The sequence below is a fragment of the Flavobacterium sp. UM26 genome (assembly GCF_057922445.1).
On sequence record NZ_JBVHCY010000008.1, the window covers coordinates 1 to 195,589 of the forward strand.

A 195,589-nucleotide genomic window follows, 5' to 3' on the forward strand; every position below is an offset into this window, starting at 1 on the left:
ACAACTTATCAAAATTGAAATTATAATAGTCAAAAATAGAATGTATGATTTCTTCATTTTTATTTCTGTTTTTCTTGGTTTCCTTTCGGTTTTCTGTCGCTCGAAACTGACGCACAACGTCCCCGCGCTACACGCAGGCTGGGATTAAAGATGCGTAATCTTTCGGTTAAAAACAAATGTGTCAAATACAAACTATCTTCAAATTAAGCCAATTGCCCAGCTTGCTTGTAGCGTGTGTTGGCAGATGGTTTTTTCGTTCTTGTTCCGTTTGTGTTATCCCCAAGTGCTATCATAAATTTGATAGCGTAAATATTCTAATTTTCGGTTTTTATAATTCAGAATTTTAATTATGTTTGAATCAGTAAAATATTCGATATATATTGAATCGTCTATACTTATTCTTCTATAATCTGATGCATTTAAGAAAATGTATTTGTTTTTGTTTTCAATTTCAGAAAACATTTTAATCACATAATGGCTCCAATCATCTGAATCATTTTTATTCGTGATTTCTTTTTCTATAACTGTAAAGTAACCAATTATTTTCTGTTGGTTTAAAAGATTTCGTTTTAGATTTATATCTCGTTCAATTCCTTTTGTTAACATATAAGTTAGCATTCCTAGTGCAATTAATTCAAGTACAATTGCAAATCTATCTATTATATCCGATGACTTATTTGTGAAATTTAAAGTGTAAAAACCATAAAACAAAAGCAACAAAACTATTATCCAAAAAATCTTATATACATTACTAGTTTTTAACTCTTTAGTCAGATATGAAATATCATCTTCTGTTAATTCTATTTTTTCCAAAATGTTTGGTCTAAATTTAGTTACTTATTCAGTTTTCTGTCGCTCAAAACTAGCTGCCAACGTTCCCGCGCTACACGCGGTTTGGGTCTAAAGTAGCGTTATTTTTCTGATTAGCCAAAACTTTCATATACAAAACCAACTTCAAATTAAACCAATTACCCAAATCGCGTGTAACGTGTGTTAGGGTGTGTAGCGACAAGTTTGCTATGCACCAAAGTTCATCCGCTCCAATTTTCCAGCCCAATGTCGGCAACTTTTCCACGTTTCAATTTCTGTAGCTTTGGTGTTTTCTGTTTGTCGTCAGAATTATGTTTTTCCATTAAAACTCAAAAAAAATCGAAAAAATATTTCGTTTTCTGTTTTCCGAAAAGTGAGTCACATTTGTTTGTCTTTCGCTTTTCACTGTCAGATTATGAGCTTGCTTTGCGTCGGCTCACTCGCTAGTCCATTATAATTTTTTCAGTTGCAAAACGTCTGGTTGATGTTGGTTGTGTCTTTTCAACGGAGCTATACACCCTAACTATCATATAGGCGAAACAAACTTTCGTATATGCACCTTAATTCGGGTGGATAGGCGAAGTTTTGTTTCGCTATATTGATATTCAAATATATTCATTTTTTCTTACAAATCATCAAAAGGACTTTTTATTTGTTGAATGCTTTTCGTACTTACGTGAGTGTAAATTTCAGTAGTTTTACTACTATTATGCCCTAATAATTCTTGGATGTATCGCAAATCGGTGCCACTTTCTAATAAGTGAGTAGCAAAACTATGACGTAACCAATGTAAAGTAGCAGGTTTAACGATTCCTGTTTTCTGTAGCGCTTGTTTGAGGATGAGTTGTAAACTTCTAGCATCATAGGGCTCTCCCTTGATTTGTCCTTCAAATAAGTACGTAGAGGGTTGGTACACTTTGTAATATTCACGTAACATATTTAAAATTTTGGGCGATAATGGAGCAATACGATCTTTCTTTCCTTTTGCATTTTTGATCAATACGATGTTTCTTTTAGAATCAATATGAACAGGTTGTAAGGCTAATAGTTCTCCACATCGGAGCCCACAACTATAAATCAACGATAGCATGGTTTTGTGTTTGATGTTACTGTGAGCATTCAAAATCGATTTAACTTCCTCTTTACTCAATACGTTTGGGAGTACTTTTTCGCGCTTCGGCCGGTGAATTTTGTCGATGTCAATTTTGGTGTCACGAATAGTTTTAAAAAACAATTTTATGGCATTGACCATCTGATTTTGGTAGGATGCAGAAAGGTTTTTCTCTAAAATGTATACATTGTTATAGACAATTAAATCTTCATTCGTGATTTCGGAAATGGGTTTCTCGCGATGAAAAAACAAAAATGATTTTAAAGCCTCACTATAGGTTGTAATCGTACTTTCGCTGTAGCGTTTCGAACGCATCCATTGTTTGAATTTTTCGATTTGTACGATGCCTTCACTCGAAGGTATGGTGTGTGTATGAGTAAAGAGTTTAAATCGTATTCGATTTTCTTCCGTATCGGGCAAATGCCAAACCCCCAGGGTCTGACTCCATCGGGAGCCTTCGAGTTGTTTGATTCTGTTGATTAATTCAGCGTCTTTTTCAAAATAAACGGCAATTCTTTTTTCTTTTCGGTGTGTAATTAATTGGGCTTTCCAGTACATAAGGCGTATAATTAGAGTGTTAAATATACTAAAAATAGTGTTAACTAGCTAGTTATTAGTGATTAGTATGAAGGAAATTGTGTTGCTTGGGCTGGGCTTTACAGTTTTTTTCTTCAGAACTTTTTCATCTTTTTTTAGCTTGGAGTAGGGTGTACTTTCTATGTTTATAAAATCTAACGTCTTAATTATACCTTCCCTAGCCCTGATGGGAACGGCATCCTGTGGCTCCGGGGTTCGGAGCCACAGATATAGTGGACAGCAGGATTAAGCTCCTAAAAAAAAAGCGACTCCATGGTTGAAGTCGCTGCGCTATAGGGGAGAGGGATTAGCCTTTTTGTAAAAACGCTTTTAGTTCCTCATACGTTTTGATTTTGGTGCTTATTTTTTCTTTGTTCAAGACGCTTTCGATTTGGTGTGGGATGGGTAAAGTCACACCTAATGCAGGTTCTACGATGTCTAAGAACTTGATAGGGTGGGCGGTTTCGAGAAAAACACCAAGGGCATTTGGATGGTTTTGTAACTCTTTTTTCAAGCCTAAATAACCTACTGCGCCGTGTGGTTCTGCAATGTAGCCTTTTTGTTGTTGTATGGTTTTCATGGCTTCGAGCGTGGCAGCATCAGTAAAGGTGTAGGACGAAAAATCTTTTTCGAATTGCTTCAAATCATGTTGGTACAGCTCTTGTATGCGAACAAAATTACTTGGGTTTCCTACATCCATCGCATTCGAAATTGTAGCAATTGATGGTTTAGGGTCATATACGCCATTTTCTAGGAATCGCGGTACGGTATCGTTGGCATTGGTTGCAGCCACAAAATGTTCGATTGGCAATCCTAATTTTTTGGCAATGATACCAGCACAAATGTTACCAAAATTTCCACTAGGACAAGAGAAGACCAATGGTTTTTGATGTTGTTTCAAGGCTTTGTAAGCAAAGAAAAAGTAGAACATTTGAGGTAACCAGCGGGCAATGTTTATGGAATTAGCAGAAGTTAAATGTACACTGGCTAATTCTGAATCCAAAAAAGCTTTTTTGACCATGTCCTGGCAATCGTCAAAAACACCGTCAACTTCGAGCGCTTTGATGTTTTGTCCCAAGGTGGTGAGTTGGCGTTCTTGTATATCGCTCACTTTTCCTGATGGATACAGTATCACGACATCTACACCTTTTACACCCAGAAAGCCACTCGCTACAGCACCGCCTGTATCACCAGAAGTGGCAACCAATACTGTGTTCTTTTTTGCGGCATCATTTCGGTTAAAATAAGCGATGCAGCGTGACATGAAACGTGCTCCAACATCTTTGAACGCCATCGTTGGACCGTGAAATAATTCTAACGAATAAATGCCGTTTTCCACTTCAACGACTGGAAAATCAAAACAAAGGGTTTCTGTTATGATTTGGCGTAGAGTGTCTGCTGGAATTTCGTCACCCACAAATTGTTGTATGGCTTGAAATGCTATCTCCTCGTGAGATAGCTTTTCGATGTTTTCAAAAAAGTCAGCCGCTAATGGACTTATAGATTCCGGAAAATATAAGCCTTTATCAGAGGCCAATCCTTGTACCACCGCTTCTTCAAAAGAAACCTTGGGTGCATTGTGATTTAAACTATAGTATTTCATTTGTAGTGAATAGTCGCTCTCGACTGCGCTCGAGCTGACAATAATTAGTGATTAGTGATTAGTCCTTAGTGATTAGTTTTGGTTTGTTTTTTTGCTTGCTTGCATAAAACTGTATTCCCTCTTTGGGGGTTAGGGGGCTATGATAGTAACTCCATCCGGATTAATTTTTGATACATGGATTTCGTAAGGCAAATTCATGTCTTCATACACTTTGCTCATAGCATCGGCTATTTTTTTGGCTGTATTTTCTCCTTTACTTAACGCAAAAATAGAAGGTCCAGACCCTGAAATTCCAGATCCCAAGGCACCGTTTTCATAAGCTGTTTGTTTGATGGCATCAAAACCTGGGATTAACATACTACGCACCGGTTCTATGATTTCGTCATGCAACGAACGTCCGATAAGTTCGTAATCTTGAGTGTATAATCCTGCTACCAATCCACCCACATTACCCCACTGAGTAATGGCGCTTTTTAGGGAAACGGTTTGTTTCAAAACCGAACGTGCATCCGAAGTTTTGAGTTCAATTTGTGGATGAACTACCGTAGCATAAAGTGCTGAAGGACTGTCTATTTTTATAATATCTAAAGGGTTTGAGCTGCGAACCAAAGTAAAGCCACCCAAGAGGGCAGGAGCGACATTGTCGGCATGCGCATTATCGCTTGCTAACTTTTCGCCTTGCATGGCAAATTGCACCAATTCTTTGCGTGAAAACGGGCGGCCTAGCAATTCATTGATTCCAAATACAGCACCAGCAGAGCTTGCTGCGCTACTTCCAATGCCGCTTCCAGCTTTGATGTTTTTGTAGATTTCGATTTCAAAACCCATTTCTGTTTCATAAGCTTCTAGCAGTGCCAAAGCAGCTACTCCGGCTACATTTTTTTCGGTTTCCAAAGGCAAATCGGCACCCACGATTTTCGTGATACGAACCCCTTTTTCGTTTGAAGTTCGCACAATCATTTCGTCGCCCGCTGTGGCCAAACACAAGCCTAATACGTCAAATCCACAAGAAAGATTAGCGATAGTAGCCGGACAAAATAGTTTTATTTCTTTCATAAGTCAGCCCCTCCCGACCTCCCCAAAAGGGAGGAGTACAGAGGATTTATTAGTTAATATTTATTTTAAGCTTCACGAAATTCCCTCGTCTGAGGACTAGGGGGCTACACATTTCCAATTCGAATGACATCGGCAAAAATTCCCGAAGCCGTTACTGCGGCTCCAGCACCAGCGCCTTTGATTAATAAAGGTTGGTCTACATAGCGATCAGTGTAGAACAATACAATGTTATCTTTTCCCTCTAAGTTATAAAAAGGATGGTCTTTGGGTATGCATTGTAATCCTACATTAGCTTTGCCGTTTTCGAATTGCGCGACAAATTTTAGTCGGGATTCTTTTTCGTTGGCTTCTTGTAACAGCTGTTCAAAATGTGAGGCATGAGTTACTAAGGATTTGAAAAAATCGTCATTATTGGTTGTCTTCATGCAGGCTTCTGGTAAGAAAGAAAGATTTTCTATGTCTTCAATTTCCATTTGATAGCCACTCTCTCGGATCAGAATCAGAATCTTTCTGGCGACATCTACACCACTCAAATCGATTTTAGGGTCTGGCTCTGTAAATCCTTGTATTCCAGCTTCTTTAACTACTTCATCAAAAGAATTATTTTCATTAAAATTATTAAAGATAAAATTCAAACTACCCGATAAAACCGCTTGAATTTTGTGTACTTTATCTCCAGATGCAATTAGATTTTTTACGGTATCGATGATAGGTAATCCAGCACCAACATTGGTTTCGAATAAAAAGGGAGCGTTGTATTTTCGAGATAAACTTTTAAGGTTTTGGTAGTTGGCATAAGCTGATGAACAAGCAATTTTGTTACAAGTAACCACGGCTACGTTTTGTTTTAGAAATTGTTCATAAAGCTTAGACACACTTTCATTGGCCGTAATGTCGACGAATATGCTATTGCGTAAATTGAGTTCTTTTACTTTAGAAACAAATACTTCAGCGTTGCTTACTTCACCGTTTGCTAGAAGTGATGGCCAATCTTTGAGCGACATTCCGTCTTCGTCAAAATGCATTTTCTTAGAATTCGAAACCGCAATAACACGCAAATTGATTTTTAGATTTTCTTTTAAGAATTTCTTTTGTTGATGAATTTGCTCCATGAATTTTTCACCCACATTACCCACACCCATCACGAATAAGTTGAGTTGTTTGGTATTTTCTTCAAAGAAGTTTTCATGAAGGGTATTCAAGGCTTTTTTAACGTCTCTTTCGTTAATCACAACCGAAATGTTTCTTTCAGAGGCACCTTGTGCAATGGCACGAATGTTTACATTGTTTTTTCCTAAAGTACTAAACATACGTCCGCTTAGTCCTTGGTGATTTTTCATGTTTTCACCAACCAAAGCAATAATGCAAAGGTTTTTTTCGACTATACAAGGTTCTACTTTGTTTTGATTAATTTCAATTTCGAATGCTTTGTTGATGGCAATTTCGGCTGTTTCAGCATCTGAATTTTGGATACCAATACAAATGGAATGTTCTGACGAAGCTTGTGTAATGAAAATAACATTGATTTTTTCGTTAGACAAAACTTCAAAAAGACGTTTCGAAGAACCTGCTACACCAATCATTCCTGAGCCTTCAAGCGTTACCAATGTGATGTTGTCTATGTGACTGATTCCTTTTACAGGTGTTCCGTTAGCAACAACGGAATTGGAAATTAAAGTTCCTTCAGCTTGAGGTTCAAAAGTGTTTTTAATCCAAATTGGAATATTTTTTTGTAATACTGGTTGAATGGTTGGCGGATACAATACTTTGGCACCAAAATGCGACAATTCCATGGCCTCTTGATATGAAATAGTTGCAATAGGCTGAGCTTGTTTTACCAATTTAGGATTGGCAGTGTACATGCCGTTTACATCAGTCCAGATTTCCAATTCGGCTACATTCAAGGCACTTGCGTAAATGGCAGCAGTGTAATCAGATCCGCCACGTCCTAAAGTAGTAGTGATACCATCCTCTGTAGAAGCAATAAATCCTGGAAGCAGTACCACTTGCGCATCACTATTTTTAAAATAGTTTTGAATTAAATTATTGCTTAGTTCAAAATTTACAGTAGCCTTACCAAAAGTTGCATTGGTTTTGATCAATTCGCGGCTGTCTTTGTAGTGAGTCTTTTTTAAGTTTTGTTTCAAAGCCTCAGCAATGATAAAAGAGGATAACAATTCGCCAAAACTCAATATGGTGTCCGAAGTTCTAGGAGATAATTCGCCTAATAAAAAGCAGCCATCCAACAGGGTCTCTAAGTGATTGATGATGCGTTTGATATGACTTAATAAAGCGCTTTGTTCGCTAACAGGTATTAATTGTTTTAAGGTGTCTAGGTGTTTTTTTTCAATTTCCAAAACGATATCTCTAAAAGCTTCGTCGTTTTGTGCGGCTTTAGATGCGGCTAATTGTAACAAATCGGTTACTTTACTCAAGGCGGATACGACCACAGCCAAAGGTTCTTTTTCGGCTTTTTCTGCAATGATGGCTAAGACTAGTTTGATATTATCGGCATTGGCAACTGATGTTCCGCCAAATTTTAATACTCTCATTTTTATTTTTTTTATGTAATTGAATGCTAAGGTTTGCTGCCTCCCAAAAGTCTATTTTCTAAATAATAGATGGGACAAAAATCGGATGATATGTAATAAAGTATACCCCTAAAGGGTAGTGGTAGTTGTAGTAGTGGTAACAGCAATAGCAACTCCAGTTGAAGTTGTTAGTTGTAGTGAGTATGTGCTGTTATTATTTTCCATTTTGATTTTTCAAAAGTACAGTTTTTTTGCAAAGATTTAGAACTGTTTAGTCTTTTTGCGAATATTTTAATAATTATGAATCAATCCTCTTAAAATTGTATATAATTTATTTTTAGCGATAGATGGTTGTGATATTTTTGAGTTTACCGATAGATTAAAGACTAAATGTAGTAGTTGATTTTCCATAAAATTTGATCAGAACAGCTGTAAATAAGTTTGAAAATTTGCGTTGTAGTGTGATTTGCTAGTTTTTTTTAAAGATGATAAATGATCTTTAGTTAAAGTTAGATATCATACGCTAAGTGAGTTCAGGGAGTATGTTAAAACTGTTTGTTATTTTTTTAATTATTTCTAATTTCTGTTGGTTTTTAATATGAATTTATCCAATTTTGGCGCCTAAACGATTCTTAAAATGGATAATACGCATTATATTTCTACAGAACTCCTTACTTTTGAAGTACTTCAAGAGATTGTAGCTTTTCAAAAAACCATTGCTTTGTCTGAAGAAGCCAAAGTGAATATTCAGAAATGTAGGGATTTCTTGGATAAAAAAATGGCTACACATACAGAACCTATTTATGGTATCAATACAGGTTTTGGTTCCTTGTGTAATGTTAAAATTTCTAATGAAAACTTATCAAAACTACAGGAAAATTTAGTCAAATCGCACGCTTGTGGTTCAGGTGAAGAGGTGCCTACGGCTATTGTTCAATTGATGTTGTTGCTCAAAATTCAATCCTTAAGTTATGGTCACTCAGGCGTACAATTGCAAACCGTTGAGCGTTTAGTTGATTTTTATAACAACGGAATTTATCCCGTAGTGTACACATTGGGTTCTCTGGGAGCATCAGGAGATTTGGCGCCTTTAGCACATTTATCATTGCCGTTACTTGGAGAAGGTGAAGTGTATTTTGAAGGAAAAAAAGTGCACTCTAGTGAGGTGCTTGCTGCCTTTAAATGGGAACCAATTGTTTTACAATCCAAAGAAGGTTTAGCCTTGTTGAATGGAACACAATTTATGGCGGCTTATGGAGCTCATATTTTAATAAAAGCATACAAGTTCTCCTATTTTGCTGATTTAATCGGTGCGATCTCTCTAGAGGCTTTTGACGGACGAATAGAACCTTTTAATGAACTAATACATTATATACGTCCACATAAAGGTCAAATCGTGACAGCACAGCGTATGAAAGAATTTTTGGAGGGAAGCGAGATAATCGAACAACCTAAATCGCATGTGCAAGATCCATATTCGTTCCGCTGTATTCCTCAAGTTCATGGTGCTTCAAAAGATGCTATGGAGTATGTAAAAAAAGTATTTAAAACCGAAATCAACTCGGTTACTGATAATCCTAATATTTTTATAGAAAGTGACCAAATCATTTCTGGAGGTAATTTTCATGGGCAACCTTTGGCTTTGGCTTTAGATTTTATGGCAATTGCATTGGCTGAATTAGGAAGTATTTCTGAACGTAGAACTTATCAGTTGATTTCGGGCTTGCGAAATCTTCCCGCCTTTTTGGTAGACAATCCAGGATTGAATTCCGGATTCATGATTCCGCAATATACTGCTGCTAGTATTGCGAGTCAAAACAAACAATTGGCGACACCATCAAGCATTGATAGTATTGTTTCTAGTAATGGTCAAGAAGATCATGTGAGTATGGGAGCAAACGGGGCCACGAAATGTTTGAAAGTGCTTGATAATTTAGAACGTATTTTAGCTATTGAGTTAATGAATGCTTCGCAAGCAATTGAATTTAGAAGGCCTTTGCAATCAAGTGAATTTATTGAAATGTTTTTAAACGCTTACCGACAAGAAGTTCCTTTTGTAAGTGAAGATAGAATATTGCATTACGATATCGAAAAAACAATTTTCTTTTTAAACAGTTTTCAGGTTGAAGACGATTTGTTAACGTTAAATTAACATTGGCTTAAAATAATGAACTAATTTTGCAATTCTAAATCCTTATAAAATGACATTAAATAGTGTTTTCCAATTTTTAGTACCAAAGGACAAAAAGTTTTTTCCTTTATTCGAAGAGGCATCAAGCAATTTAATTGAATTGGCTTCTAACTTGCACGAAGCAGTAAACTTACCTCTAAAAGAAAGAGAAGTTTTGTTCTTAAAAATTGATGAATTAGAACAACGTGGTGAAGACTTAACACGTCAAACCAATTTAGAATTAAGTAGAAACTTTATTACTCCATTTGATAGAGAAGATATCCACTCTTTAATTACTTCAATTGATAACGTGGCCGATAATTTACATGGTGCAGCTAGTAGAATGCGCTTGTATCAAGTAGATAAAATCACGAAATCTATTCGTAAATTAACAGAAATTAACCTTGAAGCTTGTCAGCATATTGACGCTGCTGTTAAAGAGTTGAAAAATTTAGAGCGAATGAAAACCATTACTACGGCTTGTGCTAAAATCAATAAATTAGAGAACAAGTCAGACAATGTATACAACAAAGCTGTTTTTGAAATTTTTGAAAACGAAACTGACGTAAAAAATATCATTAAATACAAAGAAGTACTTTCTGTATTAGAAACTGCTACGGATAAATGTAAGAGTGTTGCTAGTGTTTTGGAATCTATCACTGTAAAACACTCGTAATCTTATTTATTCCCTATAGAAAATACAATTATGGAATTTACTTTATTAATACTTATTATTGTTTTAGCCTTAATCTTTGATTACATCAATGGTTTTCATGATGCAGCTAATGCAATTGCTACGGTGGTTGCGACAAAGGTGCTTTCACCTTTCCAAGCGGTAGTATGGGCAGCTTTCTTTAACTTTTTAGCCTATTGGGTATTTGGTTTTGGAGTAGCTGACACAGTTGCAAAGACAGCAAGTACCATGGATATTAACCTCGTGGTTATTCTGGCTGGAGTAATAGCAGCGATTTGTTGGAACTTGCTAACTTGGTGGTTAGGTATTCCTTCGAGTTCTTCTCATACTTTGATTGGAGGTTTTGCAGGTGCAGCCATTGCTCACGCAGGTTTTGGTGTAGTTACTTGGTTTAAAGAAGGGAAGGATGGAGGCTTACCATCTGGCGTTTTAATTGTTTTGGCATTTATAGTTTTAGCCCCATTGTTAGGAGCTTTAATATCTTATTTAATTTCCATTTGGTTGTTAAATTCTTCTAAGAAAAGTATTTATCCTAAAATATTTACCTTGTCAATTATGGTATTGACTGTTTGGTTTGTTGAAAAGCAAATGAAATATTACGCCGATATTGAAAAACCAAGATTTGATTCTCATTTTTGGAGTGTTGCTTTTGAAGCGCACAATATCAAATGGCTTTTAGTAGCTTTTATAATTTTATCCATTAGTACATTTTGTTTGATTTTTAGTAGTTTGAATATTCATCAAGCCAATTCTTGGTTGAAGAAATTTCAATTGCTTTCTTCTGCAGCCTTTAGTTTAGGTCACGGAGGTAATGATTCTCAAAAAGTAATGGGTATTATTGCAGCAGCAGTAGCAGTATACATTCATACTAGCGGTGTTGCTCAAGAATCATTGCCAGAATGGTTGAATGTAATTCTTCCGAACGAAGATAAAGGTATAAAAGGAGCAATGCCTTCTTGGATTCCCTTAGCTTGTTATTCTGCTATCGCGGCAGGTACCTTGAGTGGTGGTTGGAAAATTGTGAAAACAATGGGTTCTAAAATTACTAAAGTATCTTCCTTCGAGGGGGTTGCTGCCGAAACAGCTGGTGCATTGACTTTATATTTTACAGAGCATCTTAAAATTCCAGTAAGTACAACGCACACTATTACAGGTTCTATTATTGGAGTAGGATTGACTAAAAGAGTTTCTGCGGTTCGTTGGGGAGTAACTGTTAGTTTAATGTGGGCTTGGGTATTAACCATTCCTATTTCAGCATTGTTAGCAGCGATTACTTATTACATATTAAGTATCTTTTTGTAGATAATAAAAAGCATATAAAAAAAGGGCTAGTAAGATGATTTCTTATTAGCCTTTTTTTATTGGTTTATTGTTCACTATATTTTTTTAATGAATACAATGCTTTTTCTTGAATTTTCTTTTGGAAAAAGCCTGTCCAACCTAATAGAAAACCTTTCCATCCCATGGCTTGTTGTGACCATTTCCATACATTAAAATGGTCCGTATGTTTGTAAATAAGTCCGTCTTTGAATTGGAATTCGGCAGAGATACGATTGATTACATTGCGATTTGTTTGAGAGAAAGTATAATGGGCAACCCATTTTGCTTGTCCAAAGGTATCATCTGCTTTTACCTCACTATATTCTATTTTTATAGCGCCTTTAGCTCTTTCTAAAAGCATTTTCCACATCATAGATGGTTGTTCTTTCTTTAAAATCCCAAAAGCAGGGTCTTGAAATTGAATTTCTGAATGGTAACATTGGCTCATAGTGAGTGCGTCGCCATTTTGAAAAGCGGTATAGAATTTATGGATGAGTTGTTCGTTTGGATGCATCGTTTATTTAATTTTTAGTAATAAATTAGGGTCTGGGCAATTGGATAAGTAAAACGGTAGCGTGCTTAAACTACACACTCCTGGATAATCTCCTTCTTTGTTTTGTATGTCTTTAATGATTTGGAAATGCAAATGAGGTGCGTAATCACCATTTATGCTCGCCTTTCCTAATGTAGCTATCTGTTCTCCTTTTTTTACAATTTGTCCTTTAGATAGTTTTTGAATGGACTCTAGGGACAAGTGTCCGTATAAAGTGTAGAAATGATGGCCCTCAATTTCATGTTTCAAAATAATGGTTGGGCCGTAATCTCCCAGTTGATTATTGAATTGAAAACTGTGAATTTTTCCATCCAACGCTGCTAGAATAGGAGTATTAGCAATTGTCCATAAATCTAATCCAATGTGTATATTGCGTTCCTCTTCCTCTGAAGTATTGAACACGTGGCTTCTTTTGTATAAGTTTCTTGTTTCGTTATATCCGCCGTAGGCGACACTAGCTTTATTTTGTTTTAGGTAGTTGTCTATGAAGTTTTCAAAATCAGCAGAAGTAGTTAAATTATGGTTTGTTAATTCTTGATTGTGAATGGACAAATCTAATGGAACGTAAGAAGAATAGGGTCCAGTTGGAGCAATTACCTTTATTCCTTCGAGCTTTTGTAGTACTTGTTCAAGTGAGGTCATTTCTTTTTTTATTGAATTTTAAAAGTAATAAAAAAAGTATATAACAAAATGTTTATTGTGTAAATAAAAATGCCGTTCCTATTCGAAACGGCATTTTTTATAAGTGTTTATTTTTTAGTATAAACTAGGAAATTTAGCAGGATTACTTTCGTGCATCATACTGTACACTTTTTCGAATATATCCTCAGCAGATGGTTTTGAAAAATAATCGCCATCGGTTCCATAAGCTGGGCGATGTGCTTTGGCAGTAAGTGTTTCAGGCTTGCTATCTAAGTATTTGTAACCGTCCTGAATTTCTGTGATTTGTTGTAAGATATAAGCAGAAGCTCCACCAGGAACATCTTCGTCGATGACTAAAAGGCGATTGGTTTTAGCTAAACTTTTTACAATATCATGATTCAAGTCAAAAGGAAGTAATGACTGCACATCGATAACTTCGCAATTGATTCCCACTTCTAAAAGTTCGTTAGCGGCTTGTTGTACCAAGCGCAAAGTTGATCCGTAAGATACTAAAGTGATATCTGTTCCTTCTTTCAGTGTTTCAACAACTCCAATTGGTGTTTTGAATTCCCCATAATTATTAGGTGCAACTTCTTTCAAACGGTAACCATTTAAGCATTCTATCACTAAAGCTGGTTCGTCGCATTCTAGGAGTGAGTTGTAAAATCCTGCAGCTTGTGTCATGTTTCTAGGAACCAAAACATGCATTCCTCTAACAGCATTGATAATCATTCCCATTGGTGAACCAGAGTGCCAAATTCCTTCTAAACGGTGTCCACGAGTACGAACGATAAGTGGTGCTTTTTGTTTTCCAACGGTGCGGTATTGCAATGTAGCTAAGTCATCACTCATGATTTGAATAGCATACAATAAGTAATCTAAGTATTGAATTTCTGCTATAGGACGCAATCCTCTTAATGCCATACCGATTCCTTGACCTACAATGGTTGCTTCGCGAATTCCTGTATCGGCAACACGAAGTTCTCCGTATTTTTCTTGCATGCCTTCTAATCCTTGGTTCACGTCACCAATTGCTCCAGCATCTTCTCCAAAAATTAAAACTTCAGGATATTTGTTGAAAAGAGCGTCAAAGTTGTCGCGTAATATCATTCTACCATCTGTGTCAGCAGTGGCGTTTTCGTTGTAAGTTGGTACAACTTTTTGTATTGATTGAACATTAAAACGAGATTCAGAGTGAAGATTACTGCTAAATTTTGGTTGAGTAGTAGCAATATAATTTGATATCCATTGAGCTAGTTCATCATGTCCGTTTTGATTTATCAATAAACGTAATGACTTTCTTGCAGCAATTAAAATTTCCTTTTTCAGAGGATTTTTGATTGCTTTTAAGTCGGCACTATGCTTTAAAATAAAATCTTTATTGATGCTTGTTGGTGCTAATTTTTCTAAAATAGCGATAAGTTCTTTTTGCTCATTAATTATAGGTTGGATGAAGTTGTTCCAAGCCTCTTTTTTAGCGTCTAATACATTTTTTTTGGCTTCAGCATCAATAGCATCCAATTCCTCTGGAGAAGCAATATTGATGGCAATCATCCATAAACGCATTTGACGTAAACAGTCAAATTCTTTTTCCCAAGCCAAACGCTCACTATTTTTGTAGCGTTCGTGAGAACCCGAAGTAGAGTGACCTTGAGGTTGTGTTAGCTCTTGTACGTGAATTAAAACGGGTACATGTTCTTCGCGGGCAATTGCAGCTGCTTTTTCATAAGTGGCAATTAATTCAGCATAATCCCATCCTTTTACCCTAAAAATTTCATAACCATTGCCTTTTTCATCTCTTTGGTAGCCTTTTAGAATTTCAGAGATATTTTCTTTGGTAGTTTGATGCTTTGCATGAACCGAAATACCATATTCGTCATCCCAAACACTCATTACCATTGGTACTTGAAGAACTCCAGCAGCATTAATGGTTTCAAAAAACAGGCCTTCGGAGGTACTTGCGTTTCCTATAGTTCCCCATGCAATTTCATTGCCATTGTTAGAAAAATTAGAGGCATTTGTAATACCTTCTACGTTTCTATATATTTTAGAGGCTTGTGCTAATCCTAATAATCTTGGCATTTGTCCAGCTGTTGGAGAAATATCAGCACTTGAGTTTTTTTGTTGGGTTAAATTTTTCCAACTACCATCTTCGTTTAAACTATGTGTAACAAAATGACCGCCCATTTGTCTTCCTGCCGACATAGGATCGTGGTTCAAGTCCGTATGCCCGTATAATCCAGCAAAGAATTGAACAGGTGTTAGTTCACCTATGGCCATCATAAAAGTTTGATCTCGGTAATATCCAGAACGAAAATCTCCATTTTGAAAAGCTTTGGCCATAGCTAATTGTGGCACTTCTTTTCCGTCACCAAAAATACCAAATTTGGCTTTTCCGGTGAGTACTTCTTTGCGTCCTAAAAGACTGCATTCGCGACTGGTAATGGCTAATTTATAATCGTTTATAACTTCTGTTTTGAAATCTTCAAAAGTTAAAGTAGTGTTGTGTTGTTCTTTTACCATGATGCTGTAGATAGTAATTTTATGCAAACTTACTTAAAAACAAGTGATTTTCATAATTCGTTGCAGAAAATAAAATTAAATTATTTTCAATCAAATCCGTTTTTTATGGCTTTATGATTATGTAATTCTTTTGTATTTTATTAAAAAAATAACAATTTGTTATTTTTTAATCTGTTTTTAAACGGTTTTAAAACCATTTTCTAGTAAAAAGATTGATTAGTTTACTTGGGTCAAATGTAACTACAAATCTAATTTTCTGACTATAATTAGGTTGTCCAATTTCCCATCCGTTACTGGAATGAACCGGGAAATAAAGTTCGAAATAATCAGTGAGTAAATTTAATCTAACGCCACTATCATAAACAAATTGCGCTTGAGCACCTCTATTTTTAACAAAACCCGCATCGCCATAGAGTTCAATCCAATTCCAAACATTGAAGCTAGCGTTGAAAGTAGTCAACCATTGGTTGGCATAAGGTGTGCTGAGTTTAGATTTAAATCCTCCTTCTGCTAGGATAAATTGTCTACTAAAAAAGCCGGTACTTTCTGAACGTCCATAATAATTGTAATCAAACAAATAATCTGTGGGACGGTCTAAGGCGTAACTGAAAAAGTCAGTATTAGTAGAAGTGTTGTATAAAAAACGCCCAATGAACAGTCTTAAATTTAGTTGTCGATTGTCTCGGAACAATTTTCGGTAATCAATCTCTACAGATGTCTTACCAAATTCTTTTGCCAATTGTAAATCGGTGGCAAAACTCAAGTGATTCGTTATTTCTGTTTTTGAATTAATGTATCTAGCATTAAAAACCGAATAGTTTAATAAAGCATTATCCACCACAATTGCGCTTTTCTCTCTTTCGACCATAACATGTCGAAATACTAAAAGTTGTTTGCGATTGTCGCGAAAATCCCTGCTTCTAATTTGCATTTGTATCATTGGATTGAGTCGTAGGTAGGTAGCATCGGGAGCATAATGAAAATAAGATGCTCCAAGCGAATAACGAACATTGTACAAACGACTGTCTCGATAGTTTTCATTCACTACAAAAAATCCTGAACCCGAAAAAGTCTTTGCTTTTAAAGAATACATCGGACTCATATCAAATGTAAATGGCTTGTTTAAAATCGTTTTGTTATGAAAGCGTATACCAGGAGAAAAACCATCATATACATTAAATCCTAAAACTGGGGTATACAATACTTGATTGTAATATGGGTCTTCTAGGTCTTTTAGAAATACAAACTTTAATGGACGATTATTTGGAAAAAAACCATTCAATTTTCTCCAATTATTTCTTAAGTTAAATTCTGGGACTTCATTTTTTAAATTCAAAATAATTTTCTCAGCATTTGCTCTTGGAATACTGTAAATAGTATCTGGATTTTTTGGGATGTCCAACCATTTGCTAAAAACGATGTTTCCTTTTATGGTCCCATAAATTGGAACAGGTACAAAAACATTTGTCTTGTTCTTGATAGAAAAACGAATACTGTCTTTTGTTTTACTTACTAAATCAAATTTAAAATCAATCATTTTTCTAGAGTTAATAATTGTTTCAAAGAACCAGTCTATGTTTTTCGAAGTATTAGACTTTAAAATGGTTTTTAAATCAGAACTATTGCATTGTTTTTGTTGATTCAAGTCAAAAAAAGCAGTAATACTTTTTGGTACAACTTCTTCCTTTAAATAATCATTTAAATATCGAAAACTCAATCCAGCTCTGTATTTACTAGCAATTTGCTCATTGAATTTTATTAAAGTATTTTTTGGGTCACCTAGTGGTTGGTCTAGATTTTTCCTTGCCATTAGGGTGTAGAAATAACTGTATTGTTCGTTAAAATCAAGATGAACTAGATGGTAACTTTTTAGCAGTTTTATGTTTCCAATGGCGCCTAACATTTTACTATTGGGATGAAAAGTGTCAATGTAATGCATCATGGTATAAATTTGAATACCATCATAAATCCAGTTGTCTTTTCTGGGATCCAAACGCAAACTGTTTTTCAAGTAATTGTTTAAAAAGGTTTTTAAAAATTGTAATTCAAAAATAAATTCATTGCTAAATGGGCTCAAAAACGAAGGCAGTTGATTGAGTCCGTAAAATGGATTATGCTCATAATCAGATTGTGAAACGGTTATTTTAGTATGAGGGAAAACACCTATCGTAGTTCTAGCAAAATGAGCAATTCGATCAATGATAATCGCTTTTTGAATGGGATCAATATGATAATCTTTTAAGTTGGTTTGTATCTCAACAAAATCACTTTTGTAGCTAGTAAAACTGTTGTTTTTTTCGATAAACAAACTAAAATCCGATCTATTTTTATCGCTCAAAATATAAAAACTAGCGTTGTTCTCGGAACTTGCTTTTACGCAATTCATATCCGAAGTTACAGCATAGTTCAAAGGAACCTTTAGCTTAATATCATACGAACAAATTGCGTTAGCAATATCTTCTAAATTAGCATTACTGTTTTGAGTAAAATCATGATTTTCATATCGAGCAGGCGATAAAAACCAATTTTTCAATGTCATTTTTTGGGCAGAATATCCAATTCCAGTAAAGCGATCATTGGGGATTTTTGAAACATAAACCAATCGCAAATCTACACTCTGGTTTGGCAGCAAAGGTTCATTCAAACTCAAGTCAATTACATCTGGCTTTTTGTCTATCCGACGCCAAGACATTTCGTTTTGCTTCGCATCTTTTATACTCAAATTAAAAGTTCCCCCGCGTTCCTGTTTTTGAGCCAAGTGAAATCCTCTGTAAAATTCATCCGAAAAACGCTTGCCCAATGGAGTAGCAATATCTGAATAAGCATGATTCCAATCGTTCAGTACAATACGAGTCAGGGTGTCATTCGTGTCGTTAAAAAAACGAAGTTCCTGCTCCACAAATAACGATTTATCCGACCAATTTACCGTTACATCTAGCTTAGAATAATGCTGTCCTCTTATCATAGGCGATAAAAAAAGCATTAGTATAAACAAAAAAATAGAGGTGTAACGCATTAAATAGCTTTTGGTTTGGGATATATTTTGGTTATGAATTAGGAGTCAGTTTTATATTTTGGAGCAAATTACAAAAGGCTTTTCAGGAAACAACATCCCGCTATCCGCTATATCTTTGTTTTTTTGAAGAAAAAAACAAAGGATGCCGCTACTATCGGGGCTAAAGATAAACATTTAGCTTTCTTGGTTTTATTTCAAAACAAAAACAAACTCTACCACATAAAAATACATATTCTAGTCGAAATCCAGCAGGAAGTGTAAAAAAAAACTGTCCAAGTGGACAGTTTTTTTATTAAAAGTTTGGACTCAAATCATACTTCTTATAAAATTTATCCAATACATCTAGCACTTCATCTTCAGTGTCTACAAGTTTAAATAATTCCAAATCATCTTCGCTAATGGTATGTTCTCTTTCCACCAATACACTTTTAATCCAATCTATCAAACCCGACCAGAAACTAGTTCCTACCAAAATGATTGGGAACTTTCCAATCTTTTTAGTTTGAATCAAAGTAATGGCTTCAAATAGTTCATCCATAGTCCCAAAACCACCCGGCATCACAATAAATCCTTGCGAATATTTCACAAACATTACTTTGCGCACGAAGAAATAGTCAAAATTCAGGTTCTTGTCGTGGTCAATATACGGATTGAAATGTTGTTCAAACGGCAATTCAATATTCAATCCTACCGAAGTTCCACCGCCTAAATGAGCGCCTTTGTTTCCAGCTTCCATAATTCCAGGACCACCACCCGTGATGATGCCGTAACCTGCTTTGCTAATTTTATAAGCAATTTTCTCAGCCAATAAATAGTAAGGGGTGTCAGGTTTTAAACGTGCCGAACCAAAAATAGTCACACAAGGCCCAATTCGACTCATCGTTTCGTATCCATTTACGAATTCGGACATAATTTTGAAAATCGCCCAGCTATCATTCGTACGAATTTCATTCCAAGTTTTGCGTTTCAATTTATCTTGAATCACTTTGTCTTCGTCATTATCAAAATCTTCTAATTTCATAATTTTTAATTTTAGCTATTTTTTTATTTCCCCTCCAAAGAAGGGGAATTATACCAATTCTTTCTTTAAAAATTCTCCTGTATAACTCTTTTTTACTTTAATGATTTCCTCAGGTGTTCCTTTGGCTACAAGCTGTCCACCACCTTTTCCGCCTTCGGGACCAATGTCAATGATGTAATCGGCTAGTTTAATGACGTCCATATTATGTTCGATAATCAAAACGGTATTTCCTTTATCCACCAATCGATTAATCACATCCATCAACACCCGAATATCCTCAAAATGTAAGCCTGTAGTCGGTTCGTCTAAAATATAAAAAGTATTTCCTGTGTCTTTTTTAGATAATTCACCCGCTAGTTTAATACGTTGCGCCTCTCCACCAGAAAGCGTGGTGCTTTGTTGTCCCAAAGTGATATAACCCAAACCAACATCTTGCAAGGTTTTGACTTTTCTATAAATTTTTGGGATGTTTTCAAAAAACGGTACCGCTTCATCAATCGTCATATCCAAAACATCCGAAATCGACTTGCCTTTGTAACGAATTTCAAGGGTTTCTCTATTAAAACGCTTCCCTTGACAACTTTCGCATTCTACATACACATCAGGTAAAAAGTTCATTTCGATAGTTCGAACACCAGAGCCTTCGCAGGTTTCACATCGACCACCTTTTACATTAAAACTAAAACGTCCCGCTTTGTATCCCCGAATCATACTTTCAGAAGTCATCGTAAACAAATTGCGGATTTCGGTAAAAACTTCAGTATAAGTGGCAGGATTAGAACGAGGTGTTCTTCCAATCGGACTTTGGTCAATATCAATTACTTTATCGATATGTTCCAAACCTTCAATTTTTTTATAAGGTTGTGGTTTTTTGACCCCGTTAAAATAATATGCATTCAAAATAGGGTAGAGGGTCTCGTTGATTAAAGTCGATTTTCCACTTCCAGAAACGCCTGTTACACAAATCATTTGCCCCAATGGAATTTCTATAGAAACATTTTTTAGATTGTTTCCCGTTGCTCCAGTTAATTTAAGAAACTTTCCATTGCCAGTTCGGCGTTTTTTGGGAATGTCAAATTTTATTTTTCCATTCAAATACTGTGCAGTAATCGTGTTTGAGGCTAAGGTTTCTTGTGGAGTACCAATGCTGATGATTTCGCCTCCATATTTCCCTGCTTTTGGACCAATATCTATTACATAATCGGCACGTTCAATCATATCTTTATCGTGTTCAACTACCAAAACCGAATTACCAATATCTCGCAATTGCTCTAAAGAATGAATTAATTTCTCATTATCTCTTTGATGTAAACCAATACTCGGTTCGTCTAAAATATAGAGAACACCAACCAATTGCGAGCCAATTTGGGTAGCCAAACGAATACGTTGTGCTTCACCACCCGAAAGTGATTTTGAACTTCGGCTCAACGCCAAATAATTTAAACCTACATTCATCAAAAACGCTAATCTGTCTTTGATTTCCTTGATGACTTCTGTTGCAATTCGTTTTTGTTTATCGGTCAAATGATTTTCTAAATCCAAAAACCAAGTGGTCAAATCTGAAATGTCCATACTGCACAATTCAGAAATATTCTTTTCGTTTACTCTAAAATAATTAGCTTCTTTTTTAAGACGAGATCCTTCGCAAACAGGACAAGGAATTTCGTCCATAAATTCTTTAGCCCAACGCCTAATAGCAGTAGAACCACTTTCGTCGTGTTGATTTTTGATAAAATGCGAAATACCTTCAAAATCAATTTTATACTCTCTCGTTACACCCAAATCTTTAGATTGAACTGAGAATTTTTCTTTACCACCGTTCAAAATCATTTCCATAGCTTCTGCTGGAATTTTTTCGATGGGGTCCGTTATTTTGAAATTAAATTTTTCTCCAATAGTTTCAAGCTGCTTAAAAATCCAAGACGACTTGTATTCTCCAAGCGGAGCAAAACCACCCGCTTTGATGGATAATTTTGGATTGGGAATGATTTTTTTGGTATTGATTTCATTAATGGTTCCTAACCCATTGCAGTGTTCACAAGCTCCTTTTGGGGAGTTGAATGAAAACAAATTGGGTTCAGGATTTTGATAGGATATTCCCGTTGTCGGACACATCAAGTTGCGGCTAAAAAAACGTACCTCATTGGTGTCTTGATCCAAAATCATCAATACATTTTCACCATGATGCATAGCGGTATTGATGCTTTCGGACAAACGTTTCTGAATATCTTCAGAAGTATCAACCGCAATTCTATCCACAACAATCTCAATATCGTGTGTTTTGTAGCGATCGAGCTTCATTCCGGGAGTAATGTCTACTATCTCGCCATTTACTCTTACTTTTAGAAAACCTTGTTTAGTGATTTGTTGAAAGAGTTCTGCATAATGACCTTTTCTGGCTCGAATAATTGGAGCCAAAATATTGATTCTTTTTCCGTTAAAATTCTGAATAATCAATTCTTTAATTTGTTCATCAGAGTAGGAAACCATTTTCTCTCCCGTGTTGTAACTGTAAGCATCGGCGGCACGAGCATATAACAAACGCAAGAAATCATATATTTCGGTAATGGTTCCAACAGTAGAACGCGGACTTTTGCTAGTTGTTTTTTGTTCAATCGCAATTACAGGAGAAAGCCCATCGATTTTATCAACATCAGGACGTTCTAATCCTCCTAAAAATTGTCGGGCATAAGCAGAAAATGTTTCTACATAGCGGCGTTGCCCTTCGGCATAAATCGTGTCGAAAGCCAAGGAAGATTTTCCAGAACCCGAAAGCCCTGTTATGACAACGAGTTTTTCTCTAGGAATAGCAATGTCGATGTTTTTTAGGTTGTGAACGCGAGCGCCTTGAACTTCAATGGTATTATTTGTATCTAGCATAATTTTGCAAATTCCGAATAGGTCGGAAGCAAAGTTACTATTTTGATTTGTTCTTTTAGTAGAACACTATCGAAGATTGTGTTAAAAAAAGGTACAAAAAAAACGCTAAATTGTGAATTAGCGTTTTCTTTTTCTAGTGCTCATATAAGCTTCGATGGCTTCTTTCGTGGTGTACCAATTTCTGCCTTCTTTGTAGGCATCTATTTTACCCGTTCGAGCTAGTAAGCTAACATATTCTTGACCGTAAGGGCTGCTTGGTTCACTAACAATATTAGCTATTGTCTTATAGTCGTTGTTACTATCAGGCATAGCATTTAGGTAAATATTCAAACTTCGTTCAAGAGCTTGACTCATCAAGAGCATAAGCTTTTGATAGTTGCCGTTGTTAGCTTGGTTGAGGGCTTCATAGTACTTTTTTCTGTCGTTTTTGAGAATAATTGCTGGTGGAAAACCACAGCGCATTAATAACAAATTCATACTTAAGCGAACCGTTCTTCCATTGCCATCAAAAAAAGGATGAATCCAAACTAATTTATGATGAAAAATAGTTGCCAACTCAATATCGTTCAGGTTTAAAGGGTTGGTGTTAATAAAATCAATCAATTCATCTAGTAAATCCGAAACTTTGTTGGCATTAGGTGGAACAAAATTAGCCCCAGAGATGCGAACCCCTCCATTACGTAACCTACCTGCAAAATTATCTTCAATGGAACGTAATACCAAACCGTGTAACGATAATATATCAATACTTCGTAATACATAGTTCTCATTGATTATCGAAAAAAGGTAATCAATGGCTTTGTCGTGATTGTGTGCTTCGAAATGTTCTCTTAAAGAAATCCCTTTTATAGTAATTCCTTCTTGCAAGACCATTTGTGTTTCTCTAAGTGTTAAGGTGTTTCCTTCTATACTATTGGAATTGTAGGTCCATTCTATGGATAAACTTTCTTTGATTTTATTCAAAGCGATAGTAGGCAAGGGTCTGCTATTTTGCAAATCTTGTTTTTTTTGATACAATCGTTCAAAAGTTGATTGAAATTCTTCGCGATATCCTAAATCTATTTTCCACATAACCCCACAAAGTTACAATTAATATCGGATATTAAAAATTTTTATTGCAACCGATAATAAAAAAACGCCAACCGAAGTTAGCGTTTTTAAATATCAAAGTATGGTGAAATTATTCTGCTACAAACTCTGCATAGGTTTTAAGTACAAAAGGAATATTCTGTTCTTTGGCTTGTTTAAGATATGTTGCTTCGTTTTTGGCTTTTAAATTTTTGAATTCTGTCATTGAATTATCAAAACGTTGCAAAATAGCTTCTTTGTTTTCTAATTGTGATGGAGATGGAGCTGTAAAATTTCCCGCTACTGAAGCGTACAATTCTCCTAATTTCTCTCTCAATTGTGGTTCAGCTGTTGCAACATAACCATCACCTGTAGTTACTACCATTTTTGCCTTAAGATTTTCAAAGTCGGTTTTTATCTTAGTTCCTTGTTTTGTAAAGCTTTTGTTTTTAGCAATCAATTGGTCTAATAATTTTACGGTTTCATCAATTTCATAAACAGTATAAGCCAATTCTTCGTTTTTGTTGAACAATTCACGAGTGGTCTCCTTTTGTTTCAAACGATCAGCTGCCGAGATACTACTTTTAGGATCGTTTAGTACTTTAAGATTGTGAGTATAGGTTTCTTTTCCTTTAGTCAAAACTACTTTATAAGTTCCTTCTTGTACTCTAGGAGCTGTAAATCCTGCAAAAGAAAGGGTTTTGGCAGCAGCAATCTTTGGATTTTTCATATTGTAATCCCAGTTAACTACGTTAATCCCTTTTTGCTTTCCTGGTGCCAATGAAATGATTTTATTACCTTTTTCATCTTGAATTTCAATATCCATTTTACCTAAAGTATGTCTTTTCTTTAGGTAATAAATGATTTGTGCACTGGTCGATGGATTTTTACCTACAAATTCAAGTTCTGTTGCTGTTGTTCCAAAACTAGATTGTTCTTCAATGATTGCTGGTTTCAAGTCAAAAAAATGTACATCTTTAGCTAAAACCTCTTGATTAATTTGACGTAGCGGTGTAATGTCATCTAAAATAATAACACCTCTACCGTGTGTAGCCATAACTAAGGAATTGGTTTTTTTGCTTAAGTCCATATAGTGCACTGCAACAGCAGGCATATTATTGGTAAAGTGAGACCAGTTAGCTCCACCATCAATGGTGATATACAATCCTTTTTCAGTACCCAAGAATAACAAATTTTCATTCTTGAAATCTTCTTGAATATTTCGAACAAAACCATCAATGTCTGGTGTTATAATTGATTTCCAAGTCTTACCATAATCTGTTGTTTTGTAGGCGTAAGGTGTATAGTCATTTTTGGCGTGGCCTTCAAAAACAGCATAAGCCGTTCCTTCTCCAAAAACACTTGCTTCAATATGATAGCACCAAGTGTTTTTTGGCAAACCACTAATATTAGCTACCACATTAGTCCAAGTTTTTCCTCCATCTTTAGTCACTTGTACATTACCATCGTCGGTACCTGCCCAAATTACTTTTTCGTTCAAAGGAGATTCTGCAATGGTAAAAATGGTACAATGTTGCTCAGCACCTGAATTGTCAACAGATAAACCACCTGATTTTGTCGTGTCCATTTTCAGAGGGTCTTTGGTGGTCAAATCTGGCGAAATTTTAGTCCAAGTTCTTCCCATATCTTCTGATTTGTGCACGAATTGGCTTCCCATATAAAAACGATCGGGTTGTTTTTGGCTTATTTCCATCGGAGCATTCCAATTGAAACGCAATTTTGGATCCCCTTTTACTGCCAATGGCTGAATCGTAATCAATTCTTGTGTATCTGTATTGTAACGCCAAACATTTTCAGCACCTTGCATTTCGCTGTAAATAATGTTCTTGGTTGGATGTTTGATAACTCTAAAACCGTCCCCTTGACCAATTCTGGTCCAATCACGAGATTCCACTCCGCCTGGACTTTTAGAAGGACCGTACCAAGAACCATTATCTTGTAAACCTCCATATACATTAAAAGGCTCTTTATCGTCTATGCTTACGTGATAGAATTGAGAAACGGGTAGATTGCTTACCATTTCCATAGTATTTCCGCCGTCCCAGCTTCTATAAACCCCACCATCAGTTCCGCAGAAAATACGGTTGCTATCTAGGTTGTCAAAAGTAATGTCGTGGATGTCAGAATGCATCACACCTAAATTTTTAAAGGTTTTTCCACCATCTCGACTGATGGATCCATTTAAACCACCTTTTACTACGATATCAGGATTTCTTGGGTCTACAACAATTCTAGAAAAGTAAAAAGGACGTACAACTAATCCAAAGTCACTATTCAAGTGTTTCCAAGTAGCACCAGCATCCTCAGAGCGATACAATCCGTTCAATTCAGCTTTTTCAGTTTCTAAAACAGAATATAAAATGTTTGAATTTGAAGGTGCAACCGCAATGGCAATTCTACCAAGTTGTCCAGCAGGGAATCCGTTGTGGATTTTATTCCAAGTTTTTCCTCCATCGGTGGTTTTATACAAAGCTGATTTGGTTCCTCCTGAGCTGAATGACCATCCCGTTCTTCGGAATTCCCAAAAAGAAGCATACATAATATTGCTGTTTTTTGGATCCATGATCAAATCCGAACAACCTGTTTTGTTATCTACAAATAAGACCTTATTCCAAGTAGTTCCTCCATCGGTGGTTTTGTAAATGCCTCTTTCGTCACTATCTCCCCAAAGAGCACCCAGAACGGCCACCCAAACTACATCACTGTTTTTAGGATCGATTACGATGGATGCAATACGGTCAGATTTTGGCAATCCCATATTTTTCCAGTTTTGGCCTCCATCGGTAGATTTGTAGATTCCGTCTCCCATAGAAACACTATTTCTTGTCCAAGTTTCACCGGTTCCAACCCAGATGTTTTGGTCGGGTTTAGAAGGGTCGATGGCTACACAGCCAATAGATTGAATGTGATCATCAAATACTGAATTAAACGAAGCTCCGCCATCGTTGCTTTTCCAAACGCCTCCACCGGCAGTTCCAGTAAAGATAATTTTGTTATTTGTTGGGTGCATTTCAATATCGGTAATTCTACCGCTCATTAATGCTGGCCCGATATGTCTGGCTTGAATATCACCAAATAATTCTTTGCCTTTGAGTACTATTTTGTCTTGTGCAAGTACTGTGGTTGCTGATAGTATTCCTAAACAAGCAACCCAAATAGTGGTTTTTTTCATAAAAATTTATGGTTAAAAAAAGCCCTTACTTTTCAATAAGGACTTCGAGTTGGTTTTGTTTATTTATTGAGCAGGAAAAGCATAAGCTTTTGGATCTACCGTTGGATTTAAAGTGATTTTTTTAACTTTCATCGCTTGTCCACCTTGGTTCATGGCAAAAGGGAAGTAAATACCCTCAACTTCTTGATAATCACTCATAGTAGAAACCGATTTTTGACCTTTCATTGGGCCTTGTTTAATTTCTGTTTCAGTTGCGATTGGTAAATTATTTTCAGTATCAAAATAGTAATAGTTGATATCATCAGTTTTTACACCATCAACCGTGATTGGTTTTTTGGTTAACTTTATTTTGTAGCACTCTGTTCCCTCTTTAGTTTCTTTACCCATAAGTTCGATAGCATAGCCTTTTGCTTTATAATCTAAAAAAGGATCAGGAAAATCAGCAGCACTTAATTTAGCATTAGCGGTAGTTTCAGCATCCGATTTTTCGGCTTTCATGGTCATAAAACTAGTACTCCAAACGGTTTCTCCATCAGAAGCCATTTGTGTCATTTCTTTTCCTTGAATGTTGATTTTGACGTACATTTTTCCACCTGGTTCTTGTACTATTTCAACAGGAATTTCCATTCCTTGAGCATTCACAACCATTTCCATTTTAACTCCTTTCAGTGCTTTTAATTTAGCAGCACCACCAATTGTAGTGATGTATTTAGATACAATTTCATCCGCAGTTTGTGCCATTAGCGAGGAACTACCTGCAAGAAGAAACAATGCTAAAGCAGTCAATTTTAGTGTTTTCATAATTTTTGAGTTTAGTTATTTGATTTTAATTAGTTTAGTAGGCGCTTTGCCTTTTTTGTTACAAAAAAATAGTAAAAAATATCAACTAGTCAATAGTCATAGCTTTAAGTTTGGTTCGATAAGCTTCTAAAGCCACCGATTTTGAGATAAAACCATAGTATTTCCCGAATTGTACAACTGGAAGAAAAGCTTTTCTGGTTTGTTCAAATTTATTCATCACGATTTCCATACGATCTGTTGGAGCGACCAAGGCAGCTGGTGCCACCATAATTTCTTTAACGAAAGTATATTTTACGCGATAGGTATTGAATATGATCTCTCTAATGTCATTAAAATGAACCACGCCTAATAATTCATTTTCTTCATTAACTACTGGGAAAATAACTTGATCCGAGTGAGATATTAAATCCACCAATCGTTCTAAGTTTTCGTTTGGCGAGATAGTGAGATAGCTAGTGTCAATTATTGTACTTGTTTCTAAAGTTGATAAGACATTAGCATCTTTATTACTGGTAAAAGCGTGTCCTTTTTTGGCCAAATTTTTCACATCCATCGAATGTTTTTCAAAGCGTTTTGAAATGGCGTAGCTAGTTGAGGCAACAATCATCAACGGTATCATTAGTCCATAACCTCCTGTAATTTCAGCAATCAAGAAAATAGCGGTAAGCGGAGCGTGAAATAAGCCACTTAATATGCCTGCCATTCCAACTATGGTGAAATTGCTTACTGGTAATTTTGCTATACCAATAAGATTGAGTAGGGTTGAAAAAAAGAAACCAACATAAGACCCCAGAAATAAAGAAGGAGCAAAATTTCCTCCATTTCCTCCACAACTCAAGGTAAATCCAGTGGCGAAAACTTTGAGCATCATACTGGCACCAATAAATAAAAGTAACATCCAATTGTTATTGCGGAAGCCTTTGAAAAGGGTATTTTCAAGTAATTGTCCTGGATCACTTTGTGACAAAATACGAATGCTTTCATATCCTTCCCCAAAAAGTGTAGGGAACACAAAAATCAATAAAGCCAAGATGCTTGAGCCTAACAATGCCTTTTTGTAAACAGAAAGTTTAGAAATATGAAAATAGCGTTCTATTTTTTGAAAATATCTTGAATAATAAACAGAAACAAATCCAGTAAAAACACCCAAAAAAACATAATATATGATATTCAGATGATGAAAATGTTCTTGCTGTTTGAAGGAGAGTAAGATGCTTTCATCAAGTGCAACCACAGAAACCATCGCACCTGTTGCAGCGGCAATCATAATGGGTGTAAATGCAGAAATACTTACATCCACTAACAAAACTTCAACCGCAAATAATACACCAGCTATGGGAGCGTTAAATGCTGCTGCAATTCCTGCTGCAACACCACAGCCAATAAGTAAAGTTCTATCCTTGTAACTCAAATGATATTTTTGTGCATAATTGGAGCCAAATGCTGCACCAGTAATTACAATGGGACTTTCTAAACCAGCAGAACCGCCCAAACCAACCGTTAACGAACTAGTCACAATTTGAGCATACATTTGTTTTTTGGGGATAATACTTGCTTTTTTGGCAACGGCATATAAAATCTGTGATGTACCTTTTTCTATACTTCCGCCAAGTAATTTATTTACAACAAAAACAGTAAGCAAAATTCCTATTATAGGCAGAATACTGTTGATGTAGTTGAGTTTTAAAATACCATTGACATAGGTAGCAAACGTAAAAACCGAATGCGCAAATGATTTTAGGATAATAACCGCCAAACCAGCTGATATTCCTACCAATACACTCGATAAAAAAATGAATTGTTTATTAGTAAACTTACTTTGACTCCATACAATTAGTAATTCGAAGCGATTGACCACGCCAGTAATAATAGTGCTGAAATTCATAGTTTTTGTTTTTCAATAATTCGTAAGGCTTCTTTTTTGCTTAATGGTTTTAAATTGGTACTTATAACATAGTTTTGGACAGCTATCGGATTGATTTTACTGTATTCTCTTAATGCCCAACCCATTGCTTTTTGAATAAAAAATTCATTACTTTCTTTAAAGTGTTCACAAACAGCTTCTAAGATAGTAAAATTGGTAGTCTTTTTATAGTCTAATTGAAATAAAAGTGTGCTTCTGTTCAGCCAAATATTTGGAGCATTAGAAAATTTTTCAATCACCGTATTCGTTTGTTCAGGAAATTGAACCAAATAACGACCTAGTAAATATTTGCTAATGGTATCGACAGTATCCCACCAAGAGTAGGTAAGTAGAAGTTGTTCTATCCACTGAATGTCATCTATGACTAGTCTTTTGCAATTTTGAATCAAAAGTTCTATCGCACAATAATGAAATTCTCTTTGTGGTTTGTCGTAAAGCTGAAGTGCCAGTGAACGAGCATTTGCTTTTATTTCAGCTGAATAAGTTATGCTAACCGATTTTAAAATTGCTCTTCGTTGTGGCATAGCAATACCAAAAAACGGAAAATGATTTTTCATATACGCTTCCATAGCACTACTTTGTGCTGTATTGGCCTTCGCTATAAATTCTTTTTCTAAGGCTGTAATGAAATCCATAATTAAAAGCCAACCGCTGTATCGTCACCTCTAAAATCAGCTCCACCTTCAAGTTTTTTATTAGGTAAAACCAAAATAGCATCGACTTTGCCAATGACAGGAGTCGTTTTTTCGTTGATGATATAGCCTTTTGTTTTTAGTTTTTCAAAAGTAGTAGTGTCGAATGTTTTTGGTTCAAAAGTAATTATATCAGGCAACCACTGATGATGAAAACGTGGCGCATTTACAGCTTGTTGCATATTCATTTTATATTCGTAAACATTTAGAATCGTTTGCAAAACCGAAGTAATAATAGTAGAACCACCCGGCGAACCTACTACCATAAATAATTGCCCGTTTTTTTCAACGATAGTTGGAGTCATCGAACTTAGCATTCGTTTTCCGGGAGCAATACTGTTGGCTTCGTTCCCTACTAAACCAAACATATTTGGGGTTCCGGGTTTGGCACTAAAATCGTCCATTTCGTTATTGAGGAAAAAACCTAAAGCATCGCAATAGTATTTGGAACCATAGCCATCATTTAAGGTTGTGGTAGCAGCCACCGCATTTCCAGCGGCATCTACTATTGAATAGTGAGTGGTTTCTGTACTTTCGTTATAGTTCACTTTTCCTTCTTTGATTTCAGAGGACAAGGTGGCTTTTTCGAAACTAAAACTACTCATACGTTGCTGTAAATAGTCATCTGCTAACAATGCTTTAATTGGGATTTTAACAAAATCGGGGTCGCCAAGATAGTGACTTCTATCAGCATAAGCCCTGCGTTCTGCTTCTACAATTACTTGTATGGACTCTGTTGAGTTATGTCCCATTTTAGATAAATCAAAGGGAGCAATCATTTTGAAAATTTCAGCCAAGCAAATACCACCGCTACTTGGTGGAGGCATAGAGATGATTTTTAAATCTTTGTATTGAAAAGAAAGTGGAGTGCGCCATTTGGCTTCGTATTGTTTTAAATCCTTCATTGTGATGATGCCTCCTTTTTGTTGTAGGTACTGCACTAACGTTTTAGCCGTTTGTCCTCTGTAAAATTCATCACGTCCATTTTTTGCGATTCGCTTTAGCGTTGCAGCTAGAGCGGGATATTTTATGGTGTCTTTTTCTTTAAAAGGTTGTGCAAATAAGGTTTGATTGCCATTCGCTTTTATAATTTCTTCTCTGTAATCGTTCAATCGGAGCTCTTGTTTGCGCGTAACTACAACCCCTTTTTCTGCCAAAGCAATTACAGGTTTTAGTATTTCCGACATAGGCAGACTTCCCAGTTTTTTATGAACGGCAAAAACACCAGCTATGGTTCCAGGTACTCCGATTGCCAAGGGAGTATCCGTACTTTTTCCTTTGATAACATTTCCATCAGCGTCTAGATACATGTTTTTGGTCGCTGCCAAAGGTGCTTTTTCACGATAATCAATGGCACCCGTTTCGCCATTGGCTTTGCGATACACCATAAACCCACCGCCACCTAAATTTCCCGCATACGGATAAGCAACTGCCAAAGCCAATTCAGTAGCCACCATAGCATCAAAAGCATTGCCGCCTTTTTGCATAATTTCGACGCCTATCTTGGAAGCTTCTTCTCGTGCAGATACCACCATAGCTTTGTTAGCGATTAGACCGGTTTGCGCCAGTACATTTTCATTCAAAAAACTACAGAAAATAGAAAGAAATAGAAGTTGGAGAATTTTCATAGTTGTTGCATTTTTATTGTCACTTGTTCTTGTATGTCTTGGAAAAAGATAGTAAACTCTTTTTCAAATTCGGGATAAAATTCAACCAATTCATTCGAGGAAAACCTCATTTTGGATGCATTTTTGGTTCGATTATCCATTTGTGTCAAAATCCGACCAATCCCTTCTACTGTTTGATAACTCAATAACCAATTGTGCTCTATTAAGTAAGGCATCATTCCTTTGGTTCTTTCGGATAAAATATCGTAATTGTCTCTTAACGATTGATAAAAAGTTTCGGTAAAATCCTCTAGATTTTCATCAGAATAAGTACTCCAATTTTTAGCTAAAAAATGGTCGTAAAACAAATCAACAATGACTCCAGCATAGTGATGGTATTTGGAGTGCAGTCTTTGTGTACTTTTTCTAAAAACAGGATGCGCATCAGTATAAGTATCAATGAAGCGATGCAAACGAATGCCCTTTTGTATGGACAAAGGGAAGTGTTCGTACTGTTTTCCACGAATGCCATCGGCCATAAAATTACCTATTTTGAGTAATTCATCATCACCCGAAAGAAAAATGTGCGCGAGAAAGTTCATTGTTTTGCTTTGACTATTTCCAAAGATACAAACTTTAAAAAGCCTCACAATAAAAGCCTCGTTTTCCTTAACTAAAAACTTTTCGTTGGAAAGACTATAAGCCCATCCAACTTTTTTATATTTGTAGCTATAACCAAATTGAAATAAAATGACATTAATCAAATCAATATCAGGTATTCGAGGAACTATTGGAGGAAAAGTTGGGGATAATTTAACTCCTGTAGATGCAGTAAAATTTGCTTCGGCCTACGGAACTTGGTTAAAAAAGCATAGCAATAAAGAAAAAAATACCGTTGTAATTGGTAGAGATGCTCGTATTTCTGGACCTATGATTCACAATTTAGTGGTGAATACTTTATTAGGTTTAGGCATTGATGTAATCGACTTAGGATTGTCCACGACACCAACCGTTGAAGTAGCAGTTCCAATGGAAAAAGCCGATGGCGGAATTATATTGACCGCGTCACATAACCCAAAACAATGGAATGCCTTGAAACTTCTCAATGAAAAAGGAGAGTTTTTAAGTGGTGCCGATGGCGAAAAAATATTAGCCATTGCCGAAGCGGAAGCTTTTGATTTTTCAGACGTGGATAGTTTGGGCGAAATTACCATCAATGACGCTTATATGGATATTCATATCGATGAAGTATTGAATTTGCCATTAGTCGATATTGAAGCAGTAAAAGCAGCCAATTTTAAAGTTGTAGTCGATGGTGTGAATTCATCTGGCGGAATCATCATCCCAAAATTGTTAGAGCAAATGGGGGTTGAAGTCGTAAAATTGTACTGCGAACCTAATGGCCATTTTCCTCACAATCCAGAACCTTTAAAAGAACATCTAACGGATATTTCAGCTTTAGTAGTCGAAGAAAAAGCGCATTTAGGAATCGTCGTAGACCCAGACGTTGATCGTTTGGCGTTCATTAGTGAAGACGGCGAAATGTTTGGCGAAGAGTACACTTTGGTGGCTTGCGCGGATTATGTGTTGAGCAAAACACCAGGCAACACGGTTTCGAATATGTCTTCATCAAGAGCGTTGCGCGATGTAACGGTTGCTCACGGGGGCAGCTACGAAGCGAGTGCAGTGGGAGAGGTGAATGTAGTGGAATTAATGAAAAAAAATAACGCTATTATCGGTGGTGAGGGCAATGGTGGAATCATCTATCCTGAATTGCATTACGGGCGCGATAGCTTGGTGGGTGTGGCTTTGTTTTTGACGCATTTGGCCAATAAAAAAATGAAAGTATCTGCCTTGCGTGCTTCGTATCCTGAATATTATATGAGTAAAAACAAAATCGAATTGACGCCTCAAATTGATGTGGATGCGATTTTGGTAGCAATGACCGATAAGTATCAATCAGAAAACATCACGACCATTGACGGAGTGAAAATTGATTTTGCCGAAAATTGGGTACACCTTAGAAAATCAAATACCGAACCAATTATCCGTATTTACACCGAAGCCGCTACGCAACAATTGGCCGATGATCTGGCTATACGCATCATTGATGAAATCAAAACAGTCGCTGGAATCTAAAATAACAAGTTGAGTTTCTAGGACCAACGCATTAGGCTAATCAGGAAACAGGAATCCCGCTATCCGCTATATCTTTGTTTTTTTAAAGAAAAAAAACAAAGGATGCCGCTCCTATCGGGGGTAAAGGAGCTACAATTGGCTTTTTTGGTTTCATTTTTTAGCTTCATAAATCAAGAAAAACCTTTTCAGTAGCAGTATTGAAAAGGTTTTTTTTTGCTCGTTTAATACTATAAAATATAGCATTTTTTGAAAGCTGTTAATATTAGAATTAAGCCTTTGTGCTAAAATCACAAGGCTAACACCTTTGAAAACTTTTTTCTCCAATTTTGTCTAGTCTTTCTAATAAAGAATTTTATTTTGTTAATTATGAATTTGTGTAATTTAAAAAGCACAAAAAATTAGTGCAAATTTGTGTAATTCGTGTTTAACTTTTTTTAATTGTTTAAGAGTGTTTACATTGAATAAAACCAAAATCAATCTTACGTTTTCATTCAAATATAATATATTTGCAATCAAATGAAAGATATAATGACAAATAGCACAAAAGAGACGGCTTTAGAACAGTATTTTCAACAATTTCGCAAAAATATTATCGGAATTGAGCAAGAATTTGAATCTCCATTTGGACGAAAAAAAATCATCTACACTGATTGGACCGCAAGCGGCAGATTGTATCGACCTATCGAAGAAAAATTAATGAATGCCTTCGGACCTTTTGTCGCTAATACACATACTGAAACTACCGTTTCTGGAACGGCTATGACCAAAGCGTATCACCACGCTAGAAATATCATTAAGCAACACGTTAATGCCAATCAAAATGATGTTTTAATCACAGATGGTACAGGAATGACTGGAGTTGTGAATAAGTTTCAACGTATCTTAGGGATTAAAGTTCCTGAAAATTTAAAAGATTTTATTGCCATTCCAATCGAGAAAAAACCAGTAGTTTTTATTTCTCATATGGAGCACCATTCCAATCAAACCTCTTGGTTAGAGACCATCGCAGATGTTGAAGTGATTCCTTCAACCGAAGACGGACTTTTTTCATTAGAAAATCTAAAAGTATTACTTGAAAAATATAAAGAAAGAACATTAAAAATTGCTTCAATTACTTCTTGTTCCAATGTTACTGGTATTCGCACGCCATATCACGAGGCTGCCAAAATGATGCATCAACATAATGGAGTTTGTTTTGTAGATTTTGCTTGCTCAGGTCCTTACGTATCCATTGATATGCATCCCGAGGATGATGAGGCGTATTTGGATGCTATTTTCTTTTCACCGCACAAGTTCTTAGGTGGTCCAGGTACTTCGGGAGTATTGGTTTTTAATAAAAAATTATACAACAATATGGTGCCAGATTGCCCAGGTGGAGGAACCGTATCGTGGACAAATCCTTGGGGTGAACACAAATATATCGATAATATTGAGGACAGAGAAGATGGAGGAACACCTGGTTTCCTGCAAGTAATCAAAACCGCTTTGGCCATTCAGTTGAAAGACGAAATGGGAATTGACAATATTTTGAAACGCGAACACGAAATTGTGGACTATGTTTTTGATTCACTACAGAATGTTTCAAATATCAAAATTTTAGCTGGACAACATCAAGAGCGATTGGGTGTGATTTCGTTTTTTATTGATGATTTGCATTTTAATCTAGGAGTAAAACTTCTCAATGATCGTTTCGGAATTCAAACAAGAGGAGGCTGTAGTTGCGCTGGAACTTACGGGCATTTTTTACTACACGTAGATCAAGAAACGTCTCATAAGTTGGTTAACGAAATAAGTTTAGGAGACTTAATCCGCAAACCAGGATGGATCAGAATGTCAATTCATCCGACTACAACTTCGGCTGAAATAGAATATGTTTGCAATGCTATTAAATCTTTAGCGGAGAATCATAAAGAATGGGCTAAAGAATATCAATATAATGCAGAAACCAATGAGTTTTTGCATCAACAAGCAATCTCTTTTGAAAATGCATTAGTTGAACAATGGTTCACAAAGTAGACTTGAAATTATCCATAAAAAAAAACTCATTACAGTTCGTAATGAGTTTTTTTATAGACTACCGTTTGTGTTTCCATCTTTTATGTGTCCACAAATAATATTCTGGTGCATCTAAAATTTGCTGTTCTACCAATTTCAAAAATCGCTCTGTGATTTCAAAATCAGGTACACTTCTCGCATCAGTAGATAAATCAATAAAAGAGGCTTCGTAAAAGCCTCTTTTTACTTTTTTTACATCAACAAATAGAACATTCATATCGTAACGCTTGGCAAGCATTTCGGCACCAGTGTGAACAGGAACTTCTACTCCCATAAAAGTGTGCCAGTGAAAAGCACGCTCTAATTTAGGTGATTGATCGCTTACCAATCCATACATACACATTTTACCACTCTTTTGATTTTCGCGCATCAGTGGTATCGCTTGTTTTGTCTCTGCTAGTTCGGCATTAAATTTGGATCTAATATCTCGAACCAATTGGTCAAAATATTTATTGCCGATTTTTTTATAAACACCAATACCAAAAAAAGAAGTTTGATCATTAAGAGTCATTAACCATTCCCAACTTGCATAATGTGAGGTTAATAAGGCTACACTTTTTCCTTTTCTTTCAAATTCTTTAACCAATTCGATATTGGTTATTTTGAAACGCTTATCCATTTCTTCTTTAGAGATAGATAATGTTTTGACCATTTCTAAAAACAAATCGCATAAATGATGGTAGAATTTTTTCTCAATAATTAATCGTTCTTCGGTACTCAAATGTGGAAGCGCCAAAGCCAGGTTTTCACGGACAGTTTTTTTACGATACCCCACAATTCGATAAACGATGATGTACATAAGATCTGAGAACCAATAAAAAACGCGAAAAGGAAGGATAGAAATAATCCAAAGAATTGGAAAAACTATAATATAAACCAGAAATTGCATGCTAATTTTTTATGCAAATATAGCCCAAAAAAGGAAACAATTTAATGTTGACACAACTAGGGTTTAAAAATGTAAGATTACTATCTTTACCAATATCTATAAAAAGTTTGTTATGAATATGATTTTGCTTGGCCTTATTTTGGCTAATGTAGTAGTAAGTTACAAAGGATGGAATGACCTATATTTTTTTAGGAAATATGAATTTCATGTAGGAAGTATTCGCGCTGGTGAACAAATTCGAATGTTAACTTCTGGTTTTCTACATGTTGATATGTCGCATTTACTTTTTAACATGCTAACACTTTATTTTTTTGCTCCAGTTGTTATTGCTTTTTTAGGTACTTTTTCCTTTGTTTTGGTGTATTTTGGAAGTTTAGTTTTTGGAAGTTTGCTTACGATGTCTTTTCACAAGAATGACTATAGTTATAGAGCTGTAGGTGCTTCAGGAGCTGTTACAGGGGTGTTGTATTCTGCTATTTTGTTACAACCAGATATGATGTTGGGATTGTTTTTTGTAATTCCTATACCGGCATATCTTTTTGGAATATTGTACTTGTTGTATTCTATTTACGGAATGAAAGCTCAAAATGATAATATTGGTCATACAGCTCACTTTGGTGGGGCTGTTGGGGGTTATGTGATTACTTTGGTAAAAGAACCGCAGTTATTGTTCGAACACACGTTGATGGTGATTCTTTTGGCGATTCCTATTGTTCTTTTGTTTATTCTCGAAAAAAGAGGAAAGCTATAATGGCATTACTTTTGTAAATAGTCCTAGTAATAAAATCATCTATAAATTTTTAAACAGAATTCTTATGAAAAAAGTACTTATCCTATTGTTTGTCTTCTCAGTCTTTGTAGTTCAGGCTCAAGACACTAAACCCACACCTCAAATTAGTGTGAATGGAGAAGGTAGAGTAAAGGTAACACCAGATCAAGCAGCTATTGTAATCACTGTTGAGACAAAAGGTGCTAATGCCAAAGATGTGAAGAAAGAAAATGATATAAAAACTGAAGCCGTTTTAAAATTTATTAAAAAAATAAACATACCATCAGAAGATTTCAAAACACGTCGTGTTGCACTTAATCCACAATATGAATATGAATCTAAAAAGCGTTCTTACAATGCTAGTCAAACCATTGAAATTTTATTGAAAGATTTGACCAAATATGATGGTTTGATGGAGGGCTTGGTAGATGCAGGAGTTAACCGTATTGATGGTGTTACGTTTCAATCTTCAAAATTGGCACAATATCAAGCTGAGGCTCGAAAATTAGCTATGAAAGATGCCAAAGCTAAAGCAGATGATTTCGTGTCTGTATTGGGACAAAAAGTAGGCAAAGCGTTAATGATATCTGATAATTCTCAAAATTACTATCCATCACCTGCACCAGTGTTTGCAATGAAGACCACTATGAGTGATGCTGTTGAAGCAACTCCAAGGGAAACATTAGCAATAGGAGAAATTGCAATTGTTGTAAATGTGAGTGTGAGTTTTATTTTGGAATAAAACGAGAAGTTCATATAAACAAAAAGTCCCGATTTGCATCGGGACTTTTTTTGTGGGGTGAGTAGGGGGAGAACTTAGTTGTAAGCAATAAGTTATCTAGGTGAATAATTATTTAATTATAAGTCTTGTATTTTAAATCTGTCAAAAGTAAGTCAGAGCTAACGAAATAGTGAAATTATGGTATAGGACTATTTCTATTCTTCTTAAAGTTAAATACCGAAACAACTGAACAATAGGTGATTTCTCTCTTTCTTACTATCTAAGCGTTGAAATATTTTATACTTATTCAGTGTTTTGTACAGGAAATGAAATATCTGGCAACAAGGAATTTTGCTCTTATGACAGTTTTTCTGAACTAATTTTATTTAGAGACTATTTTTATAGAAGAAAATAGATGTTTAAAAAAACATAAAGTGGAGTCAGAACCCACTTAAAAAAACGAGGCGGATTCCGAAAAGCCTTATGAGTAGGAAAATAAAAAAAATAATTATGGCAACTTATCCTTACTCTCAAGATTCAATGTTGGTTAACAGCATCAAATCGACAACTGTAGTTTCTATTGTTTCAGGAATGCAGGTAGCAGTTATCACTTTTTCTACTGCAGCTGGAAATTTAGGAACAATTACCCTTTCACCAGTTCAACCAACAGCAACAAATGTAGAATTTAAAGCTGGATCACAGTCATTACAAATTGATCTTATTAGTTTTAGAGCCCAATTCGGTTTTGATAGTGGTCAGGTTACAGCAAGTGGTCGTGGTACAGATCAAGATGGTAATAATGATACTGCTTTTGCAAAGCAGATTGCAACTTGGTCATAATTAAAAATATCAGGGTAATTTCCTGGGTAAATTGAATATATGAAGTCAAGATTAGCAAATGGAAATTTAAATTTTCAAATAAATATACTCTTAAAAGTATTATTTATATGTATGCTTACGGTACTTCCATTATCAACATTAGCCCAGGGAACTTCTCCTGTTTCTGTTCAAAAAATAGTTGCTCCCATTGCTGAAAAAAATTGTACTGGTGAGCGTTATTTTGGTGATTTACTCATTAAATACAATATTGATTCAACTGGAAAAATTGTAGTATGCACCCTATATTTAGCTACTGTTTTGGTAGGAATAGAATCTTTGAACGCGACTAACCCTATATATCAATTTGATCTGAAATCTGGTTTAAGTCAAACTAGCGGATGTTTGAGTATTTATCTGAATTTTTCTCCCTCTATTTCGACACTGAAAGCAGACATAACATATTCTGTAAAAGCAAATAACACAAGCTTTCCTTACAAAGGTGATTTAGTAGGCTGGTATATATATGATTAAATCTTAAAATCTGGATTTTAAGTTGTCAAATATCCGTCTATAGACTTTTAGATTCAACACTTTCATTAAACGAATTATGGCAACCTTACAATTCACAAATACTTCATCAGGTAATAGTTCACTTTATTTAGCAGCAAAAGATGATAATTGGTGCGCTTATCTACTCGTAAATGGTGTTACAGGGCCTACTGACGGAATTATATCTTTGGATAATCTGTCGGCTTACAATGGCTATATTTTATTTTCTTTAAGTGCTCCAACTTTAGATGTCAATACATTTGTAAGTAACGTATATAATTTTCTTGGCCCGTTGCAACCTTATCAATCGGCAGCTGTAGTTTGGTTTGAGAACCCTGACATACCGTTGACTACAGATAATACAACCCAATTGATTTTAACAGGAGGAGCCAACGGTCTTTATTCTGTTTTAAATGGTTACAATTACAACTTTGGCAATGACTTTGCTACACTATTTATAAGTAACACAAATGTTTCGCTTACTGTTGACAGTGTAAATAATACTATGACTATATCTGGTCAGCAAGGAGCTGTTAATTACACTTTTAAACCTAATCATCTTGGATCATCAAGCCAAATTATGAGCGGTATTGAAATACCGCTAACAGGAGTGGGTCAAGGACATATTCGTTTTATATTGGGTTTTGATGCTGCATCAGATTTTATTGGTTTTAATGTAAGTAATCAGTATAGTTTTAATAATAATGCCGACAATGGTATTCTTACGAGAACTACTTATTCACTTATTAAAGCTGGAAATTTGAATGATTTAATAAAAATGCAAGCTAGTATTTATCCTTGTGATTTATTAAATAAAGCGGGTGTAAACACTTATTTTGCTTTTTTAGGAGAAACTTATAATACTTTTACACAGCAAAATAGAACATCGGCTCTTCCTTCTTATTATATAACTAATTTTGGTTATCCTTTAATTTTAGTTCCTTATACCAATTTTATCAACTATGGTATTTCCATAAACTATCCAACTCAGAATAGTTCTCTTTTAGTATTGAGCGAGCAAACACCTGATGATCCCAATGCAATTTGGTATATGGTTCCTCAGGGGGCATTATCGCTAACACTAGACATATCATATGAAGTAAATGTAGACGCTAATAAACAAGTGCAATTAATGTGTGGACTTGGATCTACAGAAACTATTAGTTTTACTCCTCAGTTTATCGACGAGACTAAATCCGAAATTACTGGAATAGGAGATTGGCTTTATTTTCAACCCAATCAAAATGCTTTTGCTCCTCAGTTTCCTATTTTAAGCACAAAAAATGTTGTAGGAAGTAATACCACACAAGAATGGCTGGCAAGCAGTTACATTACTGTATGGAATGGTGTTGTAATGGTTAACAGTGCGCAGACACCTGTGGTTTACCATGCACAGCCGCAAGGTTCTCCATTATTCTCTCCAGATAAGGATCCTAATTCTCCTTTGTTTGTTCATCTCACAACAGGTTCTGGAATATTATCAAATGCACAACAGACTGTTTACTTTCCTTTAGTTCCTTATGGAGCTGTAACAGCAACTCCATCGGGAAAAGTCGATTTTTCTTTGTTTGAAAAACAAATTCTAAATCCAACCCGAAAAGCCATTATTGCTAATGTAATGAGCACAGAAAATATTCCGGCAACAGCATCTCATTTATTTGGAGCCAAAGCAAATGAAAGCGGTATTTCATCTACGAGTCCGCAGGGATTTTATGTTAATGTAAATCCTGATAATGGACGTTGGAATACTTTACAATTAGCCAGTAATCAGTTTTTAAAATCTGATGGAACTCTTTCAAAAGTATTCAATTTGCAATTTACGCCTCCAAGTTCAACGCTTCAAACAGCGCTGCAGTCCAACCAGTTGTTTCTTGTTATTTCATATAATGAAAAATTGAGTGACGGGACTTATGTGCTGGATAACTTTAGCAATGAAATGGAAATAACCGAATGGCCTTTTATATTAAATGTTCCAAAAGAACCGGCCAATGGTCAATATAAAAATGTTATTATATTTAAATTCTGTACAGGAAAACTTCTTGATAAAGTGCAAAATATTCAAGGTTGGATTTCACCAGATACTTTTAACGATACTAGCAATAACGGTCTTCCGAACCTAAGTATGTGGTTACAGCAATACATACAAAGCGGAATTGATAAGTATAAAGTTCAAGGAGATAATGATTATCTTAATTTTTATAATATAGCTACAAATCCAGAATGGCAAGGAGTGCTTTCGCTAGGTGTTGACATTAGTGTACAGGATTTTCCGAAAGAATTACAAGGCTTGCTGGCAGGTATTGATTTAGATAATTTTTATGCTCATCATTTTGGTATAGATATCAGTATTGTAAACAATTCGAAAGGAGTTGTAGCCATGCAGCCTACGAGCTCAATGTTTGCTTTGATAGATTATGAAGATCCTGTATTTGAAGGCATGGGTTCAAATCCTGTTGTGTATAAAAACAAGGCTCCAATAAACGGTGCTGTAGATTATGATTTTGTTGTACTGCAGTTAAAAATAGTTTTTATAAACAGTAAAATATACAATTACAACAGCTATTTAGCACTGACAATTAATAAACTTTTTGGAGAAAAAATAGATGCTGTTAACAGAGCAAATCTAATTATTCTTACGGGTACTTATGAAAACACAAATGGCGTGCCTTCATATAACTTTACCAATACATCAGATAATGTTCTTAACCTTGTAAATAACAATATTATTACAGATGTTGAAATTATAAAAACAGCTTTTGTTACAGTTGTATCTCAAAATGATGTTACAAGCAATACTGTAAATGCCAAATTCTCTTTTTGGGGTTTCATTAATTATAATGATTTATCTGGTTTTGATTTGTTTTCTTTTGGAGCAGAATCAGACAGCGTAACCACAAATTTTAGAGGATTATCATACTCTAATATGTATGTAGATCTCACCTTTGATCTTGAAACTCCTACTACCAAAACATTTATTTTTGATATAAGCCAAATGGCTTTTGATGTGGGTCAGAGCACTCCGCGAAAAGATAGTTTATATTCTCATTTTCCTTTACAGTTATCAGGTATTACAAACGGAGATTCTACAAATACTCCAACTTCACAGGGGTATTTAAATGTAGCTATTCCTTCATTGCAGCAACAGCAAAATGTAAGTGGTCAATGGTATGCATTGGTATTTAACCTCAATATGGGAACACTAGGAGCACTGGCTAGTTCAGCAGGATTTACCTCAACCTTTATGATGGCTTGGTGCGTAGGTGCAAAAGGTGCTTGGTCGGGAGTAAAATTACCGGGAGTTAATCCACAGGCTCCTTCTTTTAGTCTACAAGGTGTATTGAAGTTAAATATAGGGTCGATTATGCTTCAAAAAGCAACTGGTACAGAAACTACTGCTTATCTGATGAAGATCAATAATATTGCTTTAGAAGTATTTAGTTTGTCCTTTCCTCCAGGAGGAAATATCTCCTTTATGTTATTTGGTAACCCTGCAACAGATGCAAAACCTGAAAGTTTGGGTTGGTATGGTGCTTATATAAAAAATACTTAATCATTAAAAAACAAAATCATGCCATTTCCAGATTTTATCGCCACTTTGTTTGGAGCAGATGAAACGGTCAATAATAATACGTTTGAGGAAAATCAGGTATTATTGACACGTTTTTTACAAGCTCAGGAAAATGAAATTATCCGAATTTATGTTACAGCTTCGTCAGGTTACGGACATCAAGCCAATACGGTAAACATAATGTATAGTTTAATAACCGCTGGTTTCAATCATAATATTCAAATGATATATGATGACGCCCCTACTGAGCCGCCAACCATAAATAAGCTTGCTACGTTAATTCCAGGTCTTAATCCAGCTAATCCTCAACCAGTTGTAATCAATGCAAATACAACTATCAGCTTTGTTAGTACTACAGCTTTTAATGCAAATCAACAACCTTTATTAACATTTGGGATTACAGGTGGATATGATAATAGTGCCGATAATTTAGCTCTTAAAACAAATACATCTATTTTCTTAAAATTACAACCCTATTGCTGGAGTTCGACAAATGCATTATATATCAATAGAGGAAACCCTGCAGAGCAAGTTGTGATTGATTTAGGTAAAGTCCCTGTTTTAGGTAATTATATTTTTACAAGACAAAACTATTATTTACCGCTTCCACAAATGACTGAAGCAGATTATACACAATTTACTAATGCTGCTCCTGCTAAAGTCGATCCTTACAAAGCAATTCTTACTGCAAATACTGAGAAAAAGATAAACATGATGCCTCTTTACGGCATTGGAGATATTGATGGAACCATTGAGTCTTTAGGATCAGCTCCTGAAAGTGTTTTGTTTAATTTAATAGCTTCTCTTGCATACACACAAGATTACAGTGATGTACCTTATTTAAAAAAAGGAGCTGTTATAGTTGTTATTGCAACTGTCACTCAGCCATGTTATGATAGATTAACAGCTTTATTACATGGACTTAATGAAACAGTTCCTAAACTCAACGAGTACATTTTGAGTCAGGATTTAAAAAATAGGGTCGATATCATAAATTATGATGATCCCAATTTTAGTCAAAAATTAACTCAGACAGGTACTTCATCAGATAAAATTCTTGTTGTTAAAATGGGAGGTATTCCCGGGCCGGCTTTTAACTATATGTACTCACAAAGTACTCTACCTTGTGTTTTTGAAGGAAAAGGAACTGCTTCTTTAGTTCTTAATATGCCAGTTCCCTATATCAATTTAACCTCATCTGATATAAGCCGTAAATATGTTTATCCTACCTTACCCTTACAGAATGTTAAACTTTTACAACCTGAAACGGCAGCTTGTTTTGAAGCAAAATATTGTAATTCAGCTGCATTTAAATTAATAGAGAATTTTACTACCACAAATACTAATATGGTAAATGGAGGGGTTGACAATACAGCACTTTATGCTGCAGGTCAATTAATTTGGAAAACCTATTCAAATATGGATCCTATCAATATTTATTTCACAACATTGTCCAATTATTTTCACACACTTCAAAATGATAAATTAATGAAAGCATTGCTGTATATGTTGATTTATAATAACGAGAACTAAAAAAAAGATTATGAACCAAAATGATACCTTAAGTCTAAAAAGTTTATATCAGGCAATACAAAATCAAATACAAAGTGGTTCAGGTACATTTAATCTTGTTCCGGATGTTTTGAATGCAGAAAACCATATAGGTAGGTTTTATATAGAATTAATTCCAAATGGCACTTTCACTATATCTAAATCGGTTTTACAGCCGGCAAACTGGGACGATTCGTTAAATGAATTTACACTATTAGGAGAAAGTTCCTCATTTGGAACAGGCGATATGCAGCTCTCCATGATTTTTAGCAATACCGATACAGGAATATTATCAGATTTAAAGTCTATTCTAATAAATGGTACATGGCCAATAGCTGGTATTGACTGGTTTACGCTCGGTGATCCTTTTGTAGGGATTCAGGTTTATGATGCCAATCTTCCTGTTGTTGGTAAAACAGGAGGTAAAATAAATATAAACTCAAATATTGTACTTGAACTTGCTATGCGTTATCCTGTTGCTGCCAATACTTGGCTGCTTCAGGGAAGTTTTGATAGTCCATATCCAAGCATATCCAATTTTTATCAAATGGTTGGAGGTGTAAATCTTACAAGTGCTCTTCCACAGCCATTTAGTACCTTGGTTGATCTGGGATTTAAACAAATGGACCTATCTTATGATACTCAAGCTAGTCTTGTTAAATATATTTCTGTTGCGATTAGTACTGATCCCGATTATGAATGGCAGATATTACCAAAGCTTGCCATTAAAAACATTGAAATAACAGCATTGGTACAAAACCCTTTACAAAACAATAGTGCTGTCATTTTCACAATTAGTGGGGATTTTACAATTGGACCTCCTGATTCAAACTTGCTGATTGTTACTACAACATATCCAAATTTCTCAACAGATATTTCTTTAGATTCTGGAACAATACAATTAGGAGATTTATTGACCATATTTTGGAGTGGAACTACAATAGATCTTCAATCTGAAATTACAGAACTTTATATTCAGATTGAACCTGATTCAAAAAATTATTCACTCAATTCTAAAATTGTAAACAATTGGGTTTTCTTTTCTATATCAAGTCCTGATCTTAGTTTTACTATGACGGGTTTATCCTTAGCTGTTAACAGTCTGCAAGGAGCCACTACAGGAAAAATTACAGGATTATTTCATATTGGACCAAGTACACCAGACAGCGGAGTTGATCTTACTATTTATGCTGGATATGATGGAAAAGCCTGGAGCTTTGGAGCGAGTACAGGAAAAGATCAAACGATATCCTTAGGGAATATAGCTTATACATTCTTGACTGCTTTTGGTTTGGAAAATATCCCTTCGTGGGTAAACGATAACCTTCCAGAAATAAGTAATGTAAGCTTTGATATGGTTGTGCCAGACGCTAAAGACAAGTTTACAACTTATAGAGTTAAAGGAGATGTAGACTGGCATTTACAATTCAGTTCATTTAACTTAGATTTGAGTGCTAATGTCGATATTACTTATACTGATGGAAAATCATCTGGAACTATTACAGGTATAGCCGATGCCAGACAAATGCTTGGTCTAACTTTTATAGTAGGATACAAATTTGGTACGCCAGATACCGAAGTTTATCTAAAAATACCTGAATTTGCAAGTACAATTACCTATACTAGTGGTTCTAAATACGATATCATTGACATAAAGTTTGATAAAATTTCATTGGGAGAACTTATCAGTACATTTGTGGGAACTTTCAGCCCAGGATTTAGTCTTCCTGCTCCTTGGAACTTATTAAACACTATAGACTTATCTGGTTTTGAATTTACTTACACCCGATATAAAGATTCTGCGCAAAGCAGTATTGTTGCAACCATTCCAATTAATGTCGATTTAGGATTTATCAATATAAAATCGCTCAAAATTACCAAAGACGATTCACTTACAGGAAGCGGTGTTTACATGTATTTTGAAGGTACATTCTTAGGACTTCCTATTGAAAATGATTCTCCACTACAGAAAGACGGCAAAGGAAGTGATGCTACTAAAATGCCTCCTGTGCCTGGAATGGGAAGTCAGTTTTTTGATTTGAAAATGCTTGCTATGGGACAGCATGTAACTATGTATGATGTTCCTAATCTAGATTCTGTAGATGCAACAATTACTGCCTTAGAAAATGCCTTTACAACAACATCAGAGGATAGTTCTACTACAATACCTGTGCCTTCACTAAGTCAAACAACAAAGCCGGGGACATTGGTTTTTGACCAAAATAGTAACTGGCTTATAGGTACAGATTTTACAGTTGCAAAATTTTATCGTATTGCGGCCGTTTTTAACGATCCCAATATGTATGGGTTATTGGTTGGAGTAAGTCCTGATGCAGGATCTTTTAAAAATCTTCAATTTGAAATTCTGTATAAAAAAATAAACGATACTATTGGGATGTATCAAATTGATTTGCAGTTACCCGATCAATTTCGTCATCTCGAATTTGGAGAAGTTTCAGTTACACTTCCTATCGTTGGCGTAAAAATATATACCAATGGTAACTTCTATCTTGATTTTGGATTTCCAGCTAGTATAACTGATTTTTCAAGATCATTTTCCGTTCAAGTATTCCCTTTTGTTGGATTTGGTGGTTTTTATTTCGGCTACCTTAGTGGTGCGACATCATCTAGCGTACCAGCGACATCTTGCGGAGTATTTAATCCAGTTATAGAATTTGGTTTAGGACTTTCTTTAGGAGTTGGCAAAACAGTAGATCAAGGTATTTTAAAAGCAGGTCTTTCTTTAACTGCTGTAGGTATTTTTCAAGGTACTTTAGGTTTCTTTACTGCTAATACGTCTTTGCAAACTTATGATGAAACATACTATAAAATTCAAGGAACTTTTGGTTTAACTGGACATATATACGGAGAAATCAATTTTGCGATTATATCTGCTAGGCTCGATATTATGGCTTATGCTTATATAACAATGATAATCGAAAGTTATAAACCAATTCCGATTACTTTTGAAGCTGGAGTTTCGGTAAAGCTTACCGTAAAAATTAACTTAGGTTTGTTCTCTATCAAAGTATCTTTACATTTCAGTGCTACAATCAGTGCTTCATTTGTCATAGGAAGCGACACATCTGCACGTGCACCTTGGAACTATTGTCCAATAAAAGGATCTCAGGCCAATACGCCATTAGAACTAGCAGATTTCAGCGCTAAACGACTATTTGCTGCAGCGCCTGTTTACTTAAAATGGCAACCCATTTACCCGTCTGCAAAAGTACCGCTTGATTTAATGTTTTTTCCACAGTTAACTGTTTCTGGAGAAGCAGGTTCATCAGGTCCTCAATATGCATCCATGCTTTATATCAATACAGACGCTTCGGATAACAGTCTGTCTGCTTTAAGTGAAGGTGTACTTTACTGGACAATTAATTCATTAGTTGGAAATACTAATGCAAATACTGGTTTAGATTGGCTAAAAGGGCAGGAGATAACAGCAGATCAAATAAGTATTTTACTTTGTTATTTTAATACAAGACCAAATCATGTTGCCCCATTTAATTATAGCAATGCGGCAAATGATGATATACAAACTTTTTTTAGTAATTACTTTCAACTGAATATCAGTGCGGTTGATGCCAATCAAAACGGTAGTATGGATGCAGCTGTTTTTCCAGTAGTTCCAGAATTGATTTTGAATACTGACTTAAACGGAAATTTGGGTACAGCTATCGATTTTTCTACAAAAAACATGACGGGTACCCAAAATTATATCAGTGATATAACATTGCTACTTGCTTCTACAGGAGTTGATTATCAATCAGGAATTACAGCTGAATATTTTGATACCTCTGAATGCAGCACTATAATTGATCCAACGTATGAAGAACAGCATAACTTGTCGTTTCCAACATTTATGTTTACTGATTTTATTGCTTTAATTGCCAAACAAACTCTACAAGCAGCTTTAGATTATCTAAATAAACAAGAAGCACTTTCTGCTAAAATAAGTGATGTTGTTACTAATGCTGTAAATGACAGCGTGCAGGGAATTGGAGGTATGGCTTCACGTTTTATGCTTCATGGTTTACGTTTACCAGAACCGCCGGATGCAACAATAGGAAAAACTCAGCCGTTGTATGTATTAACAGGCCAACAGATTGCAATTCCGTCAACGTTGCAAAAAGGTGATAAATACTCTGTATTGCTTCAAAATCCAAATGTATCATGGATAACAATGGTTTCAGGAACTAATAATACGCTTACCATAACAATTGATGATAACGAGATTCAGCACATAAAAGATGTTGCTTCCGTTAAACTATCGCCAACACTGGATTATGGACCTGCTCCGTTAATTAATTATAACGACACACCACAAACATTTTCATTAGGCGCTCCGACTTTATGGCAGTATCCTGGTGATTATTATCCTGAAATAACGAATAAACCTGTTTTATGGAAATTACCATCAAACTTAACAACTATTTTTGCTGAATCTGGAGACTGGTCGTTTGAAGTAAAAACTTTAACAACTACTAATTCTGGGACAACTAAAGCAAATGTTGCTAATTATACCTGGGGAACTGTTGTGAATTTTTCTCTGCAAAAAATAACAGCTTCTGATGGGCAGATCACACCATTGTCTAATAATATGTATAATTTGGTAGGTGCTGATGATGCTGGAACAGTTTATCTGCAGGAATTACTAACTTATTTGAATACTCATGATGATAGTGACGGGACGAAAACTATTCAGCAAATTCAGGTATTGTACCAGCCGGACCCAACACAAAACTCAGAAGGCGGTTATATTTCTGATGCTAATGGAGACTTTAAAACCGCTATTGTTCAGGCGAATCTTTCTACAGAAACAAATCCTGTAGAATCGATGCTTATGATGAATGCTGTTTTTGATACACCTGTGAGAAATTATAACACTTTAAACAGTGCAGGAGATTTTATTAAATTATTATGGGAATGCAGTATTGTTCGCAGCGGTGGTTTCTACTTCTACTACAACAATAATGAAAACAAAGGACTGCCAGATACTTTATTCGCAAACAACGGAATAGCTAATTTGGCTTTAGTAATTACCTATGATAATTTAATATTAAATCCCTTTGTAAATACTGTAGTTATAGGAGATGTTATAGACACTTCAACAACTTCTGTTTACATACAGTCACCAGAAACTACTCCAGAAGAAAAGCAATATACAACTAGGGTTGCTACCTTACTACCAGGAACAGTGGGTTATGAAGTTTCACGCAAAAATCCGGGGGATTATGTCCCTACACAGCCAGTACCAACAATTGCGGAAGATAATATATATTTAGAAACACAATTCAACCTTATAGGTCTTTCAGTGCCTGCAATACCTGCTTACATTAATCCAACACCTGCGGGACCAGTAGATTCTATGGATGATGAAGCGATCCGTAATACGAAGAACGGAAATCCTTCTGCTAATGATGATGTTGCAGATTGGAACTACAGCGCTGTTGTACCTTATTATAAATACGTGCAGCCAGCTGGAACAGATCCTGAATATCCTAACCCTTATGCAGGAATTGGTACAACAGTAGAAATGCTACTAAACTGGCAGGATATGTTTGGAAACGTGCCGCCAAATGGTACTGCACCATTAAATGCATCAATGCCGTTATTATATTCTGATGCAATTATTGCAATAAGCCAATGGCCATCGGTATCAGTATCCTATATCTTTAATTTGGTAAATGATGGACCAAACATTGATCTGAATTTTAATTTCAACAATGTACGCTATATAGGCGATGGAGCGCAGAATAATGCTCATATAGATTTGATTACGTACATGAATATTCTGTATCAGCTTAATAATGATATGGCTGTTAGTTTTACAACGACAGTAGAAGATGAGGTAAATGCTCAGGGAGATACTACGATTACAGAGCACAGCATTGCAAACAGTGATTTGTTAGCCAATTTTATTAATCCTGTTATTGGTTATTTAAAAGCTGTTATTAACGGAGAACAACCGACAGATTTAAAAACGTACACAATAAGTACTGCTGTAACAACAGCAAATATTACGACTCTACCAGAAATCGCTTTGATTTCTACAAGTCTGACTATGAAACGTATTGCTAATCTCGATCCTAATTTTATTAATGTTGCTGGAGTAGCTTCTGCTATTACCGTTATACAGCCTTTATCAAAAGATAGTTCAGAGGGTATGTTAACACTGTCTTATTTTGCAGCGCAATTTGAAACTACTTTTATCAATCAGCCTGTTAACGGAATTGTACTTAAAGTGGCAAGCGGTGCTAATTTAACCAAAGGAAACAGTGACACTACAGCAAATGCTCCGCTTTGGATGGTACGTTTTGATAGTACCGGAACTAATGGTCTTAAATTTGGATTTAACAGAGATCAAATGTACTATTTTGCTCCAATTCCGTTGGCAACGAGTTTACAATCTTTCTCTGCCAAAGTATCTACTTATAGACAAGGCGAATCTTACCCATCAGATAGGGGTATTACAAAAAACTTTACCAGTATAGATATGGACAGCTGGGGCTTACAGTTTTTACAAGCTGTAGACAAATTCTTGAGTCCTGCTTATGCTGTTCCTGCTTATTTGTTAACTGCCGAAAATGTATTTAGCGGAGATCCTGATTATTTACAGCTTATTTTAGATGCTAAACAAAAACTAGCTGACGCCATAGAAGGTACAATTGATTTTATAATAGAACCAAATGCAGGTAAAGAACCATCTAATATAGGAAATGCGCAAGACAAATGGAAGCAGCAGATTCTTATACAGCTTGCTAATGCGTATCGTTATGTGGCATCTGTACAGACAACCGCTAGCATCAGTTCTTCTTACAAAGGAATCGAATATGCAAACTCTAATAATGTACCACCACAGTATCCGTATGTTCCTTCTTTATATGGAAAAATGCTTGGTATGAATCCTTCTGTTGATGGTTCTGAAATTATTCCGAAATCTACAGAGTATTCATTGTCTACGGCTAAAGTGCCAACTGCCAATGGTAATTCTTGGCTAACGTATATGTTTGAAGCCAAAGATGCTGCAGAGAGCCGTAGTTTTTCTTTTGGAGATATGGAATATAAAGTAAGTCATTTGGAGTTTGATATTACTCAAATACCTGATTTAGCAGATTATTTGGCTTCGTCTTGGCTTACCTTTATTATTCCGCTTGACGGAGAAATAAACGATAAAGAAAGTCCTCTTGCCAGAATGAGTGATGTGGGTGAAACTACTATACCTGTTCCATTACGTGCTTATCCAACACCACCGTCTATTTCTGCACAAAATTTTGATTATCCAGTAAATAATCAAATTCAACCGCAGATGATAACGATACAAGAAGCTCGCACTTGGGAGTACTATTACACCTATCAAAACCCCTCGGCTGCACAAGATACGATTGTTACTGAAATCCAGTTTAATGTAACCGATGAAAATCAGAAATATTATGCAAGCCCTAGTTCAAATTTACCTTTATATCAGGCATTGGCACAATTTATAGATTCTTATCCTGCTATTAATGCTGATTTTGATAATTATCTAGCTCTTCTTACTCCAGAAACTTTAAATTCTGAGTCTCCTTTGGCAGAAAATGCCCGTTATGCATTACTGGCATTTATTGATATAGTAAATGAAGTGGCTGATCAATGGTCAGTTACCAATCAGGTCAATCCGAGAAAGCCAGTGTTTAAAACTAATGGAGATCTTGCTGCACCTGCTCCGCCGTTTACACTGTCGTATACTATTACCGAAAGTGCTCAGGAATTAACCGAATATTTAATTGTGACTGTTGATTTTAACAATCAGCAATCTAGTAATAATATCGTTAATGTTGTAATTGATGGTTATACAAGTGTACTTGTTGAAGGCGAACAAAATCAATATTTGTATTATCGATTAGATAACTTAGGTGATCGAGAATATCTAATGTATGATGACCGAAATAACGATCCTTCAAGAACTATTAAGCTAAGCAAACTTGATATTTTAAGTGCTCAAAATGCCTGGAGCAGCGTGGCGGTTATTAGAAATGAAGAGTTGTTGCAAAATGAAGACGGAACATGGCAGACAACTAATCCGTTGTTTATTTATCAGACACCGCAGGTAATGTTTTATAATAAGCTTATTCCGCTTTTAAATAGTAAAAATGCGATAGATATTGCTACTATAGGCACTAATACTTATCCGATAGAGCCAAAACGTACACTGAATGATCAGATGCTTGCTTTGTTTGATTCTTTAACAGAAAACATAAACAGCGCTATAACCGAGTTTGCTATAAAAATGCAATGCGATTATACCTATATTATTCCTGGAACTACTTTTGCTATTGATGTTCCTGTATTAATGGTGACGCCTACAACAATTACAGTTGCAGATCACGGAAAGGGCATTGCTGATTTATTAACTAATGGAATAAATGACTGGGTACAAAATAATAATCCGCAAAATAATGCAGGAGTATATAATTTCGTGCTTACAGCTTACTCTGTAACTGACAACTTCGTACCATTACTACAGATTCCATTTACATTGCCGTTAACAGCTATTAAATAGTAGTGTTAAGTTTAAGCTTTTGATTCTATTTTTAAACCCACAAATTTTTAAAGATTCATCTTTGTGGGTTTTTTTATTTTATTTCAAAATCACAAAGTTTGAACTTCATCCATACTGGTATAAATAAAAAGTCCCGATTTGCATCGGGACTTTTTTTGTGGGGAGAGCAGGATTCGAACCTGCGAAGTTTTCACAGCAGATTTACAGTCTGCCCTCGTTGGCCGCTTGAGTATCTCCCCAAGACTCATAAGCTGTTGCTTATTGTGCTAACCGGATGCAAATATAAGAACACTTTTGAGTTCTCCAAATAAAAAATACACTTAATTTTCGGATATTTTTTAATGTATTGGTAGTGAATAAAATAAAAAAATCTCCACTAGGGAGATTTTTTTATTTTTTAGTAGTTAGGACTATTTTTTAGCTAAAAGTTCCACTACTTTGGCTTTTAGAGCTGCACCACTTAATCCTTGTGCTACTATATTTCCTGAAGCATCTAGCACAAATGTAGCTGGAATGGCTTCAACTTTATATTGTTTTGCAATTGGTTCATCCCAAAATTTCAAATTTGAAACTTGTGTCCATGTTAGTCCATCTTTTGCAATCGCTTCTTTCCAAGCTTTTGCTGATTTGTCTAAGGAAACACCAACGATATTTAATCCTTTTGGGTGTAATTCTTTGTATAGTGCTACCATATTTGGATTTTCTTTTCTACATGGAGGACACCATGAAGCCCAAAAATCAACTATAGTAACTTTACCTAAGCTTTGTTTTAAGCTAATCACTTTTCCTTGCGGGTTAGGCGCAGAAAAGTCGGCTCTTCATTTTGCTGAACCTGGAGCTGCAGGAGCTGTTGCACCTACTGTTGGTGCTTTCATTTCAGTCAAACGAGCTTTGATTGCTTTACCTGGTTTAGTGTTTTTTAGAGATTCCTCTAAACTTTCGTATAGTTTTTCTGCTTTTTTAACATCAGTAGATGGGTCATTCAACATTCCTTGAACGATCAATGCACTAATGAATGATTTTGGGTGAGTTTCTGCATAAGAAATGTATTTTGTTTTTGATGCAGTACTAACTTCTTGTTGGATAGTCATGAATTCTTTCATCAAGCTGTTGATAACGGCTGTATCTTTTTTAGCTTGAGCATCATTCATTTTTTGCGTATTAGCAGTTTGGAAATCTACTAGTTTCTTTTGAACTTTTGTAATTTCTTCGTTGAATGCAGTGTATTCGTCGTTGTTGTAAGTTCCAGAAATTTTAGATTTTTGAAGGGTATCTTTGTTGATTACGATTTCAATAGATCCGTTTTCTAGGATGAATGGTAATTTACCTTGAATGCCTTCAACTGTTATTAAGTGGAATGCGGGTTCAGTAGCTTTACCTTCGATTTCAAATTTACCATTTTCTACTTTTACAGTATCAATAGCAATTACACCTAGTTTGTCATCTTGACTTTCTAAAATGATGGTTTTTCCATTTTCAATTCCTTTGGCAGTACCAGAAATAGTGTAGGAGTCTTTGTTGCATGAAAATAATACAACAGAAGCAGACAATAATAAAATGATTTTTTTCATTTTTGAGTTATGTTATTAGATTTTGTTTGCAAAAGTATTTAAATTTATAAATTACGCACACTATTGCACCCTAAATTTTTGTTATAGTGTTCTTTTTTTAAGGAACATTTAAGAACTCAATAAAAAAGCACTCATTTAGAGTGCTTTTTTAATGTGTTTTCAAGAATTATTAGTCTTGATTAATTGTTTTTCTCCATGCATAAGCATTGAAAATATGTCTTTTAGCATATCTACTAGGTGAATCAGCATTAACCATTTTGATATAACTAGCTTTTGGTACGCTTAGGTATTCGTATACGCTTCCGTTTGAAAAGTTGACAGTCAATCTTGCGTCTTCATATTTGTAATCAGTAATGGTGCAAGATTTAACTGTTTCGTTGTATTCTGGCAAATTAGCTTTGATTGTCTCTGGATTGATACTCACTAGAAAGTGATAAGCTTCAATAATTTCTTTACTTCTTTCTTCAGCCGCTTTTAAACCTGCTTCATCCCCTTGAAATTTATCAGGATGCGCGTCTTTCATCGCATTGCGATAAATAGTCTTTAATTCTTTTAACTCTACAGTTTTGTCTACATTTAGTAGTTTACGGTATTCTACGATTTTTTTCATAAATAAGGTAACTTATTGAATTTTAAGGTCAAATGATGAAATGTGATTCAAAATCGACAAATTTTTTGCAAAGGTACACTTTTTTTTATGTTTTTAGTTTAGGACTAAAAAAAAATCAAAAACTAACCAAAGTCTTTGATTTATAGTGGTTTATGAAAATAAAAATACTACTGCTCTGGTTTTAAATTGGCTTTGTCAAAGTTTCTTGATTTTTTTGGATACTTACCATAACTTTTGTCGCTTGGGTTTTCTATAATCGATTTGATGGTGATGACGTCGCCTAATTTAAATTGTAAAGCCATTTTATAATCAAGTAAATAGGTGCCACAAAAAAAGTTGTTGTTTTCGTCCTGTTCTACTATTCCTGTGTAAACCCCTTTTTTAAGCATTTTGCTTGGTATTCCTTTTTCCATGATCTTGAAACTTCAAATTTATAAAGTGCAAAGATACACAATAATTATGGCTATTATCTTGGTTTTGGTTATTCTGCTTACCTTTGCAGCTATGAAAAACGTTTTTCGACCTGCGCCGCAATCTTTTAAAAACACTTTTTGTGTGTTTTATGAGGTTGGTATGGAGCAAATTGAGGGATTGGTTTTGCAATATCATAGCGCCTCGGGCAGTAAGTATTATTATACTCCTGAAGGGATGTTTCGTTTATCCAATCATTGGGGACGATTTGCGAATAGTAAGTGGCGATTGGAACCCTTGGAACCTGCCACAAGCTCTAAATTTAAAGTAGGATTTGCGCGTTGGGAGGATTTTTATCCCGATAACGCCGAAGATAAGTTGTATTACATCGCTGCAGATTACACCAAACGAACCGTAAATTATCAGCACAAACAAAATCCCAATTACGATCAAAAAGCAGTGCTTCGTACTAGTTTTGAGACTACCAAAAAAATCAAGCAAATTCGGAACTTATTCGAATTGACCAATTGGGCGAAGTATTTTGACTATGAAGATATAGACGAATTAAGAAAAAGAATAATCGAGCAAATTATATACACCGAACGCTCTCTTGAAGAAATAAAACGCAGCATACAATGGGAAGAAACAATGAAAGAAACATAAAGAAACACAACGACAAGTTGCACAAAGCCCAAGATAAGGCAAAGAAAGCCTCTATGGAGCGCAAAGCAAAATTGAAAGAAATCGTAAAAAAGTTTAATGCAGACCAAGCGTCTAAAAATGAATAAGATGAGCCAGAACCCTTTTGACCTATTGAAAATACAAGTGCAAGAAATCATCGATTTGATGGCACAAAAGCAAAACCGTGAAGCCAATAATAAATTAACCGAAGTTAGTGAAGCGTTGGACGAACTTCTAGACCATTCTGAAGATGATGCCGATTTAATCGAAATCAGTAAATATCAAGTCTTGCTGAATCAGTTGTTTCAGAAAATAAATCCCGAAGATGAACAATAGTGTTTGCCCTTGCGGCTCTGGACTGGCTTTTATAGAATGTTGTGAAAAATATATTTTAGGCTACGAAAGCGCGCCAACTGCTTTGGCATTGATGCAATCACGATATAGCGCTTATGTGGTTAAAAATGCTGACTATTTGATTGCAACTACACACGAAAGTACAAGAAACCTTTTTTCTAAAGATGAAATTTTGCGCTGGGCTAGCGAAAACCAATGGCAAAAATTAGAGATTATTTCTTTTGAGGATACAATTGTTGAATTTAAAGCTTTTTTTAAAGGTCCAGATGCCAAAGCATACATTCATCATGAGCGCTCTACTTTTAAAAAAGTGGAAGGACATTGGTATTATATAGATGGTCTTTTTTTTTAGACATAGTAGTTTTTTCGCTAAATTTAGGGGTTACTTTCTAAAACAATTGCCTTATGTTACATTACAGCCGTTTACTTTTTGTGATTGTATTGTTTTTGGGTTGTAAAACTGCCATCAATGCTCCAGCCGATACTTCTTTGCACACAAAACCAAGCAAGACCTATCAGGAGCAAATAGAAAATATGGAGCAAGGAATTTATTTTCGAGCGATGGGTAACGAACCTGAGTGGAGCTTGAAAATTAGTGCTACAGAGATAGCGTTTACTTCATTGTTGCCCGATTTTAAGTCATTTACCGCGCCGCATATTGATCCCATAAGAGCAATGGATGCCAATGTAAAAACCTATCGATTGACTACTTCTGCTGGAACGGCAGCCATCACCATTCAGCAACAAAAATGTGCCAATACAATGTCTGGTCAAGAATTACCTTATACTGTTCGGGTTGAAATGACGAACAATTCTATTACCTCCAAAACTTTTTCGGGTTGTGGGTATTATGTTATTGATGCTAGATTACACGATATTTGGGTGTTGGAAAAAATGAACGGTGAAAATGTGTCATTAAATAAATTTGCCAAACAATTACCTTATATTGAAATTAATAGTACCAATGGAACGTTTATGGGATATGCTGGATGCAATCGTATGAATGGAACTGTTTTTTTTGAAAAAGGGATTTTACGTTTCACCAAAAGTAGTACTACTGAAATGGTTTGTGACTCAAAAAATAGAGAGAGTGAACTGCTACATTCTTTAGAAAGTAGTACCGCCTATCAAATCTCGAATATGCGCCTAACACTTACCAATCCTTCTGGTATTGAATTGGTTTTTAAGAAAGTAGATTAGTTGTACAATCTTGATTATTGCTTTTAACTAAAAATTAATAAACGTTAGACCAGCCACCGCAACAAAATACTGTACTTTTAAAATTCTAAAGCATCGTTTTAAAAGGGTATTGGCTTTACTGCTTACCAGAAAGCTATTTGCTGCTCTTTAGCCCCGGCAGTAGCGGCATCCTTTTTCTTTTTTCTTTAAAAAGGAAAAGATATAGCGGATGACGGGACGATGCTGGCTAAAAAGCCCATTTTTCCTGCTCCTGAATTAGGAAGTAGTGTTAGTTAAAACTATAAATTTATAATCCAATTTTGTTGTTTGCGATGAAAAACCAAAACCGTGCTGGATTTTATTTTAAGACCTACGAAGCGCCATTTCAGTCGCCGTTTGACCGTTTGTTCCCTATTTTTAAAGAATTAATTACGCATACTTCGGGTGATTTTGACGAAGCGATTGCTTGGCTGCGTGAATTGGACAAGGAATATAAATTGACCGATGCCAGTTATACTATCGATGATTTTATTGAAGATTTAAAGAAAAAAGGGTACATCCGTGAGGAATTGAAAGACGACGGCACCACAGGAACGGGTATCACAGCCAAAACCGAACGCGCCATCCGTCAGCAAGCGTTGGATACCATTTTTGGTACGATGAAACGCTCGGGGAATGGCAATCATAAAACGAAACATAGCGGTGATGGCGATGAACATACGGGTGAGTTTCGTGAGTTTCATTTTGGAGACAGTTTGGAACGTATTTCGCTGACCGAAAGTTTGCGCAATGCCCAAATCAATAATGGGGTAGCCGATTTTAAACTTACAGAAAACGATTTGGTGGTCGAAGATACCCAATACAAAGCCCAAATGAGTACGGTTTTGATGATTGATATTAGCCACAGTATGATTTTGTACGGCGAAGACCGTATCACACCTGCCAAAAAAGTAGCGATGGCATTGGCTGAACTGATTACAACCAGATACCCAAAAGATACTTTGGATATTTTGGTTTTTGGAAATGATGCTTGGACGATTGCGATTAAGGATTTACCGTATCTAAAAGTCGGACCTTATCATACCAATACCGTCGCCGGTTTGCAATTGGCAATGGATTTACTCCGAAGAAAACGCAACACCAACAAGCAAATTTTTATGATTACCGACGGGAAGCCAAGTTGTGTGCGGGAGAAAGATGGCTCGTATTATATGAATAGTAATGGCTTAGATCAATACATTGTAGATAAATGTTATACTCAGGCACAACAAGCTAGAAAATTACATATCCCAATCACAACCTTTATGATTGCAAATGATCCGTATTTGCAAAAATTCGTGACTTATTTTACCGAAGCCAATCAAGGAAAAGCCTTTTATACGGGTTTGAAAGGATTGGGTGAAATGATTTTTGAGGATTATGAAGCGAATAGGAAGAAGCGGATTAGGTAGTTTTCGGGTATCAGTTATCAGTTATCGGTTGTCGGTTGTCGGTTGTGAGTTATGGTTATGAGTTATGAGTTATGAGTTATGAGTTATGAGTTATGAGTTATGAGTTATGAGTTATGAGTTATGAGTTATGAGTTATGGGTTATGGGTTATGGGTTATGGGTTATGAGTTGTGGGTTATGGGTTATGGGTTATGGGTTATGTGTTATCAGTTACAAGTTTAATAGAGCAAGCATAAATTAAGATCAAAATAAAAATACCATCAATGAAGCATATAACAACTTTAGGCGCATTAAAACAATCGGGTTATCAGCCAAGAACGATTAAAGAAGAATTGCGCAATAATTTGAGAAAGAAATTACAAGCGGGTATTCCAACTTTTGAAGGGGTACACGGATTTGAACATTCGGTGATTCCAGAGTTGGAGCGCGCAATTTTGTCGAAACACAATATCAATTTGTTAGGGCTTCGCGGGCAAGCAAAAACGCGTTTGGCTAGAAAAATGGTTGAATTGTTGGATGAATACATTCCAATTGTGGCGGGTTCTGAGATTAATGATGATCCTTTCCGACCAATCTCTCGTTACGCCAAGGATTTGATTGCCGAATTAGGCGATGCTACACCCATAGATTGGTTGCCAAGAAGCGAACGTTTTTATGAAAAATTAGCGACGCCCGATGTAACAGTAGCCGATTTGATTGGGGATGTCGATCCTATCAAGGCGGCGAATCTAAAATTGTCGTATGCCGATGATCGCGTGATTCATTTTGGGATGATTCCCAGAGCGAATCGCTGTATTTTCGTCATCAATGAGTTGCCCGATTTACAAGCTCGTATTCAGGTAGCTTTGTTTAATATCTTGCAAGAAGGCGATATACAAATTCGAGGTTATAAGTTAAGAATGGCTTTGGATATGCAGTTTGTTTTTACCGCCAATCCAGAAGATTACACCAATCGTGGTAGTATCGTTACACCTTTGAAAGACCGTATTGGCTCTCAAATTTTAACGCATTACCCAGAAACTATTGCCATTGCTCGTACCATCACGCAGCAAGAAGCCAAACTAGAAAGCAGTCAGACCGATTTGGTGTATGTTCCTGCTTTGGCCAAAGACTTGTTGGAACAGATTAGCTTTGAAGCGCGAGATAGTGATTTTATTGATCCAAAAAGTGGCGTGAGTGCTAGAATGAGCATCACGGCTTACGAAAATCTGATTAGTACGGCTGAACGACGTGCTTTAAAAGCGGGAGAAAGCACAACAACAGTGCGTTTGTCTGATTTTATGGGCGTGATTCCTGCCATAACCGGAAAAGTAGAATTGGTTTATGAAGGGGAACAAGAAGGCGCTGCGGTGGTAGCCCAACATTTGATCAATGATGCGATTCGTACCTTTTTTCCAGGCTATTTCCCAAAGATTGAAAAACTCGAAAAACAAGGAGAAAAAACAGCTTACACCGATACTTTAGAATGGTTTTTTGCCGAAAGTGGTTTCGAATTATTGGATGATGCCACGAATTCGGAATATCAAACTATTTTGGATAGTGTGACACCATTAGAAGTCATTATCAAAAAATACCAACCACAATTGCCTAAAGAGGATTACTATTTTATGAAAGAATTCTTGTTGTGGGGCTTGGCTTCGTATAAAAAGTTGAGCAAAGATCGATTTTCTGAAGGCTATCAGTTCAAGGATCCGTTTGGGAGTTACATCAGTAAATTATAAATAAACTGTTGGATGAAATACAAAGTAAGATAGTAAATTAACCACATAGAATCATAGATTAAAGTAAACCGTTATAGAAAAAAATAGAAATAACACTTTTTTCTCACATAGATTAGCTATGTGAATAGTATGACGTCTATCTATTTCTTTTAAAAAAAACTACAAATTCTATGTTTCTATGTGGTAAAAACCATTCCACAACACTGGAGATAAATTGTAAAAGGGTTTAGTTCAATGCTAAACCCTTTTTTTATTGCAGTTTTTCGTTTTTGTAGCGCACTTTGATTTTAAACGGAGCGTTACCTTCTTCAATGGCTTGTAGGTGTAGGGTAATGCCTTTTTTTCTATTTTCTTGGGCTACTTTTTTGTTGGTTATCTCTTTATCTTTTGAGGGATCTCGCAAATGAACATCGAGTTGCATATTAGAATTCCCATAAAAACCATAAGAGCCTGCTAGGTCAAAATTGAGTACCGATGTGTTAATAGGAGTAGGAGCGAGGTGGGCAAAACCATTTTTGAAGACAATATTGATTACAAGAGGATCAATGGTTACGCGATCAAAATTACGAAAAGGGAAGGCGTATTTTCCGATTCTTCGCAACGGTTCAAATTGATTCAACGCGCCATTATTCAGGGTAAGTTTCAAATTTCCGGTGAGAGAACGTTGTATTAAATTTATAGTATTGTCGAAGTAGCCATCCAAAACTCCCGAAACAAAAAATTGACCCGAAACAGATTTTGGAGTTAGTACTTTGGAGCCAAAATTATCAAAAGCTCTCAAAAGTTCAGCACTGTTTACTTTGTTTGCATTAAGTTTTACGTTGAAGTGGTTGTTTTTTTTCTGATGCGAAACCATTCCATTTACCAGCAATGAACCACCGCCAAATTGCAACGAAGCCTCTTTTAAGATGGTGCGATCAGGAACTACCTTAATTTGAGCTATTGCATTTTGTGCTCTGAATTTTCTGTAGACGATATTTTTAGCTTTTAAATTAATTGTTGCGTTGGATTGGTGTAAGATATTGATAACGTTTGGAGTAAGTGTGGTTTGTTTTTTTATACTTGTCTTTTTTCCACTACCCAAACTAAAGTCTCTTAAATCAATTCTTTCAGCTTGGATATCCCAGTTTAGTACAATTTTTTCTGGAGTATCATAATAAAAATTTAGAAAATTATCCGACTGCCCTTTCATCTTCAAGGCACTATTTTGGGTGTTCAATTCGATTTGGTTCACCTTTAATTCTTTTGAAGTAAAGGACAAATCAACACTGCTATTGTTAAATTTTTTCTTGGAATCCACGTGAGTACCACTCGCTTTTTGAATCACAACCGAACCAAGGAGTAAGGGTTTTTGCATCTCTAAATTCACCACATCAGCTTTAAAAGCAAGTCGCAAATCTGCTTGACCGCTATCAAAGGTTAGTGTTTGTTTCACCAATGTTTGATTCAGTTGTTCTAAATCGAAACGGCTAACAAATGATCCAGAAGCGATAGGTTTTTTCAAATCCAAAATCATCATATTTTTGGTGGTAAACGGAATCGTATGGACTTTTCCTCGAAAATCATCAAGAAGGATAGCTGAATTTTCATCACTAACGCCTTTGTTCTTTTGGTATTCGTTGGTAAAAATGCCTTTAAAAGTACAATCGGTTACTTGATGGTCAAAGTAGCTCAGTTCATTATTTTTGATGTTCGCTTCCACTCGAATGTTGGGGTCGCCCTCTTTGTTCAAATCACCAAGAATAGTGCATTGCACGCCAAAAGGGTCTCTAAAATCAAAAGGTTTGAGTTTGCTGCTAATGTTGTTGGACAACAGTTTATAAGCCGCTTGCCAGCGAATTTCTGGATTAATAATAGCAATAGAAAAGGAACTGTTGGTCTTGCTAACGCCAAAATCCGACTGAATTTTAAAAACGTCTTCTCCAATCGACAAAGCAGGGGTGTTAATTGAAATAGTGCCTTTGCTTTCCGAATATTTTGCTCGTAATGTTCCTTGAATGACTTTGTTCTTGGCAAAACTTCCGTGTTTGGTATTGAAAGCCATACTTTTTACCAAAGTGTTTAATGCAATATCAGCTTCCCAACCTTCTGAAGTAGTATGTTTTTCTATTCGAAGTTTTTCGATAACAAAATCAAATTTTTTATGCTTGAATTGGTTGTCAGAAACAAAGGAAACGTTGTTGAATTTTAGATGATTCAAATCCAACGACAACGAACTTGAACTTGTTGTATCGGTTTTTGGAGCACTTGAAAAAACAGCTGTGTTGCTATACCCATTGGCGTCTACAAACAACTGAATTTCCGCATCATTGATAGACAGATTATCAAGTTTTATTTTCTTTACAAAAATAGCCCAAGGTTGAATTTCGGCATAAATAGAAGGCGCTTGCAACAACGTTCTTTTATGTTGTGCCCACAAACTGTCCTTGATGCTGACTTCTTTTATGGCAATGGTCACGTTGGGAAATCCACGAAAAAAAAGTACTTCAAGGTCGCCAATTTTTACTTCGCCTTTGCAATTTTTATTGGCTATTTCTCTAACTTCTTGTAACAGTTTGTCGTGATGAGTGCCCACATACCAACCCAAAATACCATATATACTTATCAAAACGAATACGATGATAAGAAAAAATTTACCTATTTTTTTACCCAAAGGCAACCATTTTTTAGTCATAAATGAAAGGTTTTTTAGGTTACAAGTACTTCGTTTTTAATCAAATATAGTCAACATAAATCACTTTAGGAACTAAAGCGTAAACAATGCTATGCTTTGCAGAAAGAAACCCCCCTCAGAATTTGTATTTTTGGTCAATAAACTCATCCTTATGCTCTTTTTAATTCTAAGTATCGTTTGTAGTGTTACCGTGGGCGTCCTTTTCAAGTGGTTTAGAAATCACGCTGCTTTCAACAGTAAAGCCATTATTGCGACCAATTATGCTATTGCCTTGTTGCTGTGTTATTTTTGTTTTCCACCACAATTAGATACGCTACTTGAACAAGGGCCTTGGCCTTTGTATCTCGCACTCGGACTTTTGTTACCGGGTGTTTTTCTATTGCTTTCACAGTCCATTCAGCATATCGGTATTGTCAAAACCGATGCCGCACAGCGCTTGTCGTTGTTTATTCCGTTGCTAGCGTCTTGGTTGCTTTTTGGGGAACAATTCAGCACACTCAAAGTGTTGGCTTTCGGTGTGGGATTTCCAGCCTTGCTGCTTATATTGTCCAAGCCCACCGCCAATAGCAATTCCAATTGGGGCTATCCTGCTATGGTGTTGCTGGGTTTTGGAGTCATCGATATATTGTTCAAACAAATCGCCTTGCAAACCCAACTGCCATTTACCAGCTCGCTTTTGGTCATTTTTGCTATTGCTTTGGTGATGATGAGTGGAGTAGTGGGCTACGAAATGTTCATCCAACGCCAAAAAATTGAAGGTATCAATGCCCTTTGGGGAATAGCAGTAGGCGTTTTCAATTTTGGAAACATCTATTTTTACCTCAAGGCGCACCAAGCTTTTTCCGAAAACCCGTCCACTGTTTTTGCAGGAATGAATATGGGCGTCATCGTGTTGGGCAGTCTTATTGGCGTGTTGGTTTTTAAAGAAAAACTATCCCAAAAGAACTATTTGGGGATTTTCTTGGCGTTATGTGCCATTATTCTCCTTACGTATGCTCAATTAAATGCGTAATCTTTTCTGGGAGCACCACTTCCTTGCGCACCACACGAGTCGTCCCGCTTTCCGCTACAATCTCTTATGCCGAACCCCGGCACAAGAGGATTTTCGCTACAATCGGGGCTAGGCTAGTACGTTTTGTTTTCATAAAAAAACAGCAGCATCGTTTTAAGAATACTCCTGTTTTGTAATTTATGTTGCAAAAGGATAATTAATTAAGAGTAGAGACTCGTTGTTTACTAGCACCAAAAGATAAACGCTTTTTTTTTAAATCAATAAGCTAATGGAGGTCCAACAATTTTCATATCGTGTTCTTCAAAAATTTTAGCAGCTATCTCTGGTTTTGGTTGTGCGGTGAGGTTGCCAATTGTTCTAAAAAAGTCTTCCATTTTTCCAGAAGGTTGAAAAAGAAATAACATTTTCCCTGTTGTCGATAATTGGGCAAAAGTATGAGGAACATTTCTCGGCAAGAAAATAGTATCTCCTGTTTGGAGTTGATAGCGTTCCGAACCAACTTGAAAGAGATAGTCACCACTTACAATAAAGAAAATCTCATCTTGATGGGGATGAATATGCAATGGCGGTCCTCCTTTTTCATTTCCAATGTACTCAAACACACTAAGGGCACCCTCGGTATCTTTGGAGGCAATCTTGATATTATTGGGACTACTGCCGTTGATGAGGGTTTTTTCCTCAAATCTACTTTGGTTGGCTTTTACAACAAAGCCTTTTGGGGTTCTTGTTGGTAGATTAGGCAATTTATGCCCTAGAGCCAATAACGGAATGGTAGCGGCTGATGCGGTAATAAAGTTTCTTCGTTTCATAGTCTTTTGTTGTTGGTTACTCTACAAATTTGCTATGAAATTTTAGCAACAAATGGTAAAAAAACGACATTTTAATAGGTATCTGCTTCACCAAATTTCCGCTCAGGAGAATTCAAATCCAATAAATGAAATGCAGTAGGGGTGTGGTGGGTAAATTCTTTGTAATCTTTGGCCAAATGTTGGTAATCATAGTAACCACATTGTAGCGCAATGGTAAGCCAATCGTAGTGAGGATATTTGTTTTTCATTCGGAAAGTACTTTCAAACCTAATGATTTTGCTGAAGTATTTTGGAGAAACTCCCATGCGTTCTACAAACTTTCGTTCAAATTGACGTGGACTCAAACAAGAAGCTTGCGCTTGTGAATCGATACTGAAATTTTGCGTCGCGCTCAATAAAGAATTGCAAACCATATCCAATCGATGCGCCTCTTTTTTGGAGTTTTGTACTTGTCTCCATAAAAAAGATTCAATTACTGATTTCATCTGAACATAATCTTTGGCCTGATGCAATTGTTCGTTGATGTTCTTTATTTCTTTTGGAAAGATGGTCTCTGCATCAATATAAGAATTGGTGAGCTCATTTGAAGGAATGCCAGTGATTCTGAATAAAGCTCCAGGACGAAAAACGATTTGGAACACCAAAAAATCATTGCCCACGTAACGATTCGTAATCTCACTTTGTTGTCCGATAAGCACGCTTTTTAAATTACTAATCTTAGTAGCGCTCTTGGTGTAAGAAACTGTTTCGGTGTCTTTTGGATAAAAGCTCAAACAGTGTTCGGCTCTTGGTGGATACGCCTTAAAAGGAAGCGTTGCCTTTGAATCAAATACAAAATGTACTATCCGATAGACCCGAATGAATTCTTGCAAGGCAACGGAAGGTTGTAATTCAAATAAGGCCATACATTACTTTTTTAGAAAAGTAAAGGTACGAAGTCATTGCTTTGAATTGTTAAATTATTGTAAATGATGTTTTTAGTGATTGTTTTGAACCCAATCGCTCGGATATGTATAAATGTTTTTTATCATAGAATGCGGAGCGGGGCTTTACACGACAACTCTTTGCGGAGCGGGAGAAATATCCGCGCAATCAGATTTTTAAATTTAAGAATGTCGACAAAATTTAAAGCAATTTATTTTAGATTGTTGATGAACTTTGTTGGCACGGAATGCACCCGAGCGATAGCGAACTGTCTCGTCCTAAAATAAGTATAAATATGTAAACTTATTTTAGGACGAGACAGAACTTAAAAAAAACGCAAAAGTCATGAGACTTTGCCGGCTTTTCATGGGAACACTTCGGGGAGCGGGGACTTTGCGGAGCGAAAAAAAAAACCTATTCTAAACTTTCATCTTGCCCTTCTTTTTTCTTCTTTTCTTTTTCAATTCTTGCTAGATCTATAGAATCCCATTCTTGTTGTAAAATATTACCTCTAAAGACTTCTGGTCCTTCATTTAAGCTGGATTCTATTTTTCTTTTTTCTTCTTCCTGTTCTTCTTTTGATAATGAATCCCAGCGTTGTTTTTCTTCTATTTTTTGAATTTCAAGTATTTTTTCAGAAATCTTAATTTGGTCATCGAACGATAAAAGATCCAACTGCAACAAATTGTTATATTCAACTGGCGGAGGATATTTAATAGGCGGAGGATAATTTAACTTCATCATAGCCAATATCTCAATGTTTTCACTATTCATTTCAATAGGGAAATCTTCCGGTTTAATAATTTTCTTCATAATAATTTAATATAATGGTTTGCCTAATTCAATAAAATCTATATAATACCAAGTATTACCATCAGTTCCTTTAAAAGGAATGGGCTCAGAAACTTGTTTAAACAAACCTTCTTCCATAAGTACTTCTTTTTGAATCTGTTCAATTGGAGGTGAAGCGGAATGTCTAATATTCCCTAAATTTTCACCATAATCTGATAAATCATCTAAGTATACTCCTGTTTTCGTTTTAATTCGTCTTATTACTTTAATGTTTTTTGTTTTATCAGAGGTTTTAATTGCAAAATGTATCGAAACATTTTCATCTAATGAAGAAGATACAAAACCTTTGTTAATTTCAACTTCCTTACCCATTTTTCCAACAAATAAGTTGTCAAATTCTTGTTGTGAATAAGCTCGACCACTAAATACTATTTCATTGACTTTATTTCTTTCAGGTACTTTTCTTAATTCTGCCAATCCTTCCTTTAAATGTACTAAAGCCCTTTCAGCATACGCTCCAAAATGTTCCCCGTATCTCATTGGATTATTCAAGAAATTACCCCAAGCAGTATAATTCTGGGCTGTTGCCAATTGTATTTCTGTTGCGTTACCAGTAGGTAAAAGTTTGCCTTCCTTTTTTAATTTTCTAATTGTTGTTAGACCTTCTTCCATCTTAGGAGTTAATGACCAAAATTTCACAAATCCAGGTCTGTTTGGAGTGCCAACAAAATCGTCTATAGTTTTTATTGATAGTTTGAATTTTTCAGGATTATCTTTAAACCCTCTCACCATCTCAGCAAAATCATCAATATCACCCTCAGTCATTTTATCAATCCATCTTAAAACATCGGGATTTGCCGTTTTCAATATTTCCTCAAAACTTTTTAGTTGTAGATTATTAGAAAAATATACTTTTACTCTTATATCTTGAATAAATTTACTAATATTTGGATAATCAGTAAGTAATTTATCAATATTATATATTATATCGCCTCCTACCCCAAAAGCCTTCCAAATTTTTTCTTGCTTTGTTATTAATTCCTGTTCAGCAAGACTTATGTTTTTGATTTCTGTAACGGCAATTTTCCATTTTAAATACTCAGCCGCAATAATTGATTTTATCTCTTTACTGTCCTTAAACGCTTGCTTTACTTGACTAGGTAAATTGGTTGCAAAACTTCTAATCCCTGAATTGGTGATTAGGTTTTTTAAGCCGACAACTCCCATAGCTCCATTAAACACATTAGTTGCAGTAGCTAATCTTGGGTAGTTTTTTTGGACATATTCTGTATTTATCACTATATCACCCGCAGCACCTGCTACTTCTGCCAATGCCCATAGTCGCTTTGCCATAGTTGCTCCTTGAACTATAGCTGGTAAACCTGTTACTATTGTCAATCCGTTAAGTGTAAATAAAGTGGATTTTTCAATAGTATTACTGTTTAATTTATCTAATCCAAACTTTAAAAATAATGCGGGTATAATAATCTCTTTTCCTTTTTGATAGCCTGCATTATTTAATGCCATTTCTATAACTTGTAAATCATCATTAAAATCAATCATTACAGGAGAAAGAGGATTTACTTCTAGGGTACTCATAATTTTCGGTACACCTACTGGAGCATAATAGGCTCCTGAACTATTTCCTACAACTGCCTGAATAGCTGTTGCAGTATGAGTAATTCGTATTTTTCCATTGTCAGGGTTGTACTGAAAACCTTGTTCGTATATTTCGGATGTACCTTTAATTAAATCAGATGATGAGATAATATTTACTTTAGATTTAGTAAAATACTTGTCTACAAAATATTCTTCTTGCTCTATAGCAGGTATTAGATCCATCCAAGCTTTTGGATTGGTTTGATACATATTTAAAAGCATAACATTTAATGAGGTATAATTATCCCCATCAAACGGATTTATAGAATGATCTGTAAACTCATCTATATAATGCTTCAACAACTTATTAGTATCTTTTTCTAAGAGAGTGAAAAAGGCTTGATATTTTTCCTCTTTAATGCTATTCATTAGTCTGAGTAACGCTTTTTCGTGTTTCTCATCTAAATCACTTAAAGAAGAAATTTTTAGAATAAACTTTTCTATTTGTTCATACGTTAATTTTCTAATGGTACAAATATCAACTTCATTAATCTTTGTCGTGATTTTTTCAACATCGTTATTATCTATTAGAACAATTACAGCATCTTTTTGGCTATTTAATAAAGCAATATCTTTACCATCGCAATTAGTACCTGCAGCACTATTTCCTTGATCTATACCATCAATCCTGCAAGGTACTCTATCACTAAAAGTTACTTGTCCAGAAACTTTGATATCATCTATATTAAAGCCTTTTTTATTAGATAAATAACTCCACTTTGCTGTATATCTTTCATCATATCCACACTTATCTCGCATCCAAAACAATTGTACTAGAAGTTCTGGACTTGGATTTTTTATAATATCGATTTTTAATGGTGTAGTTGAACCTTCAGCATAGTAATTATTTTTGTCCCATTTATAAATAACATTGTTTACAGATATTCCATGTACTGCACCATTAGGAAGCGTTGGGTTACTTCGGTTGAAAGTAATATAAGTATTCGATTCCTTATAGGTAAACGGTTCCCAGTTTGGTGTTAATTGAGGTAAAGTAAACTCCCCATCACTATCCCCCTGAATAAAAGGATACAACTGCAATCCAGGCGCATGTAATACTTGCCAATCGTTGTGGTTTAGGGCAAGGCCAGTGCCATAATCCATAAGGAGGTCGGTGGTGGTAGTGGTATTGTATTCGGTAAAAGGATGTTCTAAACCAAAGACTCCATGACCTAGTTCGTGTGCTAAAGTGCGTATCGTATTGTTTTTATTGAATATAAAACCATACTGGCGCTTTAGTGGCATGAAACCTAATATATTTGATTTGTCTGAAGGAGCATCGGTGTAAATGATATAGTAGGTGTCTTTTTTGTATGCTGCGCCTAATTTTTGCTGTAAGTTGGTGATGATTTGTTGCTGTTCGTTGGTGTAGGTAGCTAATAAACCACTTTCGCTCGTTTGTATGCTTTCGCCCCAACTGTTGTCTAGGCTTATGTTTGTAGTATTTACAACAAACGTTACCCCTGCTGGCTCATAGATTTTGTTTAACTCTGTTTGTGCATCGCTTGGTATCGAAGCTCCATTCACACTTACCAAAGTCACATTGACTTTTTTATTGCTTAAGTGCCACAAATCAAAAGTTCCGGCTATGTCGTATTTGCCTGCCGCTTCTTTAGGATCTTTAGATGCAGCGGGGCGAACCGTGGCAATAACGGTTTCCTTAGCAAAATCTAATGTTTTTCTAAGGCTAAGGGTGGCGACATTACCGTTCCATATGATTTGTGTACTGTCTATAGCGGTACCATTCTGGGTTTTGAACACCAAATCCTTCTTGGTTTTTCCGTTTTTGAAATCGACAGTGGCTACAATAACATCTTTCTCAAAAGGACTATTCGAAATAGCCTTGAAAGGAACGTTGTACGTGCCACCGCTTTTTTGAGGAAGGGAAGCATAGGTTTTATTTAACTTGCCATTTTGTGTGGTAGGCGCGGTATCAAAGGCATATTTTCCGTCGCCTTTACTGAAAACAACGCTCACATCTGGCGAAGTAATCTCGGCTACTACACCTCCAGAACCCATGCCGTTCGTGTTTTTAGGCGTAGGAATGCCACCAGGAGCGACTTGTCCAGAAGATTCTATTGGCCCAGCGGGAGCATTGGCAGCAACGGTGTATTGTTTGCCATTTTTGTCTGTAAAAATAATATCATTCGGCGTTTTCTCTTGTACAAATGAAGCACCATTCGTACCTGTTACCGTTATAGTGCCATCAGGATTTTTGACAACGGTTGCAATTTCAAACTGTATGTCATGATTGATCACTTCACCTGCGTCACCAAACACATCTTTGACTACGCCATCCAAATCTCCCATACTTTTCCAATTCGGATCATAACTCGCTATAATCTCCCCTGAAATCAGTTTAAAATCAGTGTTTATGCCAATGTTGTCAAAAGTGATACGAATACGGGAGAATTGCCCAATGTTTACTTTCTCGCCACCCAGTGCGTCGGCGGCGTCAATCAATGCTCTAAACTTTTCTAAAAAGGGGAGGGTGACATAACCTTCGCCTGTAAATCTGCCGTTGCTTCCTGAGGATTTAATCACCACAATAGGGAAATCGCCCGCTGTTACTACATCGTTAGGCAATAAGTTAGGCAAAGGATTTTGGTTGGCTAGATCTTTTGGATCGGGCTTGATACCACAACCTACAAAAGCAATTTCGTCTTTGGCCAAGGTGGTAAATTCTTGGAGACCGCTGTGTACATATTTTCCTTTTTCGCAAGCGGCTCCTACGGTATACTCATAGGTAGTGTTGGGTTTTAGATTCGCCAATGTTACAAACTCACGTGGGGTAACGGCAGTATACCATTGGGAGTCGGCATTTTTTTCGCGGTAGTTTACTTGGTAATCAAAGTTATCTAGGGCGCCACTCCACGTTACTTTGGCTTGGTCTTGACTTACGCCATCAGTGGCTATTTGTAGCGGTGGCGTGCAATAGACATCATAGCTAAACGCAAAGATTTCGCTATACCCATTGTTCTTAAAGACGCCAATTTCTTCGGCGCCCACGAGTGCTTTGGCTTTGATGCGCCAAGCGTAGCGTTTGCCTGGAATCAATTGGGGTTCTGCCACGCCATATTGCAAAGTGGTGGCTCTAGTGGTGGTGGTATAAATAGGAGGGGAGTACGCAAAAGCATTTTGTACAGGCGTGTATTGGTCCCAAATCTCTACCAAATCAAATTGGTATTCTACATTACTCACATTGATTTGTCTGGGCGTCCAGCTAAACACAATGTTCTGAATGTTTTGCTGCATGATGCTGGCCTTGTTCAACGGTAAATTGAGCAAGGGCGGTTCATTTTGGAAAATAACAGCGGTCACGTTGCTTTTTCGAGATAGTTTTTGTCCCGTGGCTACATCATAGACTTCTACCGAGAAGGTGTAAATCCCTTCGGGTATGGCTTGTGCATATTGGTTAGGCGTTATCCCAACAATGTTTTGAAACTCAAAATAAGGCGCCAAGTTGACATTGGTCAATTGTAGCGGCACACCACCTTCTAGGAAAAGCGGTTGCGCACCTACCACAAAGTCATTGTTCATAAACGAAATTCCGTTGCCTTGCCAGTAGCATTTTATGCGTACCTGACGATTCGAAATGGTTAAGTCGTTCAGCACGATTTGTATTTTTATGGGGCTATTGCTAGTGGTCGCATCGGCATAATTGCTCCAATAAATAGGCGAGGGCTGATTGATTTGAGTGCTGATGGTAACCGGGAAGGTTTGGGCAAAACCCGTTAAGCCCATAAGCCAAAAGGCAAAAGTAAATAGTAGGTGGTTTAGTTTGTGTGGCATGGTATTGCGTTTTATAAAACTAGTATATTTTGATTTCAAGTCTATTTGGTTTCAGTGAGTAATGGTAAGTTTTGTTTCTCGGCTAGTGCTTTATAATAGGTCAGCATCTTTTTTTCTAGATAATTCACTATGAAAAGATTACTTTTTTTGCTGGCTATGAATTGGTCAATAGTGGCTTTTTCACTTTGATAGAAAGCGTTGAAGTGTGTATTGGCATTCCATTCCTCAATGGTTTCTCCTTTTAGTTTATTAAGTTCTTGCCCTATCCACTGTAATTGCGCTAGTTTCTGCGCACTTAATTTGTTTCTTTCTACAAGTCTCAGATATCCATTATAACTAGCTTGGTCTTTTGGATTAATAGGTGAAATGCCATGTATTTTGTGTGATTTGACCCTATTTCTAGCTATAGTGTTTGCTCCAATAAAACTTGGTTCTACATGGATTAAATACTTCTTCAAGCTTACCAAGGCTCCTTTAGTGGTTTGTGTTGCCTTGGCTACTTCTCTAGCTGTTTTTTGGGTTTTATTTGCAGAGTTGATTGCTTTTTCTTCAGATGTATTGGTTTGCGTAGGTTTGTTTTTTTGTGTTAAAAGAGCATATTGTTCCAAATAATCTAACGCCTTGTTTTTAAAATCTTTGATACTGTTGGCTTTTTTGGCTAGATCAAGTGTCGTTTGAATTGAGTTGAAATCCGTTTCATTTTCAAACTTGTTTGCCTTTTGAAGACTATCTAATTGTTTTGTAATCGTTGTTTGGGTACCTTCAAAAGCCAAAGATTTGTATTTGATTTTTAATATAGGTTCTGATGGAATACTGTCGTTTTTCGCTGTAGTTTCTGATTTTTTGATAGGTCTTAGTTTTATTTTATCAAAAGAATATGAGTAGGAAAGTGTGGCGGTAAAGTCTTTTTTTGGTCCTGATACTGTACTGTTAAAAAGAGAAATCGCATTGAGACTGAAATTGTGTTTTTCTTTATACACATACGAACCATTAACTCTAAAATTGAAGACGTCATTTTGTTTCATTCCATTGTTGCGACTGGTATTGTAACTTATTGCGGCTGAGGTATTCAGTTTTTTATCAAAAAAAAGTTTATTTGCAGCCAAAGTCGGGCCCCAAATTAGGTTTTTACCAGTGTCCAATTTGCCAATGGTATTGTTTAAAGAAGCTGTTAGATTCAACGTTTTTTCGGGTAAGCCCATAGTATATGAAATTCCTGAATTGTAATAAGTAGTAGCACCGCCAGCAATAGTTTTTCCTTGCTGTTGGTTTACGGCATCTTGCAGACTAAAGTTGGCATTAAAGGCTTGTTTTATTTTCTTATTATTCTTTAAAAGATAATTAATAGTCAATGCGGCATTTTGATTGACTTGCCTAAAATTTAAGGTATCCAGAAAATCAAAGTTTGAGGTTTGGTTGATGTAGTCAAACTGGTTCCGACTATTGGTATAAGATTGAAAATTGGAATAATTTCCGTTGAGGTTCAATTTCTGGTTAACTTTAAAATCAGCAGTTACAGATGTTACTAAACGTGTCATTTGACTTTGTTTTTGTTTATCTAAGTTGTCTTTTTGGAGCCCTAGATTCATGCTCAAATTTATCTTATCATAGAAAACCGTTTGTGTTGCATTTACTGTAATGTTTTCCAAATCGTTATTGAAGAAGTACCCTCCAAGTGTTCTGTAATTGGGATCAATGCGTTCATAGCCCAATCCCAAAGTACCTTTTCCTGTTGGATACGCTAATTGTGCTTTATAAGCATTGTAATGTGTGGTAGTTGTATTGGGTTTTAAAAACAAGGAAGCATTGAGTTTTCTGGAGGCTGTAGTAGCAACCCTAGTATCTTCTGTAATGCTACTAGTGGCAAAGTCAGTCTGTACTTGAAGTTTTTTGAAAAGTTTAAAGTTGGTTTCAAAACTAATCGCTGTATTGTCTTTAGGTGTAATGCCTAATTCAAAAGGGATAGGTGTTGTGATAGAATTGATCTGGTCTTTGGCTTTGAAGAAGGTAACGCCAAGTGTTACTTTTTCTAAAGCGTATTGGGTTTTGAATCCATAGCCATATCTTTTATAGGCAGGAACCAAATCTGGGAGATTACTGTTGTATTCATTGCTTCTGACCAATCGACCATACATGGCACTGATTTTGAATTTTCCTTGTGGGGTCAAATCCACACCCAATCCCGTAAACTGATGTCCGCTCAAAGTAAATGGAGAAAAACTCATACTAGCGTCTCCTATATGAGCTGTTATCCATTTGTATGAGGGATGAATACTCAACCGATTCATTAAAACGGGTTTGCCATAGCCAAATTTTTGATTGGTATAGGAGAAGGAAAAAGGGAGGTTGTATAAGCCCGCGACATTCACATTAATATTTCCGTTGAGGAAATAACTAAAAGGATCTCGGGTGGCATCGCCAGCATAAAAAATACTACTGGCAGTGGCTCCTCCGCTTACGTTGATTAATTTGTTTTTACCTAGCTGTTCAATATTGAAGTTTTGAGAAAAACCCAATATACTTTTTGACAATAGGAGTATAATTATAATTCTTTTTAAATTCATTATTCTGGGGCTAATCTAGGAAAGTACAGTAGTTATTTGCCGTTTTTTCTAGACTAATATTTTGTTTCTATTGCTACTTATTGGATAATTATTTTTCTTAGTTTACTTCCTTGTTGCGATTCAAAAAGAATAAAATAGACTCCAGGCGCTAAACCGTTCAGACCAAAGTCAAAAAGATAAGCTTGTTTACCATTTTCTGATTTTGAAGCAATAATGCTATTATTCACTAAACTGAATATTTTAATAGTGGCAGGCATTACTTTGTCTAGTGTTACATCTACTGTAAAAATTCCATTAGATGGGTTAGGATAGATTTTTAAATCAAAATTTTTCATTGCATCCGTACTGTCTGGATTTTTGTATTCGCCTTCGATGACCAAAACTTTTTTGGTTTGAAAAGCGGTACAATTTCCTTTTTTGCTTGTCATGGATATATCGTATTCTCCTGTTTTTGGAAAACTAAGTTCTGCATAGTCTTTGTTTTTGGTTTTGACTATTGCTTCAGCGGGTAATATCCATTCGATGCTATCCGGTCTAGGGTTACTAATGTCGATAATGGTAAAGACTTCATTGGTAAACACTTGAGAAGACAGCGCAAATTCAGCACTAATTGGTGTGTTTTGACTACTAATTGTAATGGTATCCGAAGCTTGACAACCTAGTTTATTGGTAATGGTTAGCGTATAATTTGCTGGTTCTTTAAGAGTAACAATAGGTTTGTTGCTCGTAAAACCTTTGTCAGATTGCCAAAAGTAGGTCGCTTTATCATCATTGATAGTAGCATTAATAGTCAACGTTTGATCGATACAAAGCGTAACATCTTCTCCTAAAGTGATTACATCTTTTGGAGGATTTTCGATGGTGTATTGCTCGGTTATAATACATCCTTTTGCATCGGTAATTGTCACAGAATAATTACCAGCTTGTACGTTACTCAATTGGCTGGATTGTGCTCCTGTGCTCCATAAATACGTGTAAGGCGCTTTTCCGCCAACTGTGGTCAAGAGAATACTTGCATCAGTTCCTGCATAACAAGTTGGTTTGTTGATTTGAGCAGTTGTGGCAAGATGTAAAGGTGCGGTAATCGAAATCTCTTTGCTGATACTACAACCGTTTTTATCGGTAATTATAACGCTATACTTTCCGGGTGGTACATTTTGAATACTAGGAGTTTTGGCACCTGTGTTCCAGCTATAAGTATAAACAGGTGTTCCGCCTGTGGGAGCCGTTGAAATGGTCCAGTCATTGGCATCCCCACATAACGTATAATCAGCAGATAGTGTATTGTTTAAAATTTGGGGTTCTGTTATGGTGATACTTTTACTAGTTGCTTTATTGCCATTTGAATCTGTTGCTATTACGTAGTATGACCCTTTTCCAATACCACTTAAAATAGTGCTTGTAGCTAATGGCGTTGTGTTTCCGTCTGCAAACCATTGGTAGGTATAATTCTCACCTGGTTTCAAGAATCCTCCCGTAGTAACAGGTCTTAGACTTCCGTTTGTATCTCCATTACATAAGATGATATTTTGTACAGCTGCTGAACTAACTAAAAGAGCAGGTTCTGTTACTTCAATTAGTGGGGATGTAATTGTACATTCTTTTGCATCTGTCACTGTTACAAAATACTTTCCTGCGGTAAGATTGTTGGCTGTTGCCGTATTGGCAATAGTTGTTGTCGAACCGTTTTTGAACCATTTATAGGTATAGTTACCATTTCCACCAGTAGCTTCAACGGTGATACTACCATTAGCTAGGCCAAAGCCTGAGGCTGGTTTTGTGATTGTTTTTGAATTGATCAGACTTATTGGAGCTAAAGGTTGAGTTATGTTAACCTCAATATTGGGTACGTTGCTACATAAAATTCCATTTTTGTCTTTTATTTGAAAAGTGTATTTTCCTGTTTTAAGCCCTTCATGAATTGTACTAGTCTTAGAAGTAAAAGAAGTCCAATTACCATAACTAGTATTGTCTTGTTTAAAACGATATTCAAAATCATTGCTTCCACCACTTGCGTTTAAAGTTATACTACCATTATTTCCTCCAAAACAGCTAACATTAACAACCTCATGAGATGTAAGAATCAACTGAGGTTCTGTAATGATTATAGGTAAACTTGTGGTTACATTTCCATTTTTATCGGTTATTTTTAGATAATAGCTTCCGGCACCTGCAAAAGGAGATGAAGGATTAGTTCCAATTAGAATATTGGAACTGTTGTACCATTCATAGCCATAGGGAGCTATACCTCCAGAAACAGTTGCAGTTAATTGGATATTTTTATCGCCATAACAATAAATAATTTGGTTTATTGGGTTGATAGCTACAAGGAGTTTTTCTGGTTGTGTGATAGTTATTAATTCTGAAGTTGTACTACAATTTTTTGAATCGGTTATTTCAACATAATATTTACCGGCTATTAAATTTGTTGCTGAACTGTTTGACTGGTTTATGAATTTTTTATTTTCATCATACCATTTATATGCATAGTTTCCGTTACCACCATCTGCAACAACAGAAATACTACCGTTATTTAATCCAAAACCAGAAGTGCTGGTTGTGTTTATTTTAGTAATGGATAATACATTAGGTTGTTCTATCTTTACTAGAGCAGTTGCTATTGCATTACATCCCTTAGAATCTTTCACATATACCGTATAATCCCCAATTGGAAGATTATTAATAATTGCAGTAGTGCTTGCAGGAAAAGCTGTCCAAGTAGTAGTATCTAAACTGTACAAAAAGGAGCCACTACCACCAATAGCATTTATAGTTATGCTTCCATCATTAGCACCGTAACAAGTTGAATTAGTTTTTAAAATACTTTTAATTTCAACTAAATCAGGTTGAGTAACAGTGATCGTATTGCTTATAACTTCTAATTTAGCCGAATCTATACAGCTAAACTTATACTCTCCTGGTCCATAATTCGTTAAGGTGGTTCCGTTTTCTAAAGGTATAATTTGATTGTTTTTATACCATGTATAGGTTTTAATCCCTAAACCACCTGTTACTAATGCCTCAATGTTTGCTCCTTCACCATTGCATATAATTTGTTTGGTCTGTTGGATTGAAGCTGTTAGTACATTATTGGTTAAATCAATGATTTCTGTTTTTGTACATCCAGTATTGTCAGTTACACTTACAGTATAAATATCTGTTGGTAATTGATTGATTAATAGTGATTTTTCCGAGATTACTTTTTCTAAAAGTGTATTTCCGCTACTATTTTTGATACTGTATTTGTAATCATTTTGTCCACCTTTCACGACTACATTTATAGACCAATTAGTTTCTGGTAAAATAGGTTTAGTTAATGTGAATTTTTCTTTATCAAACCCAAAATCTTCAGGTTCCGTAATTGTGAAAGTGTTACTTTGAACACAATCATTACTATCTGTTACAGTTAAGGTGTAGGTTCCTGCAGGTAAGTTTGAAATTACTGAATCATTAACCTGTGATAAAGTGTTTTTATTTACGTTTAATAAAGTGTATTTGTAATTTGGTGTACCGCCACTTGTTTCAAAAGTAATACTACCGTCTGCTTCATTAGGACAGGTTGCATTATTTTTCTTGATTTCAACTAATGTTAATGCCTTATTAGGTTGTTCAATAACTACGGGAGTTAAATCGTTTACATTTGAAGGAGTGGTGTTTGAATTAAAATCAGTTACTTGAATGTAATAGGTTCCAGCAAATTTTGTGTCAAATTTTGCTTCTAAAGCTTTTTGGCTTTCTAATACATTCTTATTTTTATCAAAAAGAGTATAAGTATAAAAGCCATTGTTGTCTTTTACACCACCCGTGGCTATGGCATTGATACTTCCGTTTTGTCCACCATAACATAAGACTTTAGATGTTGAAGATTGTAATTCTAAAAGTTTTGGTTCATTGATGATAAAAGTTTTTTCAATAGAACAAATAAGATTTGCATCTGTTATGATTACTTTGTATTCACCAGGAACTAAATTACTAAGGTTGTTATTGTTCTGATTATTTATAACGGTACCATTAAAAAACCATTGGTATTGATAATTTGGTGTTCCTCCGCTAGGATTTACTTCAATTTTTCCATTATTAGTTTGATAACCTGTAGCATCAGAAGAGGTAAATGAGCTAATGGCTAATTCATTGGTAGGTTCAGAGATTGCTGTAGTTACAACATTAACGCAATAAGTTGTTAAATTAGAATTATAGTTGCTATCTCTTATCTCAAGTGTGTAATTACCTTTAGAAAGGCCTTCAATTTTTGATGTATTACTCCCTATACTTGCAGTTCCTTTTTTCCAACTATAGGTATAAGGTGCTGTACCGCCAATTACCACTGCTTCTAGTGACCCATCATTTCCATTATAACAAGAAACATTTTTTTGAATTAAGTTTACTACTATGGGATCAGGTTGCTTAAAAGTAATAGTTTTCGTATTTGAAATTATTCCAGCTATATCCGTGGCAGTTAGCTCATAGTCACCGTCTACTATATTTATAAACGTAGCAGTATTTCCTGTAATAGATTTGGTAACTCCCGTTGTTTTATTTTTTAAGTTATAAGTGTATATTTTTTCAGATTGGTTCTGCGCAAATGGAGCACCACCTGTTGCAGTTGCTTCCAAAGATCCCGTTAATCCATTGCATTTTGCTTGGAGGTGCGTTTCACTTACAAGGGGTTGTGTCGGCTGCTCTACAGTGAATGTTTTAGTTAATTCGCAACCTTTTGCGTCAGTAATTACAACGGAATACTCACCCGCTACAATGTTACTTAGAATTGGGCTATTGCTGCCAAATGTAGTACCAGTGCTATTTTTCCATACATAGTTGTAAGTTGGTGTACTTCCATTTCCAGGGTCTAGAGGTGTACCGCCACCGACGCTAATTTCTATTTTTCCTGTAGCGAGCCCAAAACCTGTGGTTGGAGTCATCACTTCATTTATTATGAAAAGTCCTTCTTTAGGCTCTCCAATTTCAATTTCTTGCTTGGCAGTTTGGCATCCATTTGCATCGGTTACTTGAACAAGATACTTGCCTTTTGCTAATCCAGAAATTATTCCGTTTTTAGCATCAATTGTACCACCATCGCTGGAAATTGAGTAAGGATTATTAGGGTCGGTACTTTTTGTTCCTCCTGTTATATTGAGTTGAATACTTCCATCTGCACCACCAAAGCAAGAAACGGGGGTTGTGTTGTATGTAAAAGCAAGTTTTTTGGGCTCATCAATAAGCAGGTTGTCTAAAATAGCAACGCAGCTAGATGGTTTTATCGGATCGTAATTTGCATCCCGAACTTCAACAGAATATTTTCCTGTCAAAAGATTACTTTGTTTTGGTGCATTCGTTCCTATGGGTTCATAATTTGTCGTAGCACTATTATATTTTTTCCAAATGTAGGTATAAGGAGCGCCTGTAGTAAATGGAGTTCCTCCTGAAACGGTAATGCTTAATATACCATCAGTATCACCATAACAATTCAGTAGTTTCTTTACACCATTTACTTTTTCTTCTGTAATAACAATGGGTTTAGGCTGTGTAAGTTCTGTATAACCTATGGTTTCAATGCTTCCATTGTTATACTTAGTAGTTGAATCCGTCGAGACATTTTGTTTTGAATCTTTTGCCACTACTTTATATTGACCCACTTCTAATGCAGTAAAATTGGCTGTGTTCCCTACAATTGTTTGTTTTGATACATTGTTATGAAATAGTTCATAGGTGTATATTCTTTCTTGTTGCTGCTGTGCTATCTCGGCACCACCTGTTGCCACAGCAGTAATTGAACCTAATTCAGCATTACATTGGGTATTGGTAGCAACAACATCCAGTTTTAAAATAGTTGGCTCTTTTATTTCAAAAGTAATGGGTGCTAAGGAACAACCCACTCCGTCACTATTTTTATCAGTAGCTACTAATGTATATTTTCCAGCTGGTTTGTCTTTAATTTGGTTAGTTGTTTCAGACGATAGCAATGAACTGTTATCTACCGTGCTTCCTTCATACCATTGATATGAATAATTTCCCCACCCACCAATGTTTTTTACAGAAATACTTCCATTACTAAGCGAATTGCCACTAGCGTTTGTAATTACTTCAGGACTATAACCAAAAGGATCGTTTGGTTCTTTAATCTCAATTTCTTGTACATTGATTGTACAATTATTATCGTCCGAAACGGATACCCTCCATTTACCAGCCTTAAGTCCACTTATTTTTTGATTAGGAATATCAATTAATGGTTTGGGGCTCGAAACGATGGGTTCGCATGAAATGGTATAAATGGGTTTATTATTACTATCCGTTTGAAAGGTACCTCCACTGATATTTAATTGTATCGTTCCATCATTTGAATTTTTACAACTTACCTCTGTTTTTGTAGAGGTGAAATTTAATTCATTCGGAGCGCTAATGATAATGTTTTTTATTACTGGGGAGCAATTATTTAATTTATTTGGGTCATTAGAACTATACACTTCTACGGAATAGTTTCCAGCACTTAGGTTTGTTGGATTTAAGTCATCATTTACGATTATAGGGGTATTGTTTTTTTTCCATTTTATGGTATAAGGCTTTAATCCACCGTCAACACTAATTTTTATCGAACCATTAGTGTCGCCATAACATTTAAGGTTTTTAAAACTACCCAGTTCTTCTTTTACTTCAATAAGACTTGCGGAGCCAATTGTAACATCAAAAGGTGTATCGCAAAATCCATCGGTAACATTTACTATATACACCCCTTCTGCCAAGCCTGAAAGTGTTGACTTACTTGGTTCCTTAATACTATTACTCGTTAATTCCACAAGAGGTTCCGTTTTTTTATACCATTTAAACGAATAATTCTTGTTGGGTTCGTAGTTTGAAATTGCTATAGAGGCGGATCCATCACTACCACCAAAGCATGTTACATTAGTTGTTGATATATTTGCCGTTATAATAGGATTAGACGATTCGGGTAGGTTGATTGTAGCCGATGTTTCATTATTATTTGAATCGGTTACTACAACTTTATAGTTACCTGCTTTTATGTTGTTTAAGGAATTGTTTATTGAAAGTTCATTTTCCACCGCTGGATTACCAATCAGCTCATACCAAGTATAGTTGATCGTTCCTTCACCTCCTGAGGCTGTAGCCATAAGGTTTGTTGTGCCCCCTTGACAACTTATTGGCTGAGGTGTAGCAATTTTTACATTTAATGCTTCTAATGTAATTTCATTACTATTAACGGCACATCCTTCTGCTGTATCAACGCCGTTATCGATAATATTTACTTGGTATTTACCATTGCTTAAGCCAAATACCCTACCTAATGCGTCTCGTGTTGGTTGAGGATTCATTACTTGTCCATCTTTTTTCCAAGAATAGGAGTAGTCCCCGTAGCCACCACTTACCGATAACTGCAAAATACCGTTATTATTGCCAGGTGACGGCTGGCTGATTTTTGTTAGGGAAACGTTTAAACTTTGGGTGGGTTTTATAATTTTAATTGAATCTTCAACGAGTAAACCATTTTTCTTATCATTTTCTATATTTCCAGTAGCTTTTTCATCAGTAATGATGTATTCATAGGTTCCAGCTTGTAAATCTGTTCTGTAGGGTTCAGTAATGTTTGAATCCTTCCAATTTATAGTTTTACTTCCGCTACCGCCAGTAATAGTAAGAGTAATACTTCCGTTATTACCACCAGAGCATTTGATGTTGCTTTGTACAGGAGTAACATTCAACTTATCATAAATAACAAATGAATCACTTACGCCTACTGTACAGGTGGCATCTTTGATTGTTGGATTATAAGTTCCTTTAGGAAGGTTAGAAACAGTGACATTTCCATTAGCATCAATTGAAAGGGTTGCGCTACTTGGCAAAGGATTTTCCCAAGTTATGGTATATGGGTTACCACTACTTATTTTATTCCCACCACTGATGGAGAAAGTGATTTTTCCATCGGATGTAGAAAAATTCGAGTTGTTCTCTGTTATCTTATTATTGATCGTAATAGCAGCAGGATTCGTAATACTAATCTTTTTAATACCCGTACTCTGAGCATATCCAAGTGTAGTTAGTAATAAAACAAGGAATGTTATAAATTTTTTCATTATTTTTTGTCATTTTTAGTATTGTCAATACAGTATTTACTGTCTTCTACTTTTATATAATTGTCTCCAGCATCTACATCAATGATTTTTGGAGAGGTAAACTCAATTTTTGGGTCATCGTTTAAATAATAATAGTAAGGTGGTGTTCCTCCAGAGGCAGTTATGGTTATGGTGCCTTTTTCTCCATTACACTTTGGTTGGGTTACTGTTGTTGAGAAAGAAAAAAGAGGGGGAGAAGATATTGTAAAGCTTTTTTGTTCTGGGTCACTCATGAACTCGGAGTTCCCTATAGTTTTTTTGGTTTGATACGTAAGTATATATTTTTCAGCAGGTAAATTTGTCCAAGTATAGGTTGTGGGTGTTGTCATCAAATCTTTTGTAATTGTTTTATTCCCATTTGGAACTGGTGCATTATTTTCAAACAGAAGAGACATTTCATATTGCTCTTCATTTTGGAGTTCTCTCTCAAATGTGAAGGTAACTTTACCATCATTCGAATAGGAGCAGTTAGTATAATTTTGGGATGATATTTGTGTGATTTTAGGAGATTTTCTTGTAACACTGTAAGAAATAATATTAGAATATACGTTTTCTTCCGTAATAGACGGATCCGAATCAATAACTACTCTAAAGTCTATAAAACCACTGTAATCTAATGGAATAAAATTTGCAGTTATAAATTCAAATTCTTCATTAAATGAAGTGCTGATATTCATTTTTTGAAATTGACCTCCATTGAGTTTGTACTCCCAATGAAACTTTTGTGTTCCAGTACAACCTGTTGCTTTTAATTTGATTTTATCCGTTAATGTATTGTTTACTCCTGGTGAAGTTAGTACTTGGTTACTAATTAATTCAAAATATGGGGTTTCAGGACCATTATAACCATAGCTTGTCCCAACACTTTTTTGACAATCTGATGTTATATCTCCCATAAGGGCAACATTATGATATGTGCCACAGGGGCCACTACAGTGATATGTTTCTGCTTGATATGAGTAAAATGTGTATGAATATGGTTTTTTATCAAATATTAAATAACCATTTACTTCAATTATAGGGCATACCCAATCATCATTTCCATTAACTCCTGTAATTGTATATTCAAAATCGTCTTCATAAAGGTGTTGCCCTTCTCTATATTGAGAACAACCACCATAGTTGGTTTTCATAATATATAATACTTGAGCAGAGGAACTAGCGGTTGAAATTAAAACTAATAATATAAATAGTATTTTTTTTCTCATACGCTTAGTCATTTGCATTGGTATCAATACAGTCATTGGCATCAGTTACTTTTATTTTATGTCCGAGTTCATTGGCATCGAGTCCGACTATTCTATATAGGGTGTCGCTTATTTTTACTTTAGTAGCGGGGCTGCCATTCAACTCAAAATTCTTAGGGATGCCGCTCGTTATTAAGATTTCAACACTACCATCTTTTGCTCCAAAACAACTTGGATTTTTTGGATTTTGAAGCTCAAATTTTAAAGGAACTGGGTTATAATGAGTAAACTTAGCTGTCGAACTCATAGTACCTTTTAGTATTTTTTTACTTGAGTCTAAAGGATCTATAATTTGAGCTTGGTAAGCAATTTCATATTCTCTTCCACTTTCTAAAGACCCAAGGCTAGCTATGTTTGAATAGACGTAGGTTTTGGTGCTACTTGGATAACTAATATTTTCTACTGATAACATTGGGGTTTCTTTTATTGTCCCTGAATTGTTTTTGCTTTCTTGAACATATAAAAGGTATAAGTTTTCCCCTTTGGCACTGTCTAGGGGACGATTAAAAGTGACTTCTAGTTTTTGGATGCTTTCATTGTAGCAATTTGGACCTACATAATTTACGCTTCTTATTATTGGAGCACATGGTGAGTAAATTATTGATAAAAATGGTTTTGAATAAGACATACCTTGATAGCCTAATCTAAAAAAAATTTTTTTGTTGAATAAGCTCTTATGATCTTCTACAATATTTGAAATAGAGAAAATAATATTGCTTGTATTATTTGTATTTAATATTGGATTAGTATCAATAGTATTTGGTAAAAAACTCCAATTTAAATTATCTATAGAGTATTCCCATTGATAAGTAGTATTTGGATAATTTGTATGGGTGGATGATAGATTTATCGTTTCTCCTGCACAGATAGTATCTGAAGATATTTTATTGATCTCAAGAATAGGCTCAACTCTATATTTAAATTTTATATTGGTCATTCTTGGAGAATAGCTTTCATTAAATTGTTGTTCGCTTGTGTTATTTGTTAAATTAATTTTTTTAGTACCATTTGCATCCGTACCTGTTCTAAAATTTACAAATGCATAACACTCTATAGCTATTGGTTTAGTAAAAGATATAAATGAGTTTGTTTTCCAAGATATTTCTTGATCACCATTGTTGTTAATATCTCTTTTGTACAATATTTTTTGAGTACCATCTTCATATTTAATTGTAATTGAAATATTTGACGATGTGTTATTTTTTACACCATTATTTATTCTATAGTTTAAATCATAGAGCTGTATCTTATATTTTTCTTGTGCATTTATAAATATTGAAAACATTAAGCATAATACTGTAAATAAAATTCTTCTCATTTTCTTAAAATTTAATTGTATAAAACTCCATTTTAGACATTCTTCCATCTTTAAAAATCGCTCTAATTCCGTATTTGTAATTGGTGTTTATAGTAATGGTTGGGTCAGATAATTGTCTGGTTGTACCACTTACAATTTGTATCAATTGCAAAGCATCTTTCTCAGAGGCTTTATAGATTTCAAAACTATCTACCAAAGGATTGTTGTAGTTCCAAGAAAGGTCAATAGTTTTACTAGTAGTATTGGCTTGCGCAAAAAAGCCTTTTATTCCTTCCATTACTCCATAGAAAGGAACATAAGTTGATAGATTAGGAGAGGGGAGAGATTGAAGTCCTGACTCGTCTTTTGCAAAAATGGCATAAGTATACGTATTCCCTTCTTCAACAGACTTGTCTTGAAATTGTTCTTCTTTGTTTTTGGTTTCAAAAACAAGTGCCCAATCCTTTTGATCGTTTTGTTTTCGATACAATTGATGCATGGCCACATCTTCACTTTGACTTCCGAACCATTCCAAGAAAACGCCTCCTTCTTTAATTTCATATTTCGAAAAAACAGGGGATGCAGGAGGAATAATATCAGGTTTTTTTAGAATGAGAGGCTCAGAGTATTCAGACATATTGTATCTGTAGTCTACAGCAATCACTTTGTAATACACTTTGCTGTTTAACGTTTTGAGTACTACTTTATCTTCAAATGAGTTTTTTTCATTAGGGCTCACTGTTAACTGACTGTATTCCTCAGACGCATTATAAGCTTTATAAATTCTATACCCCAATAAGTCCTTTTCTTTATTAATATCCCACGAAATTCTTACTATACCTAAACTGTCAATAGTACCTTTTAATCCAATAGGTTTCCTAGGAGGAATAGAATCAATTGGCTGAACAAGCATAGGGAATGAAGTCCTACTACTTCCTTGTTTGCCCACTGCGGTGATAGTGAAATAGTTAGTTGCGTTTAATTTATTATAGAGGATAGTTCTGGTCTTTGGTGAAATGTTTTTGATCACCGTCACGTAGTTGTTATCTTCTTTATCCGAGCGATTAAGTTCAAAACTTGATATTTCTTCATTTCCTTCCTCTGGGAATTCCCAAACTAAATTAACGGTAGTATCATCTTTAAATTCTTTTACCGTAAGGTGAGGAACATATTTTAGTATTGATTTTCCTTTACCACTTACAATGTCAGAGTATGGGCCTAATTCCCCAAAAACAGAAATTCCCTGAATGCGATAACTGTACTCCCGATTGTTTGCAATAGAGTCTACATAAAATATTCTATTATTATTTGTATTTTCTTGATTTAGGCTGGTATATGGTTTTTGAGTAATTCGTTCAAATGTTTTTTTATCCAACGAACGTTCAACGTAATAACTACCATATGCATGGGCTAGTATATTAAAGTTCCAGCTCAACATCGTGCTATTGTCGGTAAAATGAGCGGTAAAATCCATTGGTTTAGGTAAAGCTTCCCACTCTTTTGGATTAACAAAAACACCTCCGTACTTAATTTCTAATTCTTCATTAGGAACATTGGATGAAATTCGATACAGGTATTTTTCGTTTTCATTGATATTGGTATCTTCAAAACCTAATCCTGCTTTTTTGGCAATTTCAAAGTCTTTGTCTGCTGTGTATAAAGCAAAAGTAAATCGTTGTTCTGTTTCTTCAGAAAGGTTAACAATAGATTGTAGATTATCGGTTCCTGTAACGGAAAATTCCTCACCATAAAGTGCTTGCGCGATAATTGCAGCATTTTCATTTGTTTCAATTATTGTTTCCCAAGATGCTAAAGGTTCTGGTTTATATTGTTTAGCCAGAATTACTTTTTCAGGACTAGATAGGGTTTTATTGTTGCGTGCAATAGTAAAACGCTCTATTAAATACCCATGTTTGTTTAGTTTTTTCCATGCTAAAGCATCGGTAACTGCCCATCGTAGTAAAACTTTGTTTTTTTGAACTCTTGAGAGTACTCTGATTTCCTGTTTATTTTCTGAAGTTTCAGTTTCTTTAATCGTTTTATTTTGAGCTAATCCTAAATTTATCGTAGTTAAAATAAGGACTAGTATATAGTTTAGCTTCATTTTAATAGGTTTTATTGAATGTAAAAATTGAACTTGTTCCTAATTGTCCACCAGGTAAAGTGTAATTCAATTTTATGTTATAGTTTCCTTTTTTGATGTATGGAAAAGTTCCGTTGATAATATAATCATACTTATTTTTCATGTCTTGATTGGTAGTATTTAGATATTTATTAACCACCTTATATCTTAGGTCTATAAAATCTGTTTTGTAATAAAACGGTAAATTATATCGATAAGGCAGATAATCTCTGAGCATGAAACTACTTGAATTATTCATAAGGTAATCTTGGTACCACACTAGTGTTTCAACTCCTTTTGTTGGAGGAACTCCTAAAGTATTTGTGTTTCTGTTTAATGTTAAATCACTTTCTAATGGATATCCTTTATATATCAAAGGGAATATTTCATTTTTATAGTAGTTATCGTCCAATATAGCTTCGGTGGTTACCAAAGGGACATTTAAAGTTTTGGCATTACCAATAAGTTCTATTTCGTCAAATGGTTCAGTAGTATTACCTCTAGAATGCAAGGCATGAACATCCGAATAGATAATTTCTACCATCGTTTCGATAGATTTTTTTGCAGCCATTTTTTCCTGAAAAGTGTTGTATTTACTGGTGTTGAAATTATATTGCAAAAGTTCAATTCCTTGACCTCCAGTTATGGTTTCTTTTAACTCATTATTTTTAGTTTCAACACTAGTTTCTGAATCTAAATTTTGAGTTTGATAGCTTTCTTTTAGATTGTTATTCGCTTCAGATTGAGTTTCTAAAGTCATTAAAGTTAGATTGTAAGACTTAGTTGTTTCTAAAACAGGTATGTCAAAACTAACTTTTTTCAAACTCGGTGAATAAGTTATTGTACCATTTACTGTTTTGGTGCCCGTTTTGTAAAAAGCTTTTTGAGTTTGACCTGGTTTTAAATCAAACAAATAAGATTGACCTTGTTTAAGGACTACATAGGCTTGCTTGCTTTCATTTTGATACACATATTTTTGATCAAAAACGGGATAGCAATAAGCAATATTTGTTACTGGTATATTATTTGGCGCTGCACCAGTGGTAAAATTTAGAGTCTCATTTTCGGTAGCGATTTGACCGTTATCATAAATAGTTTTCCAACTACCATTACTGTATTCTTGGAAACTTACTTTTACATTAAGTGTCAAATCTGAATTTTGCGGCAATACTTCGGTTGCATTGAAGCTTACCAAATCATTAGTTGCATTCCAACTGATAGAGCCAAGTATTGGAGCACCATTTTTCTTAATGGTATATTCTTCTAGTTTTAGTCGATATGTTTTTGTCCCTTTATCTTCTTCGATTACGAAGCTTTTATCTATTGGCATGTTAAATCCAACTTGAGGAATGGCAAAAACATTTACATCTTTAGCATCTTTGGCAGGGGTGATATCCGCGATGGCTTTTAAACCGTTTAAAGGTGTTTCATTAATAAATTCGCACTCATTTCCAAATTCAAGTTTGAATCTGAATCGTCCTTTTACTAATCCTCCAAGCAGATTAAAATGCCCACCGATATATCCTCTAATCCATACAGGGTTAGGCAATTTTGCTTGTACTAAAACGGCACCGCCTCCTTCAACGATTTTTACTTTCTTTTTAATCATGAAGAGTTTTACTTTTATTCCTAACTCTCCTTTTATGTAAGCATATGTTTGACCATTGGCATACCATCCATTAATTCCAATCGGACCGGAACCTTTGCATTGTGCCTCACCATAGTCTTTGAGCATGATATCGAAACCAAAGCCCGCTTGAAAGTTAGCATAAAAGAGGAGGAAGGTTATATCCCCAGTTTTGATACTAAAATCAGATCCAAATGCAAAACCTTTACCACTGCTAAGGCTATTTTCATTACGCATGTAATCTAATTGGTCTAGTTTAACCCCCAAAAGATCTGCAACAATAGCGGGAGGCGGAGGACTTGCAGGAATATCGTCTCCCATCATAAAGTAACCTCCTGCTTCAACTTCAACAGGACCAATAGCCATTTTTAAGCCTAATCGATCAGTTGGAGTTCCCATACGAATATACCATTTGTCAGGAGCAAAATGTAAAACCGCCCAACCTGCTCTATTACTTGATGCGCGACCTTTTATAAAGCCACCAGGGGTGTCAATGTATAAGTCAAATGTACCATGCAATGTTTTCGATTTGAAGTCATATTCGATTGCTGCAAATGCGTTAATTCCCATAGAGCTTTTTATATCATTCGGATATAATTCTTCTGCTGCTTTGGATAGATTTTCTTGTTTTAATTTATCAAGAATTGCCTTTGAAAATTTTGCTTCTTTTTCACTGACTGCTTTTAATGCCTCTTTAAGTTTATCTGGTACAGGAATTTCAAAAGGTTGCATAACATGACCTTCACCATAAATGCTGATTCTATTAATACCCGAGTTACTATTAAAGGCAATTTCGAAACCGGCACCTCCCCAAAAAGCATCTGTAGTGGCTGTGCCTGAAAATTTAATCATGGCTTTTACACCTAGACTAGAATTGATATCCGGTACATAATTTGAACCTGAAGCTACAAAACTGCTGCTGAATCCCTCTTTTTTCATTCTATAGTAAGCACCACCACCAAAACCTTTAAAGGTGATTGCTCCCGAAGGAATATTTAGATTATCTACCATGGCGTCAACATACCAATATCTGAATGTTGTTGCTCCAAATATTGCGTTTGCCTCAACCTTGATACCACCAGTGAAATCACAACTTAGCATTCCTTTAAAACCTTTGCCGTAAACGGGATCATTATCCATTATGGCAATGCTTCCATTTAGCTTCATTCCACCTAAATCGGCTCCAATGGCAATCTGTTCAAAGGTTAGATGATCGTATTTCCATTTCTGGATTCCTTCCTCTTTTCCAAATTTTCCAACGACATAAAATTTAGTTTGCCCAGTAAATTGATTTTCCATCATGTTAATGGCTAAATCAACTTTTAAGCTAGCACTTTCTGGAGATGTAATTAGTGCTATTTCATTAATAGTAACAGGAAAATTACTTACACTGGCGTCTTTACTTTCAGTATTTTTATAACCAAAATAATCAGCACTCAGATAAGGGGAGACCGTTTGTAATGTCAAATTTTGGAATATAATTCCTTTGAAATCTACTGTTTCCTTGGTCTGTGCATTTGTTCCTGATTGTGCATCGGCAGCTGTAACAGGTTTGTTGCTTGCTTTTAATGACAGTGTACCGAATAGAACTGCTTTTGGTAAAAAATTACCATCTTTTACCTTTAGTTCAATATAGGAGTTTTTTTCAATGATTGCATTTGCTTTGAAGGCTTGGAAGCATATGCCATTAGTAACTTGAGCATTTAAAAGATATTCATCATTTACAGGGTCAATTATTGCTTTGTATGCTAATTCTGATCGTGAACCAGCATTACAATTTGCTGATTTTTCAGAAACTGGCAGAAGTATATCACCTCCAAAACTCGCTGAGGTCAATGAATTAGCAACTAGTGTTATGTTTACAGAGTCTAGAGACATTTGCCAGCCTGAAGCATTTCCTTCGTCTATACCAATTAGATTACTGGCAGAGAAGGATCCTGAAATTCCCATCCGGTCTATTAACAAATCAGTTGCTTCAAAGCGTATTCTTTCTTTGCTTTCGTTTTTCTTAAACTCTTCGGGTAAGACAATTTTAAGTGATTGTACATAAAGGCCACGCCACAAATTTTCATTACCAGCAACCAAATATTTTTCTTGATAATTGGGTGGCCATTTTACAGTTTGGGAGTTTCGTAAATCACTAAAGTCAATAACTGCTTTATTCAGTTCGAAACAGAATCCTTTTTTGGAAGTTAATTGAAATTTAGGTAAAGATATCTCAACCAAAATATCATTCCAATTCGAAACGACTGTTTTGAAATTTCCAGTAACGAGTGCTGGAGATGGGAGAGCTACATAATTATTATCTACAGGTTCAACAAAGTTTCTTGATAATTGTACATCTGCGGTAATTCCGAGTTCTTTGAATCCATTACAATCAATAGTTACATAGGTTTTGTTCTCAACAACTCCAGTTTTCATATCCATTCCTCCTTTTAAAATCAATAAAAGGTTTTCTCCATTGATTTTGATAGGAACATCTCCAAGCAGAACTAAATTAGTGTCACCAACTAATCCTCCTTTGTGGGATAGTTTGATATTGTTGGCACCAAAAAACAATTCTTTCGATTTTCCAAATTCATCTCGTTGTGGAATTATAATTCTAACAAATGCAGTTAGTTCTGTGTATTCGGGTGTGAATTTTGCATTGCTAATGCCTAAAAGATATTGAATGCCTCCAATTGTTTTTTTTATGCCTAATGGCAACATCGAAAGTTTTTTAGGCTCTAATTCATCGGTAAGGCTATTGGTTTTGTCAATTTCACTACAAGTTGCTTTTGCGAGTTCTAAATCGTTTTGAGTTTCTTGTGATAGAGGAAAGTTTTTAACTAAGTAATCGTGGGTAAACTCACTTTCTGCTGGTTTATAATAATGGCTTGATGCCGTATTTGTTGAGATAGTTTTTTTATTATCAACATATTTTATGTGTGATAATAATCTTTTTTTTGAACTGTTTATTGAGTCTTTAACTACAGTTGAGTATGTGGGAGGGGCAGTAACAAGAAGAATTACACTTAGAATTAATAAGCGCAACTTAGAAGTAGTTTTTTTCAATTTTATTCTGGTTAAGTTTATATTTTATTAATATAATAACTTTCTCAGGATAGGTAGTGTTTTTGGGCTTACAAATTTAAAATAATTTTAACAAGAATCAAGGTGTTTTATTTGTTAATTTTATAAAAAGCGAAAGGTATTTAGTATAAAAAGATCAAGCCTAGTATTTTCATTGAATGGTGCTATGTGATGTTAGAATAATTAAGATTTTTGATAAAAACTTAAAAAAAATGAACAAAAAAACTGCAACAAAACAAATATTATGTTGCAGTTTGTGCTATTAAAATTCTTTTTTATTGTCTTACAAATGGTGGTAATAATTGACTGGAAACCTCTCCAAAGCCAATACGAACCTCGTTGTTTTTGCTGTAACCTTTTATAGTAACTGTGTCATAATCGTTAATGAATTTTCTTTCACTTCCATCATTCATTGGGATTGGGTTTTTGCCTCCCCATGTCAATTCTAGCATAGAACCAAAGCTATCAGGTGTTGGGCCTGAAAGAGTTCCAGAACCCATCATGTCTCCAGAATTTACTCTACATCCGTTGGAGGTATGGTGAGCCAGTTGCTGACTCATAGACCAATACATGTATTTGAAATTGGTTTGAGATACTACATTAGGAACTCCATTTTTTGGAGTAATGGAAACTTCTAAATTAATATCAAATGCATGTTTTCCTTTTAGTTGTAAATAAGGAAGTGGTGCTGGGTTTTGTTTTGGACCTTTTGTTCTGAATGGTTCCAAAGCATCTAATGTTACTATCCAAGGTGAAATAGACGATGCAAAATTCTTAGCTAAGAAAGGTCCAAGAGGAACATATTCCCATTTTTGTATATCTCGAGCGCTCCAGTCATTTAGTAAAACCATTCCAAAAATATAATCTTCGGCTTCATAAACAGGTGTATTTTCTCCCATAATGTTTACATCGGTAGTAATGAACGCTGTTTCTAACTCAAAATCTACTAATCGAGAAGGTCCAAAAACTGGTGTTGTTTCGCCATTGGGCAAGGTTTGCCCCATCGGACGGTGAACTGGAATTCCTGATGGAATTATGGTAGAACTTCTACCGTGATAACCTACGGGTATGTGCAACCAATTTGGCAATAAGGCGTTTTCAGGATCGCGAAACATTTTGCCTACATTGGTAGCATGTTCTTTACTTGAATAAAAATCTGTATAGTCACCAATTAAAACAGGAAGTTGCATCTCAACTTCTGAGATTTTAAAAATAATAATCTCTCTGTGTTCGGCATTATCTCGCAATTTCGGATTGGTTTCGTTAAAAATATCCGAGATTCGGTTTCTAACCAAACGCCAAGTTTTTTTGCCATCTGAGATAAAATCATTCAAAGTATCTTGCATGAACATATCATCAGTTAATTCGATACCTTCAAAGTAATTGAGTTGTTGTAAAGCTCCAAGATCGATTGCGTAATCACCAATTCTAGTACCTACGGTTACCACATTTTCTTTGGTTAAAAAAACACCAAATGGAATGTTTTGAATTGGGAAATCACTGTCAGCCGGAACGTCTAACCATGATTTTATATGAGGATTATTTGCTGTTATTGGCATAATGTGTTAATTATATTGTTGAAAATTACACATCAAATATATTATAATCTAAGTAGTAACCAAACGTTTTTTTGTATTTTTGCACCATATTAACGAAAAACAAAGAAATGCAACGCGACGAACAAATTTTTGACCTGATTCTTGAAGAACAAGATAGACAAATACACGGATTAGAGCTTATCGCTTCAGAAAACTTCGTAAGTGATGAAGTTTTAGAGGCAGCGGGTTCTGTTTTAACCAATAAATATGCTGAAGGATATCCTGGTAAAAGATATTACGGAGGATGTGAAGTAGTAGATGTTGTGGAGCAAATTGCTATCGATAGAGCCAAAGCTTTATTTGGTGCCGAATATGCTAATGTTCAACCTCATTCAGGGTCTCAAGCCAATACAGCGGTATATCATGCTTGTTTGAAACCAGGAGATACTATTTTAGGTTTTGATTTGTCTCATGGTGGGCATTTAACACACGGTTCTCCAGTAAATTTCTCTGGACGTTTGTATAATCCAGTTTTCTACGGTGTAGACAAAGAAACTGGACGTTTAAACTATGATAAGATTCAAGAAATCGCTACTAAAGAGCAACCTAAATTAATCATTGCAGGAGCATCTGCTTATTCTCGTGATATGGATTTTGCTCGTTTTAGGCAAATTGCTGATAGTGTAGGTGCTATTTTGATGGCTGATATTTCTCATCCAGCTGGACTTATTGCAAAAGGATTATTGAGTGACCCAATTCCACATTGTCATATTGTAACTACTACCACACACAAAACACTTCGTGGACCTCGAGGTGGTTTGATCATGATGGGTAAAGATTTTGAAAATCCATGGGGACACAAAACACCAAAAGGTGAAATCCGTATGATGTCTTCATTGTTAGATTTAGCAGTTTTTCCTGGTAATCAAGGTGGACCTTTAATGCATATTATTGCTGCCAAAGCAGTAGCTTTTGGTGAGGCTTTACAAGATGAATTTTTTACTTATGCAATGCAATTACAAAAAAATGCAAAAGCAATGGCTGCTGCATTTGTTGCTAGAGGATACGAAATCATTTCTGGTGGTACAGACAATCATATGATGTTGATTGACTTAAGAAATAAAAATATTTCAGGGAAAGATGCAGAAAATGCATTAGTAAAAGCTGAAATAACGGTTAATAAAAATATGGTTCCTTTCGATGATAAATCTCCTTTTGTAACTTCAGGTATTCGTGTTGGTACTGCGGCTATAACCACTCGTGGTTTAGTTGAAGAAGATATGGAAACTATTGTTGCTATGATAGATAAAGTATTGACTAATCATACAAACGAAGATATTATTGAAGAAGTTGCAGCTCAGGTAAATGAAATGATGAGCGAAAGAGCAATTTTCGTTTTCTAACTCCTGTTTAATAGTCAAAAATAAAAGTTTAAGGTTTTGTTGATGTTTTCAAGCATTTCAAAACTTTAAACTTTTTTTCATTTTTGCTGTAGCTTTAAACTTTATGTATTTTGAATCTTAAATAAAAAAATAATGGGCGTATTACGTTTGCAATTACCAACAGACCCCAGATGGGTCAATATTGTAGAAAAAAACATTGAAGAAATTTTAACCGATCATGCTTGGTGTGAGCAAAAAGCAGCGACTAATGCTATCACTATTATCACGAATAATTCGGAATATCAAGATTTAGTCCAAGACTTATTGGCATTGGCCAAAGAAGAAATCGATCATTTTGAACAAGTTCATAACATTATCATTAAGAGAGGGCTAAAGTTAGGAAGGGAACGCAAAGATGATTATGTAAACGAATTGTATTTGTATATGAAAAGAAGCAGTGATGGTAGTCGCGTTTCTGGTTTAGTTGAACGATTATTATTTTCTGCAATGATTGAAGCTAGAAGTTGTGAACGATTTAAAGTGCTTTCAGAAAATATTAAAGATGAAGAATTAGCTTCTTTTTATCGCGATTTGATGGAAAGTGAAGCGGGACATTACACAACTTTTATAACCTATGCAAGAAAATACGGAGTTGGAATTGATGTTGAAAAACGCTGGAGAGAATGGTTGGCATTTGAAGAATCCATTATCACTAATTATGGAAAGAATGAAACTATACACGGTTAGTTTTTAAGTAACAGCAGACAATTTTAAGTTTAATTTTAATTTCCGTGTTTATGATTACAGTTCTTCCTGCTATTAATAGTGATTTTGGTACCATACGTTCTATTGCTTACGAAACATGGCCAGTAGCTTATGGTGAAATTTTATCATAAGCTCAGTTAGATTATATGCTGAATGCATTTTATAATGATACTGCATTAAAGGAAAGTGTATCACAAAAAGGGCATCATTTTATTTTGGCAAATGAAGGAAATCAAACCTTAGGTTTTGCTTCTTTTGAATGCAATTACGACCATCAAAAGCAAACCAAGATTCATAAAATTTATATACTTCCTTCTGCTCTAGGCAAAGGAGTAGGTAAAGCACTCATAGATTATATTGTCTCCGAAGCGAGAAAGCAAGGTTCTCTTGCTTTGTGTCTGAATGTCAATCGCTTTAATAAAGCAATTACCTTCTATGAGAAAATGGGTTTTTCTATCAGTAGTGAGGTAAATATCGAGCTAGAACATGGTTACTTGATGGAGGATTATGTGATGGAACGAGCAATTTAAATGAAGTTTTAGGACTAATTTCTTTTTTGGTTTTACCATAAGCTATGAAGAAAAAGTGTATATTTATGAGGTAATTTTCTACGTAATAAATAAAAACCATGCGTTCACAAGTAGTTGTATTAGTATCTTTTCTTTCGATACTTCTAATACATTGTTCCAAAAAAGAATCACAAGAAATTCAACCTTCCATAAGCGATATTACCGAAAGTGTCTATGCTTCTGGGGTAATAAAAGCCAAGGACCAATACATTGTTTATCCAACTGTAAATGGGATTTTGAAAAAAACAAAAGTGACAGTTGGTCAAAAAATCAGCAAAGGTCAAGTATTGTTTGAACTGGATAGTGACAAAGCTGATTTGAATACTCAAAATGCTTTATTGGCTTATGAATTGAGTAAAAAAGATAGTCGTTACATTCAAGATAAAATTGCCGAGTTGGAGTTGAAAGTTTTGGCGGCAAAAGACAAATTAATTTTGGATGAATCAATTTATCACAGGAATCAAAAAGCGTTACAGTATGAAGGAATTTCCCAAGTTGATTTTGATAGAGTAGTACAAACCTATAAAAGCTCTAAAAGTAATTTTGAAATGGCACAAAAACAATTGGCGCAATTCAAAATTCAATTGCAAAATGAACAAAGTAAAAATGCTATCAATTTAAAAATCAGTCAAAAAAGTCAAAGCGATTTTGCAGTAAAAAGTGAATTCGATGGTCAATTGTTCGACCTACCTGTCAAAGAAGGTACTTTGGTGACAACACAAACGCCGATAGCTACAATTGGGAAAAGCAATACTTTTATTCTTGAATTGGACGTTGATGAAAATGATATGGTTCGAGTTGTTATGGGACAAAATATCGTTGTCACTATGGATAGCTATAAAGGAACTGTTTTTGATGCTGTAGTTTCAAAAATTTATCCCATAATGGATGAGCGTTCAAGAACGTTCAAGATAGAAGCGCAGTTCATAAAAGCTCCGCCCAAGTTGTATCCTAATTTAACAGCAGAAGCGAATATCGTTATTCAAACCAAAAAAAAGGCCATCACTATTCCGAAAGAGTATCTAATTGATGGGACTTATGTTTTGGTCAATAAAGATGAAAAACGAAAAGTAAAAGTCGGCTTAAGTGATTACAAAAAAGTAGAAATTTTAGAAGGGTTACAAGCCAACGAAACGCTTTATAAACCGAACTAATGAACTACAAACTTATCTTAAACATCGCTTTGCATTTGTTGCGTGCTCGCTTAAAACAGACGATTGTGGCAGCAATTGGGGTTACGTTTAGTATCGCTATGTTTATTTCGTTGGTGAGTTTTATGAACGGACTCAATGATTTATTAGATGGATTGATGCTAAATAGAACACCTCATGTTCGCTTGTATAACGAAATAAAACCAACAGCCAATCAACCAATTGATTTGTCGGCTCGCTATAAAAATACTACCAACTTTATCCGGTCGGTAAAGCCTAAAGATAGAGGGAAATCAATATATAACGGAATTCCAATTATCAAAGCTCTTAAGGAAGACAAACGAATCGTTGATGTGGCTCCCAAAGTAGTGGCTCCAGTTTTTTTTAATTCGGGAACTATTGAGATTTCTGGAGTGGTGAATGGGATAGCTATTTTGGCAGAAGAAAAGTTGTTTCAAACCAGCGATTATATCATCGAAGGAAAGATAACCGATTTGGTGCAAAACAATAGTATTATTATTGGTAAAGGATTGGCGGATAAAATGCTATTGATTGTTGGAGACCGAATCAAAGTTACCACATCCAAAGGGAATTTGGCAACCTTAAAAGTAGTCGGGATTTCTCAAATTGGTATTGCAGAAATAGACGATACGATGTCCTATACGTCTTTAGATACCGCTCAGAAAATGTTGGGTGAAGCCACAAATTACATCACAGATATTCAAATCAAATTATATGATATGGCTTCAGCACCCCTTGTAGCCAAAGAATTGCAGGCAACTTATCAACTAGATACTATCGATTATCAAACAGCCAATTCACAATTTGAGACTGGAAGTTCTGTACGAACCATTATCTCTTATGCTGTTGGGATTGTATTGTTGATAGTAGCTGGTTTTGGAATTTATAATATTCTAAACATGATGATTTACGAGAAAATGGACAGTATTGCTATTTTGAAAGCTACTGGCTTTTCAGGAAATGATGTTAAGTGGATTTTTGTTTCATTATCCATAATTATTGGTTTGGCTGGAGGTATTTTTGGTCTCATCTTTGGCTTTATTTTTACTTCTATCATTGATGTGATTCCTTTTGAAACTGCTGCTTTGCCAACGGTCAAAACATATCCTATTAATTTTAATATTTTGTATTACATCATCGGAATTGTATTTGCCTTGTTCACCACGACTATTGCAGGTTTATTTCCTGCTTTAAAAGCCAGTAAAGTAGATCCAGTAGAAATTATTAGAGGAAAATAAAATGGAAAATAAAGTATTGCAAACCATCGGATTGAGTAAATATTTTTATGATCCCATAAAATTTCAAGTATTGAAGGAAATTGACATGAGTATCAATCATGGAGAGTTTGTTTCGATTGTAGGTAAATCAGGTTGTGGAAAGTCAACGTTGTTGTATTTGCTTTCGACTATGGATACAGATTATGATGGACAATTGTTTGTGAATAACGAATTGATTACGGGGAGATCAGACAAAGAATTGGCTTTGATACGCAATGAAAAAATTGGCTTTGTTTTTCAATTTCATTATTTGCTCAACGAATATAATGTACTTAAAAACGTGATGCTTCCCGGATTGAAATTGGCTAAATTTTCTGAAAAAGAAGTGGAGCATCGTGCAATGGAGCATCTAAAAAAATTAGACATGCACGAACATGCTTTGAAGTTGCCGAATCAATTGAGTGGAGGACAAAAACAAAGGGTAGCTATAGCGAGGGCATTAATCAATGATCCTTTAATCATTATGGGAGATGAACCTACAGGAAATTTAGATAAAAAAAACAGCGATTTAGTGTTTGATATTTTTAAGCAATTGACCCATGAGCAGAAACAGACGCTATTGATAGTTACGCATGATAATGATTTTGCAGAGCGTTCAGATAGAACAATAACCATGCAAGACGGTCGAATTATAAAAAGTTAATCTACTACAATCTCGTGTTTATACAGTAAGCCTTTTACTTCGTTGAGACTGAAAATTGCCTTTTTGAGTTTGGTTTTGGAAGGATCTATGGTGTAATTATAACTCGTCTTGAAATTCGCTTTGTTGGCAATCGCTTTGTCAAATTCGGCGCGGTATAAGTCACAATAATCAAAAATACTTTCGGTTAAGTCTGTCGCCATGAAATCTACTGCAATCATGCTACAATGATTAAAAGTGGTTCCTTTTAGTTTTAAAGTGTAAAACTTTGAAAAGTCCAATACACAATGCTGAAAATATACTTCAAAAATTAATTTATTGCACATAGCAAAATTAACTTCTCTGATTTGACAGTGGTCAAAAGTAACGGTTCGTAAGGCCACGTGATTAATGTGTGCTCCATTAAAATTACACTTTGTAAAGATGCAATCAATAAAGGTAACATCCATAAAATTGCAAGCCGTAAAATCACAATTTTCAAAAGTGCAACATTCGAATTCATTATGATTTAATTCGTCTCTACTGTAGATGATTTTTTGGTAGTGTTGATCTAGATTGTATTTTGGCATGCGCAAAGGAAGTATTTTAAAGCAAAAAACGCAATTATCTCTTGATAATTGCGTTTTTTTAGTGACCTCGACTGTACTCTAATATTATCCTTAAACCATTGTAAATCAACAATCATTGTTTTATTTTATTTTGTTAGTGGGAAGTTTGTAAAAATTTATTCTCCGAATCCTCAATAATTTTTTTTAATCGCTCGATTAGTTCGCTATCCTCATCGCCAATTATTACTTTCAATTCTTCTTCAGGTTCTTTTTTTAGCATCATTGGGTTTGTTTTTTAAAAATGATTTGCGCCAATCTTGTAAAATTGTTTCTTCGTTTAAAATGTGAGTAGTTTGACGGTCATCTAAAAAAATATAAGAACCATCATTGTCTAATAGTTTTTTTAATGGGATTAATGGGTAAGTTTTAGTAACTGAATTAATTATGTTTATATATAAATCATTAAGATAATTATAGTCAGAAGGAAGTCCATTGTGATAATCATCTATTTCTGCAATAAATCTGCTTAAAAACTGACCTTTTTCAAATCCTTTTTTAACTCCATAAGCATCAATTACTTTCTTTATCCTTTCCCAATCTGGATGAGTTGTTTCTTTCATAACTTACCTTTTTGGTTTTTTTATTATTTCTGGTGCTGGTTCAGCAACTTGATTGTATTCATCCTCATTAGGTTCTAGGTAAACTACATTCGAATTTTTTTTGTCAATAAGTTTAACTGTTCTAGTCAAAAGTTCATTTATAGTCTGTAAATCAGCAATTTTATCTTTTAATCTTTCAATTTCCTTTTCATTTTCTGTATGATTTTGGCTAATTATATCTGTATCAGAGTCCTTATTTAATATTTTTCCTCTACCTGTTAGCAACCAATCACTACTTATTTCAGTAAAAACTTTTACAGTATTCTGTATCGGATTAATACCAGCGTTACTTCTTTCCTTTAAAATTTCATTCATCATTGAGGTACTTACCCCAATAGTTTTGGCAAAATGGCTAGGGTTAGAAACTTTTTTTGTTTCTAAAAGATACTTGTAAACCTCTATAAATCTGATAGTTATCTCGTTCATTGAATTTTTTTTACAGAAAATTGTATAAAAAATGTTATTTATACAGAAAACTGTATATATTTGTAATAGTTAAATCGTATTCAACTCGTAGTAAAATTAAACATAAAAAATCAATAAAAAATAGCACTTATCTATGATTAAACCAGCTGAAAGAAAGAAAATGAAAAAAGTCTTCAAAAGAGGCTATTCAAAAGAGGTTCAGGAGAAGCTTACCCAATCTGGTATAGTTACTCAGAAAGGTACTCCTTATGGAATATCGTACATCACTCACGTGTTCAATGGTAGAAATGAAAATCCTGAAATAGAATCTACTTTAATTGAATTGTATAGAGAAAAAGTGGAAATGGCTAAAGAAATAGCTCAAAAGAGAAAAGAAATTTTTGGAACAAAAAAAACCGATGCTGGAACATCGGTTTTGTAAAAGTAATTAACCTATAAAGATTAAAAACTAATGGAAAGCAAATCTACAATTAAAAACCAAATTCACCAAATCCCAGCGGGGCTTCTTCCTGGTGATAAAAGAACTGAAATTTTTGGCGATAGGAAAACTAAGAAAGTATTCTTTGTAAGTAATGGAGAAACCTTCCAGTTTAAGGATATCGAACCTTTAAAAAAAGCGCAAATTTTTGAACAGCTGTTAAATGATGATTTAGCATTCGAAGATTTAAAACATTTACAGCCAGAAGAAGCTACAGAACGTTTTGCTTTTTGCATTTATGGCGCTGCTGACCATGTTGCTGACTTTACAGAGAATGGACAGCTAAACCAAGCAGACAATTTCATTTGTTCTAATAATTGCAAGTGCCTAAGATGGAAATCAAAATCAATAACTATTGATGGAATTCCATTAACAAGACGTGAAATTCAAATTGTCAATTTAATGGCTTCTGATATGCCAGATAAAGAAATTGCTTCAAGATTAAAAATAACAAAGAGCACCATAGACACCCATAAGCGCAACCTTTTTGAAAAAGCAAGTGTACAGTCTAAATCAGGCTTAATAACAAAAGCCATCAACCAAAAAATTATCCAATAAACCTTAAAAAAAATAACCATGATGACATTCACATATAAAGGTTCTGAAGCACTAGAAATGTTACAAACACATTTTCCTAAAACTTGGGAAGAACAAATAAAGGAAGGGCAAATTTTTATTAAATCTGTAATGAAAATGTACAATCTTGGTCCTGTTGAAGCATTTCAAAAGTATATTAAATATTGCGGTACTCTCGACAAAGGAATTGCTTCTTTAGCATCATTGCACGTTATGACCCAACAAATAAAAATTGGTGATCAAGTAAAACAACTTCAAGATAAACAATTAAATTACGGTGAACAACTTACTGCTTTGGAAGGTTCTCAAATCATTTCTTATGATGAAAAGAAAACACTTCGTTCTTTTTACCTATCAAAACAAGCAGAATTACAAAAACAAATTGATTTATTGATTTCGGATTATCCGGTTATAGGAGCTGAAAAAATTATTGTGCAAACCAATCTATTTGAGGATTAATTCCTCTCATTTTTAAGTTCACAATTTTTTATAACCTCTTATCATTTAATATGTATACCGAAAAATCAATAGACGAAGTTAGAAATGCACCTATAGATAAAATCATTAGTCATTTTGTAGAATTAAAAAGAAAGGGTTCTTTCTTGGTAGCCAATAAATCTCCTTTTAATGGATCTAGTGATTCTTTTAGAGTAAAACAAGCCTATAATTCTTTTAAATGTTACTCAACTCAAATAGCAGGAGATGGGATTAAGTTTGTTAGAGAATTCAAAGGGGTTTCATATCCTGAAGCAATTAAGATTATAGCTGATATATGTGGGATTACCTTAGAAGAAGAACAATTATCTGAAGAAGCAGAACGCAAAAGAAGCTATAAGCAAGAACTTTATGATTTGAATGCAGTAGCTTGTTTGAAGTATGAATTTTGTTTGAAAAATGCTCCAGAAGATCATTGGGTAAAACAAATGATTGTTGATCGCGGAATCAATGATGAAACCATTGAAAAATTCAGATTGGGTTATGCTCCCAAAGAATGGAAATTCATCACCAATCCTTTAATTGAAAAAGGAAAGTTAGAACAGGCCGTATCATTAGGATTGACTTTAACAAAAGAAGGTAATAGTTTTGATTTTTTCAGAGATAAATTACTTTTTCCAATTCGTGACTTTCGCGGGAATGTTTTAGGTTTTGGTGGTCGTAAATCAAATGATGCTGATGGACCAAAGTACATCAACACAGGAAATACAGATATTTATAACAAAAGTTACAATCTGTACGGACTTTTTGAAAACAAAGCCTTTATCAATAAAGAAAAAACCGCTTTTTTGGTTGAAGGTTATACGGATGTTACTGGACTTTCACAACACTGTTGTGAATTGGCAGTAGCAACGGGTGGAACTGCGTTGACACCAGAACAGGCAAAATTGCTACATCGTTTTGCAGATCACGTTATCATTCTTCGTGATAATGATGGACTGGATGAAAAAGGCAATGAGCAAAAAGGAACTTTGGCCGCAATTCGTGATATTAATATTCTTTTGGCAGAAGGGTTAAAGGTTTCTATTGTAATCCTTCCAGAAAATGAAGATCCTGATAGTTATACCAAAAAAACACCACACGTTGAAAAAATGCTTTTTGGCAATGCTGAAGATGCTGTAAACTGGAAAACCATCAAGCTTAAAAATAAAGCAGCAAATGATCCTGATGAATTATCCAAAGCAGTATCTGAAATAGCTTTGATGTTATCTGTTATAAAAGACGATATCAAAAGAGCTTATTATCAAAAAAGTTGCGCCAAAATCCTAAAACAACCTGAAAAAGTAATCAAGGAAAAAATTGATAGCTTTTTTAAAGTAGCTGAAATAAAAGCAGCTCAAAACGAAAAAGTGCAATCTGATTCGTCTGAATATTTAGGGCTACCAAAAGGAGCTGATTACAAACAGTTTTTAGAAAGAGGTTATGTAATACATGAAAATAACGTGTATTTCCGAGGGAAAAACAGCTTTTACAAAGGCACAAATTACCGTATTACTCCACTTTTTCACGTTTATGGAAAACAAGACAACAAAAGATTGTGTGAAGTAATTTCAGAAACCGGAATAAAAAGATTGATTGATTTTGATACGGCTGATTTTGTTCAGATGGCAAAATTTGAATCTAAATTATTGGATGAAGGTAGTTTTACATTTACCCCAGAAGTTACGCCAAATCAATTCAAATTATTGCGAAACAATATTTTGGATAGTTTCATTATGGCATTCGAATTACGAACGCTAGGATGGCAGCATGAAGGGTTTTTTGCTTATTCAAATTTGATATCACACAAGGGAATTACCAAAACGCCAAACGATTATGGGATTGTTCAGCTAGAAGCAGAAGTTCAAATTCAAAGCGATTATATCGAAGATGTAAAACACTTTTATTCACCATCGGCATCCGTAATGTATAAAAATTCCCGTGATGGTGATGATCCGTATGAGAATGACCGCTATTTGGTATTCAAACAGGCTCCAGTACCGTTTCATACTTGGATGCACCAATTGAAAAAAGTATATGGCAAAAAAGCCAATACAGGTATCGCTTGTATCTTTTTTGCTTTGTTCAGGGATTTATTTGTTAAAACCTATCAGATATCACCCATTCTATTTTTAACAGGGGAAAAAGGCTCTGGTAAGTCCAAATTTGCCGAAAGTATCGGGGCTTTATTCGCTTACAAACAACCTGCTTTTGATTTGAATGCAGGAACAATTTCAGGATTTTCAAGAAGAATAAGCCGTACAACCAATACCATAACCATATTGGAAGAATTCAATGATTTGATTGATTTGAAAATGAAACAATCTATCAAAGGTTCTTATGATAATCGTGGACGCGAGATAGGGCAGAACACAGGCGATAATAAAACCAAAATGACCAAAGTAAATTGTTTTTTAGTAATCCTATCGCAATATTTAAGTACTTGGGATGATAACTCCATTACTTCCAGATCAGTAATTGAACACGTAATCAAACCCCAAGAGAATTTCACAAATGAAGAAGTGGCCAATTTCAATTTGCTGCAATCATGGGAGGAAATTGGACTAACTAGTTTTATCCTGGACATTATAAAATACCGCCCAGAAATTGAAGAAAACTACAGACGTGTGTATGGTGAAATCATTAAAGATTTGAAAAAACAACTAAGGCTAACCGATTATCAGGAACGAATGCTTCAGAATTACACCGTGTTGTTGACTCCTTTAAAAATATTGGAAGGTAAGTTTGAATTTCCATTTACTTACAAAGAAATCGAAGAACAATTTAAAGAAGCCATCATTGACAGTTCTGATTTAATTGTAGAAAGTGAAGGTTTGGCTGAGTTCTGGAGAACAATGGAATACTTGCGTGACCGTTCGCCTTTCCCACTGATCAAAGAAGGATTTCATTATATCATTGATACACCATTTACCTTAAAGCTTCAGGGCAAAAAAGGAGAGCCTGAAATAGAATGGAAAAACGAAAAAAGAACACAGATTTTGATGCTTCGCTTAAATTCCGTTCATCAATTGTACCACAAAGAAGTTTCGACACGTGAAGGTGTTGATGTTATTGGCGAAAACACTTTAAGAAACTACTTCAAATCAAAAAAGTATTTCATAGGCTCAGTAAAAAGACACCATTTTGATGATACATCAACATCTGCCTATGTTTTTGATTATACGATGATGCACGAAGGCGGCATTTTGAATTTATTGAGAAACGCACCAAAGAAAGGGGAGGATTCACCAGAACCTGATAATGGGAAATCATCAGATTTGCCTGATTGGTTATAACATAGAAATATGAAAACACAAGAGGTAATTTTTAAGTTAAGAGTTGCTGTCGCTACAGACTTCAGCAACGAATTAGGCGAAAAAAAATACGGTTGTATGTATTTTCAACAGTCAGTTGATGGTTCATTTTGTAATCAACCGTTTTATTTCAATCCCAACACGAATATGGAAGTTTTTAGACTGCTTTATAAATCCCAACAAATTTGGGTATTGGCTGGAATATTTGATGAAGTAGAATTTTTAGAAAATAAAGAAAATCAACAACCTTAAAAAAAAACGTCATGATAATAGAATTTTGGACACAAGGACTTAACCCGATAACGTGTTATAAAACAAGTAGAGAAATAAACAGAACTCCAGAAAGAATGGATTTGGGTACACCATCTTTAAACTCAAAAGTGAATAAAAATAGTAAGTCAAAACTTTCCCACACCAGAGCCGTAACAGTAGTAGATAGCTTAGGTAATAAAACAGAGTTTGACACCGTAATACAAGCTGCTTTTTTCGTGAACGTCACAAAAAAAAAATGTATGCCATACTCAACAACAGATTAAAGAACAATACTGCTTATAAAATTTATAAATCTTAATAATTAAATCAAAATGGAAAAAACAGCAAACACCAAAGCCAATGCCAAACAACAGTTTTCAGTTGTTGTTTCAGGAAAAGAAGTTTTTACTTCATCTTCAAAAAAGAAAGTTGATCAAGAAATTGTAAAGCTTCAAGAAGAATCGCATCCAGTAATCATTTTATTGGACCATCAGCAAAAAGAGTCAAAGTGTTATTCAAAAACAATACACCAAAGAAACTATCGCCTTCAGGCTGGAAACTATGAAAAAGATAGTGTTTTGAAACCTTCTTCAGATGAAGCTTTAGCATAAGTTATTAATCTATAAAAATTTTAAACTAATGGAAAATTTAAATGATGTTGTTGAAATTAAGGTTAAAGCCCAGTTTATGGGAGAATTCAAAAATTGGGATTCGTGGCTTAAGAATATGAGTGCTATGAGTAAAAAACACGGTGTTACTACTCAATTACTGCATATTGATGCCAATGGTTTTACAACGAATGGTTTTGCTCTAAAAAATACCAAAACCAATGTTTACCCTGTAAAGACCTATTTACTAATCCAGGATCCTAGTTTTGAAAAACCGCTTCCATTCAAATCTGCAAAATAATATGTCAAAAACAAACTGTAGCGTTTGTGGACTTCCAAAAGAAGCCTGCTTACATCAAAAAGAATTTAAAGATCATTTAAGAAATGTATACCTAAATCGGTTCTTCTGGTTCGTAATGGGCTTTTTGATTTGTGCAATTATCGTGATACTGTTTTTAAATTTTGGCTATGAAAAACAGATCTAATTCTAATAATTTTTTACAATGATCACAATAGTAGAAAAATGGGGAGCGATGTATTTGTGTTTTGACCAAAAACCAAAAATCTCCCCAACAACTATCAATACTACTGACGGAATAGTAATTCAAGTAGGTGATAAAATAACGAAAATAGGCCACAAAAAAAGAAACTCATTTGAATTGCAAAGTGGTGTTTATATGAAGTACGAAGGGATTTATAAAGAAGGTGGTGTAAAGTATGCCGTTTTTAACTGTCCTGACCATGAAGAAAAACCCAACGTACAGCTTGAGCTATTTAGCACAAAACCAAATAAACCAATGCAGTATAGATACGTTTTTAGCTGTGTGTTTATCGGAAGAAAATTAAACAAACTATTGGTGCATCGCGCTAATTCTTGCCGAGATTTCGACCTAACAAGCATCACGTTCTTAGAAGATAATCAATTGATAACGGTACGAAAAAATTAACGTTTGTGCTATGAGAGGATTTTCGGAGTGGCACAAAAACATTTTCAACTTGTAAAAAATCTTTACAAGTACAAAACAATAAAAAAATTAATAACCAATGCCGAAAATCTCTTATAGCACTTGTTATGGAATCGGCTTTTTAAACACAAACAAAATGGCGCAAAAAAGAAAATTTACGAGATGGGGCGAAAAACCAAAAGCGTATCAATGTACGAAACAAAAATGCAAATGGGAGGGAACAATGGAACAAAAAGTTCTTAAAAAAGATAAAGATGGTTGGGGTAGTCATTATTCTTGTCCTAATTGTGGAAATATTGAATTTCGAGGTCTTTTGGAAGTCCATGCGCAAGCTGTTCCCTAACGCTTGCCGCTACAATTTCGGCTTGGGGTAAACAAGCGAGTTGCTTCGGATTAGCAAAATAATAACAAACACAAACAAATATTAACCTTATGCCAAATGCCAAAGCTGAAATGTAGCGGTTGTTAGTGGCATACCACGTAAAACTTAACGATTATGAAACCAAATGAATTAAGACTTGGAAATTTATTTATTGAAGAAAATTCAAATAAAATAATTGAAGTTATCGGACTAGAGAAAAACAGAGTAGTGTTCTCTGGTATGTTTTTAGATAAATGGCAAGCAAAACCAATAGCACTAACAGCGGAATGGTTATTAAAGTTGGGTGCAAAACCAAGATTTCAAAATACCGAATTTATTTATAACAGATTTAGAATAGTATTTAAAGAATCTTATGATTATTGGTATGTAATAGATACTGATTCGCTTGCTTATATAACAAAAGTGGAATTTGTACACGAATGGCAAAATTTTATTTTCACATTAACAGACAATGAATTAACACTTGCTGAATAGGTTGCCACTAACTAGTATATGTATTAATCATCTGTAAACACCAATAAAATTAAACTATAAGCCTATGAATATCGGAAAGTATGTGGAATTGTATTCCGAAGATTTGAAGTTGAAAAATTACTCAGATAATACAATTTCAAACTATTGTAGTCAAGTAAAATTGTTTTTAGAGTATTTCAATAAAGTGGCTACCAAACCATCTGAAATATCAGAAAAGCAAATCAAAGATTGGTTATTATTGTCGAATTCTATCAACGGGAGAAAACAAAGGATTTCTGCAGTTAAATTATTTTACAAATACACAGGAAAGCAGCCTTTGAAATTCAAACATATTGAATACCCCAGATCTGAAAAAAAACTACCAATTGTTTTATCTCAAGACGAAGTTCAAAAAATGTTTGATGTATGTGAAAACATAAAGCACAAAGTTATTTTAGCATTATTGTATTCTTGTGGATTAAGGGTTTCTGAGCTCATAAAACTTAAATGGAGTAATATTGATAGAAGCAGAATGATTATTAATGTAATTGGAGGGAAAGGAAATAAAGATCGTCAGGTAATGCTTGACGATTCTTTGATTCCACTTTTGGAAAAATATTGGATTGAATATAAAACCAAAACATATATTTTGTCCGGTCAGTTTTCAGAACAATATTCCTCTACTAGTGTAAATCAAGTAATGAAACAATTAGCTACTAAAGCCAAAATTAACAAAAGAGTTTATGCTCATTTAATGCGGCATAATTGTTTTACTCATATGGTTGAAAATGGAACTGACATCAATCTTATTCAAAAGCTGGCTGGACATAATAATGTGAAAACAACTTTATTGTATACTCAGATTTCAGATAGTATTATAAGTAAAATCCCTTCTCCAATTTCTTCAATAAATTTTTAATAAAAACCACTCCCACCAGAGTGGTTTTTTTATTCCTCTTTCCATCCTATGGTCATTCTATCCTCGCGAGAATGGCGTATGTTAATTCTATAAGGGATTGATTCGGATAATCGCATCAGTAACGACATACGATATTTACTCAAAGGCTCGAATACTTGAAATACACAAATAGGTTTACCCCATTGGTTCCTTATAACCTGAGTGCAACCGGTGCGGTGATCATTCTCTTTTTTGTATACCTGAATACTTTCTATAGTTGTAGGATCAATTCGCTTGAATATCGACTGCATTTGGCTTATTTGAGCATCAGTAAACGGCATTTCTATAATTGTCTCGGTTTTATCTACAAAGTTACCCTAAGTTTTGATTTTCGATTTCCCCCCGAACCCCCCTAAGTTAAAAAATTTTGCAAATTTTTGTTTTCTATAAATAAGAGAATAAAAAAGTTCCACAGTTCCACAAATAAATACTAATGTTTTTACAATAGATTATATCTATTTGATTATTAATATATTAAGTATAAATAAGTATTTGTTTTATCGTGTGGAACTCTGTGGAATTTTTGTGGAACTTGTGGAACTCAAAAAAATAGTTCCACAAAAACGCTATGTAGTTCCACATTTTCCAAAGCATAAAAAATATATAAGTTGTTGAAAATCAACAATGTGGAATTGTGGAACTTTTTTTTTGAAAAAAACAGGGTTTAAATGAAAAAATCACTTTTTTTCAGTGTTTTTATTTAGTGTGTCCTATCAACCTTTTTGTTAATTGTCGTAAATTCGTCAAAACCAAAACATTTATATGATACAAATTTCTATTCCTGTCAAAAAGCACGTGAAAAAGTATTTGATTAAGAAATATGGTGAGATCCATACGATTTCTAAGAAAACTTTTTTGGGGCTTTTGCTTTTGGAATTGATAAGTGAAGAAGCTGATACTTCAGATATTGATTTTAATGGTTTTGACCGTTACAAAATTGATATTCCAGAATTGTATTTTAATACTAAAGGCTATACTATCAATAGAAAAAAGCTAAAATTTTTGGGTGTTTGCCTAGAACGTTTGTTTTTTGAAGATTTTTATGCGTTTGTAGATGTCGAACTGGCCAAAGGAAAATCGAACGCCTGGCAAAGTGTAGAATTGTTTCTCAATTTATACAATATTTCAGAAAATGAAATGAAGTTGGGTAGTATGTACCGCAACTACCAAAGGCATTGCGGGGAAAATATTAAAGCAAAAAAGAATAATTTAGTAGTTCATTCGTAGTTAAAAAACACCGCTAAACCACTGCCTTAAAGGTGGCAAAATAGGACACTTTTATAAAAATAAATTTAAAGAAATTATGACATTTACAGACACCGAAAAACTACCCGGATTTGCAGAATTTGAACTCTTTCTTTTGGAAGAAACAACCAACTGGCCATTTGTTGTGACTGATGAAAATTCGAAGAATGTTGTGTTTTTTCCATTTGAAAATGATGTTGATGCGGTGATGGAACCTGATTCGATAAAAGTAACTGTCAACCCAAAACAATCTGCAGAAGGTGAAATTCATCAAATCAATATTTCTTTTAGATTAATTACAAGAAGTGAAGCCCTGGAACAATTATTAGAACAGTATGCCAATAAGCCAGTTGTTGGAAAAGGAAAACTGAATAATGATTTTCAAAAATTATACGGTACCAATGTTGAGCCACTTTATATGAATTACGAAATTAATGATGGCACAAAACCAGATGGAGAAGCCTATACAGAAGTAGTTATTAAAGGCGAAACCAGAAAAAGACCAGTGTATTACACCCCTTAAAATCACTGTCCTATTTTAAGATTTTGAATAAATGAAAATTTGTATTGTAGAAATAACAATACAAATTTTTCATTTTGGGTAAACAAATATCAAATTTTTTTCAAGGGAACTTAATGATATCCGAATCTTATTTGGATGCATTGGTTCCTAGTTTTGTTAAATCTGTATTATCAGGATTTGAACCTGATGATAAAAGTATTTCTGAACTTGAAACTTCTTTTCTTTCATTTATGGATCAGCCTTCCTCTGATGTCAATAAAATTGACAATGTGGGAAAAGTTGTTATCATTGATTTTATTGGGCCAGTTGTAAAATATTATGATTGGTGGTATGGTATTTTAGGAACTCAGGAATATATGCAGTTATTGGACCGTTTTAAAAATGATCCTACAATTGCTGCTGTAGTTATGAAAACTGATTCTGGTGGTGGTCAAAAATACGGAACACCCGAGTTTTACGATTACATTAATGAATTCAAAAAAACAAAACCATTTTTAATTTATACTAATGGTTTGCTTTGTTCTGCTGCATATTACTTCGCGGCACCATCTTCCTATATTATAGCAAATAAACGAGCCGATGCAATTGGTTCTATTGGTATTTATACTGAAATATTTGATTGGAATGGATACTATGAAAGTATTGGATTGAAAGTACATACCATTTATTCAGACCTATCAGATGAAAAAAACAAGTCTCATAGAGATGTTATTTCTGGAGCTGATCAAGGTTACAAAAACTATATCAAAAAAGAATTGAATCCTGATGGACAAAAATTAATTGATGATATGAAAGCCGCTAGGCCACAATTAAATGAAGCTGTTTTTCAAGGTGGTACTTGGAATGGTGAAGAATCTATTGAAATGGGTTTATGTGATGCTAATGGAACACTTCAGGATACTATCGATAAAGCTTTCGAATTGGCAGCTTTACAACAATCAAGTAATCAAAATTTAAATATAGATATGTCTAAACAACTTGTAAATGTACAAGCGGTTTTGGGTTTAGATGCTCCATTGGCTTCAACGGCTGAAAATGGTAGCTATTTGAACGAAGAACAGCTGGATACTTTGGAAAATCGTTTGGTTGAATTGGGTAATTCCAATACGCAACTTCAAACAGAATTAGATGCTGCTTTGGCAAACACCGAGGTAAAAGATCAGTTAACAGCAGCGCAAGCAACGGTTACTGAAGTTGAAGCATCTATTAATGGAATGTTAACAGCTGCTGGTTTAGCTGTTGAAGGAACTTTGACCGAAAAAGCAACGGCTTTAACTGCAAAAGTTGCTGAAATGGGTGGTAAAGATGGTGCAAGCCATACCAATCCTAAAGTGGATGTAAACAATACCGCTAAAGCCGATAATGTGGTTGATGGTTTTGATATTTCGGCAGCAATGAATAATTAATCAATTAAAAACTAAAATATGTCAATAGTAGCAACTGATATAGTAACGGCTTTTGGAGCTCGCTATATAAATGAAGGGCAAAATATGGAAAGCTTGAAGGATCAAATCCGTCAGCCTTCTGTTACGCCTTCTTATGCGATGCATATCATTACAGAAAATGATGTGTATCGTTCTTCTAATGCCGCATTAGGGGAAATTGTTCAAGGGTTTCAAAAAGCATTTACACCAAAAGGGGATTTGGTATTCACACCAAACGAAATTCCTTTGCGTAATGCAAAAATTGACCTTTCTCTTTATCCAGACGATGTAAAAGGGAAATGGTTGGGATTTCTTGCTTCATTAGATAAAACAGCAAGAGCCGAATGGCCTATTGTTCGTTATCTTTTGGAAAAACATGTGGTACCGCAAATTCCTCATGATATGGAAACCAAAGCCTATTGGGGTGGTTCTTATGTTGCGCCAACACAAGGAACAGCTGGTACAACTGCTGGCACAATTGATGGTTTGAAAAAATTGATTGATAACGGCTTAACAGCTACAACAATCAATGCAATTGCTTTATCAAATTTGCCAACTCCAACAACAATGTTTGAATGCATTGAAGAATTTACCGATGATATTTTTGCACATAATCCTGTTTTAGAGAGTGTGAAAATGCGTGTGTATATGGAGCCTAAATTTTTGAAAAACTATTTCAGAGATAAACGTAATACACACGGAAACGATGTGAATTATGTAGCGGGTCAAAACACCGTTGATTTTTCTCCAAATATTGAATTGGTTGCTTTACCATCAATGGCTGGTTCTGGTTACATCTGGGCTACTCCAGTTGATAATTTTGTTCACTTGCGTAAAGTAAACGGAATGAAAGATCCTAAAGTAGAAGAATCAAAACGTGAAGTTTTCTTGATGCTTGATTGGTACGAAGGTATTGGTTTTGATTACAACCAATTGGTTTACGCTTACAAACCAGCTTAATTCAAAGTAAATGGCAAGAAATAAAAACACTACACCAGCCGCTGAAGCAGCGGCTGATGTAAATGCTAAAGAAAAAGTAAATCAAAATGCTGCTGCTGAAACTGCTGCTGAAAATGCAACTGTTGAAACTGCAAGTGCTGAAACTGCAAATGCTGAAAATGCAAATGCTGAAACTGCTGCTGCTGAAAAAGCTGCTGCTGAAACTGCAAATGCTGAAACTGCTGCTGCTGAAACTCACGAAGCAAAATTGATTCCTTCAGGAAGATTTATCGCTGAAAATGGTGATGAATATGAAATTGTTGTGAATGAATTTGCATTCAAAGGCAAAAAATACACCAAAGAAGAAGCTTTGAGTGATCACCCTGATGTTTTAGAGCATCTAATTTCTGTTAATTCATTCATTCTTAAAAAAGTATAGTATGGCAGTAGCATTAGAAGATATCGGGGGCGAAAGCTGTGAACCAGTATCAGGATTAGTAAATAAAGTTTATTATGCTTTGCATGCTGACTTTGAAACGATTCATGATCCCAAAAAAATCTGTGATCCAGTTCCAGCTAATATTGCAGCAACATTTGCTGAGTTGGCAGAAATAGAAACACCTCACGTGTTTAAGTCAGGTAAAAAGTTTTTTCAAATTGAAACTGTTGTTGAAACTGGTACAATTAAAGCAACACCTATTGGTGAAATTGGAAGATCATTGTATCAAAATGAATTGGTAGTTGAAGTAGCTGGTTCTGATGCTGAAATTCTTGGTTTTTGCCGTTGGGTTAAAAATCAAAAATTAGTAGTGTTATTAGAAGAATTTGGTACTGGAAATGTTCGCCAATTAGGTTCTTCAAGACTTCAAGCGACAGTTAAAGTTGAACACAATATTGAAGCTACTTTGGAAGGTAAAAATTCTGCTGTAATCACATTTACAGATAAGAATTTTGGACCCGCACCAATTTACAAAGGAGCGATTCAATTAACTGCACAAACTTAGTTTTTAAGTGTTTTTTGGTTAGTAAATAAAAGCGTTCTGATAGTAGAACGCTTTTTTTGATTCATTTTAATAGTAAGTTATGCTAAACTATATTGATACAATTACCGATTTTATTAGAGAAAACTTTGAATCTAGTAATCCTGATAATGCCAATGTGAAAATGAATACTGAACAAATACTTGATTTGCTTTTCAGGACCTTTCCTGTTGGATGTATTTCGGATTATGAATTGAATGATATTTTGATTCAATTGGGATTTAATCGATTTACCTATGTGGTTGAATTTTATGATGAAGTACGAAAGAAAAAAGAAAAGACGATCCAGGTAAAAAAAAGTTTGGAAGTAGGTTGGTGTTTGAAAAGTCATTTTAACCTTAGAACCGAAGAAATAGAAAGTAAAGAAAAGCCATCAGATTAGATGGTTTTTTTATGTCCTATTGTAATGATTTTACACTTTCCATATTTGTGATATGGAAATAATAAAAAAATGGTTTGAAAACGGCTGTGATTATGCTTCTGGTATTCTTATTTATAAAGAATTACCAAAACATAATCCTACGCTTTTGCTCAATTTTCAAAAGAAACAAAATTCATTCAATTGCGAAAAGTTAAAATATGAACTCAAAAAGTTTATTGATAAGTACAATGAAAAGGAGTTTGTTGCTGAAGTAAAAAAAGCTGTAGATAAAACAGTAATCATTCCAACAAAAAAGGTTTCTTCTGCAGAACAAAAAAACGCTATTTTATTTCATCAATTACCTGAAGTATTGCGACCTGTATTGCTAGAAGCCAATACTTTATTCAAAGAAAATTGTTTGCTTAAGGCAAATCTGAATGAATTACCAGCACATGCAGAAAAGGCCGCGCTTGAGCTTCAAATAAAAATCGACAATAATTTCAAAAAAAATCAATTGTGTTGGAAAAAGATTGATTTGTTTTTGGAAAAAAGAATTATTGCAGATAGTCCAAAATCTGAATTTGATGCATTAACACCCGAAGCAAAATTGAGAACACAACAATTGTTGTATGCTTCTATTTCAAAACTCAATACTAGGTTAAAAGCTAATATTGAAAAATTGAAAACTTGTGAATTGGTTTCTGTTAGGTCAAAAATAGAACGAGAAATTTCGAAGCAAGAGCAAAACCTTCTTCAAAAAAACGAACAATTAATCCTTTTAAGCAATTTGATTGATGGGAAGTAAAAAAAGGGAAATGTTGATTAAACGAGGCGATACCACGTTTGATAAAATTTTAGCTCATTATATCAATCCTGAGCATTTTCCGTTGAGTGAAACAAATACAGAAATTTTAAACCGATTAAATGAAGTATTTGCTTTAAGGCTTAATCATTTTTCATCACAGCAGATTGTAAATAAGTGGATTAAAGAGAAAGGACTTTCGCAAGCGCAAGCGTATTTGGATATCAGGAATTCAGAAAAACTTTTTGGTAGTGTTCTTAAAGCTGATGCCGAAGGTTCCAGAGCCGTTTGGCTTGAATATACCCGTGATTATTTAAAAAGATGCAAACAAAAAGGCGATTTGAATAATGAAGGTAAAGCCTTGAAATTATTAGCAGAATATGGTGGTTTGGCGAATGAAGATAATCCAGAATTCAATCCAGAGAAGTTTGAAAACATGGAAATTCACATCAATGTAAACAAACAGGTTCAGGAAACATTACTTCAAATGCTTACTGGTGGTTCTGTTGACTTGAATAATCTAAACGTTACGGATATCGATTTTGAGGAATTAAAATCAGAGGAAGAAGATGATTAGTAAAAAGAAATTCGTTGAACTCACGATTCCTCAATTGTGTTGTGTTTTGGCACCACAAAAGCACAAGTACATTGAAATGGGGCGTGGTGGTGGTAAAACTACTATTTTCGGTTATCACATGCGCGAATTGGTAAGGCAAATGCCAAAAGCATCATTTGCACTTACAGGTTCTACATATTCTCAAATTTTATCAAGAACATTACCTTCTGCTATTGAAGGACTTTCAATGTTCAATTTACATCAGGATATTGATTTTGTTGTTGGTAGATCAGGGAGAAAGTTAGGCTATGAAATGCCATACCAACCACCTAACCAATGGAATAATATCATTCATTTTCCTAATGGTGCTATATTTCAATTAGTTTCATTAGATAACGCTAATTCAGGCCGTGGATTGAATTCTTATGCTGAACTTGGTGATGAAGCTGCATTGTTAGATCCTGAAAAACTATTCACCAATGTAAAAACTACCAATAGAGCAAAAAAGGAAGTTTTTAAGAAATGTAGTCTTTTAGGTTCTGAATTCTATGTTTCATCTACTCCTATCAATAAAAAAGGGAAATGGTTCACTGATATGGAAGAAGTGGCCAAAAAGAATCCTAAAGATTACGCGTTTATAAAAGCTTCAGCACTATCCAATCCTTATTTGAATCCTGAATGGTTCAAGAAAATGAGAGATCAAGCCGTTTCTGAAATATTATATAATGCTGAGATATTAAACATTAGACCAAAGGAAATTGTTGATGGATTCTATGGTAATCTGATTGCTAATAAACATTACTACACTGATTATAATAACAGTTATCTGGAAACTATTGGTGTATTGGCTAGATCTGAGCATTTCAATTGTAGCCAGGATAACGATGTTAGAAGTAATGAACCGCTAATAATGTCGGTTGATTTTGGTGTGTTCAATGGTTGTGTGGTATCTCAACTACAAGACCATGAGTATAAAGTATTGAAATCATTTTATGTTAAAAGCCCTAAGCTTCTGGATGATATGTTTATTGAACAGGTTATCCCATACTATAGGCCGCATCCGGAAAAGTTTATTTATTTATATGGCGGGCACGATGGTAACAATAGATTGCCTAACAGTCCGTATACTTACTTTGAACAGATTATCAATATACTTACAGCTCACGGTTGGACAGTTTATCTTATGACCAAAGGTGCTGCTCCAACACATACGGATAAGTACCTTCTTATCAATGCAATGCTTAAAGAGCACAACACCCGATTACCTAAGATAAGAATCAATGAACATAACAATCCTGATCTTATTATTGCGCTGGAAAGAACTCAAGCTCGCGAAGCTCTAAAGGGTGGTATTGAAAAAGTCAAGAAGGATGAACGAAACATACTATTCCCGCAAGAGCACGCGCCACACCTCACAGATGCCTTTGATGTGCCTATAATGACAATGTTCAACGATACATTCAAAGGGTACAACCAACTTCTATCCGAAAGCCGCATTCAAACCTCATAATTATACATTTTCATATATCCTGATTTTTTAGGTTTTGGAAAGTGTAAAAATTTATAGGGACAGGCGTGCTTTTTTGTTTCATTTTATAAAAAAATAGTGTTTTTATTATTTTAAAAAATTGATTTTCAATTGTTTGTGTTTTTTAAAAATGTAATAATGGCTTTAAATAATACATTAAATGCAATTAAAAATACTGTCCTATTTTAAAAACCTTCAAAGCTTCAATTTTGAAGTATGCAAAAGGAAAAAATATCATTAAAACAAGGTTTAGAAATTCTAAATAAAAAAGATGAAAAAGGAACTCTTATTCCTTTTGATTTGACTTATAGAACCTTTAATGCAACATCAAAAAAGGGTGGGAAATTAAAATCTTATTGTGGTGCCAAACTTCTTTTAGAAAAAAATCCTAATGCAGTTCACCGCGATACAATGGAAAATATTTTAGATCCAATCAAGAAAAGCAAAAACGCAAATCATTTTGAAAACAGAACCAGAAATATCCAATTGAAGGATAACACTGTTGTTACTATCAGAATTGATTTTATAATCAGTATTAATAACCAAGAAATCATTTACTAATGTCGGAAAGCACATTTTTAGGTAATCATATTGCTATAACAGAATTCAAAGGATCTCCAGCAATGGTTTCTTTTAAGAATTCCATTGACAAAATGGATAGCAGCGTTACATCTGTAAAAGTAGATGTTAAAGATAAACAGGGTGAAATAGCATCTTGGGGAAAAAATAACGATTATCCTCAGCAAGTTTTGGCACAAGCTAAAAAAAGCGGTTCCGCATCTTCTTCACTACGATTTTTGAGAAAAGCACACTATGGAAATGGATTGATATTATTTAGAAATGAAGTTTCTGAACAAGGTAAAAAAGTAGTCAAAGTAGTTCCAGTAACTGAACTTTCGGATATTAATACCTTTTTCAAAAAATCACAAATGAACCGTTTCTGGAAAGAAATAATTGCTGATTTAGAATGGTTTTCAATCGCGTTTCCAGAATATATTCTTTCAGAAAACTTTCAAACTATCAATAGAGTAAAGCGACAAAAAGCCGCTTGGTGTCGTTTCGAAATGATGAATGAAGAAAACGGATTAGTAGAACACGTTTACATTTCTGAAAAGTTTGGAAAAGGTGGTTCTGTTGATCTTGCTTCAGAATTTGTAGAAAAAATTCCATTGATTGACAGTTATTGGTCTGCTGATGAAGTTCGTGAGTATTGCAAAACCAACGGAATCAAAAAATTTATAAGACCTGTATTTTATCCTTTAATTGATGAAGCCTATTACCCTGAATCAGAATGGCATGCTGTTTTAAAATCGGGTTGGTTAGATGTAGCCAATTCCGTTCCGGCATTAAAGAAAGCATTATTTGCCAATCAAATGACTATTAAGTTTTTGATTGAGATTGACGAAGAATATTATAAAAATGTATACGCTGAAGAATGGGCTAAAATGAAAGTCGAAGAACGAAAAAAGATTCGACAGGATTTAGTGGATTCAATCAATAGTGGACTTGTAGGTAATGATAAAGCCGGTAAGTCTATACAGGCAATGAAATACACCAATGCAAAAGGCGATCAGGTTTCAGCAATTACAATCACTGCAATTGATGACAAACTAAAAGAAGGAATTTATCTTCCAGAAGCCGAAGCGGCAAACTCTGAAGTATTGTTTGCTTTAGGTGTTGACCCTTCCTTAATTGGAGCAGGAATACCAGGGGGAAAACTTGGAGCGGGTTCAGGTTCTGACAAAAATGCAGCGTTCAATATCCTTAATGCTTTATTCAAAACCAATCGCGAAACGACTTTAGAAATATTCGAATTCATTCAGGATTACAACAATTATGATGAAACGATTCAATCAGGATTCGAAAACACCGTGTTAACCACATTAGACAAAAACCCAACAGGTAATCAAAATGCAACCTCATGATTTTAGAAACTACCGCCGATCTTAAAAAATACGTATCAGTTGCTCAATCATTTGCTTTTGAGGATTTTGAGCCATACATCACCAAAGCAGTTAATGGATTTACAAAAAAATATTTGGGAAACCTTCATATTTTTTTGGCAGATCAAGCAGCTAATTCAGACACAAATCATTTAATAAAAAATGAAGCTCGTGAACATTTACGCAATGCCATAGCAAACTTTGGAATGTTCATTTACTTTCCCTTTATGTCGGTAATGCTTGATAGTTCTGGAGCTACAGAAGTTAAGAATGACCAACGCCAAAGAGTCAATTGGGGAACCGAAAAAGACATGCGCCGCGAACTATTACGTTCAGGTCATGAAGCAATGGATTATTTACTGGAAATTTTAGAAAGCAATCCTACAGTATTTACAGAATGGACCACTGAATTTGGCACCGTAAACAAAAAATTACTGGTACACAACACCACTACATTCAACGAATACTATCATATTTTCAATTCAAGACAAACATTTTTAGCCTTACAGCCATCAATTCGTCAGGTTGAAGATCAATATATCAGAACAATGTTGTGCCCTGAATTAATTGAGCATTTAAAAACAGATGTTTCAAATATAGATTTACAAGTAAAAGAAGAATTACAAAAAGCAATTGTAGCATTTACAGTCGCAAAAGTGGCAAATGTAGGCTTGTTTTTGCTCGATGAAAACGGATTAAGAGTAAATTTTGAAACCCTTATCGATGGAAGAAAAGAAAGTGTTAGCTATGGTAAAACTGCAGACCAAGTTTCCAAATTGGTACAAGAGCAATCCAACAACGGAACTCAATATTTAGCAGTAGCCAGAGAATTGATACAAGATAATTTGACATCATTTACACAGTGTGATTCACCTCTTAAGACATCTACTTCATCCGGTAGTGGATACACGCCATACGATACCACAGGTATTTTATCATTGTAACAATGTCCTATTTTAAAGTTAATCAAAACGTCAATTTTGTCTTATGAGTATCACAGCATCCAACAATCCATTTCCACACGATCCAAACGAAAATTTTGGTGACAAACTTGATCGTGGTGGTTATCCATTAACCGCACAAGACTTAAAAAATGATATTGATGCCATCGCAAAACCAGATGGTTTTTTAAAAATCGGTGTTATCAATAAAGTAGGTAATGCTGTTACTATCGCTGAAAATCAATTTGAGTATAGAATAGACCAAATAGAAGTTGAAAATCAAGCTTTTTCCACAACAATTGTAGCCGCCACAGATGGCTATCGTAGAATTGATATCATTGTTGGATTAAAATCTGGTTCATTTGTAAAAATACAAGGTATTGAAAGTATAGATTCAGCACAAGAACCGCAAGTTCCAGACGAAACAATTAAGTTAACTTCTTTTAATGTTTTTGGCTCTGACATTAGTTATCCTAATAATCCAATAGAAGGTAGCCAATATGTCCAAAAATCAGAACGAAATAGTGTGTATTTAACAGGCTCAGGTGTAATCAATCAATGGGATATGGTTGATGAAAAAGCTACTATTGTTTTTAATGGCACAATTACTCGTTTAAATACAGTTTCTTATAGTTCCGTTCCTTATGCGGGTAAAACAATTCGATTGTTCAATGCTCAAAGCACGCCAGTAACCATTGGTAACTCTGTGAGCGATTTTGGAGTGGATTTCGTTTTTCCTAACGGTCAGGATTATATCTTACAACCTAACCAAACTATTGAATTTTCATTTGATATTACGTATGCACCTTATGCTCATCATATGTTTATTGGTGGTGCTGTGGCTACTGCATCAGGAACTCTAAAAACTCAAAAATTCATTTACACTTCTGGACTTCAAGAATTCACAACTACAGACCCAATTGGAGAAGTTGTCGTAGTTTTTAGAAATGGAAAAGGCGATATTGATTTCACAAATACTACTACAAAAGTAACCGTAACAAGCCCGTTGCTTGCTGATGATGAGATATTGATTATTTATGCATCTGAGCCAGTTGGAATTTCTCCTTATTATACTAAAGCAGAAATGGATACTAAGTATTTATTGAAAGCAGATTACAATGAATTGGAGTATTTATTTGTTTACCGTAAAGCTTTAGATGTATCTGCTAATATGATGCTGGATTCAGTTGGAAATAATGCGTTTACTGATATGGGATTCTATTTAGACCAGAATTACATTTTGGATAAATTGACAATTAGTTTCGCAAGATTTGTGAATACTACGGGATTGCTTATTCCTGTGCAATTAAGAGTACATCAAGAAGCGAGTTCCACGCCACCAACACCAACAACGGGTCAAATAATTCAAGAAGCGGAATGTTTTGCGGCGCCTTCAAATGTATTTAATAAGGTGTTTACTTTCGATTTGAATTTTGATTTAACTGATGATACAGGAACTTTTTTGACTGTAAATACTGGGAATTTCTCTTTGGCTGGGGCTACTCTTGCGGATATGTTGGTTGTGGTAAAACTTAAAAAGAAAGTGTGATGAAAAGAATTTTGACTCTAAAAAATATAAGTGCCGCACCTATTACTATCAATGGAGTTTTGTTGGCTATCAATGAATTTTACTATCCTGATTTCGGTTGGTGGATGACTGATGATTACAAAAATTATTACGAAAGTAATAACGTAAGTATTTCATTGGTAGATGGTACGCAATTGACTTACTCAGCCAATGCAACTGAATTCACAGGATATTTTATTTACACCGTTCGATATGTAAAAGAGCATATCGATGTGTTGACCGAGATTTTTCCATTGAAAGGTCAGGTCACTACAACGAATGCAAATTCAACAAAGTTGTTTGAGTATAATTACCAAAACGGAAGGTATCAACCAATAATTCATATTATTGGATATGAAGATGCTACATGAAATACTTATACTGGTAGGTTTTATCCAAATATCAGAGTCCGTAATAATGTAGCAACTTTTGTGGGTTCTTTCGATTCAGATGCACAGTTAAATAATTTAGGTTTTAATACAGGGAGCGGTTTTGGTATTAAAGGAGTTGTGGCTTCTAATAAGTTGGTAATAAATGTAGTCGGACGAAATGGTGCGACAATACTTTGGACGGTAGAATTAGTAAAAAAAGGATAAGATATGGCACTAAATGACGGTAAAATAAAAGACAGCTTTACAAGCAATACAGACAGGCAGTTACCTCCTGCAAGTTTGATAAATCGTGTTGTTTTAGGTAATAGAACAAACAAGGTAGTTACTGGATTTCAGATAGGCTCAACGCCTGGTGGTTCAGAAATAGTGGGACCAGTTGACATAGGAGTAGCAGGCACAGATGCAGCTATTGTGATTTTCACTGAAAGTCAAGTGAAAAAGCGCTTCTTTGATTTTTTTGAGGAAAAGACCCTATACTTTTCAGCCGCTAATTGGAATGGTGCTATTATAGGAGGCACTGTATTTTTTGATGACGTTAAATAATAGAAATCATGGCAGACGAAAAACAATTAAGCTACTTACAGGTAGAGCCAGACACTAGAAAACAGGATTTGCTTATTTCAGGACAAACTATAAAAACCATTAATGGTATTAATATTTTAGGTTCGGGAAATATTGTAATAAGCGGTGGTGGTGGTACTACAAATGCTGTTTGGGGAAATATCGCAGGAAATCTACAAGATCAAACTGATTTGATAGGGTTGTTGAATGGAAAAGAAGCTAGTATTGCCGCATCAACTGTAGATACATACTGGAGAGGTGACAAAACCTTTCAAGTATTGAACACTACCGCTGTAGCTGAAGCAACAAATCTATATTATACAGAAGCAAGAGTAAATGCAAACGCAAATGTTGCTGCGAATACTGCTGCTAGGCATAATGCGGTTACTCTTGGTACTGCAAATGGCTTAAGCTTGGCAGGTCAAGCATTATCGTTGCTTTTGGCTGGATCAGCAACCACAGGTGCGTTATCTAATACAGACTGGAACACTTTCAATAGCAAGCAAAATGCATTAGGATTTACACCTGAAAATGTTGCTAATAAAAATCAAGCCAATGGCTATGCTGGTTTAGATGGAAGCGGAAAAATTAACCCTTTGCAGTTGCCCTCGATTGCTATTACTGACACGTTTGTAGTTGGTTCACAAGCGGCAATGTTGGCTTTAAATGTAGAAGTAGGTGATGTTGCCGTTAGAACAGATGTGAATAAATCTTTTATTTTAAGAGTTGCACCAGCCACTTCATTGGCTAACTGGCAGGAGCTTTTAACGCCTGTATCTGTTGACCAATCTATTATTGACGGTTCTAGTAACGCGGTGAGTGGTAATGCGGTATTTGATGCTTTGGCAGGAAAACAAAATACAATATCAGGACCTATAAACTACCTGACTAAATTTGGAACTGGTGGAGTTGTAGCTAGTAGTATATTTGATAGTGGAAACGTTGTAGATATTAATAACCCTGTAAGAATTATTACAAACGATGCACAAGGCTTTAGAATTACCAATCAGGCAGATAATAACAAACAAGTTTTTATTGGCTATGATTCAACGACTAATGTATCGAGTATCCAAAGTATTCAACTAGGTACATCTGCTAGACCATTAGCCTTAAATCCTATTGGTGGTAATGTATCAATAGGAAATCCTTTAACTTTAGCTTGGAAAGCAACAACTGATGGAGTTTTTGGTTCTATTGACACAAAGAATCAGTATGTTTGGTTAGGAATGGAAGCAGATAAAGCAGTACTTGCTACTGATTGGTACAGTGGCTATGGAGGTTCTGCTAGACCATTTGAAATAAGAACAGGTGGAGCTGCTAGAATGCTAATAGACCAAGTTGGTAATGTTACTTTCAATAATACAGTCGTTGCTAGTCCAGCCACACAATCAAATCACGTAGCTACTCTTGGTCAATTTGGCTCTAACGCTTTTAATTCTACGGCTTTTGCGCCGTTATTAAATCCTGAATTTTCAGGTAGCGTAAAAGTGCCAAACGCAACATTGGCAACTGAAGCCGTAAATAAAGGGCAGTTGGATGCTGTTGCAAGGCCTTACAAAATTTATACTGCTTTATTAACCCAATCAGGTACAAATGCGCCAGTTGCTACTGTTTTGGAGAATACTTTAGGAGGTACTGTTAATTGGTCTAGGTCAACTACTGGTACTTATTTAGGACAACTTACGGGCGCATTTGTTTCAGGAAAAACTTTTGTTCATATAACAAGAAGTTTCACAGATGCAGCTTCTCAAAAATCAATACCCGGAGCTTCTAGAGGAACAAATGACTGGGTTTCTGTGAGAACTTTTGACTTAGACGACCAAATGACAAATACTAATATTCAAATACTTGTGTATTTATGAAGTACATAAATCAAAATAAAAAAGATTGAAAATTAAAAATAATCAAAAACCATAAATATGAAATTAGAATTAGACCAACAAGAAGTGCAAGGATTAATTGATGTAATCGGAAATATCCCAACGAAATACGGCAAAAACTTAATGCTGTTTTTTGAAGGGAAAATTGAGCAAAAAAAAATAGAAATTCAACAAAAAGCTGAAGAAGAAGCAAAGAAGCCTAATGTAAAAAAGCCTTCGAAAATTGAAAAAGAATCTAACGATCAACCTGAATAGTGATATTTCTAGAGTCCATATTATCCGTTCTGCTTATCATACTTGCCGTATGGTATGCAGAACGTTTGGTAAGGCTCGCCAAAGATGAAAAAACGCTGTTATTAAACTTAAGCATATCACTAGTGCTGATTATGCTCACAATGTGGATTTCGGATGCAATGTTGGTAACGCAAAAACAGCTTTTACGTGACAGCACAAAAGATGAAATCCTAGCAATGGTAAAGTACCTATTCGGAGGAATAGTGGTGCTTTATTTATCGAATCAAAAAATTAAACCTTAACCCCAAAATATAAAAAGATGAGCGCACAAGAATACTTGATGACACTTGGAATAGAAGTCAAATTACTAATAGGTGGTTTGATAGGCACGGTGGCTGGTTTAAATGGGAAAAAAGGTAATTGGGTAGCAAAGATTGGTACTGTTTTTACTGGTATTGGAGGGGCAATTTACCTTACACCATTGACTGCCGAATTATTGAATGTTACAAATGAGCAAAGCCGAATCGGTATTGCTGTATTGATTGGTTATTTAGGAATAACGGGAATGCAAAAGATTTTACTTAAAAAATTAGAAGAATGGAAACAATAAATAATTTGATGCTGTTTTCGATAGCGGTTTTGTCAGTAATCAATTTAATTATTGAGATTGAAGATGTAAAAACATACAAGTACGAATTTGTTTTAAAGATATGTTTTGGCGCGGTGGCAGTAGGGGCTTTGAGTTTGATATTTTACAAGCACAATATATTTCACACATTGCTTTATGGAGCGATGGCAATCAGTCTTTTTAATAGAATTTTAATTAGAAAAAAGTAGTTATGGCAATATTTGAAAAATCAAATTTCAGTAAATCAAAATTTCAAGGCAGTAAAATTGAAAAACTAGCTCCAATTGTTGCAAAATGGGAAGGTGGTTATGTAAATGATCCGCTGGATAGAGGTGGAGCTACCAATATGGGCGTTACTGTAAATGCTTGGAAGCTGTTAGGCTACGACAAAAATGGCGACGGAATTATAAACGATACCGATATGAAATTACTATCCAAAGATGACTTCAAGTTTGTACTTCGTAAATATTGGAATAAATGGCAAGCAGACGAAATAAAAAATCAATCTATTGCTAATATTTTGGTGGATTGGTATTGGGGTTCTGGAAAATGGGGAATTGTAATCCCTCAAAGAATTTTAGGACTTACTGCCGATGGCGTTGTTGGCGAAAAAACATTAGCCAAAATCAATGAAGAAATAGAAAAGGATGCCGAAGCTTTGTTTGATAAAATATTTCAAGCAAGGGTTAAATTTTTAGATGATATCGTAAAAAGCAACCCAAGCCAAAGACGTTTTATAAAAGGTTGGAAAAACCGCTTGAATGATTTTCAATTTCAATTTTAGTAATTATGAAAAACGATACAATAAAACACCTATTTTTTTGGATTTTGGTTTTGGCAATTGCTTTTTTACTTAATTCGTGCGGTGCTCGAAAATCAGAAGTATTGAAAAAACAAGAAGATTCTAAAACCGAAACCATCATTAATTCCAGTAATTCCAATAATTCCATTTTGAATGCAAAGGAAACTGAAAATAAAAAAAAGGTTTCAAATACGACTACCGAACAACAAAATAAGCAAGAAGCTGAAGAATTTACCGTGGAGCCTATTGATAGCAGAAAACCATCGATTTATATTGCTTCAAATGGTCAAAAATATGTTTTGCAAAATGCAAAATTGCACTACACAAAAAAGCAGCAAAACACCAAAACAAATTCCAGTAATTCCAGTAATTCCGATAAATTCCATTCCAAAGAAGCAACAGAAAAAAAACAAAGCCTTACCAATTTACAAGCAAAAGAAAAATCAGAAAAAAAACTAGATCAAAAAAACAAAACCACCACCAAAGAAGCTTTTAGTTCTTGGAACTACCTTTTGTTTTTACTGCCTTTGGCTTTGATGTTTTTAGCTTGGAGAGTATACAAAAACTTAAACCCGATACTATGAATTTAGAACAGGAAATACTAAGCTTAAAAGAAAAAAAAGCGCGTCAATTTTTAGAAATAGAAATGCTATCTGTTGTAAATGACAGTGTGTATACCAAGTTTGGAAAAACTTGTGCTGAAATAATGCTCAAAGAAAAAGAATTGGTTCGCGAAACTAAAAACCATCTAGCTGATGAAAATTAAATTACAGATACCTGAATCTTGGGATCAAATGAAAGAAAAGCAGTTTGAGAAAATTGCTTTTCTTTTCAATACATCCGAGACAAATATGAAATTCTATATCCAGCTTTTTTTTATTCTAAATGCTGTAAAATGGTGGCAGTTTAGAAAAAAGGCAAAGCTTCGTTTGGTTTTGCGTAATTGTCCGTTATCAGAGTTGCAAAAAAACTACGAATATATTTTTAAGGAAAACAACCGAACCATTTTTCCTAAAATACAAATCAAAAAAACAAAGTATTTTGAACCACAAAACAGAATCGCCAATCTTACCGCTGATGAATTTGCTGTTGTAGATGATTTGCACATAAAATGGCACGAAACCAAGAATATTGAATATTTGCAATATATGGCCGCCGTATTGTATAGTACTACACCTAAGCGACCAGTTTTCGATAAAAATGAGCTGCACCAATTGGCAAAACCTTTTTCAAAACTATCGCTTCCAAAGTTATTCGCTATAGAATTGGCTTATTTTGGGTGCAAAAACAATTTAGTAAAGCGATTCCCAAAAGCATTTCCAAAGCCAGTACCAGGACAAACAAAGCCTAAAAAGAAATACGGCTTTTCAAAGGTAATTTTGAGTATGGCCAAAGGTGATTTGTCAAAGCTTGAACAAATAAAAAAAGTAAACATCTATACTTTCTTAGAGCAATTTGAGGAAGATTTAACACCTGATAAAAAATGAGAACTACAACCCATAAACCAATAGTTGATTTTCATCACGAAATTCAGATAGCACACAAAGAGCTTAACGGATTTTATCGTTTCAATTGGAATGAAATCTCAGGACAATTCCGAAAAGGAATTCAAACACCGGCTTTATTATTAGAATCACATTCTTCTGGATTAGAACAAAATACAAACAATACAACCACTTTCAACGGCAAAAGTATTTCCTTTTTACTGCTAGATTTTGCGGGAAAAGCTGATGATTATAACAAGCAGGAAGAAGTTTTGGATAAGCTTGAAAATGTGGCTTTGGATATTGCTTCCTATCTCAAAAAACTAAATGGTGATAGAACATCGTGGCTATTTGGGAAATTTGACCCTGATAATTATCGTTATGAAAAAGTAGGGCCTATTTTTGACAATATGTATGGATGGAATGTTTTGTATCTTCTCAAAAATCACGAACCTCTTTGTTTTGACCCTACAAAATGGGATTTACCAACGCCTTAAACCTTTCTTTTAGAAAGGTTTTTTTATGTCCTATTATAAGGCATTCAGTACTGATAATTTAGCTAAAAAATAAGGTCATGGCAGGTAAAATTGATATTGCCCAAAAAGAGAAAGAAATAGCATCTGTTGCGGTTAATAAGCTTCGAATAGCTGTTCGTCAGCAAATTGGAAATACATCTACTAAGCGAACAGGGGAAGCCCTGAAAATTGGTAATGCGGGTAGTCGCTTTAAGTTTGGAAGGTTACAGCGTATAACTATGAAAGCTCCTTACTACATATTTATGCAGAATTATGGTTTTGAGGGCTCAAAAAAGAACGGTGTAAATCAGCGATTAAAAGCAACCGATGTATTAACCAAAGCCATAGAATCATCAAATATTTTAGAAAACCTAGCTGATGATATATCCGAATTACGATTGGATCAGGTTGCAGCATTAATTCAATTTAAAAAATAATGGCAGGAAGAAAAGAAATACCTAGAGAATTATCCATTTACATCAACGATAAAGCGGTTGTAAATTCCTTTCGTGGCATCACTTCTGAGATTTCAAAAACTAACAATGAAATAAAAAATCTCAATAAAAATTCCGAAACCTATAACGAAGATTTAGCCCGTTTAAAAGGGAATTTGAATACTTTGACCGAAAAGCAAAGTGAATTCAAAAATGAAATTCGCGGTACTTCTGAAGCAATGGATGATGGTGCAGGAAGCTTTGCCAAATTTCGTGATGGATTACTTTCTGGAGATTTCAAAGGTGCCAAAGAAGGATTGATGGGGATTAGGGGCGAAATGGCAAATCTTGTAAAAACTTCTTTGGCTTTTGTGGCTACACCTCTTGGTGCTGCAATAGCTGTTTTAACTGGCATTGTTGTAGGAACAAAGGCTTTATTCGACTTCAATAAAGAACTTGAAGTTTCAAACAAATCATTGAGGTTATTTGGTGTAGCAGCAGAAGATCTTACTAAAGTGCGTTCGGCTATTATGGCCACGGCTGAAACATACGGAAAAGAGTTTGACGAAATAGCCGAAAAAGCAAATTCATTGTCAAAATCCTATAGCATTTCAATGCTAGAAGCAAACGAAATTATTGCAAAAGGTCTAGCAGAAGGCGGTGCGCAAAACAAAGAATATCTGGACAGTATTGGCGAATATGATGAGTTTTTTGCAAAAGCTGGTTATTCCGCATCTGAATTCATTGATATTATTAATAGCGGTTCAAGCTTAGGGATTTATGCAGACAAACTACCAGATGCCTTAAAAGAAGCCGATTTATCACTAAAAGAACAAACAAAAGCCACACGAGATGCGTTAGAAAATGCATTTGGTGCAGCATTTTCAGATCAACTACTAGCCAAAGTAGCCTCTGGAACTATAACTACAAAAGAAGCATTAAAGCAAATTGCGGTACAAGCCGAAAAAACAGGCTTATCACAACAACAACAGGCACAACTTACCGCTGATATTTTTAAAGGTGCCGGTGAAGATGCTGGTGGGGCCATAAAAGTTTTACAGGCTGTTGGAGGAATCACTAAACAGGAAATGAATGCCGCTGAAAAAGCTTCAGATGATTTGCGAAAAGCTAATGAAGAATTGAACAATTCAATGGCTAAACTTTTCGAAATTGAAGGTTTTGGTGGGATGTGGGATGTCATAAAAGCCCAAGCAACTAGTGCATTGGCAGATATAATAAACTATTTATCTGATCTCAAAAAAGACATTCAACCACTTATTGATATTGTGGGATTTGGTCTGGTGGTTGCTTTTAATTATTTAAAGAATGTTGCTGTTGCAGCATTAAATTTTATTGGTGGTGCTGTAAAAGTGTTTTTTGATGGACTAAAAACAGGATTCTTTGTTGTAAAATCTATAATTACAGGGGATTTCAAAGGCGCTTTTACTTTGATTGGCGATTTCATCAATCGTTTAGGCAACACCATAACCAACTTCTTTGGCAAAATTAGAAATACAATTTTAAGTTCTTTGCAAAGTATTGTATCCTCAATGGCGCCTTTATTAGAAGCCATTGGTTTGGATGTGGATGCATTTCAAAAAAAATTGGAATCATTCAAAGTAAAAATTACTACTGAACAGGACAACAAAAAAACAAACCCATCAAAAAGCCCAGAAGAATTAGCCAAAGAACAACGTTTGCTAAAAGAAGCCTTAGACAAACAAAAAGCTTTGCGGGATGCTGCCAGACAAAAAGAAGAAGAAGCACGTAAAAAAGCAGCCGAAAAAAAACGTGCAGAAGAAGAAAAAGCAGCCAAAGAAGAACAGGATAGATTACTAGCGCTAGCGAATGCAAAAGCCAATCTAGCCAAAGCCGAATTAAATTTCTTTATAGCCAATGAAAGAAGCAAGCTAGATACTACCAAAAGCTTAACACCTGAAATAATTGCTGAAGAAACCAGCCGTTTGGATAGAATTAAGGACAAACAACTTGATGCACTAGCTCAGGACCGATTGTCTAAAGTTGAAAAAGCAGAAGCTGATGCCAAATCTGCTGAAGAATTGGCAATTTTAAAATACACTATTGATTTAGAGTATGAAACACAACGCCAAAACCTAGAACTTGAATTCCAAAAAACAACCGATGCCTTAAAAAAGCAATACGTTGATGAACAAAAAGTATTAGCTGCAGAACAATTGGCTGCTGATAACGAATTGGCTTTGGCAGAAGCGCAAACCAAAGAAGAAGAAGATGCGATAAAAAGAGAACAGGACTATCAAAAGCAAGTTAGGGAATTCGCTGATTTACTTAAGAAAAAGGTAATCACCCAAGAGGAATATGACCGATTTGAAGCAGCTGCCAAAGCTAAAAAACAAGAACTAGATAGAGTTGCGCAATTGCAGCAAGTACAAGGTACTCTTGGAGGATTAAATACCTTAGCAAATGCAGTAACTGAACTTTTTGGGCAATCTAAGGAAATGGCAATCATTCAGGCTGGAATTAATGGAGCTATGGCAGTTACTTCTATTTTGGCACAATATCCAAAATTTGATGGTGGTTTTGCTATGGCCGCGGCAATTGCAGCAGCTGGTATTTCTACAGTAGCACAAATTGCAAAAATAACCAAAGCCAAACCCGCCAAAACACCTAAATTCTTTTACGGAGGGTTTACCGGTTCCACGCCTTCTTATGGCTTTGATGAATATGGACCAATGACGGGTATAGTTCATAAAAATGAGTACGTAATACCAGAAGCAATGACGCAAAGCCCGCGTTACGCCAATACAATCGCTTGGTTAGAAGCCGAAAGAACCGGAAAAACCACCCGTAAATTTGCCGATGGTGGCGCTACTTCTCCAAATGTGATACCTAATGAAGTATTCACCGAAAATAATAGCGAAATGACCTCATTACTTAGGGCGGTATTGTTTAGGCTAGAAAACCCAGTAAGTCCTAATTTATTAATTGGGTATGAAGATGCGAAAGCAATTCAGGATTTAAATGATGAACGTGCTGCTTCTTCACAAAACGCAAACGTAAATGAATAATTTTTTGTAGGTTTGATACTATAACTTTAAAAAATTACAAATATGAAAAAACTATTGTTTTTCTTATTTTTTTGCGCTGTTACCTATAGCCAAAATGATAAGTTCATTTTTACTAATGAAGGATTTACTGATTTTATAGTAAAAGAATGTCCTGGTAAAACTCAAAGCGAGCTTTATAAAAAATCAATTGATTGGTTAGCGGTAACTTATAATAACCCAAAAGAAGTATTAAAAGCTCAAATAGAAAATGATTATATAAGATTTGAAGGTTCTTCTCCAGATTTAGTCACATTTAGTAATTTAATGACTTTTACATATAGAACTACATATCAGGTAGAAATTTCATTTAAAGAAGGAAAGTATAAATTTGATGTAATTGAAGTTAAATATTATATTGCTCCAAATCAATATGGAACTGGAGGTTGGCAGGATTTTCCTTTAGATACTAACTCTGTAGCATCTTATTACAAAAAAAATGGAACAATAAAAGGGAATTATAAATATATGCCTGAAAAATTAACTTCACATTTCAATAAACTTAATGAATCGCTATTTTCTTTTTTTATGTCAGATTCGATTCCAAGTAAAAAAAGCGATTGGTAATACTTGCTTTAATATTTAAACCTCTCCAATGTGAGAGGTTTTTTTATGTCCTATTATTACACCTATCACACCACTAAATTCGTGACATAATATAAAATTATGATCACATTAGTCAAAAAACCAGCTGTAGACAGAGTTTTGCTAGATGCTAATAATACCGAAATAGAAATTCAATCTTCTAATGGATCAGGGTATTATTTTAGAGCACTAATTTATGTAGATGATGAGTTGTTTGATACGCAAGGCTGGTCAAGAAAAGATGCCTTTACAGCAGTTAAAGACATCGCTAAATTGTATAATCCATACTACGAAAATGAATTTGTTCCCTTTACAGTCAACAAATTGATTGAAAAAACAAATCTTATCAAAAAGATTAGCATTCATATCGAAGAACGTTTAATTGGTTCTGATACTATAGTAGATACAGCCACTTTACCTGATTTTTGGTTAATGTATAATGTAAATCCAGTGTATTTTGATGATACTACCAAGGTTCAAACTTTGGGCGTTATTCCTGATGTTTTACAAATTCCATCAAACGGAAAAATGATATTTCCTTTTTTCATTCGTGCTGTTGATGAGTCGGTAACGGTTCAGGTAAAAGATAATTTTGGAAATATTCTCAATACACAAACAATTGCAGCTTTTACAGGCAAAAAAATATTCGAATACCAATTTGATTTGTCAACCGTTGCACTTCAAAAAGACACAATCTATTTCGAAACTACAATCACTTGTGGTTTGAGTACAAAAAAAATGCAATACCGCTTAATGCGTTACCCTAATTTCAGTGTAAAGGAGTTATTTTTCAAAAACAATTATGGCTATTTCATTCCAGCTTACATTGATGGTGAATTGGAAGTGTCTAATGGATTGAAAATTTCAGACTATCAGGAAATAGATGGTACTTATCGCGTTTCTGAGATCAATGAAGAACTAACCTATGTCATTAATACGGGCTTGATGCTTATGGATGAAAGGCCATTGGTAAATCAAATAATCACATCTTATGAAGTGCTATTAAAAGTAAATAACACCTACAGAAGAATTCAGAATGCAACTAAAAAAGAACTGCAATACCGTGATAAAAAACACAGCTATTCACAAGATTTGACATTCACATTTATCCCTAATGGAGCACTAGATAATATTTATCTTAATGCTATTTTACCAGATTGGGACGAACGTGATTTTATTGAAAATGATTTTTTAACCTAAAAATAATAAGATGGCTACATTAGCACAATTTCAAACTTTGATTGCTGCTCTAGGAACTGGAGAAAAGAACACCGCCGAAGAAGTAAGAACAATTTTTAACGCTTTTTCCACTTCTGTATTTCTAACAGGAGATATTAAGGAAGTTGATTGCACAACTGCTTACCTTTTGGAAAATTTTGATGCTACTGGTTTAGGTATTAATGAGCGTGTTGGTTGGGCTATTTGTAATGGCTTAAACGGAACAAAAGATAGAGTAGGGAGAACTTCAATAGGATATGGTGATACATATCCAACTATTGGATTTACTGGAGGAGCAAAAGAAGAAATGATCAACAAAAATCAATTACCAGCAATAGATGTACCGTTTACAGGTTCAAGTGATGACACTGGTGATCCAGGTGATTTTTTAATTACTTCTCCCGGCAATTCAAATGGTGCAAGAAAATTAACAACAGTTGCTGGAAATCAACCTTTTGACAAAATGCAACCTTATATTGTTACCTTAATGATTCAAAAACTTTAGGGAATGGCAGCTATAAAAATAATAGCCAATGATTTAGAACTTGATTATGTTAAGGAAACACTTTCTGTGAAAAAAGAAAATACCGCTTTAAGTCGTAATTTCAAAATATCTCATTCTGTTGTACCTTTTTTAATCATTGAAAACAGTAAAACAAAAAAGGCAATAGGTACTAGAGAATTAACATCAATCAACAAGACAAAATTCATCGATGTTACTGTTTTTGATAGTGGAGAAAAATACTTTGGCAAACTTCAAGTTATTTCTTATCTGAATGGTTTTAGAAAGTGTAACTTAAAATATGCTTCAGAACTATTGAACATCATTGATGTCAAAATATCTGAATTTATGCCTACCGTTTCGGTTATACCTGGTGAAACTTCTCCAGTTCCTTTTGTTGAATCTGCTGATCAGGCAATTTCAGGAAGTGAACATTGGTCAACTTATCCGCTTAGTTTTATAAATCAAGGATTTCCAAATGTAAAATGGCAATTCCCAACGATGCAGTGGATAAATAAATTTGGTGTTGATTTGGCAGATGATGATGAATGGTATCAGTATACCGGAGAGGTTAATTTGTTTGCAGAGGATACTAGTTTTTTTGCCAATAACAGCTATACCGAAAATGAATTCGAAATCCTTACAGTAGATAATATTAATGTGGCTATGCCACAAGTGTATTTGTTGGCTCCTTTGTTTTATGCTTTACAAAGCATAGGGTATTCAGCAGAAGGTTCATTTTATGATAATGATTTTATAAAGAGAATTTTATTTCTTTCTTTCAAAAACAATCTTACCGAAATTGCATTAAAAAAGGCTCCAGTTGATGTTGTATTTACTGGTTCCGGCACTAATTATACCAAAGTGCAAGCAATTCCATCAGCAGGAACTTATGTGGTTAATTATGAATTTACTTTCAATGGTCCTTTGCCGAATATTTTCACTACTTATTATTCATTAAGCGTTGATAAAGTAATAACTCCATTTCGACAAAAAGTTTTTCGTGTGGTTAGAATTACTGAATCTTCAGTTGTTGTTAAAGGAACAAAAGAAATAACTTATAATGGAGCTGGTAATATGTATTTTGAATTTCATACATACAATGGAATACTTCCTTCAAGTTACACATTGACAGTTTCAAAGGGAGAAGAAAAGACTTTTTACGAACAGCATCCAACAATTGCGTTAGGGCGTTATTTGCCTGATTGGACATTTGGAACCTATTTGAATGCCTTGCAAAATATGTTCAACGTTGAAATTATTCCCAATGATTTAAGGAAAAAATTGACCTTAAACATTTATGAAGATAAAATTGCGACTGGTGAAAGCTATAAACTAAAAAAATCATTTGCAATAAAATCATTTGACGAACCGCAATTCGAAGCTTTTTTATTGAAATATGATAATGATGAAGATGCTGCTTTGTGGATAACTAAAGAAGGTTGTTTTGATTATGTAGCCCAGAAATCTGAAAATGTAGAAATATTATCTTCAAAATTCAAATACATTCCTTTAAACTATACCGCTGATTTGTCAGAAGATTTAGAATCGAAAACAGGCGTTGGATTGATTTTGTACAACCACGAAGATTTTCCTTATGTAGCTGATGAATTTTCAGGTAAAACGCTAAAATTAGAAGGGGTAACCGGTATAAGGGAATTCTTTTGGAAAAACACATTGAAATTTCGTCTTAATGGTTCTGTGGTAGAAATTGAAGGACCATTAACAGAAATCGAAATCAACAATATCACCAAATTAAACCGAGTGTATATCGATAAACAGGATTATATTGTTTTGGATATACAACAAGAAGAAAAAGTAAACGGAAACTTCAACGTAAAACTGCATCTTCAAACCGTTACATTCTAAAAAAAGCCTCAATTAAGAGGCTTTTTTTTAAGGATATCATCCATATTGTGAATTTGTATGTCCGTTATATTTTCAACGATGTGCACATAGATCATTGTATCTGTAATTTTAGAATGCCCCAGTATTTTTTGCAAATGCTCAACCCTTCCCCCGCAAATAAGAAAATTGGTTGCAAATGTATGTCTGGCCACGTGAAATGAAATCTTTTTTCGAATTCCCAAAAGTTTAGCAATTTCCTTCAATTCTCTATTAATGTATTCATTGGTAAAATCGTCTTTGAAAACTTTATCCTTATGGATGAATTTCATACAGGAAGTATTCATTGGTATACGCTGAAACTTATTCGTTTTAGCTGCTGTAAATACAATAGTTTTTTCAATAATGTTATCATGTGTTAAGGCTTTAATGTCTGAAAAGCGCAATCCAGTGAAGCAAGAAAACAAAAATCGGTCAAGAATACTTTTGTAATTATCGTTTATAAAATTCGATTCCCAATAATCATAAATTTTCACAATTTCATCTGGTGATAGAAAGGTTCTATTTCCGCGGAATTGTTTGTTTTTGATGTCTTCAAAACTAATAGGAGTGACGATTCCCCTTCTGTTGGCAATATGCAGGTACTTTTTAAAAGACTTGATCAATGATGAAATAGTCGAATCAGTGTTTTTAAGTTTCTTTTTGCAGTAGGTTTTAAGATCCTGAATATAATCTTCATTGATTTCATTAAAAGGCAGCGGGTTTTTAAAATCCTTAGTTTTATTCAACATCGTTTTTTGTTGTCTGTAAGTGGTAGGTTTTAAAATATCCTTTTGTCTGGTCATTTCGTTTTCCCAAAAAGTAATGAAATCAGTTCTTGAAGAAGGGTTTTCGTATTCTTCTAATAATTTTGATAGTGTCAGAGGTATTCCAGACAATCGGTAATTTATTTCAATTCTATTGATGTCGGCCAACATTTTTTCAATAATGAGATTCAAATCTCTATGTTGTGGCTTTTTACTTTTAATCCTTTGTTTTATAGGATCAAATTCTTCAGGTTTCACGGATATATTACAGGCAATCTTCTTTTTCTCTTTGTTTAAAAAAATTTGCAAGTACAAAGCGCAAGTGCCATCTGTGCGAACGTAATCTTTTTTCATTACTATTTTCGCGGTTAACTTCCCACTATAATTCATTGGGAAGCTTGTTGGGAAGTGTGGAGCATTTTTTTGAATACTTAACATACGTATGCGGGTTTAGGGTTAGGTGTAAATGGCGAAAGGCGAGATACTTAACCATTTTACTGGAAGTATCTCGCCTAAGCGTTTTTTTATTTAGTGACCTCGACTGGATTCAAACCAGTAACCTTCTGAGCCGTAATCAGATGCGCTATTCAGTTGCGCCACGAGGCCTTTTTTGCTTTATAAGGGGACTTTTTAAAAAAAGTACTAGTGCCTTATTGCGGGTGCAAATATAGGAATAAATGTGTAACTTGCAAGAGTAAAATTGTATAAAAATAAAAAAAAATGACAGTCGATAAGTACATTCGTGATATTCAGGACTTTCCTAAGGAGGGAATTTTATTTAAAGATATTACTCCGTTATTAATTGATACCTCTGCAAGAGAAGAATGTTTGGATATCTTGGTTTCGACCTTGAGAGATAAAGGTATAAACAAAGTAATTGGAGTAGAAAGTAGAGGCTTCTTTTTTGGAACGCTACTTGCGCAAGAGTTAAATGCAGGTTTTGTTCCTGTTAGAAAACCAAATAAATTGCCTTTTGATACAATTTCGGCTACGTACGATTTAGAATACGGTACAGACACATTAGAGATTCATGTTGATGCTATACAAAAAGGGGATAGAGTACTTATTCACGATGACGTTTTAGCCACTGGCGGAACGGCAAAGGCAGTGTGTGAATTGGTAGAACAATTAGGTGGAGTAATAGTTCAATGTAATTTTATTATGGAACTTAGTTTTTTAAATGGAAGAGAAAAATTAGGACAGAACAATATCTTCGCAGCTATTACTTACTAAATATAACGTAAAGTAAAGTATTTATTCAAGAGCTCTTTTGGTTACATAATAACGATAACCAATAATAGCCATCTGCCATTTTTTAGCTTTTGATATATCTAAACCTCGTTTGGTAAAACTTGGCAAAAGTATTTTGTTGATTCGAGCAAGTAATTTGTACATAAAGTTTTTTTTCAAAGATATAAAAAAAACATTTTCAAGAAATAATCAAGCAATTATAGTAAATGTGTAAAGGAAAAAGAGACGACTTATTGACTTTAAATATATTAAGTTTAACAAAATAGCTTTTTTTATTAAGTGTCAATTATTAAAGATCTATTCATAAAGTGTAAGCTTTTGAATAGGTCTTTTTTTTTGTTCTTACCCAATTTTCTTCTATTTTTTTAAAGTGTCACTTTGTAAAAATAACTTTTAGTTACAAAAAAAGCTTTGATATGTAAGGTATTGCGAATGAATTGATTAGTGTGATTTTTGTCTTTTTTGTCAATAACGCAAAAAAAAACTATTTTAATGGTTTTTGTTGAAAATTAATGAATATTTTTTGCTAAAAACAAAACTTATCAACGAAAACGTTTGAATTTAGGTTCTTTTATTAAAAATATAATAAGATATTATTAAAAGTAGTCTATGTTTAGTAAATTTACATATTAATACTTAAAAAATGTCAAAAACAATAAAAAAAATAGGTGTACTTACCTCTGGAGGTGACTCCCCAGGCATGAATGCTGCAATACGTTCTGTTGTTCGTACTTGTGCCTTTCATAACATAGAATGTGTGGGTATTTATAGAGGTTATCAAGGGATGATTGAAGGTGACTTCAAAGAATTAGGTCCTAGAAGTGTAAATAATATTATCAATAAAGGAGGAACTTTTTTAAAGTCAGCTCGTTCACTTGAATTTAAAACTCCTGAAGGACGTAAAAAAGCGTATGATAATTTAGTTAAAGAAGGTGTTGAAGCTTTGGTAGTTATTGGAGGTGATGGTTCGTTTACGGGTGGACTATTATTCAATACTGAATATGGCTTTCCTGTTATAGGGATTCCTGGAACAATTGATAACGATATATATGGTACAAGTCATACTTTAGGTTATGATACTGCCTTAAATACAGTAGTAGAAGTAATTGATAAAATTAGAGATACTGCAAGTTCACACAATCGATTGTTCTTAATTGAAGTAATGGGTAGAGATGCAGGGCATATTGCTTTAAATGCAGGAATTGGAGCAGGAGCAGAAGAAATCTTAATTCCTGAAGAAGATTTAGGTTTAGAAAGATTATTAGATTCTTTAAAGAAAAGTAAATCTACAGGTAAAACATCAAGTATTGTTGTAATAGCTGAAGGTGATAAAACAGGTAAAAATGTTTTTGAATTAAAAGATTATGTAGAGTCTAATTTCCCTGAATATGATGTTCGTGTTTCAGTTTTAGGTCATATGCAACGTGGTGGTGCTCCTTCTTGTTTTGATAGGGTTTTAGCTAGTAGGCTTGGTGTGAAAGCTGTAGAAACTATTCTTGAAGGAAAAACAAATTTCATGGTGGGATTATTGAATGATAAAATTGAGCTAACACCACTTGAACAAGCAATTAAAGGACATACAGAAATTGACAGAGAGCTACTACGTGTATCGGATATTATGTCGATTTAGTCTACAATAGAAACAAATAAAATAAAAAATAATTTAAATTAAGTAAAAATGTCAAAAGTAAAATTAGGAATAAACGGTTTTGGAAGAATTGGAAGAATTGTTTTTAGAGAGTCTTTCAATAGAGATAATGTAGAAGTAGTAGCAATCAATGATTTATTAGACGTTGATCACTTAGCTTACTTATTGAAATATGATTCAGTTCACGGTAAATTTGATGGTACTGTTGAGGTAAAAGAAGGTCAATTATATGTAAACGGAAGACATATTAGAATCACAGCAGAGAGAAATCCTGCAGACTTAAAATGGAATGAAGTTAATGTAGACGTAGTAGCTGAGTGTACAGGTATCTTTACAACTTTGGAAACTGCTAACGAACACATAAAAGGAGGTGCTAAAAAAGTAATTATCTCTGCACCATCTGCTGATGCACCAATGTTTGTAATGGGAGTAAATCATGAAACAGCTAAAGCATCTGATGTTATCGTTTCTAATGCATCTTGTACAACAAACTGTTTAGCTCCATTAGCAAAAGTAATCAATGATAATTTTGGTATAGTTGAAGCATTGATGACAACTGTTCACGCAACTACTTCTACTCAAATGACATGTGATGGTCCATCTAGAAAAGACTGGAGAGGTGGAAGAGCTGCTGCTATCAACATCATCCCATCTTCTACTGGAGCTGCAAAAGCTGTTGGAAAAGTTATCCCTTCATTGAATGGAAAATTAACTGGTATGGCTTTCCGTGTTCCAACAGCAGACGTCTCTGTAGTAGATTTAACAGTAAAAGTAGCAAAAGAAACTACTTACGAAGAAATTATGGCTGCTTTGAAAACAGCTTCTGAAACTACTTTGAAAGGAATTATGGGATTCACTGAAGATGCTGTAGTTTCTCAAGATTTCATCTCTGATAAAAGAACTTCAATCATTGACGCTACTGCAGGAATTGGTTTAAATTCAACTTTCTTTAAACTAGTATCTTGGTATGATAATGAGTATGGATATTCAAGCAAATTGATTGACTTGTCTGTTCATATTGCAGGTTTAAAATAAGAAGATAAGCAAGATTCCAGAAGCACTAGCTTTTGGAATCTTTTTGTTTATACAAAAGCACACAAGAAGGTTTAATCCCTTTCTTGTGTATTTTTGTATATAAAACCAAATTCAAAAAAAAGTATATGAAATTAATAGTAGACAGTGGTTCAACAAAAGCAGATTGGATTGCAATTGACGATAAAGGAAAAGTTCTATTCACAACCCAAACACTTGGATTAAACCCTGAAATTTTAGAAGGTCACGAAATTATTAGTCGATTGAATGATCGTTTCGATATTTTACAAAACAAAAAAACAGCAACTCATTTGTTTTTCTACGGTGCTGGTTGCGGAACAGCTCGAATGAAAGAGTCCTTAACTCTTATTTTTCAAGACTATTTTCCAAATGCAATTGTAACGGTAGAAGAAGATACTTATGCTGCGGTATATGCTACTACACCAAAAGGAGAAGAAGCAATCGTTAGTATTTTGGGAACTGGTTCAAATTGTAGTTACTTTGATGGTAAAAAATTACATCAAAAAGTACAATCATTAGGATACATCATTATGGATGATTGTAGTGGAAATGTTTTTGGAAAAGAACTAATTCGAAAGTATTATTTTAATAAAATGCCAAAACATATTGCTGAAGAATTCGAAAAGGAATATAATGTTGATCCTGATTTTATTAAAAGTAAATTATACAAAGAGCCTAATCCCAATGCGTATTTGGCAACTTTTGCAAAGTTTTTAATCAAACATAAAGAAGAAGAATTCTGCAAAAAAATCATCTACAAAGGAATGAAGTCTTTCGTGAAAAATTATATCAAGCAATTTGATAATTATCAAGAAGTTCCGGTTCATTTTGTTGGTTCTATTGCTTTCTATTTGAGAGAAGAATTGCAAGTGACCTTTGATAAATATGAAATGAAATTAGGTAATGTGTTGCGTAGACCTATTGATGGGTTAATTGCATATCACGTGGCTAATAGTTAATACAATGGAAATAGCTATTATTGCACACGATGGAAAGAAATCAGAATTGGTTCAGTTTTTAATCAAAAACAAATCAATTCTAGATTCTTCAAATATTAAGCTAATTGCAACTGGAACAACTGGTGGTAAAGCGGAAGAAGCTGGTTTTAAAGTAAAAAAAATGCTTTCGGGACCGCTTGGGGGTGATGCTCAAATTGCCGGAAGAGTAGGTGAAGGAAAAACGAATATGGTACTTTTTTTTAAGGACCCGCTATCCAGTCACCCACACGAGGCAGATATTAATATGTTGATCAGGGTTTGTGATGTACACAATGTACCGTTGGCAACGAATGGAGCTACTGCTCAGTTGTTACTATATGCTATAGCACAGCAATCATAGAGATTTCTACATTTACATTTTTTGGCAAACATGCCACTTGAACCGTTTCACGTGCTGGAGCGGTTTTTTCGTTAAAATAAGAACCGTATACTTCATTGATAGCACCAAAATCGTTCATATCCATAATGAAGATACTGGTTTTTACTACGTTTTCAAAAGTCATGTTTGCTGCTTCTAAGACCGCTTTCATGTTTTGCATTACTTGCTCGGTTTCTGCTTTAATGTTCTCTGTGACTAGTTCTCCAGTTGTTGGATTAATGGCGATTTGTCCTGAAGTATATAGCGTGTCTCCTTTTAAAACGGCTTGATTGTAAGGACCAATCGGTGATGGGGCTTTGTCTGTGTAAATAATTTTTTTCATAATAAAGATTTTATCGTATCGTTCTGTCGTTTACTCGCTGTTTGTTCCATTTTATATCGCTCAGTACACCCGATTTTATTCCGATGAAGAAGTTCCAATTAGAATAGTCACCAAAAGGAGTCCAATTGAAATCCATTCTCCAACTTAATAAATCTCTTTCAAAACGTAATTGTGTAAAAGTTACACCTTTTTGTACAAAATCGTAGCCTGTAGAAATTCCCGCTTTCCACTTTGGCGTTAAATCGGCATTGGCAGAAATCATAATCGAATTGTTGATGATTTTCTTTTCACGATTATTATTTCCATAGGTTAAGGAGTAAGCAAAGGTCATATCCCAAGGCAATTTAGATTTGAAAAATGTAGTTATTGCATCCTCGCCTTTGGAATCATCTGTATCGTCAAATTGGCTCTTTTGATTTAAAATGTCTCTACTTTTTCCAAACAAGTCATCTTCTCTTCCTCCATTTCTTTTTACCTGATCATCATCTTTTTTCTTGTCATCAAATTCACTACTAGAAATAGAATAATTTATGGTCATGTTAGCACTCGTCATTCTAAACAAGCTACCTCCATTATTAATGTTGTATATATTGATTCTGGTGCCAGAATTATCAATAGCATAAGGATCTAATGTAGCTCCAAAATTTACATTCATTTTGTTTTTAAACAATTGTGTTCCACCGCTTACCCTAACAGGTGACCAAGCCAAAGTAGTTTTGCCATCGGCATTAAGATCGTAGCTGGTAGAAAGATTTAAATTGTTTAGCAACATAATTTTTTTAGGTTCTACTTTTGTAGTATCACTATCTGTTACTTTGGCTTCAAAAGTGTTGCTTAAATCAAAACCAATATTGTTTGAATTGGCAAGGCCTGGTGCTCCGTAAATTCCACCTTCAAAACGGGTGTATGGTTTAATCATTGTTCCACTTGCGTCAGCAGCGTAGGTATCGTAGTATTTAGCAAAGCTTGGGGTGTAGCCATACGAAATGGATGGACGCATAACGTGTCGAATTGATTTTATCTTCTTGTCTTTACCAAAGTTAAAAGTTCCATAAATTGTCGTTCCAATACTACTTGATAACGTATAGGTTCTAAAAGCATCGAAACCATTTACGGTCTCATCAACCACTTTACTTTGGTTGGTATCATAAAATCTTCTAATTGTTTTTAAGTACCAAACTTCATTGTAATTAGCCGAAGCCGAAGCACTAAAATATTTGAATAACTTAAAGTTGGTGCTTATCGGAATACTGTGTTGCATTCCTACTTGGGCATTTTTAAACATTTCAGGTTTGAAGAATAATGAATCAGTCGTTACAAAACTATTTCTTCCGTTTAAGTTATATTGTAAATTGATGTTTTTGATAAATCCTTTCTTGATACCATCTCCTTTTGCAAAGGGAAATATCCTATCCACACTTAACTGAAGCGTAGGCAAAGTCATGTTGATTTCGCTGGTTTGAGTGTTTTGAGAATGTGTGGCAGAAAGCGACATTCTTACTTGAGGAATGGAGTTAAATGTTTTAGAATACGAAACTGATGAACTCAATGTATTGTTTAGGTTTGATCCTAAATTCACCACATTTATAGATTGTTGAAAATATTTACTACTTCCTAAGTTTACCGAAGCTGAGAAAGTCGAATTAGGATTTGATTTTGAGTCTTTAGAATGTGACCATTGAATATTGTATATGGTTTGCTTAGAATAATCAGGATAACCTCTTTCGCTACTAATTAGGTTTTCGAATCTAAAATTGAAATTTCCTCTATAATTGTATCGTTTGGCATAACTTGATTCTATTCGCATTCCGTAACTACCGTTGGTGTAATAATCTCCAAGTACTGTTAAATCGTAATGATCGCTCAAAGCGAAATAATAGCCAAAATTTTGTAATGAAAATCCACGGGCATTGGAGTCATTATAATTAGGTAAGATAATACCCGAAATGCTAGTTTCCTTGCTCATTGGAAAATAAGCAAAAGGAAGACCGATTGGTGTTGGCACATCGGCAATGACCATATTGGTTAATCCAGTAATAACTTTTTTCCCTGGAATAAATTTTACTTTATTAGTTTGAAAATAGTATTCTGGATTATCAACATCTTTTGAAGTTGTAAATCGCGCTCCTTTTAGAAAATAAACCGAATCATTTTCTTTTTTGGTAACAGCGGCTTTAATTTTAAATTCTCCTTGATCTGTTCTCGAATTCCAAATCAAGGCTTTTTTTGTTTTAAAATTAAAACGAATAGAATCTGGTTCAACTACATTCGAACCTTGTTTGAAGTTTGGATATTGAGTGTATTTACCAGTAGAATCTTTAATTCGTCCAGCATACACCTCGTTTTTCTCGTAATCCATTACAATGATTCCTGATTTTAATTCAATGTCTTGATAATACAATTCGGCCTTATCATAAAGAGTAATCAGCTTCTTTTTTTGGTCTATTTTGGTATAGTTTTGAGCTTTGTAGTTTACTTTTCCTTCCAAAAAAGCTTTTTTTACTTTGACTGTATCTGCTTTGGTTGAATCTGTGGTAGGAGTAGGGACTGTGTTTTTAGTTTTGTCTTCTTTTGATTTTGTAATTTCCTTTTTTGGAGGAATAGTAGTATTCTTTTTCTTGATATCTTGCGAATAAGCACTAGTTGTTCCTAGTGTAAGAAAAAATGATATTAAAACGATATTAAATAAGTTTGTATGCAAAGGTTTTAATGCTATTTTTGTAAAAATGATGGCTTACTTTTTGAAGCACCAAACTTACATATATTTTTTTGCAAAAATAATCAATTAACAAAATTATAGCGGACGCCTCCTAATAAAAATTAACTTTTAAATTTATGAATACGAAGATTTGTCTAAAAGTAATGTTTATTATTACCTTCTTCTTTTTTTCTTTTTTTTCTTATAGTCAATCTGAAGTTTTTCGTGTGGCTTTGGATGCAGGACATGGAGGTCATGATACAGGTGCAAAATATAGTGGCCGAGTTGAAAAAGACGTTGCATTAGCTGTCGTTTTAAAGGTTGGAAAAATTTTAGAAGACTCTAAGAAAGTTGAAGTAATTTATACAAGAAAAACAGATGTTTTTATTGATTTGATTGAGCGTGCTAATATTGCAAATAGAGCAAGAGCCTCAATTTTTGTGTCAATACATTGTAATGCAAATAAAAATTTGGCGGCAGATGGTACGGAGACTTATGTAATGGGGATGACAAAAATCGCTTCGAATTTGGAGGCGGCTAAGAAAGAAAACTCTGTAATTACACTCGAAAAAGATTATAAGCAAAAATATGAAGGGTTTGATCCAAATTCTCCTGAAACTATGATTGGTATGACTTTGATGCAAGAGGAATATTTAGATAACAGTATTTCATTAGCATCAAAAATTGAAAATGAGTTTCAAAATTTAGGCAAAAAAATTCGTGGTGGAGGTGTAAAACAAGCTCCATACATGGTATTACACAAAGCTTATATGCCAAGAGTATTGGTAGAGATGGGATTTATATCTAATGCTATAGAAGGAGCTATATTGGTTTCGGAAGAAGGACAAAATGATATCGCACAAGCCATCGCAAAAGCAATTTTAAAATACAAAAATGAGTTTTTTGAAAACGAAGGTTTTGATAATTTTCCTGCACCAAAAGTAGATAACAATGAAAAAAATGAAGTTGTAAAGCCAAAAGATGTAGTCGATTTGCATGAAACTTCAAAGATTGCTTCAATACCTACGACTGGCACTATTTTTAAAGTACAATTATCCGCCAGTTATATTCAATTAGAGTTGCAACCTAAAAACTTTAAAGGTTTGAATTTTATTTCAATGGAACGTGATAATAATTTATACAAGTATTTTTATGGTGAAACTACAGATTATAATGTTGCCAAAGAAAATTTAAAAGTGGCTAAAGCTAAAGGCTATAATTCTGCTTTTCTGATTGCTTATAAAAACGGAAAGAAAATTAGTATTCAAGAAGCGATTAAATAATTCATTGAAGTTAAAATTTTATATTATTTTTGCCCAAAATCTTATATTTTGAAACTAACAAGAGAAATCAAAACGGCTATTATAGTAATTACTGCTATTTTATTATTTATTTGGGGTTATAGTTTTTTAAAAGGACGCGATCTTTTTACAAATTATAAAACATATTATGTGGAGTATGATAATGTTGAAGGAATAGCTCCTTCTTCGGGAGTAACGCTAAATGGCTTATTGATAGGTAAAGTCTCTGCAATAACCATAAACAATACTACAGGTAAGCTACAAGTTGAATTGCAATTAAAAACTGATTTTCCAATATCAAAATCTAGTATTGCGGTCATTTACGAACCAGGATTGATCGGTGGAAAGCAAATCGCTATTCGTCCAAATCTTAATGATAAGTCATTAATCGAAGATGGTGCTACATTAAAAGGTGAAATAGAGTTAGGTTTAGCAGCGAGTATGGGCGAAAAATTAGTTCCTGTTCAACAAAAAATAGAAAAATTGTTGATGAGTGCTGATCAGATGATTAGTGGGATTAATGCTGTTTTAGATCAAAAAGGTCAAGCCGATTTGAAAAATAGTTTGGCTGAATTGAGCAAAACAATGGAGCAATTTCATAAAGCATCAGTTAGTGTAAATGGAATTTTAGAAACCAACAAGGCTAAAATCAATGGAGTTGTAACTAATTTCAATAAAGTTTCAGGTGATTTTTCCAAGATTTCAGATTCTTTACAAAAAGCTGATTTGGGTAAAACAGTAAAAGAATTGAATAGAACTTTGGCTAATGTAGATAAAATTATGAGTAATTTGCAAGCTGGAAAAGGGACAATGGGTAAATTACTTCATGATGAAGCACTCTATGCAAATTTATCTAAAACATCAAAAGAACTTGAATTATTACTACAAGATGTTCGTTTAAATCCTACAAGATATATAAATGTTTCTGTCTTTGGGAAGAAAAATAAACCCTATGTAGCTCCTGCGACTGATTCAATAGTAAAAGCTAATAACTAATTATATGAATTTTTTAGACAATGTATTGTTTGCCATCGTTTTGGCAATTGGTTTTGGATATTTCTTTATGAATGTCAAAAAAATCATCCGAAACATCAAGTTAGGTACTGCGGTTGACCGAAGTGATAATCCTAAAGAGCGATGGAAAAACATGATTATGATTGCTTTAGGACAATCAAAAATGGTCAAGAGACCAGTTGCTGGTGTTTTACATATTGTTGTTTATTTGGGATTCATAATTATAAATATTGAATTATTAGAAATCATTATTGATGGTCTTTTTGGTACACATCGTGTTTTTGCTTTTTTGGGCGGAACTTATGATTTCCTTATTGGTTCTTTTGAGATTTTAGCTGTTTTAGTATTACTGGCTGTTTTTACTTTTTGGACCAGAAGAAATATTATTCGTTTAAAGCGTTTCATTAGTCCAGATTTGAATGGTTATCCCAAGAATGACGCGAATTACATTTTATATTTCGAAGTTATACTCATGACTTTGTTTTTATTTATGAATGCATCTGATTTGCATTTACAAAAAGTACCAGGAGGTTTTTCTCATTTCATCAAAGCAGGTTCCTTTCCAATCAGTCAATTTATAGAGCCCGTCTTTAATGGAATGTCTAACGAATTGGTGATGCTATTATCAGAAGCTTTTTGGTGGTTGCATATTGTTGGGATATTGATTTTTATGAATTATTTATATTTTTCTAAGCACCTACATATTCTTTTGGCTTTCCCCAATACTTATTTTGCCAATTTAAAACCACAAGGACAGTTCGATAATTTGGCTTCGGTGACTAATGAAGTTAAGTTGATGTTGGATCCAAATGCAGATCCCTTTGCTGCTCCCGCAGAGGCTAATACTGCTCCAAGTAAATTTGGTGCTAGTGATGTAATGGATTTAAATTGGGTACAGTTAATGAACGCTTATACTTGTACAGAATGTGGACGTTGTACTTCTTCATGTCCAGCAAATCAAACGGGAAAAAAATTGTCTCCTCGTAAAATCATGATGGATACTAGAGATCGTTTAGAAGAAGTTGGAAGAAATATCGACAAAAACAAGGGTGTTTTTATACCAGATTCAGTTTCGCTTTTAAATAATTACATTACTGCTGAAGAACTTTGGGCTTGTACTTCTTGTAATGCATGTGTTGAAGAATGTCCTGTAAATATTAGCCCTTTATCAATTATTTTGGATATGCGTCGTTATTTGGTAATGGAACAAAGTGCTGCTCCAATGCCTCTAAATGCAATGATGACCAATATTGAAAATAACGGTGCTCCTTGGCAATACAATCAACAAGACCGTTTGAATTGGAAAAACGAAATATAATAAAAAGTTTAAATTTTTAATTGGTTAAGTACATAACCAATTAACTAATAACCAAAATACAATGTCAGAAAATTTAGTAGTGCCAACAATGGCCGAAATGTTAGCTCAAGGCAAACAACCCGAAGTGTTATTTTGGGTAGGTTGTGCTGGAAGTTTTGACGATAGAGCCAAAAAAATTACCAAAGCTTTTGTTAGAATTCTAAATAGATCAAACGTTTCTTTTGCCGTATTGGGTACTGAAGAAAGTTGTACTGGTGATCCAGCTAAGAGAGCAGGTAATGAATTTTTGTTTCAAATGCAAGCCATGATGAATATTGAGGTTTTGAATGCATACGAAGCTAAAAAAATCGTAACTGCTTGTCCTCATTGTTTTAATACATTAAAAAATGAGTATCCTGAATTGGGTGGCCAATATGAAGTAGTTCATCATACTGAATTTTTAAAATCGTTACTTGATGATGGTCGATTAACAATTGAAGGAGGTCAATTTAAAGGCAAAAAAATCACTTTCCATGATCCTTGCTACTTAGGGAGAGCAAATCAAATTTATGAAGCGCCAAGAGATTTAATCCAAAAATTAGACGCTGAATTAGTAGAAATGAAGCGTTCCAAAGCCAATGGATTATGTTGTGGTGCTGGTGGAGCACAAATGTTTAAAGATGCTGAGCCAGGAAACAAAGAAGTAAACATCGAAAGAACAGAGGACGCATTAGAAGTACAACCAAGTATTATTGCTGCTGGATGTCCTTTCTGTAATACGATGCTTACTGATGGTATAAAAAATAAAGAAAAAGAAGCTGATGTAAAAGTTTTAGATATTGCTGAACTTATTGCTAATGCTCAAGATTTATAATAGAACTTAATTCAAAACTATGTACGTACCCTTTGAAAGTTTACCTGAGGAATCTAGAATATGGATTTATCAATCTAATAGAAAGTTTTCTGATGCTGAAATTACCGATATTGAGGAAGCATTGCAAGCTTTTTTAAAAGATTGGGCTGCCCATGGTACAAGTTTAGAGTCATCTTATCTTATAAAATACAATCGCTTTATCATCATAGCTGTTAATCAAGAAGTACAAGCTGCTACAGGTTGTTCGATTGATAGTTCAGTAGAATTTATTCAAAGTTTAGAAAAGAAATATGCTGTTGATTTGCTCGATAAGATGAATGTTACGTTTAAATTAGGTGAACACGTTGCACATAAACCTTTAATCGATTTTAAAAAAATGGTTAAAGACAAAGCGGTTACCGAAAACACCATTGTTTTTAATAATTTGGTCAACAATATTCAAGAGTTTAATGAATCCTGGGAGGTTCCAGCAGCCGATAGTTGGCATAGTAGATTCTTCTAAAAAAAAAAGTAAACAAAAAAACTAGATTATTTTATGTGATTTAATCTAGTTTTTTTGTTTTTATATCTTACTTATCATGCTAATTTCAAAACCTTATTATATATTTTTTGTAGCATTGCTCTCATTGAGTTCATTTGCTCAAAACTTTGATATTAATACGTTGCGTTCTATAAATCTCCATCGTAATACAAATTTAGATCCTACATTTAAATATGTTACTAATAGCTTTGCTGTAGTCAGTATTGGAGTTCCTCTGACGCTCTATACCGTTGGATTAGTAAATAAAGATTCTGATTTAAAACAAGACGCAATATTTATAGGAGAATCTGTAGCTGCTTCTTTTTTTATTACTATTGCTTTAAAAGAAACAATTAAAAGAGAACGTCCATTTACTTCTTACCCAGAAATTGAAAAATTAACTTCAGCTACTGGGTATTCCATGCCCTCTGGTCATACATCAATACCATTTGCAACTGCTACATCTTTGAGTTTAGCTTATCCCAAATGGTATGTTATTGCGCCTTCCTTTGTTTGGGCATCTGCTGTAGGGTATTCAAGGATGCATCTGGGAGTCCATTATCCTTCTGATGTAATAGCAGGTGCACTTATTGGCAGTGGTTCCGCTTTTCTTACATACAAAATCAACAAATGGATGAATAAAAAGAGAAATAAAGAGCGCTAGTTGTGTATTTTTAATTTTCCTTAACTTTTGATTACTCATTTTTGAGTAAATTCGTCATCCTAAAATAAATACATGAAAATAGCCATTGTTTGTTATCCCACATTTGGTGGAAGCGGTGTTGTTGCTACAGAACTTGGACTTGAATTAGCGCGAAGAGGACATGAAATACATTTCATAACTTACAGCCAACCTGTGCGATTGGCGCTTTTGAATCCAAACGTACATTACCATCAAGTTAATGTTCCGGAATATCCATTATTTCATTATCAGCCATATGAATTAGCTTTATCAAGTAAATTAGTTGATATGGTTAAGTTGTATAAAATTGATGTTTTGCATGTACATTATGCAATTCCTCATGCTTATGCAGGTTATATGGCTAAACAAATGCTAAAGGACGAAGGAATCGATATTCCGATGGTAACAACCCTTCATGGTACTGATATCACTTTGGTAGGAAATCACCCTTTTTATAAGCCTGCGGTAACTTTTAGTATAAACAAATCAGATTTTGTAACCTCGGTTTCTGAAAGTCTAAAAGCAGATACATTAAAGTTGTTTTCTATTAAAAATGAAATTCAGGTTATCCCTAATTTTATTGATTTGGATAAAGAAAAAAAAGATCCGTCAACACCATGTCATCGTTCGGTTATGGCAAATCCGTCAGAACGAATCATTACTCATATTAGTAATTTTAGAGGAGTTAAAAGAATTCCAGATGTAGTTAAGATTTTTTACAAAATACAACAAGAGATTCCAGCTAAGTTAATGATGGTAGGTGATGGTCCTGAAAAAGAAAAAGCCGAAGAACTCTGTTTTGAATTAGGGATTCAGGATAAAGTCATTTTTTTTGGTAACAGCAACGAGATTGATAAAATTTTGTGTTTAACCGACTTGTTTTTATTGCCCTCTCAAACGGAAAGTTTTGGATTGGTAGCTCTCGAAGCAATGGCTTCTTCAGTGCCTGTTATTTCAAGTAATTCAGGTGGATTGCCAGAGGTAAATTTTGACGGTGTTTCTGGCTTTTTGAGTGATGTAGGAAAAGTTGACGAAATGGCTCAAAACGCGCTAAAAATATTAAAAGATGATGTTGTTTTAGCTACATTTAAGAAAAACGCCTTGTCTATAGCAGAAAAATTTGATATCAAAAAAATCTTGCCTATTTATGAAGATCTTTACAGGCGTGCTATTCAAAAGTATCAATAAAAAAGGGGAAGTTTAGCTTCCCCTTTTTCGTTTTTATATAGATTTAAAATACATATCTTAGGTTTAATCCAAAGCCTCCAGCGTGAAAATCAGTGTCTTCAACAATCCAAAGCGTAGGTCTCCAATCTACTCCTAATGCAATTGGAGCACCTTTAAATTTGTATTCTAGTCCAATTTCTCCACTTGCGCCTAATAGGAAATCATCTCCAATGAAGGCTGAAGGTCCTACTCCTAGATACCAGTTAAAAGATTCTCCTCCTAGTGGTCTATAGACAAAATCATATAATGCTTCAACACCAACACCTCCGTTTCCGAAAGAAACATCTGCATGAATTCGGCTGAACTTACCAGCTGAGAAAACAGCATCAACAGCAATATCATTACCTGTTACATCTCCAAATCTAACACCCACTTCTTGTGCGTTAGCAAAATGTATTGATCCCAAAAAAAACATTCCTAAAAGTAATTTTTTCATAATCTGTAATTTAAAGAATTAGTACTAATGTAGTTAACTGAAGTAAAAATAATGAAAATATTGCAATTGTTAATTTTTTTTATTTTTTTAACAAAAAAAAGATGTTTAATTGAGTAGATGACTGTCATGATTTGTTTTCTTTTTTTATTTAATTATTAGTGCTATATGAGTGATTCGCTTGTGTGATTTGTATATATTGACTTAAATAATCATATTTTAAGTTTAAATTTATTTTAAAATGCATTTTTAAAGTAAAAATTTAACTAAAAAACCTTGTTTTGTAATAAAAAATTGAAAATATACTCAATTCAAAATTTTTTTCTTTAATTCTTAAAACTTACATTTGCTTAAAATTTTTTAAAATGGCAGGAAATAGTTTTGGAACACTATACAGAATAACAACTTTTGGAGAATCTCATGGTGAAGCCTTAGGAGGCATTATTGATGGTTGTCCTCCTGGTATTACAATAGATTTAGAAGCGATTGAAAAGGAAATGTCTAGAAGAAAACCAGGACAGTCTGCTATAGTAACTCAACGAAAAGAACCAGATTCAGTACAGTTTTTATCAGGAATTTTTGAAGGCAAGACTACTGGTACACCTATCGGTTTTATTATTCCTAATACGAATCAAAAGTCGGATGATTACTCTCATATTAAAGATAATTATCGTCCAAGTCATGCAGATTATGTGTATGATAAAAAATATGGAGTACGAGATTATAGAGGTGGTGGGCGTAGTTCTGCAAGAGAAACAGCTAGTAGAGTAGTAGCGGGTGCTGTTGCTAAGCAAATGTTATCTGGAATTAAAATATACGCCTACGTTTCGTCCGTTGGTCCACTTTTTCTAGAAAAACCGTATCAAGAAATTGATTTTTCAAAAATAGAGAGCAACCCTGTTCGATGTCCAGATGAAGAGATGGCGGTAAAAATGGAAGAATATATTCGTGACATCCGTAAGCAAGGGGATACTGTTGGAGGTACTGTAACATGTGTTATTCAAAATGTTCCAGTGGGGCTTGGTGAACCCGTTTTTGATAAACTACATGCCGAATTAGGTAAAGCTATGCTTTCTATTAACGCTGTTAAAGGCTTTGAATTCGGAAGCGGTTTTTGTGGTGCAAAAATGAAAGGAAGCGAACATAATGATTTGTACAATGCCGACGGAACGACAAAAACAAATCTTTCGGGAGGTATACAAGGAGGTATTAGCAATGGTATGGATATTTATTTTCGTGTTGCTTTTAAACCAGTAGCTACGATAATGCAAAAACAAGAAACCATTGATAATGAAGGGAATTTTGTTGAAATGACCGGAAAAGGTAGACATGACCCATGTGTGGTTCCTAGAGCTGTCCCTATTGTAGAAGCTATGGCAGCTATCGTTTTGGCGGATTTCCACTTAATCAACAAGACTTATTTATAGAACCTAATCAATTTTAGTATTTTAACGAGCTAAATACTTATCAATTTAATAGCCAATTAACCAATGGAACCAATCCAATCTACCAAAAAACCATTTTACAAAAGCCTAACAGGACAAATTTTAATTGCAATGATTCTCGGAGCTATACTTGGAGTTATCATTCATAATTCTATTACTGTCGAGTCTGCGCAAGAATTTAGTAATAAAATTAAAATTCTAGCCACCATTTTTATTCGTTTAGTTCAGATGATTATTTCTCCTTTAGTGTTTACAACACTTGTGGTGGGTATTGCTAAGCTAGGGGATATTAAAGCGGTAGGTAGAATTGGCGGAAAGGCTTTAGGATGGTTTTTTACAGCTTCCTTTATCTCGCTTTTAATAGGAATGTTTTATGTTAATATTCTTGAACCAGGAGTTGGATTGAATCTATCAAATGTTGATGTTGCTTCGGTTACAGATGTTACCGCTAAAACTCAAAATTTATCTTTTAATAATTTTATTGAGCATATTGTTCCAAAAAGTATTTTTGAAGCAATGGCTACTAACGAGATATTACAAATTGTAGTTTTTTCAATTTTCTTTGGATTAGCAGCAGCCTCTTTGGGTGAGACAGCTAAGCCGATTGTGAATGCAATGGATAAAGTTTCGCACATCGTTTTGAAAATGGTCAATTTTGTGATGAATTTCGCGCCAATTGGAGTTTTTGGTGCTATTGCAGGTGTTTTTGCAGTAAGAGATTTTAATGAATTAGCAATTACTTATTTTAAATTCTTTGGTTCATTCTTGATAGGTATAAGTTCTCTGTGGGTGATATTAATTCTTGTAGGTTATTTTTTCTTAGGAAAGCAAATGAAAGAACTGCTTAAGCGTATAGTTGGTCCACTAATTATTGCTTTTGGAACAACAAGTTCTGAGGCTGTGTTTCCTAAATTAACCGAAGAGTTAGAGAATTTTGGTGTTAAAGATAAAATAGTTTCTTTTATGCTTCCACTAGGTTATTCGTTTAATCTTGACGGGAGTATGATGTATATGACATTTGCAGGAATCTTCATTGCTCAAGCTTATGGAATACATCTCGATCTTGCTACACAATTTACCATGTTATTTGTGCTGATGTTAACCAGTAAAGGAATTGCTGGAGTACCAAGAGCTAGCTTGGTTGTGGTAGCAGCAACATGTGGTATGTTTGATATACCAGTTGAAGGAATTGCCTTGATTTTGCCAATTGATCATTTTTGTGATATGTTTAGAAGTGCTACCAATGTTTTAGGTAATGCATTAGCTACATCTGTTGTTGGAAAATGGGAGGAAGAATAAAATAATGTATTATTATCTTTTAAAGCTTGCTTTTGATTAAAGCAAGCTTTTTTTTGGGATAAACCTGAGTTTTTTCATATCTATATATGCGTAGTGAATTATGATTTTTTTTCGATTAACTGCATTAAATTTCTCAAAAAAAATGATAATTTATTTCTATATAAATGTATATTTGAAGAAATAATAAACAATTATGCTCCCGAATCAAATTGTTTTAGTTTTTGTTTTATTGTTTGGTTATACTTCTTTACTATCAGCACAAAACACTAAAGTGGATCGGAAAGAGCTATTAGAACAATCTAAACAAGCAACTAAGTTTTATCGGAATCAAGATTTTGAAAAATCTTTATTATTGTCAAGAGAAGTCTTGAAAAAAGCATTGCTTTTAAATGATAGTGTTTTACTAGCAGCTTCATATAATACGATTGGTTCTAATTATAATGAGTTTTCAGAATTTGATAAATCCATTGATTACTACAAAAAGGCATTGTTTTATGCTAATAAAACCCTAAGTGATACACTAAAATTTAAAGCTAATAATAACTTAGGTAATTTGTATTGTTTTGAAAAAAAACAATACAAAACAGGTATACAATACTACAAGAAAGCTATTTTCTATAGCAAACGAATTCCAAATAATACATACACTTTACTAACTAGTTTAAACTTAACTTGGGCCTATTTCGATGATTCTAATTTTGAAGAAGGATTAGAATTTTTGAATTATTCAAATGCAAATTTTAATCGATACGGAACAGAATCTTTGAGTATAGTTCATCAAATGATTAACGGAATGTACTACGCACACATTTTTGATTATAATAAGGCAAAAATACATTTTGAAAGAGCTATTGCGTTGGGATATGAGCATAAAGAATTGAATGATGTTTCTTATGCTCATCACGAATTTTCTAAAATGCTTTTTAAGTTAGGAAATTACAAAGATGCCTACATTCATCTTAAAAAGTTTGATGAGTTAAAGGAGAAAATTTATAATGAAGATAAACTTTTTAAAGCTTCTATTGCTGGTTTAAACTTAGAGTTGGATGAATACAAAAGAGAATTAACTAAAGTAGAATTGATTAAAGATGCACAAAATCAAAATCTTAGAAAATCAAAGATTATTGTAATTCTATTTGTGATTGTTCTTTTTGTATTATTAATGTTGATTTTTACTTTGATACGTAATAATAGTTTTAAAAGAAAGATAAACAGAGAGCTAACTATTGCCAATAATGATTTGTTGGTAGCAAAAGAAAAAGCAGAAGAGGCTTCGCTCATGAAATCGCAGTTTGTTTCTACAATAAGTCATGAATTGAGAACACCCTTGTATGGAGTTATTGGTATAACGAACATGTTAATAGATGAGTATAAAGATTTATCAAAAAGCCCTCATTTAAGTTCCTTAAAGTTTTCCGCACGTTATTTACTTTCTTTAGTAAATGATATTTTACAGATTAATAAAATAGAAGAAAATAGGGTAGTACTTGAGAGTATGACTTTCAATATTTCTGATGAAATAGAGATGATTATTCGCTCTCTTTCTTTTTTGACACAAAACAATAGAAATAAAGTAGAGTTATTGGTCGATCCCAAAATTCCAGAATATGTGATTGGTGATAAATTGCGTTTTTCTCAAATCATCATGAATTTAATAAGCAATGCCTTAAAATTCACTAAAAACGGAACAATTACAATTACTGCCAAATTAGAAAGAACAGAGGGCAATCTTAATTATATAGGTTTTAAAATTAAAGATACTGGCGTTGGAATTGCAGCTGTTGATCAAGATAAGATTTTTGATAAATTTGTTCAGGTTGGCCGTAATGATACGGATTATCAGGGAACTGGATTAGGTTTATCTATTGTAAAAAGATTATTGCATTTGTTTGGTAGTGAAATCACACTAGAAAGTGCTCTAGGAGAAGGTACTACCTTTAGTTTTAGTATTCCTTTTGAAAGTGATCTAGAAAAAACCAATAAGTTTATCAATAATATTAGAGTTGATTTATCAACTAGTCAAATTTTTAAAGTATTAGTGGTTGAAGATAATAGAATCAATCAGTTAGTTACAAAAAAAATAATGGAAAAAAATCATTACAAATGTTGTGTTGTTGATGATGGCTATGAAGCATTAAAAGTTTTAGAAAAAGAATCTTTTGATATTATTTTGATGGATATTAATATGCCTCTTTTGAATGGTTTTGAAACTACTCGATTGATTCGAAATAAAAATATACAAACCCCAATCATTGCATTGACTGCATTTGATAAAGAAGAAATAGCAGAAGAAGCTCTTTCGGCAGGATTGAATGATATTATAATTAAACCTTTTGATCAATCTAAGCTATTTAAAGCTATGAGTACTTTGATACTACAAGCAAAAAACGTTGGTTAGTACCAACGTTTTTTATTTTGTTTAGCTTTTGCTGATTTTCTTGATTTATGTGCACCACCACTTCTATTAGAGTTTTTTGGTTTTTCATTGGGTGCGGCAGGACTAGCGGATTGCCAAGGAAACGGATGATCTGTAATCGTTTTTACATCAACTTTGATTAGTTTTTGGATATCTTTCCAATATGGATGTTCGTCCTTTCCGCAAAATGAAAGAGCGATACCTACATTTCCAGCGCGACCAGTTCTTCCAATTCGATGAACATAAGTTTCAGGTATATTAGGTAAATCAAAATTAATTACATAGGGCAATTGATCAATATCAATTCCTCTTGCTGCGATATCAGTAGCAACCAGAATACCGACTTCTTTATTCTTGAAAGCATCCAGAACTCTTTGTCGAGCATTTTGTGATTTATCGCCATGAATTGCTTCGGCTGCAACACCTTTTTTGCGTAGTGCCTTTACGATATTGTCAGCACCATGTTTTGTTCTTGAAAAAACTAAAACATCGCTTAAATTTTCATTTTTTATCAAATGATACAGCAGGTTTCTTTTTTCTGATTTTTCTACAAAATAAAGTCGTTGCTCAACTTTTTCTGCTGTAGATGATACAGGTGAAACTGTCACTGTTGCAGGATCTGTTAGAAACATTTCTGCTAATTCTCTGATAGCAATAGGCATCGTAGCAGAAAATAATAATGTTTGTCTGTTCTTTGGCGTTAATTTTACAATCTTCTTTACGTCATTAACGAATCCCATATCTAACATTTGATCCGCTTCGTCTAAAACCAAAGTGTGTAGATGATCTAGATTTATAAAGCCTTGTTTGTGAAGGTCTAAAAGTCTTCCAGGTGTTGCAATTAATACATCAATTCCATGTCGTAAAGTGTCAACTTGTGGTGTTTGAGAGACACCACCAAAAATCGTTAGTTGAGTTAAATTAGTATACTTCGCATACGTATCAAAATTTTGTCCAATTTGAACAGCCAATTCTCTAGTTGGAGTTACAACAAGGGCTCTGATTAGTTTTGCTTTTTTGGATGAACCAACAATTCTATGAAGTTGATGTATAATAGGAATGGCAAATGCAGCTGTTTTTCCCGTTCCAGTTTGTGCACAACCCACAAGATCTCTTCCAGAGAGTACTAATGGAATAGCTTGTTCCTGAATGGGAGTAGGTTCAGTGTAGCCTTCTTCAAACACTGCCTTTTGTATACTTTTTGAAAGTGATAAATCTTCGAATAACATATTTTTAATATTTAAATTCTTTGATTAGAACAAAGAATAAGGCAACAAAGATAGTGTTATTATTTTTGTTGCCTATTTATTTATGATTCGAAGGTTTGCATTTAGATTATTCCATGTATTTTACAAACAAACTATAACAAATTTTGATTGTATCCTTTTATAAAATCAGTAATCAAATACCCTATTAATTTACCAATCAAATGATTGTTTTGTTCTTGATCTAAATCAGGTGCGCCTTCGCAGATATGGATATAAGCCGCATTTTTTTGTTTGGCAAAAAAGGAGATGAAAGAACGTAATTCTTCAATTGAAAAACCACTTAAAGTCATAGCACTGCTAGCAATATTTGGAATAGCATCTAGGTCTATTTCTATGCCAAAAGGATCATTTTTAATGAAATCTAGTGCTACAGCCATTTCCTGCCTGAAATCTTTTTCTTTTCGAACATTAATACTATCATACGTATTATAACGAACCCTATCTTCTAATTTCTTAAGAATATCAAGCACACTTTTTGAGGTGTAATTTTCATGCAATCCAAAAATGAAATATTTTTTAAGAAATCCTTCTTCAAATGCATACGAAAAACCATTGCCACTGTGTCGTCCTTCAAGAATTCTAAAGTCAGAATGGGCATCAAAATTTATGGCGTTAATGGCTTTTCCTTTTGCTAAAGCTGTTCCTTTTATATTGCCATAGGAATTGTTGTGTCCACCGCCAATAATAATCGGTATTTTACCTGCTTGAATAATTTTGCAAACAATATATGACACTTCTTTGTCAATTTTCTTAACTAATTGGCTAAGTTTAGATCGGTCATCTACATCATTGAAGTCTAGGTTTTGTACTTCATTCATTTGTTCCTGAACATCAATTTGCCCCAAAACAAGAATTTGACTCCCTTTACAAAAACGATTATGCTGGATATTTGCAATACTTTTTATAGCGCTTTCCCATGCAGATGCTGCTCCGGGTCTTCCATAATTGGCTCTAATTCCTATGTCTTCAGGAATTCCTAATAAAACATATTTTGCCTCAGTAGTTTTAATAAAGGAATTAAGATCTGTGTCTTTTGGTATGGTAACCATTTTTTCACCAAACTTAATTTCTCCACTTCTATGATTGGTAATTTTAGCCAGATCACTTGCGGTGAATTGGATTAATTTTTCCATTTTTTTTATTTCAAAAATACTATAAATATGTTAACAGACGTTATACCTTTGTATTATATCCCTAAATTTGAATAAAAATTAAAAAAGCATGGAAAAACAACAAAACAATTCAAGTCTAAAGGCCATTATCGCCGTTTTAGCAGTATTATTAGTAGGTAGTTTAGTATATATTTTCAAAATGTCATCCGACGCAGAGGTGGTTAAATCAGAGTTAAAAACGACTTTGACAGAAAAAGAATCTGTAATGAAGGATCTACAAACGTTAAAAACCACTTATGACGCAGCAATTGCTGAAAATACTTCAATGTCTGAAGAATTAATACAAGAAAGAGACAAAATCGTTGCTCTTATGGACGAGTTAAATCAATCTAAAGGTGATGTTTCAAAATTCAAGACGCAATTATCAGCTTTACAAAACAAAATGAAAGCTTTGATGTCAGAAAATGAAGGGTTGAAGATTGCGAATCAAAAAGTAACTGCACAAAGAGACAGTACCGTAGTGGTTCTTGGTGAATCTAAAAAGTTTAATGAGGTTTTGGTTGGTCAAAACGAAGAACTTTCTAAAACAGTTGAAAAAGGTTCGAAACTAACTATTTTGAATACCAAAACTTCAGCTTATAAACTAAGAAGTTCTGGGAAACAAATTGAGACAGATAAAGCAAGTAGAGCCGATATCTTAAAAATTAGTTTTACTATTGCTGAGAATCAAATTGCAAAATCTGGTGATAAAACTTATTATGTTCAGGTTATTGATAGCAAAAATAATGTTTTAGGAGAAAAACAAACCGAAACTTTTGGTGAAAATACCTTGACTTACAGTTTTGCAACAACTGTTACTTATGAGAATAAAACGGTAAATGTTTCTGAAGATTTACCAGGTAAAAACTTTGAGAAAGGAGCTTATTTTATCAATATTTTCGATAAAGATGTATTGGTTTCTAAAACAAGTTTTACTTTGAGATAGTAAAAGAATTTAGATTTTTAGATAAAAAAGGAGGAATGTAAATTCCTCCTTTTTTATTTATATAGTTTACCATCCAAAATTACATTCTCTATGAGGTTACTTCCAAAAGCATAGGGTATCTGGTAAAAGGAAGGTATAGATTTTGTGATGATAAGATTGGCTTTTTTTCCAATAGTAATACTTCCATGAGTAGAACTGATTCCCATGGCGTATGCTCCGTTGATGGTAGCAGCATTTATGGCTTCTTCAGGTGTCATCTTCATTTTGATACAAGCAGTTGCAACGACAAAATTCATATTTCCAGATGGTGTAGAGCCGGGGTTAAAATCTGTGGCTAAGGCTAGAGGAAGCCCTGATTTTATCATTTCACGTGCAGGAGTGTAAGGGATACTCAAGAAATAGGAGCAAGAAGGTAAAGCAACTGGCATTGTTGAAGTCCCTTTTAGTACTTCAATATCTTCAGGTGTCATTACTTCAAGATGGTCAACAGAAAGGGCTTTGTATTGGACTCCAACTTGAATTCCACCAATCGAGTTAAATTGATTGACGTGGATTTTTGGTTGCAAGCCATTTTGAATTCCAGCCGCAATAATTTTTTCGGTTTGTGCTACGGTAAAATAGCCGTTCTCACAAAAAACATCTATAAAATCAGCTAAATTTTCTTTTGTGATTTCAGGAAGCATCTCATTAATAATTACATCAATATAGGCTTCTTTATTGTCTTTGAATAGGCTAGGGAAGGCATGTGCTCCTAAAAAAGTAGCTTTAATTACAATAGGGTAGTTGCTGGCCAATTTTTTTATGACTCTTAACATTTTTAGTTCTCCTTCTACGGTTAATCCGTATCCCGATTTTATTTCTACAGCACCAGTTCCCAATTGTATTACTTCTTTAAGTCTTTCTTCTGATTGACGATATAATTCTTCTTCGGAGGTTTCGTTTAATTTCTGAGCTGAATTTAATATGCCACCACCACGATTTGCTATTTCTTCATAAGTCAAACCGTTGATTCTATCTACAAATTCTTGTTCCCGATTTCCAGCGTAAACAATATGTGTATGGCTATCACACCAGGAAGGGAGTACTATTTTGCCACTAGCATCAATTGTTGTGTCGGCCTTTATATTAGGCAGGTTTTCCATTGAACCAAAATCAGCAATCAAATCATTGTGGATAACTAAATACGCATTTTTTATGGTTGGTAAAATAGCCATTTCTGCTCCAGAAATCTTTAAAACATCAGAGTTTCGTACTTGCAAAAGTTCTTTGATGTTGGTAATTAATGTAGTCATAATATTATGTGTATAAACACAAAATTCACAAATAATCATGAATAGATTCATGAAATCTGTGAAACTTGTGTGTTTGTTTTTAAAAAAAATTATTCAGAGACTTTAATCTCAAACATTTTATCCCAATTTTTACCTGTAACAAAGATGGTTTTGGTTTTTGGGTTGTATGCAATTCCATTTAACGCTTCTGCTGTAGGGCTTTTTAGTTCTTTTCTTAATTTTGATAAATCCAAAACACCTTCAACTGCTCCGTTTGCTGGATTGAATACTGCAATGGCATCTTTTAGCCAAATGTTAGTGTATATTTTGCCATTAATGTATTCGAGTTCATTTATTTTTTTTATTTTAGAATTACCAGAATATACATTGATATTTCCTTCTAATTTTTGAGTGGAAGGGTTTAAAGTCCATACTTTTTCTGTACCATCAGTATGAAATATGTTTTTTCCATCATTGGTCATTCCCCAACCTTCAATTTCTATATCATAGGTGAATTTTTTTTCTAGTTTGAAAGTATTGACATTATAAATAAAACCAGTTTTCTCTTTATAAGTTAACTGGTATATTTTATTGTTTAAAATTGTAATTCCTTCGCCAAAAAAAGCAGTGTCTAAATCGATTTGTTTGTAAATTTTTCCTGTTTTATAATCATACTTTCTGATGTAAGAAGAACCTTTTAGACCAGTACTTTCATACAGGGTATCTTTATAGAATTCTAATCCTTCGGTGAAAGATTTTACATCATGAGGAAATGTATTGACGATAGTGTACTTTAACAATTTTGGTTGCACATCAGAAACTAATTCTACTCTTGCAGTTGCTTCAGAACTATCTCCTTCAAAATAAACTAAGGCTTTAATATTTTGATAACCCAATTTTTGATTGTTAAATGGAAAATCAAGACCTGCATTTCCTTTATTAGTGGAGATTTTGACATCATTGATGAAATATACAATACTGTCAATAGGTTTAGAATTTGGATTCAAAACACCAACTTTTAAGACATCTTTTGTTGTGTAAAAAGGTTTAAAAGTAGAATTATCAATAGTAAAAATAGAATTTTCACCTTTTTTGGTATTACCACAGTTGGTTAAAATAATTCCTAATAAAATGATATAAAGGAGGTTGAGTTTTTTCATTTCTAATTTTTTTAATTAAGCCAATATACAACGATATTTTTAAGAGTCAAAGCTCTTGCAAAAATATAAAAAGATTGTATATTTGCACCGGCAAGTCCTACACGACCAGCTCCTGCAGACTCCCCCAGGGTGGGAACGCAGCAAGGGTAAGCGGTTGAGCGGTGCGATGTAGGTCGCTTGCCTTTTTTTATTTCTTTTTAGTAAATGTAGTCTTCCTCTTGGAAGATTTTTTTATTTTTACCCATAGCGGTTTTGACTTTAAAAATGATTTTACCAAGTATACTGGTAAATAATAAACTTAAAATAATGAGTAAAGTTGTATTGATAACAGGCGGGTCTTCGGGTATTGGTAAATCAATTGGTATTTATTTACAGCAAAAAGGTTTTGTTGTTTACGGGACCAGTAGAAATCCAGCTCTGAATAAGGATTCTGTTATTCCTTTAATTAAACTTGATGTTAGAGATGTAGCGTCAATTAAAGAAGCTGTAGACTATATAATTACTACTTCTGGAAAAATAGATGTAGTAATTAACAATGCAGGGGTTGGTATTACTGGACCTTTGGAAGAGATTCCATCAGAGGAGATAAAAAATAATTTCGAAACTAATTTATTTGGACCAATCGAAGTTATGAAGGCAGTTTTGGCACAAATGCGTCTACAAAAATCAGGATTGATTATCAATGTGACGTCAATTGCTGGCTATATGGGGTTACCTTACAGAAGTGTGTATTCTGCTTCCAAAGGTGCTTTGGAACTCATTACAGAAGCGTTACGTATGGAAGTTAATTCTTTTGGTATAACAATTACTAACATTGCACCTGGTGATTTTGCGACAAATATTGCAGCAGGAAGATATCATGCTCCAGTTGTTAAAGGTTCTGATTATGAATTGGTTTATGCTAATGTACTTCAAGCTATGAATGAACATGTGGATAGTGGGAGTAATCCTCTGGAGATGGCAGAAGCAGTTTACAAAATTATCCAAACGCCTTCGCCAAAAATACATTACAAAGTTGGTGCTTTTATGCAAAAATTTTCGATTGTTTTAAAGCGTATACTTCCAGATAAAGTCTATGAAAAAATGCTTATGAATCATTATAAATTGTAATTTTGCAAGCAATTTAAACACACAATTAAATATAAATCAATTATGAAGTTTTTTATTGACACAGCTAATTTAAGTCAAATTAAAGAAGCTCAAGCTTTGGGAGTTTTGGATGGAGTAACTACCAATCCATCTTTAATGGCGAAAGAAGGAATTACTGGGAAAAACAACATCTTAAAGCATTACGTAGATATTTGTAATCTAGTTGATGGTGATGTTAGTGCTGAAGTAAATGCCTTGGATTATGATGGCATGATTAAGGAAGGTGAGGAGTTAGCTGAATTGCATGAGCAAATTGTTGTAAAATTGCCAATGACTAAAGAAGGGGTAATGGCAGCTAAATATTTTTCTGACAAAGGTATCAAAACAAATGTAACCCTTGTTTTCTCTGTTGGTCAAGCTATTTTGGCTGCAAAAGCAGGAGCTACTTATGTTTCTCCTTTTGTTGGTCGTTTAGATGATGTTTCTACTGATGGATTAAACTTGATTGAAGAGATTAGATCTGTATATGATAATTATGGTTTCGAAACTCAAATTTTAGCAGCTTCAGTTCGTCATACGATGCATATTGTAAACTGTGCTAAAATTGGTGCAGATGTTATGACTGGACCTCTTTCTGCAATCTATGGTTTGTTGAAACACCCTTTAACTGATATTGGATTAGCTCAATTTGTAGCTGATTTCGAAAAAGGAAATAAATAAATTTTAGATACAATCTATGGATTTTTATTTATGGATTGTGTAGTAATAAAAACTCCCATTGGGAGTTTTTTTTTGTCCAAAAAGGCTGAACATACATGTTTAATAGTTTGATTAAGTTTTAAATAATTGATTAATGTTAAATGAAAAATCCCATTCTTTTTTAGAATGGGATTTTCGAATTATTAAAAATTTTTATTTAGTGTCCTCCAGCAATTTTCTTATCGAAATCAATGCCTTGAGCTTTAAGAATCCCGCTTACTCTCCATGCATAAAAAGCCAAGTATGCAAAACAAAGAATTCCAACAATGTAGCTCTCTTGGATTCCGATTCCTTCAGCTACTTTACCTTGTAATACACTGATAAAGCCACCACCCATGATCATCATAATCAAGAAACTACTTCCTTGGCTAGTGTTTTTTCCAAGTCCACTTACGGCTAGAGTAAAGATACAAGGCCATAAGGTACTACAAAACAAACCAACACTTGTTAGAGCATAAACACTTAACATTCCACTAGTTGTCATTCCTATAGCGGTTGCAATGATTCCAAGTGCTGAAAAAATCAATAACATTCTAGCTGGGTTTCCTTTACTGGCCATATCGGCGGCAATTAAAACCAAAATTACTAATCCATAGATATAGAAAGGAGTTAAGTCGTGTTTTGCAATGGCATTAACCGCTAAAAATACACCAAAAGCTAGGTAAGGAGCGATAAATCTTAGTATTTTTTGCCAATTCATATCATCTGTAAAAGCTTCAACAGCTCCAGTCCAACGACCAATCATCAAACTTGCCCAATACAAAGAAATGTATGGAGCAACATCTTTCGTTAAAAATCCTAATTTACTTTCCATGTAAGCCGGTAAATTACTTGCTGTAGAAACTTCTACTCCTACATACAAGAAAATAGCAATCATACCCATTAATAACTGCGGATATTGCAAAGCAGATTTTTTAGCAGGAAGTCCATCGTGAGCGTCTGCTTCTTCAACTAAAGCCGGTTTGTCTGGTAAAGATGAAAATTTTAGAAGTATTGCGACTAATAAGAAGGCTACTCCAAGTACTAAATATGGAATTTTTACACTTTCGATACTTGCACTAGTGTTGGCACTTGTACTTGAACCGAAAATAGCAAAACTAACAATAAGGGGACCAATAGTGGTTCCTAAATTATTTATTCCTCCTGCCAAAGTAAGGCGTTGTGAGCCTGTTGAAATAGGGCCTAATGCAATTGCAAGAGGATTGGCAACCGTTTGTTGTAAAGAAAAACCCAATCCAACAATAAAAAGACCTGCTAACATTAAAGGAAAAGAACCTGTATTAGCAGCTGGATAAAATAAAAGGGTGCCTAAAGCTGAAATTAATAGTCCCAAAGAAAGCCCGTTTTTATAACCGATTTTGTTTACTAAATCTTCTTTGATAACAAGGGAAACGGCCATGTAAATTAAAGATCCAACAGTGTAAGCTATATAAAAAGCAAAAGCAACTAATTGGCTTTCACCTTGTGATAAATTGAATGCGGTTTTGAAAACAGGGATTAAAATGTCATTACTTGCAGCGACAAATCCCCAAAAAAAGAAGACGGTTACTAAGGGAATAAATTGCCCCCAATTGGTTTTTAAATTTTCAGAATTCATGATTTTAATTTAATTAATAGGTTAGTAAAATAATTGTTGCTGCAATACCGTAAATGTATTTCTTAACTAACAGATAAAAAAATTATTTCGACGAAAAATCATCAGTTTTAAACCAACAACTTGTTTTTTTCTACAAAAAGCCTTTTTTTTATAGGTGGAGGATTTGTTTTTAATCTAAAATCTTACTCTTTACTTCTTTACTATAATTTCTTCCAATAGGAATGGTATATGAAGTTATTTGTATTCTATTTCCTTCAATTGTTTTTACTTTGTCTAGAGCTATAGTATACGATTTATGGATGCGAATGAAGCGATCTTCTGGAAGTTCATCGGTTAGTGACGAAAGTGATTTATGTGTAATATATGTTTTTTCTGAAGTTATCACTTTAATGTATTCTTTCATTCCTTCAATAAAAAGAATTTCGTCAATATTAATTTTAACCATTTTTTTATCGACTTTGATAAAAATATGAGGTTCTGCTCGATGATTTTCTTGTTTTGAAGTCAATCGGTTTTGAAACTCACCTGTTATTTTCGATATACATTTTATGAAGCGTGGTAAAGGAATAGGTTTTACTAAATAATCTAAAACATCTAAATCATAACTTTCAGCAGCAAATTCGCGGAAAGCAGTAGTAATTATGATCTTGGTATTCGATTTGTTTTTGTACAACTGAATCAATTCAAAACCTGACATTAAAGGCATATTAATGTCAAGAAACAAAGCATCGACAGTATTGTTATTTAAAAAGTCAAGTGCTTCAAGTGAATTATTAAAAGTAGCTGTTATTTCAAATTCAGGGAAGTTTTGAAAATAGTTTAATAAGACTTTAATCGCTAAAGGTTCATCATCAATCAGTACGCACTTAATCTTCATTGCTTATAGGGATTTGTAAACGAATTATATAGAAATTAAACTTGATTTGATGGCTTAATTTATAATTGTTTTTAAATATTAAATTCAATCGCTCTTTGGTATTGGTAAGCCCAATTCCCTTTTTAGATTTTTCATGTTGTGAAAGTACAAAATTATTTATTATTTCAAAATCAAGGGTGTTTTGAGGGGTAACTTTGCAATTAATTTTGATCTTCAAATCTTTATTATTTATTCCTCCGTGCTTAAAAGCATTTTCAATTAATGAGATTAATAACAATGGAGGAACACTTACTTGTTCAATGTTGGATTCGAGATTAATAAATACGGTAGCGTTTTCAAATCTTAATTTTTCTATTTCTATATAGTTGTGTATATAGTCGAGTTCTTTTATTAAAGGTACAAATTTAGTGCCTTCTATATCATAGAGTACATACTCCATCAAATGAGATAGTTTGATAATTACATTGGGAACTTTATCAGAGGCTTCAAGAGAAAGTGCATAGAGGTTATTTAGGGTGTTAAAGAAAAAGTGCGGTTGAATTTGATTTTTCAAATATTCGAGTTTGATTTTGTATTGGTTTTCTCTTAATATTCTATTTCGCTCTCGTTCTCTAAGCCAAGTTAAAGTTAAATATACAGATGATGCCATAGCCAAGACATACAGCTCTCCAATGCAAACTGCGAGAATATGATTGATTTCGAAGGGTTGATAGTCTCTGTTTGCTTCTGGCCAGATGTTTTTTGAAATTAAAAAATAAGTCAATCCCGTTTTTAAAACATAAATACAACCTAGGCTAATAAGAAGTGACAAAGTGTAAAGTGAGTATTTTGATTTTAAAACCAATCTTGGAACCAATACGAATAGATTGAAATACACCAATGGAATATGTAAAGCAAATTCTATTAGATTCGATTTAAAGGAATATTCATAATCATTAAAATAGGCTCCCCAACGCAGAAAGTTTAATAAAAAGTACAATCCCCAAAACCAAAAATGATTCTGGATTTTAATATCGAAATTCATGTCTTTTATTTTACTCATACAAATTTAAGGTTGGGAAGTGTTATGATGATTACTTTTGTCTTTTTTTCTTTGAAGATGCAACTTTAATGATTTTGTCAATAAAAACAAGCTTTTTTGAATAAAAAAGGAGTTAATAATTAAAATGACAATAAATTACAAAACAAGAAAACGTTTTCGCAAAACATATTATTGAACAAAAGATGTCGTTCGTTTAAAAAAAGTGACTGTTGGTATAATTTATTTTTTTTAACAAAACCTTAAGGATAAGTTTACATCATAACTAACAAATACATTTAAAAAAATGAAACAAATTTTATTAATCGTCATGATTATTTTTGCTTCGCAACTCTCATTTGCGCAAGTAAAAACGCTCAAAGGAACGGTAGTTGATGCCAGTGGTGCTCCCATTCCTTCAGCAAACGTACAAGTGCAAGGAGAGTCTAAAGGAACCACTACCGATTTTGATGGTAGTTTTGCCATCCAAGTAAGTGTGGGTAAGACTTTAATAGTTTCTTATTTAGGTTACGAATCTAAATCAGTAGTGGTGGGTGATGAAGATACTATTAAAGTAATCTTAAAAAGTGGTTCTACAACTGCTCTTTCAGAAGTAGTAGTAACTTCTTTAGGTATTAAGAAGACTAGAAAATCAATTACTTATGCCGCTCAAGAGTTAAAAGGAGAGGAATTCACAAGAGTTAAAGATGCTAACATTATTAACACGGTAGCAGGTAAAATTGCTGGTGTTGCTGTAACAAGAAGTTCAGGTGGTACTGGTGGATCGACTAAAGTGGTTATTCGTGGTAACTCTTCAGTGAGTAATAACCAGCCTTTATACGTAATAGATGGTATTCCTTTATATAATGGAACTTCTGGGCAACCTAATAATGCATTTGGTGATACAGCTGGAGGTAACCGTGATGGTGGTGATGTGGTTTCATTGATCAACCCTGAGGATTATGAAGGAATGACAGTTCTTAAAGGTGCAGCGGCTTCTGTATTGTATGGTTCTCAAGGAGCAAATGGTGTTGTGTTATTGTCTACTAAAAAAGCTAAGCAAGGAAAATCTCAATTAAAAGCTTCTTCAGTAACAACTTTTGAGTCTGCAGCATTTTTGCCAAAATTTCAAAGTGACTATGTTGCTGTTGCGGGAGGAGATGAATCTTGGGGAGCTAAGCAAAAAGTTAGAGATCATGTTAAAGATTTTTTTGAAACAGGAAGTACTCAAATTTCATCTTTGAATTTTTCAACTGCTTCTGATGTAGCCTCTACTTCATTATCTTATTCTAATACAACTGCATCAGGAATTATTCCTGGTAACGGCTTAAAACAAAACAACTTTGGCTTCCGTCAATCTGGTAAGTTGTTCGATAAATTAACAGTTGCTGCTAATGCAAATTATACAACTAGAACAGTAAACAATAGACCTGTAAATGGATACTATTTTAACCCATTGACTGGTGTATATCTAATGCCAAGAGGGAATGACTTCAACGAATACAAAAATAACTTTGAGGTATTTAGCCCTGAAAGAAACATGTTTGTTCAAAATTGGATGACTAATAGAGATATTATGCAAAATCCATTTTGGGCAATTAACAGAAATCAATCAGAAGATACAAACAACTTCTTCAATGGAAATATTGCAGTAGATTATCAAGCTACAGATTGGTTAAGAATTGCCGCTCGTTATAGCTATAACAGAATAGAAAGCGGATTTACAAAAGAAATTTTTGCTACTACTCAAGGAACGTTATCTCATATCAATGGTAGATATATTGATATTAACAACTTAAGTACACAACGTTATGGTGATTTAATTGCTACAATCAATACGAAATTCAATGACGACTTTAGTTTTAACGCAAACATTGGTACAAGTATCAATAATACTATGGCAAACAAACGAACTACTTTAGACTCAGGTATTGGTGGTGGTTTGCAAATTGCTAACTGGTTTACTTTAGGAAATTTTGTAAACAATGCGTTAAACTTACAAACTGTTGATGCTAGAAGAGAGGTACAATCTGTTTTTGCAGCGACTACTTTTGGTTACAAAGAAATGTTATTCTTAGACGTAGCAGCAAGAAATGACTGGTCTTCAACATTGGTAAATACTGACAAAAAAGGATTCTTCTATCCATCTGTTGGGGTTACAGCTATTCTTAGCGAAATGGTTAAAATGCCAGAATTCGTAAACTACGGTAAAGTTCGTGCTACTTATGCTCAAGTTGGTAATGATATTTTTCCATATGTAACTTCACCAGCATATACGTACACAGCAGAAGGTAGAAAACAACCAACTGTAGCTCCACAACCAGGTACTTCTTTACGTCCAGAGTTAAAATCAGAGGTTGAGATTGGTACAGAATGGAGATTGTTTAATAGCAGATTAGGTTTTGAGGTGTCTTACTACAATTCAAAAACTAAAGATCAATACTTGCAAATCTTAGCTCCATTAACTAACCCATTAGGTGTAACATTCTACGGAATCAACGCAGGAAGTATTTCTAATAAAGGTATCGAGGCTGTGGTGACTGGAAAAATTGTGAACGGTGACAAATTCTCTTGGGATGCTACGGTAAATTTCTCTAAAAACAAAAACGTAGTAGAGGAAATCCCTGCTGAATTAGGAGGTACAGTAGTTTTGACTGAAGCTGGTGTAAACAACTACAGATATGTGTTGAAACAAGGAAGACCTTTCGGAGTTATCGAAGGTGTTAATATCAAAAGAGATGATCAACGAAGAGTATTGTTGAATGCAGATGGAACAATCCAAAAAACTGGTTTTGAAGAAGTAGGAAATGCAAATCCTGATTTCATGCTTGGTTTCTCTAATTCATTCAAATTTGGTTCTTTCTTTGCCAATGTATTGATTGACGGAAGATTTGGAGGAAACGTAATGAGCTTAACTGAAGCTACAAATGACGAGTTTGGAGTTTCTAAAGCTACTGGTGATGCAAGAAATGCAGGAGGTGTTGTACTTAATGCTGTTTACCCTGATGGATCGCCTTTTGTTGGTAAATATGATGCTCAAAAGTACTACAGCCAAATTGCTGGTAGAGCAGGAGCAACAGGTGAGTATGTGTATGATGCTACAAATATAAGTTTAAGAGAAATTTCTATTGGTTATACTTTTAATACCAAGAAGTTGCCATTTTTACAATCTGCAAGTTTGTCTTTAATTGCTAGAAACTTAGGATTTATCTACAAAGACGCTCCATTTGATCCAAACATTTCTTTAAGTACAGGTGAAGGTTTGCAAGGTGTAGATGTTTTTGGTATGCCATCAACAAGAAGTATAGGTCTTAACTTAAATGTAACTTTCTAATCAAAAAAAAACATGAAACTAAATACAATTAAAAAAACAGCTATTTGTGTTTCCTTACTTGCTGCAGTAAGTTGCACAAACAATTTTGACGAATTGAATGCTAATCCAGAAGGTTTTACAGAAACACAGTTAGAACAAGATTTTAATAACATTAAAGGATCTTTTGCTCCAATATTTAATAACATCATTGTTTTGACACCAGAATGGAAGTATCAAGTTCAACAAGGTCTTCAAGGAGATATTTGGTCAGGTTATATGGCTACTCCAACGCCTTTTAGAGGTGGTACCAACAATACTACTTATGATTTAGTAGATGGATGGAATGGATTTGCTTGGGGGTCAGCTTACGGAGATGTAATGTTTAATGCTTATTCAGTGGAGCAAAAAGCAAAAGGTAAATACGATCAATTTTATTCATTATCATTAATTTTGAAAGTATTGGGAATGCATAGAGTTACTGATACTTATGGTCCAATAGTATATTCTAAATTTGGAACCACAGAAAAAACAATTGAATATGACTCTCAAGAGGAGGTTTATAATCAAATGTTTAAAGAATTGGATTTTGCTGTAGCCGATTTAACTAAAAGAGTAGATGCAGGAGAAGCTTCAACTTTTGCAACTACAGATTTATCTGGTTATAAAGGTGATTATCAAAAATGGGTAAAATTCGCAAACTCTTTGCGTTTACGTTTAGCGATGCGTATTGTAAAGAAAAATCCAACTTTGGCTAAGGCTGAAGCTGAAAAAGCGATATCTCAAAAATTCGGTGTAATGACAACTAATGATGATATATTCAAAGTAGTCTCTCCTAACTTTACTAATCCTATTGCTACCATTAGCGGTGCTTGGCAAGATGTTAAAATGTCTGCCGATATGGAGTCTATCATGGGCGGATATCAAGATCCAAGACTTTCAGTTTACTTCAAGACATCTAAACAGTTTCCTGGAGAATTCAAAGGTGTTAGAACTGGAATTGAGATTGCTGCTAAGAAAGACCATGAAGATTTTTCTGAAATCGGACCAATTGTTAATTCTAAAGAAATTGTATTAATGACAACTGCCGAAGTTTATTTGTTAAGAGCTGAAGGAGCATTAAGAGGATGGAATATGGGAGGAACAGCTCAAAGTTTATATGAATTAGGAATCACAAACTCTTTTGCTCAACATGGAGTTTCTGGTGTAGCTGCTTATATTGCTGATAATACTAAAACAGCTAAAGATTATGTAGACCCAAATTTCCCAGTAAATAATGGAGCTGCACTGAATACAGTAACTGTTGCATGGGATGCAGCAGCTTCTAATGAAGTGAAATTACAAAAAATTATCACGCAAAAATGGATTGCTGGTTTCCCAGAAGGACAAGAAGCTTGGTCTGAATATAGAAGAACAGGGTATCCAAAATTGTTTCCAGTACTTAAAAACACCAGTGGAGGAAAAATTTCTACAGCTTTAGGTGTACGTAGGGTAAACTTCGTGCAATCTGAAAAAGATGGTAATGCAGGAGGTGTTGCTACAGGTTTAGCAAAACTTGGTGGACCTGATACAGGAGGAACAAGATTGTGGTGGGATACTACAGGACCTAACTTTTAATTTTTTTAAAAAAGGGAATAAGTAATATAAGAGTTACTTATTCCTTTTTATTACAAATTGCATGTTTTATGTTTTGCTGTACTGTATAATTCATGCAATTTTTTCTTCCTTTTTTGGTAGGGTTAAGAAGAAATTGAAAGACAAATTTATAATGCATAAATCTGGTTTTTCTCATATACAAATACCATAAACGCACTTTATTGACTAAATAATGTCGTTGGTATATAAACTCTGACCGTTTGTTTTTTTTATTTTTTTGCCACAAATAATAGGCCTACATTTGAGGTATATTTAAAATTAAATTGATTTTTTTAAGATGTAAATCGAAATATATCAGTAATTTAAATTTAATTAATCCTTAATCTTCTTTTAGAAATTAAACAGACTATTTAGCAAGAAAACCAAAAAAAACTTTTAGAATTAAAATTATAGTACAATGAAAAATGCTTTAGAGATAAAACCGGATATTAGTTACAAAAGTGCGGGTAAATTTGAAGAAACTAGATTTGAAAAAATTCATAACGAAATTTTTAAAAACTCAGTTGAAGCCTCAAAAATTGTAGCCGAAGAAATTGCCACTTTGATTAGAACCAAACAAGAAGAAAACAAAAACTGTGTTTTAGGTCTTGCAACGGGTTCTTCACCGATAAAAGTATACGAAGAGTTGGTTCGTATGCATAAAGAAGAAGGCTTAAGCTTTAAAAATGTAATTACTTTTAACTTGGATGAATATTATCCAATGAACAAAGAAAGCAAGCAGAGCTATCACTATTTTATGCACCAGCATCTTTTCAATCATATTGACATCCACCCTGATAATGTTCATATTCCTGACGGAACCATAGCTATCGACGAATTGAATCAATACTGTATCGATTACGAAATGAACATTAAAAATGCAGGAGGTCTTGATTTTCAATTATTAGGAATTGGTAGAACAGGTCACGTTGGTTTCAATGAACCTGGATCACATATTAATTCGGGTACTAGAATCATTACTTTGGATCATATCACTAGAGTAGATGCTTCTTCTGATTTTAATGGAATTGCAAACGTTCCTAAACGTGCAATTACTATGGGAGTTTCAACCATTATGCGTTCAAAACGTATCGTTTTATTGGCTTGGGGGCAAAATAAAGCGGATATCATCAAAAGAACGATTCAGGGTGAAATTAGTTCAGAAGTACCTGCGACTTTTTTGCAAAATCATCCTAACGCAACATTTGTTTTGGATCAATCAGCTGCTTCTGCACTAACTCGTTTTGAAACGCCTTGGTTAGTAGGGGAGTGTATTTGGAATCAAGAACTAAAAAGTAAAGCGATTGTTTGGTTGTGTCAAAAAACAAATCAGTCTATTTTAAAACTTACTGATAGAGATTACAACAACAACGGTATGTCTGACTTGTTAGCGCAAGAAGGATCAGCTTATGATTTGAATATAAACATGTTCAATGTGTTGCAACATACCATTACAGGTTGGCCTGGAGGAAAACCAAATGCTGATGACGCACACCGACCAGAAAGAGCTAATCCAGCTAAAAAGAGAGTGATTTTATTTAGCCCTCATCCTGATGATGATGTGATTTCAATGGGAGGTACTTTTGCTAAATTAATCAAGCAAGGACATGAGGTTCATGTAGTGTATCAAACATCTGGAAATATTGCTGTGACTGATGATGAGGCCTTGAAATTTGCGGAGGTATGCAATGATTTTGTTGGTGAAGATAGTAGTAAAATCAACTTCCAAGCCGTAATTGATTTCTTAAAAAACAAGAACGACAATCAAATCGATTCTTTAGAAGTTAGAAAATTAAAAGGTCTAATTAGAAGAAGAGAGTCGTATGCTGCAGTACGTTACATCGGTTTAAAAGATGAAAATGTTCACTTCTTGGATTTGCCTTTTTACGAAACAGGTCAAGTAAAGAAAAACCCTCTTGGAACAGAAGATGTTGAAATTGTAGCAGATATCATCGCTAAAATTAAGCCACATCAAGTTTTTGCAGCAGGGGATTTAGCCGATCCACACGGAACTCATGAAGTGTGTTTGAATGCCATTTTTGCCGCTTTAAAACAATTAAAAGGCAAACCTTACATGAAAGATTGTTGGTTGTGGTTATACAGAGGTGCTTGGCACGAATGGGATTTACATGAAATTGATATGGCTGTTCCATTAAGTCCAGACGAAGTATTGTTGAAACGACAAGCGATTTTATTTCACCAATCTCAAAAAGATCGCGTGATGTTCCAAGGTAATGACTCAAGAGAATTTTGGGTACGCGCTGAAGACCGCAATAAAAATACGGCCAAATTATACGATGATTTAGGTTTGGCAGAATATGAAGCTATCGAGGCATTTAAACGATTTGATTATTAAGAATTAAAAATCCATTCGGTTGTGTATTCGGCCGAATGGTTCTTCTCGACATTAGGATTAACCACCTGATGGAAGATTTTATATACCAAAACCACTTATGAAATACCTTTTTATACTGTTTTTTGTAACATTAGCTACGACAGCTCAAGTAAGCAATGAGTCTTTAAATTTAATGCCTTGGCCACAAAAAATTGAGTTAAAGTCTGGAAATTTTCCATTGAATTCTTCTTTTAAAGTAAATGTTACCGGACAACCTAATCCTAGAGTTTTTGTAGCAGCTTCTAACTTTTTAAGACGATTGGATGGTAGAACTGGGTTATTTTTTAAGCAAGGTTTTGTGACTTCAACCAATGAATTTCCTGATGCGCAATTGCAAATTAATTGTATAAAAGCCGGAAGAATTGGCTTGTACGAAGATGAAAGTTATCAATTGACGATACAGTCGAATGCAATTTCAATCAATGCTTCCTCTGATTTAGGCGCGATGCATGCATTGGAAACACTTTTGCAATTGCTTCAAAATAATGCTACTTCTTTCTATTTTCCTAACGTAACCATCACAGATATGCCTCGTTTTACTTGGCGTGGATTAATGATTGATGCTGCAAGACATTTTCAACCTGTTGATGTTATTAAAAGAAACTTAGACGCTATGGCTGCGATGAAAATGAATGTTTTTCATTGGCATTTGGTAGATGATCAAGGTTGGAGAATAGAAATGAAAAAGCATAAAGTGCTTACAGATAAAGCCTCTGATGGTCTTTTTTATACTCAAGAAGAAATTAAAGGTATTGTTAAATATGCTGCTGATAGAGGTATTCTTGTGGTACCTGAAATTGATGTGCCGGGTCATGCTTCTGCAATTTTGACTGCTTTTCCAGAAATAGGAAGTAAAGTTGTGACGATAAATAAAGGGTCATCTGAAACTACGCAGAAAGCATCAGGTCTAGTTACTTATTCGTTAGAGAGAAATGCAGGTATTTTTACACCTACATTAGATCCTTCTAATCCAAGAACTTACCAGTTGCTAAGTGAGATTTTTGATGAAGTTTGCCCATTGTTTCCGGGTAAATATTTCCACATTGGTGGCGATGAAAATGAAGGCAAAGATTGGGATGCTAATCCTAAGATTCAAGAATTTATGAAGAAGAATAAGTTGGCCAACAATCATGAATTGCAGACTTATTTTACGATGCAGTTAATTCCGATGTTAAAAAAGCATAAGAAAGAATTGATGGGGTGGGAAGAAATTATGACTAAGAATATGTCCAAAGAGGCTATTATTCATTCTTGGAAAGGACCAAACGAAGGTGTAGCTGCTGGTAGTTCTTTGATCACAGCTGCTAAAAATGGCTATAAAACAGTTTTGTCCAATGGTTTTTATGTGGATTTGGTTCAAGGTGTTGAAAGTCACTATTTGAATGATCTAATGCCTAAAAATGCCTCGCTTTCCGCAGAAGAAAAGGCTAGAATTTTAGGAGGCGAAGCTACAATGTGGAGCGAATTGGTTACTCCCGAGACAATTGATTCAAGAATTTGGCCAAGAACTGCTGCTATTGCTGAAAGACTTTGGTCTGATGCTAATGTAACTGATTTGGCAAGTCTGCGAAAAAGATTGAAAACCATTTCTTTTCGATTGGAAGAATTAGGAATTACGCATATTCGAAATAAAGAAGTGTTGTTGCGAAATATTAGTAACAACCAAAATACAAATGCTTTGCAAATATTTTCAGCAGTTTGTGAGCCTTTAAAAATATATTCTCGTAATGCTGGAGGAACAGAATATCAAATGTATTCTCCGTTTACCTTATTTGCTGATGCTTGTACGCCAGATGCAGAAGATGCATTGGTTTTTAATGGATTAGTTGATGCATACGTAAAAAGTAAAGACGTCTCAGTTGAGAAAGACATTACTATCTTTTTGAATAAATGGATACAAAATCACAAGGATTTAGAGTTGTTAAGTCAAAATGCGCCATTGGTACAACCTCTTTTGCCTTTATCCAAAGCGTTACATGATTTGTCAGAACAATTGCTTTATAAGTTGCAAAAGAATTCCAGTTATAACGGTGATACAGCGAAAGAGTTATTAGAAAAATGCAACTCCAAAGCACACGCAGATGTTGAATTGGCGGTTTATTTAGGATTAAAAAAAATGGTAGAATTATAATTTTTCGTTCAATAATTAATAGTGTTTAGTTTGATTAAGTTTGGTTTATTTAGTTTCTATTAATTCTTGAATTGGTGTTAATTTCTTTTCAATTTGGTTATTGTTTTTTAAGAAATTAATGTAGAAAACCTAGTAATTTTACTAGGTTTTTTTGTTAATAATGGTGTTTTAATTTAAATTGAATTATCGATGAAAGATTGTAAATTTTTAATTGTTTTCCTTTTCTTTTCTATTTATGCTTTAGCACAAAAGCATAATGATTTTTCTGTGATTGCCTACTATACTGGTGACGATAGACAAATCGACACTTATGATGTTAAAAAATTGACTCATATTATTTATAGTTTTTGTCATTTAAAAGAAGGTAAATTAAATGTAGATACGGCTAAAGATTCTGCTGCAATTAAGCATTTGGTTTCTCTAAAATCAATAAATCCTAAATTAAAAGTGATGCTTTCTTTGGGAGGATGGGGAGGTTGTGAGCCTTGTTCAGAAGGTTTTGATTCAGCTGAAAAAATTGCTGTTTTTGCTAAATCTGTACAGGAAGTAAATGCCTATTTTAAATGCGATGGATTAGATTTAGACTGGGAATACCCTACAATCGAAGGTTTTCCTGGACACAAATTTCAACCTCAAGATAAGTCTAATTTTACGGCTCTTGTAGTTGCTTTGCGCAATGCTTTAGGACCAAAAAATGAACTGAGTTTTGCCGCAGGTGGGTTTATGAAATATTTGAAAGAGGCTGTAGATTGGAAAGCGATTGTTCCATTGGTTAATCGGGTAAATATAATGAGCTATGATTTAGTGAATGGTTATGCTACGGTGACAGGACATCATACTCCATTGTTCAGTACAAAAACAGAGGAAGAATCAACTGACAAGGCCGTTGACTATCTTTTAAAGTTGGGGGTGCCTGCAAATAAACTTGTTATTGGTGCAGCTTTTTATACTCGTATTTGGAAAAATGTTGCTTCTATCAATAATGGCTTATATCAAACTGGTGAGGCTACCAATGGCATTGATTTCAAAGATTTTGATACTAAATTAACTAAAGAAAAAGGCTGGATTTATTATTGGGATAAAAAAGCACAAGCCCCTTATTGGTACAACCAAAAAGAACAACTCTTTGCAACAGGGGATGACCCTAAGTCGGTAGCAATTAAAACAAACTATGCCATAAAGAAGAAGCTTGGTGGCATCATGTTTTGGGAATTGATTTTAGATAAAAACAAAGATGGAATGGTGGATAGCATAGATAATGTGTTAAAAACGAATTGATTATATGTAATTTATTTCCGAAAATACTGATTTATTACAACAAAAATAAATCAGTATTTTTTTGTATTTTTGCAAAAAATTTTTAAAAAAGCAATTCATGTTAACAGTTAATAATTTATCAGTTCAATTTGGTAAAAGAATTTTATTCGATGAAGTAAACACCACTTTTACTCACGGTAATGTTTACGGAGTAATCGGAGCCAATGGTGCTGGAAAATCAACCTTTTTAAAAATAATTTCTGGCGAAATGGAACCAACTTCTGGACATATCCATTTAGAACCAGGGAAAAGAATGTCAGTGTTGAACCAAAATCACAACATGTTTGATGAGCATACGGTACTTGAAACGGTGATGATGGGTAATAAAGTTTTGTATGCTGTCAAAAAAGAAATGGACGAACTTTATTTGGATTATAATGATAAAAACGCTGACAGAATTGGAGAATTGCAAGTGCAGTTTGAAGAAATGAACGGATGGAATGCAGATTCTGATGCGGCTGCTATGTTATCAAACTTAGGTATTACTGAAGATAATCATTATACTTTGATGGCCGATTTGGAAGGAAAAATGAAGGTTCGTGTACTTTTGGCACAAGCTTTATTCGGAAATCCAGACTTGTTGATTATGGATGAGCCTACCAATGACTTGGACTTTGAGACCATTGCTTGGTTAGAAAATTTCTTAGCTAATTATGAAAATACAGTAATTGTAGTTTCTCACGATAGACACTTTTTAGATGCTGTTTGTACACATATTTCAGACATCGATTTTAATAAAATTAGTCATTATTCTGGTAACTATACGTTTTGGTATGAATCTAGCCAATTAGCGGCGAAACAACGTGCACAACAAAACAAAAAAGCAGAGGAGAAGAAACAAGAATTAGAAGAGTTTATTCGTCGTTTTAGTGCTAACGTTGCAAAATCGAAACAAGCAACTTCTCGTAAAAAAATGATTTCTAAATTGAATATTGCGGAAATCAAACCTTCTAGCCGTCGTTATCCAGCTATTATTTTTGATCAGGATCGTGAAGCAGGTGATCAGATTTTGAATGTACAAGATTTGAGTGCTTCTGTAGATGGAGAGCTTTTGTTTAAAGGTGTAGATTTGAATATGGCAAAAGGAGACAAAATCGTACTCTTTTCAAAAGATTCTCGTGCAACAACTGCTTTTTATGAAATTTTAAACGGTAATCAAGTTGCAGATTCTGGTAAATTTGAATGGGGAGTAACTACTAATCAAGCCTATTTACCTAGTGAGAATCATGCTTTTTTTGAAAATGATTTAACCTTAGTAGATTGGTTGCGTCAATATGCAAAAACTGAAGAAGAAAGAGACGAAGTATATATAAGAGGTTTTCTAGGTAAAATGATTTTTTCTGGAGAAGAGGCTTTAAAAACAAGTAGAGTTTTATCAGGAGGAGAGAAAGTACGTTGTATGTTGTCTAGAATGATGATGGAAAGGGCTAATATATTGATGTTAGATGAGCCAACAAACCACTTGGATTTGGAGTCTATTACAGCTTTTAATAATTCATTAAAAAACTACAAAGGCTCTGTTATTTTTACTACTCATGATCACGAGTTTGCGCAAACTGTTGGTAATAGAGTAGTAGAGCTTACGCCAAATGGGGTAATCGATCGTTACATGACTTTTGATGAATATTTAGATGACGATAAGATACAAGAATTGAGAGTTAAAATGTATACTAGATAATTCAACTAAACCTTTCGAAAGAAAGGTTTTTTTGTTTTTACCTTCATCCCAAAAGATATTCATTTTATGTAAGACTTCTACTTTTATAACTATTCCTGGTTTATTGCTAAATCGAAATTTGTATATTTGTACACCAAACAAAACTATACCATGAATCAAAAAGTATTGCTCACTTCCAAAGAAGTCAATATCATCCTAAATCGTTTGGCTTGTCAATTAATCGAAAAACATCTTGATTTTTCTGAGACTATCTTAATTGGAATTCAACCTAGAGGTACATTTTTGGCCAAACGTTTAAAAAGTATTTTAGAAAACGACTACCAAGTATCCAACATAAAAATAGGGTTTTTAGACATCACTTTTTTTAGAGATGATTTTAGAAGAACCGATAAACCGTTGGAGGCCAATATTACACAAATTGATTTCTTGGTCGAAAATAAAAAAGTAATTTTTGTAGATGATGTATTGTACACAGGAAGAAGTATTAGAGCTGCTTTAACTGCTATACAGTCTTTTGGTAGACCATCAGGCATTGAACTTTTGACCTTAATTGATAGAAGGTTTAGTCGTGATTTACCCATTCAGCCAGATTATCGAGGTCGTCAAGTCGATGCTATTAATGACGAAAAAGTAAAAGTTACTTGGGCAGAACAAGGAGGAGAAGATGGTGTTTTTTTAATCAATAATAATCAATAAGTATAAAAATGAGCGAGTTAAGCGTAAATCATTTATTAGGAATTAAATATATCACCAAGAACGATATTGACCTTATTTTTGAAACAGCTGATCATTTTAAAGAAGTTATCAATAGACCCATCAAAAAAGTTCCTTCTTTACGAGACATTACCATAGCTAATATTTTTTTTGAAAACAGTACTAGAACCAAGTTATCATTTGAACTAGCTCAGAAACGTTTATCTGCAGATGTTATCAGTTTTTCTGCCGCCCAATCTTCCGTAAAGAAAGGAGAAACGTTAATTGATACTGTTAATAACATTTTATCGATGAAAGTAGATATGGTTGTTATGCGTCATGCAAATCCTGGAGCTGCTTATTTTTTATCAAAAAATGTAAAAGCAAGTATCGTAAATGCTGGAGATGGTGCTCACGAACATCCTACACAAGCTCTTTTGGATAGTTATTCAATCAGAGAAAAATTGGGAGATGTAGGAGGAAAGAAAGTGGTTATTGTTGGAGATATTTTACATTCACGAGTAGCCTTGTCAAACATATATGCTTTGCAGATGCAAGGTGCAGAAGTTAAAGTTTGTGGTCCAAAAACATTGATTCCAAGATATATCGAATCACTTGGAGTGACGGTTGAGTCAGATTTGCGTAAAGCATTGGAATGGTGTGATGTAGCAAATATGTTGAGAGTCCAAAATGAGAGAATGGATGTTAATTTTTTTCCTTCTACACGTGAATATGCTCAACAATACGGAGTCGATAAAAACTTATTAGATTCATTAAGTAAAGAGATTGTAATTATGCACCCAGGACCTATAAACCGTGGTGTAGAAATTACTTCTGATGTGGCAGATTCTCAACAATCTGTTATTTTGAACCAAGTAGAAAATGGAGTAGCAATTCGAATGGCTGTAATTTATTTATTAGCTTCAAAAATTCAATAAGATGAAAGTAGATACAAAAGGACATACAATAACTATTAAAGATACAGAAGGTGCTGTAACTACTTTTATTGAAAAAGTAACAAATCAATATGCCAGTTTCAAAGATTTTAACTTGATTTTGGATGTATCCAGTGATAAAACAGTTGATATTGCTTCCATAAAACTTTTTTTGCCTTTGGCCAAAAGCCATAAAAAAGTAAAAAAATCATTGGTTATTGTTGCAGATGGTATTGATTTCAATGCAGTTCCACAATCCATAACAGTAGTTCCCTCTTTGCTAGAAGCAAATGATATTATTGAAATGGAAGAAATTGAGAGAGATTTAGGTTTTTAATAAGGTATCTACATAATTTACTACCAACACGCTTTACTTTGAAATTAACCATACTAGGTTGCTATGCTGCGACACCTCGAACTTTTACTAATCCAACCTCTCAATTGTTGGAAATTAAAAACAGGTATTTTTTAATAGATTGTGGTGAAGGAACCCAGGTTCAATTGCGTAAAAACAAAGTCAAGTTCACCAAAATCAGTCATATTTTTATTTCACATTTACACGGAGATCATTTTTATGGACTTATTGGTTTAATTTCTTCTTTTTCTCTTTTGTCTAGAGTAGCTGATTTACATATTTATGGGCCAAAAGGTTTAAAAGAGATTATCGAACTTCAATTGAAACTTTCACATTCTTGGACCAATTATACGATTCATTTTCATGAGTTACACTCAAAAGAAAGTGAATTGATTTTTGAAGATGAAAAAGTTAGTGTTTTTACTATCCCATTAAAACATAGAGTGTATACCAATGGTTTTTTGTTTAGGGAGAAAGAAGGAGATAGAAGATTAAACATCGATGTAATTAAAGAATTGGAAATCGATGTTTGTTACTATAAAAAGATTAAAAAGGGAGGCAATATTACATTAGATAATGGACAAGTTATTAATAATGAGCAGCTAACTTTTCCTGGGGAGCCAACAAAATCATATGCTTTTTGTTCAGATACAGTATATACAGAGTCACTAATTCCTTTGGTGAAAGGCGTAGATTTATTATATCACGAAACAACTTTTTTAGAAAGTGAATCACAATTAGCAACAAAAACGATGCACTCCACTGCAATTCAGGCAGCCACAATTGCTTTAAAAGCAAATGTAAAATCTTTACTTTTAGGTCATTATTCTACACGATACGAAAGTATTAATGCCTTTAAGGATGAAGCCTTAACAGTTTTTTCTAATGTGCAATTAGCAGATGATGGTACTACTTTCGAAATCTAATATAGGTACGTTTTACATAATCAATAACAAGAGAATATCTTAATTTATTCTTTTCTTTAAAAAATATGATCATGAAAGATTTAAGTAATTACAGAAAATCCTATGATAAAAGTGAGTTATTAGAATCTGCTATTCCTGAAGATCCAATTAATTTATTTAACCGATGGTTTCATGAAGTAGAGGATTTTGGTGGTGTAGATGAAGTTAATGCTATGACTGTTGCTACTATTGGTTTGGATGGATTTCCAAAATCAAGGGTTGTGCTATTAAAAAAATTTAATGAAGAAGGTTTTGTTTTTTATACAAATTATAATTCTCAAAAGGGTAGAGCTATAGCTGCGAATCCTAATGTATGTTTGTCATTTTTTTGGCATAGTATGGAACGACAAGTTATAATCAAAGGTCGTGCTCAAAAAACAAGTGAAGGTGTTTCTGATGGATATTTTGATTCAAGACCTGATGGAAGTAAATTGGGAGCAATTGTTTCTAATCAAAGTGAAGTAATTCCTTCAAGGGGTTTTCTAGAGAAGAATTTAAAAGAATTAGAACTCAAGTATGAAGGAAAACAAATTCCAAGACCTGATTATTGGGGTGGATATTTGGTGGTTCCTTTTGAGGTCGAATTTTGGCAAGGACGCCCTAATCGTCTACATGATAGAATACAATATGTGCTACAGGAAGATTTTTCTTGGACTATCAACAGACTTTCACCATAATATAAGAAATAAATTATAAATATATGGTAATCATGTAGTTCGTCGATAAAATTTGGTATTTCAACGATATTTTTATTAAATTTACATAAAGAATTAAATAAAAGTATTCATACTTTAAAGAAGTTTTTCCCAAATCTACTTTAAAACTTAAATTACCAAATGTCATGAAAACTACACTACGATTTGTTTCATTACTTTTTTTAGGATTGTTTATTTTGACTTCTTGTTCAAATGAAACAGAAGAAATAGCAGATACTGAAACTAAAACAGATATCGGTAATTCAGTTGCTTATAATTATTCTGCTACAGAACTTGAAACACTGACTTTGATTAACAACTATAGAAAATCTATGGGTTTAAATACTCTAGAAAAAATTAATTTTATTTCTGTTAAATCAGAAGAGCATGCAAATTATATGATTGCAAATAATGTTGTTAATCACAATGACTTTGTATCAAGATCTAATGAGATTATTAAGGTTTTAGGTGCTAGAAATGTATCTGAAAACATTGCCTATAATTATGCTACACCCTCAGGAGCTTTTGATGCTTGGTTAAAGAGTCCAAGTCATAAGGAAAATATAGTAGGTGATTTTACGCATTTTGGAATATCAATCCGACAAGATGCAGCTACTGGAAAAAAATATTATGTAAATATCTTTGCTAAGATTTAGATTTACTTTTGGTTTATCTAAAAAAAAAGCTACTTTTGATAAGTAGCTTTTTTAGTTTTGAAAAAATAATTAGAGCGCAGTTATAATAAATTCACTTCTTCGGTTCATTTGATGTTGTTCTTCTGTACAGTTAGACTTATTGGTTGGTTCACAACCACAATCATTGATAAGTTGCGACTCACCATAACCTCTACCTGTTAATCTAGATTTATCAATTCCTTTTGAAACTAGCCATGCGATTGTGGATTGTGCTCTTCGCTCTGATAAAGCCATATTATATTTAGCAGTCTGTCTACAATCGGTATGAGAACGAATATCTAATTTCATAGTTGGATTTTGGGTCAAAACATCTAATATTTTAGCTAAATCCAAAGCAGCTTCTTTACGAATATTAGATTTATCCAAATCAAAATAAATCATTTTGATTCCAAAACATTTACCTAAATCATCTCCTACGGCTACTTGGCAAATACTGCTTTCTAACTGAATATCGAGTTTGGTTTCGCCAGTGGTTGTTGGAATATTGATTTTAACTTCTTTTGGGTTGTACTCTTTTTTGATCGCTCTAACACTGTAACTTTTACCACATGCCACCTCAAAACTGTAGTTGCCTGAAGCATCGGTAGTAGTTTCTCCAACGGCATTGTATTGATTATCAATTAATGTAACAGCAGTATTGGCTAACAAAGCTCCTGTTTTACTGTCAGTTATGCTTCCTTTTAGAATTTGTTTACAGCTAGGTTTGAAATTGAATTTATAAATATCATCCGAGCCCATTCCTCCATCACGATTGGATGTAAAAAAACCTTTATTTGTAGCACTATCTCTAAAATATCCAAAGTCATCTTTAGGTGAATTCACTTCAGCTCCGTCATTTTCTATGGATCCTAAAGTACCATTTGGATTAATTTTAGCAGTAAAAATATCCAATCCACCTAATCCTGGATGACCATCAGAAGCAAAATATAATTGATTGTCTTTGGTTACAAATGGAAAAGTTTCTCTTCCTTCAGTATTAATTGCTGTGCCTAAATTAACAGGAGTTCCGTATGTTCCATCTGCATTAATACTTACTTTGTATAAATCTGACTGTCCAATAGTTCCAGGTCTATCAGAAGCAAAATACAACGTTTGCTCATCAGGACTTAATGCGGGGTGTGCCGTACTGAAATTGTTACTATTGAATGGCAATTCGGTCACATTAGTCCATCTTTTATTGACCATAGTGGCTTTGTATATTTTAAGTAATGTAACTTTGTTAGCATCTTTTCCTTTTTTGCCATCTAAAAAATTATTCCTAGTAAAATACATGGTGGTGCCATCTTTAGTAAATACAGGTGTTGCTTCATGAAATTTTGAATTAACATTAGCATCATAACGAACAGGATTACTTGGAGTAAGCTCGCTATCTACATTTGCAGAATATAGATTTGTGAAATGTTCCCCGGTCCAAGTATGGATGCGTTGACTTACCCCTCCAGTATCTCTAGCAGAGGCAAAGACCAATTGATTCTCTACGATTGCGCTTCCATAATCTGAATATTTAGAATTGATTCCAGCATTCTCTATAGTATATCGACCAACGTTTGCTTTGATTTCATTCAGATAATTAGTGTTGTTTTTCAAGCGTTTGCCTCGACTATCTTGACCAGATTTTCCCTCAAATTTTTTCAATATAGCTTCTGCTTCTTTTTCTTTTCCAATGGCTTTTAATGATTGGGCATAGCGATAGTAATATTCAGGTTCTAATTCTGGTGAGAGTTGGTATAATTGTTCATACCATTGAGCTGCCTTTTCAAAATCAGAGTTGAAATAGTATGCATTTCCTAATTTTTCGAACATTTCTGACGATTGATAGCCTTTGGCAGCAATACGTTCATACGTTTGTATGGCATCTACATAAGCGTAACTGTTGTATTTTTTATCTGCGGAAGCTATCTTGGCTTTTTGAGCAAAACTAGAACTCCAAAAAAAGGAGGTCACAGCAAGACAAAGAAGTAACGGTTTTTTCATGATCTAATTTTTTAAATCTTGCAACGTATTGTTTTATTGCTTGGCGGTTAATGTTTTATATTTTTCTAATAACTCTTCTGATAGTACTTTTTTACCAATATTATTTAAAGCGTTAGAGTACCTAAAATAATAATCAGGATTTACTTCATTAGTCATTTTAAATAAGGCTTCATAATATTTTGTAGCTTTTACATAATCATTTTTATAAAAATAGTAATCGCCTAGTTTCTTAAAAAGATCTATTGATTTAACTCCTTTATCCACCATTCTTTCATAGGTTTCAAGCGGATCGATAATAATTGTTTTATTGTCTTTGATCTCACTGCTGCTAGTATTAAAATCTCCATTTGAAGTTTTTCCACTAGTTTTAGTTTCAGAAGGATTATGTATTGTTTTTATTTTATGTATTGTTTTTTCTTTGATGATTCTTACATTGTCCGGTCCCAAATCATTGGTGTTAATTAAGTTTTTGTTGCTTACGGTATAGGTAATTTTAGAGCTTCCAAATGGCATATTTATGATTTCTGTAACTTCATACACTTTGTTTTCATTCTCATTACTATTTTTATCAACTGAATTTAAATTAATTTGAAAGACATCATTATTGCTATACATAAATAATGGACAGAATAAGCAAATAATAACAATTGATAAGGTTACTCTTAATTTCATGGTTAGAAAAATCTTGGAGTTGTAATTTTTTCATTGTTTTTGAAGATTTCATAACGCAAGAAAATCTCATGTGAACCTGAATTATAATTTTCTAAATTAGTAGTTTCTAAATCGTATCCATATCCAATGTACAAACCATCAGTGACTTGAAATCCAACCATTGCACTCATGGCGGCACTCCAACGATAGGCCACACCAACCACAACTTTCTCTACAAACATAAAGTTGGCCGAAACATCAACTTGCAACGGTGATCCTTCTACTAATTTGGTTAAAAATGCGGGTTTGAACTTGATATCATTTGACAAATCAAATACATAACCTCCAATTAAATAATAGTTTATCTTCTCTTTAAAAATGGCTACTTCATTATCATCGTATCGATTGGTTTGAATAAAATTTGGCACCGATAATCCTAAATAAGCTTTGTCAGAGTGGTAGTAAATACCAGCACCAATGTTTGGAGTGAAAACGTTTCTCAGATTTTGAAACTGAGGATCACCTTGATCAGCAGGATTGAGTTTGTTTACATTGAGATTAAAGATATTTGCAGTTGCTTTCATTCCAAAAGAAAGTTTGAAATTCTCTGAGGTGGGAATGGTATAAGAAAGATCTGCTGAAATAGTGTTTTCATTCGTTGGACCGATTTTGTCATTTACAAATGAAACACCTAATCCCAAGTTGCTATTATTTATCGGAGTGTTTATTGAAGCGGTATTTGTGGTTGGTGCTCCATCCAAACCTACCCATTGAGTTCGGTGCAAAGCAAAGATGCTCATGGCGCCTCGACTTCCTGCATAGGCTGGGTTGATATTGATGGTGTTATACATGTATTGGGTGAATTGTGCATCTTGTTGTCCATAACTCACCGTAGCCAGTAATATCGCAATGAAAGTGATAAATTTTGTTTTCATAATAGCTATTTTTTAGCATTTGAATTCTTCAGAATCCAGTAGGTTAATAGGTTTTTTGTTGCTGTATGTTATTAATTATAAGTAAATTACATATTTATTTTGATAAATACAAATAACCATCTTTTTTATTTTGTACAGGTTTACCGTTCAAGTCGTAAGAAGTGTAATTCAAGATGTAAAAATAAGTTCCTGTTGGTAAGCCTGATGACTGGCTAATTGTTGTTCTTCCTCTTGAAATTCCGTCAAAATAGTTTGAGGTATTGTTATAGTTTTTTGTTTCGAAAACTAATACACCCCAACGATTGTATATTTCTATACTATTTTCAGGATAACAGATGGTATCATCAATGTTTTCAATTTTAAAGATCTCATTTAAACCATCACCATTTGGAGTAAAGGCATTGTGTACAATTACAGTTCCACATCCTAAAACTTTACAATCAAAATTAACATTCATATTGATTATTACATTTCTTGGGCAATCTCCATTTGTAATTTTATATTCGAACTGATAATCTCCAACAGCTAGTTCAAATGCAGAGAAAATACTTCCATTTAGTGCAGCTGAATTACTTGAGTCAATCCAAGTTCCACCAGAAGGAATATTGGTTGGTAACAAGGAATTTAAATCTATCACAGACGTATCAGCATTACAAGCACTGCTATTGATTGTTATTGCAGCAATAGGAGTAACTTCTATGGTAACGGTAGCTGTATCGCAATCTGTAGGGAATTGAGTATTACATACTTGATAAGTAAATACATATTTTCCTACTGATATTCCACTCAAAATAGTTACATTTCCAACATTATCAAATGTGATGAATGGATTAGAACCAGTTAATACTTTAAAATTAACATCATTTGTTGTGGCATTAGTTCCATTCAGTAAATCATTTGCAGTAATTACATTTCCGATTACACCAGTTTGACTGCATTGTACAAAACTGTAATTATCATCAATAGCATCTAATCCAGCAAAAGTTTTACAACTAATTCCGAAATCAACATCCAAGTTTACACGCTTTTGTTCTGTTAGTGTAGCAAAAAGAACATTATTTGTTGTAGAACCACAATCGATATAGCTACTTGTTTTGTATGATTTTGGATTAATTGCTTTGCCTCCGGTAGATGGTAAAACTTTTACGAGACCAGTAGCAGCCATAGCTTGTGATGCAGCTTCAAACAATGGGTCTTCTTTAAATTCAATTCTATACTCGCCATATGCTCCAGCAGCAGGTCTTGTTCTCCAATATCCTAGAATTCCCATTGTAACAGTTCTTGAGAAGCCATTTGGTCCTGTGATATAGATGTTAGGAATATTGGTTGTCCCGTTTCCAAAACCAGCAGCGTTTAATTCTCCTGTGTTTTGAATTCCTTTATAACTTCCATCTCCATTGAAATCAATCCATTCCCATTTGCTATAGTCAATTGCTCCATTGGCATCTGGAATATTTTGGGTCACCAAGTTGTCGTTATTGGCATCATACCATTCATCTTGTTTGCCATTATTGTTTAAATCATACCAAACAAAGTCACCTAAAACAGGAAGATCTGTTTTACCATAACCAAAGTTTCTTTCTAAGTAATTACATTTTTCAACAGTAATAATTAAGAAACTAGGAGTAGTGTTGAATAACTCATAAGCACTATTCAAGTTGGCATCTTGAACTTGTAAAACATACTCTCCAGCTACCATATTGTCAAATGAGTAAGAACCGTCTGCTTTGGTAACTTTAAAAAGTACTGGTCCAGGAGTTCCGTTTAATGGCTTTAAGGTAATAGGTACATTTGCCAATGGAGTATTTGTATCTACATTAGAAATTTTGCCATAAACTTTTGTATTTTCATTACAAATAACAGTTACAGTTACTGTAGCAGTGTCACAATTACTAGTTGAACCAATTTTACATATTTGATAAGTAAGAACATAGGTTCCTGAAGGAGTTCCTTCTTTTATATCTATGGAACCGTCCGTATTCATTGTCATAAAGCCAGTTGGATCTGGAGTTACAAGAGATAAAGTAACGGTACTTAAACTCGCATTTTCTAGACCAATCTTGTCATTTGTTAGAACATTCAAGATATTTGATGCTCCATTGGCTCCATTAATTGGTCCAGCAGTATCATCAACGGCTAAAACAGGAACGGGTGGAGCCGGTGGTAACGATAATTCAACATCAACCGTTACAATTGCCGTGTCGCAATTATTAACATCAGCTTTTTCGCAAATTTGATAAGTCAATACATAAGTTCCTGTAGGAGTATTTGGTTTTACGTCTACAGAACCATCTGGATTTAGGATTAATGAGCCAGTTGGATCTGGTGTAACTAAGGTTAAATTAACATCAGCTGGATTTAATACAACTGTATTCAATGTATCATTTTTGAATATATTCAACACATTTGTAGCACCAAAGAAACCATCTGGAGTATATGCAGAATCATTTACTGCATCAATTTTGAATGTTGGTCTTGAAGTACAGAAAGGGTCAGCAGGTGGATAATTTACTATCACAGTAACTTCTGGATTCAATGCAAAAGTTACAGAGGCAGTAGGTCTGATGTTTTCGAATCCATCTGCTCCTTGAATCCATTTATTATCAACAAGCAACCAACCAGGCCAATCTGTTCCTACACCATTTGAGTCAACGGTAGCACCTGGCCATAAAACTTGTCCGTTTAATGGTAAGTTTTCCATTGTACTAACTATTTTATTAGTTCCATCTAACCAAGTTAATGTAACACCGTTAGTAGGAGTAAAGTTTACTGCTGTAGTGGTGTATTTTAAATAAGGAACATCATTGATACAAATAGCTTCTGCAGTAACCGTCATAATTGGTTTTACAATTGTAATAGTTACTGTTGCAGTATCACAATTGGTTGTGTTCAATTTTTCACATATTTGATAGGTTAGTGTCAAAGTGCCTTCAGGTGCATTTGCTAATACATCAACTGAACCATCTTCATTTAAATGTAAGTATGGGTTAGAATTGTCTGTTGAAAGTATCACATCATTTGGATTAACAGCAGTTCCGTTTAGCGTATCATTAGTGAAAACATTAATTACATTAGTTGTAATTTGATTTATTCCAACAATTGGTCCAGTAGTATCATTTACGGCATCAATTGGAGTTTCTTTTTCGCTAACAATTTCGCTGTCTTCATCAGAAACAGTACCTCCTTTTGGGTCTTTGCCAGTAGCTGACGCCACATTAAGCACTGAGCCTTTGTTCAAATCTTCTTGTGTTACCGTATAGCTTTGAGGAAACTCTCTAGTTTCACCTGTAGCTAATACTTCAATGGTTGTATTTAAACCTGTCAATGGGTCTTTAACCATTACTTGGTTCAAAGTAACGTTTCCAGTATTTTTAACTGTAATTACATAATTGATTATATCTCCAATTTTTGCAAAACTTGTTGTAATAGCAGTTTTAACAACCTCGATACTTGGACTTTGATTTAATTCGGTGATGGTACAATCAGTACATTCTGGATTTTTTGGACAAGTATTGCAAGGAGTAGGGTCAGACGAAGTATCAGTTACGGGTTTGTCGTTTGGATCTTTAGCAGTAGCCAAAGCCAAGTTGTATACCAATCCTGCGTTGATATCGTCTTGAGTAATGGTATGTGAAGCTGAGAATGTAGTGCTATCAGTTGCACCCACAGCAAGTGTTGCAATTGGTCCACCAGTTACCACAGCATTATTATCAGTTACCGTTACATTAGTCAAGGTAACATTACCTGTGTTTTTGATTACAAAGTTGTACGAAACGATATCGCCTACATTGGTTTTACCATCATTGTTGCTATCTACGTATACGCCATCTTTTGTGATGTCGATACTTGGGTTTTGATTCAATTCAGTAATAGTACAATCAGTACACTCTGGATTTTTAGGACAAGTAGCACAAGGAGTAGGGTCAGATGATGTATCAGTTACTGGTTTGTCATTTGGATCTTTAGCAGTAGCCAAAGCCAAGTTGTAAACCAATCCTGCGTTGATATCTTCTTGTGTAATGGTATGTGAAGCTGAGAATGTAGTGCTATCAGTTGCACCCACAGCAAGTGTTGCAATTGGTCCACCAGTTACCACAGCATTATTATCAGTTACAGTTACATTAGTCAAGGTTACATTACCTGTATTTTTGATTACAAAGTTGTATGAAACAATATCCCCAACATTGGTTTTACCATCGTTGTTGCTATCTACATACACCCCATCTTTTGTAATGTCGATATTTGGACTTTGGTTTAATTCAGTGATGGTACAATCAGTACATTCTGGATTTTTAGGACAAGTAGTGCAAGGAGTAGGGTCAGAAGAAGTATCAGTTACGGGTTTGTCATTTGGATCTTTAGCAGTAGCCAAAGCCAAGTTGTAAACCAATCCTGCGTTGATATCTTCTTGTGTAATGGTATGTGAAGCTGAGAATGTAGTGCTATCAGTTGCACCCACAGCAAGTGTTGCAATTGGTCCACCAGTTACTATAGCATTATTATCAGTAACTGTTACATTGGTTAAAGTAACGTTACCTGTATTTTTGATTACAAAGTTGTATGAAACGATATCCCCAACATTGGTTTTACCATCGTTGTTGCTATCCACATAAACCCCATCTTTTGTGATTTCGATACTTGGATTTTGATTTAATTCAGTAATAGTACAATCTGTACACTCAGGATTTTTAGGACAAGTAGTGCAAGGAGTAGGGTCAGACGATGTATCAGTTACGGGTTTGTCTTTTGGATCTTTAGCAGTAGCCAAAGCCAAGTTGTAAACCAATCCTGCGTTGATATCTTCTTGTGTAATGGTATGTGAAGCTGAGAATGTAGTGCTATCAGTTGCACCCACAGCAAGTGTTGCA

Annotated in this window: 152 protein-coding genes, 2 tRNA genes, 1 other RNA gene and 2 pseudogenes; 100 read left to right on the forward strand and 57 right to left on the reverse strand. The window is 34.3% G+C overall.

Features of this window, described 5'->3' with window-relative positions:
- Positions 1-273: 273 nt before the first annotated feature.
- From ACZ1AQ_RS10370 to thrA, 5 genes are all read right to left on the reverse strand, one after another.
- Positions 274-813: a hypothetical protein gene (locus ACZ1AQ_RS10370; RefSeq protein WP_489632834.1), complete on the reverse strand. Its 540-nt coding sequence runs from the start codon at positions 811-813 to the stop codon at positions 274-276.
- A gap of 622 nt (positions 814-1,435) precedes the next feature.
- Positions 1,436-2,479 carry a tyrosine-type recombinase/integrase gene (locus tag ACZ1AQ_RS10375; protein ID WP_489632835.1) on the reverse strand — a complete coding sequence of 348 codons (1,044 nt, stop codon included), beginning with the start codon at positions 2,477-2,479 and terminating at the stop codon, positions 1,436-1,438.
- A gap of 325 nt (positions 2,480-2,804) precedes the next feature.
- The gene (gene thrC / locus ACZ1AQ_RS10380) at positions 2,805-4,100 is read right to left on the reverse strand and encodes a threonine synthase (protein WP_489632836.1); all 1,296 of its coding nucleotides are present in this window, start codon (positions 4,098-4,100) and stop codon (positions 2,805-2,807) included.
- Positions 4,101-4,229: 129 nt separating this feature from the next.
- Positions 4,230-5,156, reverse strand: a complete 927-nt coding sequence (locus tag ACZ1AQ_RS10385; RefSeq protein ID WP_489632837.1) for a homoserine kinase — start codon at positions 5,154-5,156, stop codon at positions 4,230-4,232.
- A 104-nt stretch (positions 5,157-5,260) separates the two neighbouring features.
- Positions 5,261-7,708, reverse strand: coding sequence for a bifunctional aspartate kinase/homoserine dehydrogenase I (thrA, locus tag ACZ1AQ_RS10390; RefSeq protein ID WP_489632838.1), 2,448 nt, complete (start codon positions 7,706-7,708; stop codon positions 5,261-5,263).
- Positions 7,709-8,324: 616 nt separating this feature from the next.
- On the opposite strand from thrA, the gene hutH reads away from it, so the two are divergent.
- Genes hutH through ACZ1AQ_RS10405 form a run of 3 tightly spaced genes read left to right on the forward strand, consistent with a single transcriptional unit; the run spans position 8,325 to position 11,853 of the window.
- Positions 8,325-9,839 carry a histidine ammonia-lyase gene (gene hutH / locus ACZ1AQ_RS10395; RefSeq protein WP_489632839.1) on the forward strand — a complete coding sequence of 505 codons (1,515 nt, stop codon included), beginning with the start codon at positions 8,325-8,327 and terminating at the stop codon, positions 9,837-9,839.
- Between the two features lie 49 nt (positions 9,840-9,888).
- A complete protein-coding gene (locus ACZ1AQ_RS10400) occupies positions 9,889-10,533 on the forward strand; it encodes a DUF47 domain-containing protein (RefSeq protein WP_159691411.1) in 645 nt (214 codons plus the stop codon).
- Positions 10,534-10,563: 30 nt separating this feature from the next.
- Complete coding sequence (locus ACZ1AQ_RS10405; RefSeq protein ID WP_489632840.1) at positions 10,564-11,853, forward strand: inorganic phosphate transporter; 1,290 nt, start codon at positions 10,564-10,566, stop codon at positions 11,851-11,853.
- A gap of 64 nt (positions 11,854-11,917) precedes the next feature.
- Here ACZ1AQ_RS10405 and ACZ1AQ_RS10410 read toward each other — a convergent pair whose 3' ends face one another.
- The 13 genes from ACZ1AQ_RS10410 to ACZ1AQ_RS10470 form a co-directional block, all read right to left on the reverse strand.
- Positions 11,918-12,385 (reverse strand): nuclear transport factor 2 family protein, encoded by a 468-nt coding sequence (locus ACZ1AQ_RS10410; RefSeq protein ID WP_489632841.1) that lies wholly within the window; start codon positions 12,383-12,385, stop codon positions 11,918-11,920.
- 3 nt (positions 12,386-12,388) lie between these two features.
- Complete coding sequence (locus tag ACZ1AQ_RS10415; protein ID WP_489632842.1) at positions 12,389-13,066, reverse strand: peptidoglycan DD-metalloendopeptidase family protein; 678 nt, start codon at positions 13,064-13,066, stop codon at positions 12,389-12,391.
- A gap of 114 nt (positions 13,067-13,180) precedes the next feature.
- Entirely contained in the window at positions 13,181-15,589 is a 2,409-nt protein-coding gene (locus ACZ1AQ_RS10420; protein WP_489632843.1) for an alpha-ketoacid dehydrogenase subunit alpha/beta, read from the reverse strand.
- A gap of 187 nt (positions 15,590-15,776) precedes the next feature.
- Positions 15,777-18,605, reverse strand: a complete 2,829-nt coding sequence (locus tag ACZ1AQ_RS10425) for an aminopeptidase (protein WP_489632844.1) — start codon at positions 18,603-18,605, stop codon at positions 15,777-15,779.
- A gap of 292 nt (positions 18,606-18,897) precedes the next feature.
- Complete coding sequence (locus tag ACZ1AQ_RS10430; protein ID WP_489632845.1) at positions 18,898-19,626, reverse strand: LOG family protein; 729 nt, start codon at positions 19,624-19,626, stop codon at positions 18,898-18,900.
- A 48-nt stretch (positions 19,627-19,674) separates the two neighbouring features.
- On the reverse strand, positions 19,675-22,506 hold the full coding sequence (uvrA, locus tag ACZ1AQ_RS10435) for an excinuclease ABC subunit UvrA (protein WP_489632846.1): 2,832 nt from the start codon (positions 22,504-22,506) through the stop codon (positions 19,675-19,677).
- Between the two features lie 117 nt (positions 22,507-22,623).
- The gene (locus ACZ1AQ_RS10440) at positions 22,624-23,577 is read right to left on the reverse strand and encodes a Fic family protein (protein WP_489632847.1); all 954 of its coding nucleotides are present in this window, start codon (positions 23,575-23,577) and stop codon (positions 22,624-22,626) included.
- 109 nt (positions 23,578-23,686) lie between these two features.
- Positions 23,687-26,767 carry a WD40/YVTN/BNR-like repeat-containing protein gene (locus ACZ1AQ_RS10445; protein ID WP_489632848.1) on the reverse strand — a complete coding sequence of 1,027 codons (3,081 nt, stop codon included), beginning with the start codon at positions 26,765-26,767 and terminating at the stop codon, positions 23,687-23,689.
- Positions 26,768-26,830: 63 nt separating this feature from the next.
- Positions 26,831-27,568 (reverse strand): outer membrane lipoprotein-sorting protein, encoded by a 738-nt coding sequence (locus ACZ1AQ_RS10450; RefSeq protein ID WP_489632849.1) that lies wholly within the window; start codon positions 27,566-27,568, stop codon positions 26,831-26,833.
- 85 nt (positions 27,569-27,653) lie between these two features.
- Entirely contained in the window at positions 27,654-29,453 is a 1,800-nt protein-coding gene (locus ACZ1AQ_RS10455; RefSeq protein ID WP_489632850.1) for a chloride channel protein, read from the reverse strand.
- Positions 29,450-30,127 (reverse strand): DNA alkylation repair protein, encoded by a 678-nt coding sequence (locus ACZ1AQ_RS10460; protein ID WP_489632851.1) that lies wholly within the window; start codon positions 30,125-30,127, stop codon positions 29,450-29,452. The genes ACZ1AQ_RS10455 and ACZ1AQ_RS10460 overlap by 4 nt, the downstream gene beginning before the upstream one ends.
- A gap of 2 nt (positions 30,128-30,129) precedes the next feature.
- Complete coding sequence (gene ggt / locus ACZ1AQ_RS10465; protein WP_489632852.1) at positions 30,130-31,812, reverse strand: gamma-glutamyltransferase; 1,683 nt, start codon at positions 31,810-31,812, stop codon at positions 30,130-30,132.
- Positions 31,809-32,393, reverse strand: coding sequence for an acyl carrier protein phosphodiesterase (locus ACZ1AQ_RS10470; protein ID WP_489632853.1), 585 nt, complete (start codon positions 32,391-32,393; stop codon positions 31,809-31,811). Before ACZ1AQ_RS10470 ends, ggt begins: the two co-directional genes overlap by 4 nt.
- Positions 32,394-32,541: 148 nt before the next feature.
- Here ACZ1AQ_RS10470 and glmM point away from each other — a divergent pair, with 148 nt between their 5' ends.
- Positions 32,542-33,930 (forward strand): phosphoglucosamine mutase, encoded by a 1,389-nt coding sequence (gene glmM / locus ACZ1AQ_RS10475; protein ID WP_489632854.1) that lies wholly within the window; start codon positions 32,542-32,544, stop codon positions 33,928-33,930.
- 528 nt (positions 33,931-34,458) lie between these two features.
- Entirely contained in the window at positions 34,459-35,946 is a 1,488-nt protein-coding gene (locus tag ACZ1AQ_RS10480) for an aminotransferase class V-fold PLP-dependent enzyme (protein ID WP_489632855.1), read from the forward strand.
- 58 nt (positions 35,947-36,004) lie between these two features.
- Here ACZ1AQ_RS10480 and ACZ1AQ_RS10485 read toward each other — a convergent pair whose 3' ends face one another.
- The gene (locus ACZ1AQ_RS10485) at positions 36,005-36,874 is read right to left on the reverse strand and encodes a lysophospholipid acyltransferase family protein (RefSeq protein WP_489632856.1); all 870 of its coding nucleotides are present in this window, start codon (positions 36,872-36,874) and stop codon (positions 36,005-36,007) included.
- 112 nt (positions 36,875-36,986) lie between these two features.
- Here ACZ1AQ_RS10485 and ACZ1AQ_RS10490 point away from each other — a divergent pair, with 112 nt between their 5' ends.
- The 7 genes from ACZ1AQ_RS10490 (at position 36,987) to ACZ1AQ_RS10520 (ending at position 53,399) form a co-directional block, all read left to right on the forward strand.
- On the forward strand, positions 36,987-37,625 hold the full coding sequence (locus ACZ1AQ_RS10490; protein WP_489632857.1) for a rhomboid family intramembrane serine protease: 639 nt from the start codon (positions 36,987-36,989) through the stop codon (positions 37,623-37,625).
- 64 nt (positions 37,626-37,689) lie between these two features.
- Entirely contained in the window at positions 37,690-38,385 is a 696-nt protein-coding gene (locus ACZ1AQ_RS10495; RefSeq protein WP_489632858.1) for an SIMPL domain-containing protein, read from the forward strand.
- Between the two features lie 489 nt (positions 38,386-38,874).
- Positions 38,875-39,204, forward strand: a complete 330-nt coding sequence (locus ACZ1AQ_RS10500; RefSeq protein ID WP_489632859.1) for a hypothetical protein — start codon at positions 38,875-38,877, stop codon at positions 39,202-39,204.
- 39 nt (positions 39,205-39,243) lie between these two features.
- Positions 39,244-39,714 (forward strand): hypothetical protein, encoded by a 471-nt coding sequence (locus ACZ1AQ_RS10505; protein ID WP_489632860.1) that lies wholly within the window; start codon positions 39,244-39,246, stop codon positions 39,712-39,714.
- 76 nt (positions 39,715-39,790) lie between these two features.
- Entirely contained in the window at positions 39,791-43,282 is a 3,492-nt protein-coding gene (locus ACZ1AQ_RS10510; RefSeq protein ID WP_489632861.1) for a hypothetical protein, read from the forward strand.
- Between the two features lie 18 nt (positions 43,283-43,300).
- Positions 43,301-44,833, forward strand: a complete 1,533-nt coding sequence (locus tag ACZ1AQ_RS10515; RefSeq protein ID WP_489632862.1) for a hypothetical protein — start codon at positions 43,301-43,303, stop codon at positions 44,831-44,833.
- A 766-nt stretch (positions 44,834-45,599) separates the two neighbouring features.
- A complete protein-coding gene (locus ACZ1AQ_RS10520) occupies positions 45,600-53,399 on the forward strand; it encodes a hypothetical protein (RefSeq protein WP_489632863.1) in 7,800 nt (2,599 codons plus the stop codon).
- Positions 53,400-53,557: 158 nt separating this feature from the next.
- On the opposite strand, the gene ACZ1AQ_RS10525 is transcribed toward ACZ1AQ_RS10520, so the two are convergent.
- The 5 genes and pseudogenes from ACZ1AQ_RS10525 to ACZ1AQ_RS10545 all read right to left on the reverse strand — a co-directional run bounded on the left by ACZ1AQ_RS10525 (position 53,558) and on the right by ACZ1AQ_RS10545 (position 55,993).
- Positions 53,558-53,638: transfer RNA gene (locus tag ACZ1AQ_RS10525), tRNA-Tyr, on the reverse strand.
- A gap of 171 nt (positions 53,639-53,809) precedes the next feature.
- Positions 53,810-54,199: pseudogene (locus ACZ1AQ_RS10530) on the reverse strand (peroxiredoxin family protein); the annotation flags it as partial.
- 18 nt (positions 54,200-54,217) lie between these two features.
- On the reverse strand, positions 54,218-54,970 hold the full coding sequence (locus tag ACZ1AQ_RS10535) for a DUF4369 domain-containing protein (RefSeq protein WP_489632864.1): 753 nt from the start codon (positions 54,968-54,970) through the stop codon (positions 54,218-54,220).
- Positions 54,971-55,139: 169 nt separating this feature from the next.
- A complete protein-coding gene (locus ACZ1AQ_RS10540; protein ID WP_489632865.1) occupies positions 55,140-55,580 on the reverse strand; it encodes a KTSC domain-containing protein in 441 nt (146 codons plus the stop codon).
- A gap of 167 nt (positions 55,581-55,747) precedes the next feature.
- Positions 55,748-55,993: a hypothetical protein gene (locus ACZ1AQ_RS10545; protein WP_489632866.1), complete on the reverse strand. Its 246-nt coding sequence runs from the start codon at positions 55,991-55,993 to the stop codon at positions 55,748-55,750.
- Positions 55,994-56,084: 91 nt separating this feature from the next.
- Between ACZ1AQ_RS10545 and ACZ1AQ_RS10550 the strand changes: the two genes are divergently transcribed.
- The 7 genes from ACZ1AQ_RS10550 to ACZ1AQ_RS10580 all read left to right on the forward strand — a co-directional run bounded on the left by ACZ1AQ_RS10550 (position 56,085) and on the right by ACZ1AQ_RS10580 (position 61,376).
- Complete coding sequence (locus ACZ1AQ_RS10550; protein WP_489632981.1) at positions 56,085-56,654, forward strand: hypothetical protein; 570 nt, start codon at positions 56,085-56,087, stop codon at positions 56,652-56,654.
- Positions 56,627-56,779, forward strand: coding sequence for a hypothetical protein (locus ACZ1AQ_RS10555; protein ID WP_489632867.1), 153 nt, complete (start codon positions 56,627-56,629; stop codon positions 56,777-56,779). Before ACZ1AQ_RS10550 ends, ACZ1AQ_RS10555 begins: the two co-directional genes overlap by 28 nt.
- A gap of 1 nt (position 56,780) precedes the next feature.
- Positions 56,781-57,008 carry a hypothetical protein gene (locus ACZ1AQ_RS10560; protein ID WP_489632868.1) on the forward strand — a complete coding sequence of 76 codons (228 nt, stop codon included), beginning with the start codon at positions 56,781-56,783 and terminating at the stop codon, positions 57,006-57,008.
- Positions 56,998-57,378 carry a YchJ family protein gene (locus ACZ1AQ_RS10565; RefSeq protein WP_489632869.1) on the forward strand — a complete coding sequence of 127 codons (381 nt, stop codon included), beginning with the start codon at positions 56,998-57,000 and terminating at the stop codon, positions 57,376-57,378. The genes ACZ1AQ_RS10560 and ACZ1AQ_RS10565 overlap by 11 nt, the downstream gene beginning before the upstream one ends.
- 53 nt (positions 57,379-57,431) lie before the next feature.
- Positions 57,432-58,226: an META domain-containing protein gene (locus tag ACZ1AQ_RS10570; RefSeq protein ID WP_489632870.1), complete on the forward strand. Its 795-nt coding sequence runs from the start codon at positions 57,432-57,434 to the stop codon at positions 58,224-58,226.
- 311 nt (positions 58,227-58,537) lie between these two features.
- Complete coding sequence (locus tag ACZ1AQ_RS10575; RefSeq protein WP_489632871.1) at positions 58,538-59,656, forward strand: vWA domain-containing protein; 1,119 nt, start codon at positions 58,538-58,540, stop codon at positions 59,654-59,656.
- Between the two features lie 262 nt (positions 59,657-59,918).
- Entirely contained in the window at positions 59,919-61,376 is a 1,458-nt protein-coding gene (locus ACZ1AQ_RS10580) for a magnesium chelatase (protein WP_489632872.1), read from the forward strand.
- A gap of 250 nt (positions 61,377-61,626) precedes the next feature.
- Here ACZ1AQ_RS10580 and ACZ1AQ_RS10585 read toward each other — a convergent pair whose 3' ends face one another.
- Positions 61,627-64,050 carry an AsmA family protein gene (locus tag ACZ1AQ_RS10585; RefSeq protein WP_489632873.1) on the reverse strand — a complete coding sequence of 808 codons (2,424 nt, stop codon included), beginning with the start codon at positions 64,048-64,050 and terminating at the stop codon, positions 61,627-61,629.
- Between the two features lie 151 nt (positions 64,051-64,201).
- Between ACZ1AQ_RS10585 and ACZ1AQ_RS10590 the strand changes: the two genes are divergently transcribed.
- Positions 64,202-65,062 (forward strand): EamA family transporter, encoded by an 861-nt coding sequence (locus ACZ1AQ_RS10590; RefSeq protein ID WP_489632874.1) that lies wholly within the window; start codon positions 64,202-64,204, stop codon positions 65,060-65,062.
- Positions 65,063-65,319: 257 nt separating this feature from the next.
- Here the strand turns inward: ACZ1AQ_RS10590 and ACZ1AQ_RS10595 are convergent, their stop codons facing one another.
- From ACZ1AQ_RS10595 to fahA, 11 genes are all read right to left on the reverse strand, one after another.
- Positions 65,320-65,871: a cupin domain-containing protein gene (locus ACZ1AQ_RS10595; protein WP_489632875.1), complete on the reverse strand. Its 552-nt coding sequence runs from the start codon at positions 65,869-65,871 to the stop codon at positions 65,320-65,322.
- A 71-nt stretch (positions 65,872-65,942) separates the two neighbouring features.
- Positions 65,943-66,776 (reverse strand): helix-turn-helix domain-containing protein, encoded by an 834-nt coding sequence (locus tag ACZ1AQ_RS10600; RefSeq protein WP_489632876.1) that lies wholly within the window; start codon positions 66,774-66,776, stop codon positions 65,943-65,945.
- Between the two features lie 433 nt (positions 66,777-67,209).
- Positions 67,210-67,608 carry a hypothetical protein gene (locus ACZ1AQ_RS10605; protein ID WP_489632877.1) on the reverse strand — a complete coding sequence of 133 codons (399 nt, stop codon included), beginning with the start codon at positions 67,606-67,608 and terminating at the stop codon, positions 67,210-67,212.
- A 6-nt stretch (positions 67,609-67,614) separates the two neighbouring features.
- A complete protein-coding gene (locus tag ACZ1AQ_RS10610) occupies positions 67,615-73,038 on the reverse strand; it encodes a fibronectin type III domain-containing protein (protein ID WP_489632878.1) in 5,424 nt (1,807 codons plus the stop codon).
- A gap of 41 nt (positions 73,039-73,079) precedes the next feature.
- The gene (locus ACZ1AQ_RS10615; RefSeq protein ID WP_489632879.1) at positions 73,080-75,569 is read right to left on the reverse strand and encodes a TonB-dependent receptor; all 2,490 of its coding nucleotides are present in this window, start codon (positions 75,567-75,569) and stop codon (positions 73,080-73,082) included.
- Between the two features lie 110 nt (positions 75,570-75,679).
- Complete coding sequence (locus ACZ1AQ_RS10620) at positions 75,680-83,686, reverse strand: T9SS type A sorting domain-containing protein (protein ID WP_489632880.1); 8,007 nt, start codon at positions 83,684-83,686, stop codon at positions 75,680-75,682.
- Entirely contained in the window at positions 83,686-84,933 is a 1,248-nt protein-coding gene (locus tag ACZ1AQ_RS10625) for a SprB repeat-containing protein (protein ID WP_489632881.1), read from the reverse strand. The genes ACZ1AQ_RS10620 and ACZ1AQ_RS10625 overlap by 1 nt, the downstream gene beginning before the upstream one ends.
- A gap of 4 nt (positions 84,934-84,937) precedes the next feature.
- Positions 84,938-86,290, reverse strand: coding sequence for a hypothetical protein (locus ACZ1AQ_RS10630; protein WP_489632882.1), 1,353 nt, complete (start codon positions 86,288-86,290; stop codon positions 84,938-84,940).
- 4 nt (positions 86,291-86,294) lie between these two features.
- Entirely contained in the window at positions 86,295-88,373 is a 2,079-nt protein-coding gene (locus tag ACZ1AQ_RS10635; protein WP_489632883.1) for a hypothetical protein, read from the reverse strand.
- A 1-nt stretch (position 88,374) separates the two neighbouring features.
- Positions 88,375-93,072, reverse strand: a complete 4,698-nt coding sequence (locus ACZ1AQ_RS10640) for a hypothetical protein (RefSeq protein WP_489632884.1) — start codon at positions 93,070-93,072, stop codon at positions 88,375-88,377.
- Between the two features lie 293 nt (positions 93,073-93,365).
- A complete protein-coding gene (gene fahA, locus ACZ1AQ_RS10645; RefSeq protein ID WP_489632885.1) occupies positions 93,366-94,649 on the reverse strand; it encodes a fumarylacetoacetase in 1,284 nt (427 codons plus the stop codon).
- Positions 94,650-94,756: 107 nt separating this feature from the next.
- Here fahA and glyA point away from each other — a divergent pair, with 107 nt between their 5' ends.
- The 6 genes from glyA to ACZ1AQ_RS10675 all read left to right on the forward strand — a co-directional run bounded on the left by glyA (position 94,757) and on the right by ACZ1AQ_RS10675 (position 100,436).
- Positions 94,757-96,031 carry a serine hydroxymethyltransferase gene (gene glyA, locus ACZ1AQ_RS10650; protein ID WP_489632886.1) on the forward strand — a complete coding sequence of 425 codons (1,275 nt, stop codon included), beginning with the start codon at positions 94,757-94,759 and terminating at the stop codon, positions 96,029-96,031.
- 132 nt (positions 96,032-96,163) lie between these two features.
- Entirely contained in the window at positions 96,164-96,757 is a 594-nt protein-coding gene (locus tag ACZ1AQ_RS10655; RefSeq protein ID WP_489632887.1) for a MiaE family protein, read from the forward strand.
- Positions 96,758-96,921: 164 nt separating this feature from the next.
- On the forward strand, positions 96,922-97,305 hold the full coding sequence (locus tag ACZ1AQ_RS10660) for a GNAT family N-acetyltransferase (protein ID WP_489632888.1): 384 nt from the start codon (positions 96,922-96,924) through the stop codon (positions 97,303-97,305).
- Positions 97,306-97,403: 98 nt separating this feature from the next.
- On the forward strand, positions 97,404-98,498 hold the full coding sequence (locus tag ACZ1AQ_RS10665) for an efflux RND transporter periplasmic adaptor subunit (RefSeq protein WP_489632889.1): 1,095 nt from the start codon (positions 97,404-97,406) through the stop codon (positions 98,496-98,498).
- Entirely contained in the window at positions 98,498-99,754 is a 1,257-nt protein-coding gene (locus ACZ1AQ_RS10670; protein ID WP_489632890.1) for an ABC transporter permease, read from the forward strand. Before ACZ1AQ_RS10665 ends, ACZ1AQ_RS10670 begins: the two co-directional genes overlap by 1 nt.
- A 1-nt stretch (position 99,755) precedes the next feature.
- Positions 99,756-100,436: an ABC transporter ATP-binding protein gene (locus ACZ1AQ_RS10675; protein WP_489632891.1), complete on the forward strand. Its 681-nt coding sequence runs from the start codon at positions 99,756-99,758 to the stop codon at positions 100,434-100,436.
- Here ACZ1AQ_RS10675 and ACZ1AQ_RS10680 read toward each other — a convergent pair.
- From ACZ1AQ_RS10680 to ACZ1AQ_RS10690, 3 genes are all read right to left on the reverse strand, one after another.
- Positions 100,433-101,002, reverse strand: a complete 570-nt coding sequence (locus tag ACZ1AQ_RS10680) for a pentapeptide repeat-containing protein (protein ID WP_489632892.1) — start codon at positions 101,000-101,002, stop codon at positions 100,433-100,435. The two genes, ACZ1AQ_RS10675 and ACZ1AQ_RS10680, sit on opposite strands and share 4 nt — an antisense overlap.
- Positions 101,003-101,241: 239 nt before the next feature.
- Complete coding sequence (locus ACZ1AQ_RS10685; RefSeq protein ID WP_489632893.1) at positions 101,242-101,601, reverse strand: hypothetical protein; 360 nt, start codon at positions 101,599-101,601, stop codon at positions 101,242-101,244.
- Positions 101,602-101,604: 3 nt separating this feature from the next.
- Entirely contained in the window at positions 101,605-102,066 is a 462-nt protein-coding gene (locus ACZ1AQ_RS10690; RefSeq protein WP_489632894.1) for a hypothetical protein, read from the reverse strand.
- A 133-nt stretch (positions 102,067-102,199) separates the two neighbouring features.
- On the opposite strand from ACZ1AQ_RS10690, the gene ACZ1AQ_RS10695 reads away from it, so the two are divergent.
- From ACZ1AQ_RS10695 to ACZ1AQ_RS10750, 12 genes are all read left to right on the forward strand, one after another.
- A complete protein-coding gene (locus ACZ1AQ_RS10695; protein WP_489632895.1) occupies positions 102,200-102,487 on the forward strand; it encodes a hypothetical protein in 288 nt (95 codons plus the stop codon).
- A gap of 30 nt (positions 102,488-102,517) precedes the next feature.
- Positions 102,518-103,102 (forward strand): response regulator transcription factor, encoded by a 585-nt coding sequence (locus ACZ1AQ_RS10700; protein ID WP_489632896.1) that lies wholly within the window; start codon positions 102,518-102,520, stop codon positions 103,100-103,102.
- Positions 103,103-103,120: 18 nt separating this feature from the next.
- Positions 103,121-103,579: a hypothetical protein gene (locus ACZ1AQ_RS10705; protein WP_489632897.1), complete on the forward strand. Its 459-nt coding sequence runs from the start codon at positions 103,121-103,123 to the stop codon at positions 103,577-103,579.
- 50 nt (positions 103,580-103,629) lie between these two features.
- Positions 103,630-106,890 (forward strand): DNA primase, encoded by a 3,261-nt coding sequence (dnaG, locus tag ACZ1AQ_RS10710; RefSeq protein WP_489632898.1) that lies wholly within the window; start codon positions 103,630-103,632, stop codon positions 106,888-106,890.
- Positions 106,891-106,899: 9 nt separating this feature from the next.
- Positions 106,900-107,160 (forward strand): hypothetical protein, encoded by a 261-nt coding sequence (locus tag ACZ1AQ_RS10715; protein ID WP_489632899.1) that lies wholly within the window; start codon positions 106,900-106,902, stop codon positions 107,158-107,160.
- A gap of 11 nt (positions 107,161-107,171) precedes the next feature.
- Complete coding sequence (locus ACZ1AQ_RS10720; RefSeq protein ID WP_489632900.1) at positions 107,172-107,444, forward strand: hypothetical protein; 273 nt, start codon at positions 107,172-107,174, stop codon at positions 107,442-107,444.
- Positions 107,445-107,492: 48 nt separating this feature from the next.
- Complete coding sequence (locus tag ACZ1AQ_RS10725; RefSeq protein ID WP_489632901.1) at positions 107,493-107,771, forward strand: hypothetical protein; 279 nt, start codon at positions 107,493-107,495, stop codon at positions 107,769-107,771.
- A 28-nt stretch (positions 107,772-107,799) separates the two neighbouring features.
- Positions 107,800-108,069 carry a hypothetical protein gene (locus ACZ1AQ_RS10730; protein WP_489632902.1) on the forward strand — a complete coding sequence of 90 codons (270 nt, stop codon included), beginning with the start codon at positions 107,800-107,802 and terminating at the stop codon, positions 108,067-108,069.
- A 202-nt stretch (positions 108,070-108,271) separates the two neighbouring features.
- The gene (locus ACZ1AQ_RS10735) at positions 108,272-108,715 is read left to right on the forward strand and encodes a hypothetical protein (RefSeq protein WP_489632903.1); all 444 of its coding nucleotides are present in this window, start codon (positions 108,272-108,274) and stop codon (positions 108,713-108,715) included.
- Between the two features lie 154 nt (positions 108,716-108,869).
- Positions 108,870-109,076, forward strand: coding sequence for a hypothetical protein (locus ACZ1AQ_RS10740; protein WP_489632904.1), 207 nt, complete (start codon positions 108,870-108,872; stop codon positions 109,074-109,076).
- A 153-nt stretch (positions 109,077-109,229) separates the two neighbouring features.
- Positions 109,230-109,589: a hypothetical protein gene (locus tag ACZ1AQ_RS10745; RefSeq protein ID WP_489632905.1), complete on the forward strand. Its 360-nt coding sequence runs from the start codon at positions 109,230-109,232 to the stop codon at positions 109,587-109,589.
- Between the two features lie 64 nt (positions 109,590-109,653).
- Positions 109,654-110,487 carry a tyrosine-type recombinase/integrase gene (locus ACZ1AQ_RS10750; protein WP_489632906.1) on the forward strand — a complete coding sequence of 278 codons (834 nt, stop codon included), beginning with the start codon at positions 109,654-109,656 and terminating at the stop codon, positions 110,485-110,487.
- 29 nt (positions 110,488-110,516) lie between these two features.
- Here the strand turns inward: ACZ1AQ_RS10750 and ACZ1AQ_RS10755 are convergent, their stop codons facing one another.
- Entirely contained in the window at positions 110,517-110,777 is a 261-nt protein-coding gene (locus tag ACZ1AQ_RS10755) for a hypothetical protein (protein ID WP_489632907.1), read from the reverse strand.
- Between the two features lie 511 nt (positions 110,778-111,288).
- On the opposite strand from ACZ1AQ_RS10755, the gene ACZ1AQ_RS10760 reads away from it, so the two are divergent.
- The 31 genes from ACZ1AQ_RS10760 to ACZ1AQ_RS10910 all read left to right on the forward strand — a co-directional run bounded on the left by ACZ1AQ_RS10760 (position 111,289) and on the right by ACZ1AQ_RS10910 (position 137,582).
- Positions 111,289-111,753 (forward strand): hypothetical protein, encoded by a 465-nt coding sequence (locus tag ACZ1AQ_RS10760; protein ID WP_489632908.1) that lies wholly within the window; start codon positions 111,289-111,291, stop codon positions 111,751-111,753.
- A gap of 76 nt (positions 111,754-111,829) precedes the next feature.
- The gene (locus tag ACZ1AQ_RS10765) at positions 111,830-112,294 is read left to right on the forward strand and encodes a hypothetical protein (RefSeq protein ID WP_489632909.1); all 465 of its coding nucleotides are present in this window, start codon (positions 111,830-111,832) and stop codon (positions 112,292-112,294) included.
- A gap of 113 nt (positions 112,295-112,407) precedes the next feature.
- Entirely contained in the window at positions 112,408-113,700 is a 1,293-nt protein-coding gene (locus ACZ1AQ_RS10770; protein ID WP_489632910.1) for a S49 family peptidase, read from the forward strand.
- An 18-nt stretch (positions 113,701-113,718) separates the two neighbouring features.
- The gene (locus ACZ1AQ_RS10775; RefSeq protein ID WP_489632911.1) at positions 113,719-114,678 is read left to right on the forward strand and encodes a hypothetical protein; all 960 of its coding nucleotides are present in this window, start codon (positions 113,719-113,721) and stop codon (positions 114,676-114,678) included.
- A gap of 10 nt (positions 114,679-114,688) precedes the next feature.
- Positions 114,689-115,096 (forward strand): hypothetical protein, encoded by a 408-nt coding sequence (locus ACZ1AQ_RS10780; protein ID WP_489632912.1) that lies wholly within the window; start codon positions 114,689-114,691, stop codon positions 115,094-115,096.
- Position 115,097: 1 nt separating this feature from the next.
- The gene (locus tag ACZ1AQ_RS10785) at positions 115,098-115,661 is read left to right on the forward strand and encodes a hypothetical protein (RefSeq protein ID WP_489632913.1); all 564 of its coding nucleotides are present in this window, start codon (positions 115,098-115,100) and stop codon (positions 115,659-115,661) included.
- A 79-nt stretch (positions 115,662-115,740) separates the two neighbouring features.
- A complete protein-coding gene (locus ACZ1AQ_RS10790; RefSeq protein ID WP_489632914.1) occupies positions 115,741-116,079 on the forward strand; it encodes a hypothetical protein in 339 nt (112 codons plus the stop codon).
- Positions 116,080-116,131: 52 nt separating this feature from the next.
- Positions 116,132-116,863, forward strand: a complete 732-nt coding sequence (locus tag ACZ1AQ_RS10795; RefSeq protein ID WP_489632915.1) for a hypothetical protein — start codon at positions 116,132-116,134, stop codon at positions 116,861-116,863.
- A gap of 10 nt (positions 116,864-116,873) precedes the next feature.
- Positions 116,874-117,437: a hypothetical protein gene (locus tag ACZ1AQ_RS10800; protein WP_489632916.1), complete on the forward strand. Its 564-nt coding sequence runs from the start codon at positions 116,874-116,876 to the stop codon at positions 117,435-117,437.
- Positions 117,430-118,926: a hypothetical protein gene (locus tag ACZ1AQ_RS10805; protein ID WP_489632917.1), complete on the forward strand. Its 1,497-nt coding sequence runs from the start codon at positions 117,430-117,432 to the stop codon at positions 118,924-118,926. The genes ACZ1AQ_RS10800 and ACZ1AQ_RS10805 overlap by 8 nt, the downstream gene beginning before the upstream one ends.
- A gap of 234 nt (positions 118,927-119,160) precedes the next feature.
- Positions 119,161-119,505, forward strand: coding sequence for a hypothetical protein (locus ACZ1AQ_RS10810; RefSeq protein ID WP_489632918.1), 345 nt, complete (start codon positions 119,161-119,163; stop codon positions 119,503-119,505).
- Positions 119,505-120,869, forward strand: coding sequence for a hypothetical protein (locus ACZ1AQ_RS10815; RefSeq protein WP_489632919.1), 1,365 nt, complete (start codon positions 119,505-119,507; stop codon positions 120,867-120,869). Before ACZ1AQ_RS10810 ends, ACZ1AQ_RS10815 begins: the two co-directional genes overlap by 1 nt.
- Complete coding sequence (locus tag ACZ1AQ_RS10820; protein ID WP_489632920.1) at positions 120,866-121,831, forward strand: DUF6712 family protein; 966 nt, start codon at positions 120,866-120,868, stop codon at positions 121,829-121,831. The genes ACZ1AQ_RS10815 and ACZ1AQ_RS10820 overlap by 4 nt, the downstream gene beginning before the upstream one ends.
- Positions 121,832-121,874: 43 nt before the next feature.
- A complete protein-coding gene (locus tag ACZ1AQ_RS10825) occupies positions 121,875-123,377 on the forward strand; it encodes a hypothetical protein (protein WP_489632921.1) in 1,503 nt (500 codons plus the stop codon).
- Positions 123,377-123,766 (forward strand): hypothetical protein, encoded by a 390-nt coding sequence (locus ACZ1AQ_RS10830; RefSeq protein ID WP_489632922.1) that lies wholly within the window; start codon positions 123,377-123,379, stop codon positions 123,764-123,766. The genes ACZ1AQ_RS10825 and ACZ1AQ_RS10830 overlap by 1 nt, the downstream gene beginning before the upstream one ends.
- A gap of 228 nt (positions 123,767-123,994) precedes the next feature.
- The gene (locus ACZ1AQ_RS10835; protein ID WP_489632923.1) at positions 123,995-124,330 is read left to right on the forward strand and encodes a hypothetical protein; all 336 of its coding nucleotides are present in this window, start codon (positions 123,995-123,997) and stop codon (positions 124,328-124,330) included.
- An 8-nt stretch (positions 124,331-124,338) separates the two neighbouring features.
- Positions 124,339-126,210 carry a hypothetical protein gene (locus ACZ1AQ_RS10840; RefSeq protein WP_489632924.1) on the forward strand — a complete coding sequence of 624 codons (1,872 nt, stop codon included), beginning with the start codon at positions 124,339-124,341 and terminating at the stop codon, positions 126,208-126,210.
- 57 nt (positions 126,211-126,267) lie between these two features.
- Positions 126,268-126,483, forward strand: coding sequence for a hypothetical protein (locus ACZ1AQ_RS10845; protein ID WP_489632925.1), 216 nt, complete (start codon positions 126,268-126,270; stop codon positions 126,481-126,483).
- Positions 126,484-126,781: 298 nt separating this feature from the next.
- Positions 126,782-127,072 carry a hypothetical protein gene (locus ACZ1AQ_RS10850; RefSeq protein ID WP_489632926.1) on the forward strand — a complete coding sequence of 97 codons (291 nt, stop codon included), beginning with the start codon at positions 126,782-126,784 and terminating at the stop codon, positions 127,070-127,072.
- On the forward strand, positions 127,060-127,299 hold the full coding sequence (locus ACZ1AQ_RS10855; RefSeq protein WP_489632927.1) for a hypothetical protein: 240 nt from the start codon (positions 127,060-127,062) through the stop codon (positions 127,297-127,299). Before ACZ1AQ_RS10850 ends, ACZ1AQ_RS10855 begins: the two co-directional genes overlap by 13 nt.
- A gap of 2 nt (positions 127,300-127,301) precedes the next feature.
- On the forward strand, positions 127,302-127,874 hold the full coding sequence (locus tag ACZ1AQ_RS10860) for a glycoside hydrolase family 108 protein (RefSeq protein ID WP_489632928.1): 573 nt from the start codon (positions 127,302-127,304) through the stop codon (positions 127,872-127,874).
- A gap of 5 nt (positions 127,875-127,879) precedes the next feature.
- Positions 127,880-128,476, forward strand: coding sequence for a hypothetical protein (locus ACZ1AQ_RS10865; RefSeq protein WP_489632929.1), 597 nt, complete (start codon positions 127,880-127,882; stop codon positions 128,474-128,476).
- The gene (locus tag ACZ1AQ_RS10870) at positions 128,473-128,658 is read left to right on the forward strand and encodes a hypothetical protein (RefSeq protein ID WP_489632930.1); all 186 of its coding nucleotides are present in this window, start codon (positions 128,473-128,475) and stop codon (positions 128,656-128,658) included. The genes ACZ1AQ_RS10865 and ACZ1AQ_RS10870 overlap by 4 nt, the downstream gene beginning before the upstream one ends.
- Positions 128,648-129,379 (forward strand): hypothetical protein, encoded by a 732-nt coding sequence (locus ACZ1AQ_RS10875; protein ID WP_489632931.1) that lies wholly within the window; start codon positions 128,648-128,650, stop codon positions 129,377-129,379. The genes ACZ1AQ_RS10870 and ACZ1AQ_RS10875 overlap by 11 nt, the downstream gene beginning before the upstream one ends.
- A complete protein-coding gene (locus tag ACZ1AQ_RS10880) occupies positions 129,376-129,873 on the forward strand; it encodes a hypothetical protein (protein WP_489632932.1) in 498 nt (165 codons plus the stop codon). Before ACZ1AQ_RS10875 ends, ACZ1AQ_RS10880 begins: the two co-directional genes overlap by 4 nt.
- 77 nt (positions 129,874-129,950) lie before the next feature.
- On the forward strand, positions 129,951-130,328 hold the full coding sequence (locus ACZ1AQ_RS10885) for a hypothetical protein (RefSeq protein WP_489632933.1): 378 nt from the start codon (positions 129,951-129,953) through the stop codon (positions 130,326-130,328).
- On the forward strand, positions 130,328-133,372 hold the full coding sequence (locus tag ACZ1AQ_RS10890; RefSeq protein WP_489632934.1) for a phage tail tape measure protein: 3,045 nt from the start codon (positions 130,328-130,330) through the stop codon (positions 133,370-133,372). Before ACZ1AQ_RS10885 ends, ACZ1AQ_RS10890 begins: the two co-directional genes overlap by 1 nt.
- Before the next feature lie 42 nt (positions 133,373-133,414).
- On the forward strand, positions 133,415-133,975 hold the full coding sequence (locus ACZ1AQ_RS10895; RefSeq protein WP_489632935.1) for a DUF4468 domain-containing protein: 561 nt from the start codon (positions 133,415-133,417) through the stop codon (positions 133,973-133,975).
- 99 nt (positions 133,976-134,074) lie between these two features.
- Positions 134,075-135,193: a hypothetical protein gene (locus ACZ1AQ_RS10900; protein ID WP_489632936.1), complete on the forward strand. Its 1,119-nt coding sequence runs from the start codon at positions 134,075-134,077 to the stop codon at positions 135,191-135,193.
- 10 nt (positions 135,194-135,203) lie between these two features.
- Complete coding sequence (locus ACZ1AQ_RS10905; RefSeq protein WP_489632937.1) at positions 135,204-135,716, forward strand: hypothetical protein; 513 nt, start codon at positions 135,204-135,206, stop codon at positions 135,714-135,716.
- A gap of 3 nt (positions 135,717-135,719) precedes the next feature.
- The gene (locus tag ACZ1AQ_RS10910; protein ID WP_489632938.1) at positions 135,720-137,582 is read left to right on the forward strand and encodes a hypothetical protein; all 1,863 of its coding nucleotides are present in this window, start codon (positions 135,720-135,722) and stop codon (positions 137,580-137,582) included.
- An 8-nt stretch (positions 137,583-137,590) separates the two neighbouring features.
- Here ACZ1AQ_RS10910 and ACZ1AQ_RS10915 read toward each other — a convergent pair whose 3' ends face one another.
- Positions 137,591-138,802 (reverse strand): tyrosine-type recombinase/integrase, encoded by a 1,212-nt coding sequence (locus ACZ1AQ_RS10915; RefSeq protein WP_489632939.1) that lies wholly within the window; start codon positions 138,800-138,802, stop codon positions 137,591-137,593.
- A gap of 94 nt (positions 138,803-138,896) precedes the next feature.
- Positions 138,897-138,970: transfer RNA gene (locus ACZ1AQ_RS10920), tRNA-Arg, on the reverse strand.
- A gap of 114 nt (positions 138,971-139,084) precedes the next feature.
- Between ACZ1AQ_RS10920 and ACZ1AQ_RS10925 the strand changes: the two genes are divergently transcribed.
- A complete protein-coding gene (locus tag ACZ1AQ_RS10925) occupies positions 139,085-139,597 on the forward strand; it encodes an adenine phosphoribosyltransferase (protein WP_489632940.1) in 513 nt (170 codons plus the stop codon).
- A 21-nt stretch (positions 139,598-139,618) separates the two neighbouring features.
- On the opposite strand, the gene ACZ1AQ_RS10930 is transcribed toward ACZ1AQ_RS10925, so the two are convergent.
- On the reverse strand, positions 139,619-139,759 hold the full coding sequence (locus tag ACZ1AQ_RS10930) for an SsrA-binding protein (RefSeq protein ID WP_489632941.1): 141 nt from the start codon (positions 139,757-139,759) through the stop codon (positions 139,619-139,621).
- Positions 139,760-140,258: 499 nt separating this feature from the next.
- On the opposite strand from ACZ1AQ_RS10930, the gene pfkA reads away from it, so the two are divergent.
- The 4 genes from pfkA to ACZ1AQ_RS10950 all read left to right on the forward strand — a co-directional run bounded on the left by pfkA (position 140,259) and on the right by ACZ1AQ_RS10950 (position 143,654).
- Positions 140,259-141,245, forward strand: a complete 987-nt coding sequence (gene pfkA, locus ACZ1AQ_RS10935) for a 6-phosphofructokinase (RefSeq protein ID WP_159684452.1) — start codon at positions 140,259-140,261, stop codon at positions 141,243-141,245.
- A 48-nt stretch (positions 141,246-141,293) separates the two neighbouring features.
- Entirely contained in the window at positions 141,294-142,298 is a 1,005-nt protein-coding gene (gap, locus tag ACZ1AQ_RS10940) for a type I glyceraldehyde-3-phosphate dehydrogenase (RefSeq protein WP_489632942.1), read from the forward strand.
- 125 nt (positions 142,299-142,423) lie between these two features.
- Entirely contained in the window at positions 142,424-143,275 is an 852-nt protein-coding gene (locus ACZ1AQ_RS10945; protein ID WP_489632943.1) for an N-acetylglucosamine kinase, read from the forward strand.
- A gap of 4 nt (positions 143,276-143,279) precedes the next feature.
- Positions 143,280-143,654 carry a methylglyoxal synthase gene (locus tag ACZ1AQ_RS10950; RefSeq protein WP_489632944.1) on the forward strand — a complete coding sequence of 125 codons (375 nt, stop codon included), beginning with the start codon at positions 143,280-143,282 and terminating at the stop codon, positions 143,652-143,654.
- On the opposite strand, the gene ACZ1AQ_RS10955 is transcribed toward ACZ1AQ_RS10950, so the two are convergent.
- The gene (locus tag ACZ1AQ_RS10955; RefSeq protein ID WP_489632945.1) at positions 143,635-144,015 is read right to left on the reverse strand and encodes a RidA family protein; all 381 of its coding nucleotides are present in this window, start codon (positions 144,013-144,015) and stop codon (positions 143,635-143,637) included. The two genes, ACZ1AQ_RS10950 and ACZ1AQ_RS10955, sit on opposite strands and share 20 nt — an antisense overlap.
- Before the next feature lie 10 nt (positions 144,016-144,025).
- Positions 144,026-146,768 (reverse strand): annotated as a pseudogene (locus ACZ1AQ_RS10960) (putative LPS assembly protein LptD).
- Positions 146,769-146,850: 82 nt separating this feature from the next.
- On the opposite strand from ACZ1AQ_RS10960, the gene ACZ1AQ_RS10965 reads away from it, so the two are divergent.
- The 7 genes from ACZ1AQ_RS10965 to bshA all read left to right on the forward strand — a co-directional run bounded on the left by ACZ1AQ_RS10965 (position 146,851) and on the right by bshA (position 153,589).
- Positions 146,851-147,996 (forward strand): N-acetylmuramoyl-L-alanine amidase family protein, encoded by a 1,146-nt coding sequence (locus ACZ1AQ_RS10965; RefSeq protein ID WP_489632946.1) that lies wholly within the window; start codon positions 146,851-146,853, stop codon positions 147,994-147,996.
- A gap of 48 nt (positions 147,997-148,044) precedes the next feature.
- Positions 148,045-149,010: an MlaD family protein gene (locus ACZ1AQ_RS10970; protein WP_489632947.1), complete on the forward strand. Its 966-nt coding sequence runs from the start codon at positions 148,045-148,047 to the stop codon at positions 149,008-149,010.
- A 4-nt stretch (positions 149,011-149,014) separates the two neighbouring features.
- Positions 149,015-150,346 carry a 4Fe-4S dicluster domain-containing protein gene (locus ACZ1AQ_RS10975; RefSeq protein WP_489632948.1) on the forward strand — a complete coding sequence of 444 codons (1,332 nt, stop codon included), beginning with the start codon at positions 149,015-149,017 and terminating at the stop codon, positions 150,344-150,346.
- Positions 150,347-150,407: 61 nt separating this feature from the next.
- Positions 150,408-151,199: a (Fe-S)-binding protein gene (locus ACZ1AQ_RS10980; protein WP_342692938.1), complete on the forward strand. Its 792-nt coding sequence runs from the start codon at positions 150,408-150,410 to the stop codon at positions 151,197-151,199.
- 19 nt (positions 151,200-151,218) lie between these two features.
- A complete protein-coding gene (locus ACZ1AQ_RS10985) occupies positions 151,219-151,701 on the forward strand; it encodes an ABC transporter ATPase (RefSeq protein ID WP_489632949.1) in 483 nt (160 codons plus the stop codon).
- A 76-nt stretch (positions 151,702-151,777) separates the two neighbouring features.
- On the forward strand, positions 151,778-152,383 hold the full coding sequence (locus tag ACZ1AQ_RS10990) for a phosphatase PAP2 family protein (protein ID WP_489632950.1): 606 nt from the start codon (positions 151,778-151,780) through the stop codon (positions 152,381-152,383).
- A gap of 72 nt (positions 152,384-152,455) precedes the next feature.
- Positions 152,456-153,589 (forward strand): N-acetyl-alpha-D-glucosaminyl L-malate synthase BshA, encoded by a 1,134-nt coding sequence (gene bshA, locus ACZ1AQ_RS10995; RefSeq protein ID WP_489632951.1) that lies wholly within the window; start codon positions 152,456-152,458, stop codon positions 153,587-153,589.
- A gap of 43 nt (positions 153,590-153,632) precedes the next feature.
- Here the strand turns inward: bshA and ACZ1AQ_RS11000 are convergent, their stop codons facing one another.
- Complete coding sequence (locus ACZ1AQ_RS11000; RefSeq protein ID WP_489632952.1) at positions 153,633-154,064, reverse strand: hypothetical protein; 432 nt, start codon at positions 154,062-154,064, stop codon at positions 153,633-153,635.
- 362 nt (positions 154,065-154,426) lie between these two features.
- Between ACZ1AQ_RS11000 and aroC the strand changes: the two genes are divergently transcribed.
- The 3 genes from aroC (at position 154,427) to ACZ1AQ_RS11015 (ending at position 159,203) form a co-directional block, all read left to right on the forward strand.
- On the forward strand, positions 154,427-155,488 hold the full coding sequence (gene aroC / locus ACZ1AQ_RS11005) for a chorismate synthase (RefSeq protein ID WP_489632953.1): 1,062 nt from the start codon (positions 154,427-154,429) through the stop codon (positions 155,486-155,488).
- A gap of 63 nt (positions 155,489-155,551) precedes the next feature.
- Positions 155,552-156,805, forward strand: coding sequence for a dicarboxylate/amino acid:cation symporter (locus ACZ1AQ_RS11010; protein ID WP_489632954.1), 1,254 nt, complete (start codon positions 155,552-155,554; stop codon positions 156,803-156,805).
- Between the two features lie 193 nt (positions 156,806-156,998).
- Positions 156,999-159,203, forward strand: a complete 2,205-nt coding sequence (locus ACZ1AQ_RS11015; protein WP_489632955.1) for an ATP-binding response regulator — start codon at positions 156,999-157,001, stop codon at positions 159,201-159,203.
- Here the strand turns inward: ACZ1AQ_RS11015 and ACZ1AQ_RS11020 are convergent.
- Together ACZ1AQ_RS11020 and ACZ1AQ_RS11025 are read right to left on the reverse strand one after the other, a co-directional pair.
- Positions 159,200-160,450: a DEAD/DEAH box helicase gene (locus ACZ1AQ_RS11020; RefSeq protein WP_489632956.1), complete on the reverse strand. Its 1,251-nt coding sequence runs from the start codon at positions 160,448-160,450 to the stop codon at positions 159,200-159,202. The two genes, ACZ1AQ_RS11015 and ACZ1AQ_RS11020, sit on opposite strands and share 4 nt — an antisense overlap.
- Before the next feature lie 131 nt (positions 160,451-160,581).
- Entirely contained in the window at positions 160,582-161,622 is a 1,041-nt protein-coding gene (locus ACZ1AQ_RS11025; RefSeq protein ID WP_489632957.1) for a formimidoylglutamase, read from the reverse strand.
- A gap of 88 nt (positions 161,623-161,710) precedes the next feature.
- Here ACZ1AQ_RS11025 and ACZ1AQ_RS11030 point away from each other — a divergent pair, with 88 nt between their 5' ends.
- Complete coding sequence (locus tag ACZ1AQ_RS11030) at positions 161,711-162,586, forward strand: hypothetical protein (protein ID WP_489632958.1); 876 nt, start codon at positions 161,711-161,713, stop codon at positions 162,584-162,586.
- Between the two features lie 53 nt (positions 162,587-162,639).
- Here ACZ1AQ_RS11030 and hutI read toward each other — a convergent pair whose 3' ends face one another.
- On the reverse strand, positions 162,640-163,878 hold the full coding sequence (hutI, locus tag ACZ1AQ_RS11035; protein WP_489632959.1) for an imidazolonepropionase: 1,239 nt from the start codon (positions 163,876-163,878) through the stop codon (positions 162,640-162,642).
- Between the two features lie 89 nt (positions 163,879-163,967).
- Positions 163,968-165,017 (reverse strand): glutaminyl-peptide cyclotransferase, encoded by a 1,050-nt coding sequence (locus tag ACZ1AQ_RS11040; RefSeq protein WP_489632960.1) that lies wholly within the window; start codon positions 165,015-165,017, stop codon positions 163,968-163,970.
- A gap of 88 nt (positions 165,018-165,105) precedes the next feature.
- Here ACZ1AQ_RS11040 and ffs point away from each other — a divergent pair.
- From ffs to fsa, 3 genes are all read left to right on the forward strand, one after another.
- Positions 165,106-165,203, forward strand: an RNA gene (gene ffs / locus ACZ1AQ_RS11045) — signal recognition particle sRNA small type.
- A 120-nt stretch (positions 165,204-165,323) separates the two neighbouring features.
- Positions 165,324-166,127, forward strand: a complete 804-nt coding sequence (locus tag ACZ1AQ_RS11050) for an SDR family oxidoreductase (protein WP_489632961.1) — start codon at positions 165,324-165,326, stop codon at positions 166,125-166,127.
- 42 nt (positions 166,128-166,169) lie between these two features.
- A complete protein-coding gene (gene fsa / locus ACZ1AQ_RS11055) occupies positions 166,170-166,826 on the forward strand; it encodes a fructose-6-phosphate aldolase (protein WP_489632962.1) in 657 nt (218 codons plus the stop codon).
- Between the two features lie 196 nt (positions 166,827-167,022).
- On the opposite strand, the gene ACZ1AQ_RS11060 is transcribed toward fsa, so the two are convergent.
- From ACZ1AQ_RS11060 to ACZ1AQ_RS11070, 3 genes are all read right to left on the reverse strand, one after another.
- Positions 167,023-168,462 (reverse strand): MFS transporter, encoded by a 1,440-nt coding sequence (locus ACZ1AQ_RS11060; protein ID WP_489632963.1) that lies wholly within the window; start codon positions 168,460-168,462, stop codon positions 167,023-167,025.
- Positions 168,463-168,631: 169 nt separating this feature from the next.
- On the reverse strand, positions 168,632-169,339 hold the full coding sequence (locus tag ACZ1AQ_RS11065) for a LytR/AlgR family response regulator transcription factor (RefSeq protein WP_489632964.1): 708 nt from the start codon (positions 169,337-169,339) through the stop codon (positions 168,632-168,634).
- A complete protein-coding gene (locus ACZ1AQ_RS11070; RefSeq protein ID WP_489632965.1) occupies positions 169,329-170,381 on the reverse strand; it encodes a sensor histidine kinase in 1,053 nt (350 codons plus the stop codon). The genes ACZ1AQ_RS11065 and ACZ1AQ_RS11070 overlap by 11 nt, the downstream gene beginning before the upstream one ends.
- A 283-nt stretch (positions 170,382-170,664) precedes the next feature.
- Here ACZ1AQ_RS11070 and ACZ1AQ_RS11075 point away from each other — a divergent pair, with 283 nt between their 5' ends.
- The 12 genes from ACZ1AQ_RS11075 to ACZ1AQ_RS11130 all read left to right on the forward strand — a co-directional run bounded on the left by ACZ1AQ_RS11075 (position 170,665) and on the right by ACZ1AQ_RS11130 (position 187,122).
- A complete protein-coding gene (locus ACZ1AQ_RS11075) occupies positions 170,665-173,691 on the forward strand; it encodes a SusC/RagA family TonB-linked outer membrane protein (RefSeq protein WP_489632966.1) in 3,027 nt (1,008 codons plus the stop codon).
- Positions 173,692-173,703: 12 nt separating this feature from the next.
- On the forward strand, positions 173,704-175,284 hold the full coding sequence (locus ACZ1AQ_RS11080) for a RagB/SusD family nutrient uptake outer membrane protein (RefSeq protein ID WP_489632967.1): 1,581 nt from the start codon (positions 173,704-173,706) through the stop codon (positions 175,282-175,284).
- A gap of 436 nt (positions 175,285-175,720) precedes the next feature.
- A complete protein-coding gene (gene nagB, locus ACZ1AQ_RS11085; protein WP_489632968.1) occupies positions 175,721-177,658 on the forward strand; it encodes a glucosamine-6-phosphate deaminase in 1,938 nt (645 codons plus the stop codon).
- Positions 177,659-177,755: 97 nt separating this feature from the next.
- The gene (locus ACZ1AQ_RS11090; protein ID WP_489632969.1) at positions 177,756-179,828 is read left to right on the forward strand and encodes a beta-N-acetylhexosaminidase; all 2,073 of its coding nucleotides are present in this window, start codon (positions 177,756-177,758) and stop codon (positions 179,826-179,828) included.
- Positions 179,829-180,017: 189 nt separating this feature from the next.
- On the forward strand, positions 180,018-181,106 hold the full coding sequence (locus tag ACZ1AQ_RS11095; RefSeq protein WP_489632970.1) for a glycoside hydrolase family 18 protein: 1,089 nt from the start codon (positions 180,018-180,020) through the stop codon (positions 181,104-181,106).
- A gap of 97 nt (positions 181,107-181,203) precedes the next feature.
- Entirely contained in the window at positions 181,204-182,823 is a 1,620-nt protein-coding gene (locus ACZ1AQ_RS11100; protein WP_489632971.1) for an ABC-F family ATP-binding cassette domain-containing protein, read from the forward strand.
- A gap of 150 nt (positions 182,824-182,973) precedes the next feature.
- Positions 182,974-183,519 carry a bifunctional pyr operon transcriptional regulator/uracil phosphoribosyltransferase PyrR gene (gene pyrR / locus ACZ1AQ_RS11105; protein ID WP_159684599.1) on the forward strand — a complete coding sequence of 182 codons (546 nt, stop codon included), beginning with the start codon at positions 182,974-182,976 and terminating at the stop codon, positions 183,517-183,519.
- A gap of 8 nt (positions 183,520-183,527) precedes the next feature.
- Entirely contained in the window at positions 183,528-184,454 is a 927-nt protein-coding gene (locus ACZ1AQ_RS11110) for an aspartate carbamoyltransferase catalytic subunit (RefSeq protein WP_024982693.1), read from the forward strand.
- Between the two features lies 1 nt (position 184,455).
- The gene (locus ACZ1AQ_RS11115; protein WP_489632972.1) at positions 184,456-184,788 is read left to right on the forward strand and encodes a ribonuclease Z; all 333 of its coding nucleotides are present in this window, start codon (positions 184,456-184,458) and stop codon (positions 184,786-184,788) included.
- A gap of 38 nt (positions 184,789-184,826) precedes the next feature.
- Complete coding sequence (locus tag ACZ1AQ_RS11120) at positions 184,827-185,732, forward strand: ribonuclease Z (RefSeq protein ID WP_489632973.1); 906 nt, start codon at positions 184,827-184,829, stop codon at positions 185,730-185,732.
- A gap of 71 nt (positions 185,733-185,803) precedes the next feature.
- Complete coding sequence (pdxH, locus tag ACZ1AQ_RS11125) at positions 185,804-186,448, forward strand: pyridoxamine 5'-phosphate oxidase (RefSeq protein ID WP_489632974.1); 645 nt, start codon at positions 185,804-185,806, stop codon at positions 186,446-186,448.
- Between the two features lie 164 nt (positions 186,449-186,612).
- A complete protein-coding gene (locus ACZ1AQ_RS11130; RefSeq protein WP_489632975.1) occupies positions 186,613-187,122 on the forward strand; it encodes a CAP domain-containing protein in 510 nt (169 codons plus the stop codon).
- Between the two features lie 69 nt (positions 187,123-187,191).
- Here ACZ1AQ_RS11130 and ACZ1AQ_RS11135 read toward each other — a convergent pair whose 3' ends face one another.
- The 4 genes from ACZ1AQ_RS11135 to ACZ1AQ_RS11150 all read right to left on the reverse strand — a co-directional run.
- Positions 187,192-189,135, reverse strand: a complete 1,944-nt coding sequence (locus ACZ1AQ_RS11135) for an OmpA family protein (RefSeq protein WP_489632976.1) — start codon at positions 189,133-189,135, stop codon at positions 187,192-187,194.
- A 33-nt stretch (positions 189,136-189,168) separates the two neighbouring features.
- On the reverse strand, positions 189,169-189,807 hold the full coding sequence (locus ACZ1AQ_RS11140; RefSeq protein WP_489632977.1) for a tetratricopeptide repeat protein: 639 nt from the start codon (positions 189,805-189,807) through the stop codon (positions 189,169-189,171).
- Positions 189,808-189,809: 2 nt separating this feature from the next.
- Entirely contained in the window at positions 189,810-190,721 is a 912-nt protein-coding gene (locus tag ACZ1AQ_RS11145) for a PorP/SprF family type IX secretion system membrane protein (RefSeq protein WP_489632978.1), read from the reverse strand.
- Between the two features lie 94 nt (positions 190,722-190,815).
- Positions 190,816-195,589 (reverse strand): DUF7507 domain-containing protein (locus tag ACZ1AQ_RS11150; RefSeq protein WP_489632979.1); only part of this gene is annotated, 4,774 nt, incomplete at its 5' end.

What these genes read in the sequence shown, in the direction of transcription:
- ACZ1AQ_RS10375 (WP_489632835.1), bottom strand. Translation starts at nt 2,479, where the DNA reads ATGTACTGGAAAGCCCAATTAATTACACACCGAAAAGAAAAAAGAATT.
- thrC (WP_489632836.1), bottom strand. Translation starts at nt 4,100, where the DNA reads ATGAAATACTATAGTTTAAATCACAATGCACCCAAGGTTTCTTTTGAA.
- ACZ1AQ_RS10385 (WP_489632837.1), bottom strand. Translation starts at nt 5,156, where the DNA reads ATGAAAGAAATAAAACTATTTTGTCCGGCTACTATCGCTAATCTTTCT.
- thrA (WP_489632838.1), bottom strand. Translation starts at nt 7,708, where the DNA reads ATGAGAGTATTAAAATTTGGCGGAACATCAGTTGCCAATGCCGATAAT.
- hutH (WP_489632839.1), top strand. Translation starts at nt 8,325, where the DNA reads ATGGATAATACGCATTATATTTCTACAGAACTCCTTACTTTTGAAGTA.
- ACZ1AQ_RS10400 (WP_159691411.1), top strand. Translation starts at nt 9,889, where the DNA reads ATGACATTAAATAGTGTTTTCCAATTTTTAGTACCAAAGGACAAAAAG.
- ACZ1AQ_RS10405 (WP_489632840.1), top strand. Translation starts at nt 10,564, where the DNA reads ATGGAATTTACTTTATTAATACTTATTATTGTTTTAGCCTTAATCTTT.
- ACZ1AQ_RS10410 (WP_489632841.1), bottom strand. Translation starts at nt 12,385, where the DNA reads ATGCATCCAAACGAACAACTCATCCATAAATTCTATACCGCTTTTCAA.
- ACZ1AQ_RS10415 (WP_489632842.1), bottom strand. Translation starts at nt 13,066, where the DNA reads ATGACCTCACTTGAACAAGTACTACAAAAGCTCGAAGGAATAAAGGTA.
- ACZ1AQ_RS10420 (WP_489632843.1), bottom strand. Translation starts at nt 15,589, where the DNA reads ATGGTAAAAGAACAACACAACACTACTTTAACTTTTGAAGATTTCAAA.
- ACZ1AQ_RS10425 (WP_489632844.1), bottom strand. Translation starts at nt 18,605, where the DNA reads ATGCGTTACACCTCTATTTTTTTGTTTATACTAATGCTTTTTTTATCG.
- ACZ1AQ_RS10430 (WP_489632845.1), bottom strand. Translation starts at nt 19,626, where the DNA reads ATGAAATTAGAAGATTTTGATAATGACGAAGACAAAGTGATTCAAGAT.
- uvrA (WP_489632846.1), bottom strand. Translation starts at nt 22,506, where the DNA reads ATGCTAGATACAAATAATACCATTGAAGTTCAAGGCGCTCGCGTTCAC.
- ACZ1AQ_RS10440 (WP_489632847.1), bottom strand. Translation starts at nt 23,577, where the DNA reads ATGTGGAAAATAGATTTAGGATATCGCGAAGAATTTCAATCAACTTTT.
- ACZ1AQ_RS10445 (WP_489632848.1), bottom strand. Translation starts at nt 26,767, where the DNA reads ATGAAAAAAACCACTATTTGGGTTGCTTGTTTAGGAATACTATCAGCA.
- ACZ1AQ_RS10450 (WP_489632849.1), bottom strand. Translation starts at nt 27,568, where the DNA reads ATGAAAACACTAAAATTGACTGCTTTAGCATTGTTTCTTCTTGCAGGT.
- ACZ1AQ_RS10455 (WP_489632850.1), bottom strand. Translation starts at nt 29,453, where the DNA reads ATGAATTTCAGCACTATTATTACTGGCGTGGTCAATCGCTTCGAATTA.
- ACZ1AQ_RS10460 (WP_489632851.1), bottom strand. Translation starts at nt 30,127, where the DNA reads ATGGATTTCATTACAGCCTTAGAAAAAGAATTTATAGCGAAGGCCAAT.
- ggt (WP_489632852.1), bottom strand. Translation starts at nt 31,812, where the DNA reads ATGAAAATTCTCCAACTTCTATTTCTTTCTATTTTCTGTAGTTTTTTG.
- ACZ1AQ_RS10470 (WP_489632853.1), bottom strand. Translation starts at nt 32,393, where the DNA reads ATGAACTTTCTCGCGCACATTTTTCTTTCGGGTGATGATGAATTACTC.
- glmM (WP_489632854.1), top strand. Translation starts at nt 32,542, where the DNA reads ATGACATTAATCAAATCAATATCAGGTATTCGAGGAACTATTGGAGGA.
- ACZ1AQ_RS10480 (WP_489632855.1), top strand. Translation starts at nt 34,459, where the DNA reads ATGACAAATAGCACAAAAGAGACGGCTTTAGAACAGTATTTTCAACAA.
- ACZ1AQ_RS10485 (WP_489632856.1), bottom strand. Translation starts at nt 36,874, where the DNA reads ATGCAATTTCTGGTTTATATTATAGTTTTTCCAATTCTTTGGATTATT.
- ACZ1AQ_RS10490 (WP_489632857.1), top strand. Translation starts at nt 36,987, where the DNA reads ATGAATATGATTTTGCTTGGCCTTATTTTGGCTAATGTAGTAGTAAGT.
- ACZ1AQ_RS10495 (WP_489632858.1), top strand. Translation starts at nt 37,690, where the DNA reads ATGAAAAAAGTACTTATCCTATTGTTTGTCTTCTCAGTCTTTGTAGTT.
- ACZ1AQ_RS10500 (WP_489632859.1), top strand. Translation starts at nt 38,875, where the DNA reads ATGGCAACTTATCCTTACTCTCAAGATTCAATGTTGGTTAACAGCATC.
- ACZ1AQ_RS10505 (WP_489632860.1), top strand. Translation starts at nt 39,244, where the DNA reads ATGAAGTCAAGATTAGCAAATGGAAATTTAAATTTTCAAATAAATATA.
- ACZ1AQ_RS10510 (WP_489632861.1), top strand. Translation starts at nt 39,791, where the DNA reads ATGGCAACCTTACAATTCACAAATACTTCATCAGGTAATAGTTCACTT.
- ACZ1AQ_RS10515 (WP_489632862.1), top strand. Translation starts at nt 43,301, where the DNA reads ATGCCATTTCCAGATTTTATCGCCACTTTGTTTGGAGCAGATGAAACG.
- ACZ1AQ_RS10535 (WP_489632864.1), bottom strand. Translation starts at nt 54,970, where the DNA reads ATGAAAAAAATCATTTTATTATTGTCTGCTTCTGTTGTATTATTTTCA.
- ACZ1AQ_RS10540 (WP_489632865.1), bottom strand. Translation starts at nt 55,580, where the DNA reads ATGAAAAAAATCGTAGAATACCGTAAACTACTAAATGTAGACAAAACT.
- ACZ1AQ_RS10545 (WP_489632866.1), bottom strand. Translation starts at nt 55,993, where the DNA reads ATGGAAAAAGGAATACCAAGCAAAATGCTTAAAAAAGGGGTTTACACA.
- ACZ1AQ_RS10550 (WP_489632981.1), top strand. Translation starts at nt 56,085, where the DNA reads ATGAAAAACGTTTTTCGACCTGCGCCGCAATCTTTTAAAAACACTTTT.
- ACZ1AQ_RS10555 (WP_489632867.1), top strand. Translation starts at nt 56,627, where the DNA reads ATGGGAAGAAACAATGAAAGAAACATAAAGAAACACAACGACAAGTTG.
- ACZ1AQ_RS10560 (WP_489632868.1), top strand. Translation starts at nt 56,781, where the DNA reads ATGAGCCAGAACCCTTTTGACCTATTGAAAATACAAGTGCAAGAAATC.
- ACZ1AQ_RS10565 (WP_489632869.1), top strand. Translation starts at nt 56,998, where the DNA reads ATGAACAATAGTGTTTGCCCTTGCGGCTCTGGACTGGCTTTTATAGAA.
- ACZ1AQ_RS10570 (WP_489632870.1), top strand. Translation starts at nt 57,432, where the DNA reads ATGTTACATTACAGCCGTTTACTTTTTGTGATTGTATTGTTTTTGGGT.
- ACZ1AQ_RS10575 (WP_489632871.1), top strand. Translation starts at nt 58,538, where the DNA reads ATGAAAAACCAAAACCGTGCTGGATTTTATTTTAAGACCTACGAAGCG.
- ACZ1AQ_RS10580 (WP_489632872.1), top strand. Translation starts at nt 59,919, where the DNA reads ATGAAGCATATAACAACTTTAGGCGCATTAAAACAATCGGGTTATCAG.
- ACZ1AQ_RS10585 (WP_489632873.1), bottom strand. Translation starts at nt 64,050, where the DNA reads ATGACTAAAAAATGGTTGCCTTTGGGTAAAAAAATAGGTAAATTTTTT.
- ACZ1AQ_RS10590 (WP_489632874.1), top strand. Translation starts at nt 64,202, where the DNA reads ATGCTCTTTTTAATTCTAAGTATCGTTTGTAGTGTTACCGTGGGCGTC.
- ACZ1AQ_RS10595 (WP_489632875.1), bottom strand. Translation starts at nt 65,871, where the DNA reads ATGAAACGAAGAAACTTTATTACCGCATCAGCCGCTACCATTCCGTTA.
- ACZ1AQ_RS10600 (WP_489632876.1), bottom strand. Translation starts at nt 66,776, where the DNA reads ATGGCCTTATTTGAATTACAACCTTCCGTTGCCTTGCAAGAATTCATT.
- ACZ1AQ_RS10605 (WP_489632877.1), bottom strand. Translation starts at nt 67,608, where the DNA reads ATGAAGAAAATTATTAAACCGGAAGATTTCCCTATTGAAATGAATAGT.
- ACZ1AQ_RS10610 (WP_489632878.1), bottom strand. Translation starts at nt 73,038, where the DNA reads ATGCCACACAAACTAAACCACCTACTATTTACTTTTGCCTTTTGGCTT.
- ACZ1AQ_RS10620 (WP_489632880.1), bottom strand. Translation starts at nt 83,686, where the DNA reads ATGAAAAAATTTATAACATTCCTTGTTTTATTACTAACTACACTTGGA.
- ACZ1AQ_RS10625 (WP_489632881.1), bottom strand. Translation starts at nt 84,933, where the DNA reads ATGAGAAAAAAAATACTATTTATATTATTAGTTTTAATTTCAACCGCT.
- ACZ1AQ_RS10630 (WP_489632882.1), bottom strand. Translation starts at nt 86,290, where the DNA reads ATGAGAAGAATTTTATTTACAGTATTATGCTTAATGTTTTCAATATTT.
- ACZ1AQ_RS10635 (WP_489632883.1), bottom strand. Translation starts at nt 88,373, where the DNA reads ATGAAGCTAAACTATATACTAGTCCTTATTTTAACTACGATAAATTTA.
- fahA (WP_489632885.1), bottom strand. Translation starts at nt 94,649, where the DNA reads ATGCCAATAACAGCAAATAATCCTCATATAAAATCATGGTTAGACGTT.
- glyA (WP_489632886.1), top strand. Translation starts at nt 94,757, where the DNA reads ATGCAACGCGACGAACAAATTTTTGACCTGATTCTTGAAGAACAAGAT.
- ACZ1AQ_RS10655 (WP_489632887.1), top strand. Translation starts at nt 96,164, where the DNA reads ATGGGCGTATTACGTTTGCAATTACCAACAGACCCCAGATGGGTCAAT.
- ACZ1AQ_RS10660 (WP_489632888.1), top strand. Translation starts at nt 96,922, where the DNA reads ATGCTGAATGCATTTTATAATGATACTGCATTAAAGGAAAGTGTATCA.
- ACZ1AQ_RS10665 (WP_489632889.1), top strand. Translation starts at nt 97,404, where the DNA reads ATGCGTTCACAAGTAGTTGTATTAGTATCTTTTCTTTCGATACTTCTA.
- ACZ1AQ_RS10670 (WP_489632890.1), top strand. Translation starts at nt 98,498, where the DNA reads ATGAACTACAAACTTATCTTAAACATCGCTTTGCATTTGTTGCGTGCT.
- ACZ1AQ_RS10675 (WP_489632891.1), top strand. Translation starts at nt 99,756, where the DNA reads ATGGAAAATAAAGTATTGCAAACCATCGGATTGAGTAAATATTTTTAT.
- ACZ1AQ_RS10680 (WP_489632892.1), bottom strand. Translation starts at nt 101,002, where the DNA reads ATGCCAAAATACAATCTAGATCAACACTACCAAAAAATCATCTACAGT.
- ACZ1AQ_RS10685 (WP_489632893.1), bottom strand. Translation starts at nt 101,601, where the DNA reads ATGAAAGAAACAACTCATCCAGATTGGGAAAGGATAAAGAAAGTAATT.
- ACZ1AQ_RS10690 (WP_489632894.1), bottom strand. Translation starts at nt 102,066, where the DNA reads ATGAACGAGATAACTATCAGATTTATAGAGGTTTACAAGTATCTTTTA.
- ACZ1AQ_RS10695 (WP_489632895.1), top strand. Translation starts at nt 102,200, where the DNA reads ATGATTAAACCAGCTGAAAGAAAGAAAATGAAAAAAGTCTTCAAAAGA.
- ACZ1AQ_RS10700 (WP_489632896.1), top strand. Translation starts at nt 102,518, where the DNA reads ATGGAAAGCAAATCTACAATTAAAAACCAAATTCACCAAATCCCAGCG.
- ACZ1AQ_RS10705 (WP_489632897.1), top strand. Translation starts at nt 103,121, where the DNA reads ATGATGACATTCACATATAAAGGTTCTGAAGCACTAGAAATGTTACAA.
- dnaG (WP_489632898.1), top strand. Translation starts at nt 103,630, where the DNA reads ATGTATACCGAAAAATCAATAGACGAAGTTAGAAATGCACCTATAGAT.
- ACZ1AQ_RS10715 (WP_489632899.1), top strand. Translation starts at nt 106,900, where the DNA reads ATGAAAACACAAGAGGTAATTTTTAAGTTAAGAGTTGCTGTCGCTACA.
- ACZ1AQ_RS10720 (WP_489632900.1), top strand. Translation starts at nt 107,172, where the DNA reads ATGATAATAGAATTTTGGACACAAGGACTTAACCCGATAACGTGTTAT.
- ACZ1AQ_RS10725 (WP_489632901.1), top strand. Translation starts at nt 107,493, where the DNA reads ATGGAAAAAACAGCAAACACCAAAGCCAATGCCAAACAACAGTTTTCA.
- ACZ1AQ_RS10730 (WP_489632902.1), top strand. Translation starts at nt 107,800, where the DNA reads ATGGAAAATTTAAATGATGTTGTTGAAATTAAGGTTAAAGCCCAGTTT.
- ACZ1AQ_RS10735 (WP_489632903.1), top strand. Translation starts at nt 108,272, where the DNA reads ATGATCACAATAGTAGAAAAATGGGGAGCGATGTATTTGTGTTTTGAC.
- ACZ1AQ_RS10740 (WP_489632904.1), top strand. Translation starts at nt 108,870, where the DNA reads ATGGCGCAAAAAAGAAAATTTACGAGATGGGGCGAAAAACCAAAAGCG.
- ACZ1AQ_RS10745 (WP_489632905.1), top strand. Translation starts at nt 109,230, where the DNA reads ATGAAACCAAATGAATTAAGACTTGGAAATTTATTTATTGAAGAAAAT.
- ACZ1AQ_RS10750 (WP_489632906.1), top strand. Translation starts at nt 109,654, where the DNA reads ATGAATATCGGAAAGTATGTGGAATTGTATTCCGAAGATTTGAAGTTG.
- ACZ1AQ_RS10755 (WP_489632907.1), bottom strand. Translation starts at nt 110,777, where the DNA reads ATGCAGTCGATATTCAAGCGAATTGATCCTACAACTATAGAAAGTATT.
- ACZ1AQ_RS10760 (WP_489632908.1), top strand. Translation starts at nt 111,289, where the DNA reads ATGATACAAATTTCTATTCCTGTCAAAAAGCACGTGAAAAAGTATTTG.
- ACZ1AQ_RS10765 (WP_489632909.1), top strand. Translation starts at nt 111,830, where the DNA reads ATGACATTTACAGACACCGAAAAACTACCCGGATTTGCAGAATTTGAA.
- ACZ1AQ_RS10770 (WP_489632910.1), top strand. Translation starts at nt 112,408, where the DNA reads ATGATATCCGAATCTTATTTGGATGCATTGGTTCCTAGTTTTGTTAAA.
- ACZ1AQ_RS10775 (WP_489632911.1), top strand. Translation starts at nt 113,719, where the DNA reads ATGTCAATAGTAGCAACTGATATAGTAACGGCTTTTGGAGCTCGCTAT.
- ACZ1AQ_RS10780 (WP_489632912.1), top strand. Translation starts at nt 114,689, where the DNA reads ATGGCAAGAAATAAAAACACTACACCAGCCGCTGAAGCAGCGGCTGAT.
- ACZ1AQ_RS10785 (WP_489632913.1), top strand. Translation starts at nt 115,098, where the DNA reads ATGGCAGTAGCATTAGAAGATATCGGGGGCGAAAGCTGTGAACCAGTA.
- ACZ1AQ_RS10790 (WP_489632914.1), top strand. Translation starts at nt 115,741, where the DNA reads ATGCTAAACTATATTGATACAATTACCGATTTTATTAGAGAAAACTTT.
- ACZ1AQ_RS10795 (WP_489632915.1), top strand. Translation starts at nt 116,132, where the DNA reads ATGGAAATAATAAAAAAATGGTTTGAAAACGGCTGTGATTATGCTTCT.
- ACZ1AQ_RS10800 (WP_489632916.1), top strand. Translation starts at nt 116,874, where the DNA reads ATGTTGATTAAACGAGGCGATACCACGTTTGATAAAATTTTAGCTCAT.
- ACZ1AQ_RS10805 (WP_489632917.1), top strand. Translation starts at nt 117,430, where the DNA reads ATGATTAGTAAAAAGAAATTCGTTGAACTCACGATTCCTCAATTGTGT.
- ACZ1AQ_RS10810 (WP_489632918.1), top strand. Translation starts at nt 119,161, where the DNA reads ATGCAAAAGGAAAAAATATCATTAAAACAAGGTTTAGAAATTCTAAAT.
- ACZ1AQ_RS10815 (WP_489632919.1), top strand. Translation starts at nt 119,505, where the DNA reads ATGTCGGAAAGCACATTTTTAGGTAATCATATTGCTATAACAGAATTC.
- ACZ1AQ_RS10820 (WP_489632920.1), top strand. Translation starts at nt 120,866, where the DNA reads ATGATTTTAGAAACTACCGCCGATCTTAAAAAATACGTATCAGTTGCT.
- ACZ1AQ_RS10825 (WP_489632921.1), top strand. Translation starts at nt 121,875, where the DNA reads ATGAGTATCACAGCATCCAACAATCCATTTCCACACGATCCAAACGAA.
- ACZ1AQ_RS10830 (WP_489632922.1), top strand. Translation starts at nt 123,377, where the DNA reads ATGAAAAGAATTTTGACTCTAAAAAATATAAGTGCCGCACCTATTACT.
- ACZ1AQ_RS10835 (WP_489632923.1), top strand. Translation starts at nt 123,995, where the DNA reads ATGGCACTAAATGACGGTAAAATAAAAGACAGCTTTACAAGCAATACA.
- ACZ1AQ_RS10840 (WP_489632924.1), top strand. Translation starts at nt 124,339, where the DNA reads ATGGCAGACGAAAAACAATTAAGCTACTTACAGGTAGAGCCAGACACT.
- ACZ1AQ_RS10845 (WP_489632925.1), top strand. Translation starts at nt 126,268, where the DNA reads ATGAAATTAGAATTAGACCAACAAGAAGTGCAAGGATTAATTGATGTA.
- ACZ1AQ_RS10850 (WP_489632926.1), top strand. Translation starts at nt 126,782, where the DNA reads ATGAGCGCACAAGAATACTTGATGACACTTGGAATAGAAGTCAAATTA.
- ACZ1AQ_RS10855 (WP_489632927.1), top strand. Translation starts at nt 127,060, where the DNA reads ATGGAAACAATAAATAATTTGATGCTGTTTTCGATAGCGGTTTTGTCA.
- ACZ1AQ_RS10860 (WP_489632928.1), top strand. Translation starts at nt 127,302, where the DNA reads ATGGCAATATTTGAAAAATCAAATTTCAGTAAATCAAAATTTCAAGGC.
- ACZ1AQ_RS10865 (WP_489632929.1), top strand. Translation starts at nt 127,880, where the DNA reads ATGAAAAACGATACAATAAAACACCTATTTTTTTGGATTTTGGTTTTG.
- ACZ1AQ_RS10870 (WP_489632930.1), top strand. Translation starts at nt 128,473, where the DNA reads ATGAATTTAGAACAGGAAATACTAAGCTTAAAAGAAAAAAAAGCGCGT.
- ACZ1AQ_RS10875 (WP_489632931.1), top strand. Translation starts at nt 128,648, where the DNA reads ATGAAAATTAAATTACAGATACCTGAATCTTGGGATCAAATGAAAGAA.
- ACZ1AQ_RS10880 (WP_489632932.1), top strand. Translation starts at nt 129,376, where the DNA reads ATGAGAACTACAACCCATAAACCAATAGTTGATTTTCATCACGAAATT.
- ACZ1AQ_RS10885 (WP_489632933.1), top strand. Translation starts at nt 129,951, where the DNA reads ATGGCAGGTAAAATTGATATTGCCCAAAAAGAGAAAGAAATAGCATCT.
- ACZ1AQ_RS10890 (WP_489632934.1), top strand. Translation starts at nt 130,328, where the DNA reads ATGGCAGGAAGAAAAGAAATACCTAGAGAATTATCCATTTACATCAAC.
- ACZ1AQ_RS10895 (WP_489632935.1), top strand. Translation starts at nt 133,415, where the DNA reads ATGAAAAAACTATTGTTTTTCTTATTTTTTTGCGCTGTTACCTATAGC.
- ACZ1AQ_RS10900 (WP_489632936.1), top strand. Translation starts at nt 134,075, where the DNA reads ATGATCACATTAGTCAAAAAACCAGCTGTAGACAGAGTTTTGCTAGAT.
- ACZ1AQ_RS10905 (WP_489632937.1), top strand. Translation starts at nt 135,204, where the DNA reads ATGGCTACATTAGCACAATTTCAAACTTTGATTGCTGCTCTAGGAACT.
- ACZ1AQ_RS10910 (WP_489632938.1), top strand. Translation starts at nt 135,720, where the DNA reads ATGGCAGCTATAAAAATAATAGCCAATGATTTAGAACTTGATTATGTT.
- ACZ1AQ_RS10915 (WP_489632939.1), bottom strand. Translation starts at nt 138,802, where the DNA reads ATGTTAAGTATTCAAAAAAATGCTCCACACTTCCCAACAAGCTTCCCA.
- ACZ1AQ_RS10925 (WP_489632940.1), top strand. Translation starts at nt 139,085, where the DNA reads ATGACAGTCGATAAGTACATTCGTGATATTCAGGACTTTCCTAAGGAG.
- ACZ1AQ_RS10930 (WP_489632941.1), bottom strand. Translation starts at nt 139,759, where the DNA reads ATGTACAAATTACTTGCTCGAATCAACAAAATACTTTTGCCAAGTTTT.
- pfkA (WP_159684452.1), top strand. Translation starts at nt 140,259, where the DNA reads ATGTCAAAAACAATAAAAAAAATAGGTGTACTTACCTCTGGAGGTGAC.
- gap (WP_489632942.1), top strand. Translation starts at nt 141,294, where the DNA reads ATGTCAAAAGTAAAATTAGGAATAAACGGTTTTGGAAGAATTGGAAGA.
- ACZ1AQ_RS10945 (WP_489632943.1), top strand. Translation starts at nt 142,424, where the DNA reads ATGAAATTAATAGTAGACAGTGGTTCAACAAAAGCAGATTGGATTGCA.
- ACZ1AQ_RS10950 (WP_489632944.1), top strand. Translation starts at nt 143,280, where the DNA reads ATGGAAATAGCTATTATTGCACACGATGGAAAGAAATCAGAATTGGTT.
- ACZ1AQ_RS10955 (WP_489632945.1), bottom strand. Translation starts at nt 144,015, where the DNA reads ATGAAAAAAATTATTTACACAGACAAAGCCCCATCACCGATTGGTCCT.
- ACZ1AQ_RS10965 (WP_489632946.1), top strand. Translation starts at nt 146,851, where the DNA reads ATGAATACGAAGATTTGTCTAAAAGTAATGTTTATTATTACCTTCTTC.
- ACZ1AQ_RS10975 (WP_489632948.1), top strand. Translation starts at nt 149,015, where the DNA reads ATGAATTTTTTAGACAATGTATTGTTTGCCATCGTTTTGGCAATTGGT.
- ACZ1AQ_RS10980 (WP_342692938.1), top strand. Translation starts at nt 150,408, where the DNA reads ATGTCAGAAAATTTAGTAGTGCCAACAATGGCCGAAATGTTAGCTCAA.
- ACZ1AQ_RS10985 (WP_489632949.1), top strand. Translation starts at nt 151,219, where the DNA reads ATGTACGTACCCTTTGAAAGTTTACCTGAGGAATCTAGAATATGGATT.
- ACZ1AQ_RS10990 (WP_489632950.1), top strand. Translation starts at nt 151,778, where the DNA reads ATGCTAATTTCAAAACCTTATTATATATTTTTTGTAGCATTGCTCTCA.
- bshA (WP_489632951.1), top strand. Translation starts at nt 152,456, where the DNA reads ATGAAAATAGCCATTGTTTGTTATCCCACATTTGGTGGAAGCGGTGTT.
- ACZ1AQ_RS11000 (WP_489632952.1), bottom strand. Translation starts at nt 154,064, where the DNA reads ATGAAAAAATTACTTTTAGGAATGTTTTTTTTGGGATCAATACATTTT.
- aroC (WP_489632953.1), top strand. Translation starts at nt 154,427, where the DNA reads ATGGCAGGAAATAGTTTTGGAACACTATACAGAATAACAACTTTTGGA.
- ACZ1AQ_RS11010 (WP_489632954.1), top strand. Translation starts at nt 155,552, where the DNA reads ATGGAACCAATCCAATCTACCAAAAAACCATTTTACAAAAGCCTAACA.
- ACZ1AQ_RS11015 (WP_489632955.1), top strand. Translation starts at nt 156,999, where the DNA reads ATGCTCCCGAATCAAATTGTTTTAGTTTTTGTTTTATTGTTTGGTTAT.
- ACZ1AQ_RS11020 (WP_489632956.1), bottom strand. Translation starts at nt 160,450, where the DNA reads ATGTTATTCGAAGATTTATCACTTTCAAAAAGTATACAAAAGGCAGTG.
- ACZ1AQ_RS11025 (WP_489632957.1), bottom strand. Translation starts at nt 161,622, where the DNA reads ATGGAAAAATTAATCCAATTCACCGCAAGTGATCTGGCTAAAATTACC.
- ACZ1AQ_RS11030 (WP_489632958.1), top strand. Translation starts at nt 161,711, where the DNA reads ATGGAAAAACAACAAAACAATTCAAGTCTAAAGGCCATTATCGCCGTT.
- hutI (WP_489632959.1), bottom strand. Translation starts at nt 163,878, where the DNA reads ATGACTACATTAATTACCAACATCAAAGAACTTTTGCAAGTACGAAAC.
- ACZ1AQ_RS11040 (WP_489632960.1), bottom strand. Translation starts at nt 165,017, where the DNA reads ATGAAAAAACTCAACCTCCTTTATATCATTTTATTAGGAATTATTTTA.
- ACZ1AQ_RS11050 (WP_489632961.1), top strand. Translation starts at nt 165,324, where the DNA reads ATGAGTAAAGTTGTATTGATAACAGGCGGGTCTTCGGGTATTGGTAAA.
- fsa (WP_489632962.1), top strand. Translation starts at nt 166,170, where the DNA reads ATGAAGTTTTTTATTGACACAGCTAATTTAAGTCAAATTAAAGAAGCT.
- ACZ1AQ_RS11060 (WP_489632963.1), bottom strand. Translation starts at nt 168,462, where the DNA reads ATGAATTCTGAAAATTTAAAAACCAATTGGGGGCAATTTATTCCCTTA.
- ACZ1AQ_RS11065 (WP_489632964.1), bottom strand. Translation starts at nt 169,339, where the DNA reads ATGAAGATTAAGTGCGTACTGATTGATGATGAACCTTTAGCGATTAAA.
- ACZ1AQ_RS11070 (WP_489632965.1), bottom strand. Translation starts at nt 170,381, where the DNA reads ATGAGTAAAATAAAAGACATGAATTTCGATATTAAAATCCAGAATCAT.
- ACZ1AQ_RS11075 (WP_489632966.1), top strand. Translation starts at nt 170,665, where the DNA reads ATGAAACAAATTTTATTAATCGTCATGATTATTTTTGCTTCGCAACTC.
- ACZ1AQ_RS11080 (WP_489632967.1), top strand. Translation starts at nt 173,704, where the DNA reads ATGAAACTAAATACAATTAAAAAAACAGCTATTTGTGTTTCCTTACTT.
- nagB (WP_489632968.1), top strand. Translation starts at nt 175,721, where the DNA reads ATGAAAAATGCTTTAGAGATAAAACCGGATATTAGTTACAAAAGTGCG.
- ACZ1AQ_RS11090 (WP_489632969.1), top strand. Translation starts at nt 177,756, where the DNA reads ATGAAATACCTTTTTATACTGTTTTTTGTAACATTAGCTACGACAGCT.
- ACZ1AQ_RS11095 (WP_489632970.1), top strand. Translation starts at nt 180,018, where the DNA reads ATGAAAGATTGTAAATTTTTAATTGTTTTCCTTTTCTTTTCTATTTAT.
- ACZ1AQ_RS11100 (WP_489632971.1), top strand. Translation starts at nt 181,204, where the DNA reads ATGTTAACAGTTAATAATTTATCAGTTCAATTTGGTAAAAGAATTTTA.
- pyrR (WP_159684599.1), top strand. Translation starts at nt 182,974, where the DNA reads ATGAATCAAAAAGTATTGCTCACTTCCAAAGAAGTCAATATCATCCTA.
- ACZ1AQ_RS11110 (WP_024982693.1), top strand. Translation starts at nt 183,528, where the DNA reads ATGAGCGAGTTAAGCGTAAATCATTTATTAGGAATTAAATATATCACC.
- ACZ1AQ_RS11115 (WP_489632972.1), top strand. Translation starts at nt 184,456, where the DNA reads ATGAAAGTAGATACAAAAGGACATACAATAACTATTAAAGATACAGAA.
- pdxH (WP_489632974.1), top strand. Translation starts at nt 185,804, where the DNA reads ATGAAAGATTTAAGTAATTACAGAAAATCCTATGATAAAAGTGAGTTA.
- ACZ1AQ_RS11130 (WP_489632975.1), top strand. Translation starts at nt 186,613, where the DNA reads ATGAAAACTACACTACGATTTGTTTCATTACTTTTTTTAGGATTGTTT.
- ACZ1AQ_RS11135 (WP_489632976.1), bottom strand. Translation starts at nt 189,135, where the DNA reads ATGAAAAAACCGTTACTTCTTTGTCTTGCTGTGACCTCCTTTTTTTGG.
- ACZ1AQ_RS11140 (WP_489632977.1), bottom strand. Translation starts at nt 189,807, where the DNA reads ATGAAATTAAGAGTAACCTTATCAATTGTTATTATTTGCTTATTCTGT.
- ACZ1AQ_RS11145 (WP_489632978.1), bottom strand. Translation starts at nt 190,721, where the DNA reads ATGAAAACAAAATTTATCACTTTCATTGCGATATTACTGGCTACGGTG.